Annotated in this window: 198 protein-coding genes and 3 riboswitches (2 of these 201 only partly in view); of the genes, 80 read left to right on the top strand and 118 right to left on the bottom strand. The window is 64.7% G+C overall.

The window, feature by feature from the left end:
* Window positions 1-2,120 carry the 5' portion of a penicillin-binding protein 1B gene (mrcB, locus tag BTJ49_RS06440; RefSeq protein WP_240601752.1) on the bottom strand. The gene continues 199 nt to the left of window position 1, outside the view, so only the first 2,120 of its 2,319 coding nucleotides appear in the window; it begins with the start codon at window positions 2,118-2,120; its stop codon lies off the left edge, out of view.
* Window positions 2,121-2,269: 149 nt separating this feature from the next.
* On the opposite strand from mrcB, the gene BTJ49_RS06435 reads away from it, so the two are divergent.
* Together BTJ49_RS06435 and BTJ49_RS06430 are read left to right on the top strand one after the other, a co-directional pair.
* Window positions 2,270-4,381 carry a glycosyltransferase gene (locus BTJ49_RS06435; protein WP_240601751.1) on the top strand — a complete coding sequence of 704 codons (2,112 nt, stop codon included), beginning with the start codon at window positions 2,270-2,272 and terminating at the stop codon, window positions 4,379-4,381.
* Window positions 4,382-4,444: 63 nt separating this feature from the next.
* Window positions 4,445-5,179: a 16S rRNA (uracil(1498)-N(3))-methyltransferase gene (locus BTJ49_RS06430; RefSeq protein ID WP_113064511.1), complete on the top strand. Its 735-nt coding sequence runs from the start codon at window positions 4,445-4,447 to the stop codon at window positions 5,177-5,179.
* A gap of 32 nt (window positions 5,180-5,211) precedes the next feature.
* Here the strand turns inward: BTJ49_RS06430 and BTJ49_RS06425 are convergent, their stop codons facing one another.
* The 7 genes from BTJ49_RS06425 to pilG form a co-directional block, all read right to left on the bottom strand.
* Complete coding sequence (locus BTJ49_RS06425; protein ID WP_113064510.1) at window positions 5,212-5,685, bottom strand: chemotaxis protein CheW; 474 nt, start codon at window positions 5,683-5,685, stop codon at window positions 5,212-5,214.
* On the bottom strand, window positions 5,682-7,637 hold the full coding sequence (locus tag BTJ49_RS06420) for a chemotaxis protein CheB (RefSeq protein ID WP_113064509.1): 1,956 nt from the start codon (window positions 7,635-7,637) through the stop codon (window positions 5,682-5,684). The genes BTJ49_RS06425 and BTJ49_RS06420 overlap by 4 nt, the downstream gene beginning before the upstream one ends.
* Window positions 7,638-7,644: 7 nt before the next feature.
* Window positions 7,645-13,893, bottom strand: a complete 6,249-nt coding sequence (locus tag BTJ49_RS06415; RefSeq protein ID WP_113064508.1) for an Hpt domain-containing protein — start codon at window positions 13,891-13,893, stop codon at window positions 7,645-7,647.
* Between the two features lie 192 nt (window positions 13,894-14,085).
* Window positions 14,086-16,110 carry a methyl-accepting chemotaxis protein gene (locus BTJ49_RS06410; protein WP_113064507.1) on the bottom strand — a complete coding sequence of 675 codons (2,025 nt, stop codon included), beginning with the start codon at window positions 16,108-16,110 and terminating at the stop codon, window positions 14,086-14,088.
* 34 nt (window positions 16,111-16,144) lie between these two features.
* Complete coding sequence (locus BTJ49_RS06405) at window positions 16,145-16,687, bottom strand: chemotaxis protein CheW (protein WP_240151581.1); 543 nt, start codon at window positions 16,685-16,687, stop codon at window positions 16,145-16,147.
* 12 nt (window positions 16,688-16,699) lie between these two features.
* On the bottom strand, window positions 16,700-17,065 hold the full coding sequence (locus BTJ49_RS06400; RefSeq protein ID WP_113064505.1) for a response regulator: 366 nt from the start codon (window positions 17,063-17,065) through the stop codon (window positions 16,700-16,702).
* A gap of 29 nt (window positions 17,066-17,094) precedes the next feature.
* Window positions 17,095-17,496 carry a twitching motility response regulator PilG gene (gene pilG / locus BTJ49_RS06395; protein WP_304598390.1) on the bottom strand — a complete coding sequence of 134 codons (402 nt, stop codon included), beginning with the start codon at window positions 17,494-17,496 and terminating at the stop codon, window positions 17,095-17,097.
* A 426-nt stretch (window positions 17,497-17,922) separates the two neighbouring features.
* On the opposite strand from pilG, the gene gshB reads away from it, so the two are divergent.
* The 6 genes from gshB to BTJ49_RS06365 all read left to right on the top strand — a co-directional run bounded on the left by gshB (window position 17,923) and on the right by BTJ49_RS06365 (window position 23,628).
* Window positions 17,923-18,870: a glutathione synthase gene (gene gshB, locus BTJ49_RS06390; RefSeq protein ID WP_113064503.1), complete on the top strand. Its 948-nt coding sequence runs from the start codon at window positions 17,923-17,925 to the stop codon at window positions 18,868-18,870.
* Window positions 18,867-19,736, top strand: coding sequence for a TonB family protein (locus BTJ49_RS06385; RefSeq protein WP_240601750.1), 870 nt, complete (start codon window positions 18,867-18,869; stop codon window positions 19,734-19,736). The genes gshB and BTJ49_RS06385 overlap by 4 nt, the downstream gene beginning before the upstream one ends.
* A 67-nt stretch (window positions 19,737-19,803) precedes the next feature.
* Window positions 19,804-20,367, top strand: coding sequence for a YqgE/AlgH family protein (locus BTJ49_RS06380; RefSeq protein WP_113064502.1), 564 nt, complete (start codon window positions 19,804-19,806; stop codon window positions 20,365-20,367).
* Window positions 20,364-20,792 (top strand): Holliday junction resolvase RuvX, encoded by a 429-nt coding sequence (gene ruvX / locus BTJ49_RS06375; RefSeq protein WP_113064501.1) that lies wholly within the window; start codon window positions 20,364-20,366, stop codon window positions 20,790-20,792. Before BTJ49_RS06380 ends, ruvX begins: the two co-directional genes overlap by 4 nt.
* Window positions 20,793-20,862: 70 nt before the next feature.
* Entirely contained in the window at window positions 20,863-21,789 is a 927-nt protein-coding gene (locus BTJ49_RS06370; protein WP_113064500.1) for an aspartate carbamoyltransferase catalytic subunit, read from the top strand.
* A gap of 108 nt (window positions 21,790-21,897) precedes the next feature.
* Complete coding sequence (locus BTJ49_RS06365) at window positions 21,898-23,628, top strand: hypothetical protein (RefSeq protein ID WP_113064499.1); 1,731 nt, start codon at window positions 21,898-21,900, stop codon at window positions 23,626-23,628.
* An 87-nt stretch (window positions 23,629-23,715) separates the two neighbouring features.
* Here BTJ49_RS06365 and BTJ49_RS06360 read toward each other — a convergent pair whose 3' ends face one another.
* Together BTJ49_RS06360 and BTJ49_RS06355 are read right to left on the bottom strand one after the other, a co-directional pair.
* Complete coding sequence (locus BTJ49_RS06360; RefSeq protein ID WP_113064498.1) at window positions 23,716-24,867, bottom strand: PilT/PilU family type 4a pilus ATPase; 1,152 nt, start codon at window positions 24,865-24,867, stop codon at window positions 23,716-23,718.
* A 155-nt stretch (window positions 24,868-25,022) separates the two neighbouring features.
* Window positions 25,023-26,060, bottom strand: a complete 1,038-nt coding sequence (locus tag BTJ49_RS06355; RefSeq protein ID WP_113064497.1) for a type IV pilus twitching motility protein PilT — start codon at window positions 26,058-26,060, stop codon at window positions 25,023-25,025.
* Between the two features lie 264 nt (window positions 26,061-26,324).
* On the opposite strand from BTJ49_RS06355, the gene proC reads away from it, so the two are divergent.
* The 3 genes from proC to BTJ49_RS06340 are packed head-to-tail and all read left to right on the top strand — an operon-like array spanning window position 26,325 to window position 28,248.
* Complete coding sequence (gene proC / locus BTJ49_RS06350; RefSeq protein ID WP_113064496.1) at window positions 26,325-27,140, top strand: pyrroline-5-carboxylate reductase; 816 nt, start codon at window positions 26,325-26,327, stop codon at window positions 27,138-27,140.
* Window positions 27,141-27,162: 22 nt separating this feature from the next.
* A complete protein-coding gene (locus BTJ49_RS06345; protein ID WP_113064495.1) occupies window positions 27,163-27,741 on the top strand; it encodes a YggT family protein in 579 nt (192 codons plus the stop codon).
* A gap of 60 nt (window positions 27,742-27,801) precedes the next feature.
* Window positions 27,802-28,248, top strand: a complete 447-nt coding sequence (locus BTJ49_RS06340) for a DUF4426 domain-containing protein (RefSeq protein ID WP_113064494.1) — start codon at window positions 27,802-27,804, stop codon at window positions 28,246-28,248.
* 17 nt (window positions 28,249-28,265) lie between these two features.
* Here BTJ49_RS06340 and BTJ49_RS06335 read toward each other — a convergent pair whose 3' ends face one another.
* Both BTJ49_RS06335 and pdxH read right to left on the bottom strand, forming a co-directional pair.
* Window positions 28,266-29,069: an ABC transporter substrate-binding protein gene (locus BTJ49_RS06335; protein WP_113064493.1), complete on the bottom strand. Its 804-nt coding sequence runs from the start codon at window positions 29,067-29,069 to the stop codon at window positions 28,266-28,268.
* The gene (pdxH, locus tag BTJ49_RS06330) at window positions 29,066-29,653 is read right to left on the bottom strand and encodes a pyridoxamine 5'-phosphate oxidase (RefSeq protein WP_113064492.1); all 588 of its coding nucleotides are present in this window, start codon (window positions 29,651-29,653) and stop codon (window positions 29,066-29,068) included. The genes BTJ49_RS06335 and pdxH overlap by 4 nt, the downstream gene beginning before the upstream one ends.
* Window positions 29,654-29,723: 70 nt before the next feature.
* Here pdxH and BTJ49_RS06325 point away from each other — a divergent pair, with 70 nt between their 5' ends.
* Window positions 29,724-30,578: a kinase gene (locus BTJ49_RS06325; protein WP_113064596.1), complete on the top strand. Its 855-nt coding sequence runs from the start codon at window positions 29,724-29,726 to the stop codon at window positions 30,576-30,578.
* Here BTJ49_RS06325 and BTJ49_RS06320 read toward each other — a convergent pair.
* Window positions 30,559-30,762 (bottom strand): dodecin family protein, encoded by a 204-nt coding sequence (locus tag BTJ49_RS06320; RefSeq protein ID WP_113064491.1) that lies wholly within the window; start codon window positions 30,760-30,762, stop codon window positions 30,559-30,561. The two genes, BTJ49_RS06325 and BTJ49_RS06320, sit on opposite strands and share 20 nt — an antisense overlap.
* A gap of 85 nt (window positions 30,763-30,847) precedes the next feature.
* Window positions 30,848-31,702 (bottom strand): SDR family oxidoreductase, encoded by an 855-nt coding sequence (locus BTJ49_RS06315; protein WP_113064595.1) that lies wholly within the window; start codon window positions 31,700-31,702, stop codon window positions 30,848-30,850.
* A gap of 6 nt (window positions 31,703-31,708) precedes the next feature.
* Here BTJ49_RS06315 and BTJ49_RS06310 point away from each other — a divergent pair, with 6 nt between their 5' ends.
* The 7 genes from BTJ49_RS06310 (at window position 31,709) to BTJ49_RS06280 (ending at window position 38,811) form a co-directional block, all read left to right on the top strand.
* Entirely contained in the window at window positions 31,709-32,254 is a 546-nt protein-coding gene (locus BTJ49_RS06310; protein ID WP_113064490.1) for a shikimate kinase, read from the top strand.
* Complete coding sequence (aroB, locus tag BTJ49_RS06305; RefSeq protein ID WP_113064489.1) at window positions 32,251-33,336, top strand: 3-dehydroquinate synthase; 1,086 nt, start codon at window positions 32,251-32,253, stop codon at window positions 33,334-33,336. The genes BTJ49_RS06310 and aroB overlap by 4 nt, the downstream gene beginning before the upstream one ends.
* Window positions 33,337-33,440: 104 nt before the next feature.
* A complete protein-coding gene (locus BTJ49_RS06300) occupies window positions 33,441-33,686 on the top strand; it encodes a WGR domain-containing protein (protein WP_113064488.1) in 246 nt (81 codons plus the stop codon).
* A gap of 25 nt (window positions 33,687-33,711) precedes the next feature.
* On the top strand, window positions 33,712-34,776 hold the full coding sequence (gene hemE, locus BTJ49_RS06295) for a uroporphyrinogen decarboxylase (RefSeq protein WP_113064487.1): 1,065 nt from the start codon (window positions 33,712-33,714) through the stop codon (window positions 34,774-34,776).
* Between the two features lie 97 nt (window positions 34,777-34,873).
* Window positions 34,874-35,527 (top strand): DUF4328 domain-containing protein, encoded by a 654-nt coding sequence (locus BTJ49_RS06290; RefSeq protein WP_168184687.1) that lies wholly within the window; start codon window positions 34,874-34,876, stop codon window positions 35,525-35,527.
* Between the two features lie 96 nt (window positions 35,528-35,623).
* Window positions 35,624-38,455 carry a valine--tRNA ligase gene (locus tag BTJ49_RS06285; RefSeq protein ID WP_113064485.1) on the top strand — a complete coding sequence of 944 codons (2,832 nt, stop codon included), beginning with the start codon at window positions 35,624-35,626 and terminating at the stop codon, window positions 38,453-38,455.
* Window positions 38,455-38,811, top strand: a complete 357-nt coding sequence (locus tag BTJ49_RS06280) for a TraR/DksA C4-type zinc finger protein (RefSeq protein WP_113064484.1) — start codon at window positions 38,455-38,457, stop codon at window positions 38,809-38,811. The genes BTJ49_RS06285 and BTJ49_RS06280 overlap by 1 nt, the downstream gene beginning before the upstream one ends.
* A 73-nt stretch (window positions 38,812-38,884) precedes the next feature.
* Here the strand turns inward: BTJ49_RS06280 and rimI are convergent, their stop codons facing one another.
* Genes rimI through pssA form a run of 3 tightly spaced genes read right to left on the bottom strand, consistent with a single transcriptional unit; the run spans window position 38,885 to window position 40,739 of the window.
* Window positions 38,885-39,385, bottom strand: coding sequence for a ribosomal protein S18-alanine N-acetyltransferase (gene rimI, locus BTJ49_RS06275; protein ID WP_113064483.1), 501 nt, complete (start codon window positions 39,383-39,385; stop codon window positions 38,885-38,887).
* 57 nt (window positions 39,386-39,442) lie between these two features.
* Complete coding sequence (locus tag BTJ49_RS06270; RefSeq protein ID WP_113064482.1) at window positions 39,443-39,928, bottom strand: hypothetical protein; 486 nt, start codon at window positions 39,926-39,928, stop codon at window positions 39,443-39,445.
* A 19-nt stretch (window positions 39,929-39,947) separates the two neighbouring features.
* The gene (pssA, locus tag BTJ49_RS06265; protein WP_113064481.1) at window positions 39,948-40,739 is read right to left on the bottom strand and encodes a CDP-diacylglycerol--serine O-phosphatidyltransferase; all 792 of its coding nucleotides are present in this window, start codon (window positions 40,737-40,739) and stop codon (window positions 39,948-39,950) included.
* 290 nt (window positions 40,740-41,029) lie between these two features.
* On the opposite strand from pssA, the gene BTJ49_RS06260 reads away from it, so the two are divergent.
* The 3 genes from BTJ49_RS06260 (at window position 41,030) to BTJ49_RS06250 (ending at window position 43,951) form a co-directional block, all read left to right on the top strand.
* Window positions 41,030-41,467, top strand: a complete 438-nt coding sequence (locus BTJ49_RS06260) for a DUF4124 domain-containing protein (protein ID WP_113064480.1) — start codon at window positions 41,030-41,032, stop codon at window positions 41,465-41,467.
* Window positions 41,468-41,630: 163 nt separating this feature from the next.
* Complete coding sequence (locus tag BTJ49_RS06255; protein WP_113064479.1) at window positions 41,631-43,343, top strand: proline--tRNA ligase; 1,713 nt, start codon at window positions 41,631-41,633, stop codon at window positions 43,341-43,343.
* Between the two features lie 275 nt (window positions 43,344-43,618).
* Window positions 43,619-43,951, top strand: a complete 333-nt coding sequence (locus BTJ49_RS06250; protein WP_113064478.1) for an H-NS histone family protein — start codon at window positions 43,619-43,621, stop codon at window positions 43,949-43,951.
* A 78-nt stretch (window positions 43,952-44,029) separates the two neighbouring features.
* Here BTJ49_RS06250 and BTJ49_RS06245 read toward each other — a convergent pair whose 3' ends face one another.
* From BTJ49_RS06245 to BTJ49_RS06135, 23 genes are all read right to left on the bottom strand, one after another.
* Complete coding sequence (locus BTJ49_RS06245; RefSeq protein ID WP_240151582.1) at window positions 44,030-45,286, bottom strand: threonine/serine exporter family protein; 1,257 nt, start codon at window positions 45,284-45,286, stop codon at window positions 44,030-44,032.
* A gap of 186 nt (window positions 45,287-45,472) precedes the next feature.
* A complete protein-coding gene (locus BTJ49_RS06240; protein ID WP_113064476.1) occupies window positions 45,473-46,855 on the bottom strand; it encodes an ATP-binding protein in 1,383 nt (460 codons plus the stop codon).
* A gap of 22 nt (window positions 46,856-46,877) precedes the next feature.
* Window positions 46,878-48,218, bottom strand: coding sequence for a sigma-54 dependent transcriptional regulator (locus BTJ49_RS06235; RefSeq protein WP_113064475.1), 1,341 nt, complete (start codon window positions 48,216-48,218; stop codon window positions 46,878-46,880).
* A gap of 82 nt (window positions 48,219-48,300) precedes the next feature.
* On the bottom strand, window positions 48,301-49,467 hold the full coding sequence (locus BTJ49_RS06230; protein WP_113064474.1) for an alpha/beta hydrolase: 1,167 nt from the start codon (window positions 49,465-49,467) through the stop codon (window positions 48,301-48,303).
* 37 nt (window positions 49,468-49,504) lie between these two features.
* Entirely contained in the window at window positions 49,505-50,773 is a 1,269-nt protein-coding gene (locus BTJ49_RS06225) for an FtsX-like permease family protein (RefSeq protein WP_113064473.1), read from the bottom strand.
* Between the two features lie 10 nt (window positions 50,774-50,783).
* Window positions 50,784-52,085: an ABC transporter permease gene (locus tag BTJ49_RS06220; protein ID WP_113064594.1), complete on the bottom strand. Its 1,302-nt coding sequence runs from the start codon at window positions 52,083-52,085 to the stop codon at window positions 50,784-50,786.
* A 19-nt stretch (window positions 52,086-52,104) separates the two neighbouring features.
* Window positions 52,105-53,343 carry an FtsX-like permease family protein gene (locus BTJ49_RS06215; protein WP_168184686.1) on the bottom strand — a complete coding sequence of 413 codons (1,239 nt, stop codon included), beginning with the start codon at window positions 53,341-53,343 and terminating at the stop codon, window positions 52,105-52,107.
* 8 nt (window positions 53,344-53,351) lie between these two features.
* Window positions 53,352-54,650, bottom strand: coding sequence for an ABC transporter permease (locus BTJ49_RS06210; RefSeq protein ID WP_113064471.1), 1,299 nt, complete (start codon window positions 54,648-54,650; stop codon window positions 53,352-53,354).
* 3 nt (window positions 54,651-54,653) lie between these two features.
* Window positions 54,654-55,865, bottom strand: coding sequence for an FtsX-like permease family protein (locus BTJ49_RS06205; RefSeq protein ID WP_113064470.1), 1,212 nt, complete (start codon window positions 55,863-55,865; stop codon window positions 54,654-54,656).
* Entirely contained in the window at window positions 55,862-57,172 is a 1,311-nt protein-coding gene (locus BTJ49_RS06200; RefSeq protein WP_113064469.1) for an ABC transporter permease, read from the bottom strand. The genes BTJ49_RS06205 and BTJ49_RS06200 overlap by 4 nt, the downstream gene beginning before the upstream one ends.
* Before the next feature lie 114 nt (window positions 57,173-57,286).
* Window positions 57,287-58,414 (bottom strand): FtsX-like permease family protein, encoded by a 1,128-nt coding sequence (locus BTJ49_RS06195; protein ID WP_240601749.1) that lies wholly within the window; start codon window positions 58,412-58,414, stop codon window positions 57,287-57,289.
* A 114-nt stretch (window positions 58,415-58,528) separates the two neighbouring features.
* Entirely contained in the window at window positions 58,529-59,854 is a 1,326-nt protein-coding gene (locus tag BTJ49_RS06190) for an ABC transporter permease (protein ID WP_240601748.1), read from the bottom strand.
* A 22-nt stretch (window positions 59,855-59,876) separates the two neighbouring features.
* Window positions 59,877-61,103, bottom strand: coding sequence for an FtsX-like permease family protein (locus BTJ49_RS06185; protein ID WP_113064467.1), 1,227 nt, complete (start codon window positions 61,101-61,103; stop codon window positions 59,877-59,879).
* 2 nt (window positions 61,104-61,105) lie between these two features.
* Window positions 61,106-62,404: an FtsX-like permease family protein gene (locus BTJ49_RS06180; RefSeq protein ID WP_113064466.1), complete on the bottom strand. Its 1,299-nt coding sequence runs from the start codon at window positions 62,402-62,404 to the stop codon at window positions 61,106-61,108.
* 20 nt (window positions 62,405-62,424) lie between these two features.
* On the bottom strand, window positions 62,425-63,609 hold the full coding sequence (locus tag BTJ49_RS06175) for an FtsX-like permease family protein (RefSeq protein ID WP_343125520.1): 1,185 nt from the start codon (window positions 63,607-63,609) through the stop codon (window positions 62,425-62,427).
* A gap of 46 nt (window positions 63,610-63,655) precedes the next feature.
* On the bottom strand, window positions 63,656-64,960 hold the full coding sequence (locus BTJ49_RS06170; protein ID WP_113064464.1) for an ABC transporter permease: 1,305 nt from the start codon (window positions 64,958-64,960) through the stop codon (window positions 63,656-63,658).
* Window positions 64,957-65,169: a hypothetical protein gene (locus BTJ49_RS06165; RefSeq protein ID WP_113064463.1), complete on the bottom strand. Its 213-nt coding sequence runs from the start codon at window positions 65,167-65,169 to the stop codon at window positions 64,957-64,959. The genes BTJ49_RS06170 and BTJ49_RS06165 overlap by 4 nt, the downstream gene beginning before the upstream one ends.
* A gap of 22 nt (window positions 65,170-65,191) precedes the next feature.
* Window positions 65,192-66,403, bottom strand: a complete 1,212-nt coding sequence (locus tag BTJ49_RS06160; RefSeq protein ID WP_113064462.1) for an FtsX-like permease family protein — start codon at window positions 66,401-66,403, stop codon at window positions 65,192-65,194.
* Between the two features lie 11 nt (window positions 66,404-66,414).
* Window positions 66,415-67,722 carry an ABC transporter permease gene (locus BTJ49_RS06155; protein ID WP_113064461.1) on the bottom strand — a complete coding sequence of 436 codons (1,308 nt, stop codon included), beginning with the start codon at window positions 67,720-67,722 and terminating at the stop codon, window positions 66,415-66,417.
* 22 nt (window positions 67,723-67,744) lie between these two features.
* Window positions 67,745-68,968, bottom strand: coding sequence for an FtsX-like permease family protein (locus BTJ49_RS06150; RefSeq protein WP_113064460.1), 1,224 nt, complete (start codon window positions 68,966-68,968; stop codon window positions 67,745-67,747).
* Window positions 68,969-68,985: 17 nt separating this feature from the next.
* On the bottom strand, window positions 68,986-70,299 hold the full coding sequence (locus tag BTJ49_RS06145) for an ABC transporter permease (protein ID WP_113064459.1): 1,314 nt from the start codon (window positions 70,297-70,299) through the stop codon (window positions 68,986-68,988).
* A 46-nt stretch (window positions 70,300-70,345) separates the two neighbouring features.
* Window positions 70,346-71,059, bottom strand: a complete 714-nt coding sequence (locus tag BTJ49_RS06140; RefSeq protein WP_113064458.1) for an ABC transporter ATP-binding protein — start codon at window positions 71,057-71,059, stop codon at window positions 70,346-70,348.
* Window positions 71,060-71,236: 177 nt separating this feature from the next.
* Window positions 71,237-72,505 carry an HlyD family efflux transporter periplasmic adaptor subunit gene (locus BTJ49_RS06135; RefSeq protein WP_113064457.1) on the bottom strand — a complete coding sequence of 423 codons (1,269 nt, stop codon included), beginning with the start codon at window positions 72,503-72,505 and terminating at the stop codon, window positions 71,237-71,239.
* Window positions 72,506-72,730: 225 nt separating this feature from the next.
* Between BTJ49_RS06135 and BTJ49_RS06130 the strand changes: the two genes are divergently transcribed.
* Genes BTJ49_RS06130 through BTJ49_RS06125 form a run of 3 tightly spaced genes read left to right on the top strand, consistent with a single transcriptional unit; the run spans window position 72,731 to window position 74,999 of the window.
* Window positions 72,731-73,321 (top strand): sigma-70 family RNA polymerase sigma factor, encoded by a 591-nt coding sequence (locus BTJ49_RS06130; protein WP_113064456.1) that lies wholly within the window; start codon window positions 72,731-72,733, stop codon window positions 73,319-73,321.
* Window positions 73,322-73,323: 2 nt separating this feature from the next.
* Window positions 73,324-73,923, top strand: a complete 600-nt coding sequence (locus tag BTJ49_RS15730) for a hypothetical protein (RefSeq protein WP_168184685.1) — start codon at window positions 73,324-73,326, stop codon at window positions 73,921-73,923.
* A gap of 17 nt (window positions 73,924-73,940) precedes the next feature.
* Window positions 73,941-74,999: a PDZ domain-containing protein gene (locus BTJ49_RS06125; RefSeq protein ID WP_168184684.1), complete on the top strand. Its 1,059-nt coding sequence runs from the start codon at window positions 73,941-73,943 to the stop codon at window positions 74,997-74,999.
* Window positions 75,000-75,056: 57 nt separating this feature from the next.
* Here BTJ49_RS06125 and BTJ49_RS15465 read toward each other — a convergent pair whose 3' ends face one another.
* From BTJ49_RS15465 to BTJ49_RS06110, 3 genes are all read right to left on the bottom strand, one after another.
* Window positions 75,057-75,713 carry a hypothetical protein gene (locus BTJ49_RS15465; RefSeq protein WP_146742289.1) on the bottom strand — a complete coding sequence of 219 codons (657 nt, stop codon included), beginning with the start codon at window positions 75,711-75,713 and terminating at the stop codon, window positions 75,057-75,059.
* Between the two features lie 107 nt (window positions 75,714-75,820).
* Window positions 75,821-76,009, bottom strand: coding sequence for a hemin uptake protein HemP (locus tag BTJ49_RS06115; protein WP_240601747.1), 189 nt, complete (start codon window positions 76,007-76,009; stop codon window positions 75,821-75,823).
* 73 nt (window positions 76,010-76,082) lie between these two features.
* Window positions 76,083-77,048: an aldo/keto reductase gene (locus BTJ49_RS06110; protein WP_113064452.1), complete on the bottom strand. Its 966-nt coding sequence runs from the start codon at window positions 77,046-77,048 to the stop codon at window positions 76,083-76,085.
* A gap of 99 nt (window positions 77,049-77,147) precedes the next feature.
* Window positions 77,148-77,261: riboswitch (yybP-ykoY riboswitch) on the top strand.
* A 92-nt stretch (window positions 77,262-77,353) separates the two neighbouring features.
* Between BTJ49_RS06110 and BTJ49_RS06105 the strand changes: the two genes are divergently transcribed.
* Window positions 77,354-77,923 (top strand): TMEM165/GDT1 family protein, encoded by a 570-nt coding sequence (locus tag BTJ49_RS06105; RefSeq protein ID WP_113064451.1) that lies wholly within the window; start codon window positions 77,354-77,356, stop codon window positions 77,921-77,923.
* Window positions 77,924-77,941: 18 nt separating this feature from the next.
* On the opposite strand, the gene BTJ49_RS06100 is transcribed toward BTJ49_RS06105, so the two are convergent.
* From BTJ49_RS06100 to BTJ49_RS06065, 8 genes are all read right to left on the bottom strand, one after another.
* Complete coding sequence (locus BTJ49_RS06100; protein ID WP_113064450.1) at window positions 77,942-78,442, bottom strand: phosphatidylglycerophosphatase A; 501 nt, start codon at window positions 78,440-78,442, stop codon at window positions 77,942-77,944.
* Window positions 78,439-79,419, bottom strand: a complete 981-nt coding sequence (gene thiL, locus BTJ49_RS06095; RefSeq protein ID WP_113064449.1) for a thiamine-phosphate kinase — start codon at window positions 79,417-79,419, stop codon at window positions 78,439-78,441. The genes BTJ49_RS06100 and thiL overlap by 4 nt, the downstream gene beginning before the upstream one ends.
* Before the next feature lie 21 nt (window positions 79,420-79,440).
* The gene (gene nusB / locus BTJ49_RS06090) at window positions 79,441-79,890 is read right to left on the bottom strand and encodes a transcription antitermination factor NusB (protein WP_113064448.1); all 450 of its coding nucleotides are present in this window, start codon (window positions 79,888-79,890) and stop codon (window positions 79,441-79,443) included.
* Window positions 79,891-79,895: 5 nt separating this feature from the next.
* On the bottom strand, window positions 79,896-80,357 hold the full coding sequence (ribE, locus tag BTJ49_RS06085; RefSeq protein ID WP_113064447.1) for a 6,7-dimethyl-8-ribityllumazine synthase: 462 nt from the start codon (window positions 80,355-80,357) through the stop codon (window positions 79,896-79,898).
* Window positions 80,358-80,416: 59 nt separating this feature from the next.
* Window positions 80,417-81,373, bottom strand: coding sequence for a muramoyltetrapeptide carboxypeptidase (ldcA, locus tag BTJ49_RS06080; protein ID WP_113064446.1), 957 nt, complete (start codon window positions 81,371-81,373; stop codon window positions 80,417-80,419).
* Window positions 81,374-81,466: 93 nt separating this feature from the next.
* Window positions 81,467-82,561, bottom strand: a complete 1,095-nt coding sequence (gene ribB / locus BTJ49_RS06075; RefSeq protein ID WP_113064445.1) for a 3,4-dihydroxy-2-butanone-4-phosphate synthase — start codon at window positions 82,559-82,561, stop codon at window positions 81,467-81,469.
* 135 nt (window positions 82,562-82,696) lie between these two features.
* Window positions 82,697-83,338 carry a riboflavin synthase gene (locus BTJ49_RS06070; RefSeq protein ID WP_113064444.1) on the bottom strand — a complete coding sequence of 214 codons (642 nt, stop codon included), beginning with the start codon at window positions 83,336-83,338 and terminating at the stop codon, window positions 82,697-82,699.
* 131 nt (window positions 83,339-83,469) lie between these two features.
* Window positions 83,470-83,614, bottom strand: a riboswitch (FMN riboswitch).
* A gap of 110 nt (window positions 83,615-83,724) precedes the next feature.
* On the bottom strand, window positions 83,725-84,357 hold the full coding sequence (locus tag BTJ49_RS06065; protein ID WP_168184683.1) for a TetR/AcrR family transcriptional regulator: 633 nt from the start codon (window positions 84,355-84,357) through the stop codon (window positions 83,725-83,727).
* A gap of 79 nt (window positions 84,358-84,436) precedes the next feature.
* On the opposite strand from BTJ49_RS06065, the gene BTJ49_RS06060 reads away from it, so the two are divergent.
* The 3 genes from BTJ49_RS06060 (at window position 84,437) to BTJ49_RS06050 (ending at window position 89,117) form a co-directional block, all read left to right on the top strand.
* Window positions 84,437-85,339, top strand: coding sequence for an alpha/beta hydrolase (locus tag BTJ49_RS06060; RefSeq protein ID WP_168184682.1), 903 nt, complete (start codon window positions 84,437-84,439; stop codon window positions 85,337-85,339).
* A 427-nt stretch (window positions 85,340-85,766) separates the two neighbouring features.
* Window positions 85,767-86,618, top strand: a complete 852-nt coding sequence (locus BTJ49_RS06055; protein WP_168184681.1) for a LytTR family DNA-binding domain-containing protein — start codon at window positions 85,767-85,769, stop codon at window positions 86,616-86,618.
* Window positions 86,619-86,723: 105 nt separating this feature from the next.
* Window positions 86,724-89,117 (top strand): CocE/NonD family hydrolase, encoded by a 2,394-nt coding sequence (locus BTJ49_RS06050; protein WP_113064441.1) that lies wholly within the window; start codon window positions 86,724-86,726, stop codon window positions 89,115-89,117.
* Here BTJ49_RS06050 and ribD read toward each other — a convergent pair.
* From ribD to glyA, 3 genes are all read right to left on the bottom strand, one after another.
* Window positions 89,114-90,169 (bottom strand): bifunctional diaminohydroxyphosphoribosylaminopyrimidine deaminase/5-amino-6-(5-phosphoribosylamino)uracil reductase RibD, encoded by a 1,056-nt coding sequence (ribD, locus tag BTJ49_RS06045; RefSeq protein WP_113064591.1) that lies wholly within the window; start codon window positions 90,167-90,169, stop codon window positions 89,114-89,116. The two genes, BTJ49_RS06050 and ribD, sit on opposite strands and share 4 nt — an antisense overlap.
* Window positions 90,170-90,562: 393 nt before the next feature.
* The gene (nrdR, locus tag BTJ49_RS06040; protein ID WP_113064440.1) at window positions 90,563-91,102 is read right to left on the bottom strand and encodes a transcriptional regulator NrdR; all 540 of its coding nucleotides are present in this window, start codon (window positions 91,100-91,102) and stop codon (window positions 90,563-90,565) included.
* Between the two features lie 86 nt (window positions 91,103-91,188).
* A complete protein-coding gene (gene glyA, locus BTJ49_RS06035; protein WP_113064439.1) occupies window positions 91,189-92,442 on the bottom strand; it encodes a serine hydroxymethyltransferase in 1,254 nt (417 codons plus the stop codon).
* 286 nt (window positions 92,443-92,728) lie between these two features.
* On the opposite strand from glyA, the gene ettA reads away from it, so the two are divergent.
* The 3 genes from ettA to pyrF all read left to right on the top strand — a co-directional run bounded on the left by ettA (window position 92,729) and on the right by pyrF (window position 95,858).
* Window positions 92,729-94,390 carry an energy-dependent translational throttle protein EttA gene (ettA, locus tag BTJ49_RS06030; protein ID WP_113064438.1) on the top strand — a complete coding sequence of 554 codons (1,662 nt, stop codon included), beginning with the start codon at window positions 92,729-92,731 and terminating at the stop codon, window positions 94,388-94,390.
* A gap of 91 nt (window positions 94,391-94,481) precedes the next feature.
* Complete coding sequence (locus BTJ49_RS06025; protein ID WP_240601746.1) at window positions 94,482-94,940, top strand: cupin domain-containing protein; 459 nt, start codon at window positions 94,482-94,484, stop codon at window positions 94,938-94,940.
* Window positions 94,941-95,036: 96 nt separating this feature from the next.
* Window positions 95,037-95,858, top strand: coding sequence for an orotidine-5'-phosphate decarboxylase (gene pyrF, locus BTJ49_RS06020; RefSeq protein ID WP_113064437.1), 822 nt, complete (start codon window positions 95,037-95,039; stop codon window positions 95,856-95,858).
* A 259-nt stretch (window positions 95,859-96,117) separates the two neighbouring features.
* Here the strand turns inward: pyrF and BTJ49_RS06015 are convergent, their stop codons facing one another.
* The 14 genes from BTJ49_RS06015 to xerD all read right to left on the bottom strand — a co-directional run bounded on the left by BTJ49_RS06015 (window position 96,118) and on the right by xerD (window position 111,293).
* A complete protein-coding gene (locus BTJ49_RS06015) occupies window positions 96,118-97,116 on the bottom strand; it encodes a type II secretion system protein GspK (RefSeq protein WP_113064436.1) in 999 nt (332 codons plus the stop codon).
* Complete coding sequence (locus BTJ49_RS06010) at window positions 97,113-97,799, bottom strand: prepilin-type N-terminal cleavage/methylation domain-containing protein (protein ID WP_343125519.1); 687 nt, start codon at window positions 97,797-97,799, stop codon at window positions 97,113-97,115. Before BTJ49_RS06010 ends, BTJ49_RS06015 begins: the two co-directional genes overlap by 4 nt.
* A complete protein-coding gene (locus BTJ49_RS06005; RefSeq protein ID WP_113064435.1) occupies window positions 97,799-98,215 on the bottom strand; it encodes a prepilin-type N-terminal cleavage/methylation domain-containing protein in 417 nt (138 codons plus the stop codon). The genes BTJ49_RS06010 and BTJ49_RS06005 overlap by 1 nt, the downstream gene beginning before the upstream one ends.
* 1 nt (window position 98,216) lies before the next feature.
* Window positions 98,217-98,696, bottom strand: a complete 480-nt coding sequence (locus BTJ49_RS06000; protein ID WP_255420371.1) for a GspH/FimT family pseudopilin — start codon at window positions 98,694-98,696, stop codon at window positions 98,217-98,219.
* A gap of 50 nt (window positions 98,697-98,746) precedes the next feature.
* Window positions 98,747-99,187 (bottom strand): type II secretion system major pseudopilin GspG, encoded by a 441-nt coding sequence (gene gspG, locus BTJ49_RS05995; protein ID WP_255420370.1) that lies wholly within the window; start codon window positions 99,185-99,187, stop codon window positions 98,747-98,749.
* A 29-nt stretch (window positions 99,188-99,216) separates the two neighbouring features.
* Window positions 99,217-100,434 (bottom strand): type II secretion system F family protein, encoded by a 1,218-nt coding sequence (locus tag BTJ49_RS05990; RefSeq protein WP_113064433.1) that lies wholly within the window; start codon window positions 100,432-100,434, stop codon window positions 99,217-99,219.
* Between the two features lies 1 nt (window position 100,435).
* The gene (gspE, locus tag BTJ49_RS05985; RefSeq protein ID WP_113064432.1) at window positions 100,436-102,175 is read right to left on the bottom strand and encodes a type II secretion system ATPase GspE; all 1,740 of its coding nucleotides are present in this window, start codon (window positions 102,173-102,175) and stop codon (window positions 100,436-100,438) included.
* A 155-nt stretch (window positions 102,176-102,330) separates the two neighbouring features.
* Window positions 102,331-102,864 (bottom strand): peptide deformylase, encoded by a 534-nt coding sequence (gene def / locus BTJ49_RS05980; protein WP_113064431.1) that lies wholly within the window; start codon window positions 102,862-102,864, stop codon window positions 102,331-102,333.
* Between the two features lie 69 nt (window positions 102,865-102,933).
* Window positions 102,934-103,386 (bottom strand): hypothetical protein, encoded by a 453-nt coding sequence (locus BTJ49_RS05975; protein ID WP_146742287.1) that lies wholly within the window; start codon window positions 103,384-103,386, stop codon window positions 102,934-102,936.
* 37 nt (window positions 103,387-103,423) lie between these two features.
* On the bottom strand, window positions 103,424-104,236 hold the full coding sequence (locus tag BTJ49_RS05970; RefSeq protein WP_113064429.1) for a DUF4197 domain-containing protein: 813 nt from the start codon (window positions 104,234-104,236) through the stop codon (window positions 103,424-103,426).
* Between the two features lie 48 nt (window positions 104,237-104,284).
* Window positions 104,285-105,166, bottom strand: a complete 882-nt coding sequence (locus BTJ49_RS05965) for a glycosyltransferase family 2 protein (RefSeq protein ID WP_193568398.1) — start codon at window positions 105,164-105,166, stop codon at window positions 104,285-104,287.
* A 235-nt stretch (window positions 105,167-105,401) separates the two neighbouring features.
* Window positions 105,402-109,268: a phosphoribosylformylglycinamidine synthase gene (gene purL / locus BTJ49_RS05960; RefSeq protein ID WP_113064587.1), complete on the bottom strand. Its 3,867-nt coding sequence runs from the start codon at window positions 109,266-109,268 to the stop codon at window positions 105,402-105,404.
* Between the two features lie 97 nt (window positions 109,269-109,365).
* The gene (locus BTJ49_RS05955) at window positions 109,366-110,160 is read right to left on the bottom strand and encodes a DsbC family protein (RefSeq protein WP_113064427.1); all 795 of its coding nucleotides are present in this window, start codon (window positions 110,158-110,160) and stop codon (window positions 109,366-109,368) included.
* Between the two features lie 221 nt (window positions 110,161-110,381).
* Window positions 110,382-111,293, bottom strand: a complete 912-nt coding sequence (gene xerD / locus BTJ49_RS05950) for a site-specific tyrosine recombinase XerD (RefSeq protein WP_113064586.1) — start codon at window positions 111,291-111,293, stop codon at window positions 110,382-110,384.
* Between the two features lie 41 nt (window positions 111,294-111,334).
* On the opposite strand from xerD, the gene BTJ49_RS05945 reads away from it, so the two are divergent.
* Window positions 111,335-111,832 carry an RDD family protein gene (locus BTJ49_RS05945; RefSeq protein ID WP_168184680.1) on the top strand — a complete coding sequence of 166 codons (498 nt, stop codon included), beginning with the start codon at window positions 111,335-111,337 and terminating at the stop codon, window positions 111,830-111,832.
* A gap of 89 nt (window positions 111,833-111,921) precedes the next feature.
* On the opposite strand, the gene lptG is transcribed toward BTJ49_RS05945, so the two are convergent.
* Window positions 111,922-113,022, bottom strand: a complete 1,101-nt coding sequence (lptG, locus tag BTJ49_RS05940; RefSeq protein WP_113064585.1) for an LPS export ABC transporter permease LptG — start codon at window positions 113,020-113,022, stop codon at window positions 111,922-111,924.
* A gap of 2 nt (window positions 113,023-113,024) precedes the next feature.
* Window positions 113,025-114,251: an LPS export ABC transporter permease LptF gene (lptF, locus tag BTJ49_RS05935; protein ID WP_343125518.1), complete on the bottom strand. Its 1,227-nt coding sequence runs from the start codon at window positions 114,249-114,251 to the stop codon at window positions 113,025-113,027.
* A 72-nt stretch (window positions 114,252-114,323) separates the two neighbouring features.
* On the opposite strand from lptF, the gene BTJ49_RS05930 reads away from it, so the two are divergent.
* Both BTJ49_RS05930 and BTJ49_RS05925 read left to right on the top strand, forming a co-directional pair.
* Entirely contained in the window at window positions 114,324-115,805 is a 1,482-nt protein-coding gene (locus tag BTJ49_RS05930; protein ID WP_113064425.1) for a leucyl aminopeptidase, read from the top strand.
* Between the two features lie 111 nt (window positions 115,806-115,916).
* On the top strand, window positions 115,917-116,339 hold the full coding sequence (locus BTJ49_RS05925) for a DNA polymerase III subunit chi (protein WP_113064424.1): 423 nt from the start codon (window positions 115,917-115,919) through the stop codon (window positions 116,337-116,339).
* 45 nt (window positions 116,340-116,384) lie between these two features.
* Here the strand turns inward: BTJ49_RS05925 and BTJ49_RS05920 are convergent, their stop codons facing one another.
* Entirely contained in the window at window positions 116,385-119,927 is a 3,543-nt protein-coding gene (locus BTJ49_RS05920) for a hybrid sensor histidine kinase/response regulator (RefSeq protein WP_146742286.1), read from the bottom strand.
* Between the two features lie 142 nt (window positions 119,928-120,069).
* Here BTJ49_RS05920 and BTJ49_RS05915 point away from each other — a divergent pair, with 142 nt between their 5' ends.
* The 6 genes from BTJ49_RS05915 (at window position 120,070) to BTJ49_RS05890 (ending at window position 124,965) form a co-directional block, all read left to right on the top strand.
* The gene (locus BTJ49_RS05915) at window positions 120,070-121,545 is read left to right on the top strand and encodes a GTPase (RefSeq protein WP_113064422.1); all 1,476 of its coding nucleotides are present in this window, start codon (window positions 120,070-120,072) and stop codon (window positions 121,543-121,545) included.
* Between the two features lie 62 nt (window positions 121,546-121,607).
* Complete coding sequence (locus BTJ49_RS05910) at window positions 121,608-122,237, top strand: YceI family protein (RefSeq protein ID WP_113064421.1); 630 nt, start codon at window positions 121,608-121,610, stop codon at window positions 122,235-122,237.
* The gene (locus BTJ49_RS05905) at window positions 122,221-122,811 is read left to right on the top strand and encodes a cytochrome b (RefSeq protein WP_113064420.1); all 591 of its coding nucleotides are present in this window, start codon (window positions 122,221-122,223) and stop codon (window positions 122,809-122,811) included. The genes BTJ49_RS05910 and BTJ49_RS05905 overlap by 17 nt, the downstream gene beginning before the upstream one ends.
* Window positions 122,808-123,356, top strand: a complete 549-nt coding sequence (locus tag BTJ49_RS05900; protein ID WP_113064419.1) for a YceI family protein — start codon at window positions 122,808-122,810, stop codon at window positions 123,354-123,356. Before BTJ49_RS05905 ends, BTJ49_RS05900 begins: the two co-directional genes overlap by 4 nt.
* Entirely contained in the window at window positions 123,353-124,723 is a 1,371-nt protein-coding gene (locus BTJ49_RS05895) for a GTP-binding protein (RefSeq protein WP_240601745.1), read from the top strand. Before BTJ49_RS05900 ends, BTJ49_RS05895 begins: the two co-directional genes overlap by 4 nt.
* Window positions 124,724-124,767: 44 nt before the next feature.
* Complete coding sequence (locus BTJ49_RS05890) at window positions 124,768-124,965, top strand: hypothetical protein (RefSeq protein WP_113064418.1); 198 nt, start codon at window positions 124,768-124,770, stop codon at window positions 124,963-124,965.
* 64 nt (window positions 124,966-125,029) lie between these two features.
* Here BTJ49_RS05890 and BTJ49_RS05885 read toward each other — a convergent pair whose 3' ends face one another.
* On the bottom strand, window positions 125,030-125,272 hold the full coding sequence (locus tag BTJ49_RS05885; RefSeq protein WP_113064417.1) for a glutaredoxin family protein: 243 nt from the start codon (window positions 125,270-125,272) through the stop codon (window positions 125,030-125,032).
* Between the two features lie 57 nt (window positions 125,273-125,329).
* Between BTJ49_RS05885 and BTJ49_RS05880 the strand changes: the two genes are divergently transcribed.
* On the top strand, window positions 125,330-126,712 hold the full coding sequence (locus BTJ49_RS05880; protein ID WP_113064416.1) for an L-serine ammonia-lyase: 1,383 nt from the start codon (window positions 125,330-125,332) through the stop codon (window positions 126,710-126,712).
* Between the two features lie 135 nt (window positions 126,713-126,847).
* Here the strand turns inward: BTJ49_RS05880 and BTJ49_RS05875 are convergent, their stop codons facing one another.
* On the bottom strand, window positions 126,848-129,757 hold the full coding sequence (locus BTJ49_RS05875) for a diguanylate cyclase (RefSeq protein ID WP_168184679.1): 2,910 nt from the start codon (window positions 129,755-129,757) through the stop codon (window positions 126,848-126,850).
* A 239-nt stretch (window positions 129,758-129,996) separates the two neighbouring features.
* Between BTJ49_RS05875 and BTJ49_RS05870 the strand changes: the two genes are divergently transcribed.
* Complete coding sequence (locus BTJ49_RS05870; RefSeq protein ID WP_113064414.1) at window positions 129,997-131,670, top strand: APC family permease; 1,674 nt, start codon at window positions 129,997-129,999, stop codon at window positions 131,668-131,670.
* 44 nt (window positions 131,671-131,714) lie between these two features.
* Here the strand turns inward: BTJ49_RS05870 and BTJ49_RS05865 are convergent, their stop codons facing one another.
* The 5 genes from BTJ49_RS05865 to BTJ49_RS05845 form a co-directional block, all read right to left on the bottom strand.
* Entirely contained in the window at window positions 131,715-134,690 is a 2,976-nt protein-coding gene (locus BTJ49_RS05865; protein ID WP_113064413.1) for a type 2 lanthipeptide synthetase LanM family protein, read from the bottom strand.
* A 6-nt stretch (window positions 134,691-134,696) separates the two neighbouring features.
* Window positions 134,697-134,885 (bottom strand): DUF6229 family protein, encoded by a 189-nt coding sequence (locus tag BTJ49_RS05860; RefSeq protein ID WP_113064412.1) that lies wholly within the window; start codon window positions 134,883-134,885, stop codon window positions 134,697-134,699.
* A gap of 234 nt (window positions 134,886-135,119) precedes the next feature.
* The gene (locus BTJ49_RS05855) at window positions 135,120-136,247 is read right to left on the bottom strand and encodes a homoserine dehydrogenase (protein ID WP_113064411.1); all 1,128 of its coding nucleotides are present in this window, start codon (window positions 136,245-136,247) and stop codon (window positions 135,120-135,122) included.
* A complete protein-coding gene (gene metB, locus BTJ49_RS05850) occupies window positions 136,244-137,434 on the bottom strand; it encodes a cystathionine gamma-synthase (protein WP_113064410.1) in 1,191 nt (396 codons plus the stop codon). Before metB ends, BTJ49_RS05855 begins: the two co-directional genes overlap by 4 nt.
* A 1-nt stretch (window position 137,435) precedes the next feature.
* Window positions 137,436-138,470 carry a homoserine O-succinyltransferase gene (locus tag BTJ49_RS05845; protein WP_113064409.1) on the bottom strand — a complete coding sequence of 345 codons (1,035 nt, stop codon included), beginning with the start codon at window positions 138,468-138,470 and terminating at the stop codon, window positions 137,436-137,438.
* Between the two features lie 83 nt (window positions 138,471-138,553).
* Window positions 138,554-138,673, bottom strand: a riboswitch (SAM riboswitch).
* Window positions 138,674-138,878: 205 nt separating this feature from the next.
* Between BTJ49_RS05845 and BTJ49_RS05840 the strand changes: the two genes are divergently transcribed.
* The 3 genes from BTJ49_RS05840 (at window position 138,879) to BTJ49_RS05830 (ending at window position 142,711) form a co-directional block, all read left to right on the top strand.
* Window positions 138,879-140,012 carry an acyl-CoA desaturase gene (locus BTJ49_RS05840; RefSeq protein WP_168184678.1) on the top strand — a complete coding sequence of 378 codons (1,134 nt, stop codon included), beginning with the start codon at window positions 138,879-138,881 and terminating at the stop codon, window positions 140,010-140,012.
* A gap of 116 nt (window positions 140,013-140,128) precedes the next feature.
* Window positions 140,129-141,733 carry a peptide chain release factor 3 gene (locus tag BTJ49_RS05835; RefSeq protein WP_113064408.1) on the top strand — a complete coding sequence of 535 codons (1,605 nt, stop codon included), beginning with the start codon at window positions 140,129-140,131 and terminating at the stop codon, window positions 141,731-141,733.
* Window positions 141,734-141,805: 72 nt separating this feature from the next.
* Window positions 141,806-142,711 carry a type II CAAX endopeptidase family protein gene (locus BTJ49_RS05830; protein ID WP_113064407.1) on the top strand — a complete coding sequence of 302 codons (906 nt, stop codon included), beginning with the start codon at window positions 141,806-141,808 and terminating at the stop codon, window positions 142,709-142,711.
* Window positions 142,712-142,784: 73 nt separating this feature from the next.
* Here BTJ49_RS05830 and BTJ49_RS05825 read toward each other — a convergent pair whose 3' ends face one another.
* Together BTJ49_RS05825 and BTJ49_RS05820 are read right to left on the bottom strand one after the other, a co-directional pair.
* A complete protein-coding gene (locus BTJ49_RS05825) occupies window positions 142,785-145,271 on the bottom strand; it encodes an acyl-CoA dehydrogenase (RefSeq protein ID WP_113064581.1) in 2,487 nt (828 codons plus the stop codon).
* 84 nt (window positions 145,272-145,355) lie between these two features.
* Window positions 145,356-146,153 (bottom strand): alpha/beta hydrolase, encoded by a 798-nt coding sequence (locus BTJ49_RS05820; protein WP_240601744.1) that lies wholly within the window; start codon window positions 146,151-146,153, stop codon window positions 145,356-145,358.
* 233 nt (window positions 146,154-146,386) lie between these two features.
* Between BTJ49_RS05820 and BTJ49_RS05815 the strand changes: the two genes are divergently transcribed.
* The 5 genes from BTJ49_RS05815 (at window position 146,387) to BTJ49_RS05795 (ending at window position 151,094) form a co-directional block, all read left to right on the top strand.
* Complete coding sequence (locus tag BTJ49_RS05815; protein WP_113064406.1) at window positions 146,387-146,965, top strand: TetR/AcrR family transcriptional regulator; 579 nt, start codon at window positions 146,387-146,389, stop codon at window positions 146,963-146,965.
* A gap of 323 nt (window positions 146,966-147,288) precedes the next feature.
* Window positions 147,289-149,076, top strand: coding sequence for a phosphoenolpyruvate carboxykinase (GTP) (locus tag BTJ49_RS05810; RefSeq protein ID WP_113064579.1), 1,788 nt, complete (start codon window positions 147,289-147,291; stop codon window positions 149,074-149,076).
* 109 nt (window positions 149,077-149,185) lie between these two features.
* Complete coding sequence (locus BTJ49_RS05805; RefSeq protein ID WP_113064405.1) at window positions 149,186-149,734, top strand: sigma-70 family RNA polymerase sigma factor; 549 nt, start codon at window positions 149,186-149,188, stop codon at window positions 149,732-149,734.
* Window positions 149,731-150,156, top strand: a complete 426-nt coding sequence (locus tag BTJ49_RS05800; protein ID WP_113064404.1) for a hypothetical protein — start codon at window positions 149,731-149,733, stop codon at window positions 150,154-150,156. Before BTJ49_RS05805 ends, BTJ49_RS05800 begins: the two co-directional genes overlap by 4 nt.
* 41 nt (window positions 150,157-150,197) lie before the next feature.
* Window positions 150,198-151,094: a DUF4097 family beta strand repeat-containing protein gene (locus BTJ49_RS05795; RefSeq protein WP_168184677.1), complete on the top strand. Its 897-nt coding sequence runs from the start codon at window positions 150,198-150,200 to the stop codon at window positions 151,092-151,094.
* Window positions 151,095-151,124: 30 nt separating this feature from the next.
* On the opposite strand, the gene BTJ49_RS05790 is transcribed toward BTJ49_RS05795, so the two are convergent.
* A complete protein-coding gene (locus BTJ49_RS05790) occupies window positions 151,125-152,159 on the bottom strand; it encodes a hypothetical protein (protein ID WP_240601743.1) in 1,035 nt (344 codons plus the stop codon).
* Between the two features lie 265 nt (window positions 152,160-152,424).
* Here BTJ49_RS05790 and BTJ49_RS05785 point away from each other — a divergent pair, with 265 nt between their 5' ends.
* Window positions 152,425-155,256, top strand: coding sequence for an EAL domain-containing protein (locus BTJ49_RS05785; protein ID WP_343125517.1), 2,832 nt, complete (start codon window positions 152,425-152,427; stop codon window positions 155,254-155,256).
* Window positions 155,257-155,265: 9 nt separating this feature from the next.
* Here the strand turns inward: BTJ49_RS05785 and hslO are convergent, their stop codons facing one another.
* Complete coding sequence (hslO, locus tag BTJ49_RS05780) at window positions 155,266-156,165, bottom strand: Hsp33 family molecular chaperone HslO (protein WP_113064401.1); 900 nt, start codon at window positions 156,163-156,165, stop codon at window positions 155,266-155,268.
* Window positions 156,166-156,278: 113 nt separating this feature from the next.
* On the opposite strand from hslO, the gene mtgA reads away from it, so the two are divergent.
* The 3 genes from mtgA to BTJ49_RS05765 all read left to right on the top strand — a co-directional run bounded on the left by mtgA (window position 156,279) and on the right by BTJ49_RS05765 (window position 158,516).
* On the top strand, window positions 156,279-157,022 hold the full coding sequence (gene mtgA, locus BTJ49_RS05775) for a monofunctional biosynthetic peptidoglycan transglycosylase (protein WP_113064400.1): 744 nt from the start codon (window positions 156,279-156,281) through the stop codon (window positions 157,020-157,022).
* A gap of 27 nt (window positions 157,023-157,049) precedes the next feature.
* Window positions 157,050-158,024 (top strand): glycosyltransferase family 2 protein, encoded by a 975-nt coding sequence (locus tag BTJ49_RS05770; RefSeq protein WP_113064399.1) that lies wholly within the window; start codon window positions 157,050-157,052, stop codon window positions 158,022-158,024.
* 63 nt (window positions 158,025-158,087) lie between these two features.
* The gene (locus BTJ49_RS05765) at window positions 158,088-158,516 is read left to right on the top strand and encodes a CBS domain-containing protein (RefSeq protein ID WP_113064398.1); all 429 of its coding nucleotides are present in this window, start codon (window positions 158,088-158,090) and stop codon (window positions 158,514-158,516) included.
* A gap of 30 nt (window positions 158,517-158,546) precedes the next feature.
* Here the strand turns inward: BTJ49_RS05765 and BTJ49_RS05760 are convergent, their stop codons facing one another.
* From BTJ49_RS05760 to BTJ49_RS05750, 3 genes are read right to left on the bottom strand one after another with little or no spacing between them, the layout of a single operon-like run.
* Window positions 158,547-159,836, bottom strand: a complete 1,290-nt coding sequence (locus BTJ49_RS05760; RefSeq protein WP_206098372.1) for an MFS transporter — start codon at window positions 159,834-159,836, stop codon at window positions 158,547-158,549.
* Between the two features lie 16 nt (window positions 159,837-159,852).
* Window positions 159,853-161,844 (bottom strand): M48 family metallopeptidase, encoded by a 1,992-nt coding sequence (locus tag BTJ49_RS05755; protein ID WP_113064397.1) that lies wholly within the window; start codon window positions 161,842-161,844, stop codon window positions 159,853-159,855.
* Between the two features lie 46 nt (window positions 161,845-161,890).
* Window positions 161,891-162,478 (bottom strand): LemA family protein, encoded by a 588-nt coding sequence (locus BTJ49_RS05750; RefSeq protein WP_113064396.1) that lies wholly within the window; start codon window positions 162,476-162,478, stop codon window positions 161,891-161,893.
* Window positions 162,479-162,529: 51 nt separating this feature from the next.
* Between BTJ49_RS05750 and BTJ49_RS05745 the strand changes: the two genes are divergently transcribed.
* The gene (locus tag BTJ49_RS05745; RefSeq protein WP_113064576.1) at window positions 162,530-163,765 is read left to right on the top strand and encodes a serine hydrolase domain-containing protein; all 1,236 of its coding nucleotides are present in this window, start codon (window positions 162,530-162,532) and stop codon (window positions 163,763-163,765) included.
* 69 nt (window positions 163,766-163,834) lie between these two features.
* On the opposite strand, the gene BTJ49_RS05740 is transcribed toward BTJ49_RS05745, so the two are convergent.
* The 6 genes from BTJ49_RS05740 to BTJ49_RS05715 all read right to left on the bottom strand — a co-directional run bounded on the left by BTJ49_RS05740 (window position 163,835) and on the right by BTJ49_RS05715 (window position 169,974).
* Complete coding sequence (locus BTJ49_RS05740; RefSeq protein WP_240151589.1) at window positions 163,835-164,839, bottom strand: energy transducer TonB; 1,005 nt, start codon at window positions 164,837-164,839, stop codon at window positions 163,835-163,837.
* A 294-nt stretch (window positions 164,840-165,133) separates the two neighbouring features.
* Entirely contained in the window at window positions 165,134-165,925 is a 792-nt protein-coding gene (gene metJ / locus BTJ49_RS16035; protein WP_113064394.1) for a met regulon transcriptional regulator MetJ, read from the bottom strand.
* A 370-nt stretch (window positions 165,926-166,295) separates the two neighbouring features.
* Entirely contained in the window at window positions 166,296-166,691 is a 396-nt protein-coding gene (gcvH, locus tag BTJ49_RS05730; RefSeq protein ID WP_113064393.1) for a glycine cleavage system protein GcvH, read from the bottom strand.
* Window positions 166,692-166,762: 71 nt separating this feature from the next.
* Window positions 166,763-167,863, bottom strand: a complete 1,101-nt coding sequence (gene gcvT / locus BTJ49_RS05725) for a glycine cleavage system aminomethyltransferase GcvT (RefSeq protein ID WP_113064575.1) — start codon at window positions 167,861-167,863, stop codon at window positions 166,763-166,765.
* A 70-nt stretch (window positions 167,864-167,933) separates the two neighbouring features.
* Window positions 167,934-168,545, bottom strand: a complete 612-nt coding sequence (locus tag BTJ49_RS05720) for an alpha-ketoglutarate-dependent dioxygenase AlkB (RefSeq protein WP_113064392.1) — start codon at window positions 168,543-168,545, stop codon at window positions 167,934-167,936.
* 16 nt (window positions 168,546-168,561) lie between these two features.
* On the bottom strand, window positions 168,562-169,974 hold the full coding sequence (locus BTJ49_RS05715) for an amidase (RefSeq protein WP_113064574.1): 1,413 nt from the start codon (window positions 169,972-169,974) through the stop codon (window positions 168,562-168,564).
* A gap of 181 nt (window positions 169,975-170,155) precedes the next feature.
* On the opposite strand from BTJ49_RS05715, the gene BTJ49_RS05710 reads away from it, so the two are divergent.
* The 14 genes from BTJ49_RS05710 to BTJ49_RS05645 all read left to right on the top strand — a co-directional run bounded on the left by BTJ49_RS05710 (window position 170,156) and on the right by BTJ49_RS05645 (window position 185,866).
* Window positions 170,156-171,757, top strand: a complete 1,602-nt coding sequence (locus BTJ49_RS05710; protein WP_113064391.1) for an electron transfer flavoprotein-ubiquinone oxidoreductase — start codon at window positions 170,156-170,158, stop codon at window positions 171,755-171,757.
* A gap of 43 nt (window positions 171,758-171,800) precedes the next feature.
* Window positions 171,801-173,033, top strand: coding sequence for an MFS transporter (locus BTJ49_RS05705; RefSeq protein ID WP_113064390.1), 1,233 nt, complete (start codon window positions 171,801-171,803; stop codon window positions 173,031-173,033).
* A 16-nt stretch (window positions 173,034-173,049) separates the two neighbouring features.
* A complete protein-coding gene (locus BTJ49_RS05700; RefSeq protein ID WP_113064389.1) occupies window positions 173,050-175,125 on the top strand; it encodes a glycoside hydrolase family 99-like domain-containing protein in 2,076 nt (691 codons plus the stop codon).
* A 116-nt stretch (window positions 175,126-175,241) separates the two neighbouring features.
* On the top strand, window positions 175,242-175,988 hold the full coding sequence (locus tag BTJ49_RS05695) for an electron transfer flavoprotein subunit beta/FixA family protein (RefSeq protein WP_113064388.1): 747 nt from the start codon (window positions 175,242-175,244) through the stop codon (window positions 175,986-175,988).
* Window positions 175,989-176,076: 88 nt separating this feature from the next.
* Complete coding sequence (locus BTJ49_RS05690) at window positions 176,077-177,021, top strand: electron transfer flavoprotein subunit alpha/FixB family protein (protein ID WP_113064387.1); 945 nt, start codon at window positions 176,077-176,079, stop codon at window positions 177,019-177,021.
* 179 nt (window positions 177,022-177,200) lie between these two features.
* Window positions 177,201-179,147 (top strand): acetoacetate--CoA ligase, encoded by a 1,947-nt coding sequence (locus tag BTJ49_RS05685; protein ID WP_113064573.1) that lies wholly within the window; start codon window positions 177,201-177,203, stop codon window positions 179,145-179,147.
* A gap of 7 nt (window positions 179,148-179,154) precedes the next feature.
* On the top strand, window positions 179,155-179,877 hold the full coding sequence (locus BTJ49_RS05680; RefSeq protein WP_206098371.1) for a WbqC family protein: 723 nt from the start codon (window positions 179,155-179,157) through the stop codon (window positions 179,875-179,877).
* A complete protein-coding gene (locus tag BTJ49_RS05675; protein WP_113064386.1) occupies window positions 179,874-180,803 on the top strand; it encodes a glycosyltransferase family 2 protein in 930 nt (309 codons plus the stop codon). Before BTJ49_RS05680 ends, BTJ49_RS05675 begins: the two co-directional genes overlap by 4 nt.
* Window positions 180,800-181,939, top strand: a complete 1,140-nt coding sequence (locus BTJ49_RS05670; protein ID WP_113064385.1) for a sulfotransferase — start codon at window positions 180,800-180,802, stop codon at window positions 181,937-181,939. The genes BTJ49_RS05675 and BTJ49_RS05670 overlap by 4 nt, the downstream gene beginning before the upstream one ends.
* 8 nt (window positions 181,940-181,947) lie before the next feature.
* Entirely contained in the window at window positions 181,948-182,331 is a 384-nt protein-coding gene (locus BTJ49_RS05665) for a hypothetical protein (protein ID WP_146742285.1), read from the top strand.
* Window positions 182,309-182,845: an acyltransferase gene (locus BTJ49_RS05660; protein WP_113064383.1), complete on the top strand. Its 537-nt coding sequence runs from the start codon at window positions 182,309-182,311 to the stop codon at window positions 182,843-182,845. The genes BTJ49_RS05665 and BTJ49_RS05660 overlap by 23 nt, the downstream gene beginning before the upstream one ends.
* Entirely contained in the window at window positions 182,842-183,150 is a 309-nt protein-coding gene (locus tag BTJ49_RS05655) for an SMR family transporter (protein ID WP_168184676.1), read from the top strand. Before BTJ49_RS05660 ends, BTJ49_RS05655 begins: the two co-directional genes overlap by 4 nt.
* A 12-nt stretch (window positions 183,151-183,162) precedes the next feature.
* Complete coding sequence (rffA, locus tag BTJ49_RS05650; RefSeq protein WP_113064381.1) at window positions 183,163-184,296, top strand: dTDP-4-amino-4,6-dideoxygalactose transaminase; 1,134 nt, start codon at window positions 183,163-183,165, stop codon at window positions 184,294-184,296.
* 34 nt (window positions 184,297-184,330) lie between these two features.
* Window positions 184,331-185,866, top strand: coding sequence for a hypothetical protein (locus BTJ49_RS05645; RefSeq protein ID WP_113064380.1), 1,536 nt, complete (start codon window positions 184,331-184,333; stop codon window positions 185,864-185,866).
* An 18-nt stretch (window positions 185,867-185,884) separates the two neighbouring features.
* On the opposite strand, the gene BTJ49_RS05640 is transcribed toward BTJ49_RS05645, so the two are convergent.
* The 12 genes from BTJ49_RS05640 to cyoA form a co-directional block, all read right to left on the bottom strand.
* Window positions 185,885-187,645: an LTA synthase family protein gene (locus BTJ49_RS05640; protein WP_146742284.1), complete on the bottom strand. Its 1,761-nt coding sequence runs from the start codon at window positions 187,643-187,645 to the stop codon at window positions 185,885-185,887.
* A gap of 153 nt (window positions 187,646-187,798) precedes the next feature.
* The gene (locus BTJ49_RS05635; protein WP_113064378.1) at window positions 187,799-189,928 is read right to left on the bottom strand and encodes a glycosyltransferase; all 2,130 of its coding nucleotides are present in this window, start codon (window positions 189,926-189,928) and stop codon (window positions 187,799-187,801) included.
* A gap of 21 nt (window positions 189,929-189,949) precedes the next feature.
* The gene (gene wecB / locus BTJ49_RS05630) at window positions 189,950-191,086 is read right to left on the bottom strand and encodes a UDP-N-acetylglucosamine 2-epimerase (non-hydrolyzing) (RefSeq protein WP_113064377.1); all 1,137 of its coding nucleotides are present in this window, start codon (window positions 191,084-191,086) and stop codon (window positions 189,950-189,952) included.
* Between the two features lie 33 nt (window positions 191,087-191,119).
* Complete coding sequence (locus BTJ49_RS05625; protein WP_113064376.1) at window positions 191,120-194,374, bottom strand: glycosyltransferase; 3,255 nt, start codon at window positions 194,372-194,374, stop codon at window positions 191,120-191,122.
* Window positions 194,371-195,783: an ABC transporter ATP-binding protein gene (locus BTJ49_RS05620; protein WP_240601742.1), complete on the bottom strand. Its 1,413-nt coding sequence runs from the start codon at window positions 195,781-195,783 to the stop codon at window positions 194,371-194,373. Before BTJ49_RS05620 ends, BTJ49_RS05625 begins: the two co-directional genes overlap by 4 nt.
* A gap of 4 nt (window positions 195,784-195,787) precedes the next feature.
* Window positions 195,788-196,621: an ABC transporter permease gene (locus BTJ49_RS05615; RefSeq protein ID WP_240601741.1), complete on the bottom strand. Its 834-nt coding sequence runs from the start codon at window positions 196,619-196,621 to the stop codon at window positions 195,788-195,790.
* A 54-nt stretch (window positions 196,622-196,675) separates the two neighbouring features.
* Complete coding sequence (locus BTJ49_RS05610) at window positions 196,676-197,842, bottom strand: PLP-dependent aspartate aminotransferase family protein (protein ID WP_113064571.1); 1,167 nt, start codon at window positions 197,840-197,842, stop codon at window positions 196,676-196,678.
* Window positions 197,843-198,092: 250 nt separating this feature from the next.
* Entirely contained in the window at window positions 198,093-198,878 is a 786-nt protein-coding gene (locus BTJ49_RS05605; RefSeq protein ID WP_113064373.1) for an SURF1 family protein, read from the bottom strand.
* On the bottom strand, window positions 198,875-199,261 hold the full coding sequence (cyoD, locus tag BTJ49_RS05600) for a cytochrome o ubiquinol oxidase subunit IV (protein ID WP_113064372.1): 387 nt from the start codon (window positions 199,259-199,261) through the stop codon (window positions 198,875-198,877). Before cyoD ends, BTJ49_RS05605 begins: the two co-directional genes overlap by 4 nt.
* A complete protein-coding gene (gene cyoC, locus BTJ49_RS05595; RefSeq protein WP_113064371.1) occupies window positions 199,258-199,875 on the bottom strand; it encodes a cytochrome o ubiquinol oxidase subunit III in 618 nt (205 codons plus the stop codon). Before cyoC ends, cyoD begins: the two co-directional genes overlap by 4 nt.
* Window positions 199,872-201,881 carry a cytochrome o ubiquinol oxidase subunit I gene (gene cyoB, locus BTJ49_RS05590; RefSeq protein WP_113064370.1) on the bottom strand — a complete coding sequence of 670 codons (2,010 nt, stop codon included), beginning with the start codon at window positions 201,879-201,881 and terminating at the stop codon, window positions 199,872-199,874. Before cyoB ends, cyoC begins: the two co-directional genes overlap by 4 nt.
* Before the next feature lie 23 nt (window positions 201,882-201,904).
* Complete coding sequence (gene cyoA, locus BTJ49_RS05585; RefSeq protein WP_113064570.1) at window positions 201,905-202,876, bottom strand: ubiquinol oxidase subunit II; 972 nt, start codon at window positions 202,874-202,876, stop codon at window positions 201,905-201,907.
* Window positions 202,877-203,109: 233 nt separating this feature from the next.
* Here cyoA and BTJ49_RS05580 point away from each other — a divergent pair, with 233 nt between their 5' ends.
* The gene (locus BTJ49_RS05580; RefSeq protein WP_113064369.1) at window positions 203,110-204,462 is read left to right on the top strand and encodes an MFS transporter; all 1,353 of its coding nucleotides are present in this window, start codon (window positions 203,110-203,112) and stop codon (window positions 204,460-204,462) included.
* Between the two features lie 75 nt (window positions 204,463-204,537).
* Here the strand turns inward: BTJ49_RS05580 and glmS are convergent, their stop codons facing one another.
* The 5 genes from glmS to BTJ49_RS05550 all read right to left on the bottom strand — a co-directional run bounded on the left by glmS (window position 204,538) and on the right by BTJ49_RS05550 (window position 209,988).
* Window positions 204,538-206,367 carry a glutamine--fructose-6-phosphate transaminase (isomerizing) gene (glmS, locus tag BTJ49_RS05575; protein WP_113064368.1) on the bottom strand — a complete coding sequence of 610 codons (1,830 nt, stop codon included), beginning with the start codon at window positions 206,365-206,367 and terminating at the stop codon, window positions 204,538-204,540.
* 104 nt (window positions 206,368-206,471) lie between these two features.
* Window positions 206,472-207,842, bottom strand: coding sequence for a pyridoxal-phosphate dependent enzyme (locus BTJ49_RS05570; protein ID WP_113064367.1), 1,371 nt, complete (start codon window positions 207,840-207,842; stop codon window positions 206,472-206,474).
* A gap of 235 nt (window positions 207,843-208,077) precedes the next feature.
* Window positions 208,078-208,305, bottom strand: a complete 228-nt coding sequence (locus BTJ49_RS05565; protein WP_113064366.1) for a YdcH family protein — start codon at window positions 208,303-208,305, stop codon at window positions 208,078-208,080.
* Between the two features lie 312 nt (window positions 208,306-208,617).
* Window positions 208,618-209,580: an OmpA family protein gene (locus BTJ49_RS15725; RefSeq protein WP_168184675.1), complete on the bottom strand. Its 963-nt coding sequence runs from the start codon at window positions 209,578-209,580 to the stop codon at window positions 208,618-208,620.
* Window positions 209,581-209,988, bottom strand: a complete 408-nt coding sequence (locus tag BTJ49_RS05550) for a DUF4398 domain-containing protein (protein ID WP_168184674.1) — start codon at window positions 209,986-209,988, stop codon at window positions 209,581-209,583.
* 202 nt (window positions 209,989-210,190) lie between these two features.
* Here BTJ49_RS05550 and BTJ49_RS05545 point away from each other — a divergent pair, with 202 nt between their 5' ends.
* Window positions 210,191-211,303 carry a PilT/PilU family type 4a pilus ATPase gene (locus BTJ49_RS05545; RefSeq protein ID WP_113064364.1) on the top strand — a complete coding sequence of 371 codons (1,113 nt, stop codon included), beginning with the start codon at window positions 210,191-210,193 and terminating at the stop codon, window positions 211,301-211,303.
* A 54-nt stretch (window positions 211,304-211,357) separates the two neighbouring features.
* On the opposite strand, the gene maiA is transcribed toward BTJ49_RS05545, so the two are convergent.
* Window positions 211,358-212,020 (bottom strand): maleylacetoacetate isomerase, encoded by a 663-nt coding sequence (maiA, locus tag BTJ49_RS05540; RefSeq protein WP_113064363.1) that lies wholly within the window; start codon window positions 212,018-212,020, stop codon window positions 211,358-211,360.
* 174 nt (window positions 212,021-212,194) lie between these two features.
* Between maiA and BTJ49_RS05530 the strand changes: the two genes are divergently transcribed.
* From BTJ49_RS05530 to rfbD, 5 genes are all read left to right on the top strand, one after another.
* Window positions 212,195-213,379 carry a phosphoglycerate kinase gene (locus BTJ49_RS05530; RefSeq protein WP_113064361.1) on the top strand — a complete coding sequence of 395 codons (1,185 nt, stop codon included), beginning with the start codon at window positions 212,195-212,197 and terminating at the stop codon, window positions 213,377-213,379.
* 116 nt (window positions 213,380-213,495) lie between these two features.
* Complete coding sequence (rfbB, locus tag BTJ49_RS05525) at window positions 213,496-214,557, top strand: dTDP-glucose 4,6-dehydratase (RefSeq protein WP_113064360.1); 1,062 nt, start codon at window positions 213,496-213,498, stop codon at window positions 214,555-214,557.
* Window positions 214,554-215,441 carry a glucose-1-phosphate thymidylyltransferase RfbA gene (gene rfbA, locus BTJ49_RS05520; RefSeq protein WP_113064359.1) on the top strand — a complete coding sequence of 296 codons (888 nt, stop codon included), beginning with the start codon at window positions 214,554-214,556 and terminating at the stop codon, window positions 215,439-215,441. Before rfbB ends, rfbA begins: the two co-directional genes overlap by 4 nt.
* Window positions 215,438-215,995: a dTDP-4-dehydrorhamnose 3,5-epimerase gene (gene rfbC, locus BTJ49_RS05515; RefSeq protein WP_113064358.1), complete on the top strand. Its 558-nt coding sequence runs from the start codon at window positions 215,438-215,440 to the stop codon at window positions 215,993-215,995. Before rfbA ends, rfbC begins: the two co-directional genes overlap by 4 nt.
* The gene (gene rfbD, locus BTJ49_RS05510) at window positions 215,992-216,918 is read left to right on the top strand and encodes a dTDP-4-dehydrorhamnose reductase (protein ID WP_113064357.1); all 927 of its coding nucleotides are present in this window, start codon (window positions 215,992-215,994) and stop codon (window positions 216,916-216,918) included. The genes rfbC and rfbD overlap by 4 nt, the downstream gene beginning before the upstream one ends.
* Window positions 216,919-217,403: 485 nt before the next feature.
* On the opposite strand, the gene BTJ49_RS05505 is transcribed toward rfbD, so the two are convergent.
* Together BTJ49_RS05505 and tkt are read right to left on the bottom strand one after the other, a co-directional pair.
* A complete protein-coding gene (locus tag BTJ49_RS05505; RefSeq protein WP_146742282.1) occupies window positions 217,404-217,751 on the bottom strand; it encodes a hypothetical protein in 348 nt (115 codons plus the stop codon).
* Between the two features lie 129 nt (window positions 217,752-217,880).
* Entirely contained in the window at window positions 217,881-219,881 is a 2,001-nt protein-coding gene (tkt, locus tag BTJ49_RS05500) for a transketolase (RefSeq protein WP_113064355.1), read from the bottom strand.
* Window positions 219,882-220,136: 255 nt separating this feature from the next.
* On the opposite strand from tkt, the gene BTJ49_RS05495 reads away from it, so the two are divergent.
* The 3 genes from BTJ49_RS05495 to BTJ49_RS05485 all read left to right on the top strand — a co-directional run bounded on the left by BTJ49_RS05495 (window position 220,137) and on the right by BTJ49_RS05485 (window position 222,404).
* Window positions 220,137-220,727 (top strand): porin family protein, encoded by a 591-nt coding sequence (locus tag BTJ49_RS05495; RefSeq protein ID WP_113064354.1) that lies wholly within the window; start codon window positions 220,137-220,139, stop codon window positions 220,725-220,727.
* 311 nt (window positions 220,728-221,038) lie between these two features.
* A complete protein-coding gene (locus tag BTJ49_RS05490) occupies window positions 221,039-221,623 on the top strand; it encodes an outer membrane beta-barrel protein (RefSeq protein ID WP_113064353.1) in 585 nt (194 codons plus the stop codon).
* A gap of 163 nt (window positions 221,624-221,786) precedes the next feature.
* Window positions 221,787-222,404 (top strand): outer membrane beta-barrel protein, encoded by a 618-nt coding sequence (locus tag BTJ49_RS05485; protein WP_240601740.1) that lies wholly within the window; start codon window positions 221,787-221,789, stop codon window positions 222,402-222,404.
* A gap of 84 nt (window positions 222,405-222,488) precedes the next feature.
* Here the strand turns inward: BTJ49_RS05485 and BTJ49_RS05480 are convergent, their stop codons facing one another.
* From BTJ49_RS05480 to BTJ49_RS05450, 7 genes are all read right to left on the bottom strand, one after another.
* Window positions 222,489-223,493, bottom strand: coding sequence for a class I fructose-bisphosphate aldolase (locus BTJ49_RS05480; RefSeq protein ID WP_113064351.1), 1,005 nt, complete (start codon window positions 223,491-223,493; stop codon window positions 222,489-222,491).
* 148 nt (window positions 223,494-223,641) lie between these two features.
* Window positions 223,642-224,079 carry an energy transducer TonB gene (locus BTJ49_RS05475; protein ID WP_113064350.1) on the bottom strand — a complete coding sequence of 146 codons (438 nt, stop codon included), beginning with the start codon at window positions 224,077-224,079 and terminating at the stop codon, window positions 223,642-223,644.
* A 79-nt stretch (window positions 224,080-224,158) separates the two neighbouring features.
* Window positions 224,159-225,625, bottom strand: a complete 1,467-nt coding sequence (gene pyk / locus BTJ49_RS05470) for a pyruvate kinase (RefSeq protein ID WP_113064349.1) — start codon at window positions 225,623-225,625, stop codon at window positions 224,159-224,161.
* Window positions 225,626-225,690: 65 nt separating this feature from the next.
* A complete protein-coding gene (locus tag BTJ49_RS05465) occupies window positions 225,691-226,551 on the bottom strand; it encodes a S1/P1 nuclease (protein WP_206098370.1) in 861 nt (286 codons plus the stop codon).
* A gap of 71 nt (window positions 226,552-226,622) precedes the next feature.
* Window positions 226,623-227,075 carry an OsmC family protein gene (locus BTJ49_RS05460; RefSeq protein WP_113064348.1) on the bottom strand — a complete coding sequence of 151 codons (453 nt, stop codon included), beginning with the start codon at window positions 227,073-227,075 and terminating at the stop codon, window positions 226,623-226,625.
* Between the two features lies 1 nt (window position 227,076).
* Entirely contained in the window at window positions 227,077-230,340 is a 3,264-nt protein-coding gene (locus tag BTJ49_RS05455; RefSeq protein WP_113064347.1) for an efflux RND transporter permease subunit, read from the bottom strand.
* Window positions 230,337-230,686, bottom strand: partial view of an efflux RND transporter periplasmic adaptor subunit gene (locus BTJ49_RS05450; RefSeq protein ID WP_240601739.1) — the final stretch only. The gene runs 733 nt beyond the window's last position; 350 of the gene's 1,083 nt are visible here — the last part of the coding sequence; the start codon falls outside the window, past its right edge — the gene reads right to left on this strand; it ends in the stop codon at window positions 230,337-230,339. Before BTJ49_RS05450 ends, BTJ49_RS05455 begins: the two co-directional genes overlap by 4 nt.

Genomic DNA, 230,686 nt, shown 5'->3' with positions numbered 1-230,686 from the left:
TCCAGTTGCAGGGGCTCGGTGGGCAGCTTGCGGAACAGCTCGCGCCACACCTTGAGCGCGCCCGACGATCCCCACAGTCCGGTGCGCTTGTTGTCGTCGCGACCGACCCAGACCACGGCCAGGCGGTCGCCGGTGAACCCGGCGAACCAGCTGTCGCGCTGCTTGTCGCTGGTTCCGGTCTTGCCCGCGGCATGCAGCCAGCCGAGGCCGCTGTCGGTGATGGAATGCGCGGTGCCGCGCACGGCGACCTGCTGCATGGCATAGGTGATCAGCTGCACCGCCGCGTGATACTCGCCCTGCCCCGGTCGCACTTCGTAGCGTTTGATGGTCTTGCCGTGTGCGTTCAGCACGCCGCGTACGGCCAGCAGCGGCAGCGCGTGACCGCCCGAGGCCAGATACTGGTACAGGTGCGCCACCTGCGCCGGCGAAAGGTCCACGGCGCCCAGCAGCAGCGACGGATTCGGGTTCACGCCGCTGAGTCCGAACGACTCCAGAAAACGCCGGATCTTGTCCACGCCGACCTGCATGCCCAGATGCACCGTGGCGAGGTTCCAGGAATTGACCAGCGCGTCGACCAGCGGCACTTCGCCGTGGGCGACATGATCGTCGTTCCGCGGCGACCAGACCTTGCCGTTGGGTTGCCGCAGATTGACCGGCTCGTCCTGCAACGGCGTCGCCAGCGACCAATTCCGCGGCTGCGCGAGCGCGACCAGGTAGACGAACGGCTTGATGACCGAGCCCACCGGACGCCGTGCGTCCAGCGCGCGATTGAAGCCCGGCTGTCCCGGATCGCGCCCGCCGACCATGGCCAGCACCTGGCCGTTGTGCGCATCGGTCACGACCGCCGCGGCCTGCAGATCGTCGCCGCGCTTGCCCATGCCGTCCAGCGTGCGTTCGATGGCCTTCTCGGTGTAGATCTGCGCGGCCGGGTCGAGCGTGGTGAAGATCGACAGTCCGTCCTTGCGCAGGGTCTCCTCGTCGAAATCGGTGGTGATCTGCGCACGCACCAGATCCATGAACGCCGGGAAGCGGTCGCGCGCCAGCTGCGGCTTGGCGACCACGCCCAGCGGCTGCGCCTGGGCGTGCTTCATCACCGCCTCGCTGATGAGGCCGGTGGTATGGAATTCGCGCAGGACCAGATTGCGCCGGGTCAGCGCGCGCTTCGGGAAACGCCGCGGGTCGTAGTAGCTCGGGCCGCGCACCAGTCCGACCAGCAGTGCGATCTCCTGCGGTCGCAGGGTCTGCAGTCGACGGCCGAAATAGAATTCGCTGGCGGCGGCGAAGCCGTGCACGGCCTGGTTGCCGCGCTGGCCGAGAAAGACTTCGTTGATGTACGCCTGCAGGATGCGCCCCTTGCTGTAGTGCGCCTCGATCAGCATCGACAACAGTGCCTCGTTGACCTTGCGCACGAGGTTGCGGTTGCGGGTCAGGAACAGGTTGCGGACCAGCTGCTGGGTCAGCGTCGAGCCGCCCTGCACGACTTGGCCGGCGCGCAGGTTGGCCCACATCGCGCGCGCGATGGCGCTGAGATCGATGCCGAAGTGATGCTTGAAGTCGCGATCCTCGACCGCCTGCAGACCGGCGACGAGCAATCCCGGCACTTGCTTCAACTGCACGATGCGACGCTCTTCCTGCTCCGCACCGTACAGGGTCGCGATGCGCGCCGGGTCCAGATGCGCCAGCTTCACGGACCGCCCGTTGTCGACGCGGGTCAGTGCACGGATGGTGTCGCCCGACAACGTCACGCGGAGCCGCTGCGGCAGCTCGCCGCCTTCGGGTCCGGCGTAGCCTCGCGAGGAGATCACGAAATGATCGCCGCCGCCGGTCCAGGTGCCCGGCACTCGGCCCCGCTTGTCGTGGGTGTAACCGGCGAAGGTCAATTCCAGTTTCAGCGCGTCCGGCTTCATCGGCTCGCCGACGGCCAGCGGTAGCGGTCGCGCATAGACGCGCGTGGGCACCGAGAACACCAGGTCGTTGAACCGCGCCTGCACCCGTGCGTTCAGGATCAGGGTGTAGGGCAGCAGGAAGCCGATCCCGACGCCCAGGCCGAGCCAGAACGGAACGCGCAACCAGGGCCAGGTGACGCGAAAAAAGGATCGGGTACGTTTGAAGGCAGTCAAGGCGCGATTCGTGATCGGTGGAATGAAACGGTTTCCGCAAGTGTACGTGGCCGCGTCGCACTCTGCGCGACGCCCGTTCAGCTGGGCGACACACGGACGCCGGACCATTTGCCCGTACAATGCCTGATCGGCAAAGGCATGGAGAGGCAATGCGCGGGCAACAACATGGCCGGAATCTGGCGGCGATGCTGGGCTGGCGAGTGCGCCGCTGGCGGCAGACGCTGCAGCGCCTGCGCCTGAGTCTGGGCCAGCGCGGCTGGCACGGCACGGTGGCGCGTATCGCGCAGGAATTCCGCCGCCGCCCCGAACGCGACGACACGCTGCCCATCGCGCCGCTGGACACGCCGTTCGCGCCATTCGCGCTGCCCGTGGACGCCACGGCGCCCCGCGTCTCGGTCGTCATTCCGGTGCACGGCAAGTGCGCGCATACCGTGGCCTGTCTGCGCTCGCTCGCCCGCCATGGCGCGGAGGCGCCCTTCGAGGTGATCGTCGTCGACGATGCCTCACCCGACGACACCGCGTCGATCCTGCCGCAGATCGACGGCCTCCGCATCGTCACGCACGCACAGAACAAGGGCTTTGTCGACAGCTGCAACGACGGTGCCGAGGCCGCGCGCGGCGATTTTCTTCTGTTCCTGAACAACGACACCCAGGTCACGCCCGGCTGGCTCGACGCGATGCTGGCGTGCATGCGCGAAGAACCCGAATGCGGCATCGTCGGCAGCCGGCTGGTCTACCCGGATGGCCGCCTGCAGGAAGCCGGCGGACTGGTCTTCGCCGATGGCAGCTGCCACAACATCGGTCGTTTCGAATCCCGCGACGATCCGCGCTTCCGTTACCGGCGCGAAGTCGACTATGTGTCCGGCGCCAGCCTGCTGATTCCGCGCGCGCTGTTCACGCAGGTCGGCGGATTCGCACGCGACTACGCGCCGGCCTACTACGAAGACACCGACCTGGCCTTCGCGGTACGCGCGGCCGGTCGGCGTGTCGTATACGAACCGGCCAGCCTGGTGGTGCATTTCGAGGGTGTGACCGCGGGCACGGACACCGAGAGCGGCATCAAACGTTATCAGGTGCGTAACCGCGAACGATTCGTGCAACGCCATCGCGAGGCGCTGCAGGATTTCCCGACCGCGCATACGCGTGTCGATGCGGCCCTGCGCCGTTACGCGCGCGGTCGAATGCTCGTCATCGACGCCATGACGCCCGACCCTGCGCGCGATTCCGGCTCATTGCGACTCACGGCCGTATTCGGACTTCTGCACACGATGGGCTGGCAGACGCTCTTCGCCCCGGACGATGGTCACGCTGCCGCGGACCGGATCGATGCGCTGGGCGCGCTGGGTGTACAGGTGCTGTGCCGACCCTGGGTGCGCCGCCTGCCCGAATGGCTGCAGCGCCATGGCGCAGAACTCGACGCAATCATGCTGTGTCGCGCCGGAACCGCAGCCACCTATCTGCCGTTGCTGCGCCGCGTCGCCCCGCAGGCGAAGGTACTGTTCGATACCGTTGACCTGCATTTCCTGCGCGAGGAACGTGCGGCAGCGGTGGCCGGCAGCGCTGGACTCCAGCGTCAGGCCGAAGCCTCCCGCCGCAGGGAACTGGGCCTGATCGCATCCAGCGACGTGACCTTCGTGGTCAGCCCCGTCGAACGCGCCCTGCTGGCCGACGCCGCGCCGCAGGCACGCGTCGAACTGCTCTCCAACATTCACGACGTGCATGGCCGCCGCAGCGATTTCGCCGCGCGACGAGACCTTGTGTTCCTTGGCGGCTTCGGCCATCCGCCCAACGCCGACGCAGTGCGCTGGTTCGTGCGTGAGATCCTGCCTCGCCTGCAACGGCACAATCCCGCTCTGCACCTGCATGTGCTGGGCGATGCACCCGAGGATGCGCGTCGCGAACTTTCCGGTCCGCAGGTCACCTTGCATGGTCGCGTCGACAATCTTTCGCCCTTCATGGACCGATGCCGACTGTCGATCGCGCCCCTGCGGTTCGGCGCCGGGGTCAAGGGCAAGGTGAACATGGCGATGAGCTATGGACTTCCGGTCGTCGCCACGCCCATTGCCGCCGAGGGCATGCAACTACGCGACGGTGTCGATGTATCCATCGCCGAGGATGCCGAAGCTTTCGCCGCGGCCGTGCTGGCGCTCTACGATGACGAAGCGCTGTGGCTGCGTCTGTCCGATGGCGGACTCGAAAATGTGCGCCGGCATTTCTCACCCGAGGCCGCCGCCGAAACGCTGCGCCGCGTGCTGAACTGACGCCCGCTTTTCCCGGTGCGTCAAACGCGCTAGCTTAGCCCGACCACTCGCTCCGTCTTCGCCATGCGACGCATACGCCTACATGTCGACATACCGCTGACCGTCAGCGAAAGCCTCGCGCTTCCCGACGGCGCCGCCGAGCACGCCGTGCGCGTGCTGCGCATGCGCGACGGCGATGCCGTGACCCTGTTCAACGGCGACGGGCACGACTACGAAGGCGTGCTGGAAAACGTCGGCAAGCGCACCGCCGATGTGCGGGTACATGCAGCCCACCCGATCGCCAACGAGTCGCCGCTCCCGCTGACTCTTGCCCAGGCTATCGCGCGCGGCGAGAAGATGGATTGGGTCGTGCAAAAGGCGACCGAACTCGGCGTCACGAACATCATGCCGCTGCATACCGAACGCAGCGAGGTGCGCCTGGACGAGCGCCGGGCCGCGAAGCGCCTTTCGCATTGGCAGTCTGTCGCGGTCAGCGCCTGCGAACAGTCCGGCCGCGCACGGCTACCGCACATCGCACCCGCGCAATCGCTGACGCAATGGCTGGCATCGCTGTCCGATGTCGCCGCACTGCGGCTGGCGCTGCTGCCCGAACGCGGGCGGCGTGCTCGTGATCTGGAGCCCCCCGGCGCTGGAGCGATACTGGCCGTCGGCCCGGAAGGCGGCTGGGGCAAGCGTGACCTGGAGGCACTGCGCAGCGCTGGATTCCAGGCATTGCAACTGGGGCCGCGCGTTCTGCGCACGGAAACGGCCGGCCTGGTCGGCCTGACGGCCTTGCAGGCGCACTTCGGCGATCTGTAGGGCATCCGCGCGGCTGCGCCGGCGCGGATGGATCACTCGTCGGCTTCGAGCGCTTCGGCGATCGTGCGCTCAATCGACTCCAGATCGGGAATGAAGGCTTCGTCGTCGCGCACCATGACCTGGGTGCTGATGCCCTCGGGCAAGGTGTCCGGATCGCCCGTTGGCACAATGACGTCGTCACTGAGCGCGGTCAGACGGGGAAAGCCCTGTGTGACCATGGCGAAGAACGGCATACGCGGGTTTCCACCCAACGCCTTGATGATGGCCACGCGCGAGTTCAGCGCGCCCTCGGTCTCTGGCCAACCGACCAGACCCGGGAACGACACCAGCGGCACGCGCCAGCCGCGCCAGCTGACGCGTCCAAGCAGCCAGTCAGGTGTATTCTCCACCGCGTCCGGCGTGGACATGGTGATGACCTCGCTGACGCTGGCGTTGGGCAACAGAAGTCGGCCACCGCGGACGGTGATCAGAACGCCCCGGATTTCGCGTGGCAGCGCTTGATTCATGACAATTCCTCGAGCAGTCGTGCAGCCAGCCCGGCAGGCGTGCCGGTGTATTGCGCCAGCTGCTCTTCGCAAATGACCGAAACCATGGTGTTGTCGTTGCAATCGGCCGGGTCCAGTGCCCACACGTGGCCGCCGCAATCATTGATGGCCTGCGCGCCGGCCAGCGCGTCGATGGCGTCGCCGGCCAGAACCACCGCCCATGCATCGGCGCCCATTTCCTGGGCCACCAGGGTCATGCTGAGATCGATCGACGGGTTGGCCAGCGGTTGATCGGCGGTATCGAGCAACTGCAGGCGCCCATGCCGCTCCAACGCAGCTTGCTTGCCAGCCGGCACCAGCAGCAGTTCACCGTGACGCACCTTGCTGACACTGTCGGGCACGCGCACCTTCAGGAACGGACTGACGCCATCGAGTTCGCTCGCCAGCGCATGCAGATCGTCACCCGCCAGCTGATGCACGACGCCGATCAGCGCCGCCTCCGGCATGCGATTCAGCGCCGCGACGAATTCGCGCAGGCTTTCGCGCGCCTCCGGGCTGCTGCCTGCAGCGAGCACCACGGCGCGACGAAGGTCTCCACCCTGCGAATCCAGCATCATCTCGTGCCCGCTGGTTTCGGCCATCTTCGGCGCAATGGCCTGCTCGATCGGTTCCAGTTCGAGGCTGAAACGTGGCTCGAAGTCCGCTACTCCCTCGCTCGAATTCGACTCCGATTCCGGCGCCAGATAATCCGACGCCGACATTTTCTCGATACCGAACTCTGACGGATCGACCGTGTCCGTCTTGTCGGACGGCGACGCGGCGGAAGGCGTCGCGGATGTGTCCATGTCGAAGTCGACCAGATCCCAGTCCGGCGCCTTCGGCGGCTCGACCCGGGAGGCTTCGACCGACACGGTTTCCGATGAGGGATGATCGTCCAGATCGAGCAGCGTATAGGGGCTGCCCTTTTCCTGGACATGACGGTCCTCGACGACAATGTCCTTCGGCGCATCGCGCTCAGTCGGAGGCGTGGACGCGTCCTCACCCGCCACGGAACCCGCATCGTCTTCCGGCGCTGCGGAGACATCCCCCAGCTCGGCCGGATCGAACGAAGGTGCCGGCGCTTCCTCACTCGCCGCCATCGCCTCGTCGAATACACGCAACGCATCCTCGAGACCGTCGTCCACGCTGACATCGAAGTCCACGCCGCCGCTCATGTCCACGGTCTCGGTCACGCCGGACTCCGCGCCGGCATCCGGCGTCTCGACATCGTCCGCCGAAGTCCTCGCAGCGGGCTGGGCGTCGGGAATCGCCTGGATGGCCTCCAGATCCGCCTGGCTGACGTCCTCCTCGTCCAGTTGCAGGTGGATACCGGACTGTGGCGTGGCAACGCTGCCGGATTCGCCGTCGGGCTGACCCAGCAGATCGCCATCCTCGGCCAACAGGGCTTCGAGTTCGGCAGTCAATGCTTCGGAATCGGCTTCACTGGGCGCTTCCGACACGGCGGCCTCATCACGGACCTCGTCATCGGCCGGCGGCGCCTCGGGCATGGCTTCATCGGGCAACAGCATCTCGGTCGGATGCGCCTCGATCGTCCGTGCCTCGGCCGGACGCGGCGGATCGACGTCGTGCGCGTTCAGCAGCTTGGCGGCGAGATGACGCGCCCAGCGCGCCTGATCCCAGCCGGACAGCCCGCTGGAGGTCTCGGCCTCGTTGAACACGATGCGCTGGCGGTCCTCGTCGAAGATCTCGTACAGCGCATCCAAATGCTCTTCCACTGCAGCATCGAGATTGACCACGACGACTTCGGCACCCTTGCCGGCCAGATCCTCTCGCGTCGCCTTCGTCGCCGGCCCTTCGTGCACGATCCGCGCACCGGCATTCCTCAGCGCTTCACGCAGGTGTGCGCTGAGGTCGGCATCCTCGAACAGGAGGGCGACGCCCGGGCCGCTGGTCGCGGAGTTCGTATCGCTCATGCCGGTCTCACTCAGTGGATTCGCCGAGCAGTTCGCGAATGTTCGCGATCAGATCGGCTTCCTGGTAAGGCTTGCCCAGGTAGCGCTCGACGCCGATGTCCAGCGCACGCTGGCGATGCTTCTCGCCGGTGCGCGACGTGATCATGATGATCGGCACGCCCTGCAGGCGCGCATCGTTCTTCATGTACGTCGCCAACTCGTAACCGTCCATGCGCGGCATCTCGATATCGAGCAACATCACGTCCGGCACGCGCTCCTGCAGTTTTTCGACCGCATCCATGCCGTCCTTCGCCGTGGTGACCTCGTAGTCGTGGCGCTCCAGGATGCGTCCGCTGACCTTGCGCATGGTGATCGAGTCGTCGACCACCATGACCAGCGGATGCTCGCGCTGCTCGGACTGCGCCGTGGGCAGCTGCGCCTGGATCGTCTCCTCGTCCTGGTCCTCGGCGTGCTGCTTGAGCGCCACGCCGTGACGCACCAGCGGCGCCAGATCCAGAATCATCACGACCGAACCGTCACCCATGATGGTGGCACCGAAGATGCCCGGGACCGAGCTGATCTGCGGACCGACCGACTTCACCACGATTTCGCGCGAGCCGATCACGCTGTCGATGCGCACGGCGGCACGCAGGTCGCCGCTTCGCGCCAGCAGCAGCGGCGGCTGCATGTCGTCGCCGATGTGGCCGGCCGGCACATCCAGCAACTGCGCCAGATCGTGGATGCCGTAGTCCTCGCCCGCATAAGTGAAGGTCGGGTTCTCTTCGCTCAGACGGCGCTTCAGTTCCTCGCGGCTGATGCGCGCCACGCCCTGCACGGACGTCATCGGCAAGGCGAAGGTCAGTTCGCCGACCTTGACCATGATGGCCTGGGTCACCGCCAGCGTGAACGGCAGGCGGATGTTGAAGGTCGTGCCCGTGCCGCGCTCCGAGTCGATGGTCAGCGTACCGCCCATCTGCTTGATCTCGTTGGCGACCACGTCCATGCCCACGCCGCGGCCGGCCAGCTGGGTCACCGACTGCGCGGTGGAGAAGCCGCTTTCCAGGATGAACCCGAACAGGTCGCGATCGGACAGCTTGGCGTCCTCACGCAGCAGACCGCGCTCGATGGCCTTGCGGCGGATCGCATCGCGATCGATACCGGCTCCATCATCCTTCACGCGGATCAGCACCTCGGTGGAATCGCGGCTCACGTCGATGGCCACCGTGCCCTCGGCCGGCTTGCCGACCTTGGCGCGCTCGTCCGGCGACTCGATACCGTGCGCCAGCGCGTTGCGCATCATGTGCTCGAATGGCGCCTTCATGCGCTCGAGCAGGTTGCGATCCATTTCACCGTGGGCGCCGGACACGCGCAGCTGCGCGCGCTTGCCCACTTCGGTCGATGCCTGACGCAGCGTGCGACGCAGCGTCGGCACCATGGAATCGAACGGCACCATGCGCGTGCGCATGAGGCCTTCCTGCAGTTCCGAGCTTACCCGCGACTGCTGCAGCAGCAACGTCTCGGACTGGCGCGTGATGTCGTCGAGCATGGTCTGCAGCGAGACCAGATCGGCCACGGACTCGGCCAGCGCACGCGAGTACTGCTGCAGCTGCGAGAAACGATCCAGTTCCAGCGGATCGAAGCTGGCCTGACCGGCTTCCTCGTTCTCGCGCTGGTAGCGCGCGATGATCTGCGCTTCGGTCTCGATCTCCAGCTTGCGCAGCTGGTCGCGCAGACGCGCAACGGTCTGTTCGAACTCGACCAGGTTGTAGCGATAGCTGCTGACCTGCTGTTCCAGACGCGCACGGTAGATCGACACCTCGCCGGCGTAGTTGACCAGCGAGTCGAGCAAATCGGCGCGAACGCGGATCATCTCCTGCGGCGCGCGGGACAGCTCCTCTTCCTCGATCAGCGGCGGCGGCTTGGGCGCCGGTGCCGGCTTCTCGTCTCGGACCGGCGTCTCGGCCGGTTCGCTCGGGGTCGGCGCGGAAATTTCCTCGCTGGACGGCTTCGGAGCCTCGACCGACTCCTCGTCGCCGGTCGTGACCGTTTTTTCACCTCGGGCCAGGGCCTCGAAATAGGCAATGGCGCGACTCGGCATGCCCACGGCCTGGCCACCGGCAACACGCTGCACCAGTGCATGCAGACGATCGAACCCGCGCTCGAGCGATTCGATGGTGACGGCGTCCATGTCGGCGTGTCCGGCATCGACGGCTTCCAGCAGCGTCTCCATGGCATGACCCAGGCCGCCGATTTCCTCGAGGCTGGCCATGCGCGCACCGCCCTTCAGCGTATGCAGGTCACGCTTCAGGTCGACCACGTATTCGCGGGCCTGCGGCGCCTCACGCAACTTGGCCATGACGCTGTCGGAATGATCGAGGATGTCGCGTCCTTCCTCGATGAAGATTTCCAGCAGGTCGGCGTCGAGGTCCGGCTTGTCCAGCGTGCCCTCGGGCTGCGGATCGTCCGGGAAGGCATAGTCCTCGGGCAGAGAACCCAGAACGGAGGCGGTCGCTGCGGCGGGTTCCGGCGTGGCCGTTTCCGCACGATCGGACTCGGACGCCTCGACAGCCGGCGTCTCATCTTCGCTGTCCTGGAAGACCAGGTCCGTTTCGGATTCCGTTTCGGATTCCGTTTCGGACTCTGCTTCGAATGCCGCCTCTTCGGGTTCTCCTTCCGGCGGCGCATCCGCTGCCGACTCGGCAGAAGCCGCAGCGTCGTCCCCTACCTCGGCGGAAATGTCGTCGATGGCGAAAGATTCGGACTCGGCCTCCGGCTCGGACTGCGCGGCTTCGCTCGCGGTTTCCTCCGCTGCGGACTCGGCGACGTGGTCACCCGGCAACGAATCCAGCTCGTCCACGGATTCCAGCGTGATCGCGTCCGTCTCGTCGAACGACAGCACATGCTCGTCTGCGGACTCGTCCGACGCTTCTTCGGCGGACGTCGCATCCGCGTCTTCCGCCGCCTCGATCATGCCCGTGAAATCTTCCGCGGCGAGCGCGGATTCGATCTCGGCCTCGATGCCGCTCGTGTCGAAGACCTCCGCGGCCGATTCCTCGGTCCCGGCCGTCGTCGGTTCGCTGGCCACCTCCTCGGTGGTTTCGTCCGCAGTCTCGCCTGTGGCCCCGTCACGGGCCTCCTCCGACGTTTCGGGCGGAGCGACTTCCTCGGCGGCGCGCTCGGACGCATCGCTGGTCTCGGACAGAACTTCGTCTTCCAGATCGAGTCCGTAGACCACGTGCGCGAGGTTCGGCTCGGCCAGGGCATCGCGCAGTGCGCACAGACGCTCGACCAGGGCGTGCGTCTCCGGCAGATGCGGTTCGGATGCATCAAACTGCGCGGCAACCTGCTCGGTGACCTGCACGGCCTCGCGCATGGCATCGCAACCGTCGCGCGGCATCGGCGTTTCGCTGGCGCGCAAACGCTTCAGATAGCCTTCCAGCGGCGACAGCACCTCGGACAGCAGCGGCACCTCGACCATGGCGATGGCGCCATGCATGGTGTGCACGGCGCGCAGCAATGGTTCATCGACGACCAGCTCGCCCTCGCCTGCCGCTTCGAGCGCCGCACGCACCGTGTCCAGGTGCTGCGCGATCTCGCTTCGGAGAATCTCCAGCAACACCGGATCCATCGGCGGCAGCGCCGGCACGGCGATGACGTCTTCGTCCGGAGCCGCTTCGTCGGTGACGTCCTCGCTCGGCGCATCGACGAAGGCGGCGGTCGGAATGTCCTCGACCTCGGCCTCCACACGCGGCACGCGGCGCTTGACGATGCGCTTGACCCGCTCGCCCGACGGCTTCAATTCGGCCTCGACATCCAGCGACTCGCCGGCCGACAGACGGTCGGCGATGTCCATGATCTTTGACAACGGCGCGGTCGGCGCAGCCTCGCCACGCAAGGCCCCGAGCAATTGCGGCAGCGCGGTCACGGCGTGATCGACCAGCCCGACCACGGAGGCATTGGCCTGGATCGAGTTGTCGAGCACGCGGTTGAGCATGTTCTCGACCTTCCAGCTGAACTCGCCCAGCACACGCGCACCGACCAAACGTCCGGAACCCTTCAACGTATGGAAGGCGCGACGAATCGGCGTCAACTGATCCTGCGCATCGGGTTTCTGCTTCCAGTCGCCGAGACGCTGCTGCAGACCCTCGATCTCTTCCTCGACCTCTTCCAGGAAGACTTCTCGGATCTCGGCATCGATTTCATCGGCCGTGCCCTGGAAACCGGCCTCGGCTGCCAGAGGGTCGGGCGCGAAGCCGTCTTCCTCAATCTCTTCCTCGATCTCGACCCAATCCTGGCTCTCCGGCGTGCCGGTGGCTTCGGTGTCGGTCAGGTGCAGACCGGTGACGTCCACGCCCGGCGATTCTTCCTGAAGAGCTTCGCCGACCACGAGGTCATGCAGGTCTGCGCCCGGCGCGAGACTGACCGATTCGGTCAGCTCTTCACCCGGCTCGCTCTCGTCCTGCACGACGGCGCTTTCCGGCGCATCGGTTGCCGCAACCGGCGCTTCGACGATCTCCGCCTCGGGTTCGACGCTTTCTTCCGGCGCTCGCCGCGGCGGGACCGGCCAGTAACCCAGGTCGCGCAACGCCTGTTCGGCGACATCGAGGATGTGATCCAGGCCGCCCTGACGATCACGCGCGGCCTCGAGGTAATACTCCAGCGAAGCCAGCGCGTCGGCCAACTTGTCCATCTGTTCGGTGGTCGGTATGCGCTTCTCGATGACCAGTTCGTTGTCGATGAAGCGGCCCACGCCGTCCAGCAGCTCGCCCGGACGCGATTCGCCAAGCATGCGCATGGCGCCGGCAATCTCGCTGAGCGTGTCCGGCGTGCCCTCGAGGTGCTGGTGATCCCACGGCGACTCGATGAATGCGACGATGGCGTCCTTGACCTTGCCCAGGCTGCCCACGGATTCGCGCATCAGCGTCCCCAGGACCTGGCGCGCCTCGCTGCGCGGCAGCATGGTCCCGACGACATCCCCTTCGTCCGCCTCGTCCTCGCCCTGGGCGCCGTCCGCACCGAGGCTCTCGATGTGGTCGTCCAGCGACGCTTCGACGTAGAGCAGCGCGCCGGCCACATCCAGCAGCGTCTCCTCATCGGCAGGACGCGAACCGGACGCGATGTCCTGCACGATGCGGCGCTGTTCGCCGATGACACGCCGCGGAACGTTCAGCCCCAGCATGCCGAGGGTGTCGGCCACGCGATCGAGAAGATCGGCCTGCCCGGAGAACTGCGACGGATCGCCGCCGGGCTGGCGCAGAAACAGATCCAGCGCGTCCTTGACGCGCAACAGGTCTTCCTTGATGGCCTGCGAGACCGTGTCCAGCAGGACACGGTTGTGCCCGGTCATCGAGCTGCGGGCGTGTTCGACCTCTGCCGCATCCGGCAGCAGGTGGTTGAGACCGTAGGTCTGGCCGATCGCGGCCAGGCGTTGCGATCCCGGAGTGGCGCGCGCCACGTAATAGAGCAGCTGGCGCGCCAGTTCCACGGGATGTCCATCGGCCAGCGCCAGTTCACCTTCGTCGATGAGCACGCGGATGGCACGATCGACGCGGCCGATCAGCTGCTTGACCTCCGCCGTGTGTTCCTCGAGATGGCCTTCGATCATGCCGTCGAGCACGCCGGCAGTAATCCACCACAGACGACGACCGGCCACACTGTGGCACTTGCCGGCCAGCGCATCCATGGTGTCGCGCATCTGCGCCAGACTCTGCTTGCCGCCCTGGCCGCGGAACCAGGCCAGCAACGGCTGCTGGAACTGCTGACGCAACTCGGTCACAGCGCGTTTCTGCGCCTCCGGCGACATCGGCACCGGCACGCCCGGCGCCGAGGATGGCAACGGCGCATCCAAATTCGGCGTGAACAGGACGGACTCGTGCAGCGATTCCGCGCCACGACTGCTGCGCAGCTCGTTCAGCAGCGGCAGCAGCACGACGGACACGTCGCGGTGACTGCTCTGCAGGCGTTCCAGGTAATCCGGCAGCTGCACCAGACCGCTCATCAACGCCGCATAGGCGTCGTCACGGTTCTCGACCTTGTCTTCGAGCAGCGAACCAACCAGCTGCTCCATCTCCTGCACCACCATAGCCGCGCCGTACAGCTCGACCATGCGCAGCGTGCCCTGCACCTGATGCAGGACCTCGGCGCAGGTGCGCATCAGTCCGCTGTCTGGGTTCTCGACATAGGCCTCGAGCGACTCGCGCGCACGTTGCAGCGCTTCGTCAAGCTCGGACTTGACCCAGTTCAGCGTGGTGAAATCGATGTCGTCTTCTAGTCTCATGCGCTCTCGCGCCCCCTTTGGCGAGGCTCCAGACAGGTCACCGGACTGGGTCCTGCAACGTGTTTGAACATGCCTTCACCTCCGCAACGCTTGTTTCCGTGAACCGCCGGTACGTTCCCGGCGATTCGTTCGTATGTTGTGCGGGGGTTCGGCCTTGGTTCGAGCCCCTCCGTAATGCAGTTTCGGCGACGATCAGGCAGGCAGCTTGAAGTCGGCCACCGAGCGACGCAGGTCGTTGGCGAGCTGGGCCAGGTTGCCGATCGATTCGGCCGTCTGGCTCGCGCCCATCGAGGTCTGCGACGTGATCTCCTGAATCGAGTTCATGGTCGAGGTGATGTTGGTCGCCGCCGAGGACTGCTGGCGCGCCGCCACCGAGATGCCGTTAATCAGTTCGGCCAGATCGTTCGACACGCGTTCGATGTCACCCAGTGCGGTGCCGGCGTCCTCGGCCTTGCGGGCACCGGACACCACCTCCGCGGTGGTCTGCTCCATGGAGCTGACCGCCTCGTTGGTATCGGACTGAATCGTCTGCACCAGCGTTTCGATTCGCTTGGTCGCGTTGGCGGAACGTTCTGCGAGGCGCTGGACTTCATCGGCCACGACCGCGAAACCGCGGCCCGCCTCACCTGCCGAGGCCGCCTGAATGGCGGCGTTCAGAGCCAGAATGTTGGTCTGTTCGGCAATGTCGTTGATCAGTTCGACAATCGAGCCGATTTCCTGCGACGACTCACCCAGTCGCTTGATTCGCTTCGAGGTTTCCTGAATCTGGTCGCGGATCGAGTCCATGCCTTCGATGGTCTCGCGCACGACGGCGGCACCGCGCGATGCGATCTGCACCGACTTCTGGGCCACGTCGGCCGACTCGGCGGAGTTCTTCGACACCTGGTCGATGGACGTTGCCATGTCGGAAATGGCGGCCGAGGCGGACGTGATCTGCTGTGCCTGATGCTCGGCGGCCTCGGCCAGATGCATGGCGGTGGCCTGCGTCTCCTGGGCGGCAGCCGAGACCTGCACGGCAGTCTCGTTAATGGTGGTCACCAGTGATCGCAGTGCTTCCACGGCGAAGTTGACCGAGTCGGCGATGGCGCCGGTAATGTCCTCGGTCACGGTGGCCTTCACGGTCAGGTCGCCTTCTGCCAGCGAGCCCATCTCGTCCAGCAGACGCATGATGGCCTCCTGGTTACGCTGGTTCAGCTCGTTGGTGACCTGCAGACGGCGCTTCTGTTCGCGGCCCTGCGAGAACACCAACTGGATGGCGAACAGCACGGCGCCGGCGGCGGCGATCAGGCCCAGCCAGATGTTCGGGAACAGACGCGCAGTGGGCAGCTTGCCGATGGCGGTGGACACGTCGTTGGCGCGCAGCAGCACGGTCTGCGAGTCCAGCGAAGCCTGGTTGCCCGCTCCCTTCACGGCCTGCAGGTTGGTCGCCGCGGACACCAGCTTGTTTACCGGATCCTGCAGCGCCGTCCATTTCTTCTCGATGCCATCGAGGATCTTGCGCGCATTGGCATTGCTCATGGCGCGCACGCCGACGTCGCTATTGCCCTTGATCAGACCATCGAGCACGGCGCCGTACAGCTGCGCGTCACGCGACAGGCCATCGGCCGCGCCCTGCGCATTCTCGCCACCCTGCAGAATTTCCTGCACGCGGCGGATCATGCGGTCAGCCAGCACCAACTGGCGCGAGGCCGTGTAGGTCTGCGAAGAGCTGCCGCCCTGCTGCAGGATGTTGACGACCTGCTCCATGCTCGAGTTGAGCACCGGCATCTGCTGCGAGAAGGTCGAAGCCTTCTGCGCCGAATCCACGACCAGGCCGCGGTTCGACAGGATCTTGCTGATGTCGCCATCCAGCTGGCCCCAGGCATTGTTCAGGGACTTCACCTGACGGGTGGTGATGGCGTTCTCGCCGTAGGCCGGTAGGCCGTTCTGCGCATCGCCCTTCAGCAAGTGCTGCACGTCGACGTCGATGGCGTTGCGCGTGGACTGCAATTCCTTGAACGAGTCGATGTTGCCGCTGGCGGCCTCGAGTGCGTATTTCGCCGTCTGCTGCGAGAGCACCTGGATCTGGGTGGTCAGGGCCACCGCCTGGCGCTCTTCGCTGTTCTTGCGGTTCAACAGGTAGAAGTTGCCAGCCGCGATGATGATCATCAGTGCAAGCAGGATGATCACGCCGATGTTGCTGCGCTCCTTACCAGTACCCCCCGTTGTCGTACTCATAGCCTTACCTCACCCATCGACATGGAATTGCGCATCACAGCGCTGCCTGCAAAAAGTCCGGAGCCCGCGTCAGCCGGTTCATGCTGAACATGCCGATGCGTTGCTCGCCTACGGTTGCGTTGTCGCTCACGAAACGGGCGATACGCTCATCTTCTTCTACGTACGATTCATCGCGATGCTCGTCGCCAATGCTGCGCTGGCCGACGATCTCGTCCACCAGCAGCGCAACATTGCCGCCGTGCTGGCGCACCAGCAGCAAGCGGCTGCGATCAGTGACCTGAGTGCGCTGATCGAACAGGAAACGGGCCAGATCGATCACCGGCACCAGATTGCCGCGCACGTTGGCGATACCGAGCATCCACTCGCGCGTGCCGGGCACGTGCGTGAGCGGCTGCGCGACCAGCAGTTCGCTGATTTCGGCAATGCTGCTGGCGAACAGATGCTTGCCCACACGGAAGCAGATGCCGCGCCACTGGCCCGGATTCTCGATCTGCTCCGGCTCACCGGCCACGTGCGCCAAGCTGCGGCGCTCATAGTCGGCCAGCTGTTCGAAGGGCGTGAATGCAGCGTTGTTCATCGCCTCGCTCATTTATGCGGCCAGCAGCTTCTCGATCCGCGTCAGCAGCTCTTTCTCGCTGACCGGCTTCGTCAGAAAATCACGCGCACCCTGGCGTAGTCCCCAGACGCGATCGGTTTCCATCGACTTGGTGGTGATGATCAGAATCGGAATGTCCTTGGTCGCCGGGTCGCGATTGAGCATGCGCGTGGCCTGGAAACCGTTCATGCCCGGCATGATCACGTCCATGATCACCATGTCCGGCATGTCCTGCTTGACCTTGTCGATACCTTCCTCCGCGCTGTTGGCGCTGGAGACCTGGTACCCGGCCTTTTCCAGCTGCATCGTGAACACGCGCACGTCGGTCGGGGAATCGTCGATGATGAGTATGTTTGCCATGAAAGCCCCTGCTGCTCTCTATGCCGTTCTCACGCCGCCATGGCGTGACGACGAATGGCTTCGAGCAATTCGTCGCGTGTAAAAGGTTTGGTCAGATACTGCTCGGCGCCGACGATACGGCCGCGTGCCTTGTCGAACAGGCCGTCCTTCGAGCTCAGCATGATGACCGGCGTGCCGCGGAACTGCCGATTGTTCTTGATCAATGCGCAGGTCTGGTAGCCATCCAGTCGCGGCATCATGATGTCGACGAAGATGATCTGCGGTTTCAGATCGGAGATCTTCGACAGCGCTTCGAAACCGTCCACCGCGGTCTGCACGTCGCAGCCCTCTTTCTTCAACAAGGTTTCCGCGGTGCGGCGAATGGTCTTGGAATCGTCGATGACCATAACGCGCAGCCCTGCCAGACTGCCTTTTTCGACAGAGTCGTTCACTTACCGCCCCCCTGCGGCCCGATCGAGGGCTCGGGAATGTTCGTAGTCATGATTGTCAGCTGAAATCCTGATTCGGCATTCCGCGCGCGAGCTGATCCGCGTTCCCCACACGGCGCCATACGTACGAAGCAGCCAGATCTTAGGCTGTTTAACGCTTGTTTACGAAAATTGTCAAGTTGAAGCTGCAAGCGTTTGTTGCCCAAAGCCTTACGTGCATCCACCCCTTTTCAGGCTTCAGTCACCCCCGATCACGTTACCAGACTTTCACGACTTCGGGCACGCTCTTGCGTGCGCGAAGCCAACAAAACCTCTTTGCAGGATCGGGGCCAGCCCGACGCGGGCATGCGACACTGGATCGGACTTGCCTGCTGTCGCCACGGACCGGCAAGCTACCCGCCCCAACGAATATCCCCCGCAGGAATCGCCATGTCACTCGCCGTCGCCGTTCTCATGGATCCGATCCAGTCCATCAAGGTTGCCAAGGATTCGACGCTGGCGATGCTGCTCGAGGCGCAACGTCGCGGACACACTCTGCTCTACATGGAACAGGGCGATCTGGCCGTGCGCGACGGCAAGGCCTGGGCGCGCATGGCGCCGCTGCAAGTGCGCGACGACCCGAAGGACTGGTGCACGCTGGGCAACGCCGACTGGCGTCCACTGCGCGATGTCGACATCGTGCTGGAACGCAAGGATCCGCCTGTCGACGCGCAATTCATCTACGACAGCATGGTCCTGGAACTGGCCGAGCGCGAGGGCGTCCGCGTGGTCAACCGCCCGCAATCGCTGCGCGACTGCAACGAGAAGCTCTATGCCCTGCAGTTCCCGCAGTGTTGCGCGCCGACGCGGGTGGCACGCGACCCCGATACGCTGCGCGAGTTCGTCTCGGAGCACGACCAGGTGGTACTCAAGCCGCTCGACGGCATGGGCGGCCGCGGCATCTTCCGCAGCCATCGCGGCGACCCCAACCTGAACTCGATCCTGGAGACCCTGACCGAGGACGGCACCCGCCTGGCCATCGCCCAGCGCTACATTCCGGAGATCACCGCCGGCGACAAGCGCATTCTGGTAATCGACGGCGAGCCCGTGCCCTATGCGCTGGCGCGCATTCCGCAGGGCGACGAATTCCGCGGCAACCTCGCCGCTGGCGGCCGCGGCGAAGGCGTACCGCTGAGCGATCGCGATCGCTGGATCGTGGAACAGGTCGCACCGGACCTGCGCCGTCGCGGCCTGACTTTCGTCGGTCTCGACGTCATCGGCGACTACCTGACCGAGATCAACGTCACATCTCCCACCTGCATCCGCGAACTCGACGCGCAGTTCGGGCTTACCATTGCAGGCCTGATGTTCGACGCCATCGAGAAAACCCTTACGTGAGTTCCCAAGCGCGCGGGCCCGGCAGCGCCGACATGCTCGGCGCCACGCTCCTGTTCTCCCTGTTGCTGCACGGTCTGGTCGTGCTCGGCATCAGTTTCGCCTACCCCAAACCCAAGGCGCGACTGCCGGCGCTGGACGTCACCTTGCTCAACACCGCCAACCAGAAAGCCCCGGACAAGGCCGACTTCCTGGCCCAGGCCAACAACCAGGGCGGCGGCGAGAGCGACCAGGCGCACCGCCCCTCGCAACCGTTCTCGACGCCGCTGCCCAAGCCCGACCCGGGCATCGCGCCACGCCCGATCAAGCCCTCCGCGCCCGCACCCAGCGAGGCCAGCCAGACGCACCGGATCACCACCACCGGCAACTCGCCGCAGCACGTAGCCAGCAGCACCGACCGGCATGCGCACCCGCAGACCGATCTGCAACGCGATCGCGTGGCCATCCAGCGCCGCCTGGAGATGGCGCGCCTGGCGGCGCAGATCCGGGCCGAACGCTCGAAACTGGCCAAACGGCCGAAGATCAAATACATCAACTCCAGCACGCGCCAGTACGCCTATGCCGCGTACATGCAGGCATGGGCCTCGCGCGTCGAACGCGTCGGCACCCTGAATTTCCCCGATGCCGCCCGCACCGGGCGCTACAGCGGCAGCCTGATCCTGACTGTGGTGCTACGACGCGACGGCTCGATCAAGCGCATTGCGGTCATCGAAAGCTCCGGCCGCAAGGTGCTCGACGATGCCGCCATGCGCATTGTGCGTATGGCCGCGCCGTTCCCGCCGATTCCACGTACCGGCGAGCATTACGACGAGCTCAACATCACCCGCACCTACCAGTTCCTGCACGGCGGCACGCTGCAGACCCACTGACACGGACGACGAAAATTGAACGCGTCTTATCGACGCGCTTTATGTTCGTGCCCGCTACAATGCAGCCATGGAAAGCCCACACACCCTCGCCGGCCAGTTCCTGATCGCCATGCCGGCCTTGACCGACCCGCATTTCACGCGCGGGGTGGCCATGGTCTGCCAGCACGGCGAGGACGGCGCCATCGGCCTGATGATCAACCGTCTGTCCGAATTCAGCCTCGGCGACGTGCTGGCACAGATGCAGTTGGAATGCGACGAACCGCGCGTGGCCGAGATGCCGGTTCTGCTCGGCGGACCGGTCCAGCCCGAGCGCGGCTTCGTGCTGCATACCGACGAAGGACACTGGGAATCCAGCTACCGCATCAACGACGCCTGGTCGGTGACCACCTCGCGCGACATCCTGGTCGCCATGGCCGCCGGTGAAGGCCCGTCCCGCGCCGTGGTCGCACTCGGCTACGCCGGCTGGGATCCCGGCCAGCTCGAGAACGAACTGATGGAGAACGCCTGGCTGACCGTCGAGGCCGATGCGCGCATCGTCTTCGACGCGCCGCTGGAGGAACGTTGGATCGACGCCGCCGGTCTGGTCGGCGTCGATCCAACGCAGCTCACCGGTTACGCCGGCCACGCATGAGCTGCGTGCTGGGCTTCGATGTCGGCACGCGCATGATCGGCGTCGCGGTCGGCAATCTCCTCACCCTCACCGCACGCCCGCTGGACGTGATCGACGTCCGCAAGGGCGATCCCGACTGGACCAAGCTCGACCGCCTGGTCCGTGAATGGCAGCCCGACCACCTGATCGTCGGCCTTCCGCTCACGCTGGACGGCGGCGAACAGCCGATGACCCGTACCGCACGCGATTTCGGCAACCGCCTGCGCAAGCGCTACGGCCTGACGCCACACATGTGCGACGAGCGCAACAGCTCGCAAGAGGCGGCACGACGCTTCGCCGATGCTCGCGCTGCCGGCCACAGGCGCCGTCGCGACGGCCAGCGTATCGACGCCGACGCCGCCGCGGTCATCCTCGAACACTGGCTGCACGGAGCCTACGAGAACTGAGCGCGCTCTCGACGCTGCAAGTCGCGCTGCACACGCCTACAATGTGCCGACCTCGCCCGCCCGGATGCCCATGAGCACGCGTCTTCACCACCTGATCTCGCTGGCCCACCTCGACCGCGCCTGCCTCACCCGCCTGCTCGACCGCGCCGACCGGATGCGCGACGCCAGCCTGCACGGCACGCGCAAGCTGGACCTGCTGCATGGCCGCACCGTGCTGAATCTCTTCTTCGAGCCGTCCACGCGCACACGCACCTCGTTCGAGCTCGCCGCACGCCGGCTGGGCGCCGACGTGGTCAACTTCGACATCGCCCGCTCGTCGACCAACAAGGGCGAGACCCTGCTCGACACCCTGCACACGCTGGAGGCGATGCATCTGGACGCGATCATCGTCCGCCACCGCGAGACCGGCACGCCGGAATTCATGGTGCGTCACGCCATGAGCGGCGTGTCCGTGGTGAACGCGGGCGACGGCAACCACGCGCATCCGACCCAGGGCCTGCTCGACGCACTGACCATCCGCCAGCATCGCCCGGACTTCAGCCAACTCACCGTCACCATCTGCGGCGACATCCGCCACTCGCGCGTGGCGCGCTCGGACATCCACGCACTGACCACTCTGGGTGTGCGCGAACTGCGTTTGTGCGGCCCGGAATCACTGCTCCCGGATGCCCACGAAGTTCCGCAGGGACACTTCACCGAGGATTTCGACGCCGCCGTCGAAGGCGCCGACGTGGTCATCATGCTGCGTCTGCAGAAGGAGCGCATGGCGGCCACGCTGCTGCCGGATGAAGCCGCCTATTTCGAACGCTACGGCCTCGACAGCGCTCGCCTCGGACGCGCCGCGCCGGGCTGCCTGGTCATGCATCCCGGCCCGATCAACCGCGGCATTGAGATCGCACCCGAGGTGGCCGACGGCGCCCAATCGCGCATCCTCGAACAAGTCGGCAACGGCGTCTTCGTGCGCATGGCCGTCCTGGCCGAGGTGCTCGGACGCTGATCCACCGGGCCTTGGCTAGGCCGAATGGCCCATTACGGCTGTCACTGTTTGTCCCATGACCCGCATGCATAATGCGGGCAGGGACCATTCGATCCATGGGGGTAACACATGAAAGGGAAACGCTTCGCGATCGGCGGCGCACTGCTTGTCGCCACGCTCGCCGCATGCAGTCACAAGCCATCCGACACGCCACTCTCGTACGTGCCGAACGACACGCCGTATCTGCTCGCCAACATCCAGCCCATGGATGCCGACATGCGGGCGGCCATATACAAGCAGGCCGATCAGCAACTGCCGATGCAGGTCGCACAGATGCACCAGACTGCGGCCAAGCTGAAAGAGAAGGACCCGAAAGTCGCCGCGCTGCTCGACGTATTCGCGGATGAATTCGACGGCCGCACCATGGAACAGAGCATTCGCCACATGGGCCTTGATCCGGATGGCCGCTCCGCGTTCTACGGCCTGGGCCTGAGCCCGGTCATGCGCGTCCAGCTCAGCGATCCGGCGGCGTTCCAGGCATTCGTCGGTCGCATCGAGAAAGCGCTGGGCACCTCGTTGTCGAAAGCCACGTTGGACAACGTCACCTATCAGTACGCCGACTTCGGCAAGAACGCGAAACTGCGGTTCCTGACCGCCGAGCGCAACAAGCAGGCGGTGCTCGCCCTGCTCCCGGCCAACGCCGATGAAGCCATGATGCGCCTGGCGCTGGGCCTCAAGCACCCCGCCCGGAGCATCGAGGACAGCGGCAAGCTGAAGAAGCTTATCGACGCTGAGGGCTATCAGCCGTACGCCGCGAGCTACGTCGATTTCCGTCAGCTCCCGGCCCTGATCGCAGGCGAGAAGGACCCGATGCTCAAGGCGCTTCTGGCCAGCTCACCGGACGCGGCCACCAAGCTTCCGGCCAGCTGCAAGGCCGATTTCGACCGCATGGCGGCGCGCATGCCGATGATCAGCTTCGGCCTGACCAAGCTGAAACCGGAACACATCGGCTACCGCGTCAACGTCGCGCTGGCGCCGGACATTGCCAAGACGTTCGCAAGCATCGACGTCGGCCTTCCCGGTCTGAGCGGCAACGCGCCGGCACCGCTCGACCTGGCCATCGCCCTGCCCGTCAAGGAATTCCGCGCCTTCTGGATGGCACAGGCCGATGCGGTATCCGCCAAACCATTCACCTGCCCGGCCCTGACCAAGCTCAATGACGGCTTCGCCAAACTGCGCATGGCCGTGCAGAAGACGGCCGTGCCGCCGGTCAACGATCTGCGCGGTCTGCGCGTGATGATCGACCGTTTCGACATGCCGACCTCGGACAGCGACAGCAAGATGCCGAAGATCGCCGGACGCCTGCTGATCGCCTCGGACAACCCGGAAGGCATGCTGGCCATGGCACAGATGGCCGCACCGCCGTTGAGTCAGATGAAGCTGGAGAAGGACGGCAAGCCCGTCGCGCTGCCCGCCGACCTGACCCAGAAGGCTGGCGGCGAACCCGCCTGGGTCGCCATGACCGACCATCTGCTCGCAATCGCCGTCGGCACGGGTGAAGACCAGCATCTGACCCGCGACATGAAGGCCTCCGGCAAAGCTGCCGGCGCACTCGCTGCGTTCCGCTTGAACGGCGACATGTATCGCAAGTGGGTCAACGCGATGACCGACAAGGTCATTGGGCCGATGCAGCACGCGGCCGCCCAGAACAAGGATCCGAACGCGGCCAAGCAGGCCCAGGAGATGGCCCAGCGCATGCAGCAGCTGAAGGAGCAGGCCGAGCACATCGACAACATCGCCGAGAAGTTCCATGCGGACGACAAGGGCATCACCGTCGATGTGGACGTGCAACGCCACTGAATCTCGCTGCACGTTCGACATGAAAAAGGGCGCCTAGGCGCCCTTTTTCATGTTCCGCGGCGGCTGGCCGCGCGTCCGCGACGCCACTCAGAAACGATGCACGCGGTCTTCTTCGGACTCGACCAACTCCACGCCGTCCATGCCCTGACTGAGGCTGTTGGCGTCGCCGCCCTGCGACAGCTTGATCTTCAGACGCACCTCGTTGGCGCTGTCGGCGTGACGCAGCGCGTCCTCGTAGCTGATCTCGCCGGCGTGATACAGCTCCACCAGGGCCTGATCGAAGGTCTTCATGCCCAGGTTGTTCGACTCCTTCATCACGTCCTTGAGCTTGTGCACATCGCCCTGACGGATGAAATCCTGCACCAGCGGCGTGCCAAGCAGGACTTCCATCGCCACCCGACGCGCCTTGCCATCCGGCGTCGGGATCAGCTGCTGCGCAACGATGCCCTTGAGGTTCAGCGACAGATCCATGAACAGCTGCTGGCGACGATCCTCGGGGAAGAAGTGGATGATGCGGTCGATGGCCTGGTTGGCGTTGTTGGCATGCAGGGTGCACAGGCACAGGTGGCCGGTCTCGGCGAAGTTGATCGCGTGTTCCATCGTCTCGCGGGTACGCACCTCGCCGATCAGGATCACGTCCGGCGCCTGGCGCAGCGTGTTCTTCAGCGCGTTGCCCCAGGATTCGGTGTCGATACCGACCTCGCGCTGCGTGATGATGCAGCCCTCGTGCTTGTGCACGTATTCGATCGGATCCTCGATGGTGATGATGTGCCCGGTCGAATTCTGGTTGCGATGGCCGACCATCGCCGCCAGCGAGGTCGACTTACCGGTACCGGTCGCGCCGACGAAGATGATGATGCCGCGCTTGGTCATCGCCAGCTGCTTGATGATCGGCGGCAAACCCAGCTCGTCGGTGGTCGGAATCTTGCTCTCGATGCGGCGCAGCACCATGCCCACGCAGTTGCGCTGGTAGAAGCACGACACACGGAAACGGCCCACGCCCTGCGCGGAGATCGCGAACTGGCACTCGTGGGTCTTCTCGAACTCCTCGCGCTGGTTGGGCGTCATGATGTTGAGCACCATGTCGCGCGACTGCTGCGCGGTGAGCGGCTGCTGGGTCACCGGCACGATCCGTCCGTTGACCTTGATGGAGGGCGATACGCCGGCGGTGATGAAAAGGTCCGAGGCCTTCTTGTGCACCATCAGCTTGAGGAAGGAGGAAAAGTCGATTTCGGCCATGATGAAGGCTCCCGCGAGAACCGGTTTGCCGTTCGACGCAGCACGCTTGTGGGTCGCTGCGCCGCGCGGCGAGGCCGGCGCCCCGCTCGCTTGGATTGTGCCCCGAGTGTAGTGCGTTCACGTGGCCGGATTCGGGACACCGACCACGCGTGGAATCAGCGGAAGATTTCCTTGTTCTTGGCGTAGCTGCGGGCGTTCTCGCGCGTAACCACGCCGCGCTTGACCAGATCCTGCAGGCACTGGTCAAGCGTCTGCATGCCATGCTGCTGTCCGGTCTGGATCGCCGAGTACATCTGCGCGACCTTGTCCTCGCGGATCAAGTTGCGGATGGCGGGAATGCCGACCATGATCTCGTGCGCCGCGATACGACCGCCGCCGACCTTCTTCAACAGCGACTGCGCGATGACCGCGCGCAGCGACTCGGACAGCATCGAGCGCACCATCGGCTTCTCGCCCGACGGGAACACGTCGATGATGCGGTCGATGGTCTTGGCCGCCGAACTGGTATGCAGCGTGGCGAACACCAGATGGCCCGTCTCCGCGGCGGTCAGCGCCAGGCGGATGGTCTCCAGATCGCGCAGCTCGCCGACCAGGATGAAGTCAGGATCCTCGCGCAGTGCCGAACGCAGTGCCTCGTTGAAGCCGTGCGTGTCGCGATGCACTTCGCGCTGGTTGATCAGGCACTTCTGCGAGGTGTGCACGAATTCGATCGGGTCCTCGACCGAGAGCACGTGACCGTATTCGTTCTTGTTGATGTGGTCGATCATCGCCGCCAGCGTGGTCGACTTGCCCGAACCGGTTGGGCCGGTGACCAGGATCAAGCCCTGCGGCTGCTCGATCAGTTCGCGGAAAATCGGCGGACAGCCCAGATCCTCCAGCGTCAGCACTTCCGACGGAATGGTACGGAACACCGCCGCCGCGCCGCGCTGCTGGTTGAAGGCGTTGACGCGGAAACGCGCCAGGCCGGGGATCTCGAACGAGAAGTCGACCTCGAGAAATTCCTCGTAATCGCGACGCTGCTTGTCCGACATGATGTCGTACATCAACGCGTGCACTTGCTTGTGGTCGAAGGCCGGCGTGTTGATGCGGCGTACGTCGCCGTCGACGCGGATCATCGGCGGCAGACCGGCGGACAGATGCAAGTCCGAGGCCTTGTTCTTGACCGAAAAGGCCAGCAGTTCGGCAATGTCCATGCAGACTCCCCCTAGCGGAGACATTTCTTGGCGGTCGACCGGCGGTCACGCCGACGGTCTGAATCATGTGTTCAGTATAACCACGGGCACGATGCGTGTGTGCGCGGATGTACCGCAGCGCAACATGCGATTTGGGACCTCGTCCCCAATCCAGATACTCTGGTGTATTCCACGCTGTCGCGCAGCATGCCGACCTCATCCTGAAGGCTTCGGCGATGCGTGCGGCGACGGCGGTCGAAACACGGTCACACGAGGAGTCACGGCATGCAGAACATCACCTTCATCGGCGGCGGCAACATGGCACGAAGCCTGGTCGGAGGATTGATCGGCACCGGCGTCGAACCGAAGCAGATCGCCATCGCCGAACCACGCGAGGAAGCCCGCGAGGAACTGGAACGCGACTTTGGCGTACGCACCTTCGCTGACGGCAAGGATGCGGTCGCCGACGCCGAGATCGTGGTACTGGCGGTCAAGCCGCAGATCCTGCCCGGCGTGTGCAAGGAACTGGCCGAGGCGGTCGCCGCCGCGAAGCCGCTGATCGTCTCCATCGCCGCGGGCATCCGCACCGACCAGCTGCAGCGCTGGCTCGGCGAGGGCACCGCCGTGGTGCGCTGCATGCCCAACACGCCATCACTGATCGGCGCGGGCGCGACCGGCCTGTACGCCACGGAAAAGGTCGACGCCACGCAGCGCGAGCAGGCCGAAACCCTGCTGCAGACCGCCGGCGTCACGGCCTGGGTCGAGGACGAAGCCCAGATCGATACCGTCACCGGCATCGCCGGCTCCGCGCCGGCCTACTACTTCCTGCTGGTCGAGGCGTTGGAAGACGCCGCCGTGGCCCGCGGCCTGCCGCGCGAGACCGCGCGCAAGCTGGCGGCGCAGACCTGCATGGGTGCGGGGCGCATGATGGTCGAGAGCGGCGAATCGCCCGATGCCCTGCGCAAGCGCGTGACCTCGCCCAACGGCACCACGCAGGCCGCGCTGGAAAGCCTTAACGGCGACGGCATCCGCCAGATCGTGGCGCGCGCCGTGGACGCCTGCGCCGAGCGCGGCGCGGCGCTGGCCCGAGAAAACGACTGACTGACTCCGGAAACGCACGCCCATGAGCTACTTTCTGCAGGCCGCCCAACTGATCCTCGAATTCGCCTTCGGGGCCGTGGCCACGCTGTTCCTGCTGCGCCTGCTGGCCGAAGCCTGGGGCGTGCAGTTCCACAACCCGATCAGCCAGTTCGTCTACCGCAGCACCAACCCGGTACTGGCGCCGGCGCGCCGCGTGCTGCGCAATTGGCGTCGCATCAATTTCGCGGCCATCGCGGTGGCCTGGCTGGCGGAACTGGTCAAGCTGGGCCTGGAATTCCTGCTCGCCGGTGGCCTGCCCAACCCGGCAGGCTGGTTGCTGCTGGGCTTCGGTCAGCTGCTCGATCTGTTCCTGCTGATCTATATCGTGCTGATCTTCGTGTGGTCGCTGGCCAGCCTGCTCGGCGGCGACCCGGGCCACCCGCTGCTGCGTTTCGTGGCGCAGCTGGTGGAACCTCCGATGCGTCCGTTGCGTCGGCGCATGCCCACACTGGGTGGCCTGGATTTCTCGCCGATGGTGGCGATCCTGATCCTGATGCTGCTGCGCATCCTCGTCGCCGGCCCGCTGATCGGCCTTGCCGGCCGCATGGTGCTCGGCGGCTGAACGCCCCGACGCGTCGCATCGGCGTACCATGAGGCCTCGTCCGCAAACCGGAATGCACCCATGCGCCCCATCCGCCTACGCAACACGCTGGCCCTGATCGCCCTCGGCCTGCTGCCCCTCGCAGCCATCGCCGGGAAGGGCGTATGGACGAAGGGCGACCTGAAGATCCGCTACAACGCGCTGCCGGCAACAGCCCTGCCGGCAGCTTCGGCGAAACAGCTCGGCGTCGCGCACGACCGTCGCCAAGGTTTGCTGAACGTGCTGATCACGCGCGGCAAGGATGGTACGGAAACCAGCCTACCCGCCGACATCACAGCACGGGCCATGACCGAGAACGGTTCACCCGTGCGGATCCGGGTGCGCGAAGTGAAGGACGACAACGGCATTTCCTACCTGGGCACGTTCACGATCCGCCACAGCGGCACGCTGCGCTTCGATCTGGACGTCACGCCGCGCGGCGCGGCTTCGCAGCACATCCAGTTCCAGCATACGTTCGCGGTCGACTGAGTTCGCCAACCGGCGCGTCAGGCGTGGCGCTCCGCCCAGCGCCGGATGATCGCGTGCAGCGCGTCCAGACCGTCGAACAAGGCTGCCGGCCCCGGCTGCAGGATGATCGGCGACTTCACTTCGTGCAGTTCGCCGTCACGCACCGCCGGCACGTCCGCCCAGCCCGGCCGCTGCGCGACCTTCTCCGGGCGGAAACGCTTGCCGCACCACGACCCGATAACGATGTCCGGCGCGCGGCGCGCCGCCTCGGCGGAATGGGCCAGGATGCGGTGCTTCGCCAGCGACTCGGCGGCGAGTTCGGGAAAGATGTCGTCGCCGCCGGCGATCCGGATCAATTCGGCGACCCAGCGGATGCCGCTGATGGCCGGCTCGTCCCATTCCTCGAAATAGACCCGGGGCCGTCGCGGCAGCGCCGCCGCAGCCTCGCGCACGGAAGCGATGTGGGCCTCGGCGCGCGCCGCGTAGGCATCGGCCTTGCCGGACACGCCGACCATCCCGCCGAGACGCCGGATGTAGCCGAGAATGCCTTCGACGCTGCGGTGATTGCTGATCCACACCTCGACGCCGGCCTTGATGAGCGCCTGCGCGATGTCGGCCTGAATGTCGGAGAAGCCGATCGCCAGATCCGGCTCCAGCGCCAGAATGCGATCCACCTTGGCGCTGGTGAACGCCGAGACCTTGGGTTTCTCCTTGCGCGCCTCCGGCGGGCGCACGGTGAACCCGGAAATGCCCACGATGCGCGCCTGTTCGCCGAGCGCGTACAGCGTCTCGGTCGGTTCCTCGGTCAGGCAGACGATGCGTTGCGGGAACGGGTCGCTCACGGATACAGCAGGCTGGATGTCCAGGTCTTGCCCATGCGCTGCCAGCGCACGCGTTCGTGCAGACGGAATTCACCGGCGTACCAGAACTCGATGCTGTCGGCGACCACGAGGTAGCCGCCCCAGTGCGGCGGACGCGGCACGTCGCGGCCCTCGAATTCCTGTTCGTACTGGGCCACCCGCGCCTCGAAGGTCGCGCGATCGGGCAGCGGACGCGACTGCAGCGACGCCCACGCGCCAATCTGGCTGCCGCGCGGACGACCGGCAAAATAGGCGTCCGACTCGGCCTCGGGCAGTCGTTCGGCGCGCCCCTGCACGCGCACCTGCACGCCATCGCGCACGTGCTTCCAGTGGAACGTCAGCGCCACCTGCGGGTGCTCGGCGATCTGCTCGGCCTTGGCGCTCTCGTAGTTCGTGTAGAAGCGGAAACCACGCTCGTCTACGCTCTTGAGCAGCACGATGCGCCCGTGCACGCGCCCGTCCGGCGTGGCCGTGGACAGGTTCATCGCGGTCGGTTCGGGGTCGGTCGAACCACGCGCTTCCTCGAGCAGACCGCGGAAGGTGGCGAGAATTTCTTCGTTGAGCATGAGTGGCGAATATCGTTGAGAACGTGGCGCGGCTATGCTGGCAAGCACGCGCAGCCATCGGAAGGGATCGATGCCAAAGCGAGATGCTAGCACGGCGACCGATGCCCTCGCGCAGCGGCTGCTGAAATCCTTGTCCAGCCGCATTCTTGCCGCGCGGCATCCCTTTCTGCTCGGTCTCTCCGGCCTGCAGGGCAGCGGCAAGAGCACGCTCGCCGCCGCGCTGGTGCGTCAGGCCCGCGGTCGCGGCTGGCCGGCACAGACCCTCTCGCTCGACGACGTCTACCTGGGACGTCGCGCACGCCGGGAACGGGCCGCGCGGGTGCACTCGCTGCTGCGCACGCGCGGCGTTCCCGGCACCCACGACCTCGACCTGCTGCGGACCACCCTGGATGCCTTGGCCGAGGCGTCGGCGAACCGCCCGGTGGCGCTGCCCCGCTTCGACAAGGGCCGCGACACGCGCCGCCCGCCCTCGCGCTGGCCTCGCGTGCGCGTGCCGCCTCGCCTGATCGTGCTGGAAGGCTGGTGCATCGGCGTGCCCGCGCAATCGGACGCGGCACTGCGCACGTCCATGAACGCGCTGGAACGCGACGAAGATGCCGATGGTCGCTGGCGTCGCTACGCGAACGATTCGCTCGAAGCCATGCAAGATCTGTGGCAGCGCCTGGACGCCCTGGTTCTTCTGCAGGCACCGGACTGGCCCACAGTCTGCCGCTGGCGCGCTCAGGCCGAAGCGCCGCTGCGCGCGCGAGGCGCGCCGCAAGCCATGAACACGACAGCGCTGCGGCGTTTCATGCAGCACTACGAACGCCTCAGCCGACACGCTCTGCGCACGCTGCCGCCGCGCGCGGACATCGTGATCGCTCTGGATGCTGCGCGCCGCGTGATCTCGTTCCGGGAAAAAGCGGTCAGTCGACGACGAAGGTGACGCGCATGTTCACGCGCCACTCCTTGATCGTTCCGCCCGAGTCAGTGACACACTTGATGTCGTTCACCCAGGCGCCCTGGATGCCCTTGACCGACTCGGAAGCCTTCTTCAACCCGCTCTGCACGGCATCCTCGATGCCGTTCGGCGAGGACGCGCTCAACTCGATGATCTTGGCGACTTGCATGGCGATGCTCCTACCCGTGCGGAACGGCCCGCGATGAGGCGAGCCGCCGGAATCCCCCCGCTCCGTGGAACTTCAGCCCGCGCGCCTAGATGAGCGTCGAATAGCCCCGGCGCGCGTCGGGCCAGCATGGCACAAAACCGCTGGCGCGCAAGCGCGCGTTGGAGAGCCGCTTGTTGCCGATGCCCGCAGGCGCATCGCCGGTCGGCGGCGGCAGTGCACCGAGCTGCTCGGCAAGAAAGCCGTACAGCACGTCCAGCGTGAGCGGCGTGTCGTCGACGCCGAGATACAGCGCTTCGGGCGCATCCAGCGAAAGCAGATGAACGATCGCCGTCGCCGCATCCTCGACATGGATGCGATTGGCCCAGAACGGCGTGACCGGTACTCGCGCTTCGCCCGCACGCAAGCGGCGCAGCAGCCCGTCCCGCCCCGGACCGTACAGGCCGGCCAGACGCAGCACCGTCGCGGGAAGCCCTCGCGCAGCCAGTCGATGTTCCGCTTCCAGCAGGATCTCGCCGTTGAAACCCGGCGGCTGTGGCGGCGTTTCCTCGTCGACCCAATCGCCGTCGTGGTCGCCGTAGACCGCGCTGGAAGACACGAACACGATGCGCTGAAGCTTCGCCGTGTCGAGCGCGTCCAGCAGTCGCTCCAGTCCGTCGACGAACACGCGCCGGTAGGCCTCCGGCGTGCGGCTGTCCGGCGTGGGGAGATACACCAGTCGATCGATGTTCTCCGGCAACGCGGCCAGGCTGGCCGGGTCGGACAGATCCGCGCGAATCGCCTCGACACCCGCGGGCAACGGTTTCGACGAACGCCGCAGACCGAATACCTCCGCCCCGGCCTCCCGCAACACACACGCCGCGCGGCTGCCGACATCGCCGCAGCCGGCGATCAGCACACGCGCGGAACGGCTATCCTGTCCCTTTCCGGAGGCTGCTAGCATCGTCACATGAACCCTTCGTCGAACCTGTTCCTGATCGGCCCGTCCGGTGCCGGAAAGACGTCCATCGGGCGGCGTCTTGCGGACCATTATGGCCTGCCCTTCCTGGACCTGGACCGCGAGATCGAGGAACACACCGGCGTCGATGTCTCCACCATCTTCGAGATCGAGGGCGAGGCCGGCTTCCGACATCGCGAAGCCATCATTCTCGACGAGTGTAGCCGCCGCACGGGCGTGGTGCTGGCCACCGGCGCCGGTGCGATCCTGTCCGCGGAAAGCCGCGAGCACCTGCGCCGCCGCGGCTTCGTGATCTGGCTGCAGGCCAGCGTCGACCAGCAACTCAAGCGCCTGCAGTACGACCGCGCGCGGCCGCTGCTGGCCGGCGTCGACCGACTGCAACGCCTCCAGGACATGGCCGAACGCCGCAATCCGCTCTACGCCGAGATTGCCGAACTGGCGATTCCCGGCCACAACGAACGCGTGCTGCGCGCCTTCACCCGCTGTCGCACGCGCATCGACGAACACTGGCAACGCCTGCAACCGCTACCTACATGAACGCTCCTCACACTCTGGAAGTCGGTCTCGGCGACCGCAGCTATCCGATCCTCATCGGCCCCGGCCTGCTCGACGCCGGCGAGGCCTGGCGACCGCGCATCCACGGCCGCCATGTGCTGGTGGTCAGCAACGAGACCGTGGCTCCGCTGTATCTGCAGCGCGTGATGACACAGCTCGACGGCCTGCAGGCGCAAACGCTCACACTACCGGACGGCGAATCCTTCAAGAACCTGGCGCACGTCGAGCGCGTGTTCGAGGCGCTGGCCGACATGGGCGCCTCGCGCGACGCCTGCGTGATCGCTCTCGGCGGCGGCGTGATCGGCGACCTCGCCGGCTTCGCCGCGGCCTGCTGGATGCGCGGCATCGACTTCCTGCAGATGCCGACCACCCTGCTGGCCATGGTCGACTCCTCGGTCGGCGGCAAGACCGGCGTCAACCTGAAAGCCGGCAAGAATCTGGTAGGCGCCTTCCATCAGCCCTGCGCCGTGGTCGCCGACACCGACACACTGGCCACCCTGCCCGACCGGGAATACCGAGCCGGACTGGCCGAGGTGGTCAAGTACGGCGCGCTCGGCGATGCGGATTTCCTGACCTGGCTGGAAGCACATGTCGACGCCCTGAATGCGCGCGACGACACCATCATCGCCAAGGCCATCGCCCGCTGCTGCGCGCACAAGGCCGCCATCGTCGCCCGCGACGAGACCGAGCGCGGCGAGCGCGCGCTGCTCAACCTCGGCCACACCTTCGGCCACGCGCTGGAGACCGAGTGCGGCTACGGCACGCTGCTGCACGGCGAGGCCGTGGCCATCGGCATGTGCCAGGCGGCCGCACTGTCGGCGCGGCTGGGCATGGCCGACGCGGCCGACGGCGAGCGTCTGGCGCACCTGCTGCAAACACTGCAGCTTCCGGTCACGCCGCCTGCCGGACTCGACAGCGATGCGCTGCTCGCGCACATGCGCCTGGACAAGAAGAATCTCGGCGGCCGGCTGCGCCTGATCCTGTGGCGCGGCATCGGTCGCGCCGAGATCGTCGCGGACGTGGCGGAGGCCAACGTGCGCGCCGTACTCGACCATCGCGGGTGACGCGTCACCCCTGACGAAGCCGGTGCGCACGCACGGATCGCTGGCCGTCGCGCCATGCTCTACAATGACCGGCTACATCCCACGCTCCGTCCAGACTGTCGTTCATGCGCATCTACATGCAGACCAATGCGGAATCCGGCGAAACGCCGCGCTACGTGCAGCTGACGCTGGACCAGGACCTGCTCGGCGGGTGGATCCTTTTGCGCGAATCGGGCAAGCAAGGCGGCCGCTCCACGCTGCGCCGCGAAGTCTTCCTCGACGATCAGGAAGCCATCGCCGCCTTCGAGAAGGCGCGCGACAATCAGATCAAGCGCGGTTTCCGCGTGGTCTTCACCCAGGGCGCGGCCTGACGCGCCGCCGCACGGACTGTTGCGCATGACCGAACTGAAAAACGACCGCTTCCTGCGCGCCCTGCGCCGCCAGCCGACCGACACCACACCCGTTTGGATCATGCGGCAGGCGGGCCGTTACCTGCCGGAGTACCGCGCCACGCGCGAGAAGGCCGGCAGCTTCATGGCCCTGGCGCAGAACCCGGAGCTGGCTTGCGAGGTCACCCTGCAGCCGCTCGATCGTTTCGAGCTGGACGCGGCGATCCTGTTCTCCGACATCCTCACCATCCCGGACGCGATGGGGCTGGGTCTGACCTTCGTCGCCGGCGAAGGTCCGAAGTTCGAGCGCCCGCTGCGCAGCGCCGCCGACATCGCGAACCTGACCGTGCCCGACATGGATGGCGAACTGCGCTACGTGATGGACGCCGTGCGCCTGATCCGTCGCGAACTCGACGGTCGCGTGCCGCTGATCGGCTTCTCCGGCAGCCCCTGGACGCTGGCCTGCTACATGGTCGAGGGTCAGGGCTCGCGCGATTTCGCCCGCGTGAAGGCACTGGCCTGGAACGATCCGGATGCGATGCACCAGTTGCTGGATACACTGGCGCAGTCCGTCGCCGCCTACCTCGCCGCCCAGGCCGAGGCCGGCGCGCAGGCGCTGATGGTGTTCGACACCTGGGGCGGCCTGCTGTCGCCGGGCATGTTCCATGAATTCTCCCTGCGCTATCTGGCCCGCATCGTCGAGCAGCTGAAAAACGATGCGCACGCCGCCAACCTGCCCGTCGTGCTGTTCTCCAAGGGCGCCAGCGGCCACCTGGAAGCGTTGGCCGGCACCGGCTGCGCGGGACTGGGACTGGACTGGACCATCAGTCTGGACGAAGCCCGTCGCCGCGTCGGCGAACACGTCGCACTGCAGGGCAACCTCGACCCGTCGGCCCTGTACGCCACGCCGGAGATCATTCGCCGCGAGGTCGAGGCCGCCATCACCGCCTTCGGCCCGCATCCGGGCCATGTGTTCAACCTCGGCCACGGCGTCACGCCGGGTGTGGACCCGGAACACGTGAAGGTGCTGGTCGATACCGTGCACGAAGCGGGACGCCGCATCCGCGCCTGAACCCGCGCTCCGCTATGATCCCCTTGAGGATAGGGGGATATACATGACGGACTACCATTTCAAGGACACGCGTGGACTGACTATCTGGACCTGCGTGTTGGCCGCGGCCGCCATCGTTCTGACGCTGGTCAATCTCTGCGACGATCTGTACACGACGCATCTGTTTCGAGGTGTCCTCGAACACGACGCGGCGCGAACCATGGCGCTTCGCACGCATGTACACGCGCTCATCACCCTGCAGACTACGCTCAACGGAACGCTGATCCTGCTCTGGGTCGTGAATGTCGTGCTGTTCTGCGTCTGGCTCTACCGTTCAGCCTGCAATACCCGCGCGCTGGGCGCTCAGGGACTCGATTATTCGCCCGGATGGACGGTTGGCTATTTTTTCGTGCCAATCGCCAACCTGGTTCTCGGGTATCAGTGCATGCGCGAAGTCTGGAAAGCCAGCCACGCTCCCGAAAACTGGTCTCAAATCAAGAATCCGCCACTCCTGCTGGCCTGGTGGGTCACGTATATCGCCGCCAGCGCAACCAGCCGCATCGCATCGACCATGCTGAAAGGAGTCGGCACGGACATGCAGGCTCTGTTGATCGCCAGCAACATCGAAATGGTCGGGATGGCACTCTCCATGTTGGCTGCAGGCATGTATATCCGCATCGTCTGGCGCATCAGCACGGTGCAGCGCTCGCATTACCTGACTCCACCCATGCGCATGGATGAAGCCGCCCTGCCGGACATGCAACCCGGCTGAGATCCGCCGCTTGGGCCTGCGCGCCCAGCCCCGTACAATCACGGACTTTTCCCGCTTTCGTCGCGCCGGACTTCCGGCGCCCGCCCGAGTCCGCCCATGGAAAAGAGTTTCGAACCCGCGCAGATCGAGTCCAAGTGGTACGCCCGCTGGGAAGCCGACGGCTGCTTCAAGCCGACCGGCCAGGGCGACCCCTACTGCATCCTGCTGCCGCCGCCCAATGTCACCGGCACGCTGCACATGGGCCACGCGTTCCAGCAGACCGTGATGGACATGCTGATCCGCTATCGGCGCATGCGCGGCGACAACACGCTGTGGCAGGTCGGCAGCGACCACGCAGGCATCGCCACGCAGAAGATCGTCGAGAATCAGCTGGCGGCGGAAGACACCGACAAGCATGCGCTGGGCCGCGAGTCCTTCGTCGAGCGCGTGTGGCAGTGGAAGGAGCAGTCCGGCTCCACCATCACCAACCAGATGCGCCGTCTGGGTGTGGCCGCCGACTGGTCGCGCGAGCGCTTCACCATGGACGAGGGACTCTCGGCCGCGGTGCGCAAGGTGTTCATCGAGTGGTACCGCGCCGGCCTGATCTACCGCGGCAATCGCCTGGTCAACTGGGACCCGGCGCTGGGCACGGCGGTGTCCGATCTTGAGGTCAACAACGTCGAGCGCGACGGCCACATGTGGTCGATCCGCTACCCGGTGTCCGGCAGCGACGAGACGGTGACCATCGCCACCACACGTCCGGAGACCATGCTCGGCGACGTCGCCGTGGCCGTGCACCCCGAGGACGAGCGCTACGCGCACCTGGTCGGCAAGACGCTGACACTGCCGCTGGTCGGGCGCGAGATCCCGGTCATCGCCGACGACTACGTCGACCGCGAGTTCGGCACCGGCTGCGTGAAGATCACCCCGGCGCACGACTTCAACGACTACGACATCGGCAAGCGCCACGGGCTGGAGCCGCTGAACATCTTCACCCTGGACGCGAAGGTGAACGACAGCGCGCCCGAGAAATACCGCGGCATGGATCGCTTCGAGGCACGCAAGGCGGTGCTGGCCGACCTGGAGGCCGAGGGCGCGCTGGTCGAGACCAAGCCGCACAAGCTGCAGGTTCCGGTCAGCCAGCGCTCGGACGCCGTGATCGAGCCGATGCTGACCGATCAGTGGTTCGTCGACCTGACCTCCGACACGCTGCCCGACGGCCATCCGGGCGGTCGCAAGGCCATCACTGAACCGGCGCTGGAAGCGGTCACCTCGGGTCAGATCAACTTCGTGCCCGAGAACTGGACCACCACCTACACCCAGTGGCTGGAGAACATCCAGGACTGGTGCATCAGCCGCCAGCTGTGGTGGGGCCATCGCATTCCGGCCTGGTATGACGAGGCCGGCCACATCTTCGTCGGCGAGGACGAGGCCGATGCGCGCGCCCACGCCCAGACCGCGCCGGTCGGCGCGCTGCGCCAGGACGAGGACGTACTGGACACCTGGTTCAGCTCCGCCCTGTGGCCGTTCTCGACCCTCGGCTGGCCCGCCGACGGGCCGGTGAAGAACGAGCGCGGCGAAGTCGTCGCGAACTGGGAACAGGACAAGATCTTCCTGCCCAGCGCGGTGCTGGTCACCGGCTTCGACATCATCTTCTTCTGGGTCGCGCGCATGGTGATGGCGACCAAGTACTTCGTCGGCGAGGCGCCGTTCCGCACCGTCTACATCAACGCCATCGTGCGCGATGCCGAAGGCCAGAAGATGTCCAAGTCCAAGGGCAACACCCTGGACCCGCTGGACCTGATCGACGGCATCGAACTGGAACCGCTGGTGGCCAAGTCCACCAAGTCGCTGCTGATCCCGCAGGTGCGCGCCAAGGTCGAGAAGCGCATCCGCAAGGACTACCCCGACGGCATCCCGGCCATCGGCACCGACGCGCTGCGCTTCACCTTCGCCGCGCTGGCCAGCTACAGCCGCACCATCAACTTCGACATCAGTCGCGCCGAAGGCTACAAGGCGTTCTGCAACAAGCTGTGGAACGCCGCCCGCTTCGTGCTGATGAACCTGCCCGAAGGCGAGATCGCCGCGCCCGCCGGCGTACCGGTCACCGAGGCCGAGCGCTGGATTCTCACGCGTCTGAAGCAGACCCTGACCGAGGCCGAACAGCACTTCGCCAACTACCGCTTCGACCACCTGGCACAGAGCCTGTACGCCTTTGTCTGGAACGAGTACTGCGACTGGTTCCTGGAACTGGCCAAGCCGGCGCTGCAAGGCGACGACGAAGCCGCCGCGTCCTCGACCCGCCGCACCCTGCTGGACGTGCTGGAATCGGTGCTGCGCGCGCTGCATCCGATCATTCCGTTCATCACCGAGGAAATCTGGCAGTCGGTCGCACCGCGCCTGGGCCTGAGCGAAAAGCACCTGATGGACCGCCCCTGGCCGGACGCCGCCGCCATCGACGCCGACACCCAGGCCAGCGCTGAGATCGAGTGGTTCAAGGCCGTGCTGTCGGGCATGCGCAAGATCCGCGCGGAAATGAACATCGCGCCGGGCAAGACGATTCCGCTGCTGCTGGCCGATGGCGACGCCAGCGATCGCACCCGCGCGGCCAAGTTCGCTACGCAGATCGCCTTCCTAGGCCGCGCCGAGACACCTGTCTGGCTGGATGCCGATACCGAGGAACCGGCCGCGGCTGCGGCCGTGGTCGGCAACCTGCGCGTACTGATCCCGCTGGCTGGCCTGATCGATCTCGACGCCGAGAAGGCGCGCCTGGACAAGGAAATCGAGCGTATCGGCAAGGAAATCGCCAAGTGCGAAGGCAAGCTGGGCAACGCCCGCTTCGTCGACAACGCGCCGGCCGAGGTCGTCGAGCAGGAACGCCAGCGTCTGGCCGACTGGAGCGCGCAGCGCGACGCCCTGCGCGAACAGGCGCAACGCCTGGGCGCCTGATGGACGCCGCCGCGGCCCGTCGGCAACTGCTCGAGCTGCGTCAGCGCTTGCTCGCAGAGGATGCCGGCGCGGCCGACGCACGCGCCACGGTTGAACTCGACCAGGCCGCCGTCGGCCGTCTTTCGCGCATGGACGCCCTGCAACAACAACAGATGGCGCTAGCCGAACAACGCCGGCGCCAACAGACCCTGCAACGCATCGAAGCCGCGCTGCGCCGTGTCGAAGAGGGTCGCTATGGCGAATGCGCCGTCTGCGGTGAATGCATCGCCGAGGCCCGCCTGCGCATGGACCCGGTCATCGCGCTGTGCCTGGACTGCGCATCGGCCCAGGAAGCCGCCGGACCACGTCGCGGCTGAATCCGCATCGATTGCCGAATTCGGTTCAATATCCGCCCCGCTCTGTAGCCGGATGCGGCACCGCGGCACGCGCTCAACCGGGCTGGTCGGGCTGGTCGGGCTGGTCGGGCGCCAGCTTGTGCATCATCACGATGGCATCCTCGCGCCCCTTCTCCGCGGGGTAATAACGCGGCCGGCGACCGATTTCGACGAAATCGTGGTCGAGATACAACTTGTGCGCCGCTTCGTTCGAGGGACGCACTTCCAGGAACACCCGCGACGCGCCATGCCAGCGCGCCAGATCCAGCAAGCGCCGCAACATGCGTCGCCCGTGGCCCATGCCCTGATGCTGCGGATCGACACACAGGTTGAGCACGTGCGCTTCCCCGGCGGCAGCAGAGAGAATGCCGTAACCCACCACTTCTCCCGGCCAGGCCAGCACCCAACAGGCGTGACCGGCCTTCATGCAATCGCGGAAGATCCCCGGACTCCAGGGGAATTCATAGGCCTCCCGTTCGATCAGGGAAACCTGGGGAAGGTCCTCGCGCCGCATCATGCGGATGCGCGGGAGATTGGGAGCGACGACGGCGGCCATGCGGCGATTATGCGACGCCGGACGCCGCCTGCCCAGAAAAAACCGAACGGGCAACGCTCAGTACATACGCAAACGCCGGCGCAACGCCTTCAGCGCCTGCCACAATCGCCGTTTCGCCCCGCCCGCATGCAAGGCATCCGGCACATCGAGCAGCACGATCTCGGCGGCGCGCATGACCTCTGCATCAAGAACGTGGCCCAGCGCACGGGCCTGCGCATCGCCAAACGCCAGATAGGCGCGCGCAACGGGCGGCGTATCCAGTGTTCCGGACTCGCCCACGGCGAGGCGCGGGGCACGCGCGAAATCGGCGCCGAAGGCATGCATGCAGCGACCGATCAGATCCAGCGTGCGTGGCGAGCACGCGGACGGAAGCAGCAGCACGCAGGGCACGACCGCATTTGATGAATTTGTCGCCGCAGTCCCGACAGCCACCGGCTCCGCAGCGACCAGCGCCGACTCCGGTGCAGCCGCAGCGTCGCGTGATGAACGCAGACGATACGGCGTCACGCCCAACGCGCGCAGACGTTCGTGACGGGACGTCATCGCAGCCACCGATCCCGACTCAGGCCGCCGGCGGATCGCCGCGCCGCGTGCTGCGACGACGACGTGTGGTGACCCGGCCCCACAGCGTCATGACCGGCCCGGAAATCACATACAGGCCGAACACCGCCAGCAGGACATGCGGCGGGTCGATCGCCAGAAGCACCAGAATCAGCAGCGCCGCGATCACCCACAGAAACGGCACGCGGTCCTGTTTCGGCCAGGCCTTGAAGCTGAAGTAGCGCACATTGCTGACCATCAGCAAACCGGCGATCACGATCAGGAAGGGAGTGATGAAGCAGACCTGCGAACCGCTGACGCCATCCTTCTCCATGCTCCAGATGAAGGACATGCACAGCGCGGCTGCCGCGGGACTGGCCAGCCCTTGGAAATAGCGCTTGTCGGCCACGCCGACCTGGGTGTTGAAACGCGCCAGCCGCAATGCGCCGCACGCGGCATAGATGAAGGCTGCCGCCCAGCCGATCTTGCCCCAGACGGGACCGTAGGCACGCAGTTCGGACAGCGACCAGGTGTACATCACCAGCGCCGGAGCCAACCCGAAGCTGACCAGGTCAGACAACGAATCGTACTGCACGCCGAAATCGCTCTGCGTACCGGTCATGCGCGCCACGCGGCCGTCCATGCTGTCCAGCAGCGCCGCCACGAACACGGCCACGCAGGCCGAAACGAAATGCCCCCCGATACCGGACACGATGGCGAAGAAACCGGAAAACATCGCCCCGGTCGTGAACAGGTTCGGCAGCAGGTAGATACCGCGATGGCGCGGCGGGCGGACGGTAGGGGTGTCGCTCATGCGCTTGTGTCGACTCCAATAGGGCGTCCGCACAGTGTAAACCATCGCCTGTTCGCGACTGCAGCCTCGACTGCCGCCCTGCTCCGTCGTCCGCACCGGCCTTCGCGCCGGCATCCGTGCGCCGGCGCACGCTGCGGGCCCGCAGGTCCCACGCTAGGGTGCGCCCGCTCACAATCGCGAGAGGTCCATCGCCGTTTATACTTCCCTCCGACCGCACACTGTGCGTACCATGCATTGCGGTATCTGGGGCACGCCTGCGTGCCGCCATCGTTCCGGTACGGAGATTCAATATGCGAGGCACGCTGACCACTCTGCTCACCACGATGCTTCTGGCATTGCCCCTGGTCGCCAGCGCCCAGGTCTACAAGTGGACGGACGCGAACGGGACCCAGCATTTCTCCGACGCCCCGCCACCGCAGGGCGTCAAGTACCAGAACATCAAGACGCGCGCCGATGCGGATCAGCCGCGCACCTCGGGCCATTCCGATGAAGTCCGGCAGGCCGCCGATTCCAGTGCATCCGCGAGTTCGACGTCCCAGGGCAAAGGTAAAAACAGCCAGATGCAGCGCTTCTGCGCACAGCTCCAGTCGAACATCACCTTGCTGAAGTCTTCGCAGAGCCTGCAGCGCCTGGACGGCAACGGCAAATCGGTGCCGGTCGACGACCAGCAGCGTGCCGAACAACTCAAGCAGCAGCAGCAGCGATACCAAGCGTACTGTAGCCAGTAGGCTCGGCTTCAGGCCCGTATCGCATAACGGGCTGCCAACGCTATAATCGACCGTTCAGCCTGTCCCGGCGCCTCGCCGCGCAAGCCCGTGATCGTGGTCGGAAAATTCCGACGATCGTGTAACGCGTGGAGTCTCCGGGCCAACCTCGATACGGACCGATTGCATGCGCCTGAGCACGTTTCACCTCGCTACCGTCAAGGAAGTTCCGGCCGACGCCGAAGTCGCCAGCCATCGCCTGATGCTTCGCGCCGGCATGGTGCGCAAGCTTGCGGCCGGCATCTACACCTGGACTCCGCTGGGCCTGCGCGTACTGCGCAAGGTCGAAACCGTGGTGCGCGAGGAAATGAACCGCGCCGGCGCCATCGAGATGCTGATGCCCTCGATCCAACCGCGAGAGCTGTGGGAAGAAACCCAGCGCTGGGAGAAGTTCGGCGGCCAGCTGCTGAAGCTCAAGGACCGTCGCGAGCAGGAATACTGCTACGGCCCCACGCACGAGGAAGTCATCACCGACTTCGCGCGCCAGGAACTGAAGAGCTACAAGCAGCTTCCGATCAATTTCTACCAGATCCAGACCAAGTTCCGCGACGAGATCCGCCCGCGTTTCGGCGTCATGCGCGCACGCGAATTCATGATGAAGGACGCCTACTCCTTCCATATCACGCCAGAGTCGCTGGCCGAGACCTACAAGGTCATGTACAGCGCCTACGTGCGGATCTTCGAGCGCCTGGGCCTGCGTTTCCGTGCGGTGCAGGCCGACACCGGCGCCATCGGCGGCAACGCCAGTCACGAGTTCCAGGTCCTGGCGGAATCCGGTGAGGACGCCATCGCCTGGAGTGACGGATCCGATTACGCGGCCAACGTCGAATTGGCCGAAGCCATGCCCCCCGAGGCCGAACGTCCTGCTGCGACCGCGGACCTCGCGCGCGTGGACACGCCCGAACGCAAGACGATGGATGAAGTCGCCACCTTCCTGTCCGTGTCGCCGGATCAGTGCGTGAAGACCATCCTGGTGCGCGGCGAAGAAGGGCTGGTCGCGTTGTGCGTGCGCGGCGACCACGAGATCAACGAGATCAAGGCCGCCAAGCTGGAAGAGCTTCCCGGCGCCTCCGTGCTCGCCGACGAGGCCGAGATCCTCAAGGCCACGGGTACGCGTCCCGGCTTCATTGGTCCTGTCGGGCTACCCGACGACATCCCCGTGATCGTCGACCGCAGTGCTGCCGTGCTGGCCGATTTCGTCTGTGGCGGCAATGCCGTCGATACGCACTACACCGGCGCCAACTGGGTCCGCGACGCACGCATCACGCGAATCGCCGATCTGCGCAAGGTCGTCGACGGCGATCCGTCTCCGGATGGCGAGGGCACCCTGCACATCGCGCGCGGCATCGAAGTCGGTCATGTTTTCCAGCTCGGCGGGCGTTACGCCGAAGCCATGAACGCCACCGTTCTCGACGAGAACGGCAAGGCACGCGCCATGCTCATGGGCTGCTACGGCATCGGTGTCAGCCGCATCGTCGCGGCCGCCATCGAACAGAATCACGACGAACGCGGCATCGTCTGGCCCGAGCCGATGGCGCCATGGCAAGTCGCGATCTGCGTCATCGGATCGCGCAATGGGACGAAGGCGCAGGATGCGGCAAAAGCGCTCTACGACGAACTCCGCAGTCACGGTATCGACGTACTGCTGGATGATCGCGGTCTGCGCCCCGGACCGATGTTCGCCGACATGGAACTGATCGGTATTCCGCATCGCGTGGTGGTCAGCGAGCGCGGACTCGAGGCGGGCACGTACGAATATCGCCATCGTCGCGACACCGAAAATCGCGCACTGAGTCATGCCGAATTACTACAGGTATTTTGCGGCCAAAGCGACGCATAATCGAATCGCCGCCCGAGACCTTCTGCAAAGATCAAGCCTTTGGTTTTTGCGCGTGGCGATTAATCCGCGTGGATGCATCCATCGACTCCATGAGTCGACACGAAGGGCAATTATTTGAAAATCCCCAACGTGAGGAGTTTCAAATAATTGCTCACAGGATGCACCTGACCCTGAAGCATTTTTGCAATAACCCATTAAATACGGCAGAATTCGCCTGCACAACGGCTTATGTTCTGCAACGTTAACTGTCCCCCCCACTGAAATCGGAGTTATTTATGGCCGTCGATATCAAGAAGCTCAACCAGAACCAGCTAAACGACCTGATCAACAAGGCCGAACAGCGTAAGCAGGAGCTGGAAAAGGAAAAGCTGGTAAAGGTACGTGACAAAGTCACCAAGCTTCTCAAGGACGAAGGTTTCACGTTCGAAGAAGTGTTCGGTGCACGCGGTGCCGCCCGCCGTGGCCGTCGCAGCACTGGCAAGGTGCCGCCGAAGTACAGCAACCCGGACGACCCGACCCAGACCTGGTCCGGCCGTGGCAAGCGCCCGCGCTGGTTCAACGCCGCCCTCAAGGCCGGCAAGAAGGAAAAGGATCTGCTGATCAAGTAATACAGCATGATCGGATTCCGATGTCAGGGACGCTCTAGAAAGCGCCGGCAACATGCCGGCGCTTTCTTTTTGTCTCCGCTACAGTGAACGGCGCGGCGCGACCAGCAAATCGCCGAACAACAAACCGGCAACCAGCGCCACCAGCAGCGTGACGAGCAAAATCGCGGTTTCGGTGCCGCTATGCACATTCCTCTGCGCCAGGTACGCCAGCGTCTGATAACCGACACTTCCCGGAACCAGAAGAATAATGCCGGGCTCCCGCACCAGTGAACCCGGTCGTTGTGCGAAACGCGCGTACAGGTTTCCCATTGCGCCCAGCACCAGACCACCCATGAAAACGCCGAATCCCGGGCCGAATTGGGCGCCGGCCTCGCGTGCGACGACATAGCCCAGCATGGCCGACAGGGCCACCAGAATCCAATCGCGACGCGACGCGAGAAAGACCAGCGCGAAACCGAACGTGCCCGCCACCAAGGCGGGCCATTGCACCCAGGCAGGTAACGGAGGCAGTTCCGGCAGAGGCAATTTCAGACCGAACCATGCACTGCCGGCGAAAATCACCATCGCACCGAAAATCAATTTCAACATCGACGCCAATGCGCCGAACAGGCGGGAAACGCCCGACGCCAGATGCTGCGCGGAGAGTTCGCGCACGGCAGCCGTCAGCATCATGCCCGGCACCAGAACAATCAGCGCCGACAACACCACCACATTGACTCGTAACGGCACGAGCCACGCGCTCACCAGACTCGCACCTAGAGCCGCCAGCAATGCGGACAGCGCCTCTCCAGCCAACGCGACACGTGGGTGGCGTGCAGCCATGAGCATCACTGCACCGATCATCCCCCCCAGCACGGAAGCGGTCACAGCATCGGCCCAGGAGCCACGCATCAGTACCGCGAAGCCGAACACCGACAGCGCAAAACCGAACACCATACCCAGTTTCTGCGCGCGCGAAAGCGGCTTGGACATTTGCCGCAACTGTCGCGCGCCCTCTTCGAGATCGATGCGCCCTTCGGTCACCCCGTCGGCGATCGCGTCCACTTCGCACAGCCGCGCCAGATTGACGTCACCCGGTGGCATCCGGATGACCTGTGTCACCTGTGCGATGGCATCGTCGCCCTGCGCCTGATCGGCAAAAGAGAGAATGATGGCAGTCGGACTGGACCAGACCTCCGCACGCAGACCAAGCCGCAACGCCGCACTGCTGACGGCGTCTTCCAGACGTGGTGCAGCCGTACCGTATTGGTGCAGGCGCCGAGTCAGCTCGATCACGAACGCGATGCGCGTATTGAGCGCCGTCGTGGTGAAGGCGGGAAGCTCCGGCCCCGTCATGCATACCTCCATCCGGACCGAAGTGTGGCCACGACACTCCATCTCTGCACTCGGCAAGACATCACCGCCCCTTTGGGCACGCTCGGCTGTGCCATCACTGCACCTTCGGATCGACCCCGTAATTGGCGGAGTATAGGGGATCGTGTCACGCGACCGGGTATGGAATCCGTCGTCGCGGATACCGCCTCAGGTCTCGTTCATCGGCAACGATAGCGTGACCCGCAAACCGCCCCGACGTCGATTATTCAGGCTCAATCGTCCACCATGGGCCTCTGCGATCTCACGAGCCAGTGCCAGTCCCAGGCCGGTCCCGGAACGTTTGGTCGAATAGAACGGCAACAACGCCTGAGACAGCACGGCCTCACTCATGCCCGGACCTCGGTCGGCCACCTCGATGCGCCAGTAAGAACCGACCTCAGCGATGGACAACGTCACTTCATCTTCATCCGTACCCGACTCGTGTGCGTTCTTGATCAGATTGATCAGCGCCTGCTCGACCTGCCCCGCATCGAAATATCCATCTCGCTCGGGCAACTCGCCGCGCAAACGAAAAGTGCAGTGCAGCGCCAGCGCTTCGATGAAACCGGCCCAGGCCACAGACTCGATGCGCGGCGCCGGAAGCTTCGCCACGTCGGCGTATCCGCTGATGAAATGATGGAGATGCCTGGCACGTTCGGAAATGCTCGAGAACACGCCCGGCAAACGCTCATGATCGCCACGGCGAGCCAATTCGGCACCGGAGTGCGCCAGCGAGGAAATCGGCGCCAGCGAATTGTTCAACTCATGGCTGATGACGCGGATGACGCGCTTCCAGGTCGCCACTTCCTGCCGCGAAAGTTCGCGCGTCATGCGACGGAACAGATACAGATGATGCGGTCGCCCCTGAAGACGGAACGCGCGCTGCGAGACGTGAAAGGTCTCCTCGGCCCCGTCCATCTCGATCGGGAACAAGGCATCGCGACCGCTCTGCACGATTTCGCGCAAGACCTCCGAGCCGCTATCGAGCAGACTGTCGAAATGCTCGCCCTCCAGCGACTTTCCCTCGTTGAAGAGTTGCCGTGCAGCGATGTTGGCGTACGTCACATGCCGATGATTGTCGGTGAGAATCAACGCCACCGGTGTCTTCTGCACCACTGTGTCAAGCAACAGCTCCCGTTGCACCAGATGCTGGCGCTGCTCACGCAGCGTCTGCCCCAGTTGATTGTGCATGCGGATGAGGTCGCCGATCTCGTCTTGGCGGCGCGTGGCGATGGAGAAACCGAAATCACCGTCGCGGTAACTGACCACTGCTCCCTCCAGAGCGCGCAGAAGCCGCAGGAAAGGGCGCGTCAGACGACTGCCCAGCCATACCGCGATCGGCACCAGCAGCAGCAGCGTCGCCAGCAAACCGCCCCAGGGCGTACGCAGCCAACCTGTTTCGATCTGCACCTGTAGCAATGCGGCCACGGCGTCGATCAACTGCGGCAACGGCCAATGCGTCACCCCCGCGTACACCAGTGCTCCCGTCAGCGTGGCAAGGCCGGCCAGCAACGCCATTCGACCCTGCAGCGACTTCATCTGCATGCGCATGTGCTCTGAATGAAGCGCGCCATCACGTCTCGATTCCGTAGCGCTGCATGCGTCGATACAGCGCCTGACGGGAAAGACCCAGCGTCTGCGCCGCGCGGCTGATCACGCCGGCATGCTGAACCAGCGCGTCCTTGACAGCGTCGCGGCTGGGTTCGTCGAGATTGCGCCACGTCGGTGCCGCATCATCCATCTCGGGCAAATTCAAGTGCCCGGGGGTGATCGGTTCGTCATGCACCAACAGACAGGCGCGATCGATCGCGTTCTTGAGTTCGCGCACATTGCCCGGCCAGCTGTGCAGAGTCAGCGCTTCGCGTGCTTCGTCGGACAACTCGGCACGACCGTCGAGGAAATGCTCGGCGAGCGGAAGGATGTCGTCACTGCGCTCGCACAGCGGTGGCAGATTCACTTCGATCACATTGAGGCGGTAGTACAGATCCTCGCGGAAACGACCTTCGGCGATCATCGATTTCAGGTCGGCGTTGGTGGCGCTGATGACGCGTACCTGTGCACTTCGCGTGCGGCCCGACCCCAGCCGCTCGAACTGCCCGGTTTCCAGCACGCGCAGCAGCTTGACCTGTCCCGAAAGCGGCAGGTTTCCGATTTCATCGAGGAACAGCGTGCCGCCGTCCGCCATCTCGAAGCGGCCCTCGCGCGCCTTGGTCGCGCCGGTATAGGCCCCGGCATCCGCACCGAACAGCTCGGCCTCGATCAGCTCGCCCGGCAGCGCACCGCAATTGACCGCCACGAACGGACCTTCGCGCACCGGGGAATTCAAATGCACGATACGCGCGATGCGCTCCTTGCCGGCGCCGTTGGGGCCAGTCACCAGCACCGGCACATCCGAGCGCGCCACCTGACAGGCCAGTTCGACCGTACGCCCGGTGGTCTCGGAAGCGAACACCATGCCATCCAGATCGTAGCGATCCAGCAGTTGCGCCTGGTGGCGACGTCGCTCATGACGCGTGCGCTTGACCTCACGCGTGGATTCGGACAATTCCAGGAGATTCTCGACCGTGGTCAGCAATTTGCTGTCATCCCACGGCTTGGCGATGTAATCGGCCGCGCCGGCCTTCACCAGCTCGACGGCGGTCTCCAGGTGCGTCCAGGCCGTGAGCAGGATCACCGGCAGATCCGGGTGCTGCTCGCGAATGGAGCGGAACAGCACCACCCCCTCCTCGCCGGAGGTCGTGTCGGCGCTGAAATTCATGTCCTGGATGACCACATCCACGCGATCGCGGGCCAGCACAGCCAGCCCTTCACGCTGATTGAGCGCAGTCAGCGGACGGATATCATGCAGCGACAACAGCAGCGACAGCGCCTCGCCGACGGCCGGATTGTCGTCAATGATAAGGACAGTTCTCATTTTGCTCCGATGCATACCTGGTTGGATGCGCCAAAGCGCGAAAGCGTTGCCATCTTACCGCGCAATCGCACCCGGATTCGCGTCATCGAGCCGACACACCCGTTCCCGTCTCGACTTCCGCCGGCGCGGCGTCACCGGCTTTCCGCGCCAGCGGTAAAGCATCGTCGACCAAATGCACGAGAAATCGTCCCGGCTGCTCCTCCATCACCATGTGCGCCGAATCGGCGAAGATCACCATGCGCTTGTACGGCGCATGCAGCTTGGCGAACCACTGCTCGGCCAGTGTGTGCGAGGTGGTCTCGTCGTGCGCGCCGACGAACAGGATCACCGGGCAGCGGAACTGCGTGACTGCGTCGAAATTCACACCCAGCAATGGCTTGAGCAGGTATTTCAGCGAAAACATGCTGCCTTTTCCGATCGCGGCCAGATCCTTCTCGCTGTAGTCCGGCGACAACTGCCAGGCATTCGCGTCATAGGCGAAATTCTTCCGTCCCCAGGCCATACCGCCGTAATACGACTCCCACTTGCTGCGCAGCGCGACCCGCTGGAGCGTCAGCTCCGGCCCCGGATACGGTGCGATGGCCTGCAGCGCCTTCACCGCCTCGGCATTGCCGTGCTTCTTCGCCTCGCGCAGCGCGAATGCATAGCCTTCACGCTCGTTGGAGCGGGCGTTGACGACCTGACTGACGCCGATGTACGCGTAGAACCAATCCGGATGTCGCTGTGCAAGACGCACGCCCAGCACCGTGCCCCACGAGTGCCCCAGAAGGAAAATCTTGCGCTTGCCGAACCGCTTGCGCAGGTACTGCACCACCTGCGCGGCATCGTCGGTCATATCCTGGATGTTCATGCCCAGCGCCATCTTCGCCTCGCTGTTGGAGGCATAGGTCTTGCCCGTCCCACGCTGATCCCAGTCCACCACGGTGAAGTAGTCCCACCACGGCGACTGATACGTCCACGCCAGCGGCATGTCCGGCGACGCCGGCCCGCCATGCAGGAACAGCAGCACCGGGTTGCGGGTGTCGCGACCGTGAATCGACAGCCACTGATCGATACCGCCGATGTGCACCTTCACGGTTTCATCGATACCGCGCGGCGACACGATTTTCTGATTGGCGGCGATGATTGCGACGGCCCTGGCTCGCGTCATCGTCGACGCCTCCGCCTGGTTCGCGGCGCTGGCGGCGTATGCAGTCGTACCGGACGCCAGAGTCGTCACGACCGCAAGCAGGACAATCAGGATTTTCATGGTTGCTCCAAAAGCATGAGAAAAAAGCGTAGACGGCTCACGCGCCTCGGGTGGCCACCACCGGCGGCACGCGCGCGGCGCGTAGCGCGGGCGCGAGCACGGCGACCTGTCCCAACAACCACAGCAATACCGCGCCGATCGGCAAGTAGCCCCACGGCAACTGGGCCACTTCGTAGTGGCGCATCAGCCATAAATTGAGTCCGGCGGCCATCAGCGTGCCCAGCACGATGCCACTGCTGACAATGAGGAAATTCTCGGCCTGGAAATAGTGCAGGATGTCATGGCGCGTGGCGCCCAGCGCGCGCTGCACACCGATACTGCGTCGCCGCTGCCCGACCCAGAAACTGGCCAGCCCAGCAATGCCAAGCGCAGTCACGAACAGCAACCCGGTCGCCGACGCGACTAATAGGCCGATCATGGTGGTATCGCGCTGAAAATACGCCGCACGGATTGCCGAATAGGTTTTCGCATCCGACGCGGCAATGTCGCGCTGCGGCCGCCGCTGTTTGAGCAAATGCACGGCCGCGGCAAGTCCCTGTTCTGTGCGTCCCGGCCACATCCGCAGCAGAAACAAAGCATCGCTGTCGTTAGGCGCCACGGGCATGACCATAGCCAGATCATTGTCGGCACGCTTCACCAGACGGCCACGCGCCAGATGACGCATCACTCCGACGACCGGCGTGCCGTGACCGTCTAGCAAGCCGCTCTTGCCGAAATACAACACCTCTCCGACCGCGTGTCCCGACGGATACAGCTTCCGTGCCAACGCCTGTGTGATGATCACGCCTGCCGCACTGTTCACGGCACTTCCGCGCTGCCCGGAACTGTACTCGTCGTCGCGGAAATCACGTCCAGAGACCAACGTCAGACCGAGGGTTCGCACCCCCTGCTGCCCGAATTGATACATCTCCGGCTCGGCACATCCCGGTACACCCGGGGAACGTGCTGCGATCAATGCATGCGCGGCTTCCAGACTTCCACATACGCTCTGTGACGAAGCCGAACCGGACAACGGAAGATGATCGATCAGCGCTGCGGACTGCACATCCGGCAGCGTACGCAGGGCCGCGAGGTCGGCGCGATGCAGACTGAGCGGATTGTCGCCAGACTGCAGGTCGGCCACCTTGATTTGCGCCAGCCCCTGCTCCGACAGACCACTATCGATACGCACCCGCTGCACGCGCTGCACAACCAGAAACACCGCGTTGCACACGATGGCGCACGTGAAGGCGACCTGCAGCATCAGCAGCAGCGAGGTCAGCCGGTGATGCCGAAGCGTCGCGAGAATCGGTCGGAACGGAAGCATCGTGATCTCCTCAGAGCGTCTTCAGCTGGATCACCGGCGCGATCCGACAGGCCCGCCACGCCGGCAGTAGCCCGGCCAGCACGCTGGCCAACACTGCCAGCACGAACGTGCTCAGCAGCATCGTCAAATCCATGTGTGCAAGCTGTGCATAGGCATCCGGCCGTTGCCGCACGCTCCACAACCCGAGTTCGGCGATGCCCAGCCCCAGCGCGCCGCCGCCCAGGCCGATCAAAACAGACTCCACGCCGAGTTGCGCGAAGATATCCCGCCGACGTGCACCCAGCGCCCGTCGCACGCTGATCTCGCCCCCACGGCGCAGAAATTTCGCCAGGAGCAGCGCCACGATGTTGAGCATGCATACAAACAGAAAACCCAGAGCCAACCCGCTCTGCAGGCGCACATCCTGCGGAATCAGGTTGAGGTGATCGAGCCAGCCCCGAAGGCTGTAGAGTTTCGCCGTCGCCGATGGTCGCTCGAACCGCCCTGCGGCCTTCTGCCGGGCCGCATAGGCAGCCAGGAAACGGCGATACCTTGCGACCTGTGCGGCGGAATCGAGCTGCACCCAGAACTGCAGCCAGGACGTACTCGCCCCCGTAAGCGAATCGTCACGGCCCCAGCCCGAAGTGGTATTCACGGAAAAACCCAGATCCACCGAAGTGGACAGCGGCATGAACGCGGCATCACTGTCGCCGTAGAAGTTGCCGGCAGGATCGGCGTAGAACAACGGCCGCGGGTGCCACGGGCGCGTCACGCCGATGACACGGAAATCGTGCCCTCCCAGATGCACCGTGCGTCCCAATGCCGGACTGTCACCAAGCAACCGGCGCGCCAGCGCCTGCGTGAGCACCACGACCTGCGCCCGCCTAGCATCGTCCTGCGCGGCCCAGCCCCGCCCCTTCGCGAAGGGCACGCCGAACATGGTGAAAAAATCCGCAGTCACGAAACGCACCGCCACGCTCTTCGGATGCACACCGGAAACTTCCGAGTCCGCGGTCAGACGGCTACCCGCCATCGCCACCTGCTTCGCAGCCTTGTGCGCATGCAACAGGGCCATCGCATCGGGCCAGGTCAGATCGAGGCTGGGGTCGCGGCCGAACTTGCTCCGCTTGAAGTCGAGCGGAAGCGGATTGAGATACGGCCGAAACAGGCGTCCACTGCGACCGGGCAGCGGATCACCATTCATCACATGTAACACCGTCAGCATGGTGATGCTTGCGCCGATGCCCAGCCCGATGGCAACCACCATCAGCGCAGTCAGCACCGTGCTGCGCTTCAGACTGCGCAGCGCTAAATGCAGGTAGTACCCGAACACGGCCATCCTCCCCCTGCCGCTACACCGAACGCGTCGCCACCACCGGCGGCACGCGCGAAGCACGCAGCGCTGGTCCGAGCACGGCCAGTTGACCGAACATCACCAGCACCAGCGCACCGACCGTCCATGCCATCAACGGCGGCGAGGTCAGCTCGAAATGCATACGCAGCCATTCGGCCACGATCAGCCCCAACAACACGCCCAGCGCCGCACCGACGCATACCACCAGCAGATTCTCGAACTGGTACTGCCGCAGGATGTCGCCGCGCCGTGCACCCAGCGCGCGCTGGATGCCGATCTCACGCGTGCGCTTTTGCACCCAGAAACCGCTGAGGCCAGTGATGCCAAGCACCACCACGACGGAAACTGTCGCAAGCACCGCCAACAGCAGCCAGGAAGTCACCGCATTGCCATGCAACCTCGCCGCGCGCGCGTCCTCGTAACGCTCGACCTTGACGGCCTGCGCGCCGTGCATGCCCAACGCCTGTCCGAGCACGGCGGGCAGCCGCTTCATCACGGCGTCACGTTGCGCCGGCCTGGCGCGCACCAGAAAACTCACCTGACCGAATCCATTCATGCGGAACGGCAGAAGCAGCAGATTATGTGCATGGCCTCCAGCCATATTGCTGTCCAACGTGTCATTGACGACGCCGACCACGCGCAGAGGGTCCCTGTCCTTGGATGGCTTGCGCGACAACCACAGTCCCTGGCCTACCGCATGCCCTCCGGGAAACAGCCGGTGCGCCAGCGTTTGCGTGATCACGACAGTGCGCACTTGCCGATAAATATCCATGAAGCCGCCGGTCACGTAGTCGGACTCATCGAAATCCCGACCTCGCACGACACGCAGGCCCAGCGCGCCGACCAGATGATCGCCCGCGAACATGTCCGCACCCGCGTTCTGGCCGGTCCGGGCGTTGCTGAGCGTGTTGTGCAGGAACATGCGATCGACCGTCATGGGTGTTCCCATGCCGCCACTGACGGCGATCACACCCGGCATCGCGCGTATCGCACGCTCGGCGGTGCGCAGGTCCGCATACGACCAGTGAGATCGATCGCTGTCATGCGCATTCAGCTGATGCGTGATCAGCACTTCGCCGGCCGGCACGCCGGAAGCGGCCAGCATCGGTGCGAACTGCTGCCGCAGCAAGCTGCCCGTATTGACCAGAACCACCAGCGCAAACGCCACCTGCGCGATCACGATCAGCGGTATGAATCCATGACGTTTCATGGTCTTGAGCATCAGCATTCCGCTCATACCGCCTCCTAGTTCTGCTTGACCTGAAGCGCCGGCGGCACTACCGCGGCGCGCCATGCCGGGTACACGCCGACCGCCAGGCCGGTGACCAGCGTGGCGACGCACAACGCGAGGAACGTGCTCACGTTGAAACGGATCAGATCGCCGTACGGGATGTTCTGCGCGCGCATCAGCGAAAACGCGCCCAGCATCAGCGGGAGCGCGATCACCCCGGCCACCATCGACAGACTGCCGGACTCGATCAGGTGCTGAACGAACACGTCGCGGCGCGAAGCGCCAAGCGCACGCCGCACGCCCAGCTCCGCACCGCGACGCAAGAATCGAGCAGCCAGCACGCCGGCCGCATTGAGCAGGCACAGCGCAAGGAACGCGAGCGCCACCCAGACGTAGGCGCGCACGCTGTCGGGTACCGTGTGCTGCAGGATCAACCATTCACGCACATTCAGCAGACGAGATTGATACGCGATCGGCGTCACGCCCGGCGGCGGCTTGTAGAAGCCCTGCACGACCTGCGTGGCAACACTCAGAAATTGCTGTCGCTGCCCGGCGTCGAGTCCGTACGACCACAGCTGACTGAAACGGCACTGTTTCCACTTGTCGGTGAGCTGCGACAGCGGGCAGCTCATCCCGTACATCTGCACGTCGACGCCATCCCCGGACAATAGCGGCACCATTACTCCCGCCATGTCACGCGCATATTGCCCGCCACGCTGCGAGTAGAACTTCAGCGCAGGTCGCCACGCGGCATGCACGCCGATCACTCGGAAAAGCTTCTTGTCGAGACGGATGCTCTTGCCCAGCACATCGTCCGTACCGAACAAACGCCGCGCGGTATCGATACCGATCACGGCCACCGGCGCGCCATTGCGATCATCGGCGGCGGTCCACCAATGCCCACGCAGCAACGAGATGCCGAAGACCTTCGGGATTCGCGCCGTCGCGAACATCACGGCCGTGTCCGACTCACTCTTTCTGGACGGCTCGGACGACGGTCGCACGCGCGTCGTGCCGCTCGCCACCGCCGCGACCGGAAGATCCGGCAGGCGATCGACGACTTGCTGCACCGGGCCAACGGGCATCAGCGCCTCGATCGACTCCAGCTTCTGACCTTTGGCGGGAAAGATAATCGTCTGGATCTGCCCGCTCCGCCCCGGCACCGGGTCGGCCGTCAGGGCGTGAAAGATCGCCAGCACGCTCATGCATGCGGCCAGCCCCAGTGCCATCACGGCCACCACCATCACGCTGGTGCGCGGATGCCGGCGCATGCCTCGCCAGGCCAGATGCAGTGCATAGCATGCCTTGGCCATGCCTTACACGCTCCTTGTCGCCACCACCGGCGGCACGCGCGCAGCGCGCAGCGCCGGTCCCAGCACCGCACACTGCCCCAGCACCCACAGTGCCACCGCCCCCACCAACAAAAATACAGGCGGCAACTGCGGCAATTCGAATCGATGCATCAGAAACAGATTCAGGCCGTACATACACACCGTGCCAAGCAGCACGCCGCCACTGACGATCAAAAAGTTCTCGATCTGGAAATAACGAAGAATGTCGCCGCGTGTCGCGCCCAGTGCACGGCGCATGCCGATCTGTCTCCGCCGTTGCTGCACCCAGAAACTGGCCAGTCCGCTGACGCCTAGCGTGGTTACGACGATCAGGATGAGCATGATCGCGAACAGCATCTTGCCGACCGCCAGATCGCCGCGGAAATACTTTTCGCGCAATTGTTCAAACGTGAACATCTTGCTTTGAACGTGCTGAGGGTCGTTCTTTGCGAGGGCTGCAGCGGCGGCGCGCAGCGTCTCCTGCAATCGCGCAGGCTTGCTGCGGATCATGAATCCACCTCCCATCTGACTCTTTCCGACACCGTATTCGAGGACGATCGCATAATCGTCGTCGGCCCGACCGGTGAGCCGGGCACGAAGGTGATCGACGATGCCGATCACGCGCAGGGTGCTCTGGCCGTCGTAGATCAACTTTCCGAGCGCAGTTCCACCAGGGAACAGACGCTGCGCCAGCGCATGCGTGATCAACACAGGAAACTGTGTCCGCTGGTTCATCTGACCGATGACAGGGACTTCGCTTTCGTCGAAATCACGCCCCTCTACGATGTGCAGCCCCAGCGTCTTGCTCAATCCACGGCTTCCATCGAGCTCATAGGCCCGCGTGATCTTGTGCTGACGGTCAGGATGCAGAAACACCGGATCGTGATCGACATACCACAGCGGCGGACCGCCGAACGCCGCGGATTCCACGCCGGGAACGGCGCGAATAGCGGCCAGATCGCTGGCGGTGGTGACGGAACCTTCCGCGCCGATCACGCCGATGCTCTGAATCACTCCGATCTGATCTTCTGCCACACCAGTCGGTGTATGCGCACGCTGAATGCCGCCGTAGACGATGAATACCAGATTGCCGAGCACAGCCATGGTCAACGCGATCTCCAGCGTCAACAGCACCACCGCTGTCTTGTGACTCTTCAACGCCTGGACAATGGGGCGAACCTGAATCAGAACGCTCATAGCGACTTCACCTGCAGAGCGGGGGCCACACGCGCTGCACGCAATGCGGGCCATACGCCGGCGATCAACGTCGCCAGCAAAGCCATGAACAGCGCGGCAAGCAGCATGACCAGATCGAGATGAGCAGAGGCCGCGAAGTCGACTGGCTGCTGCCGCACCATCCACAAGCCGAGCCAGGCCACAGGAAGACCACACACACCACCCGCTACACCGATCACTCCAGCTTCGACCAGGCACTGCATGAACACATCCCTGCGCGCGGCCCCCAGCGCACGTCGAACACCAATTTCGCCGGACTTGCGCAGGAACTTGGCAACCATCAGTCCGATGGTGTTGAGCATGCAGATCAAGAACACGCCAAAGGCAATCCAGGTCTGCATGCGCACCATGACCGGGATCACGCGTTTGTAGTCCAACCAATCCAGCAGACTGCGCAGACGCGTATTGGGCCGACGCTGAAAACGCCCCAGTGAGCGTTGTTCAGCGCTGTATTTCTGAAGCAGCGAACGATAGCTCGCGACCTGCGCCGGATGGTCCAGCCGCACCCAGAACTGCGCCCAAGTGCATGTCGCAGCCTTGGGGTCATGCCGCCCCGCGCTCGGATTATTGCCCCAGCAGCGCATGGCGCCGTAGCCGTAGTCCTGCGGCAGATCCAGCCAGGTGAAGAAAGGCAGGTACATCTGTTCCTGCCTGCCGAAGGCCCGGCCATCCAGGTCGTAGAAGCGCGGCTGCGGATTCCAATCGCCGATCACGCCGATCACACGAAAGCTCTTGGTCGCAATCTCCAGTTCGCGACCGACGCTGTTCTCTCCACCGAACAGTTCATCGTTCAGCGCCCGGGTGATCACCACCACATGCGCATGCTTGGCATCTTCCGCAGCGGTCCACCCGCCGCCATATACGAACGGCACATCGAACATGGAAAAGAACGCCGACGTCGTCGCACGATCCGTGCGCATCTGCAGCCTGCTTCCCTTGTTCGTGCTACGCGTGGGAAGCCGATTGGCACTCATCAGGACACGCGGATAGGCACTCGAAAGCCGGTACAAATTCTGTGCATCGGTATATGTGAGATTGTCCGGCGGTTCCGTGTCGGCACCAGACAGGCCTTTAGGCCGCGGATCCACCTGTGGGTGGTACAGCACCGCGCTGCGCTGCGGCAGCGGATCCCCGGACAGGTTGTGCAGCACCGTCAGCATGGTGATCGAGGCACCGATGCCGAGCGCGATAGCCAGCACCATGAACCCAGCAAGCACCTTGTGGTGTCGCAGGCTGCGCAGGGCCAAATTCATGTAGTAACCGAGCATTCCTTATGCACCTCTAACGCGCGGGCCGTGCTTGTCGCACCCTGCGTGACTTCCGATTTGCGTTTTTGCGGCCCTTGGCCGCTGCCGCTGCACCAACTTCGTTCTCGTTCGCCATCACGCACTCCGTGTCGCCACGACGGGCGGCACACGTGCAGCGCGCAAGGCCGGCGACAACACCGCCAGTTGCCCGAGCACGAGCAGCAGCACCGCACCCACCGGCAGATAGCTCCACGGCAGGCGTGGCAATTCGTAGTGATGCATGAGCCACAAATTCACGCCGTAAGCCGCCATCAGGCCGAGCAAGCTTCCGAAGCCGACAAGTAGGAAATTTTCCGCCTGCAGATCCCGCAGGATGCTCCGGCGCGTCGCACCCAGCGCGCGCCGAATACCGATCTGCCGCGTACGTTGCTGTACCCAGTACGCAGTCAATCCCATGATCCCGGCCAGAGTGACGATCAACACGACCAGACACACTCCGGCCAGCAACCAGACCGAAGCCCGATACCTCGCCAGAGCCTGATCACGCAGTGCGCCGTACATGTCGTAGGCCGGATCGATGCCCCGTACCATGCCGTCTCCCAGCATGCGCTGGATGACGTTCTCCGCCTGCTTGCGCACCTGCTGAGGATCCGCTCCGGCAGCAACTCGAATCCCGATGGACGGCAACGGCCAGGCCGAAGGAATGCTCGGGAAAAGCATTGCGTGGTCGAGATTGCGATGCGCTCCGCCGCCGAAATCGTTGCGCATCAGGTGCGCGACGACACCGACGACCGTGCGCACGGCCGGATCCTTATCGCCCAATTGCAACGTCTGCCCCACGGCCTTCTGGTCCGGGAAGAGCTTGTCGGCCAGCGAGCGGGTCAGGATGACCGGCCCATCCTGGCGCATACCGACGCCGTGATTGCGCACCGCGTCCTCCTCGGCAGTGAAATCGCGCCCGGCCACCAGCTTCAGGTCCAGCGTCTTGACGAGGTGATCGCCGATGTACATGGCCGTATCCGCGCGCGTCCCGTGTCCGACACCTTGAACGCGTCCGTTCATGCGGGCATTGGTCACCATGGGCAGGGAACCCGCCACACTGACGGACGCCACACCGGGCAAACCGCGCAGGGCGCGTTCGGTATCGCGCAGCCGGCTGGTTTCCCAGGGCTTCCCGCGCGAGATAATCTTCGAGGCAATGATCAAATGGCTCGGCTCACCGATGCCATCGGGCGTGAGAATCGGTTTCAGGCGCTGCTGCAACAGGAACAGCGCATTGCAGGCGATGGCACAGGCCAATGCGACCTGCAACACGACCAGAAACGGCATCAGCCGGTGGCGAAGCAATGGAGCGAGAAGGTGTCGCACGAGGCTCTCCTAGGCCAGTTTGATCTGCAGCGCCGGCGGCTGGCGACAAACACGCCACGCAGGCAAGATTCCGACGACCAACCCCACGAGCAACGAAAGCGAAGCCAGTATCGCGAAGACGCTTGGGCTGAACTGCGCCGCGGCCGCATAGGCCACCGGCTGCATGCGCACGACCCATAGTCCGAGCCATGTCAGCGGCAAAGCCAGCACCCCACCCGCCATGCCCAGTACGCCGGCCTCGACCAGGTGCTGCATGAATACATGACGACGTGACGCTCCGAGCGCGCGTCGGATAGCCACGTGTCCCTGCCGACGGAGGAAGCGCGCAGCCAGTAGTCCCGCTACATTGATCATGCACAGCAGCAGGAAACCACCCGCCAGCACTACGTTAAGGCCCACATCGCCCGGAATCGCCTTGAGGCGGTCCATCCAGGCCTGCGTCCCAAACAGTCTCGGCTTCGGCTCCTGCACGAAACGCCCGGCCTGATGCTGGGCTTGCGCGTAATGCGTAAGAAAAACCCGGTAGGCAGATGCCCGAGCCGGGACGTCCAACGACACCCATACCTCGATCCAGCGGCAGTGGGTGACATGCGTGGACTGAAAATTGACAACTGGCGCGCTCTTCGCGCACTTCCCCGTATTGAGCGGCCCCACGCCGTGGTCCAGTGCGGCACCGACCGGCGCGTAGAACTGCATATCCTGACCGAGGAGGTTCCCCGCATTCTGAGTCAGACCGAGAAACTGCATCCGCGGCTTCCACGGAGCGGTCACGCCAATGATGCGGAATGTTCCGGTCCCCATGGTGACGCTGCGCCCGACGGCATCGCTGGTACCGAACAACTTTTCGGCCAGGGTGGCATCAATCACCACTACAGGCGCGTGCGCGGTCTGCTCAGCCTCGGTCCACGGCCGTCCATAGCGGAACGGCACGCCTAGCGTCGACAGCAGGGAACCGTAGCCGAGCAGGCCGATAACCCGGTCCGAGTGCTTGCCATCGGTCGTGGACACCTGGGCCAGACTCTGCGCCTGCGCAAATTGACTGTCTGCGTGGTGCGCGTCGACCAGTGCCTTTGCATCGCGCAGATTCAGGAGACTCTGCGGCGTATCGTACGCTGCATCATTCGCATCGCTCTGCGTGCGTGAGTCCATGGTAACCACGTACAGGTGGTCGCTAATTCCGGGAAGCGGCTCGCCTGAAAGCGCTGCGAAAATGGTTGTTGCGGTCATGCACGAGGCGATACCGATAGCCATGGTCAGCACCACCAGCAGCACCATGGGCACATTCTGGCGACAGCGTCTCCACGCCAATTCCAGGTAATACGTGAACATCGTCATGCGGTTTTCTTCCCTGTCCCCATCACACTGAGCGCGTCGCCACCACGGGCGGCACGTTCGAGGCGCGCAGCGCCGGACCGAGCACGGCAAGCTGGCCGATCAGCCACAAGGCCACAGCACCGATGGGCAGATAGAACCAGGGTAGGCGCGGCAGTTCGTAGTGCTGCATCAGAAACAGATTGATACCCCAAGCCAATGTCATGCCGAGAACGATGCCAATGGTCGCCAACACGAAATTCTCGGTCTGGAAATAACGCAGAATGTTGCTGCGCGTGGCGCCGAGGGCGCGTCGCACACCGATGGTGCGACGCCGCTGCGCCACCCAGAAACTGGCCAGGCCGACGATACCCAGCGCGGTCACCGTCAGCAGTGCGATGATCACGCCCAGCAGCGTGCCAGCCATGGCGCGGTCATTGCGGAAGAAATCCGAACGGATCTCGTCGAGCGTCCTCTTTTTCCGGATGATGCGATGCGGATCGAGCTTGCGCAGCGTCGCCACCGCAGCGGCCAGCACCCGCTGACGAGCCTGCGGATCCGTGCGCAGGACATACCGATTCGCATTGTCGGTATTCATGCGCAACGGAAACACCATCGACCATTGCGCCGCATCGTCGCCGAGGAACAGCGAGGGACGGATCAGCGCCTTGACCACACCGATCACACGCACGCCGATGTCGGCGAAGTAGAGCCGCTTGCCCAGCGCGGATTCCCCCGGCCACAGCCGTTCAGCCAACTCGCTGGTGATGATGACCGATGGAGTCCGGTTCCGCACCAGATCGACGTTGTGCATCACGGCGTCGTAGTCCATGTACTCGTCGGGACGGAAGTCACGTCCCGCCACCAACTGCGCGCCGAAGGTCTTGATCAGGTCCTGACCGAAGTACTGCGTGGCATTGAGCGTGGGCAGTTTCTGCTTTGGATCCAGGCGGATGCTGGTGTTGGACGAACTGTTGGTGAACGGCACCTGGCTGACCAACGAAGCCTGCTTCACACCAGGAATGCGGCGAAGAGCGGCAAGATCCGCCTCGGTCCGTGCCTTGGCATCCGGCTGCTTGCCGATGTTGGCCACCTGCACCATGACCAGTTGATGTTCGGCCACGCCACTGGGCATCTTCATGCGTTCCATGCGCTGGCTGATCAGGAACACGGCATTGCAGATAATGGCGCAAGTCAGGGCGATCTCCGCCACCAGCAGGAAGGCGGTGATCTTGTGGCGACGCAGAGTCGAAAGAATCGGTCCGAATTCCATAATCAATTGCTCTTCAACTGCAGGGCGGGAGTGATCAAACAGGCGCGCCAGGCCGGCAACAAACCGGCCACCAGCGTCGCGCCGATGGCAAACAGGAAAGTCGCCAGGAACATCGGTAGATCCAGGTGGGCGAGCGCGGCGTAATCCGAGGGCTGCATGCGCACGAACCACAGTCCGAGCAGGGCAAGCAGCAGGCCGCCAATGCCGCCGACCAGTCCCACCGTGCCAGCCTCGACCAGCAACTGCGCGAACACCGAACGTCGGGATGCTCCAAGCGCGCGGCGCACACCGAGTTCCGAGGCGCGACGCAGGAACTTGGCCAGCATCAGACCGACTGTATTGACCAGACACACGATCAGGAAGCCCATGGCCAGCCAGAACTGCAGATGCACGTCCGACGGCACGACATGGTTGTAGTCCAGCCATTGCATCAGGTTGCGCAGATGCACGTTCGGGTCGCGCTGGTAGATACCCAGCGATTTCTGCTGGCGCGAATAGTTGACCAGGAACTGTCGGTAGGCAGCAGCCTTCGCCGGCGTATCCAATTGCACCCAGAATTGAAGCCAGGTGCATTGCGCAGTCTTCTGATCGACATTCGTGTCGTTGCCCCAGCAATCGCGCGAACCGTTGAACGGCAGCTTCATGTCGATCCCCGTGAGCAGCGGCAGGTACACGCCCTCGCTCTCGGAATAGTCGCCGGTCATCAGGTCATAGAAGTGCGGCGTCGGCCGCCAGCTGTCGATCACGCCGACGACGCGGAAATCCTTGCCGCCCATGCGCAAGATCTTGCCGGTGCTATCTGCACCGCCGAACAGCTTTTCGTTGATCCTTCGCGAAAGCACGACCTTGCGGGCATCGTTCCCGTCGTCGACCTTGCTCCAGACATGGCCGTACAAGAACGGCACGTCGAACATGGCGAAGAAATCGCGGGTCGTGAGGCGCGCGTCCTCGAAGAAGGGTGCGATCGCCGGGTCGGGCGGCTCGATGGCCACCGCCCCGCCCGCCATCAGCGCCTGCCGATCCGCCCGACCGGCCTTGAGCAGGTTCATGCCGTCCATCCAGCTGACCTGCTTCGGAGGCTCCTGCCCTGGGCGGAAGTCGGTCTTGTCGCGCGGATCGAGCTGCGGGTAATAGAGCTTTGCGCTCTTGCCCGGCAACGGGTCACCGGACAGTACGTGCAGCACGGTCAGCGTGGTCATCGACGCACCGATGCCGAGTGCGATCGCCAACACCATCAGCGCCGTGAGCATTTTGTTGCGCTTGAGGCTGCGCAATGCCAAATCGAAATAGTAGGCAAACATGAATCACTCTCTCTCGGTCATCACACCGAACGCGTGGCCACTACGGGCGGAACCGCCGCCGCCCGCGTGGCCGGCCCCAACACGGCCAATTGGCCGATACACCACAAGGTCACCGCGCCCATTGGCACGTAGAAAAACGGCAGTCTCGGCAGCGCGTAATGCTGCATCAGTATCAGACTCAGGCCGTAGGTCAGCACCACACCGAGTCCGATGCCGAAACCGACAATCAGGAAGTTTTCTGTCATGAAGTAATGCAGGATGTCGCCACGTGTGGCGCCCAGCGCGCGACGCACACCGATGGTGCGGCGCCGCTGCGCGACCCAGAAGCTGGCCAGACCTCCGATACCTAGTGCCGTGACGACCAGCAGGGCCAGACAGACACCCACCAGCGTGCTCGCCATCGCACGATCGTCCTGGAAATAATCCTGGCGAACCTGATCGTAGGTTCGCTGTTCCAGCACTACGCGATTCGGATCGATCTGCTTGAGCCGGGCCACCGCATCACGCAGCACACGTTCGCGATCTCGAGGCGCGCTGCGGATCATGTAGCTTGAAGTCTCGCGCCCGATCTCATTGATGGGCAGGACAAAGCTGAGGGCGGCCCCTCTCTGGAAGCTGTCCGGCCGCGTCAATCGTGCCAGGACGCCGATCACCCGCAGCGGGATATCCGCACCGATGTAGATCGTTTTCCCAAGTGCGCTCTGTCCCGGCCACAACCGCTGCGCCATCGCCTTCGTGATAATCACGACATGCGGTAAGTCCCGGGGATTGCCTTCGTTCAACCCCTTTTCGGCCTGATGCAGATCGACGAACTCGTCGGCCCGGAAATCACGGCCGGCAATGAGCTGAACGCCGAATGTCGACAGCAGATTCCTGCCGAAATACAGGCCCGCATTCATCGAAGGCTGCGGCTGCCCGGGCTTGAGCTTGATGCTGCCATTGTTGCCACTCATGCCAAAGGGCACCTTGTCCACCAGCGCCACCTGCGTGACACCGGGAATCTTGCGCAGTGCCTCCAGATCGGTCTGCGCGCGCGCCTGGGCATCCGAACGTTCACCGACATTCGCCATCACGACCTGCACGAGTTGATGCTCCGCGATGCCGGTCGGCATATTCATCTGTTGCAGGTTCTGCGCGATCAGGAACACCGCGTTGCAGACGATCGCGCACGTCAACGCGATTTCCAGGATCAGCAGGATCGTCACCACCTTGTGGCGACGAAGCGTGGAAAGAATCGGCTGAATAATCATGTCATGAACTCTTCAGCATCGAAGCGGGAGCGATGTAGCAAGCTCGCCATGCAGGAAGCAGACCGGCCAGCAGACTGGCCCAAATGGCCAACAGGAATGTGACCAGCAACATGGAGGCATCCAGATGCGCCAGCGAGGCGTAATTCGCGGGACGATGGCGCACCAGCCACAACCCGAGCATCGCCAGCAGCAATCCGCCAGCCCCGCCGGCCAGACCGACCACACCGGACTCCACGAGCAATTGCGTAAACAGGGTCCGCCGGGAAGCCCCCATGGCACGCCGCACGCTCAATTCGCCTTGCCGGCGCATGAACTTGGCCAGCATCAGGCCAACGGTGTTGATGAGGCACACCAGCAGAAAGCCGAACGCCAGCCAGGTCTGCAGACGCACGTTCGCGGGGACCACCTGGTTGTAGCGCAGCCACTGCATGACATTGCGCAGACGAACGCCCGGTGGACGCTGAAAACGTCCCAGCGCTTTCTGCTGCTGCGAATAATGGACCAGGAATTGCCGGTACGCGTTGGCGTTGGCCGGCGTATTCAACTGCACCCAGAATTGCAGCCATGCGCAACGGGTGTTGCGGGTCATGTCCTTTCCGTCGGCCCCGCTGCCCCAGCAAGTGGTGCTGCCGTTGTGCCGGAAATGCGCTTCCTGTGAGGTGGAAAGCGGAATGTAGATACCCTCGTTCCCGTTGTAGCTCGTACTGTTCAGATCATAGAAATGCGGGTTGGGTCGCCAGTCGCCGAGCACCCCGACGATCTGGAAGGTTTGACCACCCAGCCGCAGCACGTGCCCCACACTGTCCTTGCCGCCGAACAATTTCTCGTTCAGCGCATGACTGATGACCGCGACACGCGCAGCGCCCTGGTCATCGCGGGCGCCCCAGGCATGCCCGTACTGAAACGGAACATCGAACATCGGGAAGAACCCGGAGGTGGTGTAGCGCGCCGGCTCAAAAAACGGATCGAGCATGGAGGACTCCGCCTTGACCGCCAGTAAGCCGCCCGTCATCAGCGCCTGGTTATCCGCCTTGCCTGCCTGCAAGAGATTCATCCCGTCCATCCAGGTCACCTGGTTCGGCGGCTCCATGCCGGGACGGTATCCGTAAGTGCCACGCGGATCGATCTGCACGTGGTAAAGCTTTTCACTCTTATGCGGAATCGGATTGCCCGACAACACATGCAGCACAGTCAGCATGGTCATGGACGCGCCGATACCGACTGCGATAGCCAGCACCATCAGCGCAGTCAGAATCTTGTTGCGCTTCAGACTGCGCAGGGCCAGGGCAACGTAATAAGCCATCATCCGGCGTCCCCCGGACCGTTCGCACCACCCTTCCCTGCGTGGTTCTTCGCCTGGACACCCGCGGGATCCGCGCGCTTTTCATCCTCGCCGGAAACCGGTTCGCCCAGTGCCGTGTTCGCGGCAGGTAGCGGTCTCACGCTGACGCGCAGGCAGGGCACGCCGACGGTGCGAAGCGGCAAAATCATGCGTCGAAAGGTCATCTCGTTCATAGGCATCGATCCTTGGACTCCCTCAGGCCGCTCGCGTCGCCACGACCGGCGGCACCCGCGCCGCGTGCAGTGCGGGACCGAGCACGGCCAGCTGCCCGATTAGCCACAGCGCCAGCGCACCAGCGGGCAGGTAATGCCACGGCAGGCGCGGCAATTCGTAGTGCTTCATCAAGTAAAGGTTGACGCCCCAGGCCAGCGCCATGCCCAGCGTGATACCGAATGTGACGATCAAGAAATTCTCCGTCTGGAAATAGCGCAGGATGTTCGCCCTGGTGGCGCCGATGGCTCGGCGGATGCCGATCTGTCGGCGCCGCTGCCGGACCCAGAAACTGCTCAACCCAACGATGCCGAACGCCGTGACCGCCAGCATCACCAGACACACCATCACCAGGATCCACACCATCGAGCGCGTGGCGGTGAATGCATGGTCGCGGATGTCCGTGAAGGTCTGCCCCTTGATCACCATGTTGGGCGCCAGCGTGTGCAGCTTCGCCTCGGCGGCATGCAGCACGCGCTGACGATTTTGCGGCGCGCTGCGCACCACGTATTGCGTGAACGCCGGATCCGGAGCCAGGGGGAAAAAGACCGCATAGTGCGCGGAACCCCGCCCGATCGAACTGCTGCCAGGACGGGCGACATCGGCAGTGACACCGATGACGGCGTAGTGATTTTCGCTTCCCACCCAGAGCTGCTGTCCCAGCGCATGCCCCGCGGGCCACAGCCGCTGCGCGAGCGACTGCGTGACGATCACGGCATGTCCGTTCGGCATCATGCCGCCCAGCAGCGTGCTGTCGGCATATTCGCCAGGGCCGAAAAAGCGTCCTTCGAGCAACCTCAGGCCGAGCACGCGCGGACCACCCTCACCCAGCATGTAGCGGGACGCGCCGGGATGCACTTGGCTGTCCGGTCCCGTGGAGACACCGTCGACGCCCGCGCTCTGACCGAATGGTATGGACGTCATGACCGCGGCGCCGGTGACTCCGGGAATCCCGCGCAGCGCGGCCAGATTGCGAGGAATATCGGCGCGAGCCGTATCCGGATTGCTGCCGTTCACGCTGATCACCACCAGGTGGCTTTCAGCGATGGCATTGGACATGCCGAGTTCGGCGACACGCTGGCCGATGATGAACACGGCGTTGCAGAACACCGCACACGCCAGGGCAATTTCGAGCACGATCAGTGCAACCGGTGTCCTGTGCTTATGCAGACTGGCGAAGATCGGAGCGATGTCCATAAACGCGCCTCTCATATCGATTTCAACTGCGGAGCCGGCACCACCACGCAGGCACGCCATGCAGGAAGCAGTCCAGCGATGAGGCTGGCGACCAGTGCGACCGCGAACGTTGCGGCGAACATGGATGGATCGAGGTGCGCCAGGTGCGCATAGGATGCGGGCTGATGCCGGATCGCCAGCAGCCCAAGCTCGGCGAAGACGAGCCCCAGCACGCCTCCGGTAATGCCGACGATGGCCGATTCGACCATGTACTGCGCGAAGATCATGCGACGCATGGCCCCCATGGCACGGCGCACACCGATTTCGCGCGAACGCCACAGACACTTCGCCAGCAGCAGCCCCACGGTGTTGACGATGCAGATCAGCAAGAATCCGAAAGCCAGGTTGGTCTGCAGACGCAGATCACTGGGCACCACCTGCTCGCGATCGAGGAAGCCCGTCAGGCTGTAGAGCCAAACTCTGGGTTGATGCAGCCGGCCCAGAGCCATCTGCTGCTGTACGTAATGCTTGAGGAACTGTTTGTAGGCGCGGGCATCGGCGGCATGCTCGAACTCCACCCACAGATTGACCCAGGCGCACGGCGACGTTTCCATGTGCGCCGTGTTGGCCGGTCCCCAGCAGCTGTAGTTGGTAGGCAACATATGGTTGGCACGGGCCGACTGCAAAGGCAGGTACACGGCATCACCGTCGCCATAGGTGTCGCCGAAATTCAATGCGTAGAAGCGCGGCTGCGGGGCCCAGGGTTTCAGCACACCGATGATGCGGTACTCGTGATCGTTGACACGCAACATCTTGCCTACGCTGTCCCGACCTGCGAACAACCTGTTATTGAGCGCGCTGGAGATCACCACGACGCGAGCCCGATTCTCGCCGTCCTGCGCACTCCAGCCGCCACCGTACGCGAACGGCACATCGAACATGGCGAAGAAGTCTGGCGTGGTCAGGACACCTCCGCCGAAAAAAGGAAAAGCTCCCGGCTTCGTCGGTGCGATCCTGGCCTTGGTCAGGGTCGTCACGGCTTGCCGTTTGGCCTTTCGCGCATGCATGAGGCTCATCGCATCCGTGTACGACATCATGTCGCCCCACCATCGGGGCATCTGCTCGACCGTTCCGGTGCTGCCCGCCGGCCACGGGTTGATGACGGGCGTGAACAGATGCACGCTGCGCGTCGGGAGCGGGTCGCCCGAAAGCAGCTTCAGCACGGTCAGCGTCGTGATCGATGCGCCGATGCCCAGCCCCAGGGTCAACACCATCAACAGGGTGAGCGCCCGGTTGCGCCTGAAACTGCGAATCGCCAGCTGTAAGTAGTAAAAGAACATCGTTTCCCTTGAGTTCTTGTCGTCACACGGTGCGCGTTGCTACCACCGGCGGCACGCGCGAGGCGCGCATCGCCGGCGCGAGTACCGCGGCCTGCCCCAGAAGCAACAGCACGATCACACCGCCTGCGACCCACAGCCATGAAATGCGCTGCATCTCGAACGCCTGCATCAGCCACTGGTTCACGCCCACGGCCAGCAGCACACCCATCACCACGCCGGTGACGCCGATCAGCAGGTTCTCGGTGAGGAAATAGCTGAGAATGTCGTGCTTCGTGGCGCCCAGCGCGCGTCGCACGCCGATCTGCTTGCGGCGCTGACCAACCCAGAAACTGGTCAGACCGACGATGCCGGCCGCAGTGATGCCCAGCAGCACAAAGCAGATCACCCCCATCAGGATGGCCATACCACGATCGCGCTTGTAGGCATCCTGACGCATCTGTGTGAATGTCATGACGCCGTGGTCGTCGGGGATCACGCGCATGCGGTCCGATGCCATCAAGGCCGCCGGCGCGGCGCGCAGAACCTTGTCGAGCTGGCCGTCCTTCACGCGCACGACGAAGTTGGTGCCCCCCGTCATCAACTGTTTCGGAACCAGTGTGGAGCTGCCTTCCCAGTTCGAAGCCCAGCCACCGACCCAAGGCACCTGCAGACGTGCCACGACCCCGATGATGATGCTGGGCTTGTTGCCCAGGTAGACACGCTTGCCGACTGCAGGCTCACCCGGGAACAGCTTGTTCGCCATTGCACGGGTAACGATGACCTGAGGCGGATCCAGCGAATCGTGCGACATGTGAGGCCCCACTTCGCTGACGCGGAAATTGCGGCCCGCAACCAGCTTCAGACCCAGGGTGTCCAGCGTGTGGGTATCGGCAAAATAGATCGCCGTATGCGCTCGCTTGCCCTTGCCGTCCGGCTTCAGACTCATGCCCGTGGACCAGCCGCCGTTGCTCAGCGGGGTCGTATTGGTGGCGTAGGCATCGACCACGCCCGGCAAACGACGCAACGTATCCAGATCCGCCTTCATCAGCGGACCGATATCCTTGTCGTCGGCGCCAACCCACTGGTTCTGGATGCGGATCAGATGCGCTTCGTCGACACCGCTGCTGCGGGACAGCTTGGTGACGCGCTGCTGGATGATGAACAGCGCGTTGCAGACGATGGCCAGGGTGAGCGCGATCTGCACTGCGATCAGAATCGTGCCGGCCTTGTGATGGCGCAGCGCGGAGAGAATGGGCTTGATTTGCATGGTCGTGTCTCCCCCGCTCAATTGGATTTCAGTTGCCACGCAGGCTGCACACGCGCGGCGCGCCAGGTCGGATAGAAAGCGGCGATCACGGTGGCAAACACCGCCACCAGCAAGGTCAGTACAACCAGCGTCACATCCACCCGTGCCAGTCTCGCGATATCCGGATCGAACACCATGCCGATTCCGAGCACTCCGCACGCCGTAAGAAGAAGCCCCAGCACGCCACCGGCGACACCGACCATGGCCGCCTCGGCGAGGAACTGGCGATAGACTTCGCCGCGCGAAGCTCCCAGCGCACGTCGCACACCGATCTCCGGTGCACGGCGCATGAACTTGGCCAGCAGCAGACCGATGGTGTTGACCAGGCACACCACCAGGAATCCCAGTGCGACGAACAGAGACACCTGCGATTCCTGCGGCACCACATGCTGGTCCGCAAGCCACTCCGTCACGTTGTGCAGGCGCACGTTAGGCGGCCAGTCGAACCGACCGGCCTGCTGCTGCTGTGCGGCATAGGCGTGCAGGTAATTCTTGTAGCGCGCTGCAGCGGCGGCATCGGGGAGTTCGACCCAGTACGACAGCCACACGCACTCCGAGTACAGCCAGCCCTTCCAGCCCGGTGACACATTGACGTTGCAGTTGTTGTTGCCCCACGTCGGAATCTGCAGATCCACTGCGCGCGTGAAGGGAATCCATATCTCGGGCGGATCGGGTGCGAATCCGCCTGTGTTGTTCACGTCGAAGAAACGCGGCTGGGGGTTCCACGTCCGCGTGACGCCGGCGATCCGATAGCGATGACCCTCGATGTCGATGCTGCGGCCGACGCTGTTGGCGCCGCCGAACAGCCGCTGATTGACCTTCTCGCTGATCACCGCGACGGGTGCGTGCTGCGCGTCGTCGGATGCCGGCCAGGCGCCACCGAACTCGAACGGCACTTCGAACATCGGGAAGAAATCGGCGTAGGTCGCATAGCCGGTCACGTCGAACGGCTTGGCCTTTGGATCAGCGGGAATCACGGATAGACCGACCGGGTACGACACGGTCTGCATCGAGGCCTTGCTCGTCTTCATCAGCGCCATGGCGTCGGTGTAGTCCATGGCATTAGGAGGATCATCGCTAGTCCGCCCGTTCGCATGCCCCCAGTTGTCGATCTGCGGCTTGAACAGTTTCGCAGACTTGTCGGGAATCGGATTTCCCGACACCGCGCGGAACACCGCATAAGTGGTCATCGACGCCGCAACGCCGAAACCGACCGCCAACACCATCAGCAGGGTCAGCATCGGGTTGCGGCGCAGACTGCGCACTCCGAGTCTCAGGTAGTAGGCAAGCATCGAAGAGCTCCGGCAAAGATGAAGATCGACAACAAGGGACGGGTGATCAGCCGTGCGAGGAAGCGGCCTGTTCTGCCTGGAACCGCGGCTCTTCTGCGATATCCACTTCCTGGCCGTCGATGATGTGCACGTTGCGCTGGGCGCGTGCCGCCAGTTCCGGATCATGGGTCACCATGACGATGGTCGCGCCCTCGCGATGGATATCCTCGAGCAGTTCCATGACGCCGCGCGCCATCTGCGTGTCGAGGTTGCCGGTCGGTTCATCGGCCAGCAGCAAGCGCGGGCTGCCTGCCAGGGCACGGGCGATGGCGACACGCTGCTGCTGACCGCCGGACAGTTCGGCCGGATAGTGCTTCAGGCGCGAGGCCAGACCCACGCGTTCCAGCGCATCCATGATGCGCTGCTTGCGCTCGGCCGCCTTCATGCCGCGATAGCGCAGCGGCACTTCCACGTTGTCGAACACGTTGAGATCGGGAATCAGGTTGAACGCCTGGAAGATGAAGCCGATCTTCTCGTTGCGGATCTTCGAGCGCGCATTGTCATTGAGGCCGCTGACATCGACGCCGTCGAGCATGTACTCACCGCCGGTGAACGTCTCCAGCAGACCGGCGATGGTCAGGAAGGTGGTCTTGCCGGAACCGGACGGGCCGGTGACGGCGACGAACTCGCCTTCCTTCACGTCGATGTTGAAATCGCGAAGCGCGTAGGTCTCCACGACTTCGGTGCGATAGACCTTGGACAGGTGGGTCATCTTCAGCATGGTGGACTTCCTTGGTTGGAATGAATGAATCGTTTTCGTGCGTGGAAAAGAACGCCGCCCGTTCAGGTGGCACGGATGACTCAGAGGTATTCCGTCACGATGTTGCGCAGAACGGGTGGATACAGGTACATGTTCCTTAAAAACTCTTCGCCGAATCCGGAACGGAGCGCATGACGATCAATCGCTGATCGCCACGCGCGCGGCGCCGTTGAAGTTGTCGGTGCCCGAGATCACCACCTTGTCGCCGACCTTCAGGCCCTGCAGGATCTCGACTTTGTCGATGGAGCTGGCGCCGACGCGGATCGGCGTCTTCACCGCGATGCCGTCGTGCACCACATAGGCGTAGCGACCGCCGGATTCGTCAACGAAGGAACCGCGCGCTACCGTCAGCACGTTGTCGCGCTTGTCCAGCACGATGCGCACCGACAGACGCTGGTTCTGGCGCAGGTGCTCGGGCTTGGCGCCCTCGAAACGTACCCGCGCAGCCACCTCGCCATTGACGACCTCCGGTGAGATGGCGCTCACCTGACCGTTCCAGGCGTTTCCGTTGCCGCTGATGCGCGCCGGCATGCCGACACCGAGATCCCGAGCGAAGCTCTCTGGCACCTTCACCTCGACCTCGAGTGCCGACAGATCGATCACGCTGAGCAATTTGGCATCCTTGGCCACAGTGGCGCGCGGTGCCACGAACAGCTGGCCGATCTGACCGTTCACCGGCGAACGCACATTGAGTTCTCCGACCCGACGTTCGAGATCCTGGACCAGCAATGCCTGTCGGTCGTGCGCGAGTTTCTTGGCCTTGACGTCGAAACCAAGACTGTCGCGATTGAGGCTGAGATCGCTCTGCGCATGCTTGAGCTTGATCTGCGCCTTCTCTAACGAATCCTTGGCATGATCAACGTCCGAGCGCGTGAACGCTCCGTTCTTGAACGCCTCTTGATAACGCTTGAAATCGCGATCAGCGCTCTGCACATCGATCCGCGCCGTCTCCACATTCTGCTCGAGCTGGCCACGCTGCTTGCGCGCATCGATCTTGGCGCGCTCGTAATCGACTTCCATGGCATCCAGATTCGATTTCTCCTGTGCCAGCTTGTTCTTCAGCTCGGGGCTGTCGATCGTCGCCAGCACCTGACCGCGCTTGACCGTGTCACCGGCGTGCACCTTCAACGCAACCATGCCCGGTGAGTTGGCGTACAGCGTCGGGCGGACAGCAGCGACCACGCGACCGTCGGCGGCAATGTCGTTGACGAACGCACCCCGCTGCACGGTGGCAAACGACAGCCGTGACGCGCTGACCGAGCTCGAGGCCGAAAGCATGTGCTTCAGGCTCGGCACCAGCAGTCCGATCACCACGATCACTGCGACCCCGATTCCGATCAGAACCAGGCGACGACGTTTGGGATGGACCTCGATCAATTGGTCCTGCGCGGATGTATCTCGAATCATGTAGCAATCCCCTGCGCATGAAAGGCGCGTTCAGGTGAATTGTCTGCAAGCCCCGTGCCAACCCCGGCCAGACCAGCTAACCACATGTTTTCCATGAGAATGGAAGAAGCCAGCGCCCCTACCGAAAAGTGTCCGCGGACACTGACCGGACACTATCGGCGAGCATTCGCGGCGTACGCCGGAGACGGGTGCGACCCTTTCTGTTCCTGGCGCATCATGTAAGACGTGAACCCGAACTCGACATTCCGGCAGGACCTGCCCGACACCCTCATCGACCGCTTCCGCGCGGGAGACCTGGATGCGTTCGAGCAGATCTATCGCCGATTCGAACGCCCTGCGTTCACCCTCGCGTTACGCCTGACCGGGCAACGCGAGAGTGCACAGGAAGTACTGCAGGACGCCATGCTCAAGGCCTTCGAGCGAGTCGGACAGTTCCGCGGCGATGCGCCTTTCTGGGGCTGGTTGCGGCGGCTGGTCATCAACGAAGCACTGATGGTGCTGCGCAAACGCGGCCGTTTCGCGGACGCCCCCTTCGAAGAAGACGCCTTCGTCGACCATGCGCCCGCTCCCTGGATACACGCCGACGCGCCGACGCTCGAACGCGCCCTGGCCGAACTGCCGGACACCGCGCGCGCCGTGCTGTGGCTCTACCACGTCGAGGGTTACACCCATGTCGAGATCGCCGAACAATTCGGCCGTACGGTGAGCTTTTCCAAGTCGCAGGTGGCGCGCGGCACGCAACGCCTGCGTGAACTTCTGCAACCCGAACCGGGCTATTCGCCCTGCCTGATCAACGCCGCGGGCAACGCATCATGAACATGTTCCCTCCCCACAACCAGCACGACGCCGGGCCGGACCGCCTCCGCGAAGCGCTGTCGCAATTGCCCGAGCATGCCCCCGACAGCGAGACCTGGTCGCGCATCCATGCACGCGCCGTCTCGCGCCGACGCAGTCGCCGGCGGTTGCGCCGCATTCTTCCGCTGGCTGCAGCCGCCAGCCTGCTGCTCGCACTGGGCATGCCCGTTCTGCACGACGCGACATCGCCTGACCGCGCCCCCCTGCAAACGCAGACACACGTATCCACACCGATGCAAAACCCGGCAACGGCGCACACCGCCATGCCGACCGTAGCCACCCTGCAGCATCGCTCCATGCGCATGGAGCAATGGCTGAGCGAACTGCGCACCCACGGCGCACCGCTGCAAGGAATCGCTCTGGCACGTGCAGTGGATCTGCAGGACCGCATCGGTCTGGTCGATCTGCAACTTTCCGCACCCGGCGACACGCCCGCACGCAAGGCGCTGTGGCAGCAGCGCGTGAACCTGCTCCAGGACCTGGCGATGCTGCGCGTCAGCCAGTCGCCGGTCTCCGATCAACGCGCCATGGCCGAAAGCCGCAGCGCAGCCATTCAACTGTGACCCCGAGGAGACACCTCATGTACCGACGCATTCTCTGTATTACTGCGTTGCTGCTGGCCGCTTTCGCGGTCCAGGCCGCACCGCCGCCCTCGACACCCAGTCCCGCCGAACAGGCCAAGCTGCAGAAGGAATTCCAGCATCTGCAGAAGCGCATGGAAGAACTGGGTGAGCGCATGGGCAAGCTCGCCGTGCGCATGCACGCCGACGACCCCAAGGTCTACGCCTATCGCTTCATGGCCGATCCGGACCGCGGCATGCTCGGCCTGGTCATGATGCCGACCGACAAGGGCCTGAAGGTCGCCGCGATCACGCCCGGCTCGTCCGCCGAGAAAGCCGGCATCAAGGCCGGCGACATGATCGTCGCCGTCGATGGCAAATCCGCTGTGGCAAACAACGGCTCCGGCTCCCACGCCTCCCGTCTCGAACTGCTGCAGAACCTCAAGGTCGGGCAGAAAGTGAAGCTGAAGCTCGATCGCGACGGCAATCTGCGCACTGTTCACGTCACTGCGCAGCGCCATGACAGCCCGGACTGGCAGCGCGCGCTGGCGATGCACGACATCCACTGGCACGACAAGGGGCCGGGCGATGTCGACGTCGAACGCATCGTCATCCGCGCCCACGACAAACTTGGCAAGCTGCGCAGCAAGAAGATGCTGTTCTTCGGCACCCCCTTCTGGGGCCTCAATCTGACCTCGCTGAACAAGGATCTCGGTCGCTACTTCGGCACCGAGAAAGGCGCACTGGTGCTGTCCACCGATGCCGAGCGCTATCCGGGCCTGAAAGCCGGTGACGTCATCACGCGTGTCGACGGCAGCGCGATCGACGATCCCGAGGACGTGACCCGCGCCGTGCATGAACACAAGGGCGAAGGTCCGCTCAAGCTGGCACTGCGTCGGCATGGGCGCACACTCAACATTACGATGAAAGCGCCTTCGATCGACGCCATCCTGCCGCCGTTGCCGCCACCTCCGCCTGTTCCGCCACCGGCGCCGCCCGTTCCGCCGCCCCCGCCGCCGGCTTCGGTGCCTCCCGCTCCGCCTGCGCCGCCGGCGCCGCCCACACCGCCGTCGAGCTGACCTACAGCAACATATGCGAATCACCGAACGAGGCCGCCTGCGCGGCCTCGTTCGCTTTCATGGCGCGACGCGACACGATCCGGGCTCGCCCAGGTGCCACTGCCGCGCCCGCTGTTCGGCGCACACCCGCCCCAGCCTCGACACGGGCGCGTCGATCATGCTCAACCACGATTGGCCAGCCCAGATATGTAGCCGGAAGCGCACCACCGCGACGCGCCCGTGCCCACCACCTCGCAGTCCCCGCATCCATGCCGCGCGTGTCGCGCACATCGTCGTCGCGACGGACGACTCGTTCGATCGTGCACTCCCGTGCAGCAAGGCGTCCCAGGCGCAGTAGTCACTGTCCGGAAGCAGCACGATGCGCATCCAGCTCCGCCCGGATGCCTGTCGACATTCGAGCCACTCACATGGGCCGTTCTGATCCACGTGCGCATACCCGTCAACCGCAACCGTCGACGACATCGCGGCCAACCAGGGATGCGCAGCCCAGAGCCGTCGTGACGCACACGCGGCCCCCGGCGGCACAGCATCGACGACATGACACAGCACCGCGCCCAGCGACGGCAAGGCTGACAGCGCACCCGCGCACGCATCTGCAGATGCATACTGTGTGCGGACCGCGGCCGGCTCGACCGACACGGCCGAACGCCATGTGTCCGCCAGCATGCAGCGTCCGACATCCGCTGCGGAAAAGTCTTCGTCAAAAACAGGCATGCTCCCTCCGGCGCAGCATGTGCATCGCTGGCTGGCGCGGCATGGGGAGCGTGCCTGGCTGGCGCGGAAACGCGCACACGCCGGACTGGCCGGCGTGTGCATTCGGACTACTTCGTCAGGATCAGCTTGTCATTGCGCGTCACGCGCAAGTGATATTCGCTGCCTTGATGCTCGATGACCAACTCGCGCGCGCCGTCGAGCAGGCGGCGGCTGGCCACGCGCTGCACGACCGGCGACGAGGCGAGTCGTGTCGCACGCGGCGAAACGGATGTGTTGGAAGGCTTGTGCAGCGACACCGAAATTCTCCGTTGGGCATTCGCTACAAATAGTAATGATTCTCATTTGATAGTCAAGCCATCCGCCCTCGACTCAGCCCAGGATGTCGTCCACGCGCTGCATGACCGAGGCATCGATCCGCTCGACCTGCGCCAGCGCCTTGAGATTCTCCTCCAGCTGGGCGGGCTTGCTGGCGCCCAGCATCACCGTCGACACATGCGGATTCTTCAGGCACCAGGCCAGCGCGAACTGCGCCGGAGCGATGCCCAGCTCCTCGGCGAGATCGGCCACGGCGTTGGCCTTGCGCAGACGATCCGGATCCTCCATCACGGCCTCGCGCAGCCACTCGTAGCCGGGAAGATTCAGGCGCGAATCGTCGGGCACGCCGTCGCGGTACTTGCCGGTCAGCAGGCCCGAAGCCAGCGGCGACCAGATCGTGGTGCCCATGCCGAAGTCGTCGTACAGCGGCGCGTATTCCTTCTCCACGCGTTCGCGATGCAGGAGGTTGTACTGCGGCTGCTCCATGCTCGGCCCATGCAGATGATGCGTCCGGGCGATCTCGTGCGCTTCGCGGATACGCTCGGCCGGCCACTCGGACGTACCCCAGTACAGCACCTTGCCCTGGCGGATCAGCGTGTCCATGGCGAACACGGTCTCCTCGACCGGCGTGTCTTCATCCGGGCGATGGCAGAAATACAGGTCCAGGTAATCGACCTTGAGCCGCTTCAGGGCCTGATCGCAGGCTTCGCGCACATGCTTGCGCGACAGGCCGCGCTGCGTCGGTGCCGGGTCCTCGACCGCGCCGAAATAGACCTTGCTCGACACGCAGTAACTGTCACGCGGCCAGTCCAGGTCCTTCAGCGCCTTGCCCATGACGCGCTCGGCATCGCCGGCGGCATAGGTTTCGGCGTTGTCGAAGAAGTTGACGCCGTAGTCGCGAGCCATCGCCAGCAGCTCGACGGCCTGCTTGCGCCCCACCTGGCGGCCGAAGGTGACCCAGGCGCCGTAGGAAAGCGCGGAGAGTTTCAGACCGGTGCGGCCAAGACGACGATATTCCATAGTGATGTCTCCCGATGCGGAACCGCCGGCCAGTATGCATGCGCCGCACGGAACCTGCGGTGAAGCACGCGCTTGCGCACAGCCACGCGCCTGCCGTACCCTTGCGCCCGCTCCATCGGGGAGTAGCCGACCGGCGACGAAATGCGCCGGAGCACGCGTCAACACACTTGATCGACCGATCATGGCGCGCGCGACGCGGACCACGTCCGCCTCCGGCAAGACCGCTGGTTCTCACGCAACGACCCGACCGGGGCGCAGCGTGCGAATCATCGCGTCCACATCGTCCCCGGTCCCAAGGAGTCTCCGTGCAAACCTTCCTGATCGCCGCCGCCACCGTCGCATTGGCCGAAGTCGGCGACAAGACGCAGCTGCTGTCGTTGATCCTCGCCGCGCGTTACCGCAAGCCGTGGCCGATCTGCATCGGCATTCTGCTCGCCACCCTCGTCAATCACGCCCTCGCCGGATTCGTCGGCGAACTGCTCGCACGCTGGCTGACCCCGCAGGTGCTGCACTGGGTCGTGGTCGTCTCGCTGCTGGCCATGGCCGTGTGGATCCTGATCCCGGACCGCATGGAAGAGGAAGACGCGCAGGACAAGCCGCGCCATGGCGTCATGGTGGCCACCGTCATCGCCTTCTTTCTCGCCGAGATGGGCGACAAGACGCAGATCGCCACCGTGGTGCTGGCCGCGCAGTACCACCCGCTGTGGCAGGTCGTGGCCGGCACCACCGTCGGCATGCTGCTGGCCAATGTGCCGGTGGTGTGGCTGGGATCGCGCTTTGCCCATCGTCTTCCGCTGCGCGCCACGCGACTGGCCTCGGCCGTGCTGTTCGCGGCGCTGGCCGTCTGGACCCTGCTCAGCGGTCCGAGGATGTAAGCGCCGGGAACAACCGGTTCAGGCAAGGAAATGCAGCGCGACGGCGAGGATCACGGCCGCGAACACGCCGGCCACCACGTCGTCCAGCATCACGCCGATGCCGCCCTTCACGCGCGCGTCGAGCCAGCGGATCGGCCACGGTTTGAGCACGTCGAAGAAGCGGAACAGCGCGAAGCCGGCCACGATCGCCCACCACGGCGCGGCCAGCGCCGGCAGCAGCGCGATCCACTGGCCGATCACTTCGTCCCACACCAGGGCGCGGTGATCGGACACGCCGATGCGCCGCCCGCTCTCGCCGCATGCCCAGAGGCCAATGGCGAAGCCGACGATCAGCACCAGGCCCCAGGCCGGCACGGCGAGGTCGCGCATGAACCACCACGGCAGGATCGCCAGCGCCGAACCGACCGTGCCCTGCGCCACCGGCGCCAGGCCGGCACCGAAGAACAGGGCCAGCCAGCCAGCCGGATGCGTGAGCAGCGCCGTGCGCTGCGTCGGGGTCAGGGAAGTGCGTGCGTTCATGAGCGGAAATGATCCCATCCGGACGCGGAGACAGCCACCGACCGACCGGCTGCGTCACGCACGGCGAGGCCGTCCTCGGCAACGATGCGTCCGATGCGGGCCACGCCGCAACCCTGGCGCGAGAGATCGGCGATCAGATCAGCGGCGCGCTCCGACGGCACGGTGAAGCACAATTCATAGTCGTCGCCGCCGCGCAATGCGAAATCGCGCGCATCGTCGGCGAACAAGGTCAGCAAGGCCGAAGACAGCGGCAAGGCATCGGCGTCCAGCACCGCGCCGACGCCGCTGGCCCGGCACACGTGACCGAGATCGGCCAGCAACCCATCGGACACGTCGATGCAAGCACTCGCGACACCGCGCAGCAACTGCCCGGCCGCCACCCGAGGCGTCGGCCGGTTGAGACGCCCGATCAACGCCTTGCGACTGTCGACCGAGGCAGTCAGCAGGCGATCTGCATCCGCGCGCTCACGGTCCAGGCACGCCAGACCCGCCGCCGCATCGCCGAGCGTGCCGGTGACGAAGATTGCATCACCTGCCTTGGCGCCATCGCGACGCAAGGCCTGCGCCTCGGGCACGAAACCGTGCACAGTGACGCTGACCGCCAGCGGGCCGCGCGTCGTGTCGCCACCGACCAGCGCCAGCCGATGCGGTTCGGCCAGGGCCGTGAACCCGTCGAGAAAGCCCTCGACGAAACGCCGGTCCGCCCCAGGAAGGGTCAGCGAAAGCAGCGCCCAGGCCGGTGTCGCGCCCATCGCCGCCAAGTCGGAAAGATTGACCGCCAGCGCCTTCCAGCCGATGTCCGCCGGCGCCGTGCCGACCGGAAAATGCACGCCCTCGAGCAGCGTGTCGACGGCGACGGCCAACGCGTGGCCGGCCGGGGGACGCAGCAAGGCAGCATCGTCGCCGATGCCCAGCAAGACGTCCTCGCGCCGCACCGCAGCGCGCGCACGGATCAGCTCGATCAGGTCGAATTCCATGACGCCCGCGCGGGACGCGCCTCAGGCGCCGCCCTGCTTCTCCAGCTGGCGCCATTCCTTCGCCAGCTTGTCGAGCACGCCATTGACGTAGGTGTGCCCATGGTCGGCGCCGAAGCGCTTGGTCACTTCGACCGCTTCGTTGATGACCACGCGGTACGGCACATCGGGGCGGAACTTGAACTCGTAGGCCGCCAGTCGCAGCGCGGCGCGCTCGATCGGGTCGACCTGGTCCACCGGGCGGTCCAGATGCGGCGTGATGCCGGCGTCGAGTTCGTCCAGATGCGAGACCACGCCCTTTAGCAGATCCTCGAAATACTCCAGATCCGCCACTTCCATGTCCTGCTCGTGGCGGAACTGGGCGATCACCTTGTCGATGCCCGCATCATCATTCATCTGCCAGGCGTAGAGCGCCTGCAGCGCGCGACGGCGGGAACGGGAACGGGCGGCCGGGTCGATTCCATCGGGACGCATGGCAGTCACAGCTTCGCGTACAAGTTGACCATCTCCAGCGCCGCCAGCGCGGCGTCGGCACCCTTGTTTCCGGCCTTGGTGCCGGAGCGCTCGATGGCCTGCTCGATGGTGTCGGTGGTCAGCACGCCGAAGGCGACCGGCACGCCGCTGTCGCGCGACGCCGCAGCCAGGCCCTTCGCAGCTTCGCCAGCCACGTAGTCGAAATGCGGCGTCGAACCACGGATCACCGCGCCCAGCGCGATCACCGCAGCGTAGTCACCGGACGCGGCCAGTCGCTGCGCGACCAGCGGAATTTCCCACGCGCCGGGCACGCGCACCAGGTCGATGGCGTCCTCGGACACACCGTGACGTACCAGCGCGTCGCGCGCGCCGCTGACCAGGGCTTCGACGACGAAACCGTTGAAGCGACCGGCGACCAGGACAAAACGGCCTTTCGGCGTGGCGAAATCGCCTTCGATGATCTTCATGTGTCTCTCAAGCTCCAGAACGTGGGACTAGCCCGCGTGGGGCCGCCCATTGTACGGATTCAGGACGCCGACTGCGCGACAGGCTCGGCGGCGGCCACATAGGGGTAGCCGGAGAACGCCAGTTCGGCCCGACCGCCCTCGCGGATGCGAAGACGCGAACGGCTGCCGACCGGCAGCGTCAGCTTGTCGCGGCGATGTCCGAACGGCAGCCCGCTGATGACCGGCACATGGGTGATGCTGCGCAGATGGTTGACCACCGCGCGCAGATCGTAGGCCGGATCGTATTCGTCGCCGCGATAGCCGGAAAATTCGCCCAGCACGACGGCGCGCTGACTGTCGAGCACGCCACTCAGCTTCAGCTGATAGAGCAGTCGCTCGATGCGGTAGACCGGCTCGAACACGTCCTCGATGAACAGGATGCCGTTGTCGACCTCGGGCATGTAGGGCGTACCCAGCAGACTGCACACCACCGCCAGGTTGCCGCCCCACAGCATGCCGTGCACATCGATGCCCGCGTCGGCGTGGGTGTCCCAGTGCACTTTCCGCGACGGCGCGCGCACCGTGTTCCAGAAGTGCTCCAGCGTGAAACCGCTCGTCGACTGGCCGCCGAAGTCGTAGGCCAGCATCGGGCCGGCGAAACTGACCACGTCCGAACGCGCATTCAGCGCCAGGCTGATCGCCGTGAAATCGCTGTGCCCGACCAGCGCGCAGAGACTGCCGGCCAGACGCGCGCGCAGCGCGTCGTAGTCCAGGTGCGGCAGGATGCGATGCGCGCCGTAACCGCCGCGCACGGCCATGACGATGTCCGGCAGCGGCACGCCCGGATCGCCCAGACGATTGATCTCCTCCGCGCGCACGCTGTCGGTACCGGCGAAGCGCAGATAGCGGCGCAACCCGGACTCCGCGCCCAGTACGCGATGGCCGGCGCGCTGCAGGCGCTCGACGCCGCGCTGCACGGCCTGGGGGTCGGCAAACCCGGAGGGGGCAACCAGCTGGATGGTCAGGGACGAAGTCATCTTGCGTTCGAGGTGGGAGCGGGAAGCGCTGGCGCAAAGGCTAGCAGCTTGCGGCGCGCCGCGCGCTTTTCCACGCGCGCGGCGCTACCGCGTTCACACATGCTCGACCACTTCCAGCCCGAAGCCGCCCAGTCCCACCAGCTTGCGCGGTGTGCCCAGCACGCGCAGGCGATGCACGCCCAGGTCCGCAAGGATCTGCGCCCCCAGGCCCAGCTGACGCCATTCCTGCTGCTGCGCGTCGTCATCGTCCTCGCGCGGCGGCGTGCGGCCTTCCAGGCGCGCCATCAGCGCATCGGCGGTATCCGCCCCGGACAGCACCAGCAGCACGCCGCGGTCTTCCTCGGCGATGCGACGCAGCGCCGCCGTCACCGTCAGTCCCAGATCGTCGCGCTTCAGATGCAGCACATCGGACAGCGTGTTGCGCATGTGCACACGGGTCAGCACCGGCGCGTCGTCGTCGACCGTTCCGCGCAGCAGGGCGAAATGCAGACGGTGATCGAGCAGATCGCGATAGGCCACCAGGCGGAACGTCCCGGCCTCGGTCTCCACCTCGGACTCGTGCACACGCTCGACCGTCTTCTCGGTCTCCATGCGGTAGCTGATGAGGTCGGCGATGGTGCCGATCTTCAACCCGTGCTTTTTCGCGAAGGCTTCCAGTTCGGGCCGGCGCGCCATGGAGCCGTCTTCGTGCAGCACCTCGACCAGCACGCCGGCCGGCTCCAGCCCGGCCAGACCGGCCAGATCGGCCGCCGCCTCGGTGTGCCCGGCGCGGCGCAGGACGCCGCCCGGCTGCGCGGTCAGCGGGAAGATGTGCCCCGGCTGGGTCAGATCCTCCGGATGCGCGTCGGCCTTCACCGCCGCCTGCACCGTGCGCGCGCGGTCGTAGGCGGAGATACCCGTGGTCACGCCCTCGGCTGCCTCGATGGAGACGGTGAAGTTGGTGTGGTACGGCGAGGTGTTGTCGCTGACCATGGGCTTCAGGCCCAACTGGCGGCAACGCTGCTCGGTCAACGCCAGACAGACCAGTCCGCGCGCCTCGCGCACCATGAAGTTGATGTCCTCGGGCCGGACCATGGACGCGGCCATGATGAGGTCGCCTTCGTTCTCGCGATCCTCGTCATCGAGAATCACGACCATGCGGCCGGCGCGGATGTCTTCGAGCAGTTCGGGGATGGTGTTGAATGCCATGTTGTTCGTTCCACCTTGAGAGGAACCGGCCGAAAGCAGCGGCCGGAATCCCATGTTGAGTCGCGACGGAAAAGACGCCGGTTCGACAGCTCTGGCCGCCCGCGCCCTGCCCGTCTCGGTGCAGTTCAGTCGGCGTCAGGCGAAGCCGTGCCGGCGCAGGAATTCGGCGTCGATGCCGCCGCCCTCGCCCGTGCCGAGCAGACGCTCGACATAACGCGCGACCACATCCACCTCCAGGTTCACGGCATCGCCGCTGCGGCGATGTGCGAAGGTGGTGTGCTCGACCGTGTGCGGAATCAGGTTCACGCCGAAACGCGTGCCCTCGACTTCGTTCACGGTCAGGCTGGTGCCATCGATGGTGATCGAGCCCTTGTGCGCGATATAGCGCGCGAGGTCGGCCGGCACCTCGAAGGTCCAGCGTTGCGAGCGTGCGTCGCGGGTCACCGAAACGACACGGCCGACACCGTCGACATGGCCGGACACCAGGTGCCCGCCCAGCCGGTCTGCCAGGCGCAGGGCTTTTTCCAGATTGACCGCATCGCCGTCCTTGAGTCCGCCGAGCGTAGTCAGCGACAACGACTCGTTGGACACATCGGCCGCGAATCCGCCGTCGTCCAGCGCCACCGCCGTCAGGCAACAGCCGGCCACGGCAATCGAATCGCCGAGCTGCACGTCGGAAAGATCGAGATCGCCCGTGGCGATGGACAGGCGCACGTCGCCGCCGCGCCGTTCGATGCCGCGAACGCGGCCCACGGACTGGATGATGCCAGTGAACATGTCAGCGCCCTCCCTTGCGGAAGGCACGCATGGAACTTGCGTGATGGAATTTCATGAAACGTTTCCCGTCGGTATGGATGGACGAAAAACGCCTCAAGGCACGAGGCTGCGCGCCCCATGAAGGGACACGTGGCCGTCTTCTTTCATCCGGACTGTAACCGTCGGCTCCGGACTTGGACCGGATCTGCTGACCTCACGAAACCTCGTGAGCGCTCGCGGGCTCGTGCCTGGGCACCTACCGCCGGTGGGGACTTCCACCCCGCCCTGAAGACGTTGTTGATGTTGCTTGGCTGGCTCGCACCAGCGGGCGAATGATAGCACCGGCCGGCGTGCGTTGGCCCGCACGCACTGTTCGCAAGCGCGAACCGACCCGCCTGCTGCGGAAATCAGGCTTCGCTTTTCAGATAGGCGACATAGGTGCGCGTCAGTTCCTCGGCCAGCGCCTCGTTCGCCTCCGGCAGCACGGTGCGCCAGAGGTTGCGCGGCTTGAACGCGATAGTGTTGATGGTGGTGGCCGCGGTCAGCGTGGCGATGCGCACGGCACGTTCCGGATCGGGATGGGCGATGGCGGCGCGATGCGCGAGCATCGCCTGCACGATCTGCTCCAGATTGTCGCGCTCAATCGCCTGCGCAGCCTCGACGAACGCCGGATCGTCATCGGTTTCCATGAAACGATCCAGCGCCCGCAGCAAATGATAGTGCTGACGGAACTGCGCAAAGAAGTGGTCGATCAGCGTCCGCGCCGCCCGTTCCAGTGATCCGCCGAGCTTCTCGCCCGCACGCTCGCGATTGGCCTGGTTGCTGCGCTTGAGCATGTGCAGGAACGCCGCCCGCAACAGCGCCTGCTTGCTCTCGAACCGCCGGTAGATGGTCGCCGGCGACACCTCGGCCTTGCGCGCAATGCGAGGAATGGTGGCGTTTTCCAGCCCCAGCTCGTCCAGTGTCCAGATGGTCGCCGCCAGCAGCCGCGCGAGCGTGCGGCGGCTGCGTTCCTGTTGCGGCGGTCGGTCGGCGGGCATGGACGGCATGGGGCCAAGCATAGACATGTTCGCCCGATTATGTAAATGTGAATTCCTATTCACATCATGGAAAAGGCCAGTGCCCAGGGACCGAGACAACCAGCGCATCACCCTGCGCGATGGCCGTCGGCTGGGATTTGCCGAGTACGGTCCGTCCGACGGCCTCCCGCTGATGCTGTTCCACGGCACGCCCGGCTCGCGCCTGCTCAGCTTCCTGGAACGTGCCGAATGGGTCGAACGGCTGGGTTTTCGCGTGCTGACGCCGGAGCGCCCCGGCTACGGCCTGTCCGACCCCGCGCCCAGGCGCAGCATCGGCGACTGGGCCGAAGACATCACGCAACTGGCCGATCAGCTCGGCCTGGATCGCTTCCATGTAGCCGGCGGCTCCGGCGGCGGCGCCTTCGCGCTGGCCTGCGCCATCAAGCTGCCCGAACGCGTGCGTTCGGCCACCCTGATCTGCAGCGGCTCCCCGCCTCAATTTCTGCGAATCACGAAGGACATGCAGACAGGCAACCGCGTGGCGTTCTTCCTGGCCCGATACGCACCGCCACTGCTGCGCATTCTCAACATCCTGATGGCACGCGGCGCGAGTAAACCGCGCAAACCATCGAGCGAAGCTGCCAAACAACGCATGCTCGCCGGATTCTGCGAATGGGACCGACGCATCCTGATGGCCCGCAAGGACGACACAGGCACCATGCGTCAGATCCAGCAAGCCTTCCGCCAAGGCTCCGCCGGCGCATACCGCGACATGATGCTGGTCAGCCACGGCTGGGGACTCGACCTGTCCGCCAATACCGTGCCCGTCTTCCTCTGGCACGGCACCGCCGACACCCTGGTTCCAATCGCCAGCGCCCGCGCCTTCGCCGCAAACATCCCCCACTGCGAAGCGCACTTCATCGAAGACGCCGGCCACATGCTGCTGGGCAGCGAGGAAGCGAGTGCGCAGATGATGGAAAGAATCGCCTCGCTTGCCGACTAGCTCGCAAGCAATGGGGCATAGCCGTTAGGGCGCCGAGCATCCCATGCAGCGATGGCTGGCTAGTCGCTAGCGACGCGTTACTACTTTGCGGATGTTCGAGGTGCATACTGGTCTGGTCTTTCGGCAGATACCGACCCAAAGCTGATGGTCGAGAGGAACTTAATTCCCTCCGTCCCCTTATTGCCTACTTTCTGCCCGACATGGGACATATGCTTCTCGCCAACGAGAACGTAGCGGCGCAGATGATGGAGCGGATGTTATCGGTCGATGCCTTGCAACCCGAGGAATCCACGCAACAGAGCTCTCCCGAAGCCGCGGCCGCCGTGCCTGTTGCTGAAACAGAGACGCCACGGGTATAACTCGACGCATGATTCCCCGGCATGATTCCAGCGCCGACGAAACGACTTCTGCAGTCGACCATCCGGGCATGGGCACCCCGATCTCAGACGCCAGGAACGAGGTTCCGCCGGCTGGCTGGGCGGTCGGCAGCCGCCGATTCAACGTCATCGCGATCACGATCGTGTTCGTCGCGTACAGCGTCACGCTTTACGTTGCGCGCGCCTCGGGGGTCGGCGAAGCCCTGCTCGGCGGACTGGCCAATGCGGTCCCGGTTGCACTCTTCGGGAGCCTTGCCCGTCGAGTGATTCTTCGCCGACTGATGCACGGAAGCGGACTGCGTCAGACGCTGGGACACATCGGGCTGTGCGTGGCGTTCTCGGTGCTCGCGCTGTGGATGCTCACCATTCTGCTCGGCATGATGAACGACCTGTCGATGGTGAGTTTCAGGGTGACGCCCTTCCCCACGCGGGCGAGCGCATGGCAACTGCTGGAGAACGCGACGATCTACGGCCTGATCGCCATGCTTGCCTATCTGCAGGCATGGCGCCCGGTCGCAGCACCGTCTTCCGCCAACCCGGCATCCGGAGCAGAGAAACCGACGTCACCGCCCGAAGAAACGACGCGACACTTCATCCGGCTCGGCGAGGACATCCTTCCGATCGATCTGGACCGGATCGTCTGCATCACCGGGGCAGATGACTATGCCGAGGTGACCACACCAGACCAGACTCATCTGGTGAAGATGACGCTGGCCGAATTCTCCCGCACGCTGGATCCGGGCAAGTTCCTGCGCGTGCACCGGTCCGCCATCGTGAATCTGCACCGGGTCGCACGCGCCGAATCGGCCGGCGGCGGACGCATGCTGGTGCACATGACCACAGGCCAGACCATCAAGGCCAGCCGCGCGGGTTCGAAGCTGCTGCGCACCCGCATTCTCTGATCCGATATCTGTGACGGTTCGCCTGCCGAGCGTGTCCGTTGGCCGATCTTTCTCCGGCGCGCGCCCCGGCATCGCTACCGTGCGGTCTCCACACGGAGATTCCGCATGCCCGCGAAATTCGCGATCCGCATCCTGGCACTGACCGCCATCCTGGGCGCAGGCTCACCGCCGGCGTCCGCTCTTCCGAGCCGAGCCGTTTCGCCGATACCCTCAACGTCGACGCTCCGACTGCCTTCCGACGTGACCGTGCAGACGGCGGCGCCGGTCATGAGAACACTGGCCCGGGCGCTGCTGCAGAAAACCGATCCCGAAAAAGATCCACGGATCCGTCTCGACAACCGGTTCCGGCTACTCTCCGTGGCAGGCAAGCCGAAACAGGCTCGGGCGACGCTGGCGACCCTGCGGCAACTTCGACTGCGCCGCCACGCCATGCAGGCAGGCGCGCGTGACCTGCAGTTCGTCATCCTCGCCCTGGCCCGCGCGCACGGGCCACTGTCTACGTCACGCTTCGCCGACGCTTTTCACCGGGTGATGACGCCTCTGGACAATCGCACGGCCAGCCTGGTCGTACGCGCCATTGACCTCAATCCCGTCTACTACCCCTTCGCCGAACGTTTCAGGCACGCTCTGAACGCCACCAAGAAACAGCCCCAGCTGTCCTTCACCGACGCCATCGCGCTGGTGCGTGCCTATCAGCTGTACGACGCCTACCTCGCCTTCCAGCGATATGCGAGACCCCTGATCGATGCCGAGGATGCCCGCCGTTACCGAATCCGCCACGTGCAGGTGAAGACCCAGGACGGCGCCAGCATTTCTGTGCTGGTAGTTCGCCCCCGTAACACGCATGACAGGCTACCGGCTCTGCTCAACTTCACGATCTACGCCGATCCCCGCTCCAGCCTGAACGAAGCGCGCCGCAGTGCGGCGAACGGCTATGTCGGTGTGGAAGGCTACACGCGCGGCAAGGCGAGCAGCCCGGACACACCGGTAGCCTACGAGCACGATGGCCGGGATGCCGACGCGGTCATCAACTGGATCGCACGCCAGCCCTGGAGCGATGGCCGCGTGGGCATGTACGGCGGCAGCTACGAGGGCTTCACTCAGTGGGCCGCGGCCAAGCATCTGCCGCGGGCACTGAAGGCACTGATGCCCTCGGTCGCCGCGGCACCGGGCATCGACGTCCCGATGGAAGGCAACGTGTTCCAGACCTTCGCCTATTACTGGCCGCTGTATACGTTGACCAACAAGACGGTGAACAACCGCATACTGACCGATCAGGCACGCTGGCGACGGATGCAATGGCGCTGGTATGCCGAGGGCAAGCCTTACCGCGACCTGCCGAGGATCGACGGCACGCCCAACCCGACCTTCGAGCGCTGGCTCGAACACCCGTCCTACGATGTCTACTGGCAGTCGATGATCCCGTACCGCAGGGATTTCGCGAAGATCGACATCCCCGTCCTCACCACGACTGGCTATTACGACGGCGGCCAGATCAGCGCCCTCTACTACTACCGTCAGCAACGCAGGTACGCACCGAAGGCCGAGAGCTACCTCCTGATCGGCCCCTACGATCATGTCGCCGGACAGCGTGGCACCCTTGACCAGTTGGGCGCACCACGGGACGTGATTGATGGCTACCACATCGACCCGGTCGCACACATCGATCTGGGCACCCTCCGCTACGCTTGGTTCGACTATGTGTTCAAGCACGGCCCCAAACCCGCGTTGCTGAAGAACCGGGTCAACTTCGAGGTCATGGGTGCCGACACGTGGCGGCACACCGACTCCATCGCGGCCATGCACGATGAACAGCGACGCTTTTTCCTGCGTCCGGCGCGACAGCCGGGGAGCCGCAATCGTCTTGCCGCGACGCCGCGACGCGATGCGGTCACGCCGCTGACAGTCGATCTGGCCGAACGCGACAAACAGGACCCCTTCACCGAGTTCGGCCGCATCGTCACCCGCAGGATCGACCACTGGAACGGCTTGGTCTTCGAAAGCGCACGGTTCGAACACGCCGTGCAGCTCAACGGCCTGTTCCATGGACATTTCGATGTCACCGCGAACAAACGCGATTTCGACTTCGAGGTGGATCTCTACGAACAGCGCCCGGACGGCCGCTATGTCCGACTCTCGTACTACATGGCGCGGGCCAGCTACGTGAAGGACCGCACGACGCGCCACCTGCTCACACCCGGCGCCCGCACTCGGCTCGACTTCACGTCGGGTCGCCTGATCAGCCGGCAGCTGCGCAAAGGAAGCCGCCTGATCGTGGTGCTCAGCGTGATCAAGAACCCTTTCGCGCAGATCAACTACGGAACGGGCAAGGATGTCAGCGACGAAGACATCGCCGACGCTGGCACACCGTTGAAGTTGCAGTGGCACGGCGACAGCCAACTCGACGCCCCTCTCTGGCGCGGTGACCCAGTCATCCGGAAGCCGAATCGCGCGGAAGCACACGGCCCAAAAAGAGAAAATCGACCGCCGTCGAGCTAGGAGCGCGGTCGCAACCGCAATCGCAGGTCCTCGCCCAGCGTCCGCCGACCCGCCACAGCCAGTTGCCACCGCCGCGCCATGTCGTCGAGCGGTGGTAACGCCATCAGCGGTCGCGCCCGGTCGCCCAGCAGCACCGGCGCGACGTAGAGCAGCAACTCGTCTACCAGGCCCGCAGCGAACAGTGCGCCGCATAACGTCGGACCCGCCTCGACATGCAGTTCATTGACGCCGCGGCCGGCGAGCATGCCGAGTACGGCACCCAGATCGAGACCCGTGTCGGTCTCCGGCACTTCGGCACACTCGACGGCGGCGAAGCGCACACCCGGCTTCGCCGAGGAGCCGTGCAACATCAATGTCGGCGCGCTGCCATCCAGCAGATGCGCGCCCTCGGCCAGACGCAAATAGCGGTCGAGGACCACGCGCAGCGGCGGCACGTGCGGCACGTCGCCCAGACGCATCGTCAGGCGCGGATCGTCGGCCAGCGCGGTGCCGCTGCCGGTGAGGATCGCGGAACTGCGCGCGCGCCAGCGCTGCACATCGTTGCGGGCCGCTTCACCGGTGATCCACTTGGACGTGCCATCGGCCAGCGCGGTGCGGCCGTCCAGACTCATCGCCAGCTTCACGCGCACGAACGGTCGGCCGCGCTCGATGCGGCTGAAGAAGCCGATGTTCAGTTCGCGCGCGGCATCGCGCATCAGGCCCGATGCGATCCCGATGCCGGCGTCGCGCAGTCGCTGCAGGCCCGCACCAACCGCCTGCGAGGTGTCTTCCGAGGCCATCACCACGCGCACCACGCCGGCCTCGATCAGCGCGTCGGCGCACGGTGGCGTGCGTCCGTGCAGGCCGCAGGGTTCGAGCGTGACGTAGGCCGTCGCGCCGCGAGCGCGTTCGCCCGCGGCGCGCAGGGCATGCACTTCGGCATGCGGCTCGCCCGCGCGTTCATGAAAACCTTCGCCGACAACGTCCTCGCCGTGCGCGATCACGCAGCCGACGCGCGGATTGGGTTGCGTGGTGAACAGGCCCCGCTCGGCCAGGCGCAGGGCGTGGCTCATGTGGCGATGATCGAGTGCGCTGAACATGCGCGGCTCCGTGGAAATATCCGCAAAGCCTATCGGAAGCCGTGGGTGGATGTCTTACGCGCTCGTTCGTCGATGGCGGTCGCCTTTGTCGCCCCGCCGGGATGGCGCTCCCCGCCGCACTCTCCACGGATCGTCCTTCCTGCGAAAGCAGGAACCCAGTGTCTTTGTTCCGTATCGCTGCGGCAGGCGCTGGGTCCCGCCTTGCGCCGGGATGACGGCATGTGGGGATGATGGCCTGTGAGGGATGACGGCCTGCGAGATCGGCCGGCCATGCCGGAAGCTGCGGACGCGCAGGCGGCGCGTGGGTTCGGGACGGGGCGCGCAACGCGTTGCCCCGGGTCACGAGCGCTTCGACAACTGGCGCAGTTATTCCTTGTCCTTGTCCTTGTCCTTGCCCTTGTTCTTGCGCTTGCCCTCGCCCAGCAACGGCAGTTGCAGGCCCTGCAATTCGGGCAGGTCGCGCTCGAGCCTCTCGATCTCTTCGCGGAAGGCGTGCACGTCCTCGAAGCGGCGATACACCGAGGCGAAGCGCACGTAGCCGACCTGATCGAGCTTCTTCAGCTCGCGCATGACCAGCTCGCCGACCTGACGCGAAGCCACTTCGCGCTCACCGCTGCGCCGCAGGTCGTTGATGATGGTGCGCACGGCCGTGTCGACATCGTCGCTGGCGACCGGACGCTTCTGCAGGGCGCGCTGGAAGCTGACGCGCAGCTTGCGCTCGTCGAAGGTCTCGCGGCGGTCGTCGCTCTTGACGATGGCCGGCAGCTTCAACTCGGCGGTCTCGAACGTATTGAAGCGCTCGCCGCAGGACGGGCACTCGCGACGGCGGCGCACGGTGGCGCCGTCGTCGGTCAGGCGCGAATCGATCACGCGCGTGTCTTCGTGCTGGCAGAACGGGCAATGCATGGTGATTTCGGCAGACGACGGGGATCAGCGGCCCAACCGCTTCTTCGACCGCATGCGCATCGTCGAGTGCCGTCTCCTCCCTCGCCTCAGCCGTACACCGGATATTTCTTGCACTGCGCCGTGACCTTCTCGCGCACGGCGTCGATGACGGACTCGTCCTGATGCGCGTCGAGCACATCGCACATCCAGCCGGCCAGTTCCACGCAGTCGGCCTCGGTGTAGCCGCGCGTGGTCACCGCCGGGGTGCCGATGCGCAGGCCCGAGGTCACGAACGGCGACTGCGGATCGTTGGGCACGGTGTTCTTGTTGACCGTGATGTGGGCGCGGCCCAGCGCGGCTTCCGCGTCCTTGCCGGTGAGGTCGCGGCCGATCAGGTCGATCAGCACCAGGTGGTTCTCGGTGCCGCCGGAGACGACCTTGTAGCCGCGATCCATCAGCGTCTTCGCCATCGCCTTGGCGTTAATCACGACCTGCTTCTGGTAGACCTTGAAGTCCGGTTCCAGCGCTTCCTTGAAGGCCACGGCCTTGGCCGCGATGACGTGCATCAGCGGGCCGCCCTGGATGCCGGGGAAGACGATGGACTGCAGCTTCTTGACCAGCTCCTCGCTCGGGTCCTTGGCCACGATCAGCCCGCCGCGCGGGCCGCGCAGGGTCTTGTGCGTGGTCGAGGTGACGACGTGTGCGTGCGGCAGCGGACTCGGGTACACGCCCGCGGCGACCAGACCGGCGATGTGCGCCATGTCCACGAACAGATACGCACCGACCTTGTCGGCGATGGCGCGGAAGCGCGCCCAGTCCAGCACCTGCGAATAGGCGCTGAAGCCGGCCACGATCATCTTCGGCTTGTGCTCGACGGCCAGGCGCTCGACTTCGTCGTAGTCGACCTTGCCTTCGTCGTTCACGCCGTACTGCACGGCGTTGAGGATTTTGCCGGACAGGTTCGGCTTGGCGCCGTGGGTCAGATGGCCGCCGTGCGCCAGGCTCATGCCGAGGATGGTGTCACCCGGCTGCAGCAGCGCGAAGTACACCGCCTGGTTGGCCTGCGAGCCCGAATGCGGCTGCACGTTGGCGTAGTCGCAGTCGTACAGCGCCTTCAGGCGGTCGATGGCCAGCGCCTCGGCCACGTCGACGTATTCGCAACCGCCGTAGTAGCGCTTGGACGGATAGCCCTCGGCGTACTTGTTGGTCAGTACGGAACCCTGGGCTTCCATGACGCGCGGGCTGGCATAGTTCTCCGAAGCGATCAGCTCGACGTGGTCTTCCTGGCGCTGCGCCTCGTCGGCGATGGCCTTGGCGAGCGCGTCGTCGAAACCGGCGATGGTCATGGATTTGGCGAACATACTGGGGTTCCGTGGTGTGCAAAGCACCAAGTATAGCGGTCCTGTGGAGGTGAAACAGGCCCCGCGCGACCTGTCGGCAGACGCCGGCAACGGACTTCGGCCCTGCCCAGGCCCCATGCAGGTCGCGCGCCTCGTTCGCATCCTCGCGTGGTCGACGCACCGCCGCCCGCAGCAGGATGCTTGCAGAGCGCGCATAGGCGCGACACGGTCGCCCTAGTCGCCCCGAAGCGACTATAATGAGGGGTTGATTCGTCCGCAGTCCGCGCACCCGATACCCGGAGCTTCCATGCAGTACATCTACACCATGAACGGGGTCAGCAAGATCGTTCCCCCGCAGCGTCAGATCATCAAGGACATCTCGCTCAGCTTCTTCCCCGGCGCCAAGATCGGCCTGCTGGGCCTGAACGGTGCGGGCAAGTCGACGGTGCTGCGGATCATGGCCGGCGTCGACACCGATTTCCAGGGCGAGGCCCGCGCCGCGCCGGACATCAAGGTCGGCTATCTCGCGCAGGAGCCGGAGCTGGACCCGAACAAGACCGTGCGCGAAGCCGTCGAGGAAGGCGTCGGTGAAGTCCTGCAGGCGCAGGCGCGTCTGGAAGAGATCTATGCCGCCTATGCCGAGGAAGGCGCCGATTTCGACAAGCTGGCCGAAGAGCAGCAGAAACTGGAAAACCTGCTGGCCGCCAACGACGCGCACGCACTGGAACGCCAGCTGGAAGTGGCCGCCGACGCCCTGCGCATTCCGCCCTGGGACGCCAAAATCGGCCCGCTGTCGGGCGGCGAGAAGCGCCGTGTGGCGCTGTGCCGACTGCTGCTGTCCAAGCCGGACATGCTGCTGCTCGACGAGCCCACCAACCACCTGGATGCCGAGTCGGTCGACTGGCTGGAAAACTTCCTTCGCGACTTCCCCGGCACCGTCGTGGCGGTCACCCATGACCGCTACTTCCTCGATAACGCCGCCGAGTGGATTCTCGAACTCGACCGTGGCCGTGGCATTCCGTGGAAGGGCAACTACACGTCCTGGCTGGAACAGAAGGACGAGCGCCTGGCACAGGAAGCCGCGCAGGAGAAGGCCCGCCAGAAGGCCATCAAACGCGAACTGGAATGGGTGCGTTCCGCCAAGAAGGGTCGCCAGTCCAAGGGCAAGGCACGCCTGCAGCGCTTCGAGGAACTGAATTCGGTCGACTACCAGAAGCGCAACGAAACCAACGAAATCTTCATTCCGCCGGGCGAACGCCTGGGCAACGAAGTCATCGAGTTCAAGGGCGTCAGCAAATCCTTCGGCGATCGCGTGCTGATCGACGACCTGTCGTTCAAGATTCCGCCGGGCGCCATCGTCGGCGTGATCGGCCCCAACGGCGCCGGCAAGTCGACGCTGTTCAAGATGATTACCGGCACGGAAACGCCCGATACCGGCGAGGTCAAGCTGGGCCACACCGTGAAGCTGGCCTACGTCGACCAGTCGCGCGACGCACTGGAAGGCGACAACAACGTCTGGCAGGAAGTCTCCGGCGGGTCGGACATCATCACCATCGGCAACTTCGAGATCCAGTCGCGCGCCTACATCGGTCGCTTCAACTTCAAGGGCACCGACCAGCAGAAGCGCGTCGGTAACCTGTCCGGCGGCGAGCGCGGCCGTCTGCACATGGCCAAGACCCTGCTGCAGGGCGGAAACGTGCTGCTGCTCGACGAACCGTCCAACGACCTGGACGTGGAAACCTTGCGCGCGCTGGAGGACGGCATCCTCGAATTCCCGGGCTGCGCCATGGTCATCAGCCATGACCGCTGGTTCCTGGACCGTATCGCCACGCACATCATCGCCTTCGAGGGCGACTCGCACGTCGAGTTCTTCCCCGGCAACTACGGCGAGTACGAGGCCGACAAGAAGCGCCGCCTGGGCGAGGAAGCCGCGCGCCCGCACCGCATGCGCTACAAGAAGCTGGTCTGAAGCCGGCGGCGAACGCGCAGGTCGGGACAAGGCCCGGCTTGCGCGGCGCACCATCCATTCTTGCGAGGGCGCATCCTTGAACGAGCATCCCGTGACGATCGATCCCGAGGAGCTTCCGGCCCGCACCGGCTCCGGCTATCCGCAACCGTTCGCCGCGCGCATGGGCGACCGCGCCCGCCGTGCTCTGGGCAATGCCTTCGGCCTGAGCCAGTTCGGCGTCAACCTGACCCGACTGGGGCCCGGCGCGCACTCAGCGTTGCGCCATGCCCACGCACTGGAAGACGAGTTCGTCTACATCCTCGAAGGCACCCCGACGCTGATCACCGACGCCGGCGAGACCGTGCTGCGCCCGGGCATGTGCGCCGGCTTTCGTGCCGGAACCGGCGACGCGCACGCGCTGGTCAATCGCAGCGATGCCGACGTGGTGTACCTGGAAGTCGGCAGTCGCAAGGACAACGAGTCCGTGGACTACCCCGACGACGGCATGCTGGGCCGCACCATCGATGGACGTTGGACCTATCTCCACGAGGACGACACACCGTTCGAGTGAACGTCGCCAGAGGCGGAAATCCGCATCAGGCTCACTCACGCATCAACGACTGGAATGCCCGCGCGGCACCGAACGCACACAACACGAGGAGCGATCATGAATTTCATGCAGGCCTTGCGCACGCGCTGGAGCGAGGCGGACACGATGGTCTGCGTGGGTCTCGATCCTGACCCATCGCGATTCCCCGCAGTCGTTCGCGACGATCCGGACTCCGTATTCGCCTTCTGCCGCGCCATCGTCGACGCCACCGCCGATCTGGCCTGCGCGTTCAAGCCGCAGATCGCGCACTTCGCCGCGCTGTGCGCCGAAGACGCGCTGGAACGCCTGATCGCGCACATCCACGATGCCCACCCCGACGTGCCGGTAATCCTCGACGCCAAGCGCGGCGACATCGGCTCTACAGCCCAGCGCTACGTCATCGAAGCCTTCGACCGCTACGACGCCGACGCGGTGACGCTGAACCCGTACCTGGGCCGCGATTCGATCCAGCCGTTTCTGGACCGCGCCGACAAGGGCGTGATCCTGCTGTGTCGCACCTCCAATCCGGGCGGCGCGGATTTCCAGAATCTCGACTGCGGCGGTCGGCCGCTGTATCAACGCGTAGCCGAAACCATTGCCCGCGATTGGAATGAACACGGCAACTGCGCCCTGGTCACCGGCGCGACCTTCCCCGAAGAACTGGGGCAGGTACGCCGCATCGTCGGCGACATGCCGCTGCTGGTTCCGGGCATCGGCGCACAGGGCGGCGACGTCGAGGCCGTGCTGCGCGAGGGCGCGGACGCGAGCGGCGCCGGGCTGATGATCAGCTCCTCGCGCGCCATCCTCTACGCGGGCTCGGACGACGACTACGCTCAGGCCGCGCGTGCCGCGGCGAACCAGCTACGCGATCAGATCAACACGTACCGCTCCAAGGCCTGAATCGCCGAACGCTCGTCCGCGAAAGCCCTCCGTCCATCCAGATCGCAACGAAGTAGGAGAGGAGCGCCGAAGCGCCCGAACGATCATTTTCCGCATCGCTCGCCGCATTCCCATCGAACACTCGACGGGACAACCCATGGCCTCTCCACGGTGGATGTCAGGATGGCTTTCACGCCGCATCACCTCCTTTTCGCGCACCATGGATGGTGGGCCCACGCAGCATAGCGCACAGTTCCACAACGTCCTGAAAGACTTTCGGTCAGCGTGCGCCGAGGCGCAGACCGCCTGCGCCCTGTGGTCCAGTCGCATCCTTGCCGCGCACCGGCCCGCCACGGGACGCCCCACGGGCATCCGACGATGCCTGACCGGCCTCGCCATACCGCCAGTGCAACACGCGGTACGGTGCGCCGCCGGAGGGCGCCCCACCGAAGCGCACGACCGCGTCCACCGCGGCGCGCACGCCGTTGGGCAGCGTCGCTACGGCGTGGATGTCCTGCGTATTGCCGTTGCCGCCTCCCATCGCGGTCATGCCGCCGATGATGCCGGTCGGCGCAGGCTGCGCCGAGCTGTTGCGCTGCTGGCGCAGCTGGATGTACTGACTCGCCTTCTCCGCGTCCATGCCGGGAAGCGCCTGTAGCACCAGCGCCGGAGCGCTACCGACATTCGGCGAGTTGCGTCCCGACCAAACCGTGATCGCTGGTGCAATCCGGGTATACAGCGCCGCGTTCATGCCCAGCACCATCTGCAGTTCCTCTATGGTGACGAAGGGACCGTTGCGCGGCCCGTAGTCGCGACCGGCTTCGCGATACTGTGCGCGCTCGGCACCGTTCGGGCGCGTGGCGTCGTCGGCATCGCGCCAGTCCTGCACCGCCTCGCTCAATGCCTCGGCCTTGTCGTGATCCAGGCCCGCCGCATGAAACAGCCCTGTCAGCAACTGCGGCGTCGCGGCGTTGAGATCGATCTTGCCGCTTTCGTCGTGGAGCGTCACCTTGATCTTGGCGTTGTCGAATTGGAACGTGTACGGCCGCCCATCGGCAATCCAGCGGCGCTTCGGGTCGGATTCCCGCAACCCGTACACGGCGCGCGCGATGCCCGCCTCGGCAGCGTAGCGCGCGCGCGTCTGGTCGAACTGGTAGCGTGCCTGCAGGCCCTCGGTGCGCGTGGTCACTGCATAGGCGGCGAGCATGATGGTCAGCAGCGCCGTGGCCCACAGCACCACCAGCAGCGCGACCCCGCGTTGTGCGTGCCGGCGCCTCATCGCTGCCCCGCCTGCGGACGCAGAATCCGCCGCAGCAGACCGCCGGTGCCGGCGACCGCGCTGGCGTCGACGCGGATCGGCGCCACCAGTTCCGGCCAGCTGCCCTTGTCCAGTTTCAGATCCAGCCGCACCAGCGCCGGCGTGCGATCAGTATCCTCCCAGCGCGACATCCAATTCGTTGGCTTGCGCAACCGGTCGTAGCCGCGGAAATCGAACCGTCCGTCGCGGATGCCAGTCAGCAGCACCTGCGGCTTGCCCAGTTTCTTCGGCTTGGAACCGTCCGGCGGCAGCAGGGAGAACGACACCTGGAGCCGATAGCCGTGCCCACCCTTCTCCGGCACCAGTTCGACGGTCTGCAACTGCGGACCCAGCTTGCCCAGATAGCCGGGCAGCGGCGCGACATACTGCAGCTTGTCCGGTCCACCGGTGAACACGATGGCCTTGCCATCGTCGTTGGCCGCCCAAGGCTGACGCACAGCCTGTGCCAGTTCGCGGCGCAGGAAATCCTGCGTCGAGCGCACCGCATCCGTGCGTTCGACGAAACGCTGTCCGGAACGCACGCTCATCGTCGCGGAGTGGATGCCCGACCACACCGCCAGCAGCAGCAGCGAGAGCAGCACCATCGCTGCCAGCACTTCCAGCAGCGTAAATCCTTCTATGCGCGAACGACGACGCATGCTCATCATGGCGTCCCCGACTGAACGAACCGGCCCTGGTCCTGCGCGCGTAGCGTGCTGAACTGCGCCCGACGGACATGCCCGCCCTGCTTCCAGGACACGGTCAGGTCGAGGCGGAACATGTCCAGCTGTACCGGCGTTCTACCGGGATTCCGGGGCTGCCAGCGACGCACCTGAAGCTGCCAGTGGAACAGCTTGTCGCAACGCCCCTGGGTCACGCCTGCGCGAATCGGCTCCAGCACGAACGCGCTGTCCATCGCCGACTGCGCGCACAGCGCGGCACGCGTGTGCGCATCGGCGTTGACGGCCAGACGGGTGGCATTGCCCATCGTCGTCAGCAGCGCGGCGAACGCCAGCGACAGCAACAGAATGGCCGCAATGACCTCGATCAGCGTGAAACCTCGCTGGCGTGCCCGACGCATGTCAGCCTCCGGCCCGCGTCTCGACCACGGCCACGCTGCCGGTCAGCCAGGCCACGTTGACGTGCCATTCGCGCTGCCCGTGACTGAGCGTGATGCGCCCACCGGTGGAACTGCCGTCGGGGAAGAAGCGGATACGCCCGCGATGCTGATCGATGCGGTCCTCGACGGCGCTGGTCAGGGCCAGCGCCATACCTTTCGGCAGCTCGACCTTGGGCCGCCCCGGCGCCTGGTAGATGTGCTGCGCGACATCGACGGTGAGGGTCTCCTGTTTGCCGTGAACGATGGCCTGCGCCCGCGTGTAGCGCAGCGCCGCAGCCAGATCGGCGCTGGCGCTGCGGATGCGCGCGGAGGTCAGCCCACGGGTGACGGAGATCGCCACCACCGTCGCGGCGATGCTGATCAGGATGATGACGACCAGCATTTCCAGCAGCGTGAAGCCGGAAGCATCCGGCCTTATCGAACGGCGGTTCCGGGCGCGCAACGGCCGGACCCCTACGGATCCGGCGGCCGGTCCACGGAACCGCGCGTGGATCATTCCCAGTTACCCACGTCCTTGTTCATGCCGGAACCGCCCGGACGTCCGTCATGGCCGTAGAAAATCACGTCGTAGTCGCCGTGGTCGCCCGGCACCTTGTAGCCGAAGGCATGTCCCCAGGGGTCCTTCAGCTGCTTGGCCTTCAGATACGGACCCAGCCAGTCCGACGCGCCCGACGGCTTGGTCACCAGCGCGTCCAGGTTCGGCGGTGCGGAACCGTTGTCCATCGCGTAGCGCTGGATGGCGGTGTCGATCGCGGTCAGCTGCGCCTTGCCGGCGCCGTACTTGCCCTTGTCCAGGCTCTTGCCGACCTGGGTGTAGACGATGGTGCCGATGATGCCGATCAGCACGATCACGGCCAGCATTTCCAGCAGGGTGAAACCACCACTGCGGATGGCTCGTGGATGGCGCATCCGTTGCATCGCTTGCTTGCTCATCTGAACTCCTCGTTCTGCAAATGAATGTCTCAACCGATGTTGCTGGTCAGGCTCAACAGCGGCATCAGGATCGCCGCCATGATGAAGGCCACCATGACGGTCATCACCACCGTCAGCGTCGGCACCAGGGCCGCCAGCAAACGATCGATGGAACGCTTCGATTCGACGTCGAAGGTGTCCGCCACCTTCAACAGCATGTCGTCGATGGCGCCGGCCTCCTCGCCGACCTGCACCATCTGCAGCGCCAGGCGCGGAAACTGCTTGGATTCGGCCAGGGCCACGCCCAGTCCGGCACCGCCCTTGACCGCCTCCGCCGCTTTCACCAGCGCCGCTTCCAAAGCGGTGTTGCGGGTCACCTGGCGGGTGATGTTGAGGGCCGTCATCATCGGCACGCCGTTCTTCAGCAGCGTGCCCAGCGTCCGCGCGATGCGCGCGGTCTCGACCTTCAGCAGCACCGGCCCGAGCACCCGCATGCGCAGGCGCCAGCCATCGAAGGTGCGGCGCGCTTCAACATCGCGCAGACGCATGCGCAGGAAGAAGATGCCGCCGACCAGCAGCAGAAGCATCAGCCACCAGCCGCTCTGCATCACGTTGCCGATGCCGAGGACGATCTTGGTCATCAGCGGAATCGGCACATTCATGTCCGCGAAGATCGGCACGAACTGCGGCACCACGTAGGTCAGCAGCAGCAGCAACGAACCGACCACGCCGACCATCAGGAAAGCGGGATAGATCAGCGCGTTGACCACGCTGGAACGAAGCGCCTGTGCGCGCTCCAGATAATCGGCCAGACGACGCAGCGTGACGTCCAGCGAACCGCCGGCCTCGCCCGCGCGCACCAGACTCACGTACAGGCGCGGGAACGCGCCGTGCTCCTCGTCCAGCGCCTGCGACAGCGTGCCGCCGCCGCGCACCCGCTCGCGAATGCGTTCGACCAGCTTCTTCGCCCGTTCGCCCTCGGGCAGATCGAGCAGAATGCCCAGCGCACGGTCCAGCGGCTGTCCCGCTCCCAGCAGCGTCGCCAGCTGATGCGTGAACTGCGCCAGTTGATCGCCCGTGAACGGGCCACGCTGCAGTAGCGACGCGAACATCGGCGCGCCGCCGTTAGCATCGGCCGGTTTGGCTTCCAGCGGCGTGTGCCCCTGGTCCTGCAGGCGCACCACCACGTCCTCGACGCTGGCCGCCTCCATCTGCCCCTGCAGCACCTCGCCGGAAGCGCTGATCGCGCGATAGCGGAACTGCGCCATCTCAGCCTTCCTGCGTCACGCGCAGGACCTCCTCGATGGTGGTCGCGCCGGTCACGGCCTTGGCCAGACCGTCCTCGTACATGGTGCGCATGCCTTCCTCGCGCGCGGCGCGCTCGATGTCGGCGTCGGAGGCGTGCTGCATGACCAGACGGCGCAGCGGATCGCTCATGGTCAGGAACTCGACGATGGCCTGACGGCCGCGATAGCCGGTCGGATTGGACTCGCTGGTACCCGGCTTCCACAGGCGGATCGGTCGCTCGTCGGTGAACCGCTCCAGCTCGAACTGCTTGACCACTTCCGGCAGCGCTTCGTAGGGCTCGGCCAGCTCCGTGTCCAGATGACGCACCAGACGCTGCGCCAGGATGCCGTTGATGGTCGAGGTCAGCAGGTAATCCTCCACGCCCATGTCGAGCAGGCGGGTGATGCCGCCGGCGGCCGAATTGGTGTGCAGCGTGGACAGCACCAGATGGCCGGTCAACGCGGACTGGATGGCGATGCGGCAGGTTTCCAGATCGCGCATCTCGCCAATCATGATGACGTCCGGATCCTGACGCACAATGGAGCGCAGCGCGCCGGCGAAGTCCAACCCGATCGATGGCTTCACCTGGATCTGGTTGATGCCCTCGAGCTGGTATTCGACCGGGTCCTCGACGGTGATGATTTTCACGTCCGGCGTGTTGATCTGCGACAGCGCCGTGTACAGCGTCGTGGTCTTGCCCGAACCGGTCGGGCCGGTGACCAGCAGGATGCCGTGCGGGCGCTCCAGCACGTCGGTGAAACGGCGCGTGAAATCGTCGGTGAAGCCGAGTTTGGCGAAGTCGAACACGACCGCCTCGCGGTCGAGAATACGCATCACCACCGACTCGCCGAAGCTGGTCGGCACGGTGGACACACGCAAGTCCAGTTCCTTGCCCTGCACGCGCAGCATGATGCGGCCGTCCTGCGGCAGGCGGCGCTCGGCGATGTTCAGCCGCGCCATGATCTTCACGCGGCTGATCACCGCGGCGGTGGAGCTGGCCGGCGGCGCTTCGACCTCGTGCAGCACGCCGTCGATGCGGTAGCGCACCTTCAGGCGGCTCTCGAATGGTTCGATGTGGATGTCCGACGCACGCTGCTCGACGGCGCGCTGGATAACCAGATTGACCAGACGGATGACCGGCGCTTCGGAGGCCAGGTCGCGCAAATGCTCGACATCTTCTTCGTCCGAGGCGACGCCTTCCATGTTCTCGACGATGGTGCCCATGGCCGAGCGGCCCTGGCCGTAGTAGCGCTCGATCAGGTCATCGACCTCGCTGCGCAGGCCCACGCGCAGGGCGATCTCGCGACCTGTCGCCAGCGCCACGGCCTGCGCCGGATACGGGTCGCCGGGATCGGCCACCATCAGGCCGAGGACGCCTTCGCCCTCGGCCGCGACCGGCACCACGTGATGCTGCCGCAGGAAGCGCACCGACACGTCCACGTCAGCCGGTGGCATTTCCGGCGCATCGGCGGCCGCCAGCATCGGCACGCCCAGCAGTTCGGCCCAGGCTTCGGCCAGATTGCGCTCGGACACCAGCCCGAGGCGGGCCAGCAAGGCGGTCAGCGTGCCTTCCGGCGCCTCCTCGTGCAGACGGCGCGCCCGGCCCAGATCAGCCTCCTTCAGGGAGCCGCGCTCGACCAGCAACGCGCACACGCGCGCCTGATGGGTGTTGCTGTCGGAGCGGGTTCCCGCATCCGTTGATGGCAGTGCAGCTGCCGACATTCCTACATCCTCCCCGAAGCCGCCTTCACGACGGCAAGGCATCCTGCTTGCGAAAACCGCAGCAGGCATAGGTATCACATGGCGGCGAACAGCGCGAGGCTGTCCCCCTCGCCGCCTTGCAGGCTGTGGCCGATTCCGCAGCTTTCGCGGGCTATTCAGGCTTCCAGCGCGGGATCCAGGTCCGGAAACAGCACGTCGATGAAGCCGAACTTGCTGAAATCGGTGATCCGCGAGGGATACAGCCGGCCGATCAGATGATCGCACTCATGCTGCACCACGCGCGCGTGAAAGTCCTCAGCCTCGCGCTCGATCGGCATGCCCGCCAAATCGAACCCGGTATAGGCGACGCGCTTGTAGCGATCCACCGCCCCGCGCAGTCCCGGCACCGAAAGGCAACCTTCCCAGCCTTCTTCCATTTCCTCAGACAACGGCGTGAGCACGGGGTTCAGCAGCACCGTGCGCGGCACCGCCGCCACCTCCGGATAGCGTGCACTGTGCTCGAAACCGAAGATCACCACCTGCAGGTTCACGCCGATCTGCGGCGCTGCCAGGCCCACCCCACCGGCATGCTGCATGGTGTCGAACATGTCGGCCACCAATTCGTGCAGCTCCGCCGTATCGAACACCTCGACCGGCTCGGCGATGCGCAGCAGGCGCGGATCGCCCATCTTGAGGATTTCGCGAATCACGACATCTCTCCAATCGTCAATACAGCCAGCAGGTCGCTTGTGTAGATTGCAGTACCCGTACAGCCAATATCATCTCCGCCGGATTTCGTACCCTACGCCTTCCTTTAGAACACTCTGTGATTCGGGCACACGCCCTCGGATCACCACATCCTCCAAGGATACATTCCACAGCCTGGCGTAATCGGTATGGACCGGCTCTCCGCTTGGCAGCGCCATATGCTCGATGACATCCGTCAAGCTGACATTCCGGTCTGCCTCGTGTATGCGCTCAAGAAAGAAGAGCATGGCCCGGAAAGCAACGCTTCCCTCAGTCTTGATCCTGCCGGAATTTGTCTCCGCATCCCGACTCGTGACGAAGGCTTCCCAATCCCCGGACAAGGCAGGACCCATACATTTCCCATCGTTCAAGAGCCACATACTGCCGAGCAAACCACCGACTTCTTGCCACCCCCAATCTCTGTGCAGGCTCGACAAGAATCCAAGCACGAGTTCGTACTTCGGCTTATCGCGTAGCAATTCCATATCGGACATCCTGGTCGCAGTCTTTGCTTTCCTGCTATCAGCGCCCAAACACCTTCTTGAGCAAATCGGTCGTCCGCGCCGCAGGATTGTCGCGAATGGACTTCTCCTCGCTGCCGATCGTCTTGAAAAGACCGTTGAGGGCCTCGTCGGTCACGTAACGGTCCAGATCCATGTCCTTCGATTGCCCGGACCTGCCCAGCAGGGACAGCGCCGACCCGAGCGTGCCGCCGCTCGAACCGGCCATCAGCGCCTTGTAGCGTTTGGTGACACCCACGCTGTCGGTGGCCTTGGCGACGATGGGTCGAATGCGCTCGACCAGCTTGGGGCCGGCGACGCGGCGGAAGTAGTCCGTGGCGGCATGATCGCCGCCGCCGAGAATGCCGCGGGCGTCCTTGAGGGTCATCTGGCGAATGGCGTCGCCGAACAGGTCGGCGACTTGCGGCACGGCCTTCTCCGCAGCGCGATTCATGCTCAGCTGGAAGGCGTCGACCTTGTCGCCCTGACCCAGCTGACGCGCAATCTTGGCGACCTCCTGCAACTTGCCCGGAAGAGGAATCCGCACACCGGGGTTGCCCCAGAAGCCATCCTTGCGGCCAAGCGTGTGGATCGCACGGGTGGTTCCCTTGGCCAGCGCTTCCTTGAGACCGCCGACGACTTCGCTCTGCGACAGGTCGGACGTCGAAGTCGTAGCGGCCTTGCCCTTGATCTGGTTGAGCAGGTCTTTCCAGCTTTGCGGTGCAGGTGCAGGTGCGGGCGCAGGCGAAGAAGGCGATGCAGCCACCGACACCAAGGGCCATGCACAGATCGCGAACGCGATCGACAACGAAAGAATCAATCGAGTGGAATTCATGACGGCGCCCTCCGGAAACAGAACCGAAGTGTACGCCTCTGACGCGACTCAGCCAGATGATCGGCGCGAAGCGATGAGCCTCGGCACGCCGAGCAGGAAATGCGCCCACAAGCCGCTCCACACGAACAGCGCCGTGAACGGGTTGCGCGCTGCCGGGTCAAATTTTCGGAACCAGCGCCACATCCCGGCGTGCTTGTGCCGACTGACGAATACCGGGCGGTGACGACTGGAACTTCCGCCTGCGTGCACCACCCGCACCTGGCCGGCCAGCAGGACCTCGTACCCCGCATCCCGCACTCTACGGCACAGATCCAGGTCCTCGCAGTGCAGGAAATAACCGGTATCGAAACCCTCGACACGCTCGAAAACGCGGCGTTTGAGCAGCATCAGCGCCCCTGAAACGGCTTCTTCCTCGGTGACGCCTTCCGGCATCGCACCGTACACGTAGACGCCCTCGCGTGCATGCTCGCCATCGCCGCGATCGCGGCCGCGCATGGTCGCCAGCGCCCGGTGCAGCAGCGGATCGCGGCGGCGGGAAGCCGGATCGATCTCGCCCTCTTCATCACAGATGACTGCCCCGACGAGCCCGCCCTGCAAATGCGAATCCAGCGCTTCGCGAAGACGGCTCACGGTATCGGCTTCGAGCAGACAGTCGGGATTGAGGATCAAAAGATGATCGCCCTCGGCCTGCCTAGCGCCGTGGTTCACGGCCGCACCGAAGCCGAGGTTGGCGCGGTTGTACACGACGCGCAGGCGATGGTCCTCGCTGCGCGCGCGGGCAATGGCTTCGGGTTCGCCATCGCTGGAACCGTTGTCGACCAGGATGACTTCGACGGGGACGTCGCTGTCCAGCGCCCGCGCGACACATGCCCGTGTCGTGGGGCCGCTGTCGGCGGTGACGATGATGATGCTGGTCAGTCCTTTCTGCATGGCGCTTTGCATCCTGTCCCGGCCAAGCCGCGTGTCATCAATTCATGGATTGCCTGCGGCGACATGAATGCTACCGCCTGCATGCCCGCAGAGCCAATCCGGACGCACCGCAAGCACCGCAAGCACCGCGAATCCGCCGCATTTGCCGTGCCGAATGCACGGACAGCCAGACGCAGCACCGTTCTGCAGAGACCGACATACTGGACCGGCAATAGTGACGTCAGTTCCCCGGCACTCAGTCGACCCAGACGCGAGCGTTCCGGAACATGCGCATCCACGGCGAATCCTCGCCCCATTCCGGCGGCCGCCAGGACATCTGCACGCTGCGGAACACGCGCTCAGGATGCGGCATCATGATGAGCACGCGACCGTCGGCAGCCGTGAAGCCAGTCAAGCCGCCCGGCGAACCGTTCGGATTGAGCGGATAGCGCTCTGTCGGCGCGCCGCGATCATCGACATAACGCAGACAGCCATGGCTCTTCGACGGGCTGCACGAAAGCGGGAAGTCGGCGCGCCCCTCGCCGTGCGCAACCACCACGGGAATGCGGGAGCCGGCCATGCCCTGCAGGAAAATACTGTCGGAGTTCAGCACTTCCACGGTGGCCAGACGCGCTTCGTACTGTTCGGACGTGTTGCGCAGGAACTCCGGCCAGTGCTTGGCGCCCGGAATGATGTCCTTGAGGTGCGAGAACATCTGGCAGCCATTGCATACGCCCAGGGCGAAGCGCGAACCGTCGGCGAGGAAGCGCTCGAACTGCGGTCGCAGATGGTCGTTGTACAGAATCGTCGTGGCCCAACCGCGTCCCGCGCCCAGCACGTCACCGTAGGAGAAGCCTCCGCATGCAGCCAGTCCGTTGAAGGCGTCAAGGAAACGGCGACTCGCGAGCAGATCGGACATGTGCACGTCGACGGTCTCGAAGCCGGCGCGGTCGAAGGCCGCCGCCATCTCGACCTGACCATTGACCCCCTGCTCGCGCAGGATCGCCACGCGCGGACGCTTGCCGGTGGCGATCATCGGCGCGGCCACATCCTCGGCCGGATCGAAACTCACCGACGGACGGATGCCGCGATCGCTGTCGTCGATGCGCCATTCCCGTTCGGCGTCCGCGCAATCCGGGTTGTCGCGCAGGCGCTGCATGGCGTAGCTGGTTTCGGTCCAGGCGTTGAACTGTTCCTGCCAGTTCCACTTGGCGAACACGTCGGTACCCATGAACAGCTTGATGCCGAGCTTCTGGCGTGGCTCGCCGATGCAGTGGCCGAGTTCGCTCAGGCCGTGCTTGTCCAGCAGTGCCTCGAACGCCTCGCGCTGCGCGCGCGGCACCTGCAGCACGGCGCCCAGCTCCTCGTTGAACAGGGCACGCAGCGTGGCATCGGCCCAGCCTTCCAGCTGGATTTCCAGACCGCAGTGCCCGGCGAAGGCCATTTCCAGCAGGGTGACGATCACGCCACCGTCGGAACGGTCGTGGTAGGCCAGCACCAGATCCGCGGCGTTGGCTTCCTGCACCAGGTCGAACAGCGCCTTCAGGCGCTTCGGATCGTCCAGATCGGGCGGCACGCCACCGCCGCGGTTGAACGCCTGGGTCAGCGCCGACGCGCCGAGACGGTCGCGGCCGCCGCCGAGGTCGATCAGCCACAGATCCGTGTCGCCCTGATCCATCCGCAGCTGCGGCGTCAGCGACTTGCGCACGTCCTCGACATGGGCGAAACCGGTGACCACCAGCGAAACCGGCGCCACGGTGCGCTGCTCGCCGGCCTCCGGATCGTCCCACACGGTCTGCATGGACATCGAATCCTTGCCGACGGGAATGGACAGGCCCAGCTGCGGGCACAGCTCCATGGCAACCGCTTCCACGGCGTCGAACAGCGCGGCATCCTCGCCGGCATGGTTGACCGCCGCCATCCAGTTGGCGGACAGACGGATCTTGCTCAGATCACCGATGGGCGCGGCCGCCAGATTGGTGATGGCCTCGCCGACCGCGATGCGCGCGGCGTCGGCGCTGGACAGCAGCGCCACCGGCGCGCGTTCGGCCATCGCCATCGCCTCGCCGGCATAGCCGTCGAAATCGAGCAGGGTCACGGCGCAGTCGGCCACCGGCACCTGCCACGGACCAACCATCGGATCACGTGCGCACAGGCCGCCGACGCTGCGGTCGCCGATAGTAATGAGGAACGACTTGCTGCCGACCACCGGCATGCGCAGCACGCGGCTCAGCGCCTCGCCCAGCTCGATGCCGGACAGGTCCGGCACCAGGTCCACGCGCGGCTTGCAGCGGGTGGCATCACGGTGCATGCGCGGCGGCTTGCCGAACAGCATGTCCATGGACAGATCGATCACACGGATGTCGCGCTTGCGATCATGCACGCGGAGATGTTCCTCGGCAGTGGCCTCGCCGACCACGGCCAGCGGGCAGCGCTCGCGCAGGCAGATCGCCTCCAGCATCTCCAGATCGTCCGGTCGCACCGCCAGCACATAGCGTTCCTGCGACTCGTTGCACCACACCTGCATCGGCGTCAACGACGGGTCGTCGCAGGGAATCTTCGACAGATCGATGTCGCCACCCAGGTCGGCGTCATGCAGGATCTCGGGAATGGCGTTGGACAGGCCGCCCGCACCGACATCGTGAATGCTGACAATCGGATTGTGTTCACCGCGCGCCCAGCACTGGTCGATGACTTCCTGGCAGCGGCGCTCCATTTCCGGGTTGTCGCGCTGCACCGAGGCGAAGTCGAGTTCGTCGCTGGAGCTGCCGCCGGCCATCGACGAAGCGGCGCCGCCACCCAGACCGATCAGCATCGCCGGCCCGCCCAGCACGACGACCTTGTCACCCGGTTTCACCTGGCCCTTGGCCACATGCTGGCGACGGATGTTGGCCAGACCGCCGGCGATCATGATCGGCTTGTCGTAGCCACGGCGCACGCCGGGCTTGCCGTTCTCGGTCTCGAAGGTGCGGAAGTAGCCACCCAGGCACGGACGACCGAATTCGTTGTTGTACGCGGCCGCACCCAGCGGGCCATCGCGCATGATCTCGAACGCGGTGGCGAATCGCGCCGGCAACGGCCGCTCGTTCTCCCACGGCCGCGGCAGACCGGGAATGCGCAGATGCGACACGGAGAAGCCGGTCAGGCCAGCCTTGGGCTTGCCGCCACGGCCGGTCGCGCCCTCGTCGCGGATCTCGCCACCGGCACCGGTACCCGCGCCGGGCCATGGCGCAATCGCGGTCGGGTGGTTGTGCGTCTCCACCTTGATGGCGAAGTCGATGTCCTCTTCGGTCATGCGCCAGACGCCGTCCTCGGGATCGGCGAAGAAGCGCTTGCCCACGCCGCCGCTGATGACTGCGGCATTGTCCGAATACGCGGACAGCGTGTGCGCCGGCGACTTCTCGTGCGTGTTGCGGATCATGCCGAACAGCGTGACCGTCTGCGGATCGCCGTCGACACTCCAGGTGGCGTTGAAGACCTTGTGCCGGCAGTGCTCGGAGTTGGCCTGCGCGAACATCATCAGCTCGGCGTCGCTGGGATCGCGATCCATCTCGGCGTAGCGAGCGGCCAGATAGTCGATCTCGTCGTCGGCCAGCGCCAGGCCCAACTCGCGGTTGGCGGCGATCAGCGCATCATGCGCCGCCTCGCCCAACTCGACGCGAGCCAGCGGGCCGGCTTGGCCGTGCAGGAACAGGCCTTCGGCCTCGTCCCGATCCGACAGCACCGATTGCGTCATCGGATCGTGCAGTTGCGCGAGCATCGCGCGCTCGTCGTCGCTGCCCGCCTCGGGCCGATGATCGATCAGATAAGCCACTCCGCGCTCGACGCGGACCACGTCCAGCCCGGCCTCACGCACAATGTCGGTGGCCTTGCTCGACCACGGCGAAATGGTGCCCAGGCGGGGCGTCACCCAGAGCGAGGCATCGGCCGGATCGTCCTCCTTCGCCGCCAGCACGCCGCGCAAATGCGCCAGCGCTTCTTCGTCGAGCGCCGGTCCGGTCTCGACAAAGTAGACGAACCAGGCTGATCGAACACGCAACCCGTGCTGGATGGCGCCGAGTCGGGCGTTGATCTGGTCGAGGCGAAACGGGGAAAGGGCACTGTGCCCGTCGAGAGCAATCATGTGCTTGCTGCGCAAAGGAAAACGGCCATTCTACCGGAGTCCCGTCGCGGCCAACACCACCCTGCGACAAACGGCACGATTGAATCGTGCCGCAAGCTCAGCGCTGCGCGGCGGCCTTCGGGTCCGTGCCGGCCGGCGTCTGCTGGATACGCACCATGCGCACCGCCTGCAGGAGCTGCCTCGGGTTCAGATAACCGCCGATCACCGAACCGTCCTCGGCGATGATCGTGGGCGTGCCGTCCACACCGATGCGCTGACCCAGGTGGTACTCGCGCGCCACCGGATTGGGGCACGTCGCCGACTTGATGGACTCGCCGGCCTTGGCCTCGGTGAAGGCTTTCTTGCGGTCCTTGGCGCACCAGACCGAGACGGCCTTGGCGTAGGACGGCGTATCGCGGCCACTGGGCACGGCCTTCAGGCCCGAACGCGGCCAGAACAGATACTGCACCGCAATGCCTTCGGCGTTGTAGGCCGCCATGTGCTGGTGGAACACACGGCAGTAGCCGCAATCGAGATCGGTGAACACGGTCACCGTGTACTTCGGGTGCGGCGGCGCGTAGATCACGCGATCACTGGCCGGCACCGTCGCCAGCGCCTGCCGGCGAATCACCTTCATGTTCGCTTCAGTGAGATTGCGCGACTGGTCCGCATCGAACAGCTGACCGGCCATCACGTACTTGCCGTCGGTACTGACGTAGACGATCTTGCCGTGCACCAGGGCCTGATAGAAGCCGGGCATCGGCGCCGGCCCGACTTGGGTCGGTTTCGCATCCGGCGCCAGACGGGCCAGCGCGTGCGCCACCACCTTGGTCGCAGGACCGGATGCGGGCGCCGCGGCGATGGCAGCGAAAGACGACAGGAAAAACGCGACAACCAGAATTTTGCGGACCATGAAGCTTCTCACTCGACAAGCCGCGCGCAAACGTCGACAGGATGCATACGCGCCGGAAAGGAACTGCATTGTCGCACGCCGCTGAAGCGTTTCAACGAACCCTGCAGCACAAAGCAGAGCCACTGCCCGCCCCCTAGCACCCACCAAGCTGTTCTGGTGCCCCCCCCCCCGCCATCGTGGCGGGACCACGCGACGCGGGCCACGCCGGCCGTCACGCGGCATCACCCGCGCGGATGATGCTGGGCATGCAGCCGCTTGAGTCCCTCGCGCGCGACCAGCGTGTAGATCTGTGTGGTGCTGAGCGCGCTGTGCCCCAACAGCATCTGCAGGGCGCGCAGGTCCGCGCCGTGATTGAGCAGGTGCGTGGCGAAGGAATGCCGCAGCACGTGCGGGGAAATACGCTTGGCGGCGATGCCGACCTGCATCGCGTAGCGCTTGACCAGCGTCCAGAACATCTGCCGGCTCATCGCCGCGGCGCGGTTGGACAGGAACAGCGCCACCGGCTGTCGTCCGCGCGCCAGTTCGGGGCGCGCTTCGTTCAAGTAGTGCTCGATCCAGTCGAGCGCGGTCTCGCCGACCGGAATCAGACGCTCCTTGTCGCCCTTGCCGGTGACGCGCAGCACGCCCTGGCGCATATTGAGGCCCGCAATCGGCACGTTGACCAACTCCGACACGCGCAGACCGGAGGCGTACATCAGCTCCAGCATGGCACGGTCGCGCAAGCCCAGCGGCGTGGTCACGTCCGGCGCGGTGAGCAGCGCCTCGACCTCGCGCTCGGCCAGCGCCTTGGGCAGACTTCGCGGTAGCTTGGGGCGCTGCAGCATCAGCGTCGGGTCCTCGAAACCGGGGCGATGCCGCGCCACATGCGCGTAGTAGCGGCGAAACGTGGTCTGTCGCCGCGCCATGCTGCGTGCGGACACGCGCTGCGCGCCGAGATACCCGGAAATATCGGCACGCCCCGCTGTGTCCAGATGGGTGCCATGCCCATTCAGCCAGCGCGCCAGTCCTTCCAGATCGCGTCGATAGGCATCCAGCGTGCGCGCGGCCAGGCCGTCCTCCGACCACAGTCGTTCGATGAAAACATCGATGCTGTCGCGGTCCACATCGGCGATACTGTCGGTCTTGTCCGTCATGACCGCGATGCTGGATGCAAGCACGCACCCGGCGCAAGCCTATGAATGAAACGACCCGCTCCTCCGAGCTGCCCGCGCCGTTCTGGCGGCGCCTGCTAGCCCTGGTCTACGAACTGCTGGCGGTGCTGGCGATCCTGTTCGTGACCGACATGGTCTGCCTGCTGATCACCCGCGGCCAGCTCGATCCGCACGCCGCGTGGTACCGCGCTGCACTGCTGCTGGCGCCGGCGGCGTACTTCCTGATCTCGTGGACGCGCGGCGGACAGAGCCTGGGCATGCGCCCCTGGCGCCTCTATCTGCGTACCGACGCCGGCACGGCACCCGACCTGCGCCGCTCAATCCTGCGCTTCGCGATACTCGCCACGCCGCTGCTGCTGCTGTCCATCGCACCGTTCGCCGGTCCGGTGGCTGCAATGATCGCGCCGTTCGCCGCCTGGGCGCTGTTCCTGCTTCCGGCCCTGTTCGACCGCCGGCATCGCGCGCTGCACGACATGCTCGCCGGCACCTGGATCGTGTATCGGCCTGCCCCGAAGAACTGAACCTTTCCGCGCCGCGCGGAAACCGCGACCTTTCAGGATTCGATCGAATCGTTCCGCGTTACGGACGGGCCCCACCGTTTTCGGGGACGCTAGCCGTGCCGGCGGAAGTACAGCGTCGCCACAATCACCAGCACCATGGCCGGCAGCAAATTCGCCAGCATTGGCGACAGACCGTAGACCGTGCCGAAGTTGGTCATCGACTGCTGCAGGAAGTACCAGGCGATGGCCAGCAGCACGCCGATGAACAGGCGCTTGCCGAGACCGCCCGAGCGCAGCGCACCGAAGGCGAACGGCATCGCGCACAGCACCAGCACCAGCACGTTCAGCGGATACAGCGCGTGCGACCAGAACGACACCGCGTAGGCGCCCGGATTCTGGCCGTTGGCGCGCAGGTACTGCATGTTGGCGTAGAGATCGCGCATCGACAGATACTGCGGATGCACGATGGACTGCTCCAGCACGCGCGCGTCCAGATGCGTCTTCCACGGCACCGAGGCAACCTCGTGACTGTGCACGCCATCGGCGTCCAGCGTGCTGATGCGCAGATCCTTCAGGGTCCAGTCGCGACCGTTGTTCTCGGCGCTCTTGGCGCGGCGGAATTTCACCAGTTGGCCGCTGTCGTCGAAGCTGAACACGCGCACGTCGACCAGCTGCACGCGCTGGTGCCCGTCTACGCGCACCGCCTGCGCGCGCTTGGCGTTGACCACGTCGTCGCCGTCGCGCGCCCACAGGCCGCTGCGCGTAGTCAGGCCGATGTTGTCCGAATGCAGTGCCAGCTGGATGGCCTGCGCGCGCTGATCGCCGGCCGGAGCCAGAGTCTCGCCGATCAGCATCACCGCCACCGTCAGCACGGCGACCACCGCTGTCACCGAGACGGCGATGCGCAGCTTGGACATGCCTGCCGCGCGCAGCGCCGTCAGTTCGCCGCTGCCGGCCAAACCGCCCAGTCCGAGCAGACCGCCGATCAGCGCCGCGTTGCCAAAATGTTCGTACATGCGCCGCGGGATGGTGTCGGCGATGTAGATCGCGGCCTTGCTGAGGGTGTAGCCGTGATCGCCGACATGGCCGAGCTGCCGGAGGAACTGGCCTAGTGTGTCGAAGCCGACCAGAATGAGCCAGACGATGGCGAGCGTGCTCAGCACGCTGGTCGCGATCAGGCGGTCGACCTGCTTCACGCGCGGCATCGGCAGCCTCATGCCTCGGCTCCCTTCACGCGCCACGCGCTGAACTGACGGCGGAACATCCACAGCGCACCCAGCGTCACCAGGATGTGCAGCACCCACATCGGCGCGCTGTTGCTCACCGTGCCGCGATCAATGAGCGCGCGCCCCAGCGACAGCAGCAGGAAATAGAGGAAGTACGCCAGCACGGCCAGCAGCAGACGGCCGTAGCGCGCCTCGCGCGGCGATTGCCGCGCCAGCGGCAGGGCCAGCAGCAAGAGCACCAGCGCGGTGGCCGGCGCCGCCGTGCGCCAGGCCAGCTCGGCGCGCGCATCGACATTGTTCGAGTCGATCAGGTCCAGCGTGCTCACACTGCTCAGCGGATCGCTGTCGTCGTCACTCTGCGGCCGCACCTCGGACAGCGCCACGTCGTTGCGCCGATAACGCATGCGCTGCCAGTTCTCGCGACCGAGCGGCACCTGGAACTGCCAGCCGTCCATCAGCGCGAGGTAGCGCCCGTGGGTTTCGCTGCCCTGGTACAGCTCGCCGCGCTTGGCGGTGATCAGCTTGACCCGCGCCGGATGCGTGTCCGTCGCGGCTTCATCGCTGGCCAGGAAAACCTGATCCAGCTTGGTGCCTTTGCGGTTCATGCCGGCCACGAAGATCACGCCGCCCTTGCCCGGCAGTTCCGTGAAGCGACCGGCGTCGAGACCGGCGGCGATCACCGAACGATTGGCCTCGGCCACCAGCTGGTCGGCCGTGCGCGCCGAGAGTGGCCCCAGCCACAGCGATACCACCGCGATCAGCACCGTCGCCGGAATGCCGAGCATCAGCGCCGGCCGCATCAGGCCGCCCGGCCCCATGCCGGCGGCAGCCAACACGTGCATTTCACTGTCACGCCACATGCGCCCCAGCGCCACCAGCACGCCGAGAAACAAGGACAGCGGCAGCAGACCCGGCAGCGCGTTGACGATGCGCAGACCCAGCACTTGGAACATCACGCTGGCCGGAAAGCTGCCGTTGGCCACCTGCTGCAACACGCGCGCAAAGGTACCGCCGGTGAAGATCACCAGTAGCACGATGGTGGTGGCGAGCACGCTCAGAACGAGTTCGCGCAGGAAATAACGGTCGAGGATGCGCAGCATGCGATAATGGCGAGTGAAATGTTCGCGTCGCGACGGACGCGTGCGGTCGAAGGCGAAGTGTAGCCGGTCCGGCACATTGTCGGCAGGCCGGTCATCGATGCGGCCATGCCGCATTCAGCCGGATACCGCACCGCATCCCCGAATTGTCGCGGACCTCCGGTTCCAAATCGTACAGAAGGACATCCCATGACCCTGCAACTGAGCCTGGCCACCGGCGCTCCCGAATCCATCGACACGCCTTGCATCATCGTCGGCGTGTATACCACCGGCGTGCTGTCGGAAGCGGCCGAATCCATCGATGCCGCGTCCAAGGGTGCGATCAAGCGTCGCATCGACGGCGGTGACATCACCGGCAAGGTCGGCACCGTTCACAGCCTCTACGACCTCGACGGCGTGAAGGCCGAGCGCGTCATGGTGGTCGGCCTCGGCGTGAAGGCGGAATTCAACGCCAGCCGCTTCCAGCAGGCCTGCCTGGCGGCCGGCAAGGCCGTCTCCGGGCTCTCCGTCGATCGCGCCGCCAGCTGGCTGAGCGCGCTCGACGTGCCGGGCAAGGACGCCGCCTGGCGCGTGCGCACCGCGGCGCTGGCCTTCGATCATGCCGCCTACCGCTACACGGCCACTTTCGAGGCCGGCGCCGAATCCAAGGACACCAAGCTGAAGTCGCTGGCGCTGGCCGGCGAAGGCCAGGACGCCGCGCTGGCGCAGGCCGAGGGCATGGCCGAGGGCGTGCGCTTCGCCCGTCATCTGGGCAACATGCCACCGAACATCTGCGTGCCGGCATGGCTCGCTGAGCAGGCCACCGAGTTCGCCAACGCCCACGACGGCGTCGACGTCGAAGTGCTCGAGCGCGAGCAGATGGAAGAGCTGGGCATGCACTCGCTGCTAGCCGTGGCGCGCGGTTCGGCCAATGCGCCGCGCCTGATCGTGCTGAAGTGGAACGGCGGCAAGGACGGCGACAAGCCCTACGCTTTCGTCGGCAAGGGCGTCACCTTCGACGCCGGCGGCCTGAACATCAAGCCGACCGGCTCGATGGAAGAGATGAAGTTCGACATGTGCGGCGCTGCCGGCGTGCTCGGCGGCTTCGTCGCCGCGGTGAAGATGAAGCTGCCGGTGAACCTGGTCTGCGTGGTGCCCTCGGTCGAGAACATGACCGACGGCAACTCGTACCGCCCCAGCGACGTGCTGAACACCATGTCCGGCAAGACCGTCGAGGTGCTCAACACCGACGCCGAGGGCCGCCTGATCCTGTGCGACGCGCTGACCTATACGCAGCGTTTCGAGCCGCAGGTCATCATCGATGCCGCCACGCTGACCGGCGCCTGCGTGATCGCCCTGGGCAGCCACGCCACCGGCCTGATGAGCAAGCATGACGACCTGGCCGACGAACTGCTCGCCGCCGGCGAGAACACACTGGATCGCGCCTGGCGCCTGCCGCTGTGGGACGACTACCAGAAGATGCTGGAATCGGCCTTCGCCGACTTCGCCAACATCGGCGGCCGACCGGCCGGAGCGATCACGGCGGGCTGCTTCCTGTCGCGCTTCACGGAAGGCCAGCGCTGGGCGCATCTGGACATCGCCGGCACCGCCTGGGAATCGGGCCGCAAGGGACTGGCCAGCGGCCGCCCGGTGTCCCTGCTGGCGCAGTGGCTGATCGACCGCTGCCAGTAAGACCGAACGCAGACCGGGCGGCCATGCGCCCGGTCCGCATCACGGCGCCGCCGGTCGTGCGGCGCCGCTGTTATCCTCGACCGCTGTCCTCACCGCCACTCGCCGACCATCATGCCGCGCGCCGACTTTTACCTGATCGACAAGCCGCAATTCCGCGAGAATCCGCTGCTGCTGGTGTGCAAGCTCGCCCAGCACGCCTATTCGGCGCAGCAGCCGGCGCTGATCCTGACTCGCGACTTCCCCCAAGCCGAGGCGCTGGACGGCGCACTGTGGGAATTCGACGAGGATGCCTTCATCCCGCATCAGCTGGCCGGTGACGAGGACGATGCCAACACCGCCGTGCTGATCGTGCCGCCGGGCGAGGAGACGGCCGACCGTCCGCTGGTCATCAATCTGCGCGACACCGTGCCGCCGGGCCGCTACGAACGCGTGCTGGAAGTGGTGGCCGCCGACCCGGACGCGCGCACCGGATCACGTGAACGCTGGCGCGAATATCAGCGACTGGGCTTCGAGCTGCGCAAGCACGACATGTAGCACGGCCCGTCTGCGACTGGCACGGGCCGACGATCGGCGCCAGCCTCAGTCGAGCAAGGCCGCGAGCGCCGCCTGCAGCTGAGCGCCGCTGACCGGTTTGCGCAGGAAACCGTCCATGCCGGCAGCCCGCGCCCGCTCTTCCTCATCGCCACCCGAACGCGCCGTGATGGCGATGATCGGCAAGCGCGTGTCGGTCTCGCGATCGCGCAGCATCCGCGCCACGCCGAAACCGTCCAGCCCGGGAAGATCCAGATCCAGCAGCAGTGCGTCGAAGCGGCCGTTCTCGAGCTCGGCCAAGCCGGCCAGGCCGTCCGGCGCGCGGCGCACCCGGTGTCCGGAGGCCTCCAGCAACCCCTGGATCACGCCCGCAACGGTCGCGTCATCCTCGATCAGCAGCAGATTCCAGCTCTCCCCGGCTGTGGTCTCGTCCGCGGCCGCCACCGGCTCGGCCTCGACCACGGGCAGCGGCAGCCATACGCGGAACGTGCTGCCACGCGCGCTGGATTCCACCAGTTCGCAGCGTCCGTCCATCAGCTGCGTCAATTCCCGGCAGATCGCCAGCCCGAGCCCGCTCCCGGAACTGCGCTGCGGACTGTCGGCCTGCTCGAAACGCTGGAACAGGCGCTTGCGATCCTTGTCGGAAATGCCGGGACCTGTATCGGAAACCGTGATGGCCAGACCGTTGTCCACCCAGTCCATCGCCAGCTCGACCCCGCCACTCGCGGTGAACTTCAGGGCGTTGTTGACGAGATTCAGCAGGATCTGCTTGATGCGCAAGGCGTCGCCCCGCACCTGCACGGGCACGTTCTCGCCCATGCGCGAGGCCAGCGTCAGCCCCTTGTCGCCGGCCACCGCGCGCTCCAGCTGCAGCACATCGCCGAGCACATCGCGCGGGTCGAACGCCGCGACATCCAGCTCCAACCGCCCGGCCTCGATGCGCGCCATGTCGAGCGCCTCGTTGACCAGCCGCAACAGCAATGTGCCCGAGCGCTGGATGGCCTCGGCGTATTCGCGCTGACGCGTTTGCAGCGGGGAACGCAGTAACAACTCGGCCATGCCCAGCACACCGGTCATCGGTGTACGAATCTCGTGTCCCAGCGTGGCCAGGAAACTGGTCTTCGCGGCGCTGGCCTGCTCGGCCATGGCACGTTCGCGCTCGGCCAACTGCATGCGATGACGCTGCTCGATGCGCCGTCGCACAAGATGCAGCACGGCATAGAACAGCAGGACAACGAGCATCGCGTAGATCGTCCACGCCCACCATGTCAGCCACGGCGGACGGTCGACCTGGATCGACAAGGGCGGCAACCCCGCCCAGACATCTCCAGGGCCGGAAGCCTGGATGCGCAACGTGTAATCCCCATGCGACAGTCCGGTGAAATCGCGCTCGCCGCGATTTCCCGTATCGACCCATCCGGAATCCAGTCCCTGCAGATGGAAACGGTAATGGTTGCGCGACGGATCGAGATACGACAGCGCCTGCACCGCGACATGCAGCTCGCGGTCGTTCCAGCGCAGATGCAGGGCGTGACCGTCGACGGGCATGGCGTGCAGATGCCCGTCACGCTTGACCGTGATTCGCGTCAGCATGAGACGCGGAGCATGCGCTTTGTTGTGCATGTCCCGCGGATTCCAGCCGACCACGCCGCGGATCGTGCCCGCGAACAGACTTCCATCGGGCATATGCAGCAGACGCCGTGCAATGAATTCCGGATCCGGGAGTCCGTCCTCGACGCCATAGGAATGAAAGGTTCTTGATACCGGCGAATAACTCCACAGTCCGGTACGGCTGATCATCCATATGCGCCCGCCGGCACCGCGCGCCATGTCCACGACGCTGATCTCCGGCCAGCCCTCGGCCAGACCGATCACATCATCGCGTATCGCATCGCCATCCGACTCCAGCCGATAGTGCTCGAGCGCGTCCTGACGCACGACCCAGAGACCCTTGGCCCCGAATGCGAAGCTGAAGATGCGTCCCGGCCCCACACCCGGAACATCGACGAACTCATCGCCTCGAGCGTTCAGTCGAGCCAGTCCCCCCATGCTCGAACGCCAGACCCGGCCCGCGTGATAGGCCAGTTTGGTCACGTCACGGTCGGCCGTGGTGCCATCGCGTGTCCCGATCGCGCGGACCTTCAGCGTGGTCCGGTCCACGCGCACCACACCGCCGGATGTCATGCTCACGAACGCGTTGCCGCCGGCATCGACCACGATGCGATTGACGCCGTCGCGCATGCGGCTCGGATTCACCGCATGCATGCGCCCCCCCCGGTACAGGGACAGCCCATTGGTATGACCGACCCACAGCGCGTCATGCCCGGCATCGGCCAGTCCCGTCACGCCCTCGTGGCCCAGGTCGGTGCGGAAGTGCTTCACCTTGCCCGTGGCCAGGTCGATGCTATCCAACACCCCATCCTGGCCGCCGACGAACAGCCTGCCTTGCCAGTGCCCCAGTGAAATCACCCGGTTGGTTGCAATGCTGTCTGCGCTTCCCGGTCGATGACGGAATACGGAAAACTGTCGCCAGTTCGGCCCCAGATAGGCCACGCCATTGTCACGCGTGGCAGCCCAGAGCCCTCCCTCCTGATCCACCATGATCTTCAACACAAGCGCGCCGGGCGCCGTATCGGGCGCATCCTGATGCAAGGGAAAACGACGATGACGCCCGTTCGCGCCAACCCAGACCATGCCGTCCGACATGCCCAGCCAGAGACTGCCGTCCTCGCTGGCCGTCATGCTGAAGATCGGATGCTGTTGCGTGACGCCCACGTACGCGGGCCGTGCCTCCTCGTCCCCGCCCAGCACGAACAGCCCCTTGCTGGTGGACAGATAACACTGCTTACCGAGCCTGTCGACGCTCCACACACGCGGAGCCTGTTTCAGCCCGATGAATGAAATGTGCTCGATATGCCCGTTCGGCTGCACACGATCCAGGCCACGCAAACTACCGACCAGCACGGAGCCATCCTCGGCCACGTGAAGAGAGAGCACGATGTCCGAGGACAGACTCTGCGGATCTCCGCTCCGATGACGGAAATGTTCGATGTGCCCATCCGGGCGCAGACGATCCAGCCCCTTGGTGTAGACGCTGACCCAGATCGAACCGTCCTTGCCCTCGGCCAGGGCGCCGACATCGTCGCCAGCCAGGCTGTCCGGATCGCCGTCCTTGTGCCGCCAGGTTCGAAAGTCACCGGTCGCGGGGCGATAGAGATTCAGGCCGGTGCCCTCGCCGCCCACCCACAGTCGCTGCCGATGATCGACCAGCAACGCGGAAACATCGTTGGCTGGCAACGAATGTGCCTGGCGGGGATCGTGCCGGAAAACCCGGAAGTGAGCGCTGTCGAAACGCACCAGTCCGTTGTTCGTCCCCATCCAGATCACGCCTCGCGCGTCCTGGGCCATGGTGTAGACGAAACTGCTGGGCAGGCCATCGGCCACACCGTAGTAGCGGAACTGGGGCGTCGGAATCGGGCGTATCCGCGCGGTCTTCGCCGCGTCTGTGGACGGTGGCAGCGAGGCATGCGCGAACGGCGTCATGAGCGACGCGGACATCAGCATGGCGCAGAACAGCACGGCTCGAATCACCAAAATCCCCCTCCTTGTGAATCCCCGTGTCCCAGATGGGACCACCTCGCGATGATAACGGGTGAGACGGCATCACCGCATCGCGGCGCGCGCTCGACCATCCGCACTTGCGCCAGCGAGGGCAAACACCAACCATGTCTCCATGAACCGCCGTTTTCGCCTTCTGCTCGCGGCCTTGGCCAGTGCCACCCTGTTGTGGCTGCTGCTGGCTGCGGCCGAACGTGCGTTGCTGCTGGCACAGCGCTTCCTCGCTCTGCCTGCGTGGTTGCAATGGACACTGGGCGTGGTTCTGGCGCTGTTCGCCATCGCCGCGACGATGATCGCCTGGAATCTGCTGCGTCCCCGACGGCGGCCGCGGCGATCCCGCACCGTCGAAGCGCCGACGCGCGAACATCTCGACGCACGACTGGATCGCCTCGAAACCGATGGCGCCGGAACCGAATCCCTGCGCGCCGAACTGCGCGACCTGGATGCACGCGGCGCCAGCGGACGTTTCTACGTGGCGGTGTTCGGCGAAATCTCCACCGGAAAATCCAGCTTGATCGCTGCGCTCGCGCCGAATGCGGCGCTTGCCACCGATGTGCGTGGCGGTACCACACGCCGTGTGCATCACGTCGACGCCGTGCTCACCGATGGTTCGCGCATCACGCTGGCTGACGTGCCCGGCACCCGCGAGACCAGCGGCGAACTCCGCGAGAAGATGGCTCGCGACGAGGCGCTGCGCGCACATGTGGTGATCTACCTGACCGACGGCGACCTCAACCGGAGCCAGGGCGAGGAACTGGCCTGGCTGGCGGATTTCGGCAAACCGCTGGTGCTGGCCCTGAACAAGACCGACCGGCTCTCGCGCGAGGAGCGCGAACAGGTGCTGGACTCGCTGCGTCGACGCGCGCCACAGGCTGCCGCGGTGGTCGCCATCCGCACCGGCGGTAGCGAACGCTTCGAACGGCGACTGGTCGACGGCGGCAGTGAAATCGTCGAACGTCGCGCACCGGTCGACGTCGCCCCGCTCATACAGACCCTCGAACACCTTCTGCACCGTTCCGCGCAACAACTGGAACCGGCACGCGAGCGCGCCGTGCTGGCGCGCATGGATCGCGACGTCCACGAAGCAGAAGCCGCACTCCGTAGTAAGCAAGCCGAAGCCGCCGTGCATCGCTACGCGCGCCGCGCGGTGATCGGCGCGATGGCCGCTGTCGCGCCGGGCAGCGACCTGATCATCCAGGGCGCGCTGGCGACGGGACTGGTCCGCGAACTGTGTCGCATCCACGACGTGGCCGTCAGCGACGTGCAGATCGAGACCTTCCTCAAGCGCACGCGCATGACCGTGCGCACCAGCGCCTCACTGGTGCTGGCCATCGCCGGCAACGCGCTAAAAGCGTTCCCCGGCCTCGGCACGCTGGGCGGCGGCGTGCTGCACGCCTTCGCCTATGCATTGATTTTCGACAGCCTCGGCAAGGCGCTCTCGGCCACTCTGGCCGAACGTCACGCACTGGATGCCGAGGCCGCCGATGAACGACTCAAGCAATGGCTGGGCGAAACCGGCAACACGCGCCTGAAACGCCTGGCGAAGCTGACCGTCGACGCCGCACGCAGCGACGAGGACGCCACGGAATGAACGAACTGTTCGCGTAACGCGTACTGGAAGCCCCCGCAACGATCCGCCACACTGACCGAACCATGTCGATCCGTCTCCGCCTCGCCAGTGTGCTGCTGCTTGCGCTGATTTCCGCCGGCGCACAGGCCGCATCGCATCTGTACCGGTTCGACCCGGTGCATTCGCAGATCTTCTTCAGCGTCAGCCACAACGGCTATTCGCACGCCATCGGTCGCCTGCACATCGCCCGCGGCTGGCTGCGCTTCGATCCCGACGACTGGTCCTCGGCAAAGACCGAGCTGGACATCGACGTCGGCAGCGCCGACATGGGCGACGCCGCATGGAGCCAGACCCTGCGCGAAGCCAGCCTGCTCGACGCAAAGGCACATCCGACCGCCCACTTCGTCAGCACCTCCGTGCGCAAGACCGGTGCGGACACCGGCCTGCTCGATGGCCGACTCACCCTGCGCGGCGTGACCCGCCCCGTGCAGATCCAGTTCCGCCTCAACCGCATTGGCGCGACCATCTTCGAAATGAAGACCGTGGCGGGGTTTTCCGGCAGCGCGCAACTGGACCGCACCGATTTCGGCATCACCCGCAACCCCGGCTCGATCGGCCGCCTGGTTACTGTGCGGCTGGAGATCGAAGCGCAACGCGACACCGACGCACGCCGCCAGTACCGGCAGGAGACGTCCCATGCCACTGCGCAATGAATCCGACCGCTGGGGCGCCGTGCCTCAACTATTCCACTGGCTGATCGTGCTGCTGATCCTGGGCCAGGGCGCGCTCGGCCTGATCATGGTCGAACTGCCCAAGCGACCCAGCGTGTTCGCCGTCTACAACCTGCACAAGTCGATCGGCCTCACGATTCTGGCGCTGGCCGTGCTGCGCCTGCTGTGGCGCGTGTTCGACCGCCGCCCGAAGCCGGTGCCGATGCCGCGCTGGCAGCACCTGGGCGCGGAGATCATGCACTGGGCGCTGTACGTGCTGCTGTTCGCGGTGCCGCTGTCGGGCTGGCTGTTCGACTCGGCCACCGGCCTGCGGCCGCTGTTCTGGTGGGGCGTGCTGCGCATGCCGAGCCTGACCGGCGGCGCCGCTCCACAACTCCGCCATCTGTTCGAGGAACTGCACGAAGTGCTGTTCTGGGCGCTCATCGCGCTGGCCGCGCTGCATGCCGCCGCCGCCATCAAGCACCATCTCATCGACCGCGACGACACCCTGCGCCGTATGTTGCCCGGATTCGGTGGCAAATCCCGTCGTCGCGCATCACGGAGTTCGTCCCCATGAAACGCCTTCTCCCCCTGTTTTTGCTCGCCGCCCTGCCGCTGGCCGCGCACGCCGCCAACTGGAAGGTCGACACCGCCAAGAGCACGCTCGGATTCTCCGGCAGCTACCAGGGCGATGCCTTCCACGGCGTGTTCAAGCAGTTCGACGCCGCCATCCGCTACGACCCGCAACACCTGGACGCGGCGAAGTTCGATGTCACGGTAAAACTGGCCAGCGTCGACACGCAGAGCGCAGAGCGCGACCAGACCCTGACCGGCAGCGACTTCTTCGACACCGGCGACTACGCGACGGCGCATTTCGTCACCACGGCCTTTCACCGCGCCGCCGACGGAAACGTCACGGCCGACGGCACCCTGGACCTGCACGGCGTGAAGAGGCCGGTCACGCTGAAGGTGATCTTCAAGACCAACGGCGGTGACGCCACGCTGGACGTGGATACCACGCTGAACCGTCTCGACTTCAAGCTGGGCGCCAGCGCGGACTGGGATGCGATCAGCAAGAAGATCCCGGTGCACGCCCATCTGCTGCTGCACACCGGCTCTTGAAGCTGATCGATCGCCTCCGGAGTCTGTGGCATGGCGCGGATCGCGACGATCCGGCGCGTTCGCCCTCTTCCCCGGATGACGTGCAGGCCGATGCGCGCGTCGCCAGCAGCCTGCGAACGCTCCTCGACGATCCCGGAGTACCCGATGCCGTGCGCGCCGAACTCGCGCACGAATTCGAGCGCGTCGAGCACATGCTGGACAAGCTCGAACGCGGAGAACTGCATGTGGCCGTGTTCGGGCGCGTGTCCGCCGGCAAATCCGCACTCGGCAACGCCCTGCTCGGCCACCAGGCCTTCCGCGTCGGCGTGCTGCATGGCACCACCACCCAGGCTGCCCACGCACCGCTGGACGAGGCTTCCGCGCCGGGCCTGGTGCTGATCGACACGCCCGGCATCAACGAACTGGACGGTGAGACACGCGAGCGCCTGGCGTTCGACGTGGCCGAAGTCAGCGATCTGGTGGTCTTCGTCGCCGATGCGGATCTCACCCGGGACGAACTGGATGCACTGACGTTGCTGGCCGGCACGCAACGCCCGCTGCTGCTGGCCCTGAACAAGACCGATCGCTACGGCGACGACGAGCTTCGCGACCTGCTCGAGCACCTGCGCACGAAGACCGCCGGACTGGTGCGCGCCGAGGATGTGATTCCCGTGGCCGCGCTGCCCGCACCGCAGCGCATCGTCGAGACCGACACCGACGGACACGAACACGTCACCGAGGCATCGCGTCCACCACAGGTCGCCGCCTTGCGCGAACGTCTCGTCTCCATCGCCGAGCGCGAGGGCAAAACGCTATCGGCCATCAATGCCGGCCTGTTCGCCGGGCGCCTCAGCGATCAGCTCACCGCGCGCATCGCCGAAACCCGCCGCGCGCTGGCGGCACGCGTGATTCGCCAGTACTGCATCGCCAAGGGCGTGGCGGTGGCGCTGAACCCGATTCCGGTCGCCGATCTGCTTGCCGCCGCAGGCCTGGACGCTGCGATGGTCGTGCAGCTCTCGCGCGTCTACGGCCTGCCGCTCACGCGCCGCGAATCGGGCCGGCTGGTCGCCACCATCTGCGCGCAACTGGCGGCGCTGATGGGCGCGATCTGGGGCGTGCAGCTGGTTTCTTCGGCGCTCAAGGGCCTCAGCGCGGGACTGTCGACCGTGGTCACGGCCGCCGCCCAGGGCGCACTGGCGTGGTATGCCACCGTGCTGATCGGCCGCGCCGCCGAGCAGTATCTGGTCAACGGCAAGAACTGGGGGGAACACGGCGCCAAGCGCGCCGTCGCCGACATCGTCGGCACACTGGATCGCGACTCGATCCTGCGCGAGGCACGCGAGGAAATCCTCAAGCGACTGAAGCAACGCGGGAAAACAAGATCCTGAAGGACACCGCCCATCACGCGACACAGACAAGGAAATCATCTCCGATGACCGGCACATCGATCTCCGATCAGATCAAGAGCAAGGGCATTCGCGAACACCTCCAGCGCGGCGACCTGGATGAGAGCCTTCCACAGAAAACGGGCTGCGACATCGCCACTTGCCCGCACTATGCAGCGCTGGAGAAAGCGCAGACCTGCCCTCAGCCGAACTGCGAAAACTACAAGCGCGACAAACGGCTGTAGATGCTTCTTCCCGCCCACCGCGCCGGGCGGGCCACACGCAACGCGTCGGCCAAACGCTACGGAGTCACGCTCCGGCGACCAGCTTCTCGACGGCGGCCGCATCGAACGGCCAGTCCAGCTCCCGCCCGCTGCTGGCATGACGCAGCACCGGCACACGCGTGCCGTAGCGCGCCTCCAGCGCCGCGTCGTCGTCCACCCAAAGGCTGACGAAATCGGGCGCGCGCGCCGCCGCCATCACCTCCAGCGCCTGGTCGCAGAGGTGGCAGTCGTCGCGCTGGTAGAGAATCAGTTCGGGAGAACGGTTCATTCGAGGCCGGTAGTGCTCGTACAATCCCTATTTTAGCGAACCCGCCGGACCGCACGCATGGCTGTCAGCATTTTCGACCTGTTCAAGATCGGCATCGGGCCGTCCTCTTCGCATACCGTGGGGCCGATGCGCGCCGCCGCGCGTTTCGGCGAGCACTGGCTGCGCGATCACGGCCTGCTCGACAAGGTCGCGCGCGTGCGCTGCGAACTGCACGGCTCGCTGGCCATGACCGGCCGCGGCCACGGTACCGACAAGGCGGTGCTACTGGGCTTCGAGGGCGAGTGGCCGGACCGCGTCGACCCTGACGCCATCCCGGGCATTCTCGACCGCATCCGCGAAAGCGGCCACATCCGCCTGCTCGGCACCCACGAAATCGAGTTCAACGAAAAGCGCGACCTGGTGTTCAACAAGCGCCAGAAACTGCCGTTCCACACCAACGGCATGCGCTTCAAGGCCTTCGACGCCGACGGCAACGAGCTGGCCTGCCGCGAGTACTATTCCGTCGGCGGCGGATTCGTGGTCAACCACGACGAGGCCGCCGAAGACCGCATCGTCGCCGACACCACGCCGCAGCCGTACGAGTTCAACACCGGCGACGAGCTGCTGGCGCTGTGCGCCAAGCACGACATGTCCATCGCTGCGATCATGCTGGAGAACGAGAAGGTCTGGCGCAGCGAGGCCGAGATCCGCGAGGGTCTGCTGACCATCTGGCAGGCCATGCAGGACTGCGTCGCGCGCGGCGTGCGCTCGCCGGGCGAACTGCCTGGCGGCCTGCACGTGTCGCGCCGCGCACCGGCCATGTATGCCGAGCTGCGCGACCGCCCGGAAGCCTCGCTGAAGGACCCGCTGAGCATCCTCGACTGGGTGAATCTGTACGCGCTGGCGGTGAACGAGGAGAACGCGGCGGGTGGGCGCGTCGTCACCGCGCCGACCAACGGCGCGGCCGGCATCATCCCCGCCGTGCTGCACTACTACGACCGCTTCCAACCGCGCTCGGACGAGAACGGCGTGCTGGAATTCCTGCTCACCGCGGGCGCCATCGGCATCCTGTACAAGGAGAACGCCTCGATTTCCGGCGCCGAGGTCGGCTGCCAGGGCGAAGTCGGCGTGGCTTGCTCGATGGCTGCCGGCGGCCTCGCCGCGGCGCTGGGCGCGACGCCGAGCCAGGTCGAGAACGCCGCCGAGATCGGCATGGAGCACAATCTCGGCCTGACCTGCGACCCGATCGGCGGGCTGGTGCAGATCCCCTGTATCGAGCGCAACGCCATGGCCTCGGTGAAGGCAATCAACGCCAGCCGCATGGCGCTGCGTAGCGACGGCAAACACCGCGTGTCGCTGGACAAGGTGATCCGCACCATGCGCGACACCGGCCGCGACATGAAGGACAAGTACAAGGAAACCTCGCGCGGCGGTCTGGCCGTCAACGTCATCGAGTGTTGACGGCGAGAACGGGCACACCTCCCGTTCTCTCTTTCATGACTGATCCGCGCGATACCGCTACGACCTCACGCGTACGACCTCACGCGGCGACCGGAATCCGCCCATGCCGCCGAACGTCGTCAACGCCCTCTTGAGCTAGTCGGCACGCTCGACCCGCGCCCGGCCGGAGCGCTTGGCGCGATACAGCGCGGCGTCGGCGCGGCGCAGCAGGGTTCCGACGTCGTCGCCATGGCGCGCCCAGGCGACGCCAATGGAACAGGTCGCGCGCAGTTGCCGATCGCCATCGGTGTAGCACCCCTCCAGCAGCGTCGCGAAGCGGGGCGCCAGTTCGCCATCGCTGCTCAAACCCGGCCATACCGCCAGCAGCTCCTCGCCGCCGTAACGCCCCAATGACGCTTCGTCCGGAGCCAGTCGACGCAGTCGCTGCGCGCATTGGACCAACACCGCATCGCCGGTCAAATGTCCATACGTGTCGTTGATCTGCTTGAAGTGATCCAGATCGAACAGCACCACAGCCAATGGCCGCCCGTCTTCATGCATGCTCAGCAGCGCCTCGACCAGAATATCGACCACCGCGCCGCGGTTGAGCAGACCGGTCAGCGCATCGTGGCTGGCCTCGTGCTGCAGCGCCAGACGAGCCGCCTCCAACTCACGCTTGTCGGCTTCGAGTTCGGCGGTGCGATCGGCCACCATGCGCTCCAGTTGCCGCTGACGCCGCAACAGTTGCGCGTTGCGCAGACGCCAGGTCAGCAACAGCGTGATCAACGCCAGCAGCACGTAGCCCGCACGCGCCCATCCCGTGCGCCACCAAGGCGGCACAATGACAAAATCGAACGACCATGTCGGTGAGAGCAGGCGCAGACCTGGGTCGGCCACGCGTGCCTGGAAGCGATACCGGCCGGGCGCCAGCGCCGCGTAGCGCAATTGGCGCGAAACCGAGGTATCCCACGCGCGGGCATCGGCTTCTTCATCACCCGACAGCAGTCGGTATTCGATACGAGCCGCTCCCGCATGCACGTCGCTCGTGGTCGCCAGCGCAATGGTCAGCGCCTGGCGACTCCATGGCCACGAACCGGACTGTCCCGGCACCAGACGCTGCGACCCGTACTGCACCTGCAGTGCCGACGGTGCGCGAAGCATGACGCGATGCCTGCGCTGCGGATGCAGCAGATGCGAAACACCGCCACTGGTACCGAACCAGATCGAACCGTCGCGATCCTGGTGGAACGCATGCGCCGACATGTCGTCCCAGACCAGGCCGTCGTTGCGATCGTAGCGTCGCCAGTCACCGCCATCGTAGCGATCCAGGCCGTCCGCGCTGGACACCCACAACTGACCGGAACGATCCACCGCCAGCGAATACACCAGGCTGTGCTGCAGCAATGCATCGTTCACACTGTGCAGATGTAATGCGCCCGGCCTGTCGGGATGCGTCCAGTACAAGCCGCCCGCCACCGGCGCCAGCCACAGACGGCCATCGCCCGTCCTCGCCACATCCGCGAAGCCCCCTTCGGGCATGGGCGTCACCGTGCGCATGCGCTCGAACCGTCCCTGCCGGAAACGCAGCAGACCCCGGCTGGTGGCGAACCACAGACCACCGCCCGTGGCGCTCGCCGCACCCATGTAGCGGGTGTCCTCGGGCAGACCGGTCTCCTCGCGCCGCACCTGCGGCTGCGGTGCATCCACGTCGTCGATCCGCCACAGGCTGCCGTGCGTGCCGAACCAGAGACGTCCCTGCGCATCGAACAGGGCGAACTTCGCCCAGCCCGCATTCCGAACGACTTGCTGCGCGCGCTTCGTGTCCAGGTCGTAGCGCACCACGATGCCCCGATTGAACAGGATCCACATGCGCCGCCCCTGCGGCAGCAGCGCAATGGCGTCGACCCAGTCGCGCCGGCGCAGCGCACTGGGCCACGGCGTGAGTCGCGTGGCACCGGGCTCGAGCAAGTTCCCATGGCGTTGATTGCCCAGCCAGAGTCGCCCGTCACCATCGCGCGCGATGGCCCAGGTCGGCGCGCTGTCCAGGCCCTGCGCACCCAGCCAGTTCTGGAATCGCCCATACCCGCGCCAGCGCAGTACGCCGCGCCCACCCGTGGCCAGCCATACCGACCCGGAGGGATCGAACACCAAGTCGCGGATCTGCGCCGATTGCAGCCGACGGTCATCCGCGAATCGCGTCCAGTCACTTCCGTCCCAGCGGCTGATGTGACCGGCCGTTCCCGCCAGTACGCGGCCCTGACTGTCGTTGTCGATTACCTCGACCGGATCCTTGCTGTCGATGACCAGGAAGCGGTCGCTGCCGGCCGTCAGACGCAGTAGGTGGTGCATGCCGCCGACCCACAACGCGCCGCGATCGTCGCGATGGAAGGTGATCCACTGATCCGCCGGCACACCGTGGGCGACGCCCCAGACCGACTGGTCGCCGTCTGCGGTTCGCGTGCACAACTGCGGCCCGCAAGTCGTCCACAGACGATCATGCAGCCACAGCACCGGCCCATCGGTCAGTACGCCCGGACGCAGAGCCCTCGGCCACGCAATCGGCTCCACGCGCCCATCGGCGCCGACGTGCACCAGGCGGTGCTGATGCCGAACATAGACACCCTGCGCGCCGTCCCCCGCAATCCGGCGCAAATCGTCGACGGGCACATCGGCCACGGCTTCGACCCGACCGTCGCGCCAGACATACAGGCCTTGCGCTGCACCGATCCAGATGCGCCCGTTCCTCGCCTGATACAGGTCGTTCACGCGCAAGGGGGCGCGCTCGTCATCCTCGACCGGCACGAATTCGCGCCCATCGTAGCGATACAGTCCCTTGTCGGTGCCGACCCACAGCACGCCCCGACGATCGCGCAGCAGCACATTGGTCGCCAGACTGCGCAGCCCCTGATCCCGTGTGAAGGATTGCATGGCGACGATGCGCGTTTCGCCGCTGGTGGCGCGCGCGCCGGGCGCGGCCAGGAAGATCGCCAGCAACGCGCCGCACAGCAGACCCGAATGCCATCGGATCCACTGCCTGGACGCGCGCCCAGTACTGTTCGAGCGCACTCGGTGCCATCGCCACCGCATGTACGAAACCCTCATTCCGCCGTTGTCGTCGGCGAAGTGACGGTATCCGTTCCCGATACTGTCGCCCGGGCGCCATTGTGCCCGATGCGAACGGGCGCCGCCTATCTCGACTCGGCATCTGCCATGACCTGCGGCACGGGACAGATGACCGAGTCTCTGGAAGAATGGCTCGATTTGTGTCCCACGATCGCCCCGGCGACGGAAACCAAGGAACGCGCATGACCCAAGACTCCTCGATCCGCCGCGACGTCGGCCCCTGGGCGCTGATGTTCACCGGCCTGGGCTCCATCATCGGCTCGGGCTGGCTGTTCGGCGCCTGGAATGCCGCCAGGCTGGCCGGCCCCGGCGCCATCTGGGCCTGGCTGCTGGGCGCGGCGATCATCATGACCATCGCCCTGACCTACGCCGAACTGGGCGCGATGTTCCCGGAAACCGGCGGCATGGTGCGCTACGGCCACTACTCGCACGGCTCGCTGGTCGGCTTCATCGCCGCCTGGGCCAACTGGATCGCCATCGTCTCGGTGATTCCGGTCGAGGCCGAGGCCTCGATCCAGTACATGGCCGGCTGGGACGGCGACTGGGTCGGAAACTGGGTCCATGACCTGTACAACGCGCACACGGACACGCTCAGCCATCTGGGACTGACCTTCACGGCGATCCTGATCGTGGTGTACTTCCTGCTCAACTACTGGAGCGTGAAGCTCTTCGCGCGCTCCAACAGCGCCATCACCATCGTCAAGATGATCATCCCGGTGGTCACCGGCATCGCTCTGATCGCCAGCGGCTTCGATCACGCCAACTTCAACGTGGGCGTGCACGGCGGTGCCCACACCAACGACTTCGCCGCCATCCTGACCGCCGTCGCCACCGCCGGCATCGTGTTCAGCTTCAACGGCTTCCAGAGTCCGGTGAACCTGGCCGGCGAGGCGCGCAACCCGGGACGCAGCATCCCCTTCGCCATCGTCGGCGCGATCATCCTGGCCACGATCATCTACGTGCTGCTGCAGGTCGCCTATATCGGCGCGGTGCCGTCCGAGCTGCTGGCCAAGGCCGGCTGGCACGGTATCAACCTCAGTTCGCCGTTCGCCGATCTGGCCAAGATACTGGGTCTGCAGTGGCTGGCCACGATGCTGTTCGCCGACGCCTTCGTCAGCCCCAGCGGCACCGGCATGACCTACACCGCCTCCACCGCGCGCATGATCTACGGCATGGAGCGCAACGGCACGCTGCCGAAGATCTTCGGTCGCATCCACCCCAAGTGGGGTGTGCCGCGTCCGGCCATGTGGCTGAACCTGGTCGTGGCCTTCATTTTCCTGTTCTTCTTCCGCGGCTGGGATTCACTGGCGGCGGTGATTTCGGTGGCGACGATCATTTCCTACCTGACCGGCCCGGTCAGCGTGATGACGCTGCGCCGCACCGCGCCGGAACTGCACCGTCCGTTCCGCCTGCACGGCCTGTCTATCATCGCCGGCATCGCCTTCATCATGTCCGCCGAACTGCTGTACTGGGCCAAGTGGCCGCTGACCGGCCAGATCATCCTGCTGATCGTGGCTGCGCTGCCGCTGTATCTGTACTACCAGCACAAGCACGGCTGGCACGATTTCGGACGACAGATGAAGGGCGCCTGGTGGCTGGTCGGTTACCTGATCTCCCTGGCCGTGGTGTCCTACCTCGGCAGCACCCAGTTCGGCGGCCGGAACTACATCCCCTACGGCTGGGATCTCGCCGTGGTCGCCGTCATCGGCCTGGTGTTCTTCCTGTGGGGCGTGAAGTCCGGTTGGCGCACGCCTTCCGTGGAAGCCATCCGCATCGAGGCGCACGAGCATCCGGACGCCATCCTGGTGCCGCCGGAGGAAGACGAGGCCGAAGCCATCGTCGCGCACAAGCACTGATCGGAAGAGCGTTTCTGCAACCTGACGCGACGTCGGTCGTCGCGTCAGGTTGTCTCCGCTTGCGCGGCCCGTCCCCTTGCATTCCTCGCGGCTGTCCTCGTAGAAGACATCGGTTGGCCCTGTGCGCCGAATACGCCATCGCCCGGCATCAGCAGCGACGGCAGGTCGCATTCCGGATGCATGCGCAACAGTTGCCAGGCCAGACCGCCCTCGCCCGGCAGCAGTCCCGGTGAGAACGTATCGCGGGTCATGCCGCAGGAGACGCCGTGATCCTCGACGCTGGTGAGCAGCGCCGCATCGAGCGACGCCAGCGAGAGTCCATCCGGCCCTTCATCAGCGCGAATCGCGGCCCTGAGCAGCTCCCAGGAACCGGCATCTCCGTGGCACAGGCAATGATTCCAGCCCAGCCCCAGCCGCCACGTCGCCGCAGCCGCGCGTCGCAGGATGCTTCGCGTGCGGCCATCCTGCATCGTCGCATCCAGGTGCGCATGCGCCAGACCGATACCGACGGAGCCATGACACCAGGCCGCCGCACTGCGGAAATCCTCAATCTTGCGCAGGTCGAGCCAGTTACGCTCCTCGGAATCGTAAAGCGCATCCTCGAAGGCGAAAGCCTCCAACGCCGTATCGCGATAAACGGAGCTTCCCGTAGCGCGCGCCAGTTGCTCGAGCGCCCACGCCACGCCGGTCACCCCATGCGCGAAACCGCCGATACCGTCGGGCCACATCGGATTCTTCCAGTGCGCCCGGCCGCCCTCTCGAAGGGCCAGCGCGCAGAGCTCGTTGCCCAAATCCACGGCCTGCGCGGCATAGCATTCATGACCGGTGCACTCGGCCAGCGCCAGCAGAACAGGAATCGCGCCCGCACGTCCCGTCAGCACATCGTGCGACTCCGGCGCAGCCGCAGCGGCCTCGACCATGCCGTCGGCAAGCCGACAGGCGCGCTCCAGAGTGACTTCGCTGCCCATGCCCCAGCGCTGCAGCAAAAGACGCGCCCAGACCTGCGAAGCCAGACCGAAATAGGCACCCAAGGACGCCGGCCGCATCTTCGCTCCTTCCGCGCGAACGCGCGCATTGCGCGCCTCGCCCAGATCGAGCGTGTGGACAATCCGCGCACGCAGCGTCTCAAGTCCCTCGACGAAATCGACCCGCCCGGCACGCATCTCGCGCAGATAGCCCGCCACCAGAACCGCCACGCCGGACATGCCGCCGTACAGATCCGGCCCCAGCGGGCGTACCGACCAGCCCGTCGCCGGATCGAACGAGGGCGCGATCCAGGCCACGCTGCCGTCGTCGCTCTCGATCGCGGTGGCGCGCAGACGCTGCATGATATCGGCCAGTTGCGCGCGCCGCCGAACATCGAGATCGGCGTGGCGAATGGCCTCCCGAGACGGCCATAGCGAGACCTGCGAGGGACTCCAGCCGTCGTTGACGTAGGCGCTGACCAGCGCGGAGCGGATCACCTGACGCTCCAACGGCATGTCCATGGCACGCCAGTGCGCCAACGCCGCCTCGATACGCGGTCCGGTATCGCGCCAGCGCGTACCGCGCGGTCCAACGATGCGGCCGTCGCGCACGCAGGTCGCAAAATAGGGAATGTCGCCTTCCTCGAGATCGTCGATCTCGGCCTCGATCACATCCGCCTGCCCCGGCGCGGAGGCCACGTTGTCGGCCATGCGCTTGAGCAGATCCCGCGCGCGTTCGCGCGCCGGCGCCTCGCGATGCAGCGACACCGGATGCCACAGCATGCGCGCCAGTTGCGCATACACCTCGGTCGCGCGCGTCACGATGCGCACACGGCAGTCCAGGAACGGTTCGAGCAGGGGCCGCAGACGACCCTCGGCATCGAGTCGACGCAGCGTGGCCGTCATGCCGTCGAAGGCCTCCAGCACATGCGGCCAGTACTGAGCCAGGGCCGGTTCGGGGCTTGGATGATTCTGCGCCACGGGCGCCTCGACCCAGACTTCGCCCAGGCGCGCACGGTCGGTGCCCGCGTCGACGATGTCCGGTTGCAGCATGCGCGGCTGCTGCCCGGGCAGCGAGCCCGCCGCCGAGGTGTCCACGCCTTTCCAGCCCAGTCCTGCGCCTCGACCGGGCAGGATGCCGACCCCCATCGTCGTGCCGGCAATGCGTTCGGCCGCCCGGTCCATCGCCGCACCGAACCCCGAATCACGAGGCGGCGACGGCGGGGTAAAGAGCGTCTCGCAATCGATCACGACCGGACTCGGGCCGCACGCGATCATGTTCTCCGCATGCATGTCCGTGCCACCCAGCAGGCGCATCACCGCCAGCCAGTGGCCGAGACCGCGATAGAACGCGCGCAACTCGTCGTCGCCGGACGCATAGCGATGCTCGACGCATGCGCTCCAGCCATAGCCTTCCCCGACATGCACTTCGGGGACGCCCATGCTGCTCGATTCGTCATGCTCGACCTTCAGGTCGTCGACGAGTGCCCGTAACGCCGCATCGATGTTCAACGAACGAGGCTTGTAGATGAGGCGTCCGGCATCGCAGCGCAGCAGCACCACGCTACGACCTTGAAGATGCGTATCGCCGGCACCGAGGCCGACCTCCCGCAGACGGCCGACGGGCGCGCCACACAGCGACGCCAGTTGCTCGCGATCGTTGACCCAGCGCTGCGCCAGTTCGAGCGCGGCCTGACAGCGCCCCTCGATGACCGCATCGAGACGTCGCCGCAGCCCCGGGTAATGTGTATTCATGTCTTCCCAGAACTCGATCCGGGAAGCCTTGCGCAGAAAATCCTGCCAGCGCTGCTGCGTGTCCTCGCCCTGCAGTTGACCGTTCTCGCGCGCCGCGTTCAACTCCAGCAACAACAGTCGCCCGAGCTTGCGATGCAACGTGGCCAGCAGCGACTCGCGCGCTGCGGAAAGCAGGGCCTCCTGTTCTTCGGGATCGAATCCTGGGATTCGTGCGGCCTGGGTTGCCAGCCCCTCCAATGCAGGAAGGAGCAGACAACCCAGGGCCGCGTCGAAGTCAGGGGCGTCTTGAGATGACGCCACGACCTCTTAGCAGCAGTAACGCGTGACCGAGCCGGTACACGCCGTACCGCAACCATCCAGCGTGATGATGCTGGCCTCACCGGCGATGTCGGACTCGACAAAGCCGTCACCGGCGAACAGCGGACCGGCCGGATTGTTCGTGCCAGCCTCTTCGCGCCACTGCGCGACGTTGTCGATCTGGTTCTCGTTGCTCATGATTTAGCCTCCTGCAAAAAATGAAGTTGAGAACTTCGTGCAAGAAACCCTTTCAGGCGGAGCCAGACCCGTGAACGGATGAGTGCGCGGGACTGCCACTTCCTGTAACGCTTCCAGCACGCAATGCGGGATATCGGACCTGACACCCCATGACGAACCTAGCAAGGTTGCAGGAAGCTTGTATAGACGTATGCATCACATGTGCGCATCTTTCATGCACAAACACCTAACTCCCTACACATATTCGGAAATTATTGCCTTTCCGTCTCCGGAAAGAGACAAGATATCCCCCAGCAAGGCCTGCGCCGTGACGTCTGCGCCCGCCCCCGGCCCCTGGATCACCAGTGGCCGTGTCTGGTAGCGGGTCGTCGTCAGCGCGAACAAGTTATCGGTGCCGCGTAGACCGCTTGTCGGATGATCCTCCGACACGGCCCGGAGACCGACACGGGCCACGCCATCGCGATCCAGATGCGCCAGATAACGCAGACGCCGGCCGCGGGACGCGGCGTCCGCATGACGAGCAGCGAGAGCCGCATCCAGCTCGTGCGTGCGCGCCATGAAATCCTGCAGCGGCAACCCGCGCAACGTTTCCGGCACCAGATTTTCGACCTCGATATCGCCGGGCTCGAGCTCGAACCCGGCGCTGCGCGCGAGGATCAGCAGCTTGCGGGCCACGTCCTGCCCGGACAGATCAGCACGAGGGTCCGGTTCGCTATAACCCCGCTCACGCGCATCACGGAGCAGTTCGGAAAACGGAACGATGCCATCGTAGCGACTGAACAGCCAAGACAATGAACCGGAGAAAACGCCCTCAAGATTCAGCAGTTCGTCACCGCACGCGCGCAAACGGCGCAAGGTGGCAATCACCGGCAATCCCGCACCAACTGTGGCCGCATCGCCATATCGACGGTTGCGACATCGCGCCCCCTCCGAAAGCGCGCGCCAGACTTCCAGCGCGCCCCCTGCCGCGGCCTTGTTGGCCGTCACGACGTGATAACCCTGCGCCAGCCAGGCCGCATGTGTGGCGGCAAGTCCATCGCTCGCGGTTGCATCGAGAATGACTTTTGTCTTCGCAGCACTGGCATCCAGCGCGGCCAGCAGCGCCGCGTCGTCGCGCCGATCGCCACCGCGGTCGAGATTCTCGCGCAGGCCGCGATCCGCAAGACAGTCCGGATCGGTGGTCTGCCAGCGCGAGTTGGCGGCGCCGACCAGACGCAATCGCGCACCGGCCGGCGTGTTCAACAGACGCAACCACGCCCCGCCGACCACCCCGGTGCCAAACAGCACGACGGCCACGGTGTCCTCGCGCGCTGGCGCTTCAAAGGCCGGATTCGCCCCATGTGGAGCCAGTACCGCGTTCATGCCGACACCGCAGGTTTGCGCGCTACCGCACGCTGCGCGCGATCGAGCGCAGCCCGAAGATCGTCGACCAGATCCTCGGCGCTCTCGATGCCCACCGACACCCGCAGCAGCGAATCGGCGATACCGGCCGTGCGCCGCGCTTCCGGCGCCATCGAGGCATGCGTCATGCTGGCCGGGTGCGCGACTAGGCTCTCCACGCCGCCCAGCGACTCGGCCAGCGAGAAATACCGCAGACCGTCAAGGAAGGCGCAGATGACGTTCTCGCCGCCCTGCAGTTCGAAGCTGAGCATCGCGCCGAAGCCGCGCTGCTGACGCGCCGCGAGCGCATGCTGCGGGTGCGATGCCAAGCCCGGATAGTGAACCTTCGCCACGGCCGGATGACCGTCCAGCAAGGCAACGATGCGCTCGGCGTTCTCCTGATGCACGCGCAGACGTGCATCCAGCGTACGCAGGCCGCGCAGGGTCAGGAAGCTGTCGAACGGCGCGCCGGTCAGCCCCAGGCAGTTGGCCCACCATTTCAGCTGTTCGGCCAGCTCCGGCGTGCGTGCGACGACTGCGCCACCGACCACGTCGCTGTGCCCATTGATGTACTTGGTGGTCGAATGCAGCACCACGTCGGCACCCAGCGCCAGCGGTTGCTGCAAGACCGGCGACAGGAAGGTGTTGTCGACCAGGCACAGCGCACCCACGGCATGCGCCGCCTGCGCCACGTGGCGCACGTCAGTAATGCGCAGCAGCGGGTTCGACGGCGTCTCGACCCAGACCAGATCCGGCTTGCGCGCCAGGCCCTCGCCTAGGCTCGCCGGATCGGTGAGATCCGCGAAGATCACCTCGAAACGTCCCTTCTTCGCCCAGGCATCGAGCAGTCGCCAGGTGCCGCCGTAGCAGTCGTGCGCGGCCAGCACACGGCCACCGGCGGGCACCAACTCCAAGGCCAGCGCCACGGCCGCCATGCCACTGGCTGTGACCACCGCGCCCGCGCCCTGCTCCAATTCGGCCAGTGCCTCGGCCAGCAGATCGCGTGTCGGATTGCCGCTGCGCGAGTAGTCGTAGGCGCGCTTCTGGCCGAATCCGGCGAAGCTGTAGTTGGTGGACAGGTGCAGCGGCGGCACCACGGCGCCATGCTGCGTGTCGGATTCGATACCGGCGCGCACGGCGCGGGTCGCGGAAGGTGCGGAATGGGTCATGTCAGGCTCCACAGCAGGCGTTCAGCGTCTCGCGCAGCAACGGCGCGAGCCGGGCGGTTTCCTTGAGAAATCCGTCGTGCCCGTAGACGGTTTCGATGACTTCCAGCGTGGCCGGCGCGCCGAGGGCGCGCTGCAGCATGCAGAGGTCGGCGAGCGGCACCAGACGATCGGTAGCGAAGCCGATCAGCGTCGTCGGCACACGCACCGCGGAGGGATCGACGGCATGCAGATCGATGGACTCGGACAGCGACAGATAGCGATGCGCATCGAAACGCTCGACGAAGCGCCGGCCGTTGTGTTCGAGCCAGTCCTCGACCGGAAGACGGAAACGGCCGTCGGCGAAACGCGCCTCACCGCTGAAACGCGTGGCGAATTCCTCGCTGCCTCGATAGGTTGTCAATGCCAGCTGTCGCGCCAGCGCCAACGCGCGATCGACTTCGCCCGAGCGCAGACCGAAGCGGACGATCTCGCGCTGCACGGAGCGCTGCGCCGTGGCCAGGGGATGCGGACGATGCGCGCCGGCCAGCGCAACCAGATGCCCGACGCGATGACCGTGTCGCGCAGCGAAGGCCAACCCGACCATGGCGCCGTAGGACGCGCCGATGAAGGCCTGCGCGCGCCCGATCTGCAACGCGTCCAGCAAGGCCGCCAGCGCATCGGCCTGATCGGCCGTGGACACCGCCGAAGCGCCCAGGTCCTGAGCGTCCAACCAGTCGATCGCCAGCACGCGGCACCGTCGAAGATCGATCGCGCGATCAACGCCAACCAGTGCCTGCCACCAGCCATCGCGCGGCGCCGCTTCACTGGCGCAGACGTCGCGATCGGCCGAGATGCCGCCCTGCACGATCACCGTCGGCGCACCCGGAGCACCGATCCACAGATAGCGCACGGCCACATCGCACGCACCCTCCGCATGCCGGGGCGCGAATCGGACATGGCGTACATGCCGCTGGAATGGGAAGGCGTTCCGCTCGAGGCCGCCTGCCTCGCACAGCGAGGCAGGCGGTTCGGCGGTGGGGACGGCTTGAAGAGTCATGCGGCGCTCCGGCGTGTCGACATCGACCTGCGGAGCACCGGATGAGAATCGTCACGCCCCGGGCGCATGCACCGGAACGTTTCGACTCATCTCTCGGTGAGCGCTTCGCGCCCCCGCAGGAGTTGGCACCGTGCGGAACCTTGCGGTGTCCGCGGGTTGCCCCGGCTTCGTCGGGCCTGTCCCTCAGCCGGTCTCGATGAGTGTTGCGAAGAACTCTATCGAGGCGAATGATGCATGTCAATAGACGTCTATACGTCCATATTCGAAAACATCACTCCCCTCGACCACACTCAATCCGACACATGCACGGAAGCCCATGAACTGCCGAAAAAGCCCACACCGACCGCCCGAACATCCGCTTGACGCCGGACGGAGTACCATGAGACATCCCAAACAGACGATGTCCCCATGTCCCGCAACGCTGCATCGCGCCACGGCCCGGCGACCGCCCCCTCGCCCACAGGCCGACAGGCGGGACCGCTCCGCTTCAACGGCGACAACGCCTTTCATCACGAACTCAAGCGTCGCGTCCTGGCGGACTTGCGAGAACGCGGCTGCGATCCCCGCGACAATGCGCGCATGTATGCCAAGACCGCGATCATCCTGGCGGCCTTCGCACTGACCTACGTCGCCCTGGTGTTCCTGGCGCAGACCTGGTGGCAAGCGCTGCCGCTGGCGGTCGCGCTGGGCGCGGCGACTGCCGGCATCGGCTTCAACATCATGCACGACGGCGGGCACCTGGCGTATTCGAAACGGCACTGGGTCAACCGGCTGATGGCCATGACCCTAGACCTGGTCGGCGGTAGCTCCTACATCTGGCAATGGAAACATGGTCGCTTTCATCACACCTGGGTGAATGTGGACGGCTACGACAGCGACATCGACCTGGGCGTGCTGGCGCGTCTTTCGCCCAGCCAGCAGCGACGCCCCTGGCACCGCTGGCAGCATCTGTACCTGTGGCCGCTGTATGCCGTGACCGTGCTGCGCTGGCACCTGTACGGCGACTTCCGCGACCTGCTCACCGGCACCATCGGCAGCCGGCCCTTCGCGCGTCCACGCGGCGCGGACCTGGCCGTGTTCGTGCTCGGCAAACTGGCGTTCTTCATGCTCGCCTTCGGCGTGCCGCTGGCGTTCCATCCGTGGACCGTGGTCGTGGCCGGCTATGCGGCGGTGGCCGCCGTCTCCGGCCTGCTGCTGGCCCTGGTCTTCCAGATGGCGCACGTCGTGGAGGCCGCATCGTTTCCGGAACCGACCCGCGAAACGCCGCATCTGGACACGTCATGGGCCGTCCATCAGCTGCACACCACCGTCAATTTCGCGCCGCACAACCGGGCGTTGTCCTGGCTGATCGGCGGACTCAATTTCCAGGTGGAGCACCACCTGTTCCCCCGCATCGCCCACGTGCACTATCCGGCGGTGGCGCGCGTGGTCGAACGGACCTGTCGCGAATTCGGGCTGCCCTACCATGTCAGCCCTTCGTTCGCCGCGAGCATCGCCTCGCACTACCGATGGCTGCGCAGGATGAGCCTGCAACCCGCCTGACAAGCCCGATGCTCGACCGCTCCGACAGGACCGCCCCATGAACACACCCTGCGCGCAGATGCGCGGCAGGTCGGCAGCGCGCTATCATGAGTGGTTTAACGCTGCGGCCCACGCCCATGTCCAGCCACCGCACCGAAACCGCGCGTCGGCGCACCTTCGCCATCGTCAGCCATCCTGACGCGGGCAAGACCACGCTGACCGAAAAACTGCTGCTGTTCGGCGGCGCCATCCAGATGGCCGGCTCGGTGAAGAGCCGCAAGGCCGCGCGCCACGCCACGTCCGACTGGATGGCGCTGGAGAAGGAACGCGGCATCTCCGTGACCTCCTCCGTCATGCAGTTCCCGTACGGCGGCAGGATCGTCAATCTGCTCGACACTCCGGGCCATGCCGACTTCTCCGAGGACACCTACCGCGTGCTGACCGCGGTCGACTCGGCGCTGATGGTGATCGACTGCGCCAAGGGCGTGGAGGCGCGCACCATCAAGCTGATGGAGGTCTGCCGTCTGCGCACCACGCCGATCATGACCTTCATCAACAAGCTCGACCGCGAGGGCCGCTCGCCGCTGGAGCTGTTCGACGAGGTCGAATCGGTGCTGGGCATCCAGTGCGCGCCGATCACCTGGCCCATCGGCATGGGCAAGCGCCTGAAGGGCGTCTACCACCTGGTCCGCGACGAGGTGCATCTGTACGAGGCCGGCAAGAACTACGAGCGCCAGGAAGCGAAGGTGCTCAAGGGCCTGGACCATCCGGAACTGGCGGCCGCCCTCGGCGCCGAGGCGCTGGCCGAACTGCGTGACGAGCTGGAGCTGGTCACCGGCGCGGTCGAACCGTTCGACCCGGCGCAGTACCTGGCCGGCAAGCAGACGCCGGTGTTCTTCGGCTCGGCGGTGAACAACTTCGGCGTGCAGCTGCTGCTGGACTTCTTCGTCGAACACGCGCCCGGTCCGCAGCCGCGCGCCACCACCACGCGCGAAGTCGAGGCCGACGAGGAGAAGCTCAGCGGCTTCGTGTTCAAGATCCAGGCCAACATGGATCCGGCGCACCGTGACCGCGTGGCCTTCATGCGCGTGTGCTCAGGTACCTACTCGGCCGGCATGAAGATGCTGCAGACGCGCACCGGCAAGGATGTGCGCATCGCCAACGCGCTGACCTTCATGGCCTCGGACCGCGACATCGTCGACAAGGCCTACCCGGGCGACGTGATCGGCCTGCACAACCACGGCACCATTTCCATCGGCGACACCTTCACCGAAGGCGAGGCGCTGAACTTCACCGGCATTCCCAACTTCGCGCCGGAACTGTTCCGCCGTGCGCGGCTGCGCGATCCGCTGAAGATGAAGGCGCTGCAGAAAGGACTGGCGCAGCTGTCCGAGGAAGGCGCGACGCAGTTCTTCCGTCCTCTGATGTCCAACGATCTAGTCCTCGGCGCCGTCGGCGTGCTGCAGTTCGACGTGGTCGCCTACCGACTGAAGGACGAATACGGCGTGGAGGCGGTGTTCGACAACGTCACCGTGGCCACCGCGCGCTGGATCTACTGCGACGACGAGAAGATGCTGGAACAGTTCCGCGAGAAGAACGCGCAGCACCTGGCCGTGGACGCCTCCGGCGCGCTGGTCTATCTGGCGCCGACCCGCGTGAACCTGCAGCTGACGCAGGAGCGCTGGCCGGACGTGACCTTCGCCGCGACGCGCGAACACGCCAGCTCGGTCGAAGTCGGCTAGCGAGCCACGCTCCGCCTACCTGATGTCGAGTGCGGCTGCTAATCTGGCCACTCGACCATCAGGGGGACGGACATGTACAAGAACCTCGCCTTTCAGACGCCCGCCAACGCGAGCGGCTGGAAACGCTGGCTGATCTACTCCGCGCTGGCGCGACTGATCCTCTTCGCGCTGCTGTTCGTGGCCGCCGCGTTCCTCACCGGCATGGCCCTGCACCTGCTCGGATGGAGTCCATCCTCGGGCAATCCGAACATCAAGGGCTGGGCGCAGCTCATCATTCGCGCGCTGCCGGCCGTGATCGCCTACCTGATCCTGACGCGCGTCATCGAACGCCGATGGCCCGCCGAGCTGGCCTGGCGCAAGCTCCCCGCGCACTTTATCGGCGGCGTCCTGCTCGGCATGGCCCTGCTCAGCGTGGTCATCGGCATCCTGTGGCTGGCCGGCAGCTACCGCGTGCTGGGAACGAACGCCCAGGTGCCGTGGCTGGAGTCGATCCTGATGTTCGGCCTGGGCGCTGGTATCAGTGAGGAGATCATGTTCCGCGGCGCGCTGTTTCGCATCGTCGAGGAAAGCCTGGGCACATGGCTGGCGGTGCTGATCTCTGCGCTGGCCTTCGGCGCGATCCACCTGGGCAATCCCAACGCCACACTATGGAGCGGTCTGGCCATCGCCATCGAGGCCGGCGTGCTGTTCGGACTGGTCTATCACGTGACCCGCTCGCTGTGGCTGTGCATGGGGCTTCACGCTGCCTGGAACGTGATGGAGGGTCCGGTCTTCGGCACGCCGGTTTCCGGTCTTCCGCCGCACGGTTGGCTGCAGGCCGAACTGACCGGACCGAACTGGCTCAGTGGCGGCACCTTCGGTCCGGAAGCCTCGTTGATCACGCCGCTGTGCTGCCTCGCACTGGCCGGCGTGTTCCTGTTCATCGCGCTGCGCCGGAACAGCATCGTGCCGCCATTCTGGAAACGCCGCCCGGGCTGATCCAGGCGCCAGATACGACGATGCGCCTCCCGTTGCCGGAAGGCGCATCGTGCCCCTCTCTCCCCGCTTTCCCTCAAGCGGCCTGCTTGCTGCCCTTGCCGCTTTCCTTGCCGGACTTGCCGTCACGGACCTTGGCCGCGACCAGCTCCGACGGATCGAAGTCATCCACGTTGATGAACTCGAGCGTGGCGTCATGCACGCGCTGCAGCAGTTCGCGCTCGGCTTCGCTGATGGCCCCCTGCTGTTCAGCCTGCGCCAGCTTCTCGGTGTATTCGTGCGCGGTGATCTTGCCGCTCTTGAGCGCCTTCAGGAACTTGCGCTCGATCGGCTCGGCAGCGATCACGTCCGGCAGCAGGGCGTTCATGCGGCCGATCGCATTGTTCGCCGTCGGCGTCATGAACGACCACTCCAGCAGTCGCGTGCGCGCCTCGCTGGGACACATCAGCAGCGCCGCGACACGATGGCCGAGACGGTCGGACGGCGGCACTTCGCGCCGGCCGAACGGAAACACCAGCGCACGCAGCAGCCACGCCACCGGACGCACCGGGAAATTGCGGATCACGCCGTCCAGCGCCATCTGCATGCGCCACACGCAGGCATGGAACGCCCACGCCAGCAGCGGACGGTCGGCCTCGGGACGGCCGCTGTCCTCGTAGCGCTTCAGCATCGCGCTGGCGATGTAGAGGTAGCTGAGCACGTCGCCCAGACGCGCCGACAGTTTCTCCTTGAACTTCAGGCGCCCGCCCAGCACGCCCATCGACACATCGGCGCACAGCGCCAACGCGGCCGAATAGCGGTTGAGCTTGCGGTAGTAGCGGCGAGTGTAGGCATCGCCCGGTGCCTTGCCGATCTTGGCGTGGGTCAGACCCAGGGTGAACGCGCGCACGGCGTTGGAGAAACCGAAGCCGATGTGGCCGAATAGCGCGCGGTCGAAGGTCTTCAGGCGCTCCTTCTTGTCCTCGATGGACAACGCCTGCATCTCCTTCAGCACGTACGGATGACAGCGGATCGCGCCCTGACCGAAGATCATCAGGCTGCGCGTCATGATGTTGGCGCCTTCCACCGTGATGGCGATGGGCACGCCCTGCCACGCACGGCCGAGGTAGTTCGATGGACCAAGCTGGACGCCCTTGCCGCCATGCACATCCATCGCGTCGCGCGAGACCTCGCGGCCCCACTCGGTGGCGTGGTACTTGGCGATGGCCGACGGCACCGCCGGCTTTTCGCCGCGATCGACGGCGGCGGCCGTGGCGCGCGACAGCGCGGCCGTGGCGTAGGTGTAGCCGCCAATGCGCGCCAGCGCTTCCTCGACACCCTCGAACCGGCCGATGGCCAGGCCGAACTGCTTGCGGATGCGCGCGTACGCGCCCGTCGCCGCACTGGCCGCACGCACGCCGCCAGTGGCGTTGGACGGCAGCGAGATGGCGCGACCGACCGACAGGCACTCGACCAGCATGCGCCAGCCATGACCGGCCATGTCCGGACCGCCTATCAGCGTCGACAGCGGCACGAACACGTCCTTGCCGCGCACCGGGCCGTTCTGGAACGGCACGTTCAGCGGCAAGTGGCGGCGACCGACTTCCAGACCCTCGGTCTCGCGCGGAATCAGCGCCAGGGTGATGCCCAGATCCTCGGTCTCGCCGAGCAGGTGCTCGGGGTCGTACATGCGGAACGCCAGGCCGACGATGGTCGCGACCGGTGCCAGCGTAATGTAGCGCTTGTCGAAGGTCAGGCGGATGCCGAGCACTTCCTCACCCTCGTGCATCTGCTTGCAGACGATGCCGAAATCGGGAATCGAGGTGGCGTCGGAACCGGCGGTCGGGCCGGTCAGCGCGAAGCAGGGAATCTCGCGACCATCCGCCAGGCGCGGCAGGAAGTGATCTTTCTGCTCCTCGCTACCGTAATGCAGCAACAGTTCGGCCGGCCCCAGCGAATTCGGCACGGCGATGGTCGAGGCCGCCGTCGAGGAGATGCTGGCAACCTTCTGCAGCACCGCCGAATGCGCCAGCGCGGAAAATTCCAGGCCACCGTAGCGCTTCGGGATGATCATGCCGAAGAACTTGTTCTGCTTGATGAAATCCCAGACTTCCGGCGGCAGGTCGGCCAGCTCATGGGTAACCTGCCAGTCATCGAGCATGCCGCACAGCTCTTCCACCGGCCCGTCGAGGAAGGCTTGTTCCTCGGCAGACAGCTCGGGCTTGGGCTGCTTCAGCAATTCGGACCAATTCGGCTTGCCGGAGAACAACTCTCCTTCGAACCCGACCGTGCCGGCTTCCAGTGCCGTCTGCTCGGTGTCGGACAGCTTTGGCGTGACCTTGGCGAACATCTTCAGCAACGGCGCACTGATCCGAGTACGACGGAAGCTGTCGAGGTTCAGCGGCACCGCGATCAGGCCGAACAAGATCAGCGTGACGACGGTGGCGACCGGCGCGTAGGCGATCAGACCGAACACCACAATGGCGACTGCGGTCACTGCGGTCCAGGTACGCAACCCGGCGCGCTGATAGGCGCATACGCCGGAGGCGATCAGGGCGGCCAGAAGAGGAATGAAGGCGGACATGTCTATCACCTGTGCTTCTTCGTTGCCGGCTCCGGAGAGCCGTACGTTCATCGTGCCATGGCGGAATGTTCCGCCGCAGCGGTTTCAGGCCGCCCCGGAGGGCTGGCCCATCATGGAGTGCTCCCGCTCCGCACCGACGCCGATGAAATCGACGATGGCGCGGGTGAAGGCATCGTTGGCGTCGCCGGCGACCATGTGCGTGGCGCGCGGCAACTCGATGTGCCGCGCATGCGGCACCAATTCGAGAAATTCGTCGATGGTCCGTTGCGAAACCACATCGCTGCGGGCACCAGACAGCAGCAGCACCGGCAATTTCACGCGGCGCGTGGCCTCGATCAGGCGCGGCTGATGGCGTTCGCCTTCCTCGGCAATCGGCTGCAGCATGCGCGGATCCCAGTGCCAGCGCAGACGACCGTCCTCACCGCGCCGCAGCAACGGCTGCAGCTGTTCGGCACTCTTGCGCCCGCGTCGGTGCGGCAGATAGGCGGCAATGGCCTGCGCGGCCTCGTCGTAGTCGCCGAAGCCATCCGGCCAGGCGCGCATGAAATCGAGGATGCGCGCCACGCCCGAGGTCTCCCAACGCGGCGTGATGTCGACCAGGACCAGCGCCGAGAACGGCGGCACATCGGATTCGCCCGTAACCGCAAGCCCCAGCAGGCCGCCCATTGAGGCGCCGACCAGAATCGGCTTATGCGGTTGCGCCTCGGCCACCGCGCGCAGGTCGTCGAAGAACTGCTGCATGTGGTATCCGTCATCCGGCCGTCCGCTGCCGCCATGCCCACGCGCGTCGAAGCTGACGCAGCGACATCCCGTCACGGCCATGGCGTCGGCCGTGGCCGACCAGGCGTGCCGCGTCTGTCCGAAGCCATGTGCGAACAGCACGCACGGAGCCCCCTCCGGATTGCGCACTTCAGCAGCCAAACGAATTCCACCCGCACCTTCGATGTGCGTTTTCCGGACGTGTTCGCGCTGGTCGCCTAGTTCCACCATACGCATGAGTATGTAAGCCCCGGGGCAGCACTGTCAATGCGCATGCGTATGGTTCCGCTCCCGACGCACCGTGCGCCGACGCACGTAGTGATTGCATCCCGCCCCGGAGCGGCTAGCATGAACGCATGAATGCCCGACAGAAGACCGAACGCACGCGCCTTTCCGCCGAAGACTGGGAACTTGGCGCCCTGGAGCTGATCGCCGAAAGCGGCGTGAACGCACTGGCCGTGGAAGCCCTGGCGCGACGCCTGGGCGTTACCAAGGGCAGCTTCTACTGGCATTTCCGCAATCGCGAGGCCCTGCTGCTGGCGGCGCTGGAACGCTGGGAACAGCACGACGAGGCCGACGTGCTGGCGCAGATCGAACCCATCGACGACCCGCGCGAACGCCTGCGCGAGATCTTCCATCGCGTCGCCCGTGAAGTGCCGTCGCATCGCATCTACGCCGCCCTGCTCAAGGCACTGGACCATCCTGTAGTGCTGCCACTGATGACGCGCGTGTCGCAGCGACGCATCCAGTTTCTCACCGAGGCCTACCTGCAGGCTTCCATGCCGCCGGAAGAAGCCGCCCACCGCGCGCGCCTGGCCTATGCCGCCTTCGTCGGTTTCCTGCAGCTGAACCTCGCGTTGGGCATGCCGCGCCTCAGTCACGAGGAATTCGACGCCTACGTCGAGCACGTGGCCGAAACCCTGATTCCCCACTAGGCGCGCCCGAACAACGCTGCGTGTCCGAACGCTTTCCCCGGTTTCCAGTGAGCGCCACTCAGCCCGCCCCGAACCGGCATGTCCGGGCCAGCCCCCGTCCCTTCGCGCAACGGCGTGGCCACAAAGCCCCCCGATCCGGCTCGTGCGCACGGAATCGACGAAAATCGCACAAATGGCTTCCCGTCACGATTGCAAACGTTTCCATGCAAATCATGCGGCGGCGCGTCGTGCACGCACTTGTTGCAATAGCATGACCGGGCGACTACCGTTCCGCCTTTCTCGCGCCTATGCGCCCCGGTTATGTCTACGCGGACGGGATCGTCATGACGAGCAAGCTGGCATCACTGAATCAGTGGGTGGACGAAGTCGCCGCACTGACCACCCCTGAAAAGATCCACTGGTGCGACGGCTCCGAAGCCGAAAACCAGGCCCTGGTCGAGCTCATGCTCGAACGCGGCGATCTGATCGAACTGAATCAGGACACCCACCCTGGCTGCTACCTGCACCGTTCCGACCCCAAGGACGTGGCGCGCGTGGAGAAGCTGACCCTGGTCTGCCACCCGAACCGCGAAGACGCCGGCCCCAACAACCAGTGGATGGCGCCGGACGAGGCCAACGCCAAGATCGACGCGCTGTTCGAAGGCTGCATGAAGGGTCGCACGATGTATGTGGTGCCCTACTGCATGGGTCCGATCGGTTCGCCGATCGCGCGCTGCGGCGTGGAGATCACCGACAGCCCGTACGTGGTCGCCAACATGCGCATCATGACGCGCATGGGCAAGGCCGCGCAGGAGCGCATCGAGCGCGAAGGTTCGTTCGTGAAGGGGCTTCATTCGACCGGCGAGCTCGATCCCGAGCGCCGCTGGATCATGCACTTCCCGGAAGAGCTGAGCATCAAGTCCTACGGCTCCGGCTACGGCGGCAACGCGCTACTGGGCAAGAAATGCCACGCACTGCGCATCGCCAGCCATCAGGCCCGCACCGAAGGCTGGCTGGCCGAGCACATGCTGATCGTCGGCATCGAGAACCCGCAGGGCCAGATCCACTACGTCGCCGCGGCGTTCCCGTCGGCCTGCGGCAAGACCAATCTGGCGATGCTGATTCCGCCCGAGGGCTACCGCAACAACGGCTGGAAGATCTGGACCGTCGGCGACGACATCTGCTGGATGACGCCGGGCGAGGACGGTCGCCTGTGGGCGATCAACCCGGAAGCCGGCTACTTCGGCGTGGCGCCGGGCACCAGCGCCAAGACCAACCCGAATGCGCTGGCGATGCTCGACCGCAACGCCATCTTCACCAACGTGGCGGTCACGGCGGACATGCAGCCGTGGTGGGAAGGCCTGCCCGACGGCAAGCCCGTCAAGGACTGGCAAGGTCGCGACGTCGATCCGGCCAACGGCCCGGCCGCGCACCCCAATTCCCGCTTCACCGTCTCTGCGAGCCAGTGCCCGAGCTGGTCACCGGAAGCCGAGTCCTCGCAGGGCGTGCCGATCTCGGCCATCGTCTTCGGCGGACGCCGGCAGTCGTTGGTGCCGCTGGTGTTCGAGGCCCGCGACTGGACGCACGGCGTGCTGGTCGGCGCCTCGATGGCCTCGGAAACCACCGCCGCAGCCACCGGCCAGGTCGGCGTAGTGCGTCGCGACCCGATGGCGATGAAACCGTTCTGCGGCTACAACTTCGCCGACTACTTCGCGCACTGGCTATCGTTCGACACGCCGGATGCGAAGCTGCCGAAGATTTTCCACGTCAACTGGTTCCGCAAGAACGCCGACGGCAAGTTCCTGTGGCCCGGCTTCGGCGAGAACATGCGCGTGCTGGAGTGGATGCTCAAGCGCGTGACCGGCCAGGCCGAGGGCGTGGCATCGCCGATCGGCACCCTGCCCGCCGACGGTGAGCTGAACCTGGACGGCCTGGGCCTGGACGACGACGCCGTGGCCGAGCTGTTCGCCGTCGATCGTGACGGCTGGCGCGACGAAATGGTCGCCATCGGTGAATATCTGGACAGCTACGGCGACCGCATGCCGGCGGCGCTGAAGGCCGAGCGCCAGCGTGTCGCCGATGCGCTGGACGCCGCCGAAGCCGCCCCCGCGCAGAAGAAGGTCGCCTCCTAGGACCTGCTCGATCGCCGCCTCGCAACGAGGCGGCGATGCAAACCCATTTGCCGCGGGGCGCATCAAAGCTGGCACGATGAACGCCAGTTGCCTACTCCAACCCGCGAGCATGCCCGCAGACGCCACCACCGAGACGTCCGACAGCGACCTGGTGCACGCCGCCGTGCGCGGTGACGCCAGCGCCTTCGAGTCGCTGTATCGGCGTCATGTGCCGCGCATCTACGGCACGGTCCTGCGCCTGTCCGGCTATGACCACGGCCGCGCCGAGGAACTGGTGCAGGAATCCTTCGTCACAGCCTGGCGCAAGCTCGAAGGTTTCCGTCACCAGAGTACCTTCGGCACCTGGATGTATCGCCTGGCCGTGAACACGGCACTGATGGCGCTGCGCTCGCGGGCCGCCAACCCGGTCACCGATCTCGACAGCGACCAACTGCCGGAAACCTGCGAGGAACCCTTCTGCCCCGCCGAACGCGAGGAACTGGAGCGCGCCATCGCGAACCTTCCACCGCGCGCCCGCGCCGTGCTGGTGCTGCACGACGTCGAAGGCTGGCGACACGGCGACATCGCCGAAGAACTCGGCATCGCCAGCGGCACCTCCAAGGCCCAATTGCATCGAGCGCGCGCGCTGCTGCGCGACGCGCTGGGAGATCGACCATGAACGAATTCGAATGGCTGCGCCAGACCCGCGACCTGAACCAACCGCATGCCCCGCAGCGCGACCTGTGGGCCGGCATTGCCGCACAACTCGAACCGCGCGCACCCGCGACGCGCGCACCTCGCGCATGGCTGCCGATGACCGCCGCGGCCGCGATGATCCTGATCGGCCTTTTCCTGGGCACGGCACTGCTGCGCGCGCCGACTTCGCTGTACGACGGCACACACCTGGCCAGCGATCACGGCCAGCGCTGGAAACCGCGTGATCCGCGCCTGGCCGGCGCCGCCATTGAGTTCCAGGCCGCCGACAGTGAAATCCGCCTGGCCCTGCAGCAGGCACCGGATGCCGCCTTCCTGCGCCGCATCCAGCAACGCACCCATGTCCAGCAATGGCGCCTGCAACGCTATACGCAGCGCGCGCCCTGACCGCCATTCCGAAACACACGCTCCCCGAGGAGGAATCCACCATGAAACGACTGCTCGTACTTCCACTCCTGCTGTTCAGCGCCATCGCGCTGGCCGGCCAGCCCATCGATCAGACCCGCGACCTCGCCGCCGACGGTCACGTCAAGATCGTCAACGTGAAAGGCTCAATCCAGGTCACCACGTGGGACCGCAACCAGGTGCACGTCGGCGGCACCCTCGGCAAGGGATCACCGGGACTTCAGGTCGAGAAGGACGGCGACACGCTACTGATCAAGGTGAAGACACCCGAAAAATCAGGACTGTTCCACTGGGGCGGCGATGACAACATGGAACCGAGCACGCTCGACGTACAGGTGCCGCGCGGCGCCTCCGTGGCGGTCGATGCCGTCAGCGCGACCACCGACATCCGCGGACTCTCTGGCGGCACGGTCGACGTGAACAGCGTCAGCGGCGATGTGCGCATCGACGCCGACAGCCCGAAGGTCAGCGTGGACGCCGTGAGCGCGCGCGTGGAGCTCTCCGGCGCCATGCAGCAGGCCGACATCCAGACGGTCAGCGGCGACATCATCGCGCCCAAGGTCGCGCAGCGCGGCGACCTTGAGACCGTGTCCGGCGAAATCCGGCTTCACGGTGGCCCGTTCGCGAAGATCTCCATGAACACCGTGTCCGGAGACGTCGAAGTCGACGGTGGTCTGCAGAAGGACGGACACATCGAGGTCGACTCGGTCAGCGGCGACGTCAAGCTGCGCCTTCCGGCCACCCTCTCCGCGCAGATGCGCGTATCGACCTTCAGCGGCGACATCCGCTCGGCCTTCGGTCAGGTGATCGAGAAGGCACACGGTCCCGGCTCCTCGCTCAACAGCCGCATTGGCCAGGGCGACGGCAACATCGATGTGCAGACCTTCAGCGGCGACGTGAAGATCGAGAAGAACGACTGATGGGAACCCGCCCGGAGCGGACGGTGGCGATTACAGATCCTGGTGGTACTGCACGTACGGGATCCGCGACTGATCCGGCTCCGGGCCTTCGACCGGCTTGGGCGCCTGTCCCGAAGACCAGAGATTCTGTGCGCCGAAGCGCAGCTCGCCCTGCCAGGGCAGTCGCCAAGTAACACCCAGATCGATGGTGGCCCAATGGCGCTCGGGACCCATCGACAACGACGCGGCATCGCCGGAGCCCGGCACGGGCTGCAGCATGCGCCCGGTGATGCGACCACTGAGCGGCCCGCTGTCCACCCCCAGACTGAGCGAACGCTGTCCCAGGGTGTTCACACCGAGCAGATTGCCCGGAAGCAGACGGATCCGACCGACGCTCGCGCCCAGGTCGATACCGGTCTGACTGCCCAATGCGACGCGACCACGCGCGGCGACATTGGTGCTGCGATCGAGCGACCACAACGGCAGCACGTCCGTCGGCGACTGCGGCAGCACGCGCGGCAGCAACGGCGAGGTGGCAACGCTCGGACGAGTGCTGTTGAACAGCACATCGAAGCGGTAACCACTGCCGCTGTAGCTGGCGCCAATCTCGCCGCTGAGCAAACGCGCCGCGTTCAGGGTGTTGGCATCCGGGCAGCCGATGCCCTCGGCCGGCGTGCAGGTACGCACCGGCTTCGGCGTCAACCAGCTGTGCTGCGCAAGCTGAGCGTAGGCCGCCACGTGCGGACCGATGTCATAACGCAGTCCGGAGCTGTACCCCTGACTGACGTCGACGACCCGGAAATCCAGTGCGCCGGGCACGCCTGCTTGCGGTGCATCCGAAGACCCCACCAGCGCCAGCATGCGCCCATCGGCGTCACGCCAGAGCGGCAGCAGCATGTTGCCCTGACTGTCGACACGCTGAAGGCTGCGGTAGGCCGCCACATGCTCGGCCGCGGCCTTGGTCGGGGAAACGCCGTCCAGCGTCTGCCCTGCCGCAACCAACGGCACAAGCATCATCAAGCTGGAAAGCATTCTGCGCATCAGCGCCCCCGGATCGTGTCGATTCTTCTGACCACGCGTGAACACGGACGTTCCTCGCGCAGCATCCCTCGCTTTCGATTATACGCATCTTTACCTTTTACTAACAGATGATGAAGATCTCAGTTCATTGGCCTCGAACAGGTGTATCAGGCAATGTGAGACATTGCGCACAATCCCGCCGTATCGCGACATCCGCGTAGATGCCGGTATACACTGCCGAGGCCGATACCTGTCACCCTGTGCTATGACCTCAGCCGCCCAAACCCGCGCTGCCACGCCGGTTCTGTCCGAGGCGAAAGCGCTCCACTTCATGATCGAACGCCTGTTCGACTCTGAAGACGCGCAGGCTGTGGCCGATATCGTCGCGGAGGTCCTGGCGCCAATCGACGGTCTGCATGTCTATTGGCTCGAAGAACCGCTCGAAGCGCTCGAAAAGGCGCCCGAGGACCGCACCCTGCGTTTGGGCCATGACCCGCGGGGACAACGCACCCTGATGGCACGTCTGCCGACGACGCTCGACAGCGACGATCATGCCCAGTTGGCCTGGCTGGCCAAACTGGTCGACGTGCGCCTGCATCAGCAGGCCGAGCTGAGTCACCTGTACGACGCCGTCTCCCGCCTGGCCCAGGCCGAGCGCCTGCAACGCGCGCTGTTCGCCATCGCCAACCAGGCCAGCGCCGTGCACGACATGGACGAGACCATGCACGCCCTGCATGGCATCGTCGGCTCACTGATGTATGCGGAGAATTTCTACATCGCGCTGTACGACAGCCAGCGCGATGCCCTGCGTTTCGCCTACTACGCCGACACCACCGATACCGACCCGCCGCCGCCGGATACCTACCTGTCGATGGACAGCATCCGGGAGAGCGTGACCTGGTATCTGATTCGCGAAGGCCATGCGCTGTACGGCAACCTCGAACAGATCCGTGCGCAGGTCCAGGGCGACCTGCACCCGAGCGGGCCGCCGCCGGTCGACTGGCTGGGCGTACCGCTGCTGCGCGGCAGCGAAGTGGTCGGCGGCCTGGTGGTGCAGAGCTACCACGAACACGCACGCTACACCGAGCAGGACCGCGAACTGCTGGCCTACGTGGCCCAGCACGTACAGACCGCACTCGAACGTCGCGAAGCACACGCGGATCTGGAGCGGCGCGTTGCCGAACGCACCGAAGCCCTGCGCAACGCCAATCGCGTGCTGCAGCAGCAGGTCATCGAACGCCAGCGCGGCGAGCGCCTGCAGACCGCGCTGTTCCGCATCGCCGAGCTGGCCAACACCACCGACAGTCTCGACGACTTCTACGCCGCCGTGCACCGCGTCGTGGGCGGCCTGCTCTATTCGCGCAACTTCTACATCGCCCTGCTCAGCGACGACGGTCGCAAGCTCGACTTCCCCTATTCGGTGGACGAAATCGACGCCGACCGTCGGCAGCGCTCGCTGGGGCGCGGCCTGACCGAGTACGTGCTGCGCCACGGCGAGGCGCTTCTGGCCGACCGCGCGCGCATGCAGGAGATGACGCAACAACGCGAACTGATTCCCAGCGGCAGCAATGCCTTCTGCTGGCTCGGTGTGCCGCTGATCTGCGAAGAGAAGACTGTCGGCGTGCTGGCCGTGCAGAGCTACACGCCCGAGTACGTCTACAAGAAACCTGACCAGGAACTGCTGACCTTCGTCGGCTACCACATCGCCAACGCCCTGCAGCGCAAGCGCAGCGCGGAATCGCTGAAGAAGGCCTATTCCAGCCTGGAACGCCGCGTCACCGAGCGCACCCGCGCGCTGGCCCTGGCCAACCGCGATCTGCGCGAACAGATTTCCGAACGCGAACGCATCGAACGGCGGCTGAAATACGAAACCCTGCATGACGCGCTGACCGGCCTGCCCAATCGCGCCCTGTTGCTGCAACGCCTGGAACAGGCGCTGCGCCGCTACCACGAGGACGAGAGCAGGCGCTTTGCCGTACTGTTCATCGATCTGGACCGTTTCAAGGTCATCAATGACTCCGTCGGCCATCTGATCGGCGACGACCTGCTGTTCCAGGTCGGCGGCCGCATCCGCACCTGCGTGAAGAGCGACGATATCGTCGCGCGCCTGGGTGGCGACGAGTTCGCCGTACTGCTGGAAAGCGTGGGCGACGAACCCTCTGTGTTCCGCGTCGCCGAACGCATCATCTCCGAACTGAACAACCCGATCCGCGTCGGCGGCAAGGAAATGTTCACCTCCGCATCCATCGGCATCACGCTCAGCGCACCGCATTACCGCCGCGCCGAGGAACTGCTGCGCGACGCCGACTCGGCCATGTACAGCGCCAAGGCTTCCGGCCGCCACCGCGCCGCGTGGTTCGACGACCGCCTGCGCCGCAATGCGCTGTCGGTCCTGGAAATCGAGGGCGACCTGCGCCGCGCGATGACGCGCAACGAATTCGAACCGTTCTTCCAGCCCATCGTGCATCTGGATGACGGCCGCATCCTCGGCTACGAGGCATTGATGCGATGGCGCCACCCCGAACGCGGTCTGCTGCTGCCCGGCGCCTTCCTCACCGTGGCCGAGGACAGCGGATGCATCGAGGCCATCGACTGGCAGATCTTCGAGCAGGTCTTTGCACACGCTCCAACGCTGACCCGCGACGGCGCCTTCGTCAGCATCAATGTCTCCGGCCGCCACCTTCGCATGAAGGACATCGACCACCGGCTGCTGTCGCTGCTCGACGAACACGGGGTCGCACCGAAGAACCTGCGCATCGAGGTCACCGAACGCACGCTGCTGGAGAACCCCGAGCAGATCAAACTGACCCTGGACCGCCTGCGCGACCATGGGATCGCCATCGCACTGGACGACTTCGGAACCGGCTACTCGTCGCTGAGCTATCTGCACCAGTATCCGATCGGCGTGCTGAAGATCGACCGCTCCTTCACGGCGCGCATCGACACCAGCGATGACGCCGACAAGCAGGGCGCGGCGATCTTCCGCGCCATCCAGGCGCTGGCCGACTCGATGCAGATGCAGGTGATCGTCGAGGGCGTGGAGAACGGCGCCCAGCGCGACCTGCTGCTGGAACTCGGTTGCCGCTACGGCCAGGGCTTCCTGTACTCGGGCGCCGAACCGGCCGAGCACTGGCTGTCGCGCGGCGCGACCGGTCTGTCGTGACGCGCTGCCTCAGTGGCTGCGCGTCGACGCCGGCGCGTCCGGCATCTCGCTGAAGACGCGCTCGATGTCCACGCGGTCGTAGCGATACTGCGCCGCGCAGAACTCGCAGGTCACCTCGACCTCGCCATCATTGGCCTGCAGCGCGGCCTCGGCTTCCTCCGTGCCCAGCGCGCGCAGCATCGCCTCCACGCGCTGCGCGGAACAGCTGCAGCCGAACGCCAGCGGGCGCGGCTCGAACACACGCACGTTCTCCTCGTGGTACAGCCGGTACAGCAGCGTCTGCGCTGGCAGTTCCAGCAATTCCTTCTCGCTCAGCGTCGCCGTCAGATGCTGCACGCGATCCCAGCCGTCGGCGTCGCCCTGCACGCCCGTGCCGCCCTCGGCGGGCATGCGCTGCAACAGCAGGCCTGCCGCGCCGTGCTCGCCGACCGCCAGCACCAGATGCGCCGGAAGCTGTTCGGAGCGCATGAAATAATCTTCCAGCGCCGCCCCCAGCCCCGCACTCTCCAGCGGTACCAGCCCCTGATAGCGGTGGCCGGTCTCGACGTTGCCGATGGTGATCGCCAACGTGGCGCCGGGCAGCGCCGACAAGTCGATGGCCTCATGATCGGCCGCCGCTTCGTCGTGCCGCGCCAGGCCGCGCAGACGGCCGGCATCCGTGCACTCGGCGAACAGCAGGCGCAGATCGCCGCGGCTCTTCAATTCCAGCGAAAGCGCGCCGTCGAACTTGATCTGACCGGTGAGCAGCGCACTGGCGGTCAGACTCTCGCCCAGCAGACGGCGCACGGCCTGCGGGTAGTCGGCGCGACCGGCCACCTCGCTCCAGCTTTCGTTCAGACGCACCAGCACGCCGCGCACACCGGCGCGCTCGAGCAGGAAACGGTGCAGTACATCGCGTTCTTCGGTCACGGCAATTCTCCCAAAGCGCGCATACGTGGGGGCATCTGCGCGGGTTCGCAAGATCGGTATGCCAAGGATAACGGCTCGGCCGGCATTCACATGCGTCCTTTACACTTGGAGCGATGAAATCCGGCAAACGGCCTCTGTGGAAACGACTGCTCCGCGGCGCCCTCTGGGCGTTGCTGATCTGGTTCGTGGTGACCGAGTCGATGGTGCTCGTCCTGCGCTTCGTCCCGCCGTGGACGAGCGCCTTCATGGTCGAGCGCCAGCTCAGCGCCTGGCGTCACGGCGAGAAGGATTTCCACCTGCGTTATCACTGGGTGCCGTGGTCCAAGATCAGCAAGCAGGTGCCGCTGGCGATGGTCGCCTCCGAGGACCAGAAATTTCCCTTCCACCACGGCTTCGACGTGGCCTCGATCCAGAAGGCCATCGACACGGCCGAGGACGGCGGTCGCCTGCGCGGCGCCAGCACCATCAGCCAGCAGACCGCCAAGAACCTGTTCCTGTGGGGCGGACGCAGCTTCTTCCGCAAGGGCCTGGAAGCCTATTTCACCGTCCTGCTCGAAACGACCTGGCCGAAGCGGCGCATCCTCGAGGTGTACGTCAACATCGCCGAACTCGGCAACGGCATCTACGGCGTGGACGCCGCCAGTCACGCCTACTGGCATACCGATCCGTCGCAGCTGAACAGCTACCAGGGCGCATTGCTGGCCGCCGTCCTGCCCAATCCGCGGCGCATGCACGCCGACCGCCCGTCCGCTTACGTGCAGCGGCGCGTGGCCTGGATCCAGCAGCAGATGACGCAACTGGGCGGCACCGCCTACGTGACCGAAAAGCATCCCCCGCACCCACGCGCGCAGCCATAGCCCCGTTCGCATGGCAGAATCGACGCCATGACCGAAACCACTCCTCAGTCCACGCTGACCGTCGTGGTGCCTGCCTACAACGAAGGCGACGGACTGCTCGCCTTCCACCAGCGCGTGCGCCCGGTACTCGACTCGCTCGATCTGGATAGCCGCGTGCTGTACGTGGACGACGGAAGCCGCGATGACACCTGGGACACGATTTGCGGCATCGCCGCGGAAGATGCGCGAACCGGCGGCATGCGCCTGTCGCGCAATTTCGGCAAAGAAGCCGCACTGAGCGCAGGACTGGATCACGCCGACGCCGACGCCGTGGTGGTGATCGACGCCGACCTGCAGGACCCGCCGGAACTCATTCCCCAACTGGTCGAGCAATGGCGTGCCGGCTTCGACGTGGTCTACGCCACGCGCAGCGCACGCGAGGGCGAGAGCCGATTCAAACGCTTCACGGCGGCCGCCTTCTATCGCGTCATGGAGCGGCTTTCCGACACCCCGCTGCCGCGCGACACCGGCGATTTTCGACTGCTTTCGCGACAGGCCGTGCTGGCGCTGCGCGAGCTGCCCGAACGCCAGCGCTTCATGAAAGGGCTGTTCGCCTGGATCGGTTACCGACAGACCGGCGTCACCTATCGTCGCCATCCGCGCCACGAAGGCCAGAGCAAATGGAACTACTGGCGCCTGCTCAACCTGGCCGTGGAAGGCATCACTTCGTTTTCCGTGGCACCCCTGCGCCTGGCGACCTGGATCGGTTTCGGCTCGGCGACGATGGCCTTCGTCTACGGCATCTGGGTGCTGCTGAAGGCCCTGATATGGGGCGATCCAGTGCGCGGCTACCCGACACTGATCCTGGTGATCCTGTTCCTCGGCGGCGTGCAGCTGCTGGCCCTCGGCGTGATCGGCGAATACCTCGGACGCATGTATGCCGAAAGCAAGCAACGCCCGCTGTATTTCGTGCAGGAACAGCTTCCGACCACAACCGAAACACCGCCCCGCAGCGACTCGTGACCCGGACGCCGGGATCGCGCTAGACTCGCAGTCGACCGCCACCGGCCGCCACGGGAGCAGCGCATGCAGCACGTCAGGCATCTGTTGGAATCGAAGGGCAACCAGGTCTACAGCGTGCAACCGGACACGCCCGTGCTCGACGCCATCAAGCAGATGGCCGAACGCGGCATCGGCGCGCTGCTGGTGCTACGCGGCGATGCCCTGGCCGGCATCGTTTCCGAACGCGACTACGCACGCAAGGTCATCCTTCGCGGCCGCGCCTCGTCCAGTACGTCGGTCAGCGAGATCATGAGCGCCAACGTCCTCACCATTGGCCCCGATGCCAGCGTCGAGGAATGCATGCGCCTGTGCACCGACAGCCGAGTGCGCCACCTGCCGGTGATCGAGAATGGCCGCATCATCGGCGTGGTATCGATCGGCGATCTGGTGAAAGCGGTGATCGACGATCAGGCGCAGGAAATCGAGCACCTGCAGCGCTACATCGTCAGCTGATCCAGCGCCGCAGGGAACAGGAACGGCGCATCAGGCGATGCGGTCGCGATGCGCGGCCTCGTCGGGTTCATCGCCGGCCGTACGCCCCGCGAGGAAACCGACCCAGACCGCAATGGCCGAGACGCCCGCGCTGATGGCGGCCAGTCCGCCCAAGGCCACGGCAGCGTCGCGCAGCAGATTGATGCCGCTGGTCACCACCAGATCGCCGAACCGCCACACGGCGGTCTCGACGAAGTTCTTGCCCTTGTAGCGGGTTTCCCGGGCGCTGCGCGTGTACAGCGCGTCGCTGGCCGGCTTGAGCATCCCGTACTGCGTGCCGCGCACGACCACCTGCAGCACCAGCACCAGCGAAATACCGGCACCCCAGAGCTCGATCCTCGAACCGAGGATCGCAACGAGCACCAGCAAGGAAAAATTGACCACGGCGGGAATCACGATGCCCCATGTCATGCCGAGGCGCTGCAGAACCCAGCGCGTCACGCTCACCTGCATCAGCACGCCAAGCGAATTGATCGCGAAATCCAGGTGCGCGTACATCTCTGTGCGCGCCGCATCGCTGACATAGTGCGCCTTGGCGTAATCGGCGACGAGCGCGTACGCGACCGTGCCGATGCCGTCGTTAAGCAACATCAGCAGCGCCATGTAGCGCAGGAACGGCTGCGTGAACACGTATTTGACGCCCGCCAGCAGCGAGCCGCCGATCGCGGCCGCCGACGTCGGCGCGGCCTGCTCCGCCTCGGCCGACACCACCAGCAGCAACAGCATCGACAGACCGAGAAGCAGGGCCGAAATCAGCAGCAACGGCGCCACGCCGACCAGGTTCACCATCAGCGACGTGATCAATGGGCCGGCGATCGCTCCCGCCATGCCGCCCAGTGCAATCAGCGAAAACAGCCGTCGCGCCTGCTGGCTGGACCAGATGTCCGCCATCAGACTCCAGAACAGCGACACCACGAACAGATTGAACACGCTGCCCCAGACGAAGAACACCGTGCCCAGCAGCCGCGCTCCAATTTGATCCTGGAACATGAAGGCCGGCACGAAGGCCAGTTGGCAGACGATGAAGAAGCTGAAGCTCCACAACATCAGCTGCCTCCGCGGGAAGCGCACGACCAGCCAGCCGATCAGCGGCGTCAGCAGCAGCGTGGCGACGAAGGTGGCGCCGTAAAACAGCGGCAACGAGATCGAACCCACCGCACCGCTGAGCTGGTCGCGCACCGGACGGATGATGTAGTAGGCGGTGAGAATCAGGAAGAAGCATGTCGCGGAAAGCAGCAGCGGCCGCACTTCACTGGCATCTCGAATATCGGGGCGTTCCATGGTCACGGCCCGCGCATCACGTGGTGTGCGCGTCCTCGTCCTCGTCGGAGAAAGTAGTCAGGTGTTGCAGAAGCGGCGGCAGCGGGCAATGCAGCGCGGCGCAGATCACGCGCAGCAACTCGGCCTCGGCCACGTTGACGTGGTCGTCCTCGGCCACGGCCAGAGTCAGACCACGCACCACCAGTTGCTTGTCCAGCGGACGGATGCGGTCCAGGCGTTCCAACGCACGATCCATCGCCGCCTGCCAGTTGCCCGGCACCGCGAAGTCCGCACGCGCATTGGGCAGCGCCTCGTGCATGGCGCGCGCCCAGGCACGCCGGGCCGCGTCGCCGTCATCATGTCCATGATGCGCCACGACGGCGCACAGGACAGCGTAATCAGCCTCGACCTGGCGCAGCCGCCGCGCGCCGGGCACGAAGCCACGGGACGGATCCAGCGCGTCGGTCAGCATCAACCGCAGCAACTTGACCAGGCAATACTCGTGCAGGCTGATGCGCTGATCGGCATGAATGATGATGTCCAGCGTGTGCAGCAGCTGCGTCAGACGCGGACGCGGCTGCCGCTTGAGCTGCGGAAACGCCAGTGCCACCAGCGGCAAATGCAGCATCGGATGCAGAATCGAAAGGGCTGGCAACAGGGCTTCCACGCCCTCTGCAGCATCGCTGCCAAAACCGCTATCGACCTGCAGCAGTTGCGCGTCACGCACGCGCGGGTCGTCGGATACGGCCAGCGCCAACACCAGATCCAGCGCACCGGAGGCGTCGTGCGCCGCACGCGCCAGCGTATCCGGCAGCTGCCGCTGCAGGTGTCCGGCAGCATGCACATCCTGCATCCCCGGCCGGCCGACACGCGCGCTGACCGCTTCCGCCTGCACCGGCATCGGGCGATCGGTACGCGGCATGGCTGTTTCCGCTACCGCCGCCGCGCCCCCTGTCGAGAACGTCGGCATAAAGCCGGAGATGGATGCCGAGGCATCTTCGCCGTGACGCGCACGCTGCGGCTGCAGCCAGGCCCGCGCCAGCTGTTCGATTTCCTTCTCGTCGTAGGGTACGCCGAGCGCACGAATGCGTTCGGGCAAAGGCGGATGGGTCGCGAACAGGCTGGAAAAGCGCCCCGGCTCGCCGAACAGCATGTGTGCGACTTCCTGGCTGTTCGCCGCCTGCAACTGCGAGCCTTCGGCCATCGCCGCGATCTTCTTCAGGGCGCCGGCGATACCTCGCGTCTGGCGCGTGAATTGCACCGCCGAGGCATCGGCCAGCGATTCGCGCGAGCGCGCCACCGCAGCCTGGATCAAGCGGCCGAAGAAGAACCCGATATACCCCACCAGCAGCAACGCCAGACCGATCAGGGCGACATAAGCGGTATTGCCTTTGCGCGTGCGCACGCGTCCGCCGGAGTACATCAGGATGCGACCGACGATGCCGATCACCAGGATGCCGAACAGCAGGCCCATCAGCCGAATGTTCAGACGCATGTCGCCGTTCAACACATGGCTGAATTCATGTGCGATCACGCCCTGCAACTCGTCGCGGGTCAGCCGATCCAGGCATCCCTGCGTCACACATACGGCCGCATCCGACGGCGTGTACCCGGCCGCGAAGGCATTGATTCCCGGTTCGGATTCGAGCACGAAGATATCCGGCACCGGCACCGACGAAGCGATGGCGATCTCCTCGATGACATTGCGCAACTTGCGCCAGGCCGGATTGGTCGTGTCCGGCGAAACCGCCGTGGCACCCATGCTTCGCGCCACGGCTGCACCGCCACCGCGCAGACTGAGCGTGCGCGCCAGCGAAGCCATGCCGATCAACGCCAGCACACCGAAACTGATCAGCGCCATCGATCCCAGGTCCACGCCCAGACCGTTCTCGGTCGCACGACCGTAACCGACCACCACCAGAACGACCACGTCCACCGCCGCGACCACGGCTAGCACCGCCAGCACGAACAGTACGACCAGCCAACGGCTGCTGCGACGCACCCGTGCCTGTTGCGCGAAGAAATCCACGGAGGCTAGTTCTGCGCGAAGGTCGGCGGAAAACGCGCCGCACGCATCAGGCGAACGACACCTGCGGCGCCTGCTTGGCGGCGGGATCCTCGAGCTTCAGGGGCTCGGCCGGCTTGAAGCCGAAATTGCCGGCGATCAGGGTGTTCGGGAATACTTCGCGGCGGTTGTTGTAGGTCATCACCGCGTCGTTGTAGGCCTGACGCGCGAACGCGATGCGGTTCTCGGTCGAGGTCAGCTCCTCGGACAGCTGCATCATGTTCTGGTTGGCCTTCAGATCCGGATAGGCTTCGGACAGGGCGAACAGGCGACCGAGTGTCTGGGTCAGCATGTTCTCGGCGCCGGAAAGCTTTTTCATCGCCTCCGGGTCGCCGGGGTTGGCCTTGGCGCCGGCCAGACCGGACATCGCGCCATTGCGGGCCTGGATGACCGCCTCCAGCGTCTCACGCTCGTGCTTGAGATAGCCCTTCGCGGTCTCGACCAGATTCGGAATCAGGTCGTGACGGCGGGTGAGCTGCACGTCGATCTGCGCAAAGGCGTTCTTGTAGCCGTTGCGGGCGCGCACTAGGCCGTTGTAGATGCCGACCAGGTACACCACAATCAGCACCGCGATGATCAAGAGAATGATGCCAGTCATCGGTCCTTTCCCACCCTGCGCAATGCAGTGAGCAACACGAAGCAGCATAGCATGACCGCCCGCTCGATCCTTCACTTTCTGGCGCCCTGCGCAGCCCTGCTCGCAGCACTGGCATGCCCGCCCGCCAACGCCCGCGCAACCGTGCGCGACCCGGTTCACAACCAACGCGTGACGCCCGCGCAATTGCGACATGCACTGAAAGCCTACGACCGCTGGCTGATCCAGCTGGAAGAACATCGAGACACCGCCGGCATGGCGACGGCCGTCATCGCCGACGGTCATGTTGCCTATGAACGTACCCTTGGCTACGCCGATGCGCGTGCGGGCATCCGGGTCACGCCGAACACCGTCTTTCGTATCGCTTCGCTTTCCAAGGCATTCGCGTCCGCGTTGACCGGCCTGCTGGTGGACAACGGCAGCCTTCGCTGGGATACACGCCTGACGGACGTGCTGCCGTTTTTCGACCTCAACAACGATGATGCGACCCAGCAGGCGACCGTTGGCGACATCCTCGGCCAGCGTCTGGGCCTGCCACGCAACACCTACGACCTGCTGCTGGAAGCGAACGAGCCGTACCCGAAACTTGCGCGCGAACTGGATCAGGTTCACCTGCGCTGCCAGGTCGGCACCTGCTACAGCTATCAGAACGTCGCCTTCAGCCTGATCGGAGACGTGATCCACGCCCGCACCGGCGACTTCTATGGTCACGAAGTCGAGCGGCGACTGTTTCTTCCTCTGGGCATGACCACCGCGACCTACGGACTGCAAGGATTGGAGAACAGCGCCAGTTGGGCGCGACCGCATCGCCGCACACGCGCTGGGTGGCGGCCCTTCACGCCGAGGGAAGCCTATTACCGCGTCGCGCCGGCCGCCGGCGTCAACGCGAGCTTGCGCGACATGGAACAGTGGCTGATCGCGCAGATGGGCGGTCGCCCGGACGTGCTGCCCGCCGCCCTGCTGCGCACCCTGCACACGCCGGGCATCGCGACGCCCAGTGAATTGCATGCCACACCATGGCGACGCGCTCGACTTGACGACGCACACTACGCGCTCGGCTGGCGTATCTACGATTACGCCGGGCAGCGGCTGATCTTCCATGCCGGCGCCGTCAATGGCTATCGCGCCATGATCGGATTCCTGCCCGCGCAGAAGGTCGGCATCGTGATGCTGTGGAATGCCGGCACTTCGCGTCCCGCGGGACTGTTCCCCATGTTCTTGGATCAACTGCTGGGCCTGCAGCCACGCGACTGGGCCAACCTCGAGCGACGCCGGCATACTCGCCGCTGAGCCCATGAACGAAGGGCGATGCATATGCATCGCCCTTCGTCGCTTGCAGATAATCGCGGAACGCGCTTCTTACTGGTTGCCCAACGAGAAGTTGATGCGTCGCCGCATCGTCACCGGGAATGGGCGACCGTTGTTCAGCGCCGGACGGTACTTCCAGCGCTCCACTGCGGAAATCGCCGCACGATCGAAAACATGTCTGGGCTTGGCGTCAAGCACGGTGGCGTTCTTCACATTACCGGAGGCGTCGACCGTGAACTGCACATCCACCCAGCCTTCCTGACGACGGCGGAACGCCACGCTGGGATAACGCGGATTGACGCTGCTCACGAGCACCGCGTTCTGGATACGAACCGGCGCTGGCGCCTGCTTCTTCGGCTGCGCCGGAGCCTGGGCGGTCTGCTGCTCCTGCGGTTGCGTCGTGGCCGGCTTGGACGTGGCATCCGCAGCCTGCGCCTCGGCTGCCTGACGCTTCTTCTCCGCCTCGGCGGCAGCCCGCTGTTTCTGCGCGGCTTGCTGCTTGGCCAGAAGGTCCGCCTGCGCCTGCTGCTGTTCCTTGGTCGCCGTCTTGCGCTGCGCATCGAGCTTGGAGCGCAGGATCGTCAACGTGTAGTTGTCCGGGTCAGCCTTGGCCAGAAGGTCGATCTCGCGCTGTGCTTCATTGAAGTTGCGGCTGTTGATGTCCTGCTCGGCTTCGTTGGCGCCGAACGGGAAAGTTTCGCGGAGCGCTTCTTTCGCCACCTGATTGTTGGGCTGACGCTCCAGAACCTTCAGATAAAACTCGAAAGCGTTGTTGCCCGCCGGTGAAAGCAGACGCTCTTCACGCACGGCCTTGCCGGCCTCGTTGAGCAACTGATCGGTGGACATCGCCGCGACGTTGGCCGGAGGCGGCGTCGACTTGGACACGACTTTCTTCTTGGTCGCGGCCTGCGTCGGACTTTCGCCCTTGGTCGCATCAAGATGCGGCTTGACTACCAGGAACCAGCCTGCCGCAGCGATCACAAGCACGATCAGGCCGGAAAAAATGAAGGTGGACGAGGCCGCGCCTCGCGCGCGACGACGATTTGAAATAGACATTCGGGTATCCATGGTCACTCGCTACGTTGCTACCAGATACCCGCGCCCCCTGTAGTTCCCCTGAAGAAGAACCCAGACCCTGCGGTCTGTTGCAGCGCGGATTCCGGAACAAGGTACCCCCATCACGCGCCACTGCCAATAGCTAAGCCATTCTTTTGACAAGGCGGATACGCACCGGCGCCGCTCCCTGAAACGAAATGCCCCGGAAATCCGGGGCAAATGCAGAGTCTCTGCAAGCTTCCTGCGCTGGGCAGCCACAGGAAGCTTCGTGGCGAACCACGCGTGGAGTCGATCTTATTTGCGCTTGCTGCGACGCGACACGCGCGCAGCCGCAGTGGTCTTCTTGGCCGGCGCCTTGCGAGCCGTCTTCTTGGCCGCCTTCTTCGCTGCCGGCTTCTTGGCGACCTTCTTCACCGCCTTCTTTGCGGTCTTCTTGGTCGCCTTCTTTGCCGTGGCTTTCTTGGCTGCAGTTTTCTTGGCGGCTTTCTTCACCGCTTTCTTGGCGGTTTTCTTGGTCGCCTTCTTGGCCGCGGTCTTCTTGGCGGCCTTCTTGGTCGCCTTCTTCGCCACCGTCTTCTTGACCGCCTTCTTCACAGTCTTCTTCGCTGCGGCCTTCTTGGCCGGCGCGCGCTTGGCAGTGGACTTGCGAGCAGCAGCCGCCTTCTTCACGGTCTTCTTCGCGGTCTTGCGTGCGGTCTTCTTCACGGCCGCCTTCTTGGCGGCGGCCTTCTTGACCGTGGCCTTCTTGGCGGCCGTCTTCTTCACGACTTTCTTGGTGGCTTTCTTCGCGGTGGGTTTTTTGGCTGCCTTTTTCGCAGCCGGTTTCTTCGCAGCTTTCTTCGTCGTAGCCATGGTTCGTCTCAGCTCCTCATCAGTTGGCAGTGGTTGCCCAGTAAAGGCATGCAGAAAAGCCTCAACCAGCAGGTCGCTGTTGGTCGCGTGCCTGAGGTTGCTTACCTGGCGTCGTGTCCGTTCGTCGGAAAGCAGACGCAGCACATGTAGAGGAATGGACACGGTCACCTTGCGCACCGCCCCCGCCTTCTTGCCGTGATCGACATACGGCTTGATGTACTTTGTTCCCGCCATCTTCAAAACCACTCCACCATTGGCCGCAAAAACTAGACCCGTAGAAACGTGGTGTCAATAAAATTCACGTACCGAATGATCCCGCGAGAACCGCTTCATTCAGCGCACGAAGCGCATCTTGATGCGAACTTCGCGGATATCCAATCACCGAATACACGTGAATTATATAGACATCTAAACGTTTATACGCGGATACGAAAATAAACAACAGAGAGGAAGTCACGCTCGCTACGACACCCGAACTGCACGAATGCGCCGCGCCAGCAACCTTCCCCGACATGCGAAAACGCCGTCAGACCAAGGCTGACGGCGTTTTCGAAGACATCGGAGGATGCGTCATCAAACGCTCCACACAGACTGGATCGGGAACTCAGTGATCCTCGTCCTCGATCAACTGCGCATAGGCTTCTGGATCAAGCAACTCGTCCAGCTCGGCCTTGTCATCGGGGCGGACCACGAAAATCCATCCTTCACCGAACGCGTCCTCGTTGATCGATTCGGGGCTGTCGTCGAGCGCGTCATTGACGGCCACCACTTCGCCGTTGACCGGCGAATACACGTCAGATGCCGCCTTGACCGACTCGACCACGGCGCAGCCGTTGTCCGGTCCGACACGCGAACCGATATCGGGCAGCTCGACGTAAACCAGATCGCCGAGCTGGTTCTGCGCATGGTCGGAGATGCCCACACGCACCAGGCCGTCGTCCTCGAGACGCGCCCACTCGTGGGACTTCATGAATTTCAGGTCGCCGGGAATCTCGCTCATGGATCGGTCCTGTCAGGTCGGATGAATGGAAACAATTCTAGTGCCTCACGCATGGCGCAGGCGAGTTCAGTTCAGATGCCTTCGCGCGGCTTGCCGTCGCGCACGAACGGGTACTTGACCACGCGCACGGGCAACTCACGATTACGGATGGCGACGCGCACATCGCCCAGCTCGCCGCTCGGCACGCGCGCAAAGGCGATGGCCTTGCCGAGGGTCGGCGAGAAGCTGCCGGAGAGGATCTCGCCTTCGCCGGCATCGGTCAGAACGGTCTGGCCGTGCCGCAACACGCCTTTCTCGTCGAGAACCAGTCCGATCATGCGGCGCTTCACGCCCTGCTCTTTCTGCGCTTCGAGTGCGCCGCGACCGATGAAGTCGCGCCCTTCGTCCATGGCGACGGTCCAGCCGAGACTGGCTTCCCACGGCGAGACGTCCTCATCCATGTCCTGGCCGTACAGGTTCATGCCGGCCTCCAGTCGCAGCGTGTCGCGCGCACCCAGTCCAGCCGGCCGCACACCGGCATCGAGCAGCGCCTGCCATAGTTCGACGGCATGCTCTTCGGGCACCATCACTTCGAAGCCGTCTTCGCCGGTGTAACCGGTACGTGCGACGAACAGCGGCACGCCGTGCAGCGCCTGCGCGGCGGCGGCGTGGAATTTGCCCATCGCCTCGATGCGCTCACGGTCGACCTCGGCCAGCAGACCGATCATCTTTTCGCGCGCGTTGGGACCCTGCACCGCGATCATGGCGAAATCGTCGCGCACGCGGACTTCGACCTCGAAGGCCTGCGCCTGACGCTCGATCCACGCAAGATCCTTCTCGCGCGTGGCCGCATTGACCACGATGCGGAAGAAATGCTCGCCCAGGTAATAGACGATCAGGTCGTCGATGACGCCGCCACGCTCGTTGAGCATGCAGGTGTACAGCGCCTTGCCGTGCTCGGTCAGCTTGTCGACGCTGTTGGCCAGCAGGCGGCGCAGGAAATCGCGCACGCGCTCGCCGTGCAGATCGACCACGGTCATGTGCGAGACATCGAACATGCCGGCATCCTGGCGTACGGCATGGTGTTCCTCGATCTGCGACCCGTAGTTGATCGGCATATCCCAGCCGCCGAAGTCGACCATGCGCGCGCCCTGCGCGCGATGCGCCTCGTTGAGAACGGTCTTTGCGGTCATGCCTTGCTCGTCAATCGTGGAACGGGCGGGCATTATCGCCGCCCCGTCACGGCAATTCCAAGGGCCGGCGTCAGCCGATGTGCCGAAAGGTAAGGTTGAGGCGGGTTCCAGCCACGCGTTTGCTGCGTGGCAGAGCGTGCCGGTAGTTCCGCTGTGTCGCACCCGCCATGCGCAGCAGACTGCCATGCGCAAGCTCCAGATCCAGACTGCGCCGGGAATCGTCGCGGGCGCGCAGGCGGAAGCGACGCATCACGCCGAGGCTGACGCTGGCGATCACCGGCTCGGGGCCGAGTTCGGGTTCGTCGTCGCTGTGCCAGCCCATGGCGTCGTCGCCGTCACGGTACAAATTCGCCAGCACGCTGTTGAACGACGCACCGCAGGTTGCCTGCACGCGCTCGCGCAGCTCCCGCAGCGCGGGCGTCCACGCATGCGGCGCAAATCGCACGCCGGAATACTGATAGTCCGTCCCGGGGTCACCGACCCAGCAACTCAGTCTCGGTGCGGACACCTCGCGCCCGAACAGCCGCAGCCGATGTTGCGTGAAGGGAATTTCACCTTGCAGGCCATGCAGCCATCGGTCGGCATCGTCGATGGCGAGCCATTGCGGCCACAGCGTCAGCTCCGCCCCCGGCAGATCGGGGTGCAGACACACTTCATGTTCAGCCAGAAGCGAGTCTTGCATGATGCATCATCCTGCCTCAGGCGCCTTGCACCGGCTCGATGGGATAGGTCGGCTCCGCATCGAGGCTGGCCGCGCACACCTGCGCCAGCTCGAGCAGACGAAGGTCCGAACCGCGCGGTCCCACGAACTGCAGACCGGCCGGCATCCCCGACGCGGTCATGCCCATCGGGATGCTGACCGAAGGGCAGCCCGCGAGACTGGCGAAACTGGTCAGGTCGGCCTGATTCGCCGGCACCGGCGCATCCAGCGCGAACGCCGTCTGCGGCGTGGTCGGCAGCACCAGCACATCCACCTGCGCGAACAGACGGCGCATCTTCAGCACGGCGGCGTCGAGCACGCGATCCGCGGCGGCGTAGTCGGCCGCCGAACATCCCTGGGCGTACGCGATCATCGAACGGAAATTCTCCGAGACCGGATGCGCCGCGTCGGCCAGGTCGCCAGCAAAGGTGCCCAGCATCTCCGCCTCCATCAGCAGCAGACCGGCACGCCGCGTGCGGGCGAAGTCCCAGTCGGAGAAATCGACAGTGCGGCGCTCGCCGAGTTCGAACGGAAGCCGACCCACGGCGGCATCGAACAAGTCGGCCACCTCGCCGTCCACGCCGATGGCGCGAAGGTCCGGCAACAGACCGCTTCGCAGCCGCCCTGGCTCCCAGTCCGGCGGCGAAAACGCCACGCGGCGATGGCGCGAGCGCGGATCGTCGGCGTCGTATCCGGCCAAGACCTGCAGCAGCACGGTCAGATCGTCGACGCTGCGCGCCAGCAACCCGACCGCGTCCAGCCGGCGCGCAGCCGGCACCACGCCGCGCGCGGAAATCTCGCCGTGCGTGGGTTTGAGTGCATAAATTCCGCAGTAGCTGGCCGGAATGCGCACCGAACCCAGACTGTCGGTGCCGATGGCGACCGTAGCCATGCCGGATGCGACCGCCGCGGCCGAGCCGCCGGACGAACCGCCTGCGGTATAGCCCGCACGGTGCGGATTCTGCGTGGCACCGTAATGCGCGTTGTGAGTGACCGCGCCCAGCGCGCCTTCATCCATGTTGGTCTTGCCCAGCATCACCGCGCCGGCGGCGCGCAGGCGCGAGACCACATGCGCATCCTGCGCGGCGTCCTGTTCGCCACGACCGGGCATGCCGGCTCGTGTCGGCCAGCCGGCGATGTCGATGTTGTCTTTGATCGCCACGGGAATGCCGTCCAACCGTCCGATCACACTCTGCTTGCGGCGCTTTTCGGCACCGACGACCTGGTCCTGCACCAGCGCGGAACGCATGTCGACGAATGCATTCATGTGCGGATCGAAGCGCTCGACGGCCTCCATGCAGGCGTCGGCCAGAAGCTGTGGACGCGTGCGGCCGATGGCCAGCCAGTGCAGCAACTGGCACATGCTGGCGCGACGCAGATCGCTGGCGGTCAAGGACGAAGAGGTATTCATGGGACTCCCGTGGTGCAGACCGCCCGTGCGGCCCATTTCCATGAACGCGCAAATCGCCGCGCAACGCAAGCATTTGCCGGTCGGGCCGTGAACACGGACAATTGTCGTCTGCCCGCGCTGTCGCGCGATCCGCACGGCGTCTCCCGCGCCGCGCGCCATCCACGTCCACACGGAGCCTGACATGAGCGAACGCGAAACGATGGAATACGACGTCATCACCGTGGGCGCAGGCCCGGCGGGCCTGGCGTTCGCGATCCGGCTCAAGCAGCTCAAGCCCGAGCTCAACGTGTGCGTGATCGAGAAAGCGTCCACCGTCGGCGCGCAGATTCTGTCCGGCGCGGTGATCGAGCCCGAGCCGCTCAACGCCCTGCTGCCCGAATGGGGCAAGAACCCGCCGCCGATCTGCGTGCCGGTCGCCGAGGACGAACTCTGGATGCTGCGCGACCACGAGAACGCCAGCAAGCTGCCGACGCCGCCGCAGATGCACAACCACGGCAATTACATCGTCAGTCTCGGCGCGTTGTGCGCGTGGCTGGCGCCGCAGGCCGAAGCGTTGGGCGTGGACATTTTCCCCGGCTTCGCCGCGGCCGAACCGGTGTTCGACGACCACGGCGCCGTGGCCGGCGTGCGCATCGGCGACATGGGCGTGGCCCGCGATGGCTCCGAGAAGCCGGGCTACACCCAGGGCATCGACATCAAGGCCAAGGTCACCGTGCTGGCCGAAGGCTGCCGCGGACACTTGTCCAAGCAGCTGATCAAGAAGTTCGCGCTGGACCGGGACAGCGACCCGCAGACCTACGGTATCGGCATGAAGGAACTGTGGCAGGTGCCCGAGGGCCGCGTCACGCCGGGCAAGGTCGTGCACACGCTGGGCTGGCCGCTGGATCCGAAGACCTACGGCGGCAGCTTCATCTACCACCTGGACGACAACCGCGTCGCCATCGGCTTCGTCGCCGGCCTCGACTACGAGGACCCGAACTTCTCGCCGTTCGAGGCGTTCCAGCAGCTCAAGCATCATCCGAAAGTGAAGGCATTGCTCGAAGGCGGCCAGATCCTTTCCGGCGGCGCACGCGCGCTGGTCGAGGGCGGCTACCAGTCGCTGCCGAAGACCGAGATGCCCGGCGCGATGCTGATCGGCGATGCCGCCGGCCTGCTCAACGTGCCCAAGATCAAGGGCACGCACCAGGCCATCCGCTCCGGCATGCTCGCCGCCGAGCACGTGGCCGAGCACGGCAGCAGCGAAGGTTTCGACCGCGCGTTGCGCGAGTCGGCCGCCGTCGCCGAGCTGAAGAAGGTGCGTAACATCCGCCCGGGCTTCCACAAGGGTCTGTGGTTTGGCCTGTTCAACGCCGCCTGGGAAACCGTCACCGGCGGCCTGTCGCCGTGGACGCTGAAGAACCGCGCCGACTGGTCCTCGCTGCACCGGCTGGGACAGTACGAGAGTCCGAAACGCGACTATGTCGACCGCGACCTGCCGCCTCGCGACCGTCTCGCCAGCGTCTACTTTGCCGCCACCGAGCACGACGAAGACCAGCCGGTGCACCTGAAGGTATCCGACACCAACGTGTGCATCACTCAGTGCGCCGAGGAATACGGCAATCCGTGCACGCGATTCTGTCCGGCCAATGTCTACGAGATCGTCGAGGACGAAGCTGGCAAGCGCCTGCAGATCAACGCGGCCAATTGCGTGCACTGCAAGACCTGCGACATCAAGGATCCCTATCAGATCATCGACTGGGTGACGCCGGAGGGCGGCTCGGGGCCGAGCTACCAGAACCTGTGACCGTTCCGCACCGCGACGAACGCCCCGCACTTCACCCGCGCGCATGACTCGCTCCCGCGCCACGCCGCTGCCTCGCAATGTGCGCCTGCTGATGGGCATGCGCACGGCGCGCAGCCTCGGCCAGGGCGCGATGGTGGCAGCCTTCGCGCTCTACCTGCACGCGATGGGCTGGACCGGCACCGCCATCGGCGCGGTGCTCATGGGCGGTCTGCTGGTCGGAAGCGTGCTGACCATGGCGGTCGGCCCGCTCAGCGATCGCGGACGGCGCCGCGCATTCCTGATCGGCTACGACCTGCTGCAGATCGTCGCAGCCCTGGTGGCGATGTTCACCGTCACGCCGTGGTTGCTGGTAGCCGCGGCCATATTCGGCGGTTTCGGCCGCGGCGCGAATGGCGCAGCCGGTCCGTTTTCACCGGTCGAACAGGCGTGGATGTCGATCGAGCTTCCCGCCGAGCGCCGCAGCAGCGTGTTCAGCCGCAACATGGCGCTCGGCTTCTGTGGCATGGCCGCCGGCGCCCTACTCGCCGCCCTGCCGGCCTGGATCATGGGCCACGCGCTGAACGTCCAGGGCTATCGACTGCTGTTCATCCTGCCGCTGCTGAGCTCGCTGGTCAGCCTGATCCTGTTGCTCGCGGCGCGCGAACCGCGTATGCCGCCCCCGGTCAAGCAGACCGCGGCCCAGGCCGGCGACCGGCGCCGCGAAGAAAATCGCCTGATCGGTCGCCTGGCACTGGTCAACGTCCTCAATGGATTGGCCATCGGATTGACCGGGCCTCTGATCGCCTATTGGTTCGCGGTGAAATTCCATCGCGACCTCAATGTCATCGGTCCAGGACTCGCGCTCGGCTTCGTGCTCGGCGCATTCGGCGCCATGCTGGCCAGCCGTCTGGCGCGCCGGCGCGGTATCGTGCGCACTGTGGTCACGCTGCGCGGCACCGGACTATTGCTGCTCGTGGCGATGCCCCTGGTGCCCTGGTTCTGGGTCGCCATGGCGCTGTACGTCCTGCGCGGCGCCTGCAATCGCGGCACCATCGGCGTGCGTCAGGCACTGACCGTCGGACTGACCGGCGTCGAACGCCGCGGCCTGGTCAGCAGCGTGCAGAACATCTCCCTGCAGATTCCCCGCGCCATCGGCCCCGTACTCGGCGGCGCACTCTTCCATGCCGGCTATCTGACCATTCCTTTCCTCATCGGCGCCGTGCTGCAGGGGCTGTACCTGCTGCTCTACGTGCGCTTCTTTGGCCGACTCCCGGCAGCACGGGCAAGCGTGTCATGAACGGTACAATTACGCGATGAAGAGTTCTTTCCTCCGCGACGCCCTGTTCCACACGCTGCGCTTCGGCTTTCGCCTGCTTCCGCTTCGTGAAGCCACGCGCGACCGATGGAGGCAACGCTTTCTCGACCGTCATGCGCAACTCGTACCGGACGGCCCGCGCGGACATTGGACGATCCACGAGTCTCCGTCGCGGGGCATTCCACGCCATCGCGCCGGTGAGCCGGCGATCGGCAGCACTCCTCATCGCAAAGGTGCATTGCCGACCCCCTTGCCCGCGACCTTGGTGGCTTTCTATCTGCCTCAATTCCATCCGATTCCGGAAAACGATGCCTGGTGGGGCGAGGGTTTCACCGAATGGCGCAACGTGACCCGCGCCATGCCGCAGTTCGAAGGTCATGCGCAACCACGACTGCCGAGCGCGCTGGGCTTTTACGATCTGCGCATCAAGGACGTGATGCGCAAGCAGATGCAACTGGCCCGTGAATACGGCATCGGCGCATTCTGCTTCTATCACTACTGGTTTGCGGGCAAGCAACTGCTGCAGGCGCCCGCCGAACAATGGCTTTCGGACCCATCGCTGGACCTGCCCATCTGCCTTTGCTGGGCCAACGAAAACTGGTCGCGCCGCTGGGATGGCCGCGCCGACGACATTCTGATCGCCCAGGATCACAGCCCTGAAGACGATCTCGCTTTCATCGCACACGTCGCCCCCTATCTACGCGACCCACGTTACCTGCGCGTTGATGGCAAACCGCTACTTCTGGTCTACCGCGCCGGTCTGCTCCCCGATGCCGCCACCACTGCGAAGCGCTGGCGCGAGTGGTGCCACACACATGACATCGGTGACATCACGCTGGCCTGCGTGCAAGGGTTCGAGCGCCTCGATCCGCGCAGTATCGGATTCGATGCCGCCGTCGAATTTCCACCCAACATGGCCACGCCGACCAACATCACCGCGCAACAGCGCCTGATCAATCCCGATTACCACGGCCAGGTCTTGGACTGGCGCGAACTGGCCCGTGAAGTCAGCACGCGCCCGATGCCGGACTACACGCTGTTCCCTGGCGTCAATCCCGCCTGGGACAACGAGCCGCGACGCAGTGGCCGCGGGCGCGTTTACGCGCACGCTTCACCGCGCGGCTATCGCGACTGGCTCGAACAGACCATTACGCAGCGCGCATCGAAACTGCCTGCGCCGCAGCGCCTGGTCTTCATCAATGCCTGGAACGAATGGGCCGAGGGTGCGGTGCTGGAACCCGACATGCGTCTTGATCACGCCTGGCTGGATGCCACACGAGATGCCTTGCAACGCGCGTCTGGCATCACACCAGGCACCCGCGTCCGCCCCTGCGTGATCATCCACGCCTGGTACCCGGAGCTTCTCGATGAAATCGTCGCCGCGCTGCGCGCCAGCGACTTGGATTGGCGCATCATCATCACGACCGCATACGAACGCGAGGTCACCGTAAACAAACGGGTCGCAGCATTGAAGCTGGACTGCGAAGTTCACGCCTTCCCTAATCACGGCCGAGACATCCTGCCCTTCCTGCAGGTGGCCGACCGTTTGCTCAACGAAGGTGCCGACACCGTATTGAAACTGCACACCAAACGCTCGACCCACCGAAACGATGGGGATACCTGGCGCAAAGAGCTGCTCGACCGCCTGCTTGCCGCGCACCGGGCAAGGGCCATTTATGATGCATTCGCCCATGATAGCGGACTCGGACTGGTTGCCGCCGAAGGGCACGTACAACCGCTGCACTATTTCTGGGGTGCAAACCAGGACACCGTGCATTATCTGTGCACGCGCCTGGGATTGTCCATGCCGGACACCGAACGAGACCATTTCGTGGCAGGCAGCATGCTCTGGTTGCGGCTTCGCGCTATACGCCCCTTACTGGACGCTCATCTCGGCCCTTGGGAATTCGAAGCCGAAGCCGGACAGGTCGACGGCACCTTGGCTCACGCAATTGAACGAATATTCACCCTGTCATCGCGTGCTGAAGGTCTGCGCCTGGAAACCGCAGCTTCCATCTGCGGCGAACCTGACACTGCCATCCCTACTTATCCGTACGCCCGCCGAGATCATTAACCGCACGACATGAAGCCCGGTTCAGGCTTCCCCGCCACTCGGGTTAGAATAAGCGTTTGAATTCACGGTGCCCGCATACGCAGGCCCTCGAACCCGAGATATCGAAGGAATCGCTGATGAAGATCCTGGTCGGCTACAAGCGTGTTGTGGACTACAACGTACGCGTGCAGGTCAAGCCGGACGGCTCCGGCGTCGCCACCGACGGCGTCAAGCTGTCGGCCAACCCGTTCGACGACATCGCGCTGGAAGAAGCGCTGCGCCTGCGCGAGAAAGGCGTGGCGGAAGAAGTCGTGATCGTCGGCATCGGTCCAGCGGATCTCACCGCACACCTGCGCAATGGCCTCGCGATGGGTGCCAACCGCGCCATCCACGTCACCACCGACGGCGCACCGCAGCCGCTGACGGCCGCGCGCACCTTCCTCAAGCTGATTGAGAAGGAATCGCCGGACCTGGTGATCCTCGGCAAGCAGGCCATCGACGACGATGCCAACCAGACCGGCCAGATGCTGGCCGCGCTGTGGGGGCGTCCGCAGGCCACTTTCGCCAGCGAGTTGGCCATCGCCGACGGCAAGGCCACGGTGACCCGCGAGGTCGACGCCGGCCTGGAGACCATCGAGGCCGAGCTGCCCGCCGTGGTCACCACCGACCTGCGCCTCAACGAGCCGCGCTTCATCAAGCTGCCGGACATCATGAAGGCCAAGTCCAAGCCCATCGACGTGATCGAGTTCGACAGCCTCGGCGTGGACAGCGGCGACCACCTGAAGACCACGAACTATGCCCCGCCGCCGAAGCGCAGCAAGGGCGAGATGGTCGAAGACGCCGCCGGACTGGTGGCCGCCCTGAAGCAGAAAGGCCTGCTGTAACCGCACACTGATCCCGCTTCACCGCGGGCCGGCCGCGCATCGCGCCGCCTGCGGAACGAAGCCTCACGAGACACGAAGGACAATCATCATGAGCAAGATCCTGGTCATCGCCGAACATCTCGACGGCACGCTCAACGGCGCCACCGCGCGCGTGGTCAGCGCCGCGTCCGCCGTCGGCGCCGAAGCCATCGACGTGCTGGTCCTGGGCGACGCGCCCGACGCCGTGGCCGCCAAAGCCGCCAAGATCGAAGGCGTCAGTCGCGTGCTGACCGTGGCCCGCGCCGAGAACGCGCACATGCTGGCCGCCACCGCCGCACCGCAGATCGCCAAGGCTTCCGAGGGCTACAGCCACGTGTTCGGCCCGTCCACCACCACCGGCAAGGACCTGATGCCGCGCGTCGCCGCGCTGCTGGGCGTGGCCCAGGTCAGCGACGTCATGACCGTCGAGAGCAGCCACGTCTTCACGCGCCCGATCTACGCCGGCAATGCCATCGTCACCGTCGAAGCCCCGGCCGACCAGACCGTGGTCGCCACCATCCGCTCGGCCTCGTGGAAGGCCGCCGCCAGCGGCGACAGTGCTGCGCCGGTCGAAGCGCTGGAGCTGGACGCCGAGCTGCCGACGCACACCCGCTTCGTCGAACTCAAGCAGGACAAGAGCGACCGCCCCGACCTGCAGAGCGCCCCGCGCGTGATCTCCGGCGGCCGCGGCGTCGGCTCGAAGGAGAACTTCGATGTCATCTACAAGCTGGCCGACAAGATGAACGCCGCCGTCGGTGCCTCGCGCGCCGCGGTCGACGCCGGCTACGTGCCCAACGACATGCAGGTCGGCCAGACCGGCAAGATCATCGCACCGGAGCTGTACATGGCCTTCGGCATCTCCGGCGCCATCCAGCACCTGACCGGCATCAAGGACGCCGGCACCATCGTCGCCATCAACAAGGACGCCGACGCGCCGATCTTCGAGATCGCCGATATCGGCCTGGTCGGCGATCTGTTCAAGATCATTCCGGAAATCGAAGCGGCGCTGGGCTGAACGTTCAGCCCGGGCACTTGCGGGCCGCCGCGTTCTCGCGGCGGCCTTTTGTCATTCCTACTCAGGGCGTTGCGTGGATCGCGAACGCCATTGAGACTTTCGGGTTATCGCTGCCGAAGGCCCCAACTGTTATCTTGTGCGATTGGGGCCGCACGAACGTGAACGAGGATGTCCGCTTGATGAACCTGCCTATCTGGGAACCCAGCCAGGACCGCATCGACCGCGCCAACATGAACCGCTTCGTGCGATTCGTGCGCGAACAGACCGGCAACGAGGACATCCAGCGCTATGCACCGCTGTACGACTTCTCGATTCGCTCACCGGAGAAGTTCTGGCCACTGGTCTGGGAATTCTGCGGCATCCGTGCCAGCGGACAGTTCGAGCCGGTACTGGAAAACCCGGAACAGATGCCGGGTGCAAAATTCTACCCCAATGTGAAGCTCAACTTCGCGCAGAACCTGCTGCGCTTCCGCGATGACAAGCCGGCGCTGATCTTCCGCAACGAATGGGGTCACAAGCGCGAATACACCTACGCCGAATTGCATGTCGAGGTCGCGCGCGTCGCGCAGGCCCTGAAGCAGCTCGGCGTGACCGTGGGCGACCGTGTGGCCGGTTTCCTGCCGAACATGCCGGAAACCGTGATCGCCATGCTGGCAACCGCCTCGTTGGGCGCGGCGTGGTCATCGTGCTCTCCGGACTTCGGTATCAACGGCGTCGTCGACCGCTTCGGCCAGATCGAGCCCAAAGTGCTGTTCTGCGCTGATGCCTATCCCTACGGCGGCAAGTCCTTCGGCTGCCTGGACAAGGTCCGCGGCGTGCTCGAGAAGATCACCTCGATCGAGAAGCTGGTGGTCATTCCCTACAGCGGCGAGCCGTTGCAGCTGGACGATCTTCGCGACGCCATGTCCTGGCCCGACTTCGCCGGCGACGACGAACCCACGCTGGAATTCGTGCCCACCGACTTCAACCATCCGCTGTACGTGATGTACTCGTCCGGCACCACCGGCGTGCCCAAGTGCATCGTGCACGGCGCGGGCGGCACCCTACTTCAGCACCTGAAAGAACTGGTCCTGCACACCGACCTCAAGCGCGAGGACCGCATCTTCTACTACACCACCTGCGGCTGGATGATGTGGAACTGGCTGGTCTCCAGCCTCGCCGTGGGCGCCGCCGTCGTGCTCTACGATGGTTCACCGTCTCATCCCGATGGCAACGCGCTGTGGGATCTCGCCGACGAAGTCGGCATCAGCGTATTCGGCACCAGCGCGAAATGGATCGCCGCCATCGAGAAGGCCGGCGTCAAGCCACGCGAGACGCACAAGCTGACCGCACTCAAGACAATTCTTTCCACGGGCTCGCCGCTGGCACCGGAAAGCTTCGACTACGTCTACCGCGATGTGAAGGAGCGTGTGCTGCTGGCCTCCATCTCCGGCGGCACCGACATCGTTTCCTGTTTCGCCCTGGGCAACCCGTTGCTGCCGGTCTATCGCGGCGAGCTGCAGTGCCGTGGCCTGGGCATGGCCGTGGAGGCCCTGGACGACGACGGCCATCCGGTGCGCGGCGAACCCGGCGAACTGTCGTGCCTGAAGCCCTTTCCGTCGATGCCGATCGGCTTCTGGAATGATCCGGACGGAGAAAAATACCGCAAGGCCTACTTCGACAAGTTCCCGAACGTGTGGAGCCATGGCGATTTCGTCGAAATCACCTCGCACAATGGCGTGATCATCTATGGCCGCTCCGACGCCACCCTGAATCCGGGCGGCGTGCGCATCGGCACCGCCGAGATCTACCGCCAGGTCGAACAGATCGACGAAGTGCTGGACTGCGTCGCCGTCGGCCAGAAGTGGGAGGACGACGAGCGTGTGATCCTGTTCGTGCGCCTGCGCGAAGGTCTCGCGCTTGATGACGAGCTCCGCCAGCGCATCCGCAAGCAGATCCGCGCCAACACGACGCCACGGCACGTGCCGGCGAAGATTATTCAGATCGAAGACATTCCACGCACGATCTCTGGCAAAATTAGTGAAATCGCTGTCCGTGAAACCATTCACGGACGCCCGGTGAAGAACACGGACGCACTAGCCAACCCCGAAGCCTTGGCCGCATACAAAGGCATCGATCTGTCCTGAAGTCAGCATGCTCCAACGCACAATGAAGAAACTCGCGATACTCCAATCCAACTATCTCCCATGGAAAGGCTTTTTCGATCTCATCGCCGGAGTCGACGAGGTGGTGATTTTCGACTGTGTGCAGTACACCAAGCAGGACTGGCGCAACCGGAATCAGATCAAGACCCAGAGCGGACTCACCTGGCTGACCATTCCCGTGAAATCAGGAGCTCACGACAGACCGATCGATGAGGTCGAAATCGCCGACACGAAGGCTGTCCGCAAACACTGGAATCTCATCCAGAACAGCTACGGCAAGGCGCCGTGCTTCGACAGCGTCAAGAGCATCTACCAGCCGATCCTGCAATCGGCCAAGGCGGGGCAACTACTCACGCATCTCAATGTCGAACTGCTCAAGAAAACCTGCGACTTCCTCGGCATCAACACCGCATTCAGCGACTCGCGCGATTTCGAGATTGTTGACGACAAGAACATGCGCCTGATCGAGATATGCAGACAGGCCGGGGCCAATCATTACCTGGTTGGCCCTGCAGCGAAGTCGTACATCGACGAGGAGCTGTTCGCTCGTCACGGCATTGACGTGGAATGGATGGATTACGACGGCTACCCGGAATATGAGCAGTCCCACCCGCCTTTCACTCACTATGTAAGCATAGTAGACCTGATTGCTCATACTGGAGTGCAGGCGCCGAATCATATGCTTCGCACTCGCACGGAGCTTGCGCAATGACTGGGCTTTCCATCGTTGTCCCCGTCTACAAGAGCGGGCCAGGCCTGCGCGAACTTCACACGCGCATCGTTGCCGCACTCGACTCGTTGACGGCCGACTGGGAACTCATTCTGATCGACGACGCGAGCAATGATGGCACCTTCTCGAAAATGCAGGACCTTCGCAACCTAGATCCGCGCGTCAAGACCATCCGCTTCGCCAAGAACATGGGGCAACACCACGCGACGCTGTGCGGCCTCCAGAAATCCAAGGGAAATGTCGTCGTGACCATTGACGATGATCTTCAGCATCGCCCCGAAGACATACCCAAACTCCTGCATAAGCTCGAGGAAGGTTTCGACCTTGTCATCGGCAAGATTTCGAACACCAAGAAGCACCATGGCCTGCGGAATTTCGGCAGCAGGTTGGTACAGAAAATGACTGAACGAGTGGTGGGAAAGCCTCCGCACCTAGGACTCACCAGTTTCCGCGCGATGTCCCGACGCGCAGCCGATTCCATCGCCACGTACCGCGGCACGCAAACCTATCTCCCCGCACTGATGTTCGGTTCGGTACCACCCGATCTCATCGCGAACGTGGACATCGAACACGCAGAGCGAGCTTATGGATCCAGCAACTACACGCCAGCCAAACTCATCGGGCTGGCTTCCTTCCTCCTGATAAATCATTCCTACATCCCCCTGCGTGCAGTCACCGCGTGGGGCATCATGCTGAGCATCGCTTCCTTCCTTTATGCGCTGTGGATTCTCGCCCATGCGTTGATCTTCGGCTCCAGCGCAATCGGTTGGCCGTCCCTCGCCGTGCTCGTAGCATTCCTTTCGGGCAACATTCTTCTTTGCATGGGGATACTCGGCGAGTACATCGGTCGTTTGGTCGAGGAAAGCGCTCATTCCCGCCAGTTCCCCATACTGGAGGATGAGTCTTGAAGGCGGCTGGCCAGATTTTCGTCACTGGCATGCTTCGATCCGGAACCAGCCTTCTGCAGACGGTACTCACCAATCACCCCGAAGTTTTTGTGGTCTACCAGCCGTTCCATCAGCTTTATGTGGACGTCAAAGCGTACTTCCTGCAAACAAAGGGCATCGAACGTCCACTACCGCTTGGTGACGGCACCGATGGGGCGGTGAACGAAGACAAACAGTTCTTCGACTGGTTGCGAGAAACCAGATTCGATCGTGGACAGGCGGAACGCCTGATCCGACGAAGCGTGATCGGTAAAGGAGGAAGTTGCCGCACGCTATCCGAAGAGCTTCCCGTCATCAGCGGCACCTTCCACGAGTTGCTCGAATGCCTGTATGGCGCGCTTGCCAGGCACTTCGGCAGGTCCTCGGCGCACTGGCTAGGCAGCAAAGAGGTTCTGTGCGAAGAGTACATCCCGTACCTGATCCGACGTCAGACGCGATGCCTGCTCATCGTGCGCGACCCGAGGGCTGTCATCGCATCTGCGAACAGCGGCCGTTATCGTGACATCGTTGGCGATTGCTACCCGACCCTGATGCTCGCACGTATCTGGCGCAAGAGCGTGGCGTATGCTCTTTCCTTGGGCGCATCGCCGCATGTCCAAGTCGTGAGATACGAAGACTTAACGCAATCGACCGCGCAGACGCTGGACACGATCTCGCGATTCCTGGATGTGACGCCTTTCGCCACCGATGCACTGAAGGGGCCGCTGCTCGACCATGCCGGCGCGCCCTGGCTCGGCAATTCCTCATTCGGGGACAAGAAGGCCATCGATGCGCAATCGACTTCCGCATGGTCCGCCCACCTTCCCGACTCGATGATCGATTTGATCGAGGCGCTCTGCTACCCGGAAATGCTGGCCCTGGGCTACGAGCCGCAACTCGCGCCTGGCGCTTGTGCTCACGTGATCGAGACCGCGCAAGAAGATACGCAAAGCATGCGCGCCAGCTACCTGAACGACTATTCGCTCAACGACATCGAACGTGGTCGTGAACTTGCCCGGTGGGGCGCGATTTTGGCGGCCAAGACATCTGACTGCTCTCACGGCTTGAATGTGCTTGATGGCGTTCAGAGCAAACTGATCGCCGCCATGCACGCCTGACCGCAGCCATGTCCGAACGACCAAACTCCATTTCCCACTTGCTCACCCTCACGATGCTCAATGTGGCACTGCAGGTCACCAGTGCGATCCTCGTGAAGACAGCCACGTTGCCCGCACGAATCGGGCTGCTGAGCCTGCTCATCGTCGGAGTCGTCCTGATACTGAACTTCGGGAGATTCATCCTGTGGCAAGCCATTCACAAGCGATACGACCTCAGCGTGGCGTATCCTGCTTCAGCGCTTTTTTTTCCATGTGTAGTAATCGCTTCGTACTTTTTCGGTGAACAAATCGATGCGATGAAAGTATGCGGCGCAGCACTGGTCACGGTCGGCGTGGCTCTTCTTATGCTACAAGCCCGGAATCGACTACATGAAGCCGAAAAACTGGCATAGAAAGCTGCTTCTTAATCACACGTACCTCTACGCCCTGAATGCATTTCACTGGATTGCGGGACTGATGCCTGAGCCCATGCGCGGATGGTTGTTCCGCCTTGTCCTGAAGCGCATGGGAAAGGGCGTTTATCTTGACGCCCGCGTGTACTTCAAATTCCCCCGCCGCATCGAGATCGGGAATTTCGTCAGTATCAATCGTGGTTGCGAATTTTACCCAAGCCATTTCGGTAAGAGCGTCATCCGTATCGGATCCAACGTCCGCATCGGCCCAGGCGTTCGTTTCTTTGGGGCTGGCCACGACATTGACTCCGCGACATTCGACGATCTTGGTGGAGACATCCGCGTAGGCGACAACTGTTGGATAGGGGGAAATGCCACGCTACTTGCAGGCGTCGAAGTCGGCGAAGGCGCGGTAATTGCGGCAGGCTCGGTAGTGACATGCGATGTTCCGCCGCACGTAGTTGTCGGTGGCGTGCCCGCCAAAGTATTGCGCTCCAGGCAGCCGACGCCATGAACGCCGTGCTTTCCCTGGCGATAGCCATCTGCGCGACTACGCTCGGCCAGATCTGCTTCAAGTACTACGCTCTTTACAGGCGGAGGATCATGCTGCTCTCGGCCATTGCGCTGTTCGGCGCCATTCCGCTGTTCACGTTTTTTGCAGTCCGGGGACTCGGACTCGGTACGGTATACATCAGCACAGGATTATCTTATGTGCTGGTCGCTTTGTTCGGAAAAATCCTGCTGAAGGAAAAAGTGAGCGCAGGTCATGCCCTGGCGCTTGCGCTCATAGTAACCGGCTGCATACTTTATGGAATCTGATAGGTCACTTCGATGAAGATCCCTTTTAACAAGCCCTACATGACCGGCAAGGAAGTCGAGCTGATCAAGCAGGCTCATCTCAACGCACACCTCGCAGGCGATGGCGCCTTCACGAAGCAATGCAATCAGTGGCTTGAGCACATCACCGGTTGCGGAAAATCACTCTTGACGCATTCCTGCACGGCCGCCCTGGAAATGTCAGCGCTCTTGCTGGATCTGAAACCGGGCGACGAAGTCATCATGCCTTCGTTCACCTTCGTTTCCACCGCCAACGCATTTGTTCTGCGCGGCGCAATTCCGGTATTCGTGGACATCCGACCCGATACCCTGAATATCGACGAAAACCTGATCGAAGCCGCCATCACACCGCGCACACGAGCCATCTGCGTCGTGCATTACGCCGGCGTGGGCTGTGAAATGGACGCGATCATGAGGATCGCCGAACAGCATGGTCTGATGGTTGTCGAAGATGCCGCACAAGGCATCTTCTCGAGCTACAAGGGCCGTCCACTGGGAAGTATCGGCCAGTTGGGCGCGCTGAGCTTCCACGAGACCAAGAACATCATTTCCGGCGAGGGCGGTGCGCTGCTGATCAACGACATGCAATACGCCGAGCGTGCCGAGATCATCCGCGAGAAGGGCACAAATCGAAGCAAGTTTTTCCGCGGGCAGGTCGACAAGTACACGTGGGTGGATGTCGGATCTTCCTACCTGCCCGGAGAGATCATTGCAGCCTTTCTTGCCGCGCAACTCGAGGAGGGCGAATCCATCAATCAACGACGACTGTCACTCTGGAATCGCTATCACGACTGGGCCAAACCGCTGGAATTAAGCGAACTCCTTCGACGCCCCGTCATTCCGGAAGAATGCACCCACAACGCACACATGTATTACATGCTTCTGCCCGATGCGGATCGCAGAAACCGTTTCATCGAAGGCCTCAGGACGCATGAGATAGGTTCGGTATTCCACTACATACCTCTGCATTCTTCACCTGCTGGCGTGCGTCATTGCCGCACAGCCGGTTCCATGCGCGTGACAAACGACGTCAGCGAACGTTTGGTTCGCATGCCCATGTGGATCGGGCTGGACGAACACTTGCCCTACATTTTCGAGATTGCCGAGCCGCTCCTTCGGAACGCTTGAACGATGCCGTGACGTGCCCCGCACAGGAACTTCGATGCCCCATCTCCTCAACCGCGAATTCATGATCGAACGGCCATACCGCAGCATGCGCCGTTGCTATACAGCCATCCTTGAGGCTCCGGACTCGCTTGCCTGGCTCATCTTCGCGGCTGTCGCGGCGAATACGCTCGCCTATATCGTGATGTTCAGCAACCCCGTCATTCGCTCCGACGCGTGGTACTTCCTTGACGTCTTCGTCCGCAAAGCCCTGGACGGAACGCTTCGCCTAGGCGACTTTTTCGTGCAACGCGGCGGGATGGATCATGCACAGCCTTTACGCAAACTCATCCTCCTGATCGACCTGCGTTACTTCAATCTCGACTTCCGTTACGAGGCGCTGGCGGGCTGGTCGGCCGCCCTCGTATCGTTGCTGATTCTTCGCAGACTGATTTTTTGGCACGATGATCCGGATAAGCCCTTCCGTGGCATGCGCGTCTGGCTCTGGGCAGGTCTCTGTGTCTCGTTTGTATCGCTGAACAGTACGGACATCTGGGGATGGCCGCTTGTCACTGGAAGCTACACATCATACGCCCTGCTTTTCGCAACGCTTCTTGGCCTGTGGCGATGGTTGGCCTTGGGACGAGCGAACGTACTCATCCTCTCCGCACTGGCATTCGATCTGGCAGCAGATGATACGGCCATGTTGGTAAATATCGCCTGCCTGCTGGCACTGGGCATCACCGCTTGGCAAAACCCATCGATGCGCATGCGCGTACTCAAGGGCGCTGCCATGCTGGCCGGCTGCTTCATCGTTGTCCGCATCGGATATGCGCTGGTATTCACGCCCCCCCAAGGATTCCACATGGCCTTTGGCAAGCGCTTGGGGAACCTCTGGACGTACTTCCTGGATGGCGGCTGGTGGCAATGGGTGATCATCCCGCTGGCCTCCTCAGTGGGATATGTTCTCCCACTCAAGTACTTCGTCGGCGAGCACGCACGCGCGCTGCAGATCGTGGTCGGCTTCGGCCTGCTTCTGGCGCACGGCTGGTTCTGGTGGCGCGTACTGTGGAAGCGCCCCCCCATGTCCGCTCCAGCCTTTGCGGCCATCGTGCTGATGCTGGTTTTCTACGCACTCATCGCCGGCATCGTCTACGGACGGGTATCGATCTTCGGCAATGCCTATCTGAATCAACCCAGATACGTGCTTGCGTACAGCTTCAACACGGTGGCGCTGCTGCTCATGTGTGCATCGTGCGACTGGAGCCGTGCTTCGATCGTGGGAACCCTACACAGATCCGCTGCAGTCGCACTGATGGTTCTGTTCATCGCCTGGCAGGTCCCGTTGTCTCGTCTTGCATGGCAGGCCGGTCCGTACGTCAAAGCCTATCAGCAAAAGATGGCGAGCCAGCTTGGAGAGATGGCTCGCCATCCAGGAGAAAAACCGCAGCACTGTGCGCCAGAGCTCGTGGTGTGTGGTTATTCCAAGGCCAAACGAGCGGAGCTGGTGCTCCTGCTGAAGACCCATCAGCTCAATGTTTTTTCACCCCGAGTGCAGAGAGCGACACGACTCGACCCCGACGCCCCGAGATGACAAGCACTTCTTCCAGCGTTATTGCACGGACTTGGAGCAATCGCCCTGTTCCGCATTGATGCGGTGCTTGCAGCTGACCTCCATGCGCGCGGCATTGAAGGCTACCTTGTCGAGATGCGAGCCCTTCTTCACATACTGACCGCCCGAAGCCTCGCGCACGGCTCCATCGATCGCGAGATAGCCATCTTCTGGAAGGCCGATGGTATCGAATAGCAGCGAAGGCACCTCGAAGGCGTGCAAATCCAATTTCCGGGATGGCATGGGCCGATTGGAAACAATCATGTAACGCGTGTGCTGGAAACCGTGCGTCTTGCCATTATCGAATCCCAGTTGCCTGAACGCATGCGACAGCGCGGGCAGGTGATCCCCGTAGAAGAGCAATACCGTCCACCGCTTGCGCTGCATCAGCTTGGCTGCAAAATCGCCAAGCGCCTGATCGCCGTTTTCCAGATGACTGATGTAGTAACGCATCTCCATCAGCCCTTTCCCTGAAAGACCCGCTGGCAGGTCCGCCTTCGTCACCGGGTGGTCCAGGCCGCTCACCTCGTTGGCCCAGGGCCCATGATTCTCCATGGTGATGGCCATCACCAACTGTGGTGAAGAACCCGCATGCTGCAGGTAGTTCAACACCCGACCGAACAGCGCGCGATCAGATACGTGCGCCCCGGCACGCGGCGCATGTTTGAAATCCGGAAGAAAATGGGTCGCCTCGAAACCAATCGACGGCATCACGGTGTTTCGATTCCAGAAGCTTCCCTTGAACGGGTGGTATAGCGTTGTCTGATATCCGAACTTCCGCAGGCGTTGCGGTACCGTCGGCATCCAGTGCTGGGCCAGCCCGTAATACGGGTAGGACACCGATGGAAACGCCATCATCGGATAGCCGCTCAGTACTTCGAACTCCGTGCGGATCGTGCCTCCACCGTAGGCCGGGGTACCCAACTCTCCCGTGATACCGGTGGCCGCCAGGCGCTCGAAGTTCGGATCATACTGGCCATCCTGCACCTTGTTCATGATTCCCGGCTCGAAGAATGCCTCGCTCTGCACGATCACGATGTCGGGCAACTCCGTGGGAAGCGTGCGATTCATGCGTGTCTTGATGAGACCCTCATGTTGCTGCACGAATGCGTCGACTAGCCCCTTGTCGGACTTCGGTACTTCGACCTTCTTTTCCTGCGTCAGCCGCACCATGCCCAGCATGAGTCCGTTACGCTGCACGCTGGTCGCCGGATCCCACAGCGCGAACTTAACCACACGATTATTGCCGTATGCTGCTGCCCAGGGCTCCACCCCCTGATAGACGCAATAGTTCAGCGCAAGCGCCACCACCAGCACAGGCACACGCACGCGCCATCCTCGAGCCCCCTGACGCTCCATGCGCCAGAGAAGCCAGCAGATCGCGATGAATGCCAGCAAGCCGATTACCAGCAAGGCGATCGAACCCGCGTACTGCGAGAACAAGTCCAGGTTTCGGAACAATTGACCAATCAGCACGGCATCGCCCGGCATCAACGGCGCATTCATGTTCTGCAGTTTGATGGCACTCACGATGTACAGAACCAGCGCGATGGTGCCACCGACCCATAAAGAGAACAGCGCTCGCCCACTGAGTGCATAGATCACGAACAAGCCCAGCATGACGGGCAGCGCATTGAGCAGCAACAGCCCAATACTGAAATGCACACGTAGAGCCGGTTCCATCACAGCAACCAGTGCAATGGAAAAAAACGGAATGAGAAGAAACCAGAGCGCTTCTGAAGCGCGGATTATTTTGCGCACGACGGCAGATTCCGAGGTCGATGAATAACGCCGGACAAGACTGCCTCGGCCCCCACACAAATCCCCTGGCTGAGGTTTATGCTGTTATGGCCGAGATACTAATGTTTCAATAATGTGACAGCAAGTTGACCGTCGCGGGCGATGGCCGAAAGGCTATGGGCGAGCGCTCGGAAAAATACGACCAAGGGCATGCCGGGCGCGCTCGTGGGAAAAATGGCGGCGCACATTGTCGAGTCCAGCATCAGAGAGCTTTTGCCACAACTCACCATCCCGGTACAAACGCGTCACGGCATCGGAAAACGCCTCGGGGGCGTCGGCGACAAGAACGTCCCGCCCATCCGCAAGCGCCATACCTTCAACCGCTATCGACGAGGCAACGACGGGAAGGCCGAAGCTCATGGCCATGTTGACCTTGCCTTTCACACCCGCGCCATAACGCAAGGGTGCCAGGGCGACCCGACACTGATCCATGAACCAGGAAAGATCCTCCACGAAACCATGCACGACGACGTCTTCGCCGCTGAACTCGCCAACATGCTCCTTCCCCGCATGCCCGATCACATGAAGCGTGACACCATCCAGCCGCGTACGCAGGAACGGCATGATTCGTTCGGCCAGGAACTGCACGGCATCCACATTCGGCTCGTGCTCGAAGTTACCGAGGAAGACCAGGTCGCGACGGTCAGCGAAGGACACTCGCCGACCGTGGATGTCATGGACATTGGCCAGTATCTGCACATCCGCACTGGGAATCATCTCGCTCAATACATCGAGTTCGTGCTTGCTGACAACCAATGTGACGTCCGCCTTCCGGACACAGGCGAGCTCCCGCCGCTTCAATGCCTCCGCCTCACGGCGCGCTCCGGCATGGTCACGCAATGCCGCACCGCGTTCCAGACGCAGGAAGTGCAAATCGACGGTATCGAAGACGATCCTCGCAGTGGGCGCGTATCGCTTTGCCATGCGCATGAAACGATCCGCCACGCCGAGCCGCGATAGGATGACTGAATCCAGAGTCCGACCGTGCGCGAAGAACCAACGCAGGGCCGCACGCTCGGAGGCGGCACGAACCAGTTCGATCCCCGCATGCTCCAGAGCATGTGCAGCGGCTCCATGCGTATCACCATCTGTCGGCCAGAACATGACGTGATGATGAGCTTCCTTAAGCAAGGCAAGCATGTTGAACATCCGCATCGATCCGGAATCACGTTCCGGCCGGGGACAGCTAGCATCCATGACCAGCACACGTGAGCATGCGCGATGGTCGGCGCACCGCACTGCGTTGATGGCGCAGTTTTCGGCAGACGGATGATCCTGCAGCGCTTTGCTCCACTTTTCGAGGAACAGGCGTCGATTGCGCTGCTGAAAGCGCTTGACGCCGTGATCTGGATCCGTACCCGCTGTTCGACCTTCGTAATGCGTGACGCGAGATCGAGGCTGATAGATCACCTTCAGGCCGCGTGCACGGACTGAAAAGGCCAGATCGGTGTCCTCGTAGTACGCGGGCGCATAGCGCGTGTCGAATCCTCCAATCACACGGAACAGATCTCGCTCAATGGCGATCGCTGCACCCGAGCAGTAATCCACTTCGCGCTTGTAGTTGAACCGCGGATCCTCGGGATGCTCCCCGCGCCCGTAGTTAGACGCCCGAGCATCGGAAAACACGATGCCACCGGCTTCTTGCAGCACACCATCGGGATAGATCAGTTTGCTGCCTGCCAGACCGCAACTCCGGTCTTCAAGCAGAGCAAGTAGAAGCGTATCGAGCCAGTCGTCAGCAACTTCGGTATCGTTGTTGAGAAAGACCAGAAAACGCCCATGCGCGGCTTCAGCCCCTGCATTGCAGGCCGCCACGAATCCGGCATTGCGCTCCCGCCGCAACAACCGTACTTCCGGCATGGCCTGCAGAGCTTCCGCGGTGCCATCGGACGAACCGTCATCCACGACGATGATCTCGAATGATGCTCGCGTTCGGGCACGGGACAACGCGCGCAAGCAACGCAGCGTATCGTCGCAATGGTTGTAAACGGGAATGATCACCGACGCCAGGGGAATGCCGACCGATTGTTCATGGTCGGCATTCCGAAGCATGCGCTCTTCGGACACGGAGAGCGACTCACCTTCGTCGGCATCGGCCGGCTGCGGCGATACAGCCATCCTCGATGCGCTTAGCACACCTAGGATGCGCATGCGCAGCGCGCGAACGGAGAGCATGCCATTGTCCCACACCAGACGAGCTCGCCGCCGGATTCGCTGCGACAAGGATGTCGAGGACATTTTCATGAGGATGCTCGGCCGCGACGTCTAGGCGCCGCTGACCGCAACCTCGTCCGCAATGCCCAGATCACGCTTGAGAATGCCGACGATGCGCTCGGCTGCATGCCCGTCACCATATGGGGAGACTCCCCGCGCCATTGCAGCATGTGCCTGCGCATCGCTCAGAAGGCAACTCGCCTGCGTGAAGATCTCATCCGCGTCGGTACCGACCAGACGCACCACACCCTCGTCCACCGCCTCGGGACGCTCGGTCTCGATGCGCATGACCAGAACCGGCTTGCCGAGCGCCGGCGCTTCTTCCTGCACCCCACCGGAGTCCGTGAGGATTAGATGCGCGCGCTTCTGCGCTTCCACGAACGGCGCATAGTCCAGAGGATCGACCAGATGGATACGTGGATGCCTGGAGAGCAGTTCAGCGACCACCGAACGGACATTGGGATTGGGGTGCACCGGGTAGAGCACCTCAATGTCATCGTGGTGTTCGACCAGACGGATGATGGCCGTGCATATTTGCCGCAGCGGCGGACCGAAATTCTCCCGTCGGTGCGCCGTCACCAGCACCAATCTGCGCGAAGGATCCAGCGGTGCATTGAGTGTCCACTCCTTGGCGGCCACCTCCAGCAGGGCATCAATGACCGTGTTACCGGTGACATGAATGGCGCTCTCGTCGATACCTTCGCGCAACAAATTCGAACGCGAGCGCTGAGTCGGCACGAAATGCCAACGCGCTAGATGTCCGGCTACCAACCGGTTCATTTCCTCGGGAAATGGATTGGCCATATCGTGCGTACGCAGACCGGCCTCGACATGACCGAACGGGATGCGACGATAGAAAGCCGCCAGGGCTGCAGTCATTACCGTGGTCGTATCGCCTTGCGCCAGCACGACATCAGGCTGCAGTTCGGCGAAGGCTCCATCCAAACGCGTCAATAGACGCGAAGTCAGCTCGGAAAGGGACTGATTGTCCTTCATGATGTCCAGATCCATATCTGGACGTATGCCGAACAGCGACATCACCTGATCGAGCAAATCCCGATGCTGCGCCGTCGCCAGCACGGTGACTCGAGTCCAGGAAGCCTGCTTCAGCGCCTTGATCACGGGTGCCATCTTGATGCCCTCCGGGCGCGTGCCGACGATGCACAGCAGATGCTTCTTTTCGTTCATGCCACCATTCACGGGAACAACTTCTCCTTGGTTTCAATGTCGGGTCGGCTTACGGTAAGAATGAGCGACCCAGGTCCCCCACTTCTTCTCGTACAGCGCCTTGTTCGTCTCGAACAGGGCCTTGCGCTTTTCCTGCTTCATCTTGTCGAACGAGGCAGACAGATGATGGTGGATGAAAACATCTTCCGCGCAAGCGATGCTCCAGCCTTCTTGCTCAATGCGCCTGCAATAGTCGTCGTCCTCGAAGAACCCCACCCCGAATGCTTCGTCCAGCGGACCGACCTTCTCGTAAACGCTGCGAGGCATCATGACGCAGAAAAATGCAGCCGTGCGCAGCGGTGTAAGCATGCCCGCATGCCTGCGGGTGTAACGCTCGGCCGCAACCAGCATCTGGTCCATGTCGTTGTAGTCGATGTCGATACGAGCCTCGTTGCCGATGTTATTGGTCACCGGACCAACCATGCCCAGCAATGGCTCACGCATCAGGTGCGCCTTGAGCGTGGCGATCCAGCCAGGCGTCACATGTGTATCGTTGTTCAACATGACGAGATACTCACCGGTCGCCATATCCAGTCCCTGGTTGTTGGCGGCCGCGAATCCTCGATTATCCTCATTCAGCACGACACGCCGCTGCGGGCCGCCGCGCTCCCACTCACGCAGAAAATCCGGTGAACCATCCGCGGAAGCATTGTCGACGACGATCACCTCCATGTTCGGATAATTGGAATATGCCTCCAAGCTACGAAGACAGACCTTGGTCAGATCCAGATTGTTGTACGTGACCACAACAACACTGACTTGCGGCACGCACAAGGCGTCCATCCCTGCCAGCAGATCCGTCGCACGGTGAGCCCATGTCTGGCGGGATGCAAAGTCCTGACGCTGCTTGATGCATTCGTCCCCGGCAGGTGCCTGGAGAGCTTCGCCGACAGCATCGAGGAATGCCTCGTGCGTCGAGGCGCACCGCACCAGGCCGCCGAACTGGGCAATTTCCGGAAGGTCAACGGAAACGACCTCCTTGCCGGCCGAGAGATACTCGTACACCTTCACCGGATTGGTCGCCAGGGTCAGCGGAATCACCTGGAAGGGAAGCATGCAGACATCGAACGCCGCCAGATAGCGCGGCAAGGTCCCGTACGGCACCTCCCCGGTGAATTCGACGTTATCCAGGTCGCCGAGGCTGTCCGCGGCGCCCGTCGTATCGGCGCCAACGAGCAGCACAAGACAATCCGGAAAACGCTGTGCGACCTTCTCGACCAGGTCGAGGTCGAACCACTCCGCAATAGCGCCGTAGTATCCGATAATTCTGCGTCCGTCTGGATCGCGATAGACTTCCTCGGGTTCCCCGCAGAAATGCTCGTACTCGCAGGCATTTCGGATCAACGCCACGTTGGGGTTGTATTCGCCCACTTCCCGCTGCAACCAATCCGAAGTCACCACGAGAAGGTCGGATTGCTGCATCAATTCACGCTCGCGGGCGAGCACTTCAGGGGTGTTGTCCGCGAAGCCACCGTGATGATCCATGCAATCGTAGACCATGCGACTGTCAGGCAACGTGCGCGCGGTCTGCAGCCAATATGGGTGTTGCACCAGAGAGGCGCACCCGCGGGTGCGCGTCCATTCCAGCAAGGCCGCCATGCTGGCACGCAGACTGTCCTGCTCGTCGCGTGTGGGCAAGGCGTGATAAATGGCGGGTGCCCCCTGCAGATTCAAATGAACCTGAAACAGACGCCCGTCATCGTCCAGCTGCTCGACTTCGAATCCGGGGACGGCGCTGTCGATGAAATTATTGGAGATGTAGAACACGCGGTGGCCGGTCCTCGCCAACTCACGCGCAAGATGCTGTGGCCGCTGCGTTCGAAAATGCCAGTCGATCACGGAAAAGACGAAATAATCCCTGTAATCACGGCATTGCTCGGTCAGTTCCCCAGAGACGGAAATTGCGGTTGCGGCGGCCCGTTCGGAAACGCCCCCCTCGTTTCTCACGGGAGTGTCGGAGCCACGGGAATGAGCCGACGGAGCCGACTGAGGCGCGCGATGCCCGAACATGCGCTGCAGTCCGGCGCGATCCTCGGCCGTCAACCCACGATTGCGCAGTGTTCGCATGATCACTCGGAACGGACGCATCCAGCGCCACGAGCGGCTCTGCAAGACCATGCCGAGCTCGCGTTCGGCGTGCTTCAGCATGCGTATGCGGGCACGCGCTTTGGCGACCTCACCGCGTGCTTGCACTAATGCGTCCTTGGTGTGAAGGAGTTCCTCTACGCGCAGGGAGCTTGCCCTGAGTTGTGCCTGCAACTCGCCAATTTGCTCGACGCGTTTTTCGATCTCTGTATAAAGCCTGCGGGCCTCCGCCTTGTATGCACCCCGATCTTTCCCGAGTTGATCGAGATCATTCCTCAACGCATCCCGGATCGACTTCGGCTGCAAGTCGTCGATCAACGGGGTGCAGAAGTCCAACCGGCCGGAGAAGCCGGTAACCCGCTGCTGCAGCACATCCCAGCCTTCCCCTACACGCTCAAGGACGCGGCAAGCCTCATGGATGTCGCGGACATAATCGCCCCAGGCGACAGGAAAGATCTCACGTTCGGGCGAAGATACTTCGTGCCGCAGCCCAGCATCCAGGTAATGGGCAATCTGGCCGGCACACGTATCGCTGGCGACCGGCCAGCGTAACTCGAGGCGATCGGCGATCAGGCGCATGCACGTCCGCCAATCCGCCAGCAGTGACTGGTAGTCGACCGCGCAACGCACGACCGTCTTCGACGCTTCCAGGGGTTCGGCCAAATGCCGCAGCCACAACACCGTGCCGGCCGCAGTGCTCAGGCGATTACGCCGGGTCAGCGAATCCGCCACTTCCGCCGGATTGCGAAAAGCCAGAATCATGGACGCTTCGATTTCACAGCGTTCCAATGCTCTTAGCCACAGCGGAAGAAACCGGCAAATACGCGGATCTTTGACCGCCCACAATGGCGTCTCACCGAATTCGTCCGAGATCAGGCTGCACAATTCGTCCTCGAAACCAGCGTCCACGACGCGCTGTAGCCAATCCCCTGGGAAAAGCCTGGGGTCGTCCCAGGACGATCCCAGCGAAGCTAACAAGCGCTCATGGAAATCGACGAACCGCTGATTCTCCCAGAACCCTCGTTCGTTGTCGTACGCCCCCTGAGGCAGGTGCGATCCCAACGCCGCGCCATGCAAATTGATGACACGGGTCAACGCCGATGTTCCGCTGCGATGCATGCCGACGATCAAGAGCGCTCGCCGTTGGACCTTTCCCGTATTCATGCACCGACTTCCTTCGAATCCACTATATGTACCTGCGATCTAACGCTGAAATCCACGATGCCCGTGCCTAACCGCTCCGGCTGCGGCATGACCCGGAACATCGCTGCGTCGATCAATCGATCGACATAAGTCTCTCCCTCACCGAGGCGCGCCAGAACACCCGCATTAAGGAAGTAAACCCCTGTATCCAACATGCAACGGAACTGGAAACGCACATCGACTTCCTGACCGGCCTGGACATGCGACAGAGAGTGGGCGGGAAGACTGCTTGCGCCGCCCCCCAGATCGAGTCCGGTAATGGTCTTGATCAGCATGCCGAAACGGACTCTTTCCATGGATTCGGTGAACTTGACCCGATACACATAGACATAGTCGTCTCCGGCGCGCAGCACGTTGACCCTGCGCCCCCCCGGCGTCTCAAGATGCGGGACGCCAATCAGGGCGCCTCGGGTGTCGTAGCGAACCGTACTCTTGGGCTCGAGCCCCTCGTCCAGCCACCCGTGCGAATCTTCATCACCGGCATCGGATGTCGGCCGGCGCGATGCCTGCACGAGTTGTTCGTCATCACGATCGCTCGGCAGAAGATTCGGATCGTCGCCCACCAAAACATTTTCATGAGTCTCTTCGCTCCGCTCTCCCTCTTGGGCAATGGTCTTGCGCAACGACTCAACACGCTCGGGCGGGGCATAAAGCAATTTGTGATAGCGCGAAACGACAAACTTAGGCGTACCAGTTACCAGCAGTTCGCCATGATCGAGCAGAACAGCACGGTCACACAACTGCGTGACAATGCCAGCCGAATGCGAAACGAAAAGTACCGTGGCTCCTTCATCGCGGATGCGATCAATGCGTGCGAAGCATTTCCGCTGAAAGGCTTCGTCCCCTACCGAAAGCGCCTCATCGACCACCAAAATATCCGGAGTGACATTGACGGCTACGGCGAAAGCCAGGCGTACATACATGCCGCTTGAATAGTTCTTGACCGGCTGATCCATAAAATCGCCGATGTCCGCAAACGCCGCAATTTCCTCGAAACGCTGTTCGACTTCGTTACGTGTCAGGCCCAGTACGGTTCCATACAAATAGACATTTTCGCGGCCAGTGAACTCTGGATTGAAGCCAGCGCCAAGTTCCAGCAACGCAGCCACGCGGCCCTGCACGCGCACGGATCCGAAAGAGGGTTGAAGCGTCCCGCAAATAATCTGCAACAAGGTCGACTTGCCGGAGCCATTGCGGCCGACAATGCCGAGCGTTTCGCCCCGACAGATATCCAGACTCACATCATGAAGCGCGCGAAACTCACGAAACCAGCGATGCTTCGCTCTAGCCGGGGACAACATCTGCAGTAAGCGGTGTGAAGGCTTGTCGTAAACCGGAAAGAGCTTGCTGACGCCTTCCACCTGAATCACGGGCTCAGATGACATCCGCGAAGCCTCTACGCGTGAGACTGAAAGCGGCAAACCCCGCGAGGAATATACCGACGCTGCACGCGGTGTACACGCATAGCCCGAACCAGTTCGGCGTATGTCCCCACAATGCCACTGCACGTGCCTGATCAATGATGAAGGTCAAGGGATTCAGTCGAAGCAGCCACTGATATCGATGCGGCAGCGCGTCGATCGGAAACATGGCTGTGGACAGAAACAGCATGGCCGTAGCCAGAACGCCCGTGATCTGGCCAATATCGCGCATGTAGACCCCGAGAGCAGCCAACAACCACGAGACACCCATGGCCAGAATCACCAGGGGAAGCATCACCACGGGGAGCAGGATCGTCGTCCACGCCAAAGTGTGATCAAGTGCGAGATGCAGTGCCAGGAACACGAGGAAATTCATCATCGTGTGAAACAACGCAGAGAGCACCATAGACCACGGAAGAATTTCCAGCGGGAAAATCACCCGCTTGACGAAATTCGCGTTGCCGGTAATCAGATGTGGAGAACGGTTCAGACACTCGGCGAAGAAACCATGCACGATCAAGCCCACAAAGAGAATGATCGAATAATGGGTGTCATGCTGCTGCGTCTGCGGCCATCGTGCACGCATGACGAAACCGAAGGCGAATGAATACACCATCAACATCAGGAAAGGGCTGATCAGGGACCACAGCAGGCCGAAGCTGGCTCCACGGTATCGACCAAGCACATCGCGCTTGGCGAACTCCATGGTGAGCGAGCGATGTCTACCAAAAACACTGAGCGCATCACGCCAATGCCAGTGCCGCATGGATCCCGCCGCCGTATTCAATGTCGTACTCCACACGAGTGCATGCCGTAACCAGACCAACGAACAATGGGAGCTTCAGCTCAAAGCTGAATCCAGTTCGGCCCGCAGGTCCTCGATATCCTCCACACCCACCGACAACCGGATCAGCGTGTCGCTGATGCCCAGGCGCTTGCGATTGGCCGGCGGCACCGAGGCGTGGGTCATGATGGCCGGATGCTCGATCAGGCTCTCCACGCCGCCCAGCGATTCGGCCAGAGCGAACAGGTGACAGCGTTCCAGCACGCGCTTGGCCTTGCGCAGGCCGCCCTTGACCTCGATGCTGACAATGCCGCCGAACCCCTGCATCTGGCGTTTTGCCAGCGCATGTTGCGGATGGCTCTTCAAGCCGGGATAGATCACGCGCTCGATCTGCGGATGCTTCTCCAGCCACCTGGCCAGTTCCAGCGTGCTGGCGCAGTGCTGGCGCATGCGCAGGTGCAGGGTCTTGAGGCCGCGCATGGCGAGGAAGGCGTCGAACGGGCCGGCAATCGCGCCAACCGAGTTCTGCAGGAAACCCATCTGCTCGGCCAGTTCGTCGTTGCCGGCGACCACGATGCCGCCGACCATGTCCGAATGGCCGTTCAGGTACTTGGTCGCCGAATGCAGCACCAGGTCCGCACCGTATTCGAGCGGACGCTGCACCATCGGCGAGCAGAAGGTGTTGTCGACCACCAGGATCAGGCCGTGCTTCTGCGCGAACGCGGCCACCTTCTTCAGGTCGACCAGCTTGAGCATGGGATTGGTCGGCGTTTCCGCCCAGATCATCCGCGTCTCAGGCTTGAGCGCCGCCTTCAGCGCCTTGGTGTCGTTGAGATCGACGAAACTGAAATCAAGGCCCGCCGAACGTCGACGCACCCGCTCGAACAACCGATAGGTGCCGCCGTACAGGTCATCCATCGCGATCACATGGCTGCCCGAATCGAGCAGGTCCAGCACGGTGGACGCCGCCGCCAGCCCCGAACCGAAGGCGAAACCGGCAACGCCGCCTTCCAGATCAGCCACACAGCGCTCGTAGGCCATGCGTGTGGGGTTCTGCGAGCGCGAATATTCGAAACCCTTGTGCTTGCCCGGACTTTCCTGGACATAGGTCGAGGTCGCATAGATCGGCGTCATGATCGCCCCCGTGGCCGGATCAGGCACCTGGCCAGCGTGGATGGCACGGGTCCCAAGACCCTGTTTCAACGACATTTTCTTGCGATTCATGCGTACATCCTGTGCATTCGACTGCGAACGGCAATTGCGCATTATGGCATGCGTCCGACGCACCCCGAAGCGCGCTGTCCGCAGCCGCGGACAGCGCGCGGCACGCATGCCCCGCATCGCGCAGGACACCGGCGGCCACACTCGGGATTCCACGGCGAAAAGCCCCTCATGGCCGACGCTACCTTGACCGTTTTCCGGCATCTTCGCGAAGGCTTTGCGGACTGCCCTGGGGCGATTTTCCCTGAAAAAGCTAGTCGGAGATCTCGCCGCACCGCACCTTTCGCTCACGCCGAATCGCCAGCCCCACGCCCAGCGCCGTGCCGAGCGCCAGCAGATACCAGGTGATGGCGTAGTTCAGGTGATGGTTGGGGAAATGGATCACCGTGAGACCGGCCACGGGCCACGGCCCCGCTCCCTCCCGGGCGGCGGCATCGATGAAGTACGGCGCAACCTGCGATTCGCTCAGCCCGCGCTTTGCGGTGATGGCGGCGACATCGCGCGAGTACCACTGGTCTTTTGTCGGCTGGTTCGGCCGCAGGAATCCGCCGCCCGGCTCGCTGAAACGCAGCAACCCGGTCAGCGCAACCTCGCCTTGCGGCGGCGCGGCCTGTCGGTACGCCGGCGTACCCGGCATGTCGGCGGGAATATAGCCGCGGTTGACCCACACCACAAAGCCGCGATCCGTGCGCAGCGGCGCCATCACCCAGAACCCGTATCCCTTCTTGCTGGTGCCGTGCACCAGCGTCTGCGCGCCGGGAAGGTAATGGCCGTGCAGGCGGACGTGCAGATATTGCAGATGACCGGCGGCGATCCGGGGCCACTGCCCCGGACCGGGCGCGCTCACCGGCGGCGCATCCACGCGCGTGTTCACGTCGTGGATGAGGCCGAGTTTCCAGTGCAGACGCCGCACCTGCCAGTTGCCCAGCAGAATGAAGCCGATGAACGCGGCCAGCGCCAGCGTCGCCAGGGAAACGCGTTTGATGACGCCGCGCCGCGTCCGCCGCGGGAGCGATGCGGGGGGCGGCGTCGGGGTCACGATCCTTGCTTGTGGTGCATGTACTGCGGCGACATCGGCATCATGTTCGCATTCTCGTTGTACATGACCCAGATCGACGCGCCGAGCACGATCGCCACCAGCACACCGGTGAAGATCAGTGCCAGCATGTTCCAGCCACTCTCTGAGCGCGTGTCCAGATGCAGGAAGAAGATCATGTGCACCAGGATCTGCACCGCAGCGAGCCCCAGCACGATCAGGATCGTCGCCTGACGGCTCTCGATCACGTGCCCCATCACCAGCCAGAACGGGATGATGGTCAGGATGGCCGCCAGCACGAAGCCGGTCAGGTAACCGCGCAGGCTGCCATGGTGCGCGTGCATGGCATCGTCATGCGCGTGTTCGGTATGGGACGAAGAATTCATCGCAACACTCCCACCAGGTAGACGTAGCTGAAGACGCCGACCCAGATCAGATCGAGGAAATGCCAGAACATGCTCAGGCACTGCAGACGGCGGATGTTGGCCTCGTGCAGGCCGTGCTTGCCGAGCTGCACCATGAGCACGATCAACCACAGGATACCGACGGTCACGTGCAGACCGTGTGTGCCCACCAGGATGAAGAACGAGGACAGAAACGCGCTGCGATCCGGCCCCGCGCCCTCGGCGATCATGGTCACGAACTCGTGGATCTCCAGCCCCACGAACGCGGCCGCCAGCAGGCCGGACACGGCCAGCCAGCCGAGCATCGCACGCTTGCGCTTGCGGGCCATCTCCAGCATCGCGAAGCCGAAGGTGACCGAAGAGATCAGCAGCAGCGCCGTGTTCACGGCCAAGCCGGTCAGATCGAACACGTCCGCCCCGGTCGGACCGGCGGCATAGCTGGTGCCGAGCACCGCGTTGCATGCGAAGAGCGCCGCGAAGATGAAGCAGTCGCTCATCAGGTAGATCCAGAACCCGAGCAGGGTTCCGTTGTGCCCGTGCGGCTCTTCGCGGCAGTAGAAATCCTGCGCGCTGGATTCAGTCGCGATGGTGTTCATGCGCGGGCCTCCTGCGGATCCGACGCCCAGTTGCCGCTGTGCTCGAAGCGATTCACTTCATCGGCGGACACGTGGTAGTCACGGTTGTAATTAAACGTGTGGAAGATGGCGTAGGCAATCAGCGCCACGAAGGACACCGCAGCCAGCCACCAGATGTACCAGACCATGGCGAAGCCGAACACGAAGCCTAGCGCCGACAGGACTACGCCAGTCGCCGTGCTCTTCGGCATGTGGATGTCGTTGAAGCCCTGCAGCGGACGCTGGTAGCCCGACTCCTTCATGTTCGTCCACGCGTCGCGCTCGTGCACCTTCGGCACAAAGGCAAAGTTGTACGGCGGCGGCGGCGACGAAGTCTGCCACTCGAGCGTGCGACCACCCCACGGATCGTGGCCCACCGCGTATTTCTCGCGGTTGCGGATGCTGACGTAGATCTGCATCACGAAGGACAGGATGCCGAGCAGGATCAGGAAGGCACCGAACGCGGCGATGATGAACCACTTCTGCAGGCTCGGATCGGTGAAGTGGCTGAGGCGGCGCGTCACGCCCATCAGACCCAGGATGTACAGCGGGCCGAAGGCAAACCAGAAGCCGATCTGCCAGAACCAGAAGCTGCACTTGCCCCAGAACGGATCGAGGCGGAAACCGAACGCCTTCGGGAACCAGTAGTTGATGCCGGCGAAGATGCCGAACACCACACCGCCGATGATCACGTTGTGGAAGTGCGCGATCAGGAACAGGCTGTTGTGCAGCAGGAAGTCGGCCGGAGCCACCGACAGCATCACGCCGGTCATGCCGCCAATGGTGAAGGTGAACAGGAAGCCCATCGTCCACAGCATCGGCACGTCGAAGCGCACGCGTCCGCGGTACATGGTGAACAGCCAGTTGAAGATCTTCGCGCCTGTTGGAATCGAGATCATCATCGTCGTCAACGAGAAGAACGAGTTGACGTCCGCACCCGAACCCATGGTGAAGAAGTGATGCAGCCACACCAGGTAGGACAGGATCATGATCGACACGGTCGCGTAGACCATCGACGAGTAGCCGAACAGGCGCTTGCCGGAGAACGTCGAGACGATTTCGGAGAACACGCCGAACAGCGGCAGGATCAGGATGTACACCTCCGGGTGGCCCCAGATCCAGATCAGATTGATGTACATCATCACGTTGCCGCCCATACCGGCCGTGAAGAAATGCGTGCCGATGTAGCGGTCCAGGGACAGCAGCAGCAGCGTGGCGGTCAGGATCGGGAACGTCACCACGATCAGGCCGCTGGTGCACAGCGTGGTCCAGGTGAACATCGGCATCTTCATCAGCGTCATGCCCGGCGCGCGCATCTTCAGGATGGTCACGACGAAGTTGATGCCGGTGAGCAGCGTGCCGAGGCCCGATAGCTGCAGACCCCAGATGTAGTAGTCCACACCGGGCCCGGGACTCTGATGAAGCTCGGAGACCGGCGGATAGCCCAGCCAGCCCGCATGCGAGAAATCACCGATGAACAGCGAGACCATGAACAGCAGCACGCCGGACACGGTCAGCCAGAAACTGAAATTGTTCAGGAACGGGAACGCCACGTCACGGGCGCCGATCTGCATCGGCATGACGTAGTTCATCAGGCCGACGATGTACGCCATCGCCACGAAGAAGATCATGATCGCGCCGTGCGCGGTGAAGATCTGGTCGTAGTGGTGCGGCGGCAGATAGCCCATGTTGTCGCCGAAGGCGATGGCCTGCTGCGCGCGCATCATGATGGCGTCAGCGAAACCGCGGAACAGCATCACCGTGGCCAGGATCATGTACATGATGCCGAGCTTCTTGTGGTCGACGCTGGTGAACCACTCGGTCCACAGGTAGCCCCACTGGCGCTTCCAGGTGATGAAGCCCAGCAACGCTGCACCGCCGGTCGCCACCACGATGAACGTGACGACGACGATCATGTTGTGCAGCGGCAACGAGTCGAGCGACAGGCGGCCGAGCAGGAAATTCCAGAATTCGGAACGATTAGGCATGACTTGTATCTCGGAAATTCGGTTCAGTGCGCCGCTGCGTCATGCGCGGGCGCCTGCGACGAAGGTTCGGCGGTCATGGCGTCCACGCCATGCCGAGCCCGCGGGGCATGCGCTTCCCCGGCGTCGATCGCCATCATCTGGCTCATGCACATCTGACCGGGTTCGACGCAACGATTGAGAATGCGGTCGTACAGGCCCGAGGCATACTGGGCATAGTAGTGCGCAGGCTCGTCGCGACTGGGCTTGTGCAGCTTCTCGTAGGCCGCGTGATCGAGGTCATGGCCACTGGCGCGCACCTTGGCCACCCACTGGTCGAAACCCTTGGCGCTGAGGCCATGGAAACGGAATCGCATGTCCGTGAAGCCGTGGCCGCTGTAGTTCGCGGAGAAGCCGTCGTAGTCACCCGGTTTGTTGATGACCGCGTTCAACACGGTCTGCATGCCCGGCATGGTGTAGATCTGCCCCGCCAGCGACGGCACGAAGAACGAGTCCATCATGTCGCTGGAGGTGAGCTTGAAGTGGATCGGGCGATCCACCGGCGCGGCCAGCTCGTTGACGGTGGCAATGCCGTACTGGGGGTAGATGAACAGCCACTTCCACTTCAGCGAGACCACCTCGACCTCGAGCGGCTTGGCTTTCACATGGGCCGAGCGGCCTTCCGCGATGCGCGTCAGCGGACGATACGGGTCGAGCTGGTGGGTGCCGATCCAGGTCATCGCGCCCAACGCCATGATGATGAGCAGCGGCGCCGCCCACACGATCAGCTCCAGATACGTGGAGTGATCCCACTCGGCGTCGTAGACGGCCTTCTTGTTGGACGCCCGATAACGCCAGGCGATCACGCCGACGGCGATGAGCACCGGCACGATGATGAGGGACATCAGGACCGCCGAGGCGATCATCAGGTCACTTTGCTGGCGCGCGACGTCGCCGGAGGGATCGAGCAGCACGAGATGGCAGCCTCCCAGCGCGAGCGCCGGGAACAGCCAAAACATGCCGCGGAGTCTTTTCACGGACATGGGACAAGTATGGGGGAGGGGACGACTTCCCAATGATAAGCCGTTTTGGCTTTTTTTCCGATTGGACAATTTGTCTCATGTTCGATCCGCGCCTGTGGGTGCATACTTATAGAGCGCGCGTGTCGAGACTTCCCCCTTGTCGTCTCCATCGCGCACCGTCATGCATCCCACGCCGGCCGCCGGGCCGGCAACGACTCCACGGAAACACCATGTCGACCCCTCACGCCACGTCCGCCGGTCAACCGCCTGCGCATTCTCACGAGCACCATTCCTCGCATGTCACGCCCGGAGAAATCTCCATCGGCGTGGTCATCGGGCGCATTTCCGAATTCTTCGACTTCTTCGTATTCGGACTGGCCTGCGTGCTGGTCTTCCCGAAGGTGATCTTCCCGTTCGCCAGCGAACTGGACGGGATCTTCTACTCGTTCATGATCTTCGCGCTCGCGTTCATCGCGCGGCCGCTGGGCTCGCTGTTCTTCCTGATGCTGCAGCGCGAGTTCAGCCGCGGCACCAAGCTGACCGTCGCCCTGTTCCTGCTCGGCACGACCACGGCCGGCATCGCCTTCCTGCCCGGCTATGATTCGCTCGGCACCGGAGCCATCGTGGCTCTGGCCGTGCTGCGCTTCGGCCAGGGCTTCGCCATCGGCGGCAGCTGGGACGGCCTGGCCTCCCTGCTGGCGCTGAACGCACCGAACTCGCGCCGTGGCTGGTATGCGTCGATTCCGCAGTTGGGCGCACCGATCGGCTTCATCCTGGTCGCCGCCCTGTTCGCCTACCTGTTGATGAACCTCACGCAGCAGGAATTCTTCGACTGGGGCTGGCGCTATCCGTTCTTCGTCGCTTTCGCCATCAACGTGGTCGCCCTGTTCGCCCGTCTGCGCCTGGTGGTCACGCCCGAATACGCCACGCTGCTGAAGCTGCGCGACCTGGAGCCTTCGCCGGTGGGCGAGCTGGTGCGCTCGCAGGGTCGCGCCATCGCGCTGGGCGCCTTCGCGCCGCTGGCCAGCTACGCGCTGTTCCACCTGGTGACCATCTTCGCGCTGTCCTGGGCGCTGCTGTTCACCAAGCAGTCGGTGGCCACCTTCCTGCTGGTGCAGTTGGTCGGCGCCGCCGTGGCGATCCCCTGCATGTTCATCTCCGGCCGCATCGCCGACCGCTTCGGCCGCCGCATGACGCTGGCCGTGTTCGGCGTGCTGATCGCGATCTACAGCGGCTGGACGCCGGTGATGCTCAACGGCGGCACCACCGAAGGCTACCTGTTCATCATCCTCGGCTTCGGTCTGCTGGGTTTCTCCCATGCACAGGCGGCGGGCGCGGTGAATTCGAGCTTCCGCACCTACTTCCGCTACACCGGTGCGCTGATCACCTCCGACCTGGGCTGGCTGATCGGTGCCGGTTTCGCACCGCTGGTGGCGCTGGCGCTTTCGGTCTACCTCGGCGTGGGCTACGTCGGCCTGTACCTGCTCTCGGGCGCGGTCGGCACCCTCGGCGCACTGTGGATCAGCCGTGCGGGCGGCCTGCCCAACGAATGGCCGCAGGAAGAAGAGGCGCGGGCCAAGTAACGAAAAACGGCCGGGGCATCGCCCCGGCCGCAAGCAAGCACCTTTGAGCCGTCGCCCTTCCGGGCGGCGGCTTTTTCATTCCACCGTGACGGACTTGGCCAAGTTGCGCGGCTGATCCACGTCGGTGCCGCGCAGCACCGCGACGTGATAGGCCAGCAGCTGAAGCGGCACAGTGAATACCACCGGAGCGACGAAATGGCCGCCCAGCGGCACTTCGATCACTTCGCCGCGGCTGGGATCGACCTCCATGCCGGTGTCTCGGCCCGCAAGCACGTACAGTTCTCCACCGCGCGCGCGCACTTCCTGCAGGTTCGACTTCAGCTTGTCGAGCATGGCGTTGTTCGGCGCCACGGCAATAACCGGCATTTCCTCGTCGACGAGGGCCAGCGGGCCGTGCTTCAACTCGCCAGCCGGGTAGGCCTCGGCGTGGATGTAGGAAATCTCCTTGAGCTTCAGCGCACCTTCCAGCGCTACCGGGTACTGCGCGCCGCGCCCCAGGAACAGCGCATGCTGACGGTGCACGAAATGCTCGGCGAGTGCGGCGATGGCCGGCTCGCACTTCAGTGCGTCCTCGATCGCCATCGGCAGATGCGCAAGTTCGGCCACCAGACTGCGCTGTCTCGCGGCATCCAGACCGTGCATACGACCCAGTTCGAGCGCCAGCAGCGCCAACGCGGTGAGCTGGGTGGTGAACGCCTTGGTCGACGCCACGCCGATTTCGGGACCGGCGCGCGTCATCAGCTTGAGATCGGCCTCTCGCACCAGCGAGGACTCGGGCACATTGCAGATGCCCAGCGTGCCGAGGTAGCCACGACGCGTGGTCTCGCGCAGCGCCGACAACGTGTCCGCGGTCTCACCCGACTGTGAAATGGCGACGAACAGCGTGTCATCGGGCACCACCACGTCGCGGTAGCGGTATTCGCTGGCCACCTCGACCGACACCGGCAGGTGCGCCAGCGACTCGATCCAGTACTTCGCCACCATGCCGGCGTGATAGCTGGTGCCACAGGCGACGATGTGCAGACCCTGCACCCGCGTCAGCAGGTCCTCGCCCTCCACGCCGAAGATGTTCGGCAGCACGCCATCCTCGCCCAACCGGCCGTCCAGCGTGTCGGCCACGGCGCGCGGTTGCTCGAAGATTTCCTTCTGCATGTAGTGGCGGTATTCGCCACGCTCGACGGCGTCGGAGGACAGCTCACTCTCCTGCTCCGCGCGCTCCACGCGCGCGCCGTCCAGGCCGAAGATCTCGACCGATTCGCGCCGAATCTCGACCAGGTCGTTCTCTTCCAGATAGATCACGCGACGCGTGACCTGGATCAGCGCCTGCACGTCGGAGGCGAGAAAATGCTCGCCGATGCCAACACCGACCACTAGCGGGCTGCCGCGTCGCGCACCGACCACGACACCGGGTTCGGCGGCGTCCAGTACGGCGATCGCATAGGCGCCATGCAGCTGACCCACGGCGTGTCGCACCGCTTCGCGCAGCGACTTGCCCTGGTTCAACGCTTCGTCGACCAGGTGCGCGATGACCTCGGTGTCGGTATCGGATTCGAACGTCCGGCCATTCTTGCGCAGCATCTCGCGCAGCTCGGCGTGATTCTCGATGATGCCGTTGTGCACCACCACGGCGCGACCGGAAGCATGCGGATGCGCGTTGCGCTCGTTGGGCACGCCGTGCGTGGCCCAGCGGGTATGCGCGATGCCGGTGCCCCCCGCGAACGGCGACGCCTCGTAGAGCGCCTCGACCTCGCGCACCTTGCCCTTGGCGCGCAGGCGGTGCAGATCCGTGCCATCGAGCACGGCGATGCCGGCCGAGTCGTAGCCGCGATATTCGAGCGCCTTGAGGCCGGCGATGAGAATGGGAGCGACATCGCGTTGCGCGACGGCGGCGACGATTCCGCACATGGTCTATCCGTCCGTTGTCCGGGGAGCCGCGCCCGTGCCGATGCGGCGGACTCCGTGTTGCAGTGTTCCGCACGCCGATCATGTTACCGATCGGCAGGGGACGTTCAATTCACCTTTCGACGCAGATAGTTCAGCAGATCGATGCGCGTGATTAGACCGATGAAGGCGTCGCCGTCCATGACGATGGCGACGTGACCGCGGTCGAACACCGGCATCAGGTCCTCGATCGAAGACTTCACGTCCAGCTTCTCCAGTTCGGTGACCATCGCCGCCGACACCGGATCGTTGAAACGCGCCTCGTCGGCATGCACATGCAGCAGCAGATCCGATTCGTCGAGGATGCCGACGATCTGGTCGCCGTCCATCACCGGCAGCTGCGAGACGTCGTACAGCTTCATGCGCGTGTAGGCCGTCATCAGCTGCTCCTTCGGTCCTACCACGACGGTGTCGCGCAGCGCATAGGGCCGCAGGATCAGGTCGCGCAGATCGCCGTACTGCTCGCGCTCCAGGAAGCCGTTGTCGAGCATCCAGTAGTCGTTGTAGAGCTTCGAAAGGTATTTGTTGCCAGTGTCGCAGACCAGACTGACCACACGCTTAGGCTCGGTCTGCTCGCGGCAGTAACGCAGCGCCGCGGCCAGCAGCGTGCCGGTGGACGAGCCGCCGAACACGCCCTCCTTCGCCAACAGCTCACGCGCGGCCAGGAAGCTTTCCTTGTCGGGAATCGCGTAAGCCTTCTTCACCCGCGAGAAATCGCTGATGCCGGGCAGGAAATCCTCACCGATGCCCTCGACCAGCCAGCTGCCGGACTTCTCCGACAACGTGCCGTCATTGATGTACTCGGCCAGGATCGACCCGACCGGATCGGCCAGCACCAGCGCGGTATCCGGCGAGGCCTTGGCGAAGAAGCGCGACAGTCCGGTCATGGTACCCGAGGAGCCGCAGCCGAACACCACGGCGTCGACGCGACCGTCCATCTGCTCAAGGATCTCCGGTCCGGTCGTGGCCTCGTGAGCGGCCGGATTGTCCGGATTGCCGAACTGATTGATGAAATACGCACCCGGCGTCTCCTCGGCAATCCGCGCAGCCATGTCCTGGTAGTACTCGGGATGCCCCTTGGCCACGTCCGAGCGCGTCAGCACGACCTCGGCGCCCATCGCCTTGAGATTGAAGATCTTTTCCCGGCTCATCTTGTCCGGAACCACCAGAATCAGCTTGTAGCCCTTCTGCTGCGCCACCAGGGCCAGGCCGATGCCGGTATTGCCGGCCGTGCCCTCGACCAACGTGTCGCCCGGCTTGATCTTGCCGGCGCGCTCGGCGCCTTCGATCATGGACAGACCGATGCGATCCTTGACCGAGCCGCCCGGATTCATGCTCTCCAGTTTCAGGAACAGTTCGCACGGCCCGGTATCCAGGTGCTGCACGCGCACCATGGGCGTGTTGCCGATCAGTTCGAGAACGCTGGATTGAACACTCATACGGGCTCCTTTGAAGACATGAATCGCGGTCGAGTCGGTCCGTGACGCGCCGGAGGCGTCGCAACGAACGCGATGAAAGCGGGCACGGCATCATAACCGACCGCCGCGCGCACTTGCTGACCATTCGATGGCAAAACAAAGGCCGAAAGCACAAGCGCCGGACGCAATCGGCGCCCGGCGCTACGTGAATCCGAGTCGGCAACGGGAACGCTGCTGAGATCCAGAAATGCTCGAATCAGTGTACGGAGGCGTATCGTTCGCCCCACATTCGCAGTAGTCGATCCTTGGCCTGCAGTTTTTCCTTCTTCATGCAGGCTAGCGTGACGTCATCCATGGGTAGCACGCCGAGTTCCGCGTCCTGGACCTTGCTGTCCAGTTCCTGGTGATGCCGATACAGACGGCGGAATTCCGTATCGGCCTTCATCAAGGCTTCCAGATCCTCGTGAGACTGGTTTTCGAACATGGATCGTTCTCCTGTCGTGCAAGTGCGCCCGCAGTCCGGGAGCCGGCCGCGTCGACGCATGGGGAGAAAGGCATGCACGCAGCCGCGTCTCGCACCCGGACCGGGTCGAGAACGCAATGCTGGACGGGTACATGCATGATGGGTGTCGCCTCAAAACCCGCGGACGCAGAAATGGCCCGCGGCAGTTCGACCCTACTCCGCTCGACGACGACGCGCAAGCCTGCCGTGCAGCATCACGAACCGTGTGAATAACGCGTTAAATCATGCACTTGCAATGCCGCCGCGACCATAGGCCGCAGCGGCCGAAACCGCCTACTGATCGCGCAGAATGACCACGACTCGACGGTTCATGGCACGACCGGACGCCGTGGCGTTGGAGGCGACGGGATCGGCTTCGCCCATGCCCACCGTACTCATGCGTGACGCCCGAACACCGGCTGCGATCAGGGCATTGCGCACAGCCTGCGCGCGCTGCAGCGACAGCGCCTTGTTGGCCGAGGCCGAACCCGTGGCATCGGTGTAGCCCTCGATGCGGATCGGCTTGGACGGCTGGCTCTTCACGAACTGGATCAGCTTGCCCAGATGCTGGCGCGCCTCCGGACGCAGTGTAGATTGGCCGGGCGCGAAGGCATCGCCGGTCACGGTCATCTGCTTGCCTTTGCTGCCCTGGTGGGCGGTCATGCCCTCCATGCGCGCACGCAGGGCGCGCGCGGCGGCCACGGCGAGACTGGCCTGCTTGCGCGCCAGCGCCGCGGAGCGCGACTGCGCCGCCGCCAGCTTCTTGGCCTGCTCGGCTTCCGCACGCGCCTGCTCGGCCGCCTCGGAATACGCCTGCCCCTCGGCCTGCAAACGTTGCGTCTCTTCGGCCGCGAGCTGGTTCTCCAGACGCTGACGCTCGAGCTCGCGACGCGTGGCCTCGGCATCCTGTCGGCTGGCCTGAAGCAGGATCTTGTCGTGCTCGCGATCGAGCTGGTTGAGCTGGTGCTGGGCGTCCTCGAGCTGCGCCGAGGCCTTGGCCTGATCGACGCTGCGCTCGGCCAGATACAGGGCATGCGGACGCTCGCGCGAACTGGCATCTGCCAGACGCTGCACGGCCACGCGGGCCAGCGAGCGCTCGGCCTGCGCGTAGTGCCCCAGGCTCGGATCGTTGTCGAGCTGATTGAGGCTGGTGGTCAGACGCTGAACATCGAGATCGTCCTTGTGTGCAGCCAGTGCATTGGCACACAGCAGAACCAGGCTGGCGGCGGCCAGCAAACGGATCATGCGCAGATTCATTTACTGTCCCTCTTGCACGGCATCGGACGAACTGGCGGGCGCGGGGCTGGCCGGCGCAGGCAGCACGGTCTGCGGCAGCTCCTGCACATCCGAGGAGGATGGCGCTTGCGGCACGGCCGCCGGTCGCGCCTTGGCGGCACGCTCCAGCAGCTGCTTGCGCAGCCGGGCGTTTTCCTTGGTCTGTGCGCTGATCTGCCCACGCAAGGTGGCCAGACGAGCCTTGGTCAGCGCCAGTTGGCTATCGGCGATGGACTCGTTCGCCAGATCGGCCGCCAGCGCATTCTTGCCGTTGCCGAGCGCCGTCTGCGCCTGCTGATACTTGCCGCGAGCGAATTCCAGATCGACCGGGTCGGCGTCACCGGCTCCCGCCTTTTGCGCAGCCTGCAAGCTGGACTGCGCGCGACTCATGGTCGAAGTCGGCGGCGGTATACTGGCGCAAGAGGCCAATAGCGTTACGATGGCCGTCGCGGTCGCCCAGGACAGGGCGCGGAACGGGATGGAAGCGTTGGCGTGCTTTCGGAGCATGAAAACGTGACCTTTGCGACGTTTTGCGCGTAGGGTGAACCCGCACAATCTATCATCATCAATCAGGTAATCCACACGGTCGCCAATGGACATCGGTTACTTTCTCAAGCTGATGGTCGACAAGGGGGCGTCGGACATGTTTCTGACGACAGGCGCTCCAGTCAACATCAAAGTCGAGGGCAAGCTGTACCCCCTCGGCAACACCGGCCTGCCCAACGGCATGGTCAAGAAGATCGCCTACTCGTTGATGGACGAGGGTCAAGTTCCGCAGTTCGAGCGTGACCTGGAGCTGAACATGGCGCTGGCGGTGAAGGACGCAGGCCGCTTTCGCATCAACGTGTTCAAGCAGCGCGGCGAAGTCGGCATGGTGATCCGCGCGATCAAGAGCGACATCCCGGACATCGAGCAACTGCAGCTGCCCGCGCTGTTCAAGGACATCATCATGGAGCCGCGCGGCCTGATCCTGGTGGTCGGTGCAACCGGCTCGGGCAAGTCGACCACGCTGGCGGCGATGATCGATCATCGCAACACCAACAAGCCCGGCCACATCCTCACCATCGAGGATCCGATCGAATACCTGCACCGGCACAAGAAGTCGATCGTGAACCAGCGCGAGGTCGGCCTGGACACGCACAGCTATCACGAGGCCCTGCGCAACGCGATGCGTGAGGCGCCGGACGTGATCATGATCGGCGAGATCCGCGACACCGAGACCATGGAGGCGGCGATCTCGTTCTCCGAGACCGGTCACCTGTGTCTGGCGACGCTGCATTCCAACAACGCCGACCAGACCCTGGAGCGCATTCTCAACTTCTTCCCCGAATCGGCGCACAAGAACATCCTGATGAACCTGGCCCTGAACCTGAAGGCCGTCATCAGTCAGCGTCTGGTGGTGGGCAAGGACGGGCGCCGCATTCCGGCGGTCGAAGTGCTGCTGAACACGCCGCTGATCCGCGACATGATCCGCCGTGGCCAGGTGCACGACATCAAGGAAGCCATGGACCGCAGCCTGCAGGACGGCATGCAGACCTTCGACCAGTCCCTGTACACGCTGTACAAGGAAGGCCGCATCGAACTGGAAGAAGCGTTGTCCAAGGCCGATTCCCGTGACGGCCTGGCGCTGAAGGTGCGTCTGGCCGAGGGCGGCGGCAACGACAGCGCCGAACTGAGCGAATCCGACCCCTACGGAGCGTTCTGAGGAACGCTCGGATCCGTCATGCCCCGCGGCGAGTAGCGCACGGGGCACGACGGGCTATCGCGCCGCGTCCGGCTGCGCCTCGGGAGCCGCGGCGCGGAACGCCGGCAGCGCCTGGCAGGCTTCGTGGATACGGCGGATAGTCGGATACGGATCCATCGACGCACGCCACCGGTGCGCGTTGTAGACCTGCGGCACCAGGCAGATATCGACCAGTCCGGGGCTGTCGCCCATGCAGTAGGTTCCGGTGTTCGGACTCTGCGTCAGCATGGCCTCGAGCGCGTGGAAACCGACCTCGATCCAGTGCCGGACCCAGTTCTCGCGCTCGACCTGCGGCATTGCGTATTCGCTTTCCAGATACTGCAGCACCCGCAGGTTGCCCAGCGGATGCACGTCACAGGCCAGCTGCAGCGACATGGCCCGCGCATGTGCGCGATCGCGCGGCACCGCCGGCAGCAGCGGCGGGCCGTCCGGCCAGATCTCGTCCAGATATTCGATGATGGCCAGCGACTGCGTGATGACACGCTGACCGTGCTTCAGCGTCGGGACCAGTTCCTGCGGATTCATCCGCCGATAGTCCTCGCTGTGCTGCTGGCCGCCGTCGCGCACCAGGTGCACCGGTCGATTCTCGTACGTCAGTCCCTTCAGCTCCAGCGCGATACGCACGCGATAAGCGGCGCTGGAACGCCAGTATCCGTACAGCGTCAGATCGTTGTTCATGGGTCGCTCCCGATCCCTGCCATGCGGTGAAAGTGCAGATCGCGGCATTCTACGCATGTCCCCGCGGCGCTGTCGCCCTCGCGACCGCCGGCATCCATTTGCATCCACGCACCGAGGCCGCCGACAATAGTCCGCTTCGACGGCCTCCGGCCTTGTTTTGCGAGGGAAATTTCCGTGTCCATCATCCGCATGAGCGACCTCGATCTGCGCGGCAAGCGCGTGCTGATCCGCGAAGACCTGAACGTACCGCTGCAGGACGGCCGGATCACCTCCACCCAGCGCCTGCAGGCCGCGCTGCCCACGCTGCGCACCGCGCGCGACGCCGGCGCGAAGGTCATGGTGCTCTCGCATCTGGGCCGTCCGAAGGAAGGCACGTTCGACGAGGCGGCCTCGCTGGCTCCCGTCGCCGAATGGCTGGGCGAGGCGCTGGGCGCACCCGTTCGCCTGGAACGCGACTACCTCGACGGCGTGGACGTGGCCGAGGGCGAGGTCGTGCTACTGGAGAACTGCCGAATGAACGTCGGCGAGAAGGCCGACGACGAGACGCTCTCGAAGAAATACGCCGCACTGTGCGACGTGTTCGTCATGGACGCCTTCGGCACTGCGCATCGCGCCCAGGCCTCCACGCACGGCGTGATCCGCTTTGCGCCGGTGGCCGCCGCCGGCCCGCTGCTGTCGGCCGAACTGGATGCGCTGGGCAAGGCGCTGGACGATCCGCGTCGCCCGTTGCTGGCGATCGTCGCCGGCTCCAAGGTCTCGACCAAGCTGACGCTGCTGGAGAATCTGGTCGGCCGCGTCGATCAGCTGATCGTCGGCGGCGGCATCGCCAACACCTTCATAGCCGCGGCCGGACACGCCGTCGGCACATCGCTGATGGAAAAGGACCTGATCGACGCCGCGCGCAAGGTCATCGAACAAGCCCGCGAACGCGGCGCGGAAGTGCCGATTCCGGTCGACGTGGTCGTCGCGGACACCTTCTCGGCCACGGCCAAGGCGACCGTGAAGCCCGTCGACAAGGTCGGCGACAACGAAATGATCCTGGATATCGGCCCGGACACCGCGCGCCAGTATGCCGAGCGCATCGCGGCCGCCGGCACGGTGGTCTGGAACGGCCCCGTCGGCGTGTTCGAGTTCGACGCCTTCGGCAAGGGCACGGAAACCCTGGCGCGCGCCATCGCCGCCTCGGACGCGTTCTCCATCGCCGGCGGCGGCGACACGCTGGCGGCTGTCGACAAGTACGACATCGCCGACGGCGTGTCCTATATCTCCACCGGCGGCGGCGCCTTCCTGGAATTCCTCGAAGGCAAGGAACTGCCGGCCGTGGCCGCGTTACGCGTCCGCGGCACCGGCGCGCGCTGAGCCGTCCGAAGCGGGACGTGCGATACGCCCGCTTCAGCGAAAGTGTGTTTCACTGAACGGATAACACGACGCGGATCATGCCATCCGCGCATGACAAGGCTTGAGGACCGAGCTTGATGAAAACTCTTCTGGTAACGGGCGGCGCCGGCTTCATCGGCGGGAATTTCGTACTGCAGGCGGTGGCGGACGGCCTGCGCGTGGTGAATCTGGACAAGCTCACTTACGCCGGCAACCCGGAAACCCTGGCGTCGCTGCAAGGCAACGACGCGCACGTTTTCGTGCAGGGCGACATCGGCGACCGCGAGCTGCTGCCACGCCTGCTGCGCGAGCATCGTCCCGACGCCATCGTCAATTTCGCCGCCGAATCGCACGTGGACCGCTCCATCGACGGACCGGCCGAGTTCGTGCAGACCAACGTCGTCGGCACTCTGGCGCTGCTGGAAGCCGCGCGCGATTACTGGCGCGAACTGGAAGGCGACGCCCGCAATGCCTTCCGCTTCCTGCACGTGTCCACCGACGAGGTCTACGGCTCGCTGGGCGATACCGGCAAGTTCACCGAGACCACGCCGTACGCGCCCAATTCGCCCTACTCGGCCTCGAAAGCCTCCTCGGATCATCTGGTGCGCGCGTTCCACCACACCTACGGGTTGCCGGTGCTGACCACCAACTGCTCCAACAACTACGGCCCGTACCAGTTCCCCGAAAAGCTCATTCCGCTGATCCTGCACAAGGCGCTGGCGGGCGAATCGCTGCCGGTCTACGGCGACGGCCGCAACGTGCGCGACTGGCTCTACGTCGGCGACCATTGCGCTGCGATCCGCCGCGTGCTCGACGCCGGTCGGGTCGGCGAAACCTACAACGTCGGCGGCAATGCCGAGCGCGAGAACATCGTCGTCGTGAAGACGCTCTGCGCGCTGCTCGACGAGCATCAGCCGCTCGCCGACGGACGCAAGCGCGAAGAGCTGATCACCTTCGTCACCGACCGACCTGGTCATGATCGGCGCTACGCCATCGACGCATCGAAGCTGGAAAATGAACTCGGCTGGACCCCCAGCGAAAGCTTCGACTCCGGTATGCGTCGCACCGTTGACTGGTATCTGGAGCACCAGGACTGGGTCCGGCACGTGCTCGACGGCAGCTACCGCATGCAGCGCCTGGGCGAAGGAGAGACGGCATGAAGCACACGCGCGGCATCATTCTCGCCGGCGGTTCCGGCACGCGGCTGTATCCGATCACGCAGGCCGTCAGCAAGCAGCTGATGCCGGTATACGACAAACCGATGATCTACTACCCGCTGGCCACGCTGATGCTGGCCGGCATCCGCGAAGTGCTGATGATCAACACTCCGCACGAACAGGCCCTGTTCCAACGTCTGCTTGGCAACGGCTCGCAGTGGGGACTCGACATCCAGTACGCCGTGCAGCCTTCCCCGGACGGCCTGGCACAGGCCTTCCACATCGGCCGCGATTTCCTCGACGGCCACCCGAGCTGCCTGATCCTCGGCGACAACCTGTTCTACGGCCACGGTCTGACCGACCTGCTCCGTCGCGCCACCCAGCGCAAGCATGGCGCCACTGTGTTCGGCTACTACGTGACCGACCCGGAACGCTACGGTGTAGCCGAGTTCGATGCCGACGGGCGCGTCATCGGCCTGGAGGAGAAGCCGGACAAGCCGCGTTCCAACTACGCCGTGACCGGCCTGTACTTCTACGACGAACGCGTCAGCGACTTCGCCGCCGACCTGAAGCCCTCCGCGCGCGGCGAACTGGAGATCACCGATCTCAACCGCTGCTACCTCGAAGACGGTTCGCTGATGCTCGAACAGCTCGGCCGCGGGTACGCCTGGCTCGACACCGGGACTCACGACTCGCTGGTCGAAGCGTCCAACTACATTGCCACCATCGAGAAGCGTCAGGGCCTGAAGGTCTGCTGCCCTGAGGAAATCGCCTACCTCAACGGTTGGATCGACGCCGAGCAGGTACTGCAACTCGCCAAGCCGCTGAGCAAGACCGGGTACGGTCGTTACTTGAAGCATCTGGTCGAACAGGGCGCTGTACGATGAAGCGCATCGACACAGACCTCCCCGGCGTCTGCGTGCTGGAGCCGAAAGTGTTCGGCGACGCCAGAGGCTTCTTCTACGAAAGCTACAATCAGGCCACCTTTGCCGAACTCGGACTGAAACCGTCGTTTGCGCAGTCCAATGTCTCCCGCTCGGCACGCGGCGTGCTACGCGGTCTGCATCACCAGTGGCCGAATCCACAGGGCAAGCTGGTCAGCGTACTGGAAGGTGAGGTCTACGACGTGGCCGTCGACATCCGCCGCGGCTCGCCCACCTATGGCCGTTGGGCCGCCGCCATGCTCAGCGCCGAGAACCACCGCCACTTCTGGATCCCTGAAGGCTTCGCGCACGGTTTCTGCGTGCTGTCCGAACACGCCACCTTCACCTACCAGTGCACGGCGCTCTACGACGCCAAGGCCGATGCCGGCATCCGCTGGAACGACGCCGCGCTGGGCATCGACTGGCCGCTCAGCGACCCGCTGCTCTCGGACAAGGACGCGCGCGCGCCGCTGCTGGCCGACGTGCCGGCGGATCGACTCCCGGAATATGCTGCATGAACATTCTGGTGACCGGCGCGCGTGGCCAGGTCGGCTCGGCCCTGCTGACCCGACTGGCTCCGCTCGGCGAACTCGTCGCGGCCACCCGTGACGGGACGCTCGACCGCCCGACTCCCGCAATCGCGCTCGACCTCAGCGAACCTTCATCCTTGTCGACGGTTCTCGACGCCGCGCAACCGGACGTGATCGTCAATGCGGCCGCCTACACGGCTGTCGACAAAGCGGAGAGCGAGGAAGCGCTGGCGCAGCGCGTGAACGCCGATGCCGTCGCTGCGCTCGGCCGCTGGGCCGCACAGGCCGGCGTCCCGGTCGTGCACTATTCCACCGATTACGTGTTCCCCGGCGTCGGCGATCGCCCCCTGCGCGAGAATGACCCCACGGGACCGGCCGGCGCCTACGGCCGTAGCAAACTGGCCGGCGAACAGGCGCTTGCCACCAGCGGCGCGGATCACCTTATCCTCCGCACAGCCTGGGTCTACGACGCACACGGCCGCAATTTTCTTCGCACCATGCTGCGCCTGGGCGCCGAGCGCGATCGCCTGACCGTGGTCGACGACCAGCACGGCACCCCGACCTCGGCCGACCTGATCGCGGCCACCACGGCACACGTGCTGCGACGCTGGCTGAACGCTGACACGATGACCCGACGCGCGCAGTCCGGCGTCTACCATCTGGTCGCCGATGGCCAGACCACCTGGTGCGGTTTCGCCCGCGCCATCATGGAGCGGGCCGCGAAAGCCGGTCTACTGGATCGCACACCGCAGATCGAGCCCATCACCACCGCGGAGTTTCCGACTCCGGCGAAGCGTCCGGCCTGGTCGGTGCTCGACACCGCACGCATCCGCGAGACATTCGATGTCGAACTTCCTGCATGGGAAACTGGGCTCGACGCGGTCATCGCGGAGCTGGCCGCTCATCGCTGACCGGATGACGGCTCGCTATCGGTCCAAACTCGACCGGGCCTGACCATGAACTTCACAAATGTGGTTTCGACCGGGTGAAGCCGGCCGAGGCACTTCTTCTTTGCTTGAAACCACATCCCGCATCCGCGCACTCCGGCCATGCTGCTGCCTAGACAAGCAAAGCGCATCCGGGTGCATCCGGGTGGGCTGCGTCATCGATATGCGCAGGGCCATGCCTTCCGGTAACGACGGAGAGTGGAAGATAAGGCCGTAGGCTGGCACACGGGAATGTGTGCCGGTTCGTCGCCAGAGCAGGAGGTTCTGGCGACGAACCTCCGAAATCCGGAGCGGACCTAGCTTACAGGTTCACCACCAGATCGTGTCAGCCGATCACGCCGCACGACAATCGTCGTGTCTAGATCGCATCATGGACATGAATCAAAGCGCGATATTCAGGATCTCGACAAGCCCGACTTCGATCGTCACCCCTTCGACTTGCACATGATTCACCCAAGACCCCAGACAAAAGCTTTCTTGATCAGTGAGACCCAAGGCATCACGCCGAACAACAGGCTGCAAATGGCATAGAAAGGCAGGGCCGTCCAAAAAATAACGGGGCTCTCCCGGCGTTTAATAAAACTGCCCGACGGGCCTTGAAAGACATGAAACCGGAACGCGGAATACACTTGGACCATCATGAAGGTCCCCATCAATGTCATGCCAGCCATAAACAGTGCCTGACGCACCGGACCGGGTGAGAAGACCATGCCGAGCCCGAGCGCGAGCATCGCGAAGACGACAAGCACTCCCGAAGCAACACGAATGAAACGTGGAGGTTGGGCTAGATCCGTCATACCAGAGTCACGAATTTAGATGTTCATATCCGGACTCCGTCCACGATACTCGCGCAACTGACGACTCAGCCCGACAAGCGAACGCCATTCGGGCACGTTTGCATCCGTTGCTGAATTGCGCTGAGTGGCTCAACCGATCACGCGCCGCACGGCATCGGCCACGTTCGCAACCGTGAAGCCGAACTTCTCGAACAGCACGCCGGCCGGTGCCGAGGCACCGAAGGTGGTCATACCGATGACTTCGCCGTCCAGGCCCACATACTTGCGCCAGTAGTCGGCGGTCCCGGCCTCCACCGCGACGCGCGCGCGGCAGTGGCCCGGCAGCACGCCTTCGCGGTACTCCAGCGGCTGCGCATCGAAGACCTCGGCGCACGGCATCGAGACCACGCGCACCGGAACGCCCTGATCGGCCATATGACGCATCGCCTCCATGGCTAGGCCGACCTCGGAACCCGTGGCGATCAGGATCGCCTGGAACTGCGTGTCGGCGGGGTCATGCAGCACGTATGCACCGCGCTCGATCTGCGCCACTTGCTCGCCCGAACGCTGCTCGTGCTTGAGCGTCTGGCGCGAGAAGACCAGGCACGACGGCGCGTTGCCGCGCTCGATCGCCGCCTTCCACGCCACCGCCGACTCCACTGCGTCGCACGGACGCCAGACATGGTTGTTGGGGATGTAGCGCAGGCTGGCAACATGCTCGATCGGCTGATGCGTCGGCCCGTCCTCGCCCAGACCGATGGAATCATGGGTATAGACGTGGATCGAATGCGCCGGAATCAGCGCGCTCATGCGCACGGCGTTGCGCGCGTAGTCGGAGAACACCAGGAAGGTGGCGTCATACGGAATGAAGCCGCCATGCAGCGCCAGGCCGTTGCCGATCGCGGTCATCGCGAATTCGCGCACGCCGTAGTGAATGTAGTTCACGTCCGGACCGGCTTCGGTGACGCTGCGCGAACCCTTCCAGATCGTCAGGTTGGAACCGGCCAGGTCGGCCGAGCCGCCGATCAACTCGGGGAGCAGCGGACCGAATGCATTGAGCGCCATCTGCGACGCCTTGCGCGAGGCGACCTCGGGACCCTCGGCCTGCGTCCTGGCGATGTAGTCCTGGGCCTTCGCCGCCCAATCGGACGGCAACTCGCCATTCATGCGGCGCGTGAACTCCGCCGCGAGTTCGGGATGGGCCTCGGCGTACTTGGCCAGCAGATCGCCCCACACGCTCTCGCGTTGCTTGCCCGCCTCGCGCGCATCGAAGCCGTCGTAGATGTCCTGCGGAATCTCGAACGGCTCATGACGCCAGTCCAGCATGTCGCGCGTCGCTTTGATCTCGTCCGCGCCCAGCGCGGCGCCGTGGCTGCTTTCCTTGCCTTCCTTGTTCGGCGAACCGAAACCGATCAGGGTCTTGCACATGACCAGACTCGGCTTGCCGGTCTCGTCCTTTGCCGCCTGCAGTGCGGTCTTGATCTGCGCGGCGTCATGGCCATCGACATCGCGGATCACGTGCCAGCCGCAGGCCTCGAAACGCGCGGCGGTGTCGTCGGTGAACCAGCCCGGCACCTCGCCGTCGATGGAAATGTTGTTGTCGTCATAGACCATCACCAGCTTGCCCAGCTTCCACGTGCCGGCCAGGGAAATGGCCTCCTGCGAGATGCCCTCCATCAGGCAGCCGTCGCCCGCGAACACCCAGGTGTGGTGGTCGACCAGATCGAAACCGGGACGATTGAAGCGTTCGGCAAGCACTTTCTCCGCCAGCGCGAAACCGACCGCGTTGGCCACGCCCTGACCCAGCGGGCCGGTCGTGGTCTCGACGCCCGGCGTGTCCGCCGCCTCGGGGTGTCCCGGTGTCTTCGAATGCCACTGGCGGAAGTTCTCCAGTTCGCGCATCGACAGGTCATAGCCGGCCAGATGCAGCAGCGCGTACTGCAGCATCGAACCGTGACCGTTGGAGAGCAGGAAGCGGTCCCGATTGAACCAGGCCGGGTTTCCCGGGTTGTGCCGGTAGAAGTCGTTCCACAGCACCTCGGCGATATCGGCCATGCCCATGGGCATGCCGGGGTGGCCGGATTTGGCCTTCTCCACGGCGTCCATGGCAAGAGCGCGGATGGCGTTGGCGAGTTCGCGGCGGTTCGGCATCGTCAATCTCCAGAATGCGAGGGGCGTGGCAACGAAAGCGCCCATTGTCGCCGATATGACCGTCGCTGTCGCCGTGTGGGCGCCCTGTTCAGGCTGATTAACGCTCACTTAATTCTAAACCGATCGGTATTGGAACCATTCATGCGGGCCCCTATCTAATCCATCCGAAGCCGTCGTCGTGGGCCGACGGTCGAAGTTCATCCGCCCACCGGCTACCCCGAGCCGACACAAAAAAGATCGAAGGAGACATCCCCCATGAAAAAGACGCTGATTGCTCTCGCACTCGTCACCGCCGGCATGGCCACCGTGCCCGCCTTCGCGCAGAACGCCCCCACCGACAACGGCGGCTGGTTCCTCGGCGCCAAGGTCGGCCAGGCCAAGCTGAACAAGGGTCCGTATGACGGCAACGACACCGGCTACGCCATCAACGGCGGCTACCGCTGGGCCGTCGCCCCGAATACGGCGCTGGGCGTGGAGGCCGGCTACAACGACCTCGGCAACATCAAGCTGAAGAACGCCTTCAACAGCAACCCGGTGGTCGCCAATCCGAAGTCGAAGCTGCACGGCTGGACCTTCGGCGTGAACGGCAAGTACAACTTCACCCCGAACTGGTACGCCAGCGCTCGCGCCGGCATCTACCAGTGGAAGGGCCACGGCTTGAGCAACGATCAGAACCCGCTGTATCGCAGCCTGGACAAAACCGACTGGTACAGCGGCGTCGGCTTCGGCTATGACTTCACCAACAACTTCAGCCTGGGCCTGAACTACGACTACTACCAGGCCAAGAAGGACCACGTGAACCTGAGCACCAATCTGGTGTCGGTCAGCGCCGAATACCGGTTCTGATCCAGTCCACGCCGTCACCAACCGCCCCGCGCCCCTGCGGCCGGAGCGGTCGGCTTGACGCACATGACGGGCGAGCGCCGTGCATCACGGCGTTCGCCCGCTTGTGTGAACGCGTTCTGCAAAAAAGACGATCCGGTCTGGCTATACTCCGCGCCCCGAAACGGGCTCGGTTCTCCGACTCGGTCCCGCATGGCGCACGGCCATCGCACGCTCCGCCATGATTCGAAAAACCACCGCAGACAACTCGAACGCATCGCGTCCAACGACCAGCGCCATGGCCCATCACTAACAACCACAGAAGGAACTCCACGATGAACAAGAACATGCTCGCTCTCGCCCTGATCGCCGCCGGCGCCGCAGCCCCGGCCCTCAGCATGGCTGCACAGCCCGGCGACGGCGCCTTCGTCAGCGTCCAGGCCGGCCAGTCCCGCCTGCAGGGCATGAGCGCCTCCAACGACACCGATACCGGTTATGGCATGGACGTCGGCTATCGCTGGGCCGTGTCGCCGATGGCACAGGTCGGTTTCGAGGTCGGCTACCTCAACCAGGGCACCTTCGCCGATAACTACCTCGGCAGCCGTGTGACGGCCAAGGTGTCCGGCGCCAAGGCCGGCGTGAACGCCAAGTTCAACTTCACCCCGAACTGGTTCCTGATGGTCCAGGGCGGCTACTTCAACGCCCACAACAAGGTTGGCGTCCAGAGTGGCGGTCTGAGCTACAGCGACAGCAAGACCAAGGGCACGTGGTATTCCGGCGTCGGCTTCGGCTACGACTTCACCAACAACACCAGCCTGAGCCTCAACTACAACTACATGGACGACAAGTACAACGACCAGGGAACGCATCTGGACCTGAGCAGCAACCAGGTCGCCGTGCGCTTCGAAGCGCGGTTCTAAGATCGTTTCGCACATACCTCAAGAAAACGGGCGCCGCACATGGCGCCCGTTTTCTTGTGTGCGGCACCACCCTCCCCTAAAATCCACCTACCGTCACGGAAAGGACGGAACCCGGCGCAAGGTCGGGATGTTTACGGAACTTACTACATAAGGGGAATTCATCTTGAACAAGAAAATGACGGCGCTCGCGCTGCTGTGCGCGGGTGCGTGCGTGACGGCTTCTGCCCAGGCCAAGGATCTCACCGGCTGGTTCGTGAATGGTGGCGCGGGAAGCGCTCACTACCATGCAACCGTCAACGGCTCCGATGCCGGCAGCGCATCCCATGCCAGCTACCAGCTCAACGCAGGCTGGCGTTCGCAATTCATCGGAGTGGAAGCTGGCTACGTCGACCTGGGCAGCGTGTCCGGGCATGCCAGCTACTACTACGACCCGAATCAGTCGCTGGCCTACAGCTCCATTCGGAACAAGCTCTCCGGCGACGGCTGGACGCTGGGTCTGAACGGCCATTTCAATCCGACCAAGATGTGGTACATCTCGGCGCGCGGCGGTCTGTTCATGTGGAAGCTGCGCTACAAGGAAACCGACACGGCGATCAACCGCGCGGACCAGCACTACGGCTACAACACCCACTCCACCGACTGGTACGCCGGCGTGGGCACGGGCGTGGATTTCAGCCGGCACACCAGCCTTGGCGTGAACTTCGACTACTACAAGATCAAGAAGGACGGCGTCGACATCGGCAACCGTGTCTATACCGTCAACTTCGAGTATCGCTTCTGATCGACCTTCGTCGAAGGAAAACAAAAAGGGCGGCCTGCGGGCCGCCCTTTTTGTTATGTGAAAACCGGATCGAATCGAACGCGATCAGCCTTCCCACTGACCCAGTGCGGCCAGACCGTTCTCGCGGGCGCGCTGCGCCACGGTCTTCTGCGCCGCGGCATAGTTGCCGCGCATGTCTTCGCCCCACAGCTTCAACGCCGCCTGCTGCATGGCGCGGCCGTAGGAGAACGACAGCGGCCACGGGTGCGGACCGATCTGATTCATGGCATTCAGATGCGCCGTGGCGTCCTCGTCGGACTGACCGCCGGACAGGAACACGATGCCCGGCAACGTAGCCGGCACAGTAGACTTCAGGCAGCGCACGGTGGCCTCGGCCACTTCCTCGCGACTGGCCTGCTGCTCGCAGTTCTTGCCAGAGATCACCATGCTGGCCTTGAGGATCGTGCCCTCCAGCATGACGTTGTGCTCGTACAGCGCACCGAACAGGCTGCGCAATGTGGCCTCGGTGACTTCGTAGCACAGGTCGATGTCGTGGTTGCCGTCCATCAGTACTTCCGGCTCGACCATCGGCACGATGCCGGCTTCCTGGCACAGCGCGGCATAGCGCGCCAGAGCGTGGCAGTTGGCTTCGATGCAGGTCGAGCTGGGGCTGTCCTCGTCGATGCCGATCACAGCGCGCCACTTGGCGAACTGCGCACCCAACTTGGCGTACTCGGCCAGGCGATCGCGCAGGCCGTCCAGACCTTCGGTCACCAGCTCGCCTGGGAACCCGGCCAGCGGCTTGGCGCCCATGTCGACCTTGATGCCCGGGATGATGCCGGCTTCGCGCATAACCCGCGTGAACGGCACGCCGTCCTTGGTGGACTGGCGCAAGGTTTCGTCATACAGAATCGCGCCGGAGATGTGATCGCCCAGATCCGGCGTGGTCAGCAGCATCTCGCGGTAGGCGCGGCGATGCTCCTCGGTGTTCTCCACGTTCACCGACTCCAGGCGCTTGCGGATGGTGTTGGTGGATTCGTCGATGGCGATGATGCCCTTGCCGGGCGCGACCATCGCCTGCGCGATGCTTTCCAGATCTTCGATGCTCATGACGACTCCGTCGGTGTGACTGCGGTCAGACCGCTTGGCAACGTGGACACCACCCCTGGGATGGGGTGGGAAAGGCGCGGATTATAGGCCAGAACGGCGCCATTCTCGACCTTCCTGACGACCGACTTCACCGCCGCCGCCGACCCACTCAGCCGTTGTCGTAACCGGGCAGCTTGCACCGCGCGAGCAGGGCCTCGCGCGCAGCGGCGTCGCGCGGCATGTTGAAACGTACGATGTAATAGGTCGACACCGGCACATCGGCGGTGTTGTCGCTGCTGGCGGCGTAGCGGAAATTGCGCACCAGGCTGACGGCGATGGCGCCGAAGTCGCTGTCGGCGGGCACGACCTTGCGCGCTTTCACGTCCCGAGGTACACCGTCGCTGCCGATCAGGTAGCTGACCGACGCACAGCCCGGCTGGTCGAGCTTTCGTCCGACATTGGGTATCTGGCCGTCGACCTGACTCTTGGTCATGTTCCAGTAGCCGGGCAGCCGGTCCGGCGCGACCGTGCGCGTCTGGGCAAAGGCGGGCGCGGCGACCAGGACGGCGCCGATCAGCGAGAGCAGAACAGAAGATGTGCGATGCATGGCATGCCTCCGGCAGATGGATCTCCGGCTTCAGTCTAGCGCGCGCGGAGCGCGGCGACGGCAGCCGGGATATGGGTCTTCACAGGTCCTTCAGACTCTCGGCGATGCCCTGGGCCCCGACGTGAAGCAGTTTCAGCGTATTGGTGCCGCCGCCGTGACCGGTGTGATCGCCGTGCGTGAGGATGACGCGATCCCCCTGCTGCAGCTTGCCGAGTTCGAACAGGCTCTGCACCGCGGCGCGCGCCGAGTGCGCGGGGTCCATGCGGCCATGGTCGAACGCGATCGGCTTGACGTCGCGCAGCACCAGCATGCGGCGACGCGCCTCGGCACTGGGCGACAGCGCGTAGATCGGCACCGCGAAACGGTAGCGGGACAGCCACTGCGCGGTGGCGCCGGATTCGGTCAGCGCGACGATCGCGCGCACCCCCAGCCGCGCGGCCAGGAACACCGCAGCCAGGGCGATCGCCTGATCGCTGCGATCCAGGTTGTGGGATTCCGCACGCAGATCGTCCTGCGGCTCGAACTGACGCTCGGCGCCCAGGCAGATCCGGCGCATGGCCTGCACGGCCAGATCCGGATGCGCGCCGGCCGCGGTCTCCTGCGACAGCATCACCGCATCCGTGCCGTCGATGACGGCGTTGGCCACGTCGAGCACTTCGGCGCGGGTCGGAATCGGCGCCTCGACCATCGACTGCAGCATCTGCGTCGCGGTAATGACCGCGCGGTTCAGACGCAGTGCCTCGCGGATGATCTTCTTCTGCAGACCGGGCAGTTCGGCATCGCCGATCTCCACGCCCAGGTCGCCGCGCGCCACCATCACCACGTCCGAGGCCTCGATGATCTCGCCCAGCACCGGAATCGCGTCGGCGCGTTCGATCTTGGACACCAGCGAGGCTTCGCCGCCGGCTTCACGCAGCAGGCGACGCGCCTCGTGCATGTCCTGCGCGGTGCGCACGAAGGACACGGCAAGGAAGTCGGCGCCGATCTCGGCGGCGAGCTTGATGTCGGCCCGGTCCTTGTCCGACAACGCGTCGACGCTGAGACCGCCGCCCTGGCGGTTCAGCCCCTTGCGATCGGACAACTTGCCCGGCACAGAGACCTCGGTGTGGATCTCGGTGCCCTCGACATGCTTCACCTCGAGTGCGACCAAGCCGTCGTCGAGCAACAGCATGTCGCCCTCGGACACGTCGTTGGGCAGACCGAGGTAGCTGCAGCCCACACGCGTGGCATCGCCCGGCGGCGCATCGTCGCGACAATCGAGCACGAAGGCCGCGCCCTGCTCGAGCTGCACCGGACCATCGGCGAATCGCTCGATGCGGATTTTCGGTCCCTGCAGGTCGGCCAGCACGCCGACTTCGCGACCCACGGCAGCGGAGACGCTACGCACCGCGGCGGCGCGCTTGCGATGATCGTCGTGCGTGCCGTGCGAGAGGTTCAAGCGAACGACGTCCACACCGACCTCGAGAATGGCCTCGAGCATGCCGGGCGCGTCCGTGGCGGGACCGAGGGTAGCGACGATCTTGGTGCGGCGAATCTGTTGGGTCATGAAACTGTCCTGCGGAACGGCCGATCGGGTGTCGGCCTTGCTACGTCGAAATTCGGAAAATGCGCTCAGCGCAGCGCGGCATTGAGCACGGCGCCCAGACGCACACCGGCGGCCTCCAGCTGCGTACGCACCACCGGCCAGGCCTTGGCCTGGTAGCCCTTCGCCCAGTCGCCGACGCGACGCGCGGGCAGGTCGGCGTAGGCGACATCGCGTGCCAGCGTATGCGCATGGTCGGACCAGCGCACGGCTTCCGCATCGATATTCTTGCAGGCATGCGCCGGCGTCCAGCGCGCGCGCTGCGCGGCGCCGATGTCGTGATCCATGCCCAGGGCGAGCTTGCGCGTGGCGGCGTGATCGAAGCTGTAGTCCGGCTTCATGCGCAGCCCCGTGGCCTGCTCCAGGATGCCCGTGTCCCAGATCCGGTGCAGGTTGGTCTGTTCACCGAAGTAGATCAGCTTGACGGTGTTGCCGCCCTTGTCGTCGTGATCGTTGTTGTGCAGCGGCTGGTGAATATCGCCGACCAGATGCACGACCCACTTCAGCGCCTCCAGGCGCACCTTCGGCGAAGCCTTGCGGTCGGCCAGCACACGCACGAAGTGCGGCAGCTTGGCGACGACACAGTTGCCATGCGGGCAGTCGCGACGGCGGCTGTAGTCCGGCGCGCGCAACGGAATGTCGACGTAATGCCACGGTCCGGTCTCGGGATGATCGCGGCGGATCTCGTCGGGCCAGGAAGAAACCTGGTCGAGGCGCGTCTTGCCTTCCAGCGCCAGCAATTGGTGGACCTCGGCGGCAGCCGCGGGCGTCAGGTGACGCTGCGCGATGTCGGCGACGATGGCATGCCCCTCGGGGCCCCAGCCAAAGGCGGCCGGAGCGGCCAGCAGCAGGCCCGCGACCACGGCGAGCGAACGAAGACGTCTGAACATGATGGACGGGATCGGGTGGGAGACAAGTGGCCGATTATTGCACAGCCCCGTGACGCCGCCGTGATGCGCGTTCAGTGCACCACGGCGCCCTGCGCGTCCGTGACGCGCACGTCCACCTCGACCCCTTCGCGCACGCTCTGGGTGACGATGCAGAAGTCCTCGAACTGCTCGAGGATGCGCGGCAGATGCTCGAGCGATTCGGCCGCGTCGGACAGCTGCAGGTCCACCGCCACGCGTGCCACCCGCCAGCGCCCCTTGTCGTTGCGGTCCATGGTCGCCTTCGCCTCGGCACGCAGCGGACCCGGATCGTTCTTGAACTTGCGCAGGGCGAACAGCAGGCTCGCGGCCAGACAGTTCGCCACCGCCGTAACCAGCAGGCGCGACGGATTCGGCCCGGCGTCGCCGCCCAACGGCGCGGACTCGTCAGTGAGGAGATCGGGCACCGACGTGTCGTCGAAACGCACGCGGAACTCGTAGTTGTCGACCTGCTCCAGCGACAGGGCGAACGTCTGTGTCTCGCTCATGTTAGTCCTCCTCGACCACAGTGCCCGGCAAGCGCGGATGCTCACCCTGGCGATGCAGCCAAGCGTAGTACAACAGCGGAATGACCAGCAGGGTCAGCACCGTCGACACCAGGATGCCGAAGATCAGCGAGACCGCGAGGCCCTGGAAGATCGGATCGTCCAGGATGAAGAACCCGCCCAGCATCGCCGCCACGCCGGTCAGCACGATCGGCTTGGCGCGCACCGCAGCGGCGTCGATCACCGCCTCGCTGAGCGGCCGTCCTGCACTGACCGCGTGGTTGATGAAGTCGATCAGCAGGATCGAGTTGCGCACAATGATGCCGGCCAGCGCGATCATGCCGATCATCGAAGTGGCGGTGAACTGCGCACCCAGCAGCGCATGGCCAGGCATCACGCCGATCACCGTCAGCGGAATCGGCGCCATGATGATGAGCGGCACCACGTAGCTGCGGAACTGACCGACCACCAGCAGGTAAATCAGGATCAGACCCACCGAATAGGCGATACCCATGTCGCGGAAGGTCTCGTAGGTGATCTGCCACTCGCCGTCCCACTTCACCGCGTAGTGCGTGGTGCTGGGCGGCTGGTCGATGAAGTACTGCGACAGTTTGTGGCCATCGATCTTGCTGTCGTCGAGCTTGCCGACCAGCGAGAACATGCCGTACAGCGGACTGTCGGTGGCACCGGCGTCGTCGCCGGTGACATAGGCGTAGGGCAGCAGATCCTTGTGGTAGATCGCCTTCTCCCAGTTCGCCTTGCGCACCGAAACCACTTCCGACAGCGGCACCAGCTTGCCGCTGCGCGCACGCACGCGTAACGCCAGCAGATGGCTGAGCGACGCCTGATCCGCGGCGGACAGGCGCAAGCGCACCGGCACGGCGTAGCGGGCGTGCCCATCCATCACATACGTGGCGTCCTCGCCGGACAATGCCGTGCGCAGGGTCTGCGCAATGGCGGCCTGACTCAGACCCAGTCGCGCGGCGCGGGCGCGGTCGACCACCACGACCTCGCGCGGCGAATCGGCCTCGACGCTGGTGTCGACGTCGACGATGTCCGGGTTGGCCTTGAAGTCCTTCTCCAGCCCCCGCGCCACCTTGCGCACGGACGTGTAGTCGGGGCCGTAGACCTCGGCCACGATGGGCGCCACCACCGGCGGTCCCGGCGGCACCTCCACCACCTTCAGCGAAGCGCCGAACCGCTTGGCGATCTTCTGCAGCGCGGGACGCACGGCCAGCGCGATCTCGTGACTCTGGCGCTCGCGCTTGTGCTTGTCGACCAACTCGACCTGCAGATCACCCACGATCGGTCCGCGACGCAGGTAGTACTGCCGCACCAGCCCGTTGAAGGTGATCGGCGACGCCGTGCCTGCATAGCCTTGGTAGGCCTTCACCTCCGGCACCTTGGCGATGACCCGCGACAGATCGCCGAGCAGCGCGTTGGTGGTCTCCAGCGTGGTGCCCTCCGGCATGTCGACCACGATCTGGAATTCGGACTTGTTGTCGAACGGCAGCATCTTCAGGATCACCGCCTTGACCACGACCAGTCCGGCCGCACCGAGCACCAGCGCCCCCATGACCGCGAACAGGACCCGGCGGCGGCGTGCGGCGCGCTCGCCGGAGACGAACGGGTGCATCAGGCGATGGAACAGCCGGTGCAGACGACTGCCCTTGGGCGCAGCGACATGGTGATCGCCGTCACTGCCGCCTTCGGACGATTCGTGCTTGTGATGGCGCAGTAGCTTCAGCGCCAGCCACGGCGTGACGATCAGCGCCACCGCCAGCGACAGCAGCATGCCGGCCGAGGCGTTGATCGGGATCGGCCGCATGTACGGCCCCATCAGGCCGGACACGAAGGCCATCGGCAACAGCGCCGCGATCACCGTGAAGGTGGCCAGAATGGTCGGCCCGCCGACCTCGGACACCGCCTCCGGAATCGCCTGACGCAGACTTCGTCCGCCCAGCGCCATGTGCCGATGGATGTTCTCCACCACGACGATGGCGTCGTCGACCAGGATGCCAATGGAGAAGATCAGCGCGAACAGCGACACGCGGTTGATGGTGAAGCCCATCCCCCATGACGCGAACAGGGTCAACATCAGCGTGATGATGACGGCGCTGCCGACCACGATGGCCTCGCGCCAGCCGAGCGTCATCAGCACCAGCAGCACCACCGAAAGCGTGGCGAAGATCAGCTTGTGGATGAGCTTGTCGGCCTTGTCCGTGGCAGTGCGGCCATAGTCACGTGTGACCGTGACGTGCATGTTGTCGGGAATCACCACCCCGCGCAGTGCCTTCAGTCGCGCGCGAATGGCTGTGGTGATGTCGGCCGCATTGGTACCGGCTTTCTTGGCCACGGCGATGGTAACCGCCGGGGCGCTGCCGGTGGCCGGCCCGGCCCGCCCCTTCGGCGCGCCGTACCAGACATAGCTGGAAGGCAGGTCCGCGCCACGATGGATGTTGGCGACATCGGACAGGAACACCGGCTGCCCGTGATGCAGGCCGATGACCAGATGGCGAATCTGATGGGCATCAGCCAGGAAAGTGCCGGCGGTGACCGGAATGTCGCGATCGTGGCTGACCCGGTCGCCGGCCTGGGTGACCAGATTGGCCGCCTTCAGCGCCGAGGACAGATCGTTGACCGACAAGCCGTACGAAGCCAATCGTGCGGGATCGAGCTGCACCACCACCGCACGGTCAGGCGCGCCGATGGTGTAAACGTCGCGCGTGCCCTTGATGCGCTTGAGCACGGTCTCCAGCGAATGCGCGACCTCGGCCAGCTGGGTCGGACTCTGGTGCGGATCGTCGCTCCACAGCGTCAGCCCCATCACCGGCACGTCGTCGATGCCCATGGGCCGGATCAGCGGCTGCCCGACGCCCAGCCCTTTCGGCACGAAATCACGGTTCTGGAAGACCTGGTTGTACAGCCGAACGATGGCGGTCTGGCGCGGCACGCCGACCTTGAACTCGACCGTGATCATGGCCATGCCGGGACGGCTGACCGAATACACGTGCTTGATGCCCTGCAGTTCGGAGAGCTTCTTCTCCAGCGGGTAGGTCACCAGATTCTCGACGTCATGCACGTCGGCGCCGGGAAACGGCACCATCACGTTGGCCATGGTGACGTCGATCTGCGGCTCTTCCTCGCGCGGCGTGATGATCGCCGCAGTCAGGCCCAGCAACAGCGCCGCCAGCGCCAGGATCGGCGTCAACGGCGAGTTCTGGAAGGCGCGCGCGATGCGTCCGGAGAAACCCAGCCCGCCCTTCATGCCTTCGGCTCCGCGCGCTCGCTGGACAGGTACCGCGCCGCCGCCGCCGGATCGGTGGCGACATGCTGGTTCGGCGCCAGGCCGGACACGACCTCCACGCGCGAGCCGAAGCGCTCGCCGACGCGCACCTGCATCAGGCGCACGCTATCGCCCTGCACCACATACACCCCGGTCATCTCGCCCTGATGCCAGAGCGCTGCGACCGGTACCAGCAGACGCTGCGCGGCGCCCACCGCGAAGGCCACCTTCACGGTCATGCCCGGATACAGCGATGCATGCGAGCCGTCCAGCAGCAGACGCACGTTGAAGGTGTGCGTCTTCGGGTCGGCGTACGGAAACACGATGA

It is taken from the genome of Oleiagrimonas sp. MCCC 1A03011, assembly GCF_003267965.1.
In the GTDB taxonomy this organism is placed as follows: Bacteria; Pseudomonadota; Gammaproteobacteria; order Xanthomonadales; family Rhodanobacteraceae; genus Oleiagrimonas; species Oleiagrimonas citrea.
This window is presented reverse-complemented; position numbering and strand designations above follow the sequence as displayed.

Coding starts and splice junctions, on each gene's coding strand:
- BTJ49_RS05945 (WP_168184680.1), top strand. CDS start 111,335: ATGAATGAAACGACCCGCTCCTCCGAGCTGCCCGCGCCGTTCTGGCGG.
- BTJ49_RS06100 (WP_113064450.1), bottom strand. CDS start 78,442: ATGAACGCACGCACTTCCCTGACCCCGACGCAGCGCACGGCGCTGCTC.
- BTJ49_RS06320 (WP_113064491.1), bottom strand. CDS start 30,762: ATGCAAGTCGCCAAGATCATCGAGTTGAGCGCGTCCTCGCCGAACGGC.
- BTJ49_RS05910 (WP_113064421.1), top strand. CDS start 121,608: ATGTCGATCCGTCTCCGCCTCGCCAGTGTGCTGCTGCTTGCGCTGATT.
- BTJ49_RS05900 (WP_113064419.1), top strand. CDS start 122,808: ATGAAACGCCTTCTCCCCCTGTTTTTGCTCGCCGCCCTGCCGCTGGCC.
- ribD (WP_113064591.1), bottom strand. CDS start 90,169: ATGAGCCACGCCCTGCGCCTGGCCGAGCGGGGCCTGTTCACCACGCAA.
- BTJ49_RS06340 (WP_113064494.1), top strand. CDS start 27,802: ATGCGCCCCATCCGCCTACGCAACACGCTGGCCCTGATCGCCCTCGGC.
- BTJ49_RS06145 (WP_113064459.1), bottom strand. CDS start 70,299: ATGCTTGCCTACTACCTGAGACTCGGAGTGCGCAGTCTGCGCCGCAAC.
- BTJ49_RS06315 (WP_113064595.1), bottom strand. CDS start 31,702: ATGCTAGCAGCCTCCGGAAAGGGACAGGATAGCCGTTCCGCGCGTGTG.
- rfbA (WP_113064359.1), top strand. CDS start 214,554: ATGAAGCACACGCGCGGCATCATTCTCGCCGGCGGTTCCGGCACGCGG.
- BTJ49_RS05845 (WP_113064409.1), bottom strand. CDS start 138,470: ATGACTCTTCAAGCCGTCCCCACCGCCGAACCGCCTGCCTCGCTGTGC.
- BTJ49_RS06125 (WP_168184684.1), top strand. CDS start 73,941: ATGTACCGACGCATTCTCTGTATTACTGCGTTGCTGCTGGCCGCTTTC.
- BTJ49_RS06065 (WP_168184683.1), bottom strand. CDS start 84,357: ATGCCCGCCGACCGACCGCCGCAACAGGAACGCAGCCGCCGCACGCTC.
- BTJ49_RS06415 (WP_113064508.1), bottom strand. CDS start 13,893: ATGAGACTAGAAGACGACATCGATTTCACCACGCTGAACTGGGTCAAG.
- BTJ49_RS06425 (WP_113064510.1), bottom strand. CDS start 5,685: ATGAATCAAGCGCTGCCACGCGAAATCCGGGGCGTTCTGATCACCGTC.
- BTJ49_RS05860 (WP_113064412.1), bottom strand. CDS start 134,885: ATGAGCAACGAGAACCAGATCGACAACGTCGCGCAGTGGCGCGAAGAG.
- pyk (WP_113064349.1), bottom strand. CDS start 225,625: ATGACCCAACAGATTCGCCGCACCAAGATCGTCGCTACCCTCGGTCCC.
- gshB (WP_113064503.1), top strand. CDS start 17,923: ATGTCACTCGCCGTCGCCGTTCTCATGGATCCGATCCAGTCCATCAAG.
- BTJ49_RS05765 (WP_113064398.1), top strand. CDS start 158,088: ATGCAGCACGTCAGGCATCTGTTGGAATCGAAGGGCAACCAGGTCTAC.
- purL (WP_113064587.1), bottom strand. CDS start 109,268: ATGATTGCTCTCGACGGGCACAGTGCCCTTTCCCCGTTTCGCCTCGAC.
- BTJ49_RS05610 (WP_113064571.1), bottom strand. CDS start 197,842: ATGAATCGCAAGAAAATGTCGTTGAAACAGGGTCTTGGGACCCGTGCC.
- BTJ49_RS05565 (WP_113064366.1), bottom strand. CDS start 208,305: ATGTTCGAAAACCAGTCTCACGAGGATCTGGAAGCCTTGATGAAGGCC.
- BTJ49_RS06215 (WP_168184686.1), bottom strand. CDS start 53,343: ATGAGCGGAATGCTGATGCTCAAGACCATGAAACGTCATGGATTCATA.
- BTJ49_RS05925 (WP_113064424.1), top strand. CDS start 115,917: ATGCCGCGCGCCGACTTTTACCTGATCGACAAGCCGCAATTCCGCGAG.
- BTJ49_RS05825 (WP_113064581.1), bottom strand. CDS start 145,271: ATGTCCGCCTTCATTCCTCTTCTGGCCGCCCTGATCGCCTCCGGCGTA.
- BTJ49_RS05855 (WP_113064411.1), bottom strand. CDS start 136,247: ATGAACGCGGTACTGGCTCCACATGGGGCGAATCCGGCCTTTGAAGCG.
- gcvH (WP_113064393.1), bottom strand. CDS start 166,691: ATGAGCGAGATTCCCGGCGACCTGAAATTCATGAAGTCCCACGAGTGG.
- BTJ49_RS05460 (WP_113064348.1), bottom strand. CDS start 227,075: ATGAGCGAGACACAGACGTTCGCCCTGTCGCTGGAGCAGGTCGACAAC.
- BTJ49_RS05720 (WP_113064392.1), bottom strand. CDS start 168,545: ATGCAAGACTCGCTTCTGGCTGAACATGAAGTGTGTCTGCACCCCGAT.
- BTJ49_RS05660 (WP_113064383.1), top strand. CDS start 182,309: ATGAAGCCGAAAAACTGGCATAGAAAGCTGCTTCTTAATCACACGTAC.
- BTJ49_RS05690 (WP_113064387.1), top strand. CDS start 176,077: ATGAGCAAGATCCTGGTCATCGCCGAACATCTCGACGGCACGCTCAAC.
- proC (WP_113064496.1), top strand. CDS start 26,325: ATGCAGAACATCACCTTCATCGGCGGCGGCAACATGGCACGAAGCCTG.
- BTJ49_RS05480 (WP_113064351.1), bottom strand. CDS start 223,493: ATGAGCATCGAAGATCTGGAAAGCATCGCGCAGGCGATGGTCGCGCCC.
- BTJ49_RS06225 (WP_113064473.1), bottom strand. CDS start 50,773: ATGCTTCCGTTCCGACCGATTCTCGCGACGCTTCGGCATCACCGGCTG.
- BTJ49_RS06180 (WP_113064466.1), bottom strand. CDS start 62,404: ATGTTTGCCTACTATTTCGATTTGGCATTGCGCAGCCTCAAGCGCAAC.
- BTJ49_RS06410 (WP_113064507.1), bottom strand. CDS start 16,110: ATGAGTACGACAACGGGGGGTACTGGTAAGGAGCGCAGCAACATCGGC.
- gspG (WP_255420370.1), bottom strand. CDS start 99,187: ATGAGCAAGCAAGCGATGCAACGGATGCGCCATCCACGAGCCATCCGC.
- BTJ49_RS06010 (WP_343125519.1), bottom strand. CDS start 97,799: ATGAGCATGCGTCGTCGTTCGCGCATAGAAGGATTTACGCTGCTGGAA.
- BTJ49_RS15465 (WP_146742289.1), bottom strand. CDS start 75,713: ATGCCTGTTTTTGACGAAGACTTTTCCGCAGCGGATGTCGGACGCTGC.
- gcvT (WP_113064575.1), bottom strand. CDS start 167,863: ATGACCGCAAAGACCGTTCTCAACGAGGCGCATCGCGCGCAGGGCGCG.
- BTJ49_RS05665 (WP_146742285.1), top strand. CDS start 181,948: ATGTCCGAACGACCAAACTCCATTTCCCACTTGCTCACCCTCACGATG.
- BTJ49_RS05785 (WP_343125517.1), top strand. CDS start 152,425: ATGATCGAACGCCTGTTCGACTCTGAAGACGCGCAGGCTGTGGCCGAT.
- BTJ49_RS05495 (WP_113064354.1), top strand. CDS start 220,137: ATGAAAAAGACGCTGATTGCTCTCGCACTCGTCACCGCCGGCATGGCC.
- BTJ49_RS06420 (WP_113064509.1), bottom strand. CDS start 7,637: ATGAGCGATACGAACTCCGCGACCAGCGGCCCGGGCGTCGCCCTCCTG.
- BTJ49_RS05680 (WP_206098371.1), top strand. CDS start 179,155: ATGCTCCAACGCACAATGAAGAAACTCGCGATACTCCAATCCAACTAT.
- ribE (WP_113064447.1), bottom strand. CDS start 80,357: ATGAAGATCATCGAAGGCGATTTCGCCACGCCGAAAGGCCGTTTTGTC.
- BTJ49_RS06150 (WP_113064460.1), bottom strand. CDS start 68,968: ATGCAAATCAAGCCCATTCTCTCCGCGCTGCGCCATCACAAGGCCGGC.
- BTJ49_RS06360 (WP_113064498.1), bottom strand. CDS start 24,867: ATGGCCGAAATCGACTTTTCCTCCTTCCTCAAGCTGATGGTGCACAAG.
- BTJ49_RS06210 (WP_113064471.1), bottom strand. CDS start 54,650: ATGGCCAAGGCATGCTATGCACTGCATCTGGCCTGGCGAGGCATGCGC.
- tkt (WP_113064355.1), bottom strand. CDS start 219,881: ATGCCGAACCGCCGCGAACTCGCCAACGCCATCCGCGCTCTTGCCATG.
- cyoD (WP_113064372.1), bottom strand. CDS start 199,261: ATGAATTCTTCGTCCCATACCGAACACGCGCATGACGATGCCATGCAC.
- BTJ49_RS06200 (WP_113064469.1), bottom strand. CDS start 57,172: ATGCTCGGTTACTACATGAATTTGGCCCTGCGCAGCCTGCGACACCAC.
- BTJ49_RS06255 (WP_113064479.1), top strand. CDS start 41,631: ATGCGCCTGAGCACGTTTCACCTCGCTACCGTCAAGGAAGTTCCGGCC.
- BTJ49_RS06155 (WP_113064461.1), bottom strand. CDS start 67,722: ATGTTCTTTTACTACTTACAGCTGGCGATTCGCAGTTTCAGGCGCAAC.
- BTJ49_RS06205 (WP_113064470.1), bottom strand. CDS start 55,865: ATGAGCGTTCTGATTCAGGTTCGCCCCATTGTCCAGGCGTTGAAGAGT.
- BTJ49_RS06140 (WP_113064458.1), bottom strand. CDS start 71,059: ATGCTGAAGATGACCCACCTGTCCAAGGTCTATCGCACCGAAGTCGTG.
- thiL (WP_113064449.1), bottom strand. CDS start 79,419: ATGGAATTCGACCTGATCGAGCTGATCCGTGCGCGCGCTGCGGTGCGG.
- pdxH (WP_113064492.1), bottom strand. CDS start 29,653: ATGCTCAACGAAGAAATTCTCGCCACCTTCCGCGGTCTGCTCGAGGAA.
- BTJ49_RS05835 (WP_113064408.1), top strand. CDS start 140,129: ATGTCCAGCCACCGCACCGAAACCGCGCGTCGGCGCACCTTCGCCATC.
- BTJ49_RS05715 (WP_113064574.1), bottom strand. CDS start 169,974: ATGAATACCTCTTCGTCCTTGACCGCCAGCGATCTGCGTCGCGCCAGC.
- BTJ49_RS06435 (WP_240601751.1), top strand. CDS start 2,270: ATGCGCGGGCAACAACATGGCCGGAATCTGGCGGCGATGCTGGGCTGG.
- BTJ49_RS05955 (WP_113064427.1), bottom strand. CDS start 110,160: ATGGTCCGCAAAATTCTGGTTGTCGCGTTTTTCCTGTCGTCTTTCGCT.
- BTJ49_RS06185 (WP_113064467.1), bottom strand. CDS start 61,103: ATGGAATTCGGACCGATTCTTTCGACTCTGCGTCGCCACAAGATCACC.
- BTJ49_RS05695 (WP_113064388.1), top strand. CDS start 175,242: ATGAAGATCCTGGTCGGCTACAAGCGTGTTGTGGACTACAACGTACGC.
- BTJ49_RS05455 (WP_113064347.1), bottom strand. CDS start 230,340: ATGAAGGGCGGGCTGGGTTTCTCCGGACGCATCGCGCGCGCCTTCCAG.
- gspE (WP_113064432.1), bottom strand. CDS start 102,175: ATGTCGGCAGCTGCACTGCCATCAACGGATGCGGGAACCCGCTCCGAC.
- BTJ49_RS05915 (WP_113064422.1), top strand. CDS start 120,070: ATGAACCGCCGTTTTCGCCTTCTGCTCGCGGCCTTGGCCAGTGCCACC.
- BTJ49_RS05795 (WP_168184677.1), top strand. CDS start 150,198: ATGAAACGACTGCTCGTACTTCCACTCCTGCTGTTCAGCGCCATCGCG.
- BTJ49_RS05830 (WP_113064407.1), top strand. CDS start 141,806: ATGTACAAGAACCTCGCCTTTCAGACGCCCGCCAACGCGAGCGGCTGG.
- aroB (WP_113064489.1), top strand. CDS start 32,251: ATGAACGCTCCTCACACTCTGGAAGTCGGTCTCGGCGACCGCAGCTAT.
- BTJ49_RS06355 (WP_113064497.1), bottom strand. CDS start 26,060: ATGGACATTGCCGAACTGCTGGCCTTTTCGGTCAAGAACAAGGCCTCG.
- pssA (WP_113064481.1), bottom strand. CDS start 40,739: ATGAGCGACACCCCTACCGTCCGCCCGCCGCGCCATCGCGGTATCTAC.
- cyoB (WP_113064370.1), bottom strand. CDS start 201,881: ATGCCTAATCGTTCCGAATTCTGGAATTTCCTGCTCGGCCGCCTGTCG.
- BTJ49_RS06190 (WP_240601748.1), bottom strand. CDS start 59,854: ATGACGATGTTCACGTATTACCTGGAATTGGCGTGGAGACGCTGTCGC.
- wecB (WP_113064377.1), bottom strand. CDS start 191,086: ATGAACGAAAAGAAGCATCTGCTGTGCATCGTCGGCACGCGCCCGGAG.
- BTJ49_RS06250 (WP_113064478.1), top strand. CDS start 43,619: ATGGCCGTCGATATCAAGAAGCTCAACCAGAACCAGCTAAACGACCTG.
- BTJ49_RS06165 (WP_113064463.1), bottom strand. CDS start 65,169: ATGAACGAGATGACCTTTCGACGCATGATTTTGCCGCTTCGCACCGTC.
- lptF (WP_343125518.1), bottom strand. CDS start 114,251: ATGCGGCATGGCCGCATCGATGACCGGCCTGCCGACAATGTGCCGGAC.
- BTJ49_RS05770 (WP_113064399.1), top strand. CDS start 157,050: ATGACCGAAACCACTCCTCAGTCCACGCTGACCGTCGTGGTGCCTGCC.
- rfbB (WP_113064360.1), top strand. CDS start 213,496: ATGAAAACTCTTCTGGTAACGGGCGGCGCCGGCTTCATCGGCGGGAAT.
- BTJ49_RS06070 (WP_113064444.1), bottom strand. CDS start 83,338: ATGTTCACTGGCATCATCCAGTCCGTGGGCCGCGTTCGCGGCATCGAA.
- BTJ49_RS06345 (WP_113064495.1), top strand. CDS start 27,163: ATGAGCTACTTTCTGCAGGCCGCCCAACTGATCCTCGAATTCGCCTTC.
- xerD (WP_113064586.1), bottom strand. CDS start 111,293: ATGACGGACAAGACCGACAGTATCGCCGATGTGGACCGCGACAGCATC.
- BTJ49_RS05490 (WP_113064353.1), top strand. CDS start 221,039: ATGAACAAGAACATGCTCGCTCTCGCCCTGATCGCCGCCGGCGCCGCA.
- BTJ49_RS06405 (WP_240151581.1), bottom strand. CDS start 16,687: ATGAACAACGCTGCATTCACGCCCTTCGAACAGCTGGCCGACTATGAG.
- BTJ49_RS06280 (WP_113064484.1), top strand. CDS start 38,455: ATGGACGCCGCCGCGGCCCGTCGGCAACTGCTCGAGCTGCGTCAGCGC.
- BTJ49_RS06270 (WP_113064482.1), bottom strand. CDS start 39,928: ATGACGTCCCGTCACGAACGTCTGCGCGCGTTGGGCGTGACGCCGTAT.
- BTJ49_RS05930 (WP_113064425.1), top strand. CDS start 114,324: ATGACCCTGCAACTGAGCCTGGCCACCGGCGCTCCCGAATCCATCGAC.
- cyoC (WP_113064371.1), bottom strand. CDS start 199,875: ATGAACACCATCGCGACTGAATCCAGCGCGCAGGATTTCTACTGCCGC.
- BTJ49_RS05975 (WP_146742287.1), bottom strand. CDS start 103,386: ATGGAATTGCTACGCGATAAGCCGAAGTACGAACTCGTGCTTGGATTC.
- BTJ49_RS05965 (WP_193568398.1), bottom strand. CDS start 105,166: ATGCAGAAAGGACTGACCAGCATCATCATCGTCACCGCCGACAGCGGC.
- maiA (WP_113064363.1), bottom strand. CDS start 212,020: ATGAACAACGATCTGACGCTGTACGGATACTGGCGTTCCAGCGCCGCT.
- metJ (WP_113064394.1), bottom strand. CDS start 165,925: ATGGCGGGAACAAAGTACATCAAGCCGTATGTCGATCACGGCAAGAAG.
- mtgA (WP_113064400.1), top strand. CDS start 156,279: ATGAAATCCGGCAAACGGCCTCTGTGGAAACGACTGCTCCGCGGCGCC.
- BTJ49_RS06325 (WP_113064596.1), top strand. CDS start 29,724: ATGCCAAAGCGAGATGCTAGCACGGCGACCGATGCCCTCGCGCAGCGG.
- BTJ49_RS06110 (WP_113064452.1), bottom strand. CDS start 77,048: ATGGAATATCGTCGTCTTGGCCGCACCGGTCTGAAACTCTCCGCGCTT.
- BTJ49_RS05475 (WP_113064350.1), bottom strand. CDS start 224,079: ATGCATCGCACATCTTCTGTTCTGCTCTCGCTGATCGGCGCCGTCCTG.
- BTJ49_RS06005 (WP_113064435.1), bottom strand. CDS start 98,215: ATGCGTCGGGCACGCCAGCGAGGTTTCACGCTGATCGAGGTCATTGCG.
- BTJ49_RS05745 (WP_113064576.1), top strand. CDS start 162,530: ATGACCGCCCGCTCGATCCTTCACTTTCTGGCGCCCTGCGCAGCCCTG.
- BTJ49_RS06260 (WP_113064480.1), top strand. CDS start 41,030: ATGCGAGGCACGCTGACCACTCTGCTCACCACGATGCTTCTGGCATTG.
- BTJ49_RS05890 (WP_113064418.1), top strand. CDS start 124,768: ATGACCGGCACATCGATCTCCGATCAGATCAAGAGCAAGGGCATTCGC.
- BTJ49_RS06160 (WP_113064462.1), bottom strand. CDS start 66,403: ATGGACATCGCTCCGATCTTCGCCAGTCTGCATAAGCACAGGACACCG.
- BTJ49_RS05990 (WP_113064433.1), bottom strand. CDS start 100,434: ATGGCGCAGTTCCGCTATCGCGCGATCAGCGCTTCCGGCGAGGTGCTG.
- metB (WP_113064410.1), bottom strand. CDS start 137,434: ATGACCCATTCCGCACCTTCCGCGACCCGCGCCGTGCGCGCCGGTATC.
- BTJ49_RS05970 (WP_113064429.1), bottom strand. CDS start 104,236: ATGAATTCCACTCGATTGATTCTTTCGTTGTCGATCGCGTTCGCGATC.
- BTJ49_RS05550 (WP_168184674.1), bottom strand. CDS start 209,988: ATGAGTCGCGCGCAGTCCAGCTTGCAGGCTGCGCAAAAGGCGGGAGCC.
- BTJ49_RS06285 (WP_113064485.1), top strand. CDS start 35,624: ATGGAAAAGAGTTTCGAACCCGCGCAGATCGAGTCCAAGTGGTACGCC.
- BTJ49_RS06245 (WP_240151582.1), bottom strand. CDS start 45,286: ATGACGGGGCCGGAGCTTCCCGCCTTCACCACGACGGCGCTCAATACG.
- BTJ49_RS05750 (WP_113064396.1), bottom strand. CDS start 162,478: ATGACTGGCATCATTCTCTTGATCATCGCGGTGCTGATTGTGGTGTAC.
- BTJ49_RS15725 (WP_168184675.1), bottom strand. CDS start 209,580: ATGAATCTGCGCATGATCCGTTTGCTGGCCGCCGCCAGCCTGGTTCTG.
- nrdR (WP_113064440.1), bottom strand. CDS start 91,102: ATGCATTGCCCGTTCTGCCAGCACGAAGACACGCGCGTGATCGATTCG.
- BTJ49_RS05465 (WP_206098370.1), bottom strand. CDS start 226,551: ATGTTCAGACGTCTTCGTTCGCTCGCCGTGGTCGCGGGCCTGCTGCTG.
- BTJ49_RS06370 (WP_113064500.1), top strand. CDS start 20,863: ATGAGCACGCGTCTTCACCACCTGATCTCGCTGGCCCACCTCGACCGC.
- BTJ49_RS06055 (WP_168184681.1), top strand. CDS start 85,767: ATGGGCACCCCGATCTCAGACGCCAGGAACGAGGTTCCGCCGGCTGGC.
- BTJ49_RS06380 (WP_113064502.1), top strand. CDS start 19,804: ATGGAAAGCCCACACACCCTCGCCGGCCAGTTCCTGATCGCCATGCCG.
- BTJ49_RS06430 (WP_113064511.1), top strand. CDS start 4,445: ATGCGACGCATACGCCTACATGTCGACATACCGCTGACCGTCAGCGAA.
- BTJ49_RS05625 (WP_113064376.1), bottom strand. CDS start 194,374: ATGAATACGGGAAAGGTCCAACGGCGAGCGCTCTTGATCGTCGGCATG.
- BTJ49_RS05885 (WP_113064417.1), bottom strand. CDS start 125,272: ATGAACCGTTCTCCCGAACTGATTCTCTACCAGCGCGACGACTGCCAC.
- BTJ49_RS06400 (WP_113064505.1), bottom strand. CDS start 17,065: ATGGCAAACATACTCATCATCGACGATTCCCCGACCGACGTGCGCGTG.
- BTJ49_RS05840 (WP_168184678.1), top strand. CDS start 138,879: ATGTCCCGCAACGCTGCATCGCGCCACGGCCCGGCGACCGCCCCCTCG.
- BTJ49_RS06235 (WP_113064475.1), bottom strand. CDS start 48,218: ATGAGAACTGTCCTTATCATTGACGACAATCCGGCCGTCGGCGAGGCG.
- BTJ49_RS05685 (WP_113064573.1), top strand. CDS start 177,201: ATGAACCTGCCTATCTGGGAACCCAGCCAGGACCGCATCGACCGCGCC.
- rfbD (WP_113064357.1), top strand. CDS start 215,992: ATGAACATTCTGGTGACCGGCGCGCGTGGCCAGGTCGGCTCGGCCCTG.
- rfbC (WP_113064358.1), top strand. CDS start 215,438: ATGAAGCGCATCGACACAGACCTCCCCGGCGTCTGCGTGCTGGAGCCG.
- ettA (WP_113064438.1), top strand. CDS start 92,729: ATGCAGTACATCTACACCATGAACGGGGTCAGCAAGATCGTTCCCCCG.
- BTJ49_RS06365 (WP_113064499.1), top strand. CDS start 21,898: ATGAAAGGGAAACGCTTCGCGATCGGCGGCGCACTGCTTGTCGCCACG.
- BTJ49_RS05870 (WP_113064414.1), top strand. CDS start 129,997: ATGACCCAAGACTCCTCGATCCGCCGCGACGTCGGCCCCTGGGCGCTG.
- BTJ49_RS15730 (WP_168184685.1), top strand. CDS start 73,324: ATGTTCCCTCCCCACAACCAGCACGACGCCGGGCCGGACCGCCTCCGC.
- BTJ49_RS06050 (WP_113064441.1), top strand. CDS start 86,724: ATGCCCGCGAAATTCGCGATCCGCATCCTGGCACTGACCGCCATCCTG.
- BTJ49_RS05800 (WP_113064404.1), top strand. CDS start 149,731: ATGAACGAATTCGAATGGCTGCGCCAGACCCGCGACCTGAACCAACCG.
- BTJ49_RS06310 (WP_113064490.1), top strand. CDS start 31,709: ATGAACCCTTCGTCGAACCTGTTCCTGATCGGCCCGTCCGGTGCCGGA.
- BTJ49_RS05810 (WP_113064579.1), top strand. CDS start 147,289: ATGACGAGCAAGCTGGCATCACTGAATCAGTGGGTGGACGAAGTCGCC.
- rffA (WP_113064381.1), top strand. CDS start 183,163: ATGAAGATCCCTTTTAACAAGCCCTACATGACCGGCAAGGAAGTCGAG.
- BTJ49_RS05570 (WP_113064367.1), bottom strand. CDS start 207,842: ATGAGTGTTCAATCCAGCGTTCTCGAACTGATCGGCAACACGCCCATG.
- glyA (WP_113064439.1), bottom strand. CDS start 92,442: ATGTTCGCCAAATCCATGACCATCGCCGGTTTCGACGACGCGCTCGCC.
- BTJ49_RS05705 (WP_113064390.1), top strand. CDS start 171,801: ATGACTCGCTCCCGCGCCACGCCGCTGCCTCGCAATGTGCGCCTGCTG.
- ruvX (WP_113064501.1), top strand. CDS start 20,364: ATGAGCTGCGTGCTGGGCTTCGATGTCGGCACGCGCATGATCGGCGTC.
- pyrF (WP_113064437.1), top strand. CDS start 95,037: ATGAATTTCATGCAGGCCTTGCGCACGCGCTGGAGCGAGGCGGACACG.
- BTJ49_RS05700 (WP_113064389.1), top strand. CDS start 173,050: ATGAAGAGTTCTTTCCTCCGCGACGCCCTGTTCCACACGCTGCGCTTC.
- BTJ49_RS05675 (WP_113064386.1), top strand. CDS start 179,874: ATGACTGGGCTTTCCATCGTTGTCCCCGTCTACAAGAGCGGGCCAGGC.
- BTJ49_RS05905 (WP_113064420.1), top strand. CDS start 122,221: ATGCCACTGCGCAATGAATCCGACCGCTGGGGCGCCGTGCCTCAACTA.
- ribB (WP_113064445.1), bottom strand. CDS start 82,561: ATGGCATTCAACACCATCCCCGAACTGCTCGAAGACATCCGCGCCGGC.
- ldcA (WP_113064446.1), bottom strand. CDS start 81,373: ATGACTTCGTCCCTGACCATCCAGCTGGTTGCCCCCTCCGGGTTTGCC.
- cyoA (WP_113064570.1), bottom strand. CDS start 202,876: ATGTTTTGGCTGTTCCCGGCGCTCGCGCTGGGAGGCTGCCATCTCGTG.
- BTJ49_RS05645 (WP_113064380.1), top strand. CDS start 184,331: ATGCCCCATCTCCTCAACCGCGAATTCATGATCGAACGGCCATACCGC.
- rimI (WP_113064483.1), bottom strand. CDS start 39,385: ATGGCCGCCGTCGTCGCTCCCAATCTCCCGCGCATCCGCATGATGCGG.
- BTJ49_RS05580 (WP_113064369.1), top strand. CDS start 203,110: ATGTCGACCCCTCACGCCACGTCCGCCGGTCAACCGCCTGCGCATTCT.
- BTJ49_RS05740 (WP_240151589.1), bottom strand. CDS start 164,839: ATGTCTATTTCAAATCGTCGTCGCGCGCGAGGCGCGGCCTCGTCCACC.
- BTJ49_RS05880 (WP_113064416.1), top strand. CDS start 125,330: ATGGCTGTCAGCATTTTCGACCTGTTCAAGATCGGCATCGGGCCGTCC.
- BTJ49_RS05815 (WP_113064406.1), top strand. CDS start 146,387: ATGAATGCCCGACAGAAGACCGAACGCACGCGCCTTTCCGCCGAAGAC.
- BTJ49_RS06300 (WP_113064488.1), top strand. CDS start 33,441: ATGCGCATCTACATGCAGACCAATGCGGAATCCGGCGAAACGCCGCGC.
- BTJ49_RS06230 (WP_113064474.1), bottom strand. CDS start 49,467: ATGAAAATCCTGATTGTCCTGCTTGCGGTCGTGACGACTCTGGCGTCC.
- glmS (WP_113064368.1), bottom strand. CDS start 206,367: ATGTGCGGAATCGTCGCCGCCGTCGCGCAACGCGATGTCGCTCCCATT.
- BTJ49_RS05710 (WP_113064391.1), top strand. CDS start 170,156: ATGAGCGAACGCGAAACGATGGAATACGACGTCATCACCGTGGGCGCA.
- BTJ49_RS05505 (WP_146742282.1), bottom strand. CDS start 217,751: ATGACGGATCTAGCCCAACCTCCACGTTTCATTCGTGTTGCTTCGGGA.
- BTJ49_RS06015 (WP_113064436.1), bottom strand. CDS start 97,116: ATGAGGCGCCGGCACGCACAACGCGGGGTCGCGCTGCTGGTGGTGCTG.
- nusB (WP_113064448.1), bottom strand. CDS start 79,890: ATGCGTCCCGATGGAATCGACCCGGCCGCCCGTTCCCGTTCCCGCCGT.
- BTJ49_RS05635 (WP_113064378.1), bottom strand. CDS start 189,928: ATGAAAATGTCCTCGACATCCTTGTCGCAGCGAATCCGGCGGCGAGCT.
- BTJ49_RS06170 (WP_113064464.1), bottom strand. CDS start 64,960: ATGATGGCTTATTACGTTGCCCTGGCCCTGCGCAGTCTGAAGCGCAAC.
- BTJ49_RS06135 (WP_113064457.1), bottom strand. CDS start 72,505: ATGATTCGAGATACATCCGCGCAGGACCAATTGATCGAGGTCCATCCC.
- BTJ49_RS05545 (WP_113064364.1), top strand. CDS start 210,191: ATGGACATCGGTTACTTTCTCAAGCTGATGGTCGACAAGGGGGCGTCG.
- hemE (WP_113064487.1), top strand. CDS start 33,712: ATGACCGAACTGAAAAACGACCGCTTCCTGCGCGCCCTGCGCCGCCAG.
- BTJ49_RS05760 (WP_206098372.1), bottom strand. CDS start 159,836: ATGGAACGCCCCGATATTCGAGATGCCAGTGAAGTGCGGCCGCTGCTG.
- BTJ49_RS05805 (WP_113064405.1), top strand. CDS start 149,186: ATGCCCGCAGACGCCACCACCGAGACGTCCGACAGCGACCTGGTGCAC.
- BTJ49_RS06240 (WP_113064476.1), bottom strand. CDS start 46,855: ATGCGCATGCAGATGAAGTCGCTGCAGGGTCGAATGGCGTTGCTGGCC.
- BTJ49_RS05655 (WP_168184676.1), top strand. CDS start 182,842: ATGAACGCCGTGCTTTCCCTGGCGATAGCCATCTGCGCGACTACGCTC.